Source organism: Fimbriimonadaceae bacterium (assembly GCA_023957775.1).
Taxonomy (GTDB): Bacteria; Armatimonadota; Fimbriimonadia; order Fimbriimonadales; family Fimbriimonadaceae; genus JAMLGR01.
On record JAMLGR010000003.1, the window covers coordinates 54,282 to 258,163 of the forward strand.

The following is a 203,882-nucleotide window of genomic DNA, read 5'->3' on the forward strand; positions in this document are numbered from 1 at the left end:
TGCGGGCGGTGCGACGCCTGCGTGATTCGGGCGCGGGCGTTCGAAGCGATGGGCCTGCCCGATCCCTCGTTGGCTTCCCATGGCTAGCCTGCGCATCGCCGAGATCTTCGCCTCCATCCAGGGCGAGGGCCGTTGGGCAGGCACCCCCTCCACGTTCGTGCGCGTGAGTGGATGCAACCTGCGGTGCGCGTGGTGCGACACGCCGTACGCCTCCTGGTCGCCCGAAGGGCCATCGATGGACGTTGGGGCCATCGCCGCGCGCGTGGCCGAACTCGGCGTTCGGCACGTCGTGCTGACCGGGGGGGAGCCGATGCTGTTCGAGGGGGTGGTGCCCTTGGCGGAGCGGCTCGCCGAGGGCGAGCACGTGGTGACGGTCGAGACGGCGGGAACGGTGTTTCGCGAGCTGCCGTGCGCCCTGATGTCGATCAGCCCGAAGCTCGCCAATTCGACGCCGGTCGAGTCGGGGACGGCGGGTACGAACGGCCCGGCTCCCAGGGGCTGGCGCGAGCGGCACGAGGCCATCCGCTCGAATCTCGAGCCTCTTCGCCGGCTCGTTGCGGCTTACGACGTCCAACTGAAATTCGTGGTGGATCCCGAAGGCTCGGGCGACGACCTGACGGAGATCGAGGAGGTGCTTCGGCGTCTTGGCGGAATCCCCTCCGACCGCGTGATGTTGATGGCCGAGGGAACCGACTCGGAGACGCTCGCCCGCAGGGAGCGCCTCCTCGTCCCGGTGTGCCTCGAGCGGGGGTTCCGACTCAGTCCGCGGCTCCACGTGCACTGGTTCGGCAACACGCGGGGGACGTAAGGGACGGGAATCGGGAATCGGGAATCGGGAATCGGGAATCGGGGGGGGGCTTGTCCTCCAAAATCACTACAGGCAAGGGGTCGTCATCTGGTTCAAACGGCGGGGCGGGGAGATGGGGCATAACTTGGGTGTGGCGAAGCCGCTGGCACCCTCGAGCCGTACTGCCCGGGCGGTCTATCTTGGACTCGGATTTCTCTGCGTGGCCATCGGCATGGTGAACCTCGCGATTCCCGGGTTGCCCTCCACGGTGTTCTTCATCGTGGCCTTGGCGGCGTTCGAGCGCAGCAGCCCTCGCATGGAGAGGTGGCTGCTCGAGCATCGGCTCTTTGGATCGACGTTGCGGAACTGGCGGCAGTCGGGATCGATCGCCCCACGGACCAAGGTCGTCGCCATCACGGCGATCTGGGTCTGCATCGGCATTTCGGCCTGGGTCGTGGGCCCGATGTGGCTCAAGGGGCTGTTGCTCGCGATCGCGCTCGCGCTGACCGCCTATCTCGCGACGCGGCCGAGCGCCTGCGGCTAGCGACCGGGCAACGGCCGCGACACCCAGCGGAGCGCGTCGGCGTCGACGTAGCGCCACTCGAAGAGGTCTCCCTTGCCCGGCGCCATGCCGATCCGCCGCCCGGTGAGCACGTGGGTGGAGCGGGTGCCCGCTTCGAGTCGGAGGGGGCTCGCGGGATCGAGGAGATCGAGGCGGTTGTCCGCGCCGGTGACGCCGAAAGCCGCGGCGAGTTTGCCCGGGCCGGAGAGGAGGTCCTCGTCGCGCCGGGCTTTGGGGCGGAGGGGGCGCATGGCGGCGAGCCCTTCCAGGGGCCGCGCCGCTCGAATCAACACGGCGGCCCCTTCGCCTTTGGGGTGCGCGACGACGTTGAGCATCCAGTGGTTGCCGTAGGTGAAGTACGCGTAGGCGAGGCCCGGGCGTTCGAACATCGGCGCGTTGCGGGGAGTGAGCCTTCGGTGGGCGTGGCTGCCGGGGTCGTCCGCGTTGCGGTACGCCTCGGTTTCGACGATGCGGGCCAGGCGGTCGCCGCGGACGAGGACCGCGCCGAGAAGGGCGCGCGCGCCTTCGCGCGCATCGTGGAGAAGGGCGTTCCGCAGATCGTCGCTCCAGTCGGCCATGGGCGAGTGTAGCTTTCGACGGCCGCTGGGGGCAGGCAGTTTTTCACACTCCCATTTTCGGGGCGGGCATCCTATAATAGTAGACAGAGTTCTACTATGATTGCCTTCCTGGACCTCGACAGCTTTTACATCTCGACGCTCGCGCTCGCAGGGCCGACGCTCGTGCATGCGGAGAAGCGCGTGTTGGATGCGTCGGACGAGGTGCGCGCGCTCGGGGTGGGGGTTGGGATGGTGCTTGCGGAGGCGAGGGCGGTCGCGCGCGGGGTTCGCTGCGTCGCCTGGGAGGAGGAGCCGTACCGCGCGGCGCAGGCTGCGTGGCTCGACGTCTGCGCGGAGTTTTCGGATGCGATCGAGCCCGATCGGCAACATGCGGCCTGGGTCGACCTGCACGGGCACCCGGACGCCTCCTCGGTGGCGGTGGCGATGGCGGAGGCGCTCGGGTCGCGGCTGGGGCATCGGGTGCGGCTGGGTCTCGCGCGGACGAAATGGATCGCGGTGGTGGCCGCCCGCACGGCGCACCCTTCGGTGCGCGGCCTCGAGGAGCCGTGTCTGGACGCGGCGGGTTTCCTCGCGCCCCTGGACGTGGAGCAGTTGCTCCCCGTATTGCCCGAGCATCGCGAGCGGTTGAGATTCTTAGGGTACCGAACGATTGGCGAGGTTGCGGGACTGCCCTATCCCACGCTTGTCGAGCAGTTTGGGGCAGAGGGGCGTCGGATGCTCGACGCGGCGCACGGGAGGTGTTTCGAGCCCGTTCGCCCGGTCTATCCGCCCGACGCGCTGTTGGAGCGGTTCGTGTTCGAGGGCGCGACGGAGGATCTCGCCGTGTTGGACGCCGGGCTGCACGCGCTCGCGGCGCGTTTGGCCGCGCGGCTTGAGGCGAAGGACCGCTGCGGGTCCCAGATGCACGTGTGGATCGAGCGCGAGTCCGGGGCGGTGGAGGAGCGTTCGCGGCGGTTCGTGCATCCGTTGCGCACGCGCATGGCGCTGTTGGCCGCCTTACGCGCGTTGTGCGGCGGGCCTGCAAAGGACTGGGAAGGACCCATCGCCGCCGTGCGGGTTCGCCTGCCCGGACTGGTGCGCGCCAAGCGGCTTCAGCCCCAGTTGCACACCGCCCAATCCGCGGCGCCCGCAGCGAGTGCGGAGCATGCGCTCGACAAGGTGCGCGCGGTTTTTGGCGACGGTTCGGTGATGCGGGGTGCCGAGGTGTCGGTGCCGCGCCGCGTCGCGGTGCTGAAGGCGTGGAGAGATGTCACAGGCTGGGCGTGAGATCCTCGCGCGCTGGCGCGAGTCAGGCGAGTGGTGGAGCGGCGAAACCCCGAAGGAGTTCGTGCGCTTCATCGACGCCAAAGGGGTGCGAAGGGAAGTGGCAATCGAGGTGGACGACGCTCCTGTTCGCCCGACAAACGACAAACGACCAACGACAAGCGACGAAGATCTCCGCGAAGAGATCGTCCTCCGCCTGGCCAAGACGCGCGACGAGAAGGTCGCCAAGGCGTGCGGCTTCGCACGCGAAGCCACCTCCCTTTACCGACTCCCGTCTCCCGATTCCCGATTCCCGGCATCTTACGTTCCCCTGCACGCGGTGAGCGGCTACGCGTTCGGAAGGGGAACGATGCTGGCGGACGAGGTGGCGCGGCTCGCCGCGGTGCACGAGCTGCCTGCGGCGGTGCTGGCGGACCCCCATTCGCTCGTGGGGGCGGTCGAGTTCTCCCGCGCGGCGCGCGGCGCGGGGGTGAAGCCGCTGATCGGCGCGACGGTCGAGCTTCCCGAAGGGGGCGAACTCGTCCTGATCGCGCGGACACCGCGCGGATACCGCAACCTTTCTCGTCTGGTGACCGAGTGCCATCTCGGGGAGCCTCGATTGTTCCCGCTCGGCTCGTGGGAGCGGCTGGAGGGTTGCGCCGAGGATCTTCTCTGTCTCACGGGCGGCGATCTCGGCCCGATCAACCGCTTGCTCGCCCAACGGCGGGACGCCGAGGCGTCCCGTCTGCTCGATCGCCTCGTCGCGACCTACGGCCGCGAGAACGTGGTGGTGGAGATCGAGCGCTCGTTCGTGCCTTGGGAGCTGTCGGTCAACACGCGCCTGCTCCAGATGGCGGAGGCCAAGCGGTTGCTCGCTGCCGCGGGCGGGATCGCGACCCACTCCCGCCCCGAGGATTTCCCCGTGCAGGACATCATCGTGTGCGCGGAGTCGCTGTGCGTCGTGGACGAGGTGGTGGGTCGGAAGCCGCGCCGCGCCCCCGGCCAGCGGGAGTGTCCCCGAGCACCCGACCGCGCGCTCAACGCCGAGCGGTTTCTGAAAAGCGCGCACGAGATGGCGGAGCTGTTCGCCGATCGCCCCGACCTCCTGGCCAACACCTTGCGCGTCGCCGAGCGGTGCGAGGACGACGTGCTTCCGCCCCGTACGCGACTCCCCCAACTGTACGACGACGACGCCCACGCGCTCCGGGAGATCACGCTCGCCGGCGCGCACCGCCGCCATCCCCGCATCGATCCGAAGCTGAAGAAGCGCATCCACCACGAGCTCGAGCGGATCGTGCGCCTCGGGTTCGCGGGGCACTTCCTCACGATTTGGGACGCGTGCAACTGGGCGCGCCAGCAGGGCATCCTGTTCAGCGCGCGCGGGTCGGTCGTCGACGCGGCCGTCGCGTACTGCCTCGGGCTTTCGCGCATCGACGCGCACGCGCACAAGCTGCACTTCGACCGGTTCCTTCCCGCCGACGGCAGCAAACGCCCGGACATCGATATCGATTTCGAAGCCAAGCACCGCGACGCGGTGCGCGACTACCTCACGCGCAAGTACGGCGAGGACCGCGTGGCGACGGTGTGCGCGGTCGGCGCGTACTGCACGCGCGGCATCGTGCGCGAGGTGGGCAAAGCGTTGGGTCTTTCGAGCGAGACGATCGGGTTCCTCGCCAAGAGGCTGCACGGAGGCATCTCCCCCGCCAAGCTCGAAGCGGCCCTCGACGCGCGTCCAGAACTGCGGGGAAGCGCCGTGCCGCGCGAGCGTTTCCGCTGGGTGTTCGAACTCGCCGAACGGCTGACCGACATCCCGCGCAACATGCGTGCCCACTCCTCCGGCGTGGTGATCTCGGATCGACCGATGCACGAGACGGTGCCCGTGATGGCGTCGGGGGCGTTCGAGCCTGGGGAGGGGTCGCAGCCGATCCGGATCATCCAGTGGGACAAGCGCAGCGCGAAGCACTTTTTCGACAAGTTCGACCTGTTGTGTCTGCGAGGCCAGGACGTGCTGGCAGGAGCGCAGGAGCGGATTCGCGTCTCCGACGCGGACTTCCACGTCGAACAGATCCCGCTCGACGATCCCGAGACGTATCGCGCGATGCGTTCGGGCGAGCTGATCGGGATCCCGCAGTCGGCGTCCCCGGCGATGCGGCAGGCGCACATACGGCTGCGCACCGAGAACCTCCACGACGCCAGCCTGGTGCAGGCGGGCATCCGCCCCGGAGTCGGCGGTGCGGTGAAGATCAACGAGCTGATCATGCGCCGAAGGGGGCTGCAGGCGTACTCGTTCGCGCACCCCGAACTCGAGCGCATCATGGGGCTGACCTACGGCATCGTGGTGTTCCAGGAACAGGTGGACCAACTGCTCCAGACGTTCTGCGGTTATACGTCGGGCGAGGCGGAGGACATCCGCGACGGCATCCACAAGCGTCGGCGCGAGGCGTATGCCAAGGCCAAGCGCGACGAGATCGTCGCCCGCATCATGGACCAGGGGCATGGCATGCAGCTCGCCAGCGAGGTGTACGACCTGATCGCGGGCTTCGAAGGCTACGGTTTCGCGCAAGGGCACGCGTTGGCGTTTGCCGAGATCTCCATTCGGTCGATCCACTGCCAGCAGAACTTTCCCGCCGAGTACTTCGCCTCGATCCTCAGCGCCCAGCCCGCGGGCTATTACGGCCCCTGTACGCTCGCAAACGAGGCGCGGTGCCGCGGTGTGGCGGTGCTGCTCCCCGACGTGAACCGCAGCAAGGTCGAATTCACCGTCGAAGCCGTCCGCTCGGCGATGGATCCGCAGATCGTGCTGCCCAGCGGGGGGGTGCGCACGGGGCTCATGCAGGTGATGGGGCTCTCGAAAGAGACGCGCGCGCGCATCCTCGACGCGCGGTTCGACGGCCCCTACCGCAGCGTGTTCGACTTCGCCGCCCGAGTGCGCCCCGAACGCGACGAACTGGAGCGCCTGATCCTGTGCGGCGCGCTCGACGCGCTGCACGCCAACCGGCGCGCCATGCTGTGGGCCGTGCCCTCCGCGTTGCGCCACGCGCACGCCGTGCACCAGGGGCGAGGGGCGGACGTCCTGCCGTTCGAGATTCCCGAACCGCCCTTCGAGGACTCTCTGGACGACTTCTCGAAAGCCGAAAAGGCCGTGTACGAGCGGATGTTCCTCGATCTCGACGCATCGGCCCACCTCATGGCGTTCGAACGCGAACGGGTGTCGGCCAAGGGGGGCATCACCGCCGCCGAAGCGCGCGCGTTGCCCCATCGGCGCAAGGCGGTCGTGGTCGGCCATGCGATTCGGCTGCGCTTTCCGCCCACGAAGAGCGGGAAGCGGGTCGTCTTTTTCGACCTCGAAGACGAGACCGGGCTGCTCAACGTCACCTGTTTCGACGACGTGTACCAACGCGACGGACACGCGATCGTCTGCTCGGGCTACGTGACGCTCATTGGGGAGGCGCAGGACCGGGACGGCCACACCGCGTTCCTCGCGCATCGAGTGTTCCCCTACCGCCCCACGCTCGCTGGACGCGTCTCCCAGGCGCTGCCGGTCGTCACCGCGGACTTTCTGGTGGGTTGAAGGAAGCCGGTCAAAGTACGGAATCCTCTAATCTAGTAAATTTGCTAGGCATCAGATCGCGCCAAAGTCCTACACTGCGGACATAGGCCAAGAATAGGCCCCGCAAAAAGACCAGAAAAGGAGTTGGACCATGAAACGAGTCTTCGTCGCGTTCACGCTGCTGGGTGCAGCCCTTCAAGCGAACGCTTTCCTCATCACCGGGTTCGAATCGCCGACCTACACCGGCTCGGCTGCCGGAACGATGCTTAACGGTCAGGACGGTTGGTACAACCCCGTCGCCGGCAGCATCGAGCCAAACGTCTTCACCTACGCGGGGAACGCCCCCGGGTTTGCCGCGAATCCGAATGGCGGCGACCAGTTCGCCAGCGGAACGGCGGCCACCGTCAATGGAGTTGGCACCAACTCGCGCGGCCAGCACGACGTCGATTTCAGCGTCTCGGACCAGTGGACCCTCGCCTACGACTTTGCGGGCATCTACACGGGTCAACCGCCGTCCGCCCAGAACCTCGGGAGTTTCTCGACCCAAAACCCGGCGACGGCCGCTGTGCAGTACATCGCGCTCAACACCTGGGTGGACATCAATGACCCATCGGCCGGTTGGAACGCCCAGTACAACGTGTTCGATGCGGCCGGCACCGCGCTGAACAACCAAAGCGCGGGCGCAGCGTGGAACGGTTTGGCCGTCAACCACTGGTACCGCCAATCGACCAAGCTGAACTTCGTGACCAACCTGATCACCGAGGTTTCGATCACGGACCTGACCACCAACACGACGACGACCGTCAACCCGAACGGTTGGTACCTCACGGGTGGAGCCAGTCCCACGCTTCCCCGGCCGACCGCGGTCCGAATCTTCTCGGGATTCGGCGCCGATGGCAACACGATGGGTTGGGACAACCTGAACGTCGTCCCCGAGCCTGCGACCATGCTGGTCCTTGGAGTCGGCGCGGCATTCCTCGCTCGCCGACGACGCAAGGCGTAGCTTCGGGACGAGGAAAGGAAAGGGGGACCGGGCTTTGGCCGGGTCCTCCTCTTTCGTGTTCGCTACATCTCGACGATCCAGATGTTGCGGTAGTGCACGGGAGCGCCGTGGTTCTGCAACAGAATCGGCCCCTTGGCTACGGGCGGGCCCTCGATGCCGGACGTGGTGGCGTTCCCCTGAAGCTCCACATCGCGATGGATCCGGATCCCGTTGTGCCACACCGAGATGCGGGGCTTCTCGGTAACCGCACCCGCCGCGTCGAACCGGGGTGCGCGGTAGAGGATATCGTAGGTGTTCCACCACCCCGGCGGGACGATCGCATCGGTGTCGGGATCCTTCTGACCATAGATCGCGCCGCACCCTCCGAACTTGTAGGTGGGGTTGTTGTAGGAGTCCAGCACCTGGATCTCGTAGCGCCCCTGATTGTAGACGCCGCTGTTGGCGCGGCCCTGGTCCTTGGCGTCCGGCATGAGCGGCAACTGGAATTCGATGTGAAGGCGGTAATCGCCAAAGGTGCGCACCGTTTGGATGTCGGGGGTGCCGGCCTTGACGACCAAGGCGCCATCCACCACGTCCCACTTGACGGGTTCGCCCGAGCCGCGGTGAACCCAGGCGGAGGTGTCCTTCCCGTCAAACAGCACGATGGCCCCCGGCGGCGGAGCACCTGGAGCGGAAGACAATTGCGCCAAAGCGCAGACGAAAGCGACGAGCATTAGATCAACCCCCTGTTGCGGAAGAAAGCGACCGACGTCCTCACCGATGCGATGGCGTCGCCCGGCGGATGGTCCATTTCGACGATACCGAACTCCACGCCCGATTCGTTGCAAGCGTCCAGCACGGAATCCCAATCGACGGTGCCTTCGCCCGGCGGCACGTCGATCGGGTCGGTTCCGGCCGCAAAATCCTTGAGGTGGACGAGCGGGACGCGCCCCGCGAGCGACCGGACCCAGTCGGCTGGATCTTGGCCCGCGTGCTGGATCCATCCCAAGTCGAGTTCGGCTTTCACGACGGCGGGATCGGCGGTCGCAAAGAGCCGTTCGAGCCCCGTTTCTCCGTTCGCCGGCGCCAGTTCAAAAGCATGGTTGTGGTACGCGAAAGCCAAACCCTGGGCGTGGAGACGATGGCCGATGGCGGTCAGGGATCGCCCCAGGGCATCCCACCCGTTCTGATACGCCTCCTCGCCGATCCAAGGCAGAACGAGCGTGGACACGCCGAGGACCTGGGCCTCCTGGACGACGGAGTCCAAGCGGTCCACCAAGTCTGGCAGCGACACGTGGGAGCCGCAGGTGGTCAGACCGTGCGCGTCGAGGCGCCCCCGAAACTCGGAAGCAGGGAAGCCATAGGTGCCGGCGAGTTCGACGTGGGCGACTCCCATGCCGGCGATCGACGCAAGGGTCCCGTCGAGGTCGTTCGCCAGGGCTTCCCGCAAGGTGTAGAGTTGAAGCCCGAGCCGCATCATTCGGGTGCCCCGGCCGCCCCGTTCAACGGGGCGCTCCACTCGTTCGTCATCAGGCGATCGATCCAGAGATCGGGGTTGTTGGCGGACTCTTCCCGAAAGCCCGGGCTCGCGATGGCGATGGCCCGTTCGCGTGTCGCGTCCCCCACGTAGACGAGCCTTCCGTCCGCAATCACGCGCACCGTGGCGGTGGAGACGGTCGCTCGGCTCAGCGCCGAAAGACCGATGTGCGCGGCCAGGGTACGGAACGGTTCGTCCGTGGTCGCGGCGACCGTGAGGGTCAGCACCTGGGTCCGCGGGTCCTGCCACGCGTCGAGCAGTTGGGAGCCCCGCTCGAGTTGTCCGCGGAGCGACTCGAGCAGCGTGGAATCGACCCATGGCCCAGGGGTGCTTGGAATGGGATGGACATCGGCGGGAGCCTTCTCCGGGACGATGGCGGGGGCGGGTTCGGGCTCCTGCGTCGACACGTCGATGCGGGTATCCATCACCGGCGGCGCGGGCCGAGTCCTTGCACCGAAGAAGTAGGAAGCCGCGCCGACGGTCAGGATGAGCAAGATGGTCGCGAGCGCGTACACGCCGGTGCGCGGCGACGACATCGGCAGTCCGATCTGTTGGGCAGTGTGCGCAGCCTCGCGCTCGGCCAGCCGCGTCCGAACCGATTCCAACTTGCTGCGGACGGATTCGGAGTCCTTCACGATGTCGAGGGCGAGTTCGTACCACTCCGCGGCTTGCTCGAGGTCTCCGCGCTCGGCACAGATGTCCCCCAAGAGGCCGTTGGCGGTTGCGTTGTTCGGAAAGCGGCGGAGGATCCCAAGGCACACGTCTTCGGCGGCCTTGTAGTCGCCGCGCATCCGCAAGAGATTCGCCCGCGCAAGATCGGGATAGATGGCGACGTCGCTGCCGTCGGAGCGGGATTCCGAATCCAGAGCCGCTCCGCACTCGGGACAGTACGGGGCGTCGACGGCGATCGTCGCGAAGCATTTGTCGCACAGTCGCGTCGGGCTATCGTCCGGTGCTGCCAAAGCCGCCCTCCCCCCGTTCGGTCTCGTCCAGGAACTCCACGGCTGCGACCTCGGCCCGAATCACCGGGCACACGACCATCTGCGCGATCCGTTCTCCCGCCTCGAACACCACCCTTTCGGAACCCAGATTCACAAGCAGCACGCCGATCTCTCCCCGATAATCGCTATCGATCGTTCCGGGGGTGTTCACCATGCTGATGCCGTGCCGCAGGGCAAGGCCCGACCGCGGCCGTATCTGGGCTTCGTAACCTTCGGGGAGGCGCATGCGCAGGCCCGTGGGCACGAGCGCTCTTTGAAGGGGTTCCAACGTGACCGATGTGCGGGCCCGCAAATCCATGCCCGCGGCGCCGGGCGTGGCGTAGGAGGGAAGGGATGCGCCGGGTTCCACGGTGAACTCGATGCGGACCACGTCTCGGGTCAACGTTTCTTCCACCATAACACTCCTACGTCGGCCCACTCCTTCGACTTCGCTTCCAAGGCCTCGCGCTCGGCTTTCGGCATCGGTTTGAACGCCCGGGCAAGAGCGAGGTTGGGCTCGACTTCGCTCTCGCGGCGAAGCCCGATCGTGAGGGTCGAAACAGGCAGGGTCCACGCGTAGCGAAGGTAGGCCTCCGCTTCGAACTTCCCTCCCGAGGCGCGTTCGATCCCCTTGAGCGCTTTCATGCCCGTCACTCCGATCCCGAGAGCGTTCGCCCTCGGCAACACCTCCGTCGCGAAGTCCGAGACGTGGTGATCCAGGGGGCTGACCGGGACCAGGATCGACTCGAACTCGCCCGTCTCGATGGCACGCAAGATGACCTCGGGACGGGTATGGCCCGTGATGCCCACGTGGGCGACCAGACCGTCGCGCTGGGCGCGGCGGAGGCCTTCCAAGGCCCCGCCTTTCGCGAGCACCTGGTCGAGTGTCGCGTCGTCGTTCACCGCGTGGATCTGGATGAGGTCGATCCGGTCGATGCCCAGGCGTCCCTTCGACGCGGCGACTTCGCGGAGCGCACCGTCGGCGGAGCGTTCCAGGGTTTTGGTCGCGACGAAGACGGATGGGCGCCGCGTCTTGAGCACTTCGCCCAGCGCGGACTCCGACCTCGTTCCCTGGTAGCTGGGCGCGGTGTCGAGATAGTTGACGCCTCCGTCGATCAGGCGGTGGATCGCGCGAACGGCCTCTGGAGTCGCCGGGATCTCCGCCGAACCCAGGGCGTAGATCGACGCGTTCCAGCCCGTCTTGCCGAACGGACGCTTGGGCATGGGCGCCTGAGCCTTGGGTTCGGCGTAGGCGAGCGCGGATCCACCCACGGCGGCGGCGCTCGCGGCACGCAGGAACTGCCTGCGGGAGAGGCTCATGCCCTATGCTATCACAGCAGCCGTCGTTCGCCGAGGTGGGATACTGGGATATGCGGATTTTGCCCTTGGGTGAGCGAGCGTGCCTGCTCTCGGACCTGGGCGCAAGGGCGCACGAGGTGGCGCGGGCGATCGAAGCGCTTGCGCCCGAGGGCATGGAAGAGGTGGTGGCCAGCTTCGACTCGGTCGGGGTCTATTTCGACCCGGACGTGTTTCGGCTCGAGTCGCTGGACCAGCCGCTCTCCCTCTCAAGGGAAGCGAGTCGCGATGCCACGGAGCACGTGATTCCCGTCTGCTACGCTCTGGGCGAGGATCTCGAGGAGGTCGCGGAGCGGCTGCGGACGTCGCCCGCGGAGGTGGCCCGCCTTCACGCGGAGGGCCGCTACGAGTGCCTTGCGATCGGTTTCTGTCCCGGCTTTCCCTACTTGGGCCCTCTTCCCGCGCCCCTTGCCGGGCTGCCGCGCCGGCCCGAGCCCAGGCCCCGCGTCGACGCCGGAGCGGTAGGGATGACCGGGAACGTGACGGGCATCTACACGTTGGACCGACCGGGCGGCTGGTGGCTGATCGGCCGCACCCCCCTGCAACTCGTCGATGTGGCCTCCGACTACTTCCCGATCGCCGTCGGCGATTTCGTCCGATTCCAGGCGATCGACGAAGGGGCGTTCGAGCGGCTCCGAGGCAGCCGGCTGTGAAGCGGGTCGATCTCAACGTGGACATTGCCGAGGGCTTTCCTTTCGACGCCCCGTTGCTGGAGTTCGCGACCTCCGCAAACATCTGTTGCGGCGTCCACGCGGGGTCGCCCGAATTGACGGCGGAGACCGTTGCGCGGTGTCGGGAACGGGGAATTCGGATCGGCGCGCACCCAGGGTATCCGGACCGGGAGTCGATGGGGCGCCGAGAGCCTGCGACCGACGAGCGCGAGGCGTTCCTCGACTCCGCTTGGGACCAAATCAGGAACTTTGCAGGGTTCCAGCCTGCGTATGTGAAACCGCATGGCGCGCTCTACAACTGGCTCTCGCGATTGGACGCCTCCGAGGCGGCTGGAGCGAAGCGGCGCCTCCGGTTGCAGGGAACCGCGGTGATGGCGCTCGCCGAAACGAAGTGGGCCGAGTGCCTGGGTTCCTTTGCGATCCGTGAGGGGTTTGTCGACCGGCTGGTTTTGGAGAACGGACGGCTCGCCCCCCGATCCGAGCCCGGCGCGGTCTTGCACGATCCGGCCGAGGTGGCCGCCCAAGCCCTTCGCCTCGCGCCGCGCGTGGACACCCTGTGCCTGCACGGCGATACGGAGGGATGCCTCGAGTTGGCGGAAACCGTGGTCCGCGCCCTTCGAGATTCGGGTTGGGAGTTGGGCTGGTGAGGCTGCGCGCCCTGGAGGTGTACGGGCTGGTCACGCTGCAGGGCCCCCCTCAATCGGGACGACGGAAGTTCGGCATCGCGCCGGGCGGGGCGTTCGATCGGGAGTCCGCAGCCTTGGCCAACGTGCTGATGGGCAACGGCGAGGACGCGGTGGTGATCGAACTCGGCTTGGGAACGCTGGTGATGGACGCGCCGGACGGGGGTGCCCTGGCCGTCGTCGGCGCCGAGTGCCGTGTGGAAGTGGATGGAAAGGAGCGCGCCGCCCAGAGCGCGATGCACCTTCGGGCGGGCGCGTATGTGGAGGTCGGGATTCGGGCGATCGGCGCGCGCGTCTACGTGGCTGTGCCGGGAGGGTTCCTGTCGGCTGGCTTGGGGGCCGGCGAGCGCATCTCCACACGGAGCATCCTGGCGTCCGCCGAGGAGCGGACCCCCGTCGAGTGTCGACTCGCCGAAGGGCCGGGTTCGCTCGACACGAGGGTGATCCGCGTGCTGCCCGGTCCGCGCCTCGACCGGGTTCCCAACCTTCGCCTGGAAGGCGAGTGGCGCGTCCGGCCGCAGAGCGATCGCGTGGGCGTGCGTCTCGACGGCGAGTCGCAGCCGCACGGCACCGAACTCCCGAGCGAGCCCATGTGCGTGGGGGCCGTGCAGGCGACCCCCAAGGGCGGTCTGCTGGTGCTCGGGCCGGACGGTCCGACGATCGGCGGCTATCCCCACGTGGCCACCGTCATCGATGCGGACCTCGACAAGGTTGCCCAACTCCGGCCCCGCGACCAGGTGCGACTGAAGCGAGTGACTTTGGAAGAGGCGCAACAGGCGCGCCGCGCGGCGCGATCGAAACGGGACCAGATCCTCGCCCAGCTCGCGCTCAGGGCGGGGGAATAGGTCGCACCCAGCAAATTCACGGGTCTTTGATGGAAGAAACTTGCTTCTCGAAGGACTCGCTGTTATAGTGGGTACCGGAGGTTCCCAGTGCCTATGCGGGGCACACTTGGGGAAGCTGTTTATGAGAAAGACGAGCTTACTTGCACTATTTGTCGTTGCGGTCCCGTTCGCGGGGGCGCAATCGATCACGACACTCTATGCTGCGAACAACCAAGGCAATCTTGGTGGCGCAGCCTATTTCGATGTCACCGTTGGATCAACGGCCCTGACCGTCACCGGCTTTGACACGAATACGATCCAAACGGTGGCGTTCGACTTCAGCGTCTACACGCGCAACGGCGCGGGCATCGGGAACGAGACCGCGGGCGACTGGACATTGGTTGCCACCGGAAGCGGCGTTGGCTTGGGGACCAACAACCCGTCGGCCGTCACACTGAACAACACGTTCACGCTCAGCGCGAACACGCTGACGGGGATGGCGCTGGTGATGGGCCCCCAAGCTCAGCACACCTATACGAATGGAACGGGTGCCAACCAGGACTATTCGAACGCGGACCTCGCCCTCCACTTGGGGAGCACGTCCAACGTCCCCTTCACGGCGCCGACGTTCAATCCGCGTGTGTGGAACGGCACCATCTACTACACTCCGGTTCCGGAGCCGGCCACCATGGCCATTCTCGGACTCGGCGTGCTGCCCCTGCTTCGACGAAAGCGCAAATAAGTCGCCGACTTGTTGCAACTCGAACGCCTCGGTCCGTCGGGCCGGGGCGTTCTTGGTTTGGTTACGACAAAAACCAGGCATTTCAATGCCAATTCTGCAGGAGCCTCTTGCCCGGACCCTCCGACAATTCGAGTGTGGGAGTTGAGCAGGGAAGACACGGACGCGAAGTGTTCATGGCGCGCCAGCCGATCTACGACGGCAACACGGAAGTTGAGGCTTACGAGCTGCTGTTTCGGCGAGGCGACCAGGGATTCGCCGGCGACGTGAACCTCGCCGACTCCGCCTCCGCACTCACGACGGCGGTCGTCGAACTGGGGTTGGAGCAACTGGTCGGCGCGCGGCGCGCTTTTGTGAACATCCCGTACGAGCTTCTTGTCAGCGACTGCCTCCAGGTGCTCCCTCCGGACCGGGTGGTGATCGAGCTGCTCGAGACGATCGAGCCCACATTGGACGTCATCGAAGCGGTCAAGAAGCTGAAAGGCCAAGGCTACACCATCGCCCTCGACGACTACGTGTTCGAAGGCGATCTCGACGCGCTGATCGACCTGGCCGACATCATCAAGGTCGACGTCATGGGTGTGGATCCACAAGCGGTCAAATCCAAGATCTTCAAGTTCCGAAAGCGGGGCATCCGACTCCTGGCCGAGAAGGTGGAGACCCACGAGATGTTCCGGCTTTGCCGCTCGATCGGATTCGAACTGTTCCAAGGCTACTTCTTCGCCAAGCCCGAGCTGATGCGCGGCAAGGGCGCCCCCGGCGGAATCGCGGTCGTCCAGTTGCTCACCAAGCTCCAAGACCCCATGGTCCGACTCTCCGAGCTCGAGGGGCTGATCAACAACGACGTCTCTCTGAACTACCGGTTGCTCAAACTCGTGCGGAGCGCATACGTCGGCGTGGGCGGCGCGGTGGACAGCGTCGGCCAGGCCCTCGCGTTTCTCGGCACGCGCCGAACCTTGGCACTGGTCAGCCTGCTCGCGATGTCGGGAATGAACGACAAGCCCGACGAGCTGCTGATCACCGCGATGATCCGGGCCCGTCTCTGCGAACTTGCCGCCGCCGCGGCTGGACTTGGCCCGCCGGAGAAGTTCTTCACCGTTGGGTTGATGTCGGTCATCGATGCTCTGCTGGACATGACCATGGAGACGCTCCTGCCCGACCTGCCGCTCTCCGACGAGATCAACGCCGCGCTGCTCGGGACCGACACCGAGTCGCCCTTGTCGGAACTGCTTCGGTGCGTCTACGCCCTCGAGCGTGGCGACTGGGACAAGGTCTCGTTTCTTCAGGTTGCGCCGGGGGCCCTGGCTGACGCCTACGTGTCCGCCGTACGGTGGGCCGCCGAAACCAATCAAGCCCTGGCCGCCTAGCAAGGGCGCCCTCAACCAACCAGCTTGTATCCGACGCCCCGCACCGTCAGGAGCAAGCGCGGCGTCTTCGGGTCCGGCTCAATGTGTGTCCGCAGCCATCGAACGTGGACATCGACGGTGCGTTCGGTCACGAAAGCGTCCCGGCCCCAAACGCGGTCCAGCAAGGCTTCGCGCGAAAACACCTGGCCGGGATGCTGCGCCAGGAAGTGCAGCAACGCGAACTCCTTCGGGCTGAGGGCGATGGCCGAGCCGCCGCGGGTCACTTCGTGCTTCCTGGGATCGATGACGAGGTCGGCGACCTCGACCGGGTCGTCCGCGGCTTCGGCACGGCCCGTCCTGCGGAGCACGGCCTTGACTCGCGCCGCCAACTCTCCAAGGTTGATCGGCTTGACCACGTAGTCGTCGGCGCCCAGTTCGAGCCCCCGCACCCGGTCCTCCTCGGCGCCCCGCGCCGACGCGACGATGATCGGCGTCGTGCTGAATCGTCGGACCGCCCTGCAGAAGTCGAATCCCGATCGATTGGGGAGCATGACGTCGAGGATGACGAGGTCGGGATTGACGCGTTTGAACAGCCGCATCGCCTCTTCGGCGGACTCGGCCGAGAAGGTCGAGTAGCCCTCCCGCCTCATTCGGCGCTCGATCGTTTCGAGCAAGGTGGTCTCGTCGTCCACGATCAAGATCGTCATGGCGTTCCCACCCCCGATTATGGCTGGAGCGATCCTCCTTCGCCGCGCCGCGCCGGGGAAGGTCCGTCAAACTTAACCGAGCCTTAACCGCCTAAGTCGCGATGATCTCGACGTTGGCGCGGGGCACGACCACCTCGTCGCCACCATCGAGTCGGGCCTTGAGCACCCGCACTTCGGTGCCCGAATCCACCACCATCAGGGCGGGTGGGAGTTCGGTGACCTTGCCCAGTTGCCCGAAGTAAGGTTCGCGGATCACGCGGATCGGGGTGCCGATCGCCAACTCGAGGGCCTCGTCGTGGGGAGGCGCCGCGCCTGTTTTATCGGCCAGGGGGACGATCAGTTCCGGACGGATGACTCCTGCTCGAATCTGAGTCGCACCGTTGATCGACGCGACCTGGCCGTTCAACGACTTGAGCAGGTCGAACGTGCGCTGCGCCATGTTGAGGAAGCCAAACCCCTCGGTCACGACCAGAGTCAATCCGATGGCCTCTTGGCCGGTGATCGCGACGCCGATGTCGTACCCGAGGAACTGGATCAGATCGCTGTCGCGCAGACCGCCGGCGACGATCCCGATGACGCCCACCTCCGCCGCCTTCGAGATGGCGTCGAACGTCATGCCGGCGCCTCCGATCAGGATCTTGCCCTGGTCGTCATGGCTGATGTCGTCTGCATGGAGGATCTGGTCGGGGCCGGCCACGGCATGCCGGATCTCGCCGGTCCGCTCGCCCCCCACGCCGAAGATCCCTTGGACCATCGAGCAGCGGGTCTCGATGATCGCGCCCTCTTCGGGCATGACCTCGGCGACCACGCCATCGATGTAGGCCTGGACTTCGACGGGAATCGACGGCTCGCGAACCAGCACGTTGCCCGTCACCTCGGAGATGGCCTCGACGGTCCCCTCGTAATCCGAGGCGATCGGCTTGGGTTTGAAGAAGAGGAACCCCTTGGTCTCGGCAACCACCTGTCCTTTGGCGACGGGGTCGCCGGGCTTCAGTTGGAAGTAGGGGATCGCATCCTTGGGTTCGACGCCGAGCTTTTCGGCCAGCTTGATGGTCTGCAGGGGACCGGGGAGCATGGCCCGGGCAACGGGATCGCTGGGTTTCACCTCGTCGCCCGCCTTCACCAGCACCTCTCCCTTGATCGGGAGACGGCGGACGCGACGAACGACGATGTCCGGGCTGACGGTGAGACCTGGCGTGTATGCGTTTGCCAAAGCGGGGGAAACCTCCTGAAGAGGTGGTAGTTTACTCGCTCGTTTGAGGCGAGCCGTGGGGAAGGGCCGCGAGGTCCATCTCCGAGCTGTGCCCTGGGAAGAGCTTCGCCTCGGGGTCGAGATACGTTTTGGCGTAACAGACCGCCGTGGCCGCCTCGCCGACACCCGTGGCGATCAGTTTGAGCTTTCCTTCGAACGCACAGACGTCGCCCACGGCGAACACCCCTGGCAGAGACGTCTCAAAGCGCCGGTCGACAACAATCTGCTGCTTCACGATTTCGAAGCCCCAGTCCTTGATGGGCCCCAGACTCGATTTGAATCCTACATTGACCACGAGCGCGGTCGTGGGAAGGTGTTCGGTCTCCTTCGTCTGCGTGTTCCGTATCGTGACGCCTTCGAGGTGGTCGTCTCCGTGCAGCTCCTCGACGACGTAGAAAAGCCGCTTCGCGACGCGGCTGGCCAGGACGCGCTGCACGGAGTCCTCGTGCGCCCGGAACTGGTCCCGGCGGTGGACGAGCGTGACGGCCCCGGCGATCGGCTCCAGGTTGAGGCACCAATCGAACGCGCTGTCGCCGCCGCCCACGATCACCACGTGCCTGCCCGCCAGGGCGGCCTTGTTTCGCACCCCGTACATGACGCCTTTGCCGACGAGCTCCTCTTCGCGGGGAACTCCGATCTTGGTGGGGGTGAACGCCCCGGCGCCCGCCGCGACGATCAAGGTCCTCGAGGGAAGACGCAACCCGTCTCGCGTCACGACGGTGTAACCCTCGCTATCCTTGACGAGCGTCTCCGCCGTCTGCTCCAGCACGAGTTCGGGTTGGAACTGCGTGCCCTGGGACGCGAGTTCGCGGGCGAGGTCCTTGGCGAGGACCTCCCGGTAGCCGGGCATGTCGTAGACCAGCTTCTCCGGGTAGAGGGCGGTCAGTTGCCCTCCCAACTCGGGAGGCTGTCGACGATGCGGGCCGACATTCCGCGCATCCCGGCGTAGAACGCGGCGAAGAGCCCGACAGGTCCCCCGCCGATGATTGTGATATCCACTCGTTCCATCGAGCCCCATTATGAGGGCTGATCAGCCCTCGCGCTTCCAGATCGGCACATCAGCCTTGATGCGGTCGATCAGAAACTGACAGCAGGCGAAGGCTTCGGCACGATGCGCGCAGGCCGCGACGGTGACGACCGCGATCTCGCCTGGGAGGAGCGTGCCTGTACGGTGCGCCAGCGCCACGCGCCCGTTCCACCGCCGCATCGCCTCCTCGCCGAGAATCCGCATCTGGGCGAGCGCCATCTCCTTGTAGGCCTCGTATTCGAGCTGAACGGTCGGGGCGCCTTCGGTGACCGAACGCACCTCGCCGCAAAAGACGACCACCCCGCCCAGCGAGGGGTCCTCGACGCTTCGCCGCAGCGCCTCGGGATCGAGCGGGCTCTCCGTCAACAAGATGTGGGGTTCCACCAGGCGGTTGTACCCGCCGCACACGGCGCTGCCATGGGTGCCAAACTCTTGGCGTGGTGGAGCTTGAGACAGCCGAGGCGTTGGTGGCGTCGCTTTCGCGATCGCCGCTGCGGGGCAGGGCATTGCGGCAGGAGGCGATGGGGAGACTCGACGCCTTGGAAGGGTACGACTGGAGCGGGATCTACCGTCTCGAAGGCGACGCATTGGTGCTGGATGCCTACGTGGGCGCGCCGACGGACCACGGCCGAATTCCCGTGGGACGGGGTGTCTGCGGCACAGCGGTGTCCGAGGATCGTAACCAGGTGGTCACCGATGTGCGCGAGCTCGCGAACTACCTCGCGTGCAGCGTCTCGACCCGTTCCGAAATCGTCGTGCTGATTCGGGACGGGGCCAAGATCCTCGGCCAGATCGACATCGACGGAGCACCGGGTCGGGTGGTTCGATGGGCTTGACGAGAGGATGCTGTGGGCGTTGGCGGCTTCTCGCGGACCGCTGGGACACTAACAGGGTGCTGAAGAAGCGCCGGTTTTCGGCTGTCTGGATCGGCGCGGGGTCTTTGGCCGCCCGGTATCGCCCGCCATGGGGCGCAGGCGGCGGGTTTTTCGTCGTTTTGGGAGTGTCTTTGGCCTTTCAGGGGCCTCCAAACGGCCTCCTCAGGTCGTTTGGAGCGTGATGTTCGCCATCCGGACGAGATTGTACGCTGCCGCTCCGAGCAGGAAGATCCATGCCACCTTGCGCGTGCCCCGGTACCTGAGCTTGTAGAAACCTCCGACAGTTTTCTCCCAGCCGAAGATCTCCTCCACGCGCTTGCGGATCTTCTGGCTCGTCTTGTAGCCCTCGTGCCTCGTCGTTCGGCCGTCGATGCGGCTGTGCTTGTCCTTGCGCGCCACGTGGGGCTTGATGTCCCGCGAGCGGCAGCCCTCGACGAACTTCGTCTGGTCGTAGAGCTTGTCCGCGCCTACCGTCGAGCCGCAGCCCACGTTGTCCTCGAGCATCCTGAGCGCCGCATCGACTTCATAGTTGCCCTCGACCGTCGTAACCGCAGTGTCCACCACCAGTCCGTTGCGGTTCTCCATCAGAACGTGGCCCGCGTGGCTGAGCTTGGCTTCCTTGCCCCAGCCTTTGCGGGCCATCCGCGCATCGGGGTCGGTCGTGCTCTGGTGCGTCTGGTTCGTGCGGCTCTCCCCCTTGAAGTCCACTTCGGGATTCGAGCCCGTGCCGCCTTCGGGCGGATCGGGGGGATCCTTCTTGGGCTTGAAGCTCTTGTGGGAGGCCCACGCCTCCAACAGGGTGCCGTCCACCGTGAAGTGGTCCTCGCTCATCAGCCGGCGCATCCGCGCGTGGGACTTCACCCCCTCGAAGAACAGCCGCGCAACTTCGCCTTCGAGCAACCGTTCCCGGTTCTTGGAGAACGTCGAGGCGTCCCAGACCGCTTCGTCAGCGTCCAGACCCACGAACCAGCGGAAGAGCATGTTGTAGCGGATGTGCTCCATCAGGCGCCGCTCGCTGGGAATGGAGTACAGCACCATCAGCACCAGGGCGCGGAGCTGCTTCTCCGGTGCGATCGAAGGGCGTCCGATCGAGGAGTACATCGCCCGGAACTCGGATTCGCAGTCGGCCAGAACCGCGTCCGTGACACGCTTGACCTCGCGAAGCTTGTGGTCCGCAGCCACGAACATCTCCAGGTTGATCGTCGCGACAAGCGACGGTTGAAGCTGGTCTTCGCCCTTCATACTTGTAAAGACGAACCAGCCCTGTCAGACGAATTTAATGGATAGCAAAGAATGGTGCCTTTTTCAGCACCCTGCTAGGGGGCGACAGCTTGCCGAACGGCCTGCCATGCGGTGCGTTCCGGTGCCTTGGCCTCCTCCAAAAGCCGTTCGTCGAACGGCCAGGGCCCCTCGACGGGAGGACCCGATTCGGCGACCATGCCCACGCCCCGCCCGACCAGGCCTGGGGCGAACACCGCGACCTGGGTGTCCCCGGCGCGCAACTTGGCCAGGATCGGCTCGAGAAGCTCGGCATCGAGTCGCGCGAGGAGCCACTCCGCCTCCTCCCACCGCTCCTCCCGCCGCAGGGCTTCGAACGCATCGATCACGATCACGATCGGCGAGCGTTCCAGCGCGCTTTCCGCGAGCAGAAGCATCGGAATGGCGATGCCTTTCCCGGAGATCGTGCGGTCGCCATGCGTGCACCGGGCCAGCCGCGCCAATCCTTCCAGCCGCAGCGACCGGCTCTCCAAATGAAGGCGCTCGCCACGCTCCAGCCAGAGGTTGGGTACGGGCTCTCGAAAGCCCTGGCCCCACGGCCAGAGCACGTTGAGGGGGAGCAACCCTTCGTCCACGCGCCGCAGGTTGAACTCTTCCTCGGCGAGCAGGTTGACCGAGTCGTCGACAAAGCGCCTCAAGAGGGGCTCTCCATCGCCGACCGGCAGGGAGTCATGCCACTCCTTCCCCGCGCAAGATTCCGGCGAACGCGTTTCCATCTCGATCGAGCCGTTCTCCCAAACGAGGCCGTGGCGAAGCCCATCGCCTTGGACCCAGCGCAGCTTGGAGGTCTCCAAACGCGCGGCCAGTTGGTGAATGCGATCGAGGGCCGCGCTTCCCGGTCCGGCGTCCGGAACGGCGAGCACCCCGTCCTTCAACGCCATTACATCGACTTGGAACTGAACCGACCGTTCGGGCGGGTCCACCCCGAAGGCCGCGACGGCCAGGGGGCCGGGCCGCAGCGCCACCGTGGAGGGGTCCATGCCAAACCACGCGGCCTCCGGCGTCTCGCTTGGAATGGGCTCGGCCAAAGCGAAGACCTCGCTGCGGGCGCCCAACTCCCCGAGGGCGGGCCCGGGATTTCGCAGCAAACTCTCCCCGCCCGGACTTCCACAGAGCCCAGGAACCACCAGCACGATGCGCCGCATCACTCGAGATCCGCGTCGGGATCGAGGAGCAGCGGCTGCCCGCTCGCCACCGCCGCAAACTGGCCGACGTCGGGAGGCGTGTCGAAAGCGTCTTTGCGAAGATCCGCAGGCACGGGGATCGGGTACTCGCCGTTGAAGCACGCGAGGCAGAACTGATCCTTCCCGCGTCCGACCGCCTCGACGGCGCCGTCGATGGAGAGGTAGCCCAAGGAGCTGGCTCCGACATGCGCCCGGATCTCGTCGATGGTCATCCGGGCGGCGGCAAGTTCACCGCGCGAGCACATGTCGATGCCATAGAAGCACGGCCACTTGATCGGAGGGGCCGTGATGCGCACGTGCACCTCTTTGGCGCCCGATTCGAACAGCAGGCGAACGATCTGGCGCGTCGTCGTCGCGCGCACGATCGAGTCGTCCACGAGGACGAGGCGCATGCCTCGGATGTGCTCGACGAGCGGCGTGAGCTTGAGGCGGACTCCCAATTCGCGCAACCGCTGGTCGGGGTGGATGAACGTGCGGTGGATGTACCGGCTCTTCATCATCCCTTCGCGGTAGGGAATGCCCGTTTCGCGGCTGTAGCCCAGCGCCGCGGGAATGCCGGAGTCCGGCACGGGAATCACGACGTCGGCCTCCACGGGGTGCTCTCGCGCGAGGTGCTCGCCCATCCGCTCACGCGCGCTGTAGAGCAGCGTGTCGTACATGATCGAGTCGGGTCGGGCGAAGTAGATGAACTCGAAGAGGCACATCGCGTGGCGGCGCGGCGGATGGCCTTGCGCGAAGCGCATGCCCTCCGCGTCGATCACGACCATCTCCCCGGGGTCCAACTCCCGTTCGACCGCTCCATCGACGGGTCCGAACGCGCAGCTTTCACTTGCGATCATGTAGCCGGGGCCGACGCTGCCGGCCACCAGGGGCCGGATGCCGGAGGGGTCGCGGAATCCGATGATCCAGTGCGGGGTCAGGACGGCCACGCTGTACGCGCCCTCGATGCGCTTCATCGCTTCGCGCACCGCCACCTCGGGACCCTCCTCGAGGTGGCGTACGAGGAGCCGCGCGATGATCTCGCTGTCGCTCGTCGAGTCGAAGTGCTCGCCCTCGGCCTCCATCTCCTGGCGAAGTCGGCCCGTGTTGATCAGGTTGCCGTTGTGCGCCACCGCGATGTCGCCCACCAGGCTTTGGCAGTAGATGGGTTGGGCGTTGCGGAGAACCGACGCGCCGGTGGTCGAGTACCGGTTGTGGCCCACCGCCATGTGGCCGGGCATCGAGTCGAGGATCTCCTCTTTGAAGACCTGGCTCACCAGGCCCATGTCCTTGTGCATCCGAACCCTCTCGCCGTCGCTGACGGCGATGCCGGCGGACTCTTGGCCGCGATGTTGAAGCGCGAAGAGGCCGAAGAACGTGACGACGCCCGCCTGCCTGTCCGGCGTGTAGACGCCGAGGACTCCACACTCTTCTTTCGGGTGATCGTCGTGTCCGGGATGGTCGGTCACGGCTCGGAGTATACGGCATGGACCTTCGGGGCGGTTTGCGCCATGATGGGATTGATGCGGAGTTAGCGATGGGTCGACTGCCGACGGGGACCGTTACCCTTCTCATGACGGACGTGGAGCGCAGCACCCTCTTGTGGGAGGAGGCGCCCGAGGCGATGAACGACGCGATCGCCCGCCACGACGAAATCGTCCGCCAGGCGGTCGAACGCTACCAAGGCCACCTGTTGAAAGCCCGCGGCGAGGGGGACAGCCTTTTCGCGGTCTTTGCCTCGGCAGCCGAAGCCGTTGCGGCCGCCGCCGACCTGCAAGACGCGCTCGAGGTCGAATCCTGGCCCGAGGGCGCCCCGATCCGTGTCCGCGCGGCCCTGCACACGGGTGAGGCGTTTGCACGCGAAGGCGACTACTACGGCTCCACGGTCAACCGTTGCGCGCGCCTGCGAGCGTGCGCCCACGGGGGCCAAACCCTGCTCACGAACAGCACCCGAGTGCTGGTGGGCGAGCGACTCCCCACCGGAGCCACCCTTCTCGATCTCGACGTCCACCGGCTGAAAGACCTCCTTCGTCCCGAGCATGTCTTCGAGCTGCAGAGGGCGGGTCAGACGGATGCGTTTCCGCCGATCCGTTCTCTCGCGCCCTCACGGCACAACCTCCCGGTCCAACTCACGAGTTTCGTGGGCCGCGAGCGCGAGGTCGCCGAGGTCTGCGCACTTCTGGGACGAGCCCGTCTGGTGACGTTGCTCGGCCCTGGGGGAGCCGGCAAGACGCGTCTCAGCCTCCAAGTCGCGGCCGAGTCGATCGACCAGTTCGCCGACGGAGTGTGGCAGGTGGACCTCTCATCGGTCGCCGACGGGTCGCTGGTCGCCGACGCGTTCGCGTCCGCTTTCGGCGTCTCCAATCGCGTCGGCGCGGGCGCCCTCGAACGGGTGACGGAGCACCTCGAGCCGCTTCAGCTCCTGATCGTGCTGGACAACTGCGAACATCTGACCGCCTCCGTCGCGCCGATCGTCTCCGATATCCTCACCCGATGCGGCGGCGCGACGGTCCTCGCCACGAGCCGTCAGCGGTTGGGAGTGGCCGGCGAGTTCACCATCCGAGTCGGTCCCCTTCGCCTCCCCAAGCGCGACGAGGCGGAAGAGCCCGAATCCGCGCTCGCCTTCGAGAGCATCCGGCTGTTCTGCGACCGCGCCGAGGCGCACGATGCCGCCTTTCGGCTCGGCCTCGGCAACGTGGGGGCCGTCGCGGAGCTGTGCCGGCGGCTGGACGGGATTCCTTTGGCGATCGAGTTGATCGCCTCCAATGTCGGCGAGGTCAGCCCGAAGCAGATCCTCGACCGGTGGACCGACACGTTTCCCACCCTTGCCTCGGACGATTCGCAGGCGGCCGAGCGACACCAGACGCTGCGCAAATCGATCGACTGGAGCACAAATCGTCTGCCCGCCAACGAGCAGGAGCTTTTTGCCCGGCTGTCCGTCTTCTCGGGCGGATGGACGCTGGACGCCTCGGAAGCGGTGTGCGCGGACGACGGCCTGCCGCGCGACAGCATTCTGCCCCTTCTGCAGCGCCTGGTTCGGGTCTCCCTGGTCCACGTCGAGGAGACGTTGGACGGGGAGCATCGCTATCGGTTCTTGGAGACCGTCCGGCAGTACGCGGCCGAGCGGGGCGCCAGCGACAGCGAACCGCTGCAGGCGCGTCACTTCGCGTGGTGCCTCGGCCTGGCGCGCGAGGCGGATCCCAAGCTCGGGGGTCCGGAACAGGCGGTTTGGCTCGACCGTCTCGAGCCCGAGCGGGACAATTTCCGTCGCGCACTCGATTGGGCCGTCCGCGGGCGGCACTCCGAGGCGATCAGCCTCGCGCATGCGCTTCGGCGGCTCTGGCTGCGCAGGGGGCCGTTGCGCGAAGGCCTGCGATGGATGGAGGCCGCCCTCGAGGCATGCCCCGAGGCGCAGCGACCTCTGCGAGCGCACACTCTGAACGCCATGGGGGCGTTCTACGACCTGGACGGCAACCCCTCCGTCGGGCGCAAATGGTACGAGCAGAGCCTGGTCCTTTGGCGTGAGGAGGGAGACCTCGCCCAGATCGCCGCCCTGCTCACGAATCTGGCGATCGTCGCCAGCCGCGAGGCGAGATCCGAAGACGCCCACACGCTGTTCGCCGAAGGGATCGAGGCGTACCGCAGCTTGGGAGACGAGGGAGGGAGGGCGAGCGCCGAGATGAACCTCGGGATGTGCCTGGTGAACGAGGGACGCTTTGAGGAGGCCGTCGAGCAGTTCGACCGCTCCATCCCGGTCTTGCGCGCCCAGGGGATCCAGGCGAGGTTGGGGATCGCCTTGGGAGACCGGGCCGTTGCGAGGAAGCGGTTGGGACGCGAAGAGGAGTCCGTGGAGGATCTCGTCGAGGCTTTCGGCGTGTGGCGCGCCGTGGGCGATCGCCTCGCCTCCGCGCGAGGGCTGCTTCTCCTCGCCGAGATCGCACTCGCACGGGACCTCGATCGCCTTGCCGCGGAGATCCTTGGTGCGGAGACGACCATGATCGAACTTGCCGGAGTCGACGACAGCGCCACCGAAGGTTTGAAGCGGTTGGAGCTGACCGAGATGCTTCGGGAGCGACTCGGAGCGCAGTTCGACCAACACGTTCGCGCGGGGGCGTCACGCGACGGCCACGAGGCGTTCGCCTTCGGGCAGGCGGCGGTGGACCAGGTGCGCAAAGGTCGCGACCAGGCGATTCCCTCCGACGGTTGACATCTCGCCGAGAATGGGCTTTACTCTCGACGATGCCGAAACCCGTCTCCCCTCTTTTCCGTGCCGCCGTTCTCACGACTTGCGCCTGGCTGGCCTTGTTCGGTGCCCCGCTGACCGCCAGCGGTCGGATTCCACCTCAAGGCTTTGACCCGATCATCGCGATGGATCGCTACTACTGGCCTTCGCAAAACGCCAATATCGTGATCGACCTCAGCCCGGACAAGTGCCCGAACCTCGTCGCCGGCCGGACCTACACGGTCAACCTCATCCTCCCCGCCGGGTGGTTGAACGCCCCGAAACCCTTCGAGTTGAAGGGTGGCGAGAAGGTGACCAAGACGGTGCGGACCGGCACCGAAACGGGTTCGTACCTGGTGCGCGCGCTCGTGCTGGAAGGCAAAACGCAGAAGTGCGAGGGCCGCTTCACGACCCAAGTGGCTCCGATCGTCGTCGGCGGTTGAAAGAGGTGGGATTGACAACGGGCCTTTCAGGCACTATGCTTTGCGTACTGTGAAGCGAACCCGGTTTCGATGCGTGGCGGCCGTCGCACTCCTGGGAGTGGCGATGGCGATCACCGTGGGGTTCTCCTCCCCACGGCAGTCCAGGGCGAATCCGCAGACGCGCCCCTTGCCTGCGACGGGCTTCGATCCGATTATCGTGATGGGATCCCGCCTCACGGTCGAGGACCGCTCCGGCACGCCGGGCATCCTGACCGGCTTTGATCCGATCATCGGCATGAACCCGAAGGCGAACAAGGAGACGAGCATCACGGTCTCGCTCGACCCTGGTCAATCCCCAGAGATCGTCAGTGGCGAAACCTATCGGGTCGAGGTCGTTCTCACGGGCGACTGGAGCCCTGCGGGCTGCACCTTCACCGCGAAAGCCGGTTACGGCGCGAAGTACGCATTCTACGCGACGCCGAACGAAGAGCAGAACGCCACGGTGACCGCAACGACGTTCCGAAAAGTGGATGGCGAGTGGAAGAAGGTCGACGTGAGAACGACAGCGTTCCAAGTCAACGAAGCCTACTAAGCCCCAGGGCCCAACCTACACGCCGTAGCCGGGTTTCTTCAGCCAGGCTTTCGGGATCGGCTTCAGTCCGGAAACCACCGCAGAGAACTCGGGGCTCTTGAGGACGGACGTGGAGACGACGAGCTTGACCTTGCCGCTCGGGGTCTGGATCCGGACGACCTGCAGGTTCGGGAGCTGCAATCGGTTCTTCTTCGGCGCCCGAAACTTCCACGCGCCGGAGTGCCGGTGCCGAATGTGCTTCGCGTTGTTCGCCTTCTTGCCGCTTACCTGACAGACTCTCGCCATTTCCAAAAACCTCGTGCGCCGCTGGGCGCGATCTGAGAGGATACTCGAACGGCGCGGCGCGGCGCAACCAAAGGCCGGTTCGTCGTACTATGGAGTCGATGGACGTGCTGACCCGCGCCTCGATAGGGATTCGGCTTCCTGAGACCGTGGTCGAGCGGCTGGCCGAACTCCAGGCCGACCTGAAGCGCCGCGCCGGAGCCGAGAACGCGCGGTGGTTCGCGCCCACGGAGTTCGTGTTGACCTTGGCCACCCTCGGCGAGCTCTCCGTCGCCCAGATGGTGCGCGTCCAGGCAACGCTGCCCCCCGCCGTGGCCGGATTCGGGACCTTCCGCCTCGCTCTGGAGGGGGTCGGAGGGTCTCCCAACGCCACTCAGCCCCGCGTCGTTTGGGTTGGAGTCGGGGAAGGTGCCCCGCGCCTCGGGGAGCTCCATCGCGTGGTGGAGGCGGCGTTGGGACCGTTGATGTTGCCTCGCGAATCCCGCCCGCTGATGGCCCACGTCCCGATCGGGCGGCTTCGCAGCGATTCGGAGCAAGCGCGGAGCGCGCTGGGGCGCACGTTGCGGCACGCGACCACCGAACCTCTGGCGAGCTTCGACGTGGGCTCGGTATCGCTGCTCAAGAGCGAGGTTGGGCCCACAGGCCCCACCCTGGTCGAGATCGGCCAATGGCCCTTGGGAAGGCCGTAACTTACGCCCGTCCAGCGGGCGTGGCACCTTCCCTCGTGCCGGGGTCCTGGTGGAAGGCCGTAACGCACGCCCGTCCAGCGGGCGTGGCACCTTCCCTCGTGCCGGGGCCCTTGTGGGAGGCCGTAGCGCACGCCCGTCCAGCGGGCGTGGCACTTTCCCTCGTGCCGGGGTCCTTCTGGGAGGCCGTAGCGCACGCCCGTCCAGCGGGCGTGGCACCTTCCCTCGTGCCGGGGCCCTTGTGAAGGCCGCGGTACGGACCTACCTCCCGAGAGCCGTCTCGGCGATCTGGACGGCGTTCAAGGCGGCCCCTTTGAGCAGTTGGTCACCGCTGAGGAACAGACAGATCGCCGACGGGTGGCTCGGATCGCGCCGGATCCGCCCCACCAGCACCTCGTCTCTCTCCGATGCCTCGAGCGGCATGGGAAAGTGGTTCCCCTCCCGATCGTCCACCACCCGCACCCCCGGGCTCTCGCCCAACACCCGCCGCACGTCGTCCACCGACGGCGCCTCGCCTTCGAACTCGACCGTCACGGACTCGCTGTGCGCGCGGAGCACGGGCACGCGGATGCAGGTGACGTTGATCGCCAGCGTGGGATCGTCGAGTATCTTGCGGCTCTCGGCGATGACCTTGGCCTCCTCCTCGTTCATGCCATCCGCGTCGATCGGGGTGTTGTGGCTGAACAGGTTGAAGGCGTACGGGTGGGGCAACACCTTGGGCTGGGGAGCTTCCCCGTCCAGCACCGCGCGCGTCTGGTCGACCAGCTCCCTCATGGCCGCCGCTCCCGCCCCCGACGCGCTTTGATACGTGCTGACCACGAGCCTGCGCAAGCGTCCCAGCCGACGCAGGGGCGCTACCCCCATCAGAAGGATGATCGCGCTGCAGTTCGGAACCGCCACCAGTCGCGTTTCCGGCGTCAGAAGCTCCCCGTTGATCTCGGGAACCACCAGCGGGACCGACGGGTCCATTCGGAAAGCGCTCGAGTTGTCCACCACGAGCGCCCCGGCCGCCGTGGCGATCGGGGCATAGATCTTGGACCGAGCGGCGCCCGCGCTGAAGAAGGCGACGTCGACACCCTCGAAGGCCCGGTCGTGGATGGCTCGGACCTCCACGTCCTCCCCTCGGAAAGGAACGACCGCGCCGGCGGAGCGTTCGCTTGCATAGAGCAGCAGTTCGGACGTGGCGAAACCACGCTTCTCGAAGAGCTTGGGAAACTCCCTTCCCACCGCCCCCGTCGCTCCCAATACCGCAACACGTCGTCCAGCCATCGCACGCATTGATACCCGAGATCCATTCGACCGACGATGCCTCCTCACGCGTCTTGTAAACTGATTCCAGGCCGTCGGAGTCGGTTGGAGCAAATTGGAGAAGATCGCGCTAAGCCTGACCAAGCTTCGAGAGCAAGGCGACTTCCGTTTCACCCGAAGAAGTGATTGCATCGCGGTCAACGCCTACGGACTGGCGGGGCGTTGCGAACTCTCCGCAAACGCCCAAATCGACATCCCACAGGGCGTCTTTCTCCTCGTCATCAACGTCGACGGGACCCTTCTTCTCCGGTGCCGATCCGAGGATCGCTGGACGATCGCGACGAAGGGCACCGTGGCGTTCCTCCCGGGGCCGCGCAACTTGATCGCCTCGTTCGGTCGCGGCGACCACGAGACCGACTTGATCTGGTGGAGCGAGTCCCTGACGCCTCAGATAGGGGCCTGGTTGAAGGCCGATCCCACGCTTCGAACTCCCAACCGGGTGGTCAACTGCCGGTCGATTTCACCGACGTTCGACGAGATCGTGGGGCGCATCGAACAAGCGTTGGAGGAGCGCTCCCACCGTCAGGAGATGCTGTTTCTCTCGGCGGTCTACGAGCTGGTTCCCTGCCTTGCGAACGGCACGCACGAGCTGCGCCTGGCGCCGTTGCCGAACCACCTCCCTGCCCAACTGCGGGACATCGCCAGGCAGGTTGCCGACAAGCCCCATTTTCCTTGGGCCATCCGCGACGCTGCGGCCCTCGCGGGCTACTCCCCCTTTCACTTCTCGAGGGTCTTCAAGCAGCTTGTGGGATACGGCTTCCACCAGTACGTGGATCGATGCCGCACCGAGCTTGCGGCCCGGAAGCTGTGCAGTTCCAAGGACACGATCGAGGAGGTCGCGCGCCAGTGCGGCTTCGGCACCTCGCATTCGCTTCGCGATTCCATTCGGGAGTACCTCGGCGTCACGCCCACCGAATTGCGCACGACCAACGACGCGGAGTAGTCGGACTTGCGTTCAGAGCGCAAAGCGGGCCGCCGCCGTCTCCATGTCCTTGTCCCCGCGGCCGCTCAGGTTGACGAGGATCCGCGTTCCGGGGGGGAACGCGTTGGGGCGCCGAAGGGGTGCCAGCGCGTGCGCGGACTCGAACGCGGGAATGATCCCCTCGCGGGAGGCCAACCATCGGAAGGCCTCGAGGGCCTCGTCGTCGGTGGCGGACTCGTACCCCACCCGCCCGGTGTCCTTCAGATAGGAGTGCTCCGCACCCACCCCGGGGTAATCCAACCCTGCCGACACCGAGTGCGTTCCGATCACCTGCCCGTCCTCGTCCTGCATGAGGTAGCTGTACGAGCCGTGGAGGACGCCCGGCGAGCCGGAGGACAACGGTGCGGCGTGCTCGCCGGTCTCCAGTCCTTGTCCGCCAGCCTCGACACCGATCAACTTCACCGAAGGATCGTCGAGAAAACCGTGGAAGAAACCGATCGCGTTCGAGCCCCCTCCCACGCAGGCGATGCCGACTTCGGGCAACGAGCCGAAGCGTTCGAGATACTGTCGGCGCGACTCCTTGCCGATCACCGATTGGAACTCGCGAACGAGGTAGGGATAGGGGTGGGGTCCCGCGGCGGTTCCAATGATGTAGTGCGTGTTCCCCACGTGGGTCACCCAGTCGCGCATCGCTTCGTTCAGCGCATCCTTCAGGGTGCGGGTTCCGCTGGATACGGGGATCACGCGCGCGCCCATCAGCTTCATGCGGAACACGTTGAGCTGTTGCCGCGCACAATCCTCCTCGCCCATGTACACCTCGCACTCCAGCCCGAAGAGCGCGCACATCGTGGCGGTGGCGACGCCGTGCTGCCCTGCACCCGTTTCCGCGATGATCCGCTTCTTCCCCATGCGCATGGCGAGCAGGCACTGGCCCAGGGCGTTGTTGATCTTGTGGGCTCCCGTGTGGCACAGGTCCTCCCGCTTGAGGCAGATGTCGTACCCCGTTTCCGACGACAGTCGCCGGCACTCGGTGATCGGCGTCGGACGCCCCACGTAATCGCGGGCAAGCCGGTCGAACTCGGCACGAAACTCCGGGTCGGCCCAAGCCCGTTCGAACTCCCCCTCCAGCTCTTCCAAGGCGGGGATCAGGGTCTCGGGGACGTACCGTCCTCCATAAGCTCCAAAGCGGCCGTGGGAGTCGGGGGCAGTGGACATCGGCTTCTATTGTGGCGCACGGGCGGTCTCAGCGAAGCGCCTCGGGATCGGTCGAGGCGACCATCAACGCTCCACCCGCCACCATGGCCGGCAAGAGCAACAGATTGACCAGCGGAACGAGACTCACGATCCCGCAAACCAGCGCAAATCCGGCCCATCCCCGGCAGCGGAACACACGGCCGAACTGGGCGCCAAACGCCAGCCCGCGCTTGAGGAATGCGCAGGAGGTGTAGTCGAGCAACCCCAACCAGCCAACCAGCAGCACGGCGACCGGAACGCACCACCAACCGAACAACAGCGCCAGCATGGCGATCGCGGCGGAGAAGCAGGCCCGCGAGACCGTGTCCCGCACGATCAGGCTGACCGGCAACTTCTTTCGAACGAGAGTCGAGCCCGCCCGCACCTCAATCTCGTCGCTCAGGCGGTCCCAGAGGAACGAACTCAGAACGCCCGCGAGCGCGACGTAAAGCGTTCCTCCCAGCCAGATCCAGACCGCTGCAAACACGCCAAAGCCCAGGAGGCCGGCGAGGACCGAGGCGAATCCAAGCCCTTCCAACCACGCCGCGATCCAAGGGACCAGCAGGAAGCCACCCATCACGAGAAGCGCAGCGAAGAGGGCCCCGGCTTGCAGGAGAGGCTTCCAAGCAAAAGCCCGCAGGCGCGCATCGCCAAACACGAGCGCCAACCCCCGCAAAAAATGCCCCATGCCCTAACCAACGGCGCAGAGCGCATCCAGGTTGCCCAAGGCCCACGGCCTAAGGCCCAAGGCCCAAGGCCCAATGCCCAAGGCCCAAGGCCCAAGGCCAAATGCCCAAGGCCCAAGGCCCAAGGCCAAATGCCCAAGGCCCAAGGCCTAAGGCCCAAGGCCCAAGGCCCAACCCTACCATTCCACGTGCGTCTTGGCGGGTGCGGGCTCCGGGATGCTCTTGACCACCCACTGCCGCAACCCCATCACCACGCCGAACCCCAGCGCGAGGAACAGCAGGCCCCAACCGAACGTCTTGGCCGGGCTTCCCGTGCTCTGTTTCAGATGGGTCGAGGCTTCCGCAAGCACCTTGGCGGCGTTGGGGTCGCTGTGGGTCGTTCCCTGCGCAGAGAGGGCGATGACACCCGCGGCGGCATCGTCCGTCTTGGCCCCCGGCGGCACATAGATCTCGGTGTCTCGAGGCACCATGCCCACCCGGCCGAAGGTCCCTTGGAGCGCTTGCTGCTTGGCCACCTGGTCTTGGGACTGCTCGGGGGTCGCCTTCTGGCCTTTGCGCGGGTCGACGATGCTTCCCCAGGCGGTTCCCACCACCAAGAGGGCGCACAGGGCTCCGAGAATCGCTTGTGTCAGTTTCATGTCCGTCTCCTAGTACTGGGTCAAGCCCCGATCGTGCCAGGTGCTCCGCAACAGGACCGGGCTTCGCGGAAGGGCAAGGTCGATGAGGGGTTGGGCCGTCAACGTTCGTTCCCGGATGCGCGAGTCGTAGTTCATCTCCATGGGAATGCTGAACACGACCATCGCCTCGTCCTTGCTGATCAGGGTGCCGTTGAATTTGACGCCACCGCCGCCCGTGCCGATGTTTCCACCACCGACGAAGTTCGTGTAGAGCACCGCGTCGATCTGGTTCACGCCTTCGGCGATGCTGTTCATGGTCGCGTCGGGGATCACGCTCTTGTAGCGCGGCTTGCCGGACGCGTCGATCTGCAGGGCGTTGAACGCCGGGATCACGTTGCCGTAGTCGTCAAGTCTCGGTTTCGTAAACGGCGGGGTCATGTAAGCCAGCGGGTAGGGGTTGCCGAACGAGTTGGGATTGCCCATCATTACGGAGCCGCGCGCCGCAAGCGCCAACATGTCCTTCTTCTCGTTTGCGTTGTCGATCGCCTGCATGTCGCTTCCGCGGAAATCGGGCGGCGTTTTGTACCGGACGGACCCCACCACGTGCACGTTGCGGCCCGCGTAGATCGTGCCCTGGCCCTGGACGTAGCCTTTGATGACGCAGTCCTGCGTGAACGTGACCGGCCCGTGGATCAACACGGGGTGCGCCGACGTTCCGACGAGCACCGCGGAACCGTCGAGGTTGCCGGCGGAGGTGACGGTGTCGTAGGTGCTTGTGCTCGTGTTCCAGACCTTGACCCAAGCCCCTTGGCCCGCAAACGGATTGGCGGACCCATCCCCGTAGGTGGCCTTCGAGTCCACATAGTTCGTGCTGATGTTCTGGTAGTACTCGAGGTCGCTCAGATCGGGCATGACGACCTCTTCGGTCGGGCTCACGTCGAGCATCGTGGTGGTCGCGGCACCCGTATTCGGGCGCTGCCAAGCCCTCTTGCCGGTCGCGTCCATGATCGCCGCGCCGCTGATCCGGTTGTTCACGATCGTGCCGTCGGACTCGAAGATGAAGTCGCGCCACTGCTCGTAGGTGGAGGACCCCTTGGCGCCGTGAACCGCCGGATTGTACGCCTGGCGCCACCACTGCTGGCTGGCCGCGTTGGCCTGATACGTCGAATCGCTCCACTTCACGGGCGGAGTGTTCACGACGCCCGCGGCGCCGGGGATCAACTTGTCGTTGTTTGCCGCGACCAACGAGCCGTTGATCGTCGGCGACCCGTTGAGGATCGAGAAGTTTCCGTTGGCCCGCATGTCGCCGTTCACCGTCAGCCACGTGGGTTGGAATCCATCCATCCAGCCGTAGTTGTTCACGAAGTAGACGTAGTCGAAGACTTGGGATCGGCTGAGCTGGAACTCCGTTCCCGCATCCACCGTCTTTCGAGGCTCCCCCGCGTCGAGTTGGCCGTTGTTGTTGAGGTCCAGCCACCCGACCGAGCGCACGACCACCTGCCGTCGGTAGGGATCGCCTGGATTGGTGAAGGAGACCACGCCCGCGGCGAAACGGCCGACTCCCGGAATATCGGATGCGACGGCCACCATCGGCGACCCCTCTGAGGCGCCGGTGCAGGCCGCCTCCATCTGCGTGAACGTTTGCGTCACCTTGAAGGGCCGCCAAAGGTCGCGCAACACCGACTGGATGCCCGCCTCGCACAGGTGCGTCGTTTGAGCCTCCGTGGTCATCTTCTTCGAGAGCCGCACCGACGTGGTCGCGCTTCCGATGTAGGAGGAGGTCGCGACCGCGAGCAGCGTCATGACCAAGAAGGTGGTGGCGAGCGCCGCTCCGCGCCGTTTGTTTCGAGGGTGCCGGTTCCTTGGCATGGGGTTTCTCCGTTTAGTTCGTCAATTGAGGGATGTTGCGCAGGTAGATCATTTCGCGGCCCCGCGAGGTCATCGTCTTATGGCGATCGCTGGACATCGTGCTTGTCGCCAGCTTCATCCAGAGCTGGCGCGTGATGGTTCCCGCACCCGGGGTGAACACCCGGTAGGACTGGTTGCCGTCCAGGGGATCCGTGAGGATCACGCCCGAGCAGAGATTGCGGGTGGCGCCGTCCACGACGAGGTTGAGGTCGCTGCCGTTGACCTCGATGCGTCTCGTCACGCCATCCCAAGTCGCCGGAAGAACGAAGTTGCCGTTCTCATCCTTGACCGGTAGGCGGTAGTTCAAGCCGTTGCCGTTCCCGTCCACAGTCACGACCATGGCCTCGCGCAACAGTTTGCTCACCTGCCGAATCGCCTGCTGCGACTGGGTCTCCGAATCGATTCTCGCTTGGCCGCGAGCCCACCCGGCCATTCCAAAGAGGAGAGCCGCCGCGGCACCCATGAGGACGAGAAAGCTGATCACCGAGGCGACCAGCACCTCGACCATGGTGGTGCCCCGTCGTTTGCGTCGCTTCATCGGTTGCCTCTGTTCTTGCTTCATGAACTTCTTGTCAAAGGTTGGCGACCAGGGTCCCCATACGGACGGTCTTGGCGACCCCGCGCATCTGGTAGGTGACGGTCACGGTCACGCGGCGAAGGTCGAGGTCCATCTGCTCGATGAGGACCGTGCCGGTTCCCGACGGCAACACCTGCGCGACGCTGTCCGTCACCCCGGCATCGACGTTGGTGAAGGCGTAGGTGTTCGTCTGGACCGGCGTCGTCGAGTCGATGAGCTGTGCCGACGCGAGTTGCGTCGGCGTCACATTGGCGTATCCCAAAGCCCGGATCGCCTCGAGCTCTTTCTGGGCGAGGTTGGTCGCTTTGTTGTTGAGATCGGCGATCTTCTGGGACCGCGTGGCCGTCGGCATGCTCGCGGCGAGGATCGTCGCGCACACGGCAACCAGGAACACGGCAAAGAGCACCTCAAGGAGCGAGGTCCCCTGTTGAAGCCGTCGTTTGCACGTCATATCCATACAGTCCAATTGCGTACCACATCGCTTCCAAAGAAGCGGAGGGAGTCGGGGCCCGGCGGAGTCCGCCGGGCCAACGGGTGTTCGTTAGGGCAGCGTGTGGCCCAGAGCGGCCGACTGGCTGCAGCTGGGGTTCGTGCCGATGACGGCCACGGTGTACGTGCCGCCGCTCGGGCAGCTCGGCTGCGACTTGATGTACGCAGGAGTGATGTCGGCCCAAGCGCAGGCATCGCCCGTCGTCTTGTTGTTCTCCATCGCCCACTGCTCTTTCGCAGAGTCCATCTGCTTCAAGTTGCCGATGCACGTCTGCTTGCGGCTCGTCTCGCGAGCCTTGATGAAGTTCGGGACTGCGATCGCCAGCAAGATGCCGATGATCAAGACCACGATCATGATTTCAACGAGCGTAAAGCCCTTGGTTTTTCGAATTCGCTTCATTGAGTAACGTCCTCCCAGAAGTTGCGGGTTGCGACCCCGTACAGGACTTTCCACCTCCGAGCGTCCGAGTTCCCAGCAAAATTGCTGGGATTCAGTTCCCTCCATTCGGCGCACCCCACACGCGATCCCGTATGCGATACTGAGACGCTTTGATCCTGCGCGACGCCATCCTTCCTGCCGGGGGACGCCTCGACCCCGAAACGGCCGCCCGTGCCGGCACCGAGGTCAAGGCGCTGGCCTCGTTCGGCGACCAGACGATCCTTGAGCGCACCATCGGTGCCCTTCGCGAGAGCGGCCACGTGCGAAGGATCATCGTCATCGGTCCGACCCTGTTGCAGGGCCACCCCTCCTGTGCCGGAGCCGACGCCGTGCTCGAAGAAGCAGCCACGGGTCCCGACAACATCTTTCTGGGCGTGGACCACCTCGCCGCGCAGGATGACGCCCTCGACGAGATGCTGATCGTCACCACCGACCTTCCCTTCCTATCCGGCGAGATCGTGCGCAGCTATCTGGGGCTTTGCCCCGACGACCGCGAGTTTTGCGTTCCCTTGATCTCTCGCGGAGAGTTCAACGCTCGCTATCCCGGCGCGACCGCGACCTTCGTGACCCTGCGCGACGGCGAGTTCACGGCGGGATGCATGTACGCCGCCAAGCTCGATGCGCTGCGCCGAGCCCGGCCGCACATCGAACGCGTCTTCGAACAGCGCAAGAACAAACTGGGCATGGCGCGGCTTCTGGGGCTTGGCTTCGTTTGGGGCTACCTGCGCCGGACCCTGACCGTGGCGGACATCGAACGAAAGGTCCAGTCCCTGCTCGATTGCCGCGGAGCCGCCATCGCGGGCAGCCCTCCCGAACTCGCCTACGACATCGACGACCTGGAGGATTTCGATTACGCGAGCCGACACGTCGGCGAAGCACGGTGACAACCGGTCGAAGGGAGAGATGGCGTCAACCAACCTCCAGCGCTGGCTAGAGCCACGCATCTGTGCGAAGCGGGGCGAGCCGGCGCGTCCCAAGTCCGTCGGCGAGTTGTTGAGCATCAGCGCGTACTGGCTCGCCACCAACGTGCACTGGACCGCCCTTCTGGTCATCGTGCTGCCGCGCGAAGTCGCCAAACTCTCGGGGTCGAACCAGGCCACGGCTTTGGGGGGCCTGATGAGCATCGGCGCCGCCGTTTCCCTCGTGGTTCCGCTCATCTTCGGGCCGATGAGCGACCGTTGCGCGTCCTGGCTGGGGCGACGCCGCCCGTTCGTGATCTCGGGGACCGTGGTGAACCTCCTGGGTCTCGCCCTGATGTACGAGGGGGCGCGCCTCGCGTCGTTCGTCGGGTTCCTGCTCGGCTATCTCGTCGTCCAGATCGGCAACAACGTGGCGATGGGCGCCTACAACGGCGTGATCCCCGACCTGGTCGAGCCGGGCCAGCGCGGTTTGGCGAGCGGCTTTATGGGCTTGATGACGCAGCTCGGTTCCGCTGCGGGAGTCGTTGGGGCCGGGGTGCTCATGCGCCAGGGCTATGTGCAAGCGACCTATGTGCTGCTCGGCGGAGTCCTCGCCGTGATGTTGGGGGTGACGATTGCTCGCGTTCGCGAGGCTCCCATCGAGCCCGTCGCGCAGCCCTTGCGGTGGAAGCCGTACCTCGCCTCCCTCGTCTCGCCGCTCCGACATCCCGACTTTCGGTGGGTGTGGATCACGCGAGCGTTGGTCATGCTCGGCTTCTACACGGTCCAGCCCTATTTGCAGTACTACCTGCGGGACGTGATCGGCACGCCGGACCCCGTAGGCAGCGCGGCCAAGGTGTTCGTCATCGTCCTGATCGGCGCGACGATCAGCGGCCTCATCGGGGGTTGGCTCTCGGATCGTATCGGCCGCAAGCCCGTCGTTTACGCGGCCAACGTGCTCATGGCAACCATGGCGATTGCCCTCGTCGCGTGCCGGAACTTGGAACAGGCACTTGCCGTCGGCGTCATCTTCGGGCTGGGGTACGGCGCGTACATCAGCGTGGATTGGGCGCTCGGGACGGACGTGCTACCCAGCCAGGAGGACGCCGGAAAGGACATGGCGGTCTGGCACATCGCCATGGTGTTCCCCCAGTCCATCGCCTCGCCCATCGCAGGGGTCGTGCTCGCCGCGTTCGGCCACACCGGCTCGGGCGATTCCACCCGCTATCACGTATCCGGCTACATGGCGATCTTTGGGATCGCCGCCGCGTTCCTCATTCTGGGGGCCGTGCTGCTGCGCCACGTTCGTGGCGCGCGTTGAACCGGGCCAACTGATCTTGTAGGTATCTCGCCTCGGCTTTCGGCAGGAGCATCGTCGGCGGAGGAAACGCGTGGCGGGCCAACACGGGGTCGTTTCGATACACCAGCAGTCCTTCGCGAGCGACCTCGACCGACTCCGAGACCTCCCCCTTTTGACGAAGGACGAGCGAGAGCCACCTCCACGCCCGCAGGACCTGGTCTTGGTCGTCCTCGTCGGTGGGCGGATGCCGCCGGGCGGAGTCCACCACGTCGCGAAGAAGGACCAGAGCCCGGTCGAGATCGCCGGTGCGCGTGATCTCCATCTGTGCCAGATCGGTCTTGAGAAGTTCGCTCCCAGGGTTGGCCTCGATGCCGCGCCGAAGGAAGTCGATGGCCGCCTCGGTCCGCTCCTTGGAATGTTCCCGTCCCAACACGGAGGCACCGACCGCCCAGCCCATCACGAAGTTTGGGTCGGCCCAGGTCATCAGGCGAAAGAGCGGGAGAGACGCTTCGGGATCGCGGTGTTGGTGCCCGCGCATGTCCCGGTACGCCTGGGTCGCCCGATCCAGGTCGCCCAGGATTCCTCGAAAGTCGAACTCCGGGGCGGGAACCACGGTCGTCATTGCCGATTCGTCCATCAGGTGGTCGTGGGCGTCGGCCTCGGCTCCCTCCCGACCGTGCCGATGCTCGCTCTCGGTCATCGGGCGCAACTCAACCCCGTTGTGAAGGTAGAGATCGGCGCGGACCCAGAGCCAGGCAGCGAGGTTCGTGCGAAACTGACCCATGAGCGAGGCCGCGGCGTGGGTCTCCCCTTCCTCCAGCCCCAAACGGGTGTGAGGCTCGTCCCATCGAGCCGCCGCTTGCGGCATCCACCACCCCGCGCCGACGGCGAGCGCCGCACCCATCCAAACGAACTTCACAGGGCCTGCCTCGCGAACCGCGCCCACGCCAAACCGAGTGCCGCGGCCGAGTAGATCAGCGCGTACCCGACCAGCGCGGCGACCACCCAGAGGGGAACCAGTCCCCATCCGTCGTTCGCGACACGGGCGCCCAAATCGAACAAGGCGTACTGCGGCAGGATCGCGTTCACCAGCTTGAAGATCGGCTGGACCGCAGGCCCCGCTCCCTCGTACGCCATCACCAATCCACGGCTGACCAAGCCCGTTCCGAACGCCAGCACCAGGCTCAGCGTCGCCGCGCCCTGGGGGGTCATCCACGTGCTGAGCGCAAGGCTCACGGCACAGAGCACGGCGAGCCCCACCATCTTCAGCAACGCGTACTGGACGAAGGTCGCACCAAAGGTCACGCCGAAGAGGGCGAGTACCCCGGTGGTGAGGGCGATCAGGAGGAAGAACCCGATCCAGGTCACCAGCACGGCGCCCGCGAGTTTTCCAACCAGCAGCTCCAGTCGCGTGACCGGTCGCGCAAGCAGCGGATAGAGGGTGCGCTGCCGAATCTCCTCGGGGAGCATGCGGCTTGAGACGAGCACCGCCGCCACCGAAGAGAACAGCCCCAGCACCGTGACGGCAAGGTCCTTGGCGAACGCTTCCAATCCGTTCAGGCCGAAAAAGCCGAGCGCTCCGGCCGCCGCGACGATCAACATGCCGAGGATGGCCACGACCCACAAGTCCTTGCGACGGATCGACTCCAGCACCACGCCCTTCGCCAAAGCCCAGACGACGCGTCCCTTCATGCCGCCCTCCGAATCGTCTCCACGAAATAGTCTTCGAGCGAACCGTCCTTGGCCACCAGGTCGAGCAGCCTGTGCCCGGATCGGAGGACGCGCTCGGCGGCCTCCAGCAGGTCGGCTTTGGTGCGGCACGCGACCCGCAGGGCCCCAGCCTCGTCGACGCCGGTTGCATCAAGTCCGTCGAGGTCGATCGGTCCGTCGGTGAGAAGCGAGAACGTGCGGAGCTCTTCGCGAAGGGCTCCGAGGGGCCTCTCTTCGACGAGCGCCCCGCGATCGATCACCAAGATGCGATCGCAGAGCATCTCGACTTCGCTCAATTCGTGGCTGGAGAAGAACAGCGTGGCGCCCTGCGCCTGCTTCTGCCGAAGGATCGCCCTCAGCTCGCGTCGACCCACGGGGTCCAGTCCGCTGGTCACCTCGTCGAGCACGAGCAGCTCCGGCGAGCCGAGCAGGGCTTGGGCGATGCCGACGCGCTGGAGCATGCCCTTGCTGAGGTGTCGATTCTGCTTCCGGCCCACCGCGCCCAGCCCGAGGGTGTCCAGCAACTGGGCGGCCTCGTCGCGCAGGGCGCGGCCTCGCAATCCCTGGAGCTCGCCGTAAAGGACCAGCGTTTCCAGCGGGGTCAGGTAGGGATAGTAGAGCGCGACCTCGGGCAAGTAGCCGGTCCGCGCTTTCGCTTCGCGCGAACCCGCCGGGAGACCGAAGACCTGGCACGTGCCCGCGCTGGGGGGCACAAACCCCATCAGGGCCTTGAGCGTCGAGCTCTTGCCCGCCCCGTTGGGCCCGAGGAAACCCACGACTTCGCCTGGTTCGACGCGGAAGCTCAAGCCGCGCACGGCCTCCAGGCGCGCACCCCGCTTGGTGCGGTAACACACGCGGAGGTTCTCCGCATAAATGGCAGGGGTCTCAGGCACACCGCAATTGTCGGCGAACGGCGCCATTCCTTCAGATCGCCCCCGATCGGATCGCGCGCCAGCGATGGGTAACCTCGCGGCATGTCCCGCGCGCATCATCAAGATATCCGCGTCGGCACGCTGGCCCCGATGGACCGCGGCGCCGACTACCTCCGGCAAGTCCTCCCCCACGGCTTCGAATCGTTCGAACTGACCCTCTGGCAGTACGTGGGAAACGTGAATCTCGAGGAGACGGCCAAGGCCGTGATCGACGTGTGCGGAGACGACGCCGTCATCAGCAGCGTGGGCATCTATGGAAATCCGCTGCAGGACGAGAAGTGCGCCACGGACTGGGAACGCGTCATCCGGGCGGCGCCGCTCTTCGGGGCCGGCGTGGTGTGCGGGTTCGCGGGAGCGCTGGAGGACCGGCCGGTGGACGAGAGCATGCCCAAGTTCAAGGAGGTGTTCGGACGTCTGGCGAAACTCGCCGAGGACGCCGGCGTGAAGATCGCGTTCGAGAACTGCGACATGGGCGGGACTTGGGAGCGTCCCCACTTCAACATCGCCCATTCCCCGCGCGCTTGGGAGATGATGTTCGACGCGGTTCCCGGCGATACCCTGGGCCTGGAGTGGGAGCCGTGCCACCAGATGGTCTCGCTGATCGATCCGATCGCGCAGTTGCGCCAGTGGGTGGGGCGGGTGCACCACGTGCACGGCAAGGACGCGACCGTCGCGTGGGACGTGATCGAGCGTTCGGGCCTGCGCGGCGGCGAGACCTACGTGTGGCACCGGACGCCTGGATTCGGCGACACGAACTGGACCGACGTGATCACGATCCTCAGACAGGGTGGTTTCGAAGGTGCGATCGACATCGAGGGATGGCACGACCCGATCTACCGCGACGAACTTGAGATGACGGGCCAGGTCTACGCGTTGCAGTACCTGCAGGCATGCCGCGGCGGCGATTACATCGAAAACCCGAAGTAAGGGACGCAAAGACCGCCCAGGGCAACGCTGGAGGGGACTTGCAAACCTTCCGATACTGCCTGCAGGGCGTCATGGACAACAAGTTGATCTGGCTCGGGATGTTCGTCGGCAGCACGGTCGGCGGCTATGCGCCGATGCTTTTCGGAGCCGACATGCTCTCGATGTGGTCGATCGTAGGCTCGTTTGTGGGCGGGATCGCCGGCATCGTGGCCGCGAACAAGCTCGGGGATTGGTAATGGAAACCCCGCTAACCTGAAAGCGCCTTGGCCAGCAGGGAGTGGAAGTGGTGGGTCCCCACCTCCTGGGTCGGCGAGTACCGGCCCCTGTGATAGAGCCTCGACCGGAGCCCGCGCTGCGTCGCCTCCACGACAGACTCGTCCTCCCGCTCCACGCGGTCCAGGTCTCCGCCGGCGCCCTGATCGAGCAGGGACGGATCCCACACGTAGGGCAGGAACGAAACGCGCGTTCGATCCGGACCGAGCGGCCGCACGACGTTCATCGATATCCCCCACGGGTACACGTTGACCATCGTGTTGGGGAACAGCCAGAAGTAGTACGCGGCGATGCGTTGTCCCTCGTCGGGATGCCCCGCGGGCAGTTCGAACGCCGGCTCGCCGTCCGCCGCGACTCCCACTTGGAGGTTGCACGTGTCGAAGCACTCGGTGCGGTACTGGGACACGTCGAGCGACTGGCTCAAGCCCGGGTGGATGAAGGGGATGTGGAACGCCTCGAGGTAGTTGTCCACGTACAGCGCCCAGTGCGCGCGCATCGCGTACTCCTTGGCGCGGCTCGGTTCGAAGGTCGCCCGGTCGATCGGGAGGAACCCGACCCGGGCCTCGACGGGCGCGAGCAGGGCCTCGAGGGTCTGCGCCGGATCGAGCGATGCGAAGAGGAGCCTCCGCCAGGTGCCAAAAGGCACTTTGGGAAGGTGGTCGGCCTCGCTCGGAAACCCCTCGACGCCCTCGAAGGAGGGCATGCTCTGGAAGCAGCCGTCCAACCCGAACCGGCGACCGTGATAGCGGCACCGCAGGAACTTCTCGTGTCCCGGGCACTCGGCGACGAGGTTGCCGCGATGGGTGCACACGTTCGAGAGGCAGTGGAGCGCGTCGTCGCGATCCCGGGTCAGCAGCAGGGGCTCGTCAAGGCAACCTTCGAGCAAGGTGAACGGGTGGATCTGCCCGGGAACGCGCACCAGATCCGTGTCCCCGAGAAACTGCCAACTGCGGGCGAACACCAACTCCCGGCACGCGGCAAACGCCTCGGGGTCCTTGTAGAACGCCGCAGGCGGAGTGCTGGCCTTGGCGATGTCCGCGTCGATCGCAAAGGTCCAACTCATCGCGCCTCGAACACCGTGTGCGTGTCGATGAGGATGGCGAGCAGATGCATGCGCGTATGGTAGCGCAAACGCCCGGTAAACTCCCCCTTCGCATGAAGCTTCACGAATACCAGTCCAAAGACCTCCTCGCTCGCTACGGCGTGCCCGTCCCCGGCGGAGACGTGGCGGAGAACGCCGCCGACGCCCGCGCGATCGCCGAGAAGTTCGGAGGCAAGGTCGTGGTGAAGGCCCAGGTCCTCATGGGCGGCCGAGGCAAGGCCGGCGGCGTCAAGTTGTTCGACGACGCGGGTGCTGCGGGCGATTTTGCGGGCGAGCTGATCGGCAAGCGTCTCGTGAGCATCCAAAACCCCACCGGCATGGTCGTGGAGAAGGTGCTCGTCGCCGAACAGATCGACATCGCCGAGGAGTACTACGTGGCGGTGCTGCTCGACCGCGCGATCCAGCAGAACATCGTCATGCTCTCGGCTCGCGGCGGCATGGAGATCGAACAGGTCGCCGAAGAGGATCCCGACGCCATCGTGCGCATCCCGGTCGATCCCGCGTGGGGCCTGGACGACTTCCAGCTCCGCAAGGCCGTCGCGGACGCCCGACTGCCCAAGGCCGCGCGCGGCCAGATGATCGCGATGATCAAGAAGCTGGTGAAGGCCTACATCGAGAGCGACGCGGAGATGGTGGAAATCAACCCCTGCGCCCTCACCCCGGACGGACGTCTGCTCGCCGCCGACGCGAAGGTTTCCATCGACGACAACGCCCTGTTCCGCCACCAAGGCTACGCGGACACGGCGGACGAGAGCGCGGAAGATCCCATCGAGGCCGAGGCCTCGCGCCGCGGCATCGCCTATGTGCGGCTGGGCGGCGACATCGGCATCATCGGAAACGGAGCAGGGTTGGTCATGTGCTCGCTCGACGAGGTGAACGGCGCCGGCGGAAGGCCCGCGAACTTCCTCGACGTCGGCGGCGGAGCGCAGGCCGAGCGGGTCAAGGCCTGTGTCCAGCTCATCTTGATGGACGAAGGGGTCAAGGGGCTGCTGATCAACATCTTCGGCGGCATCACGCGCTGCGACGAAGTCGCCCGGGGCATCCTCGCGGCGTTCGACGAGCTCAATGTGACGATCCCCGTGGTCGCCCGCATCGAGGGGACGGCGGCCGAGCAGGGTCGCGCCCTGTTGGAGGGCTCCCGCATCGTCCCAGCGGAGACGATGCAGGAAGCCGCCGGCAAGATCGTCCAGTTGGCCTACGCGTAGGAAGCGTCAGCCCAAGGCGACTTGGAGGTCTTTCTTCAGGAGCGCCCTGGCGCGGAAAAGCCAGCTCTTGATCGTGCCTTCCGGCTTGTTCAGCTCGAGTGCGATCTCGTTGACGTCCATGTGCCGGAAGTGGCGCATGAAGATGATGCGGCGGTACTTCTCGGGAAGCCGACTGATCGCCTCGTGCACCTCGTCTCTCTCGATGCTCTCGCTGGCCCGCTCGTCGAGCGACTCGCCACCGTCTTGCAGCATGTACTCGTGCTGCTCGAGCGGGTCGCCGCTTCGTTTGCGGTTGCGCACCGCGTCCACGCAGCAGTTAGCGCAGATGCGGCACAGCCACGGCCGGATCGGGCGCTCGGGATCGAAGTCCTTCAGCGCCCGGTACGCCTTGACCAGCGTCTCCTGAACGGCGTCGTGCGCATCGTCGGAGTTGCGCAACATGCGTAGGGCCAAGCTTTGGAGGGTCGGTCGATAGAGATCGACCAGCAACTCGAAAGCCACCGACTCGCCAAGGGCTGCACGATAGATCAGGTGTGCCTCCCAGCTCATCAACCGCGGCGAACAAGTTTTCATCTCTTCAACGCGCTCGTTGCGCGCCTCGATCCCATTGTATCGGGACTTGAAGGGCCTTGGTGAGGAAATCGTGCTGGTTAGGTCCATCGGCTCATTGCCCGTCCCAAGGAGCAGACGTACCGGACCCCGCCAAAGATCCCTCGCCTGAGCGTGGGAGCGTTGCGTGCCGATCATTTGAGACAAGATGGCCGCACGGAAGCTTGTATACCATCTCATGGTCTTGTCGCCGATGCTCACGCTGGGCTGCATCGCGCTCGAGACCCGGGTCTTTGCCGAACCTTGGGACGAAGATCCCGTCGTTCCAGCGATCGAGCGCGGCATCACCGCGTACGTCGACGTGCTGAGGCTGACCCAGCAGGATCTCTCGGTCGGAACGCCCACGCCCGAGCGCATCCGGGCCATCGCCGATCTTTGGATCGAGGGACGTGAGGCGGGACGGCTGAAGCCTCTGCCCCCGAGAACCTACGAAGACCTCCCGCGAGACGGCGCCCGGGGCCAGATCTTCGAAGGCCGGGGACTCGTTCTCTCCCAACTCCACGCGCTCATTCGCGCGGACATGGCGCGCCTGGACTTCGACGCGGCTGCGGACGACTGCCTCCGGGCGCTCGAGGTCGCCGAGACGCTCAAGTACTCGGAACTCACGACCGTTGGCGCGTCGACCATCGACCAGCGGGTGACCCTGACCCAGTTGGAAGAGATCCTGCCCCACCTGGCGCCGGACCGCGCCGCACAGGTTCGCGATCATCTGCGGGTCTTGCGCGACCGGCAGCAGCCTCTCGACAAGCTGGTGAGTCTCAGTCGCCAACAGTTCCTGGACGCCACGAGGCGCAGGAGCACCTCGCCGGTCTCTCAGTCGGACGTCCACCACTTGGGCAAGATCGACTCGATGATGGAGACCGACGCGAGTCCCCAGCGCGTGATCCAGGAGATCAAGGCTTCGCTTGTGGTGTCCAACGGGCGGGACATGCCGCTCTACCTCTCCAGCATCAAAATGGGGCTCCAATCGCAGGAGCTTCTCCGCGAGCGGTTCGACTCGCTGCTGGGCAAGACCTGACCAAGCAAAGAAGGCGCTCCCTCCATTGGGAACGCCTTCTGCGAAACTGGGTGCGGGGACAGGATTTGAACCTGTGACCTCCGGGTTATGAGCCCGACGAGCTACCAGACTGCTCCACCCCGCGGTCTAGCGTGGATTATGGCGCATCATCCGGCTCCGTGTCAACGTCCTCGCGGCGAGGTCGCGACCGGTACGCCTGGATCAGTTTGAAGGCGGCGAGCGCGATCCCAAGATAGGGCGACAGCTTCTCCAACCGCTTCGTGGAGGAGGAAGTGAGGCCGGCCACCGCTCGGACGATCGTGGACGTGCCGCCCTCGACCGTCGACATGGCTCCTTTGGCGCTGCTCGAGAACCCCTTGAGGTCCGTCGCGATGGCATCGACTTTCCCCGTCAGGGTTTCGACCCGCTCGGCGATGGCGGCCAACTTCGGTTGGAGGGCGCGCACGGTCTTCAGCAACATCAGCACGCCGTAGGCGAGCAGAACAAACGCCACCGCGTTGACGATGAAAGCGAACGCGGACAAGACCAGCCACCAGGTGGGCAACTCGTTCATTGGACAACCTCGAGCTCGAGTCGGACCGTCCCCAGTTTCGGCAACGTGATCGGAACGGTTACTTCTCCCTCGACGCTCCCATACGTTTTACCCAGGAACCCGATCCGCTCGCCCCAAAGTCCGCGCACGCGGACGTCGGCGCGCACGTCTCGATCGGACGGATTCTCCATCGTCACGTGCGCCCATCGCTTGCGAAGGTCGAGCGTCACCTCGCGAATGAGCCCGAACGACGCGCGAAACTCCGCGCCGATCTGCCGCATGACGACGCGCCGCATCACGCCGTCCCACGGCCGCACCGTGTACGAGTCGTCGCCCGCCTCGAAGTGGCAACCGAAGGTGTACACGCCGTAGTCGCGGTTTGGGAGCACGTACGAACCCGCGAAGCGAAGGTAGTCGAACAGGGCCGCCCCCACATCTCCGGTGAGCACGCTGAAACCGTGGTGCCGAGACGCCGCGTCTGGGCAGAAGCCCATCGACGCCGCGCCGTCCGCCCGGACGAGCGCCCAGACCCCCAGCATGCCGCCGAACGCGAGCCTCAATGCGCCATCGGACACAAATGCGTAGTCGCGGTCGAGCGCGTTGAAGAAGATCCCCGAATTGCCGGGCGTGTGCCCTCCGAGGCAAAGCTCGCCATGGTCGATGACGATCGGAAAATCCGCACCGTCGGGGTCCTCCCAGAGCCGCTTGTCGCTGCCGTACCACCACCAGCACGGCGCGAGGGAGCGGGCCGCAAGCGCGCAACGCACCGCGCGTTCCCGCTGCCCCTCGTCCCGCAGGAAGCGCGCGGTGGCGAAGGCCTCGCCGAAACCGGAACCGTCCGAGCCGAAGGGGAATCGGTGGCGCAGCAGGTCGCGGGCCCGACCCTCGATCCGCGTGCGCAGGGCGGCGGCCTCCTCCGACGTCCCTTCGCGCTCCAGCTCCTCGAGAAGCTCGAACACCGAGGCGTATCCGGGGATCCCCGTGTGGCTGTTGCGGCTCGAAACCGCGTACCGAAAGAGCGCCATCCACGTGCGCCACGCGAGACGCCGGTACCCGGCGGCATCGTGCGCCAACCCCCCGTAGTGCTGGGCGATGCGGGCCAACGATTGGTACAAGTTCGCCACGCGGGGATACATGTTCGCCCGGCCGAAGTTGAGCGCAACCGAACCGATTTCGCCCAGCGTGCTCCCCACGGCGCCGTCCGCGGGATTCTGGACGTCGTCCTGGAGGAACTCCGTGACGAAGGCGTCCAAGGTCGCGATTTGGGTGCGATCGGGGTAGATCGCGTTCTTCTCCGCGAGAAAGAGGGCGTCGCTCAGGCTTCCCTCCAGGGCGAACGCGCTGCCGTAAGCCTCGTACTGGTCGAACTTCTCGCCCGACTCCACATCGGTCATCACGAGCGCCCGGTAGAGCGTGGAGCGCGGGTCGTCGCACTGCTGGTTGGCGACGATCCAATCGGCGCGCGCTTTGACCAACGACTCGATGTTCTCCGTGAACAGCAGGTGGGACGTGCTGGTTCGACCCTTCGTGTCCTCGACCGTGAGCTTGATGGGACCCGACTGCTTGGGGCGGATGAAGCAGAAGCCGCCGTCCTCGTCGGAGTCCGTCTCGAGCTCGGCGTCCCGGCTCACATAGAACGACGTGGGCGTCGTGCCGGCGATCTCGACCGCCACGCCGACGTCGACGGGGGCGACGGCCCCCGGCAACAGCTTGATCACGGGCTGCCCGCAGAACTGGAGGGCTTGCAGCGCCCCGTCCGGTCCGCGTTCCGCAGGCACGAAGCGGGTCTGGACCGTTCGCGAATCCCCCGCCTCGAGAACCAGCGACGTGTGGTCGAAGAACCACGTGGACCACTTCTCGCGCTCCACGGCCGCCCGACTGTAGACGTACACCACCGGGATGCCTTCCCAGCGGAAGTGCGTGTTCAACGAGGCCGGCACGTGGTTGAAGAACTCCCACGTCGTATCGGTGCCCGGGAAGACGACCAAGCCGGGCAGATCCCCGGAGAGACGCTGGGCGAAGAGGTGGCTGGCCGATCCGCCCACGAACTTGTGCACGTGGACCTTGTCCATGAACATGGCCCGCGAATCGCCATCGCCCGGCGTAGGGCTCTCGTACAGGTTGTTCAGGGCCATGGGAAAGGCGAGTTCCCCGATCTCGATGCTGACCCGCCCGCGGTTGTGGAGCGTCACGTCCCAACAGATCTGGGGCAAGGCGCCGGGCACCTCGTAGAACGCTCCCGTGGCCTCGATTTCGGGCAGCAGGGGGAAGTGGTACTGGAACGCGACGCGCAAGGGGTCGCCTCCCTCCTCGTCTTCGTCGCCGATGGGCAGGGCCGAGACGTTGCGGCTGAGGATCCACGGCTCTTCGGTGCGCGTTCGCGCGCCAAGGAGGATCGTGCCCGGGAAGTAGTCCTCGGCGAACTCGCCGCCAAAGGTGATGGGGCTGAGGATGAACTCGAACTCGTCGCGCTCTTCAGGCAGGTCGGGATCCGCCGCCCAAAGCTGCTGGATGCGTCCACCGGCGCCAAACTCCATCGTGATGAGGGAGCCCGTCAGTTCGGGGCGATCAAGGCCGAATTCGTCCATCGGGGTGCGCGCAGTGTACCGCTCCCCCTTGTAGACTGGCGGCATGCGCCCCCTCCGCGTCACCGTCCTCGGTTCGGGAAACATCGCCACGTCGGTGACGCTGGTCGCCTCGCTGGCCACCTACTTCGGCGAACACCCCCTCGAACTCCTGTTTTGGGACGCGGACGAGGAGCGGGCGGACCTCTTCGACCGGTTCGCACGGTTGTGCTTCACCGTGGCCCGCTCCGCGCACGAGTTGGAGACCGTGACCGAGCCGGAGGAGGCGTTGGAAGCGGCCGACCGCGTGCTCGTCGCGGTCGACGAGAACTGCGCCCAGAAGTTCCTGAAAGGACGCGCCGAGGGCCGGGCGCCCGACCGGGTGGAGATCGCGGTGGAGCGGCTTCTTCAGAACGTGCCCGACACGGTTCCCGTGTTCGATTTGGTCGGCGCGGTTTCTCCGCTGCGCGCGCGCACCTCGCGGACCGACCGGTGGCCGTACATGCCCGAAGGTCTCGCGCTCCAGACGCGTCCGCACCAGATTCTCCGCTGGATCAGGGGCGAGGAGTACGTGAACGAGCTGCTGGCACGCAACGAGCAATCCCCGTTGAAGGCGTGGCTGGACCAGCTCGAGCAGTCCGAAATCTAGCCGGCACCGACGGGTTCGCCCTCGTGGGACAGGATGCTGGCGTGGCGCACCAGCTCTCCCGCGATGGACCGGAACGCCTGCGCCGGCTTGCCCTCCGGGTTCGCTAGCAGCGCCGGGCGACCGTCGTCGGATGCCGCGCTGATCCCCGGGTCCAGCGGAACCGAGCCGAGGAAGGGCACGCCGTGGCGGGCCGCCAACTCCTCGCCGGAGAGCCCCGAGAAGATCTGGCTCACCTCGCCGCAGCTCGGGCAGACGAAGCCGGCCATGTTCTCCACGACGCCGAGGATCGGCGCGTTCAGGCGGCGGAAGAGCTGGACGGACTTGCCCGCGATGTTCGCGGCCACGTGTTGGGGGGTCGCGACGATCACGACGCCGGTCAGCGGCACGAGCTGCGCCAGCGACATGGGCGCGTCGCCGGTTCCGGGCGGGAGGTCCACCAGCAGGTAATCGAGTTCGCCCCACTCCACGTCCGTGAGGAGCTGTTTGACCGTACCTGCGACCATCGGTCCCCGCCACATCACCGCGGAGTCGTCCTCCAAAAGGAACCCCAGGGACATCAGGCTCAATCCGTGGCGTTCGATCGGCATGATCTTCGCCCCATCGGTGGTCGGCCGTTCGGAGCAGCCCATCATCAAGGGGATGCTGGGTCCGTAGACGTCGGCGTCGAGCAGGCCCACGCGGGCTCCGCGCTGGGCGAGCGCGATGGCGAGGTTGAGGGTCACCGTGGACTTGCCGACGCCGCCTTTGCCGGAGGCCACCGCGATGCACTGCTTGACGAGAGGGATCAGGTCTCCCGTGTTTGCGGTTCGATCGCGCACGCGCGCCGTCATCTCCACCTCGACGTGGTCGACCCCTTCGACGGCGGCGAGGGCCTCCTCGCACTGCGATTGAAGGAGCTCGCGGACGGGGCAGGCGGGCGTCGTCAGTTCGATCGTCGCCTTGACGCGGCCCGCGTCGATCTCGAGATCCTTGACGAATCCCAAGGTCACGATGTCCCGGTGCAGATCGGGGTCTTGGACGGCTCGCAAGGCATCCAACAGGGCATCTTTCGAGGGGGACATGCCTTCGATGTTACCAGTCGCCCTCCCGAGACGGACCGAAACAACCCGAGGACCGGTATCGTCTAAGACCGTATGAGGTTCCGAAGCATCGTCCCCGCCATTCTCGTCCTCGCGTTGGGCACCGCACTCCCGGCGCAGGCGGACTGGCTCAAGCCGAGCAAAGCCGACCAGGTCAAGCTGGGGCAGCGCGCCGCCGAGGACATCCGCAAGAAGGAGAAGGTGCTTCCCGCGACCGATTGGCGCGTCGAGACGTTGCGCCGGATCGCGTCCAAACTCCTCCACGCCCTACCCGCGGGCGCCAAGAAGGAGCCTTGGCAGTACTCGTTCGACGTCATCGACAGCAAGGAGATCAACGCCTTCGCGCTCCCGGGCGGCCCGGTGTTCTTCTACACGGGCCTGTTCGATCTGTTGAAAACGGAAGACCAGGTCGCCGGCATCTTGGCGCACGAGCTCACGCACGTGCGCAAGGAGCACTGGGCCTCCGCCTACGCCGACTACCAGCGGCGCCAACTCGGCCTGACCGCGATCCTGATCTTCCTGCAGCCCAACGACACCCTCACCAACGTGCTCAGCATCGGCAACGACCTCATCCTCGGCCTCCCCTACTCCCGCCGCAACGAAACGGAGGCGGACGAGATGGGTGTGGATCTGATGGCCGAAGCCGGCTACAACCCCGAGGGGCTCGCGGACTCGTTCCGCACTTTGCAGGAGAAGTCGAAGGGCCAGAACGCGCCGGAATTCCTGAGCACGCACCCGGATGACAAGAACCGGATTCAGAAGATTCAGGACCGGGCGGCAAAGATGCACCGCACCTTCCCTCCCCAAACACCTCTGAAGGGCTAGGCGAGCTCCCCCTGGGAGTGCGCGAGCTTGCTCGTCGCCTTCCCCAAAGCCGCAAGCCGCGAGTCGGTCTCCCCCTGGGAGTGCGCGAGCTTGCTCGTCGCCTTCCCCAAGAGCCGCAAGCCGCGAGTCGGTGTCGGTCAGTCGCTTCCCCGCCACTCGAAGGCTCGCTCGGCGACCTCCCGCGAACGCTCGAACACGAGGCGCGTCAGCTCGTTCCACACGTGGTACACCTCGGGAAGCTCCTCCATGGTCACGAACTGACGGCCCCTCGACTCCTCCTGGAGTCCGATCTCGGTCAGGCCTTCGACGTTGGCGGCGTAGCAGTCCGCCCAGCGCACCTCGCGCCGGTCGCGCATCTCGTAGCACCCGAAATACTGGGCGTCGGCAAGGAGGGCGCCCGCCTCTTCCAACGTCTCCCGGCGGACCGCTTCGAAGGAGCTCTCATCGGGTTCCACCCGCCCGCTGGGCACACACCAGCCGCGTCCCGCGATGTCGCACACCAAGACCTTCGCATCCATCCACGCAAAGACCAGGACCGCGAACGAGCGAAGGGGAGGGCGGTAGGGGGCCGCGTGGAAACGGAGGACCTGTCGGCCGTACTTGCCGTCCGGAAAGTGCCTCATACGGCCGAAGTCCAGTCCTCTTTGCCGTGGGCTCCGGACTTCGGCCGGGCGAAGATCCCGCCGATGACGATCACGACGATCGGGGCGACCGCGAGGACGAAGGACCAGAACGAGAAGAAGACGATTTTGCCCCGGACCTCCTCGAGCGGCACCGAACCGAAGACGCGGCTGTCCTCGGATTCAGGGCGGTTGTCGCCGAGCACGTAGATCTGGCCCTGGGGCACGACGTACGGGCCTTGGGTCACGGCGTAGTTCGTGGGGATCCACGCGTAATCCACCACCTCGCCGGGCATCCGGTACACGCGCTTGATGATCGTGTCGTGGGCCGCCTCCTCGCGGATGACGACGATGTCTCCCCGCTTGATCGGTCCGACCAACCAATAGGCTTTGCACGACCAGAGATTCCGACCGTTCTTGAGCGTCGGCTCCATCGAAACGCCCGACACGACGACCTTTTGGAAGTTGAAGAACCAGAACATGAGGAACGCCAAGGCGTAGATGAGCACCAGCGTGAATCCGGTCAGCGCCCATTTGCTTGATCTCCTCATACACCCTTTCCCGGCATGCCAACGGGTTCCGGCATCGTCCGCTATACTGGAAGGCGCACCGAATGGGCCGCATCGACCATGCAGAGCGTCCTCAACAGCATATCCCAACACTCGGCCGTACTGCTTCTGGCGCTCATCGTCACGACAGTGGGCCTCGCGGCAGTCTGCGCGATCCTCGCCAACCGGGTGGCGCGCATGAGGTCGCGCCTGCGATCGCTGCTCGAAGGGGCGCGCGGCGAGAACCTCGAGCGGATGCTGATGGACCATCTTTCGGAGCGCCTGGAGCTTCAGGAGGGGGTGGAAGACCTGGAGAAGCGGATGGGCAAGGCCGAAGCCAAGCTCCTGACCACCAAGCGCCACATCGGCCTCGTGCGTTACAACGCGTTCGAGGACGTGGGCGGGCAACAGAGCTTTGCGCTCGCGGTCTTTGACGACAACGGCGACGGCGCACTCGTCACGAGCCTGGTCGGACGGGCGGAGTGCCGCGTCTACTGCAAACCCCTTTTGGGCGGAAGGTCGGAAAGGAACCTCTCGCAAGAAGAGCAAAGGGCGATCCGGGAGGCGCTCAGCAGCGAGCCAAAATCCATCCTCTCGTCATGAGCAGCTTCCCCGACGACAAGGTGCTGATCGCGCGTGCGCAGTCGGGCGACCGGGACGCTGTGGACACGCTGATCCGCAAACACGAGCGACGCGCCTACCAGTACGCGTTTCGGCTGACGCCCAACCCCGACGAGGCGTCCGACATCGTCGCCGACGCCTTCGTTCGCGTCTATGGGGCGCTTAAGAATTTCAAGGGCCAGAGCGCGTTCACCACGTGGCTGTACCGCATCTTGACGAACTGCTTCCTGGACAGCCGCAAGCGGGAGAAGAGCCGGGCGACGGTCAGCCTCGAGGCGACCCTGGTGACCTCGGAGGGCGAGCTGGATCGGCAGGTCGAGGACCCGGGGGAGGACCCTCACGACCTCTCCCTTCGCAACGAGCGGGAGCGGTTGATGCAGGTGGCGGTGGGCCAGTTGCCGGACTACCAACGAGCGATGATCGTGATGTACCACGTCGAGGCGCTCTCTTACGAAGATATCGCGGAGGCGTTGGACTTGCCCATCGGGACGGTCAAGAGCCGACTGAATCGGGCGCGGCTGTCGCTGCGGGAACTTCTTGTGAAAGACGAGGAACTTTTCCGAGCCTAGGCAGTCAAAGAGACCAGAGAAGACGAGGTCTATAGGGAAAATGAACGCCACCAAGGCAAAGGAGTTTTTCTCCGCATACTACGAAGGGTCGATCGACGCCGGACTGAAGCAGTCGTTCGAGCGCCGCCTCGCCGCCGATGCCGACCTTCAGGCCGAGTACCAGGCTTTCGCGCGGGCCATGGCCGAACTCGATGCCATCCGCGAGATCGAGATCGCGATCCCCGACGACCTCCACGAGCGCATTCAAGCCCGCCTCGACAAGCACGTCTTCGACCAGAAACGCTCCTCCCAACCCGCGCTGCTCTCGTGGTGGAGGCCCCTCGCCATCGCCGCCGTGGGCGCTTTGGCGATCTTTGGCGCCGTCCAATCGCTGACCAATAAGGGCGGAGGTCTCATGACGGGCGACGTCCTGTCGCCGAAGCCGGCCGAGGTCCCCCTCCGCGTGGAATCGATCGATGGCGTTCCCACGCTCTTCTACCGCCCCGCCGAGAAGCACACGTTGATCGTGCGCAATGTGTCGGACGGCACTGAGCGTGAGAGGCTCGAAGTCGATGGCCGGTTGCTGCGAAGCGAACTGCGCAACTCCGGAGCGTCGGCGAGCTTGGTCAGCATCGACGTCGGCGACGGCACCGTCCCGATGATGGTCGCCATTCCCGGTCGGCAACCGACGTCGCACGCGACGGGCCAGGGCACGATCCGGGAGTTCGTGCTGGCTCTGGCAGATCACTACCGCACCCCGGTGACCTTGCAGACGGGCAGTCCCGACCGCACGGTGGTGTGGGACTTCACCTCGACCGATCCTCTCGCCGACGCGGCGAAGGCGTTGAAGGACACCCGGTTCTCGGTGGAGCAGCGCTACTCCGGCGTGCTCACGATCCAAGAGCACGAGTAGATTTCCTCCCGCCTCACAGCGGGGCGCCCCCCTCGCGTCCCGCTCCCTTCCTCTACGGTAACCTGCTGTTATGCGCTGGTTGGATGGAGTGTTGATCGCTTTTGGCATCGTGAACCTGCTCGGGGGGCTCTACGGCTACTTCGGCGCGGGGAGCATGATGTCTCTGATCGGTGGGGTCGGGACCGGCATCGTCGTGATCGCCGGCGCCGCTCTTGCCAAGAGCCATCCGTCGGCGGGCTATGGCTTGGCCACCGTGGGAACGCTGCTCGTCGGCATCATGATGCTGAAGCGCTATCTGGAGACCCAGAAGGTGATGCCCGCGCTGATGCTGACCGTGCTGTCCGCCGTCGTGCTGGTGTGCCTCGTCGTCGGCCACTTCGCGGCGCGCAAACCCGCTTAAGTCAGAGGGGTTCCTTCGTCATCGAGCGGCACGCCCGTCGAGCGGGCGTGGCACCCCATCTGCACCCCATCTGCACCCCGCTCGGCACCTTAGTCGGTTCACGGTCCCGGAGGTGCCACACCCGCTAGACGGGCGTGCTCCCCGGCTGCGCGAACATCGGCATGGCCCGAAGCTCGGCCCTCACCGTGCCGGCAAATGTTTCGACCTCCACTTCCTCGCCGGCGAAGGCCGCTTCCCTTCGGATCATCGCGGCCGCCACGCGTCCCACGGTGCTCGTGACCTTGCCCGCGTCCGGACGCCGAGGGGATCGCACCGCGTCTCCGGCACGCACCGCTTCCTCGCAGACCAGCCCCATCCACGTGCGGTTGGTGTGCCCCCGGCTGTGCATGCGCATCAACACCTCTTGGCCGGTGTAGCACCCCTTCGTGTAGCTGATGTGGGCCTCCTGATAGGCCGGTCCCAGTTCCGGGGGCAACGTCTTCGAGTCCGTGTCGACGCCCAACAGGGGAATTCCCGCCTCGATGCGCAGGAGTCCGACCGCTGCCGGAGGAACGCTCGGGAATCGTTCGCCAAGAATCTGGAGGGCGGCGTCCGCCGATCCATCCAACAACAGGTCCCACCCGCCGACACCGCTGCGGTCCGAACGCAGACACCTGAGCGAGAGCCCCGCCATCTCTCCAACGCCGGAATCGAGCGACGGGAGCGACACCAGTTCCGACAGCCGCGCCGTGGCGCTCGCGCCTTGGACCGTCACCGCCGTGACGGGGCCGAGGGGTTGGGCGCGGACGTCTTCGAGAAACACCATCTCCTCGAACCGTCGCAGAACGGTCTCGGCCCCACCGGTCGGCAGGCCCAGAACGTAGGAATCGCCAAAGTCCCACAGCTTGCCGTCGGCAAGCAATTGCCCCGTGGGCGAGCAGAAACAGAGTTCGAGAGAGCCCCCGGGCTCGAGGGTTCGCAGATCGTTCGTCTGCTGGCCCTGCAACCACCCTTTCCGATCGTCGCCGACGATTTCGATCCAACTCCAGGATTCGAGGGGCCAGAAACCCGCGGAAACGCGCACGCGGAGCGCGTCCTCCTCGAGTTCGGCAAAGGTGGGGATGGGATCGGGAGTGGCCATGGCGATCGGGGCGACGTGCAACAATCGGGAGATGGGCGCCGCCTCTAGGTCATACGTCGAACCGCCGCGGGTCGTGGCGGCGGCATGAATCCCTGGATTCTGGCTGCGCTCTTCGGGCTCGGATACCACGCCGGCAAGGCGGAGGTCCAGCGCTTCGAACGCCTCGCAGCCGAAGAGATCGCGTCGAAACTGGACGGCGACGATCGCCACGTCCACGTGCAAACAAAGCTGAACGGCCTGATCGGGGGAGCGATGGGCGACCTCAAGCAGGTCACGATCCGCGCGTCGAACTTCTCGACGGCCGAGCTCCCGCTCTACACCGAACCCGATCGCCCGCGCAGCGGCCACATCCGAGAGCTGCGGCTCTTCTTGGACGATTTCCGGCTCGCGGGCTTGCGCGTCGAGCACCTCGAGGCGTCGATCCCCGATTGCCGCTACGACTTCGGGCTCGCCCAACGCCATCACACCGTGCGGCTCAGCCAAAGCGGAGTGGGGACCGGGTTGGTTCGCATTCGTGCGCCGGACTTGGAGGCCTACATCCTCCGCAAGTTCAAGGAGATCAAGCGGGTTTCGGTGCGGATCGAGAAGGACAAGGTGTTTGTCGAGGGGTACGGCGAGTTCATCGTCGTCCATACGAACTTCGAGGTCATCGCCACCCTGGAGTCGCCCGACGGGTCCCGACTGATGCTCGCCAACGCCGTGATCTTCTTCGACGGCCGGCGCGCGGACGCGTCCTCCGGAAAGGTCCTCCTCGACACGTTGAACCCCGTGGTGGACCTCGCCAAGGACCTCGGGCTGGCAGACGCCGTGCACGTCGAGAAGATCCGCCTCAAGGATGGGTTCCTCGAGGCGTCTGGGGCAACGAAGATCCCGTTGCGCCCGGGCGACCGGTATCCTTGAGCGAATGCCCGACGGCGCCAATCCCGATTTGACGGTGCTGATTCCGGCTCTCGACGAGCAGGACACGATTGGCGAAGTCCTCGACCGCATTCTTGCCCTTCCGCTCGACACGCAGATCCTGGTCATCGACGATGGAAGCACGGACCGCACTCCCGAGATCCTCGCTTCGTACGGCGATCGGATCGAGGTGCTCCGAAACGCCGAGCGCGGAGGCAAGGGCAACGCCATCCGCCAAGCGCTGCCCCACGCCCGAGGCGCGGCGGTGATCATCCAAGACGCGGACCTCGAGTACTTCCCCGAGGAGATTCCCAAGCTCGTGGCGCCGATCCTCGAGGGCAGGGCGAACGTCGTCTACGGCACCCGGTTCGCCGAGGGGCTTCCCAAGGGCATGGCGCTGCCCAACAAGATCGTCAACAAGCTCCTTGCATGGAGCGTCGGTTTGCTCTACTTCCGCAAGATCACCGACGAGGCGACGTGTTACAAGGCCTTCAAGCGCGAGGTGCTGCAGGCGATGCACCTCCAGTGCAGACGGTTCGAATTCTGTCCCGAAGTGACCGCCAAAGCCATACGGATGGGCGAAGAGATCGTGGAGGTCCCGATTTCGTACGTCCCGCGCACGAAGCACGCGGGCAAGAAGATTCGGTGGACCGATGCCCCCGAGGCCTTCTGGACGTTGCTCAAGCACCGCTTCGGACAGATCTAGTGTAGCGTCTCAATAATCTCAGGGCAGCGAGACCCGGGTTCAAAGGGGTGACCCGATATGAAACTCCCTTGGTTGCCGGAGCACGCCCGTCGAGCGGACGTGGCACCGCGCGATGCAGTCCCTTGGTTGCCGGAGCACGCCCGTCGAGCGGGCGTGGCACCTCGCTGCGCTATGCAGCTCCTTATGCCTGAACCACGGGCTCTGCCAGACGTCCAAGCGGGAAAGGCCCCGCGCTGCATGTGAACTCTCCCAAGTCGGCAGCCAAGGGGTCTTTTCAAACTGGACCGTTCCGGCCCTCCGCGACGTCTGAATCCACGGGATGCCGCAACACGTGCGCGAGTGGATCGAGCAACGGGAGTTGGAGACGCTCTCGCCCTTTGCCTTCAAGGCGTCGGAGAGCGTCGGGCGGCCGGTGCACGAGGACCAAGACCCCGTGCGCACGTGCTTTCAACGCGACCGCGACCGCGTCCTCCATTCCAAGGCGTTCCGCAGGCTCAAGCACAAGACGCAGGTGTTCATCGAACCGCGCGGCGACCACTACCGCACCCGGCTCACCCACTCCCTCGAGGTCGCCCAGATCGCCCGGACCATCGGTCGCGCGCTTCGGCTCAACGAGGACCTGATCGAGGCCATCGCTCTGGGCCACGACGTGGGACACACCCCGTTCGGCCACGCCGGGGAATCGGCCCTCGATGAGGCGATGCGCGAGGCGCGCGCCTCGGGGGCGATCGCGGAGAGCGACCCGTGCCCCGACGGATTTCGCCACTACGAGCAGTCGCTGCGCATCGTGGACGATCTCAGCCGCCTGAACCTGACCCACGAGACCCGGGCGGGGATCGGCGGGCACAGCAAGGGCCGGAAGGACCTGACGGCCTTCGACGGCGAACCCACCTCCACCCTCGAGGCGGCGGTGGTGCGAATCAGCGACCGCATCGCCTACATGAACCACGATCTCGACGACGCGCTCCGATCGGGCATGATCGAGGGCGTTCCGGAGGCGTTCGAGGCGATCGGACCCTCCCACTCGCGACGCATTGGAGCGATGGTCGAGGACGTGATCCTCAACAGCCGAGACCAACCCGCCATCAAGCTCTCGGCAGCGATGCTCGGGACCATGAACGAGATGAAGGAGTGGCTGTTCGAGAACGTCTACCTCGAATACCCGGTGCGCTACCCCGACCTCGCGAAGGCCAAGCGGCTGGTGCGGGAGTTGTTCTTCCACTTCCTTGAGCCGGGGACGCTTCCGCCCGGCTTTACCGGTGCTCAGGGCGCGATCGACTATGTGGCAGGCATGACCGATCGCTACGCGATGGACACCTACGCAGACCTGAGACTTCCGCGGGGATTCCGCGTCTCCGAGTAACCCCCTTGCACGCGTGGCGGTGGGGTATCACCGCACGCCCGTCCAGCGGGCGTGGCACCCGGTGCACCCGTGGCACCCGTGGCACCCGTGGCACCCGTGGCACCCGTGCACCCGTTGCACCCGTGGCACCCATTGCACCCGTGGCGGCGACGATTACCGCAGACTGACGCCCGGGTCGTCTTCGTCCTCTTGCGCGGCTTGGCGCTCTAACGTCGCGTTCCCGAGTTCCCGTCCCATCACAAACTCCTCGTCCACCACGACGGTGGCGCCCGAAGCCCGCAGATCGTCGACGAGTTGGTGGTATCGCGAGCGCGCGACGATGCGCAGGTGGGGTGCCCGGCGGCGGGCTTCGGAGATCACCAACTTCGCGACGGGTCCGTCGGGAAGAGCGACAACCAGCGTCTCAGCCGACCGGATCGATGCGCCTTCGAGGATGTCCGGGTGCGTGGCGTCGCCGATCCGCGCGGTCAGGCCCTGCGATTCGGCGCGCCGCACGAGCGCCGGATTCAGTTCGAGCACGAACACCGCCACACCCGCATCGGACAGAACCCGCGAGGCCGACTCCCCCGCCTCGCCGAAACCGACGAGGACCACGTGGCCGCTGCGCGCCGTCCTGGGACCGTGGCGTTCCTCGACCGCCAGGCGCCTTGGGGAGAAGAGCCGCACGGCCAGCCTCCGCGCCACGCCGGGCGCCGTGGCGACGAGCGTCGGAGAGGCGAGCAGGGTCGCGACGGAGGCCGAAGTGAGCACCTGCACCGTGTCGGGCTCGAGAACTCCCTTGCTGGCCGCCAACTGGAGCAGCACGAACGACAACTCCCCGACCTGGGCGAGCGCCAAGCCCGTGGCCATCGCATTGACGATCGTGAGCCCCGAGGCTCGCACCGCGAGAAAGCCGATGGTCGCCTTTCCCACAAGGACCAGGCCCGCGACGCCGAGCACCTGGAGCGGGTGGGCCACGATCCACGCCGGGTCCGCGAGCATGCCCACCGAAGCGAAGAAGAGCGTGACGAACAGCGTCCGCAACGGCAGCACGTCGACGCGGATCTGGTCGGCGAACGCCGACTCGCCGAGCAACATGCCGGCGACAAACGCCCCCAACGACGGGGACACGCCGACCGCATGCGCTCCGTAGGCCGCGGCGATGCACGTCGTGATCGCCAAGAGGATCGGCAGTTCCCGGTTCCGCGTCATGGCCCTGGAAAGCAGGGCGCGAGGCAACAGCAGAAGCAACACCAGACCGAAGGAGAGCACGACGATGCCGAGGTTGATCAGCACCGGAAGGCTGGCCCGGATCGTCAGGCCCGGCACTTCGGTGCCCAACGTGTTCACAAGAAGCACCAGCGGCACGAGCGCGACGTCTTGGACAAGCAGAATGCCGATCGCAGCCCGCCCATACGACGCGTCAAGGGCGTTCCTTTCGCGCAGCGCCCGCACGACGACCGCGGTGCTGCTCAGGGCAACGACGGCCCCGATGGCGATCGCACCCACCGGGTCCAGGCCGAACGCCACCGCCAACCCGAACGCCACGCTCCCGGTCAGCACGATCTGAATCGAACCGCCCACCAGGGCGATGCGCCCCATCTTCAGCATGCCCTTCCAGGAGAACTCAAGGCCGATCGAGAAGAGGAGCAACGCCACCCCGATCTCCGCCAGCGAGTGCACGGCTCCCGATTCGCGCACCACGCCCGCGACGCCGGGGCCCAAGACCACGCCGGCGGCGATGTACCCCAGCACGGCACTCTGTCGAAACCGCTCCATCAGCGCCCCCAAAAGGAACGCCGCGGCAAGCGTCGCGACAAGATCGAGCAGAAGTCCCCAGCCAGTCATCGGAGACTCGAAGGCTACCCGTGCAGCGCCTCAGCGCCCCTTGCGTGAGACTCTTCCTCCGCGCCTCAGCGCCTCAGCGTGAAACTCCCCCTTCCCCATAGCGCCCTTTGCGCCCCTTGCGTGAGACTCTTCCTCCGCGCCTCAGCGCCTCAGCGTGAAACTCCCCTTCCCCCATAGCGCCCTTTGCGCCCATTGCGTGAAACCTCCCCCCTCAGCGCCCCTGCGCCTCTGCGTGAAACTCCCCCTCCCCCTCCGCGGCCTCCGCGACCGCGTTGAAGAACTTCGGCCGCACCTGGGTGATCTTCAGGTTCTCGCTCGTCGGGTGCACGCGGTTGGAGAGCAGGATTCCAAACATCTTGCGCTCGGGGTCGGTCCACACGCACGTGCCCGTGTAGCCCGTGTGGCCGAACGACCGCATCGAGAACTTCGTGCCTGCCGAGGAGCCCTCCGCCGACTTCGTGTCCCAACCGAGCGCCCGCGTGCTTCCCTCCCCGACGCGGGCGGTGAATTTCTCGACGGTGGCGGGTTGGATGAGCTGCAGGTCGGCGTGACGACCGCCGTTCAGCAGCATCGTCAGGAACACCGCAAGATCGCCCGCCGTCGAGAACAGCCCCGCATGGCCGGCAACGCCCCCCAGCAACATCGCGTTCGGGTCGTGCACCTCGCCCTGGATGAAATCCTGCGCGTGCGGATGGGGGCAAGCGGTGGACCGGATCTCGAGACCCCGCATCGCGCGAACCTCCGCTCGCCAGGGTTCGACGTTCTCGGTGGGCGCGCAACGGCTTCGCACGGGTTCCGGCGGGTTGTACATCGTGTCGCGCATGCCAAGCGGTCCGAACACGCGATCCCGCAACAGGCTGTCCAGACTCGAGCCCGACACGCGCTCGATCACCTTCGCGAGCGTGATGATTCCCAGGTCGCTGTAAACGGTCTTCGTGCCGGTCGGGTACGTCAGCGGATCGGCGTAGATCGCGTCGAGCACCTCGGCGGCCTTGCGAAACTGACGCTGGTACGCGTGGAAGGCGGCAAGCCCCGAGTCGTGCAGCAGCAAGTTGCGGACCGTCACCTTCTCCTTGCCGTTCGCCCCGAATTCCGGGAGGGTCTGCGCGACGGGCGCGTCGAGATCGAGTTTGCCCGCATCAACCATCAGCATGGCCGCCGTCGTCGTGCCGACGACCTTGGACACCGACGCAAGGTCCCAAACCGTGTCCGTTTGGACGGGTTTGGATTCCGGGCACTGCATGAATCGCCCGAACGCCCGGGTCGAAACCGAGCCCAAGTGGCCCACCGCGTAGCACGCCCCGGGAAACGCCCCGTCGGTGATCGCCTCTTCGACGACTTTGTCTGCTGCCTGTAGGTCAATCAATGTCGATCTGCGCCTCCTTGATGTCCTGCCGGTCCATCGGGATGAAGAACAGCACCAGCATCCCGGGAACGGTGAAGAACATCACCGCGATGAAGAACCAGAGGAACCCATCGCCGGGGTGCGCGATCGCCATCGCCTCCTGCAGGTACCCGCTGATCGAGCCCGCCAGCAAGGCTCCCAACGCCATGAGCCCTGTGGCCACCGCATAGTTGGACGTGGGGTACCGCGACCCCTGCGAGACGAACATGAGGTACACGAGATAGGCCGACAAACCAAAGCCGTACCCGAACTGGTCCACGGCGATCACCAGTCCGATGGGATCGGTGAACGCCGACGAGAAGACGGTTCCGACATACGAGAACCAGGCGCCCGAGAACAGCGCGAGATTGTCCGGCGCGCTGGCCAAGGTCGCATCGATGTGGCTGGGCGGCCGGACGGACGCCAACCAGATGTAGGCGAGGTTCGGCAGGTTCAGCGAGAGCACCATCGGCCAGACGCTCTTCTTGATGCCCCACTTCGAGATGACCCATCCGCCGAGCAGACCGCCGATGGTGAGGGCGATGACGCCCACCGCCCCACCGATGGCTCCCTGCGCCTTGGTCGAGATGCCCATCCCACCCTCGACGACCGGCTTGAGCAGAAACGGCGCGGCCATCGTCGAGATCATGGACTCGCCGAAGCGGAAGAACAGGATGAACCCGAGAATCGCAACGATGCGCTCCTGCCGGAAGAAGGAGACAAACGCTTCGACGATCGGCACACGGTCTTCGCTCGCGCGTTCGCTGCCCGGCAGGTCGGCCGGCGGATGGGGCATGACCAAGGCGTTGACGATCGCGAAGACGCCGTACACGCCGGCGCCGACGAGCAGCGCCACGAACCAGGCGTGGGGGATGTTGCCGCTCCGCTCCTCCAGATCGCCGGCGATGTAGACGAGGCCGAAGGTGGCGAAGAGCGTTCCCAACCGAAACGCCGCCGAGCGGATGCCGACGAAGAACGCCTGGCGCTTCTTGTCGAGGGCGAGCAGATAGAAGCCGTCGGCCGCGATGTCGTGCGTGGACGAGAGGAACGCGGTGACGAAGAACACGCCGATGCTTCCGGCAAAGAACCACGATTGGGTGATGGTGAAGGCCACCGCCACCAGGCTGAGGGCGATGAGGAGCTGCATGCCGACGATCCATCGGCGTTTCGTGGAAGTCACCTCGACGAACGGAGCCCAGAGCGGCTTGAGCATCCACGGAAGTTTCAGCAGGCTCGTCCACAGTCCGAGCGGGCCCGTCCCGACCCCCAGTTTCGTGTACATCGCACCCGCCATCCCCTGGATGATCATCACGGGAACGCCCTGGAGAAAGTAGAGGACGGGAACGTACGACCAGGGGTTTTGCTTCGCGTGGCCTTCGGCGTCCGACGCCTCGACGGGCCGGGTTTCGGACTCGACACTCATCGACGCGAAGTATAAACCCAGTGGCCCCGAACTTGAAACCCACCGCCCGTGCGCGGGACAATAGAACGTGCAGTACCGCAGCCCCCGGTGGATCCTCCTGTCGACGATCGCCGTGCTGGGCGCCTGCGGGAAACCTGCGCCGCCGCCCGCAGTCACCCACACCGTCGACCCGTGGGTGCTGGATGTGATCGACGCGACCGCCCCGACGCCTGCCCTCCTCACCAACGGCCTCCTCGGGCTGCGGCTTGGGCGGGATGGTAGCGGCTATGGGCCGAACGGCAAGAGGCTGCCCACCTTCACGATCGACGGCTATCAAGCCGCGGGCGAGGAGAAGCTCGAAGCCCAGGCGCATCCGTTCCTCGTCCGCTGGACCCTCGACGGTGAGACGCTCCTTCCCGATCGGTCGCGCCCGTACTCGCAGTCGCTCGACATGCGCACGGGGGTCCTCACCACCCGATGGGAATCCCACGACGTCCGCTTCGAGTGCCGCTCGATCATCGACCCCTTCCGAAAGATCGCGAGCCAGTCGTGGTGGGTGGTGTCCCCGAGCCGCGGCCTGCTGGAGTGGCACACCGTGGCCGACGGGTTCCCCAACCGGCTTCGGGTGCGCAACCTGATCGATGGCACCCACTCCGAGGAGATTGCCGCGGGGCGCTACCGGGCGCCCAGGCCGGGCAAGCCGTTCCTCTTCGAGCGGATCGCCACCTACGAGCCGGGGGTCATCCCCAGCGTGGCCCAGATGGAGGCCGAGAGCCAGCGCGTCTGGAAGGAGCGGTGGGAAACCGACATCGAGATCGACGGGCCGGTGGAGGACCAGCGCGCGATCCGATCGTTCCTCTACTACCTGCAGTCGTGCGTGAATCCAAAGGCTCCGCGGGCCGTGAGCCCGATGGACCTCTCGAGCGAACGCTACTTCGGCCACGTGTTCTGGGACGCCGACGTGTACGTGTTTCCTGCGCTCGCCCTTGTCGCGCCGAACGCCTCGGCCACCATCCCGCGGTACCGGCTGAGGATGGAGGCTGCGGCGCGAGACAACTTCCAGCACTGGCTGGCGTCCGGCCGCCCGGTGGCGGGCGTAAAACTGGGCGGTAAGACGCCGGAGTCGCCCGCCTGGCCCGGAGTGATGTACCCCTGGGAATCAAGTGTGACCGGCAAGGAGACGGTGCCCGGCGACTCGCGCTTCGAGCACCACATCACGGGCTCCGTCGCCTGGGGGCTCCGCCTGGCGGCTGCCCTGGGGTTGGCGGACGCAAAGGCGGTGCAGCGCGTGCGCAGGGAGGCCGCCGCGTTCTATCTCAACCGCATCGTGCGCCGCCCCGACGGCCTGTTCAGCCTGCCCAAAACCATGAGTCCCGACGAAAACCACATCGGAGACGACGACCTTTACACCAACGTGCTGGCGCAGCAGCTCATCGACGAGAACACGCCCAGTTCCCGCCGGCGGCCCACCTTGATCCGACCGAAGGACGAGACCTCCCTGCTCACCTACGCGGACGACCCTGTTCGCGGGTACAAGCAGGCGGCCGCCGTGCTGGCGATCTACCCGTTGCAAGACCCGGGAGCCGAGAAACAGTCTCGAGCCATGATCGAGCGGTTTGCTCCCAAGACGACCGTGAACGGACCCGCCATGAGCGATTCGATCCACGCAGTGATCTGGGCGCGGCTCGACGAGGGCGCGCGAGCCTACGAGACGTGGAGGAAAAGCTGGGTGCCGTTCACCGACCACCCCTTGATGCTCTTCAGCGAAAAGCGCAGGCTCGAGACGACCTACTTCACGACGGGCGCGGCGGGCGCCCTGCAGTCCGTCCTGTACGGATTCCTCGGAATTCGCATCGATTTTGGGCAGGAACCGGTGGCGGATTGGTCAAAATCACTAGAAGGAAGGGCTTGGATATCGGTAACACCCCACCTGCCCCCATCTTGGAAAAGCGCGAAGCTGAAGAACTTCTGGGTTCTCGGCCATCGCTACACGCTCACCGTCGACCATCGGGGCGTACGTGTGACTGAAGGAGACCCATAACAAATGCCAAATGTTGTTCTAACCATCGACTGCGAAGGAGCCCACCACGATCGCTGCTACACCGGCGAGTACATCAAGGTGCTGGAGTCGGAGTTCGTCCCCGCCTCCTGGATGATCCACGTGTCGATGAAGGACCCCAGCGCGAATACGAACCTTTACTATCACGAGTACACGCACAAGATTCCGAATTGGCACGAGATCGGAATGAAAGTGAACTTCGAGAACGAGCGCGGCTACGTCGAGGACCCCAAAGAGCGCGGCAACATCATGTGGATTGCCAAGGACACGCTCAAATCCCACCTGATCAAAGCCACGAGTTTCCGCGCGGGTTGCTTCGCCCTTCTGCCCAGCGACATCCCCTATCTCGAAGACATCGGCATCGTGGTCGACAGCTCGATCGTCCCGGATGCGAATTACAAGATGTTCGTCGATTGGCAAGGCGCCCCGCACGAGCCGTATCACAGCGACGGAGAGGACCTGAAGAAGGAAGGTTCGAACAACCTCCTCCACGTCCCCATCGCCACGCACGGCGGCGAGATGGGCTACCTGGACAACGGGTTCGACGCGCTGCAGCCCCTGTTCGAAGCCAACCTCGGCCGCGAAGTGATCTGCCTGGGCGTCCGCGACTATCACGACTCGGTGGACGATCTGCAGAAGACGATCCGGTACTTCCGCAAGCACGGGGCGCACTTCACGACGCTGACCCAGGCCGCCAGCGAGCACTACGAGCACCACGAGGCGTTCGCGGGGGTTTAGTGGCGACAGCGGCAACAGGTACACGCGGGTTCCGCGTGTACCTGGAGATGATCAAGATCGAACACTCGGTGTTCGCCCTTCCCTTCGCCCTGATCGGCATGCTGTGGGCCTCGGGGTGGCCGGGGGGGCGCGTGTTCGGCCTGATCGTGCTGGCGATGGTCGCTTGCCGAAGCGCGGCCATGGCCTTCAACCGGATCGCGGATCGCGACGTGGATGCGCGCAATCCGCGAACGGCGATGCGGGCGTTGCCGGCAGGTTTGCTCCAACTCCGCACCGCGAACCTCTACTTCTACGCGAGTTGCGCGCTCTTCTTCCTGGCCGCGGCCCTGCTCAACCCGCTCGCGCTCGCGCTCAGCCCCATCGCCTTGGGCGTCACCCTGTTCTACAGCGTCACCAAGCGGTTCACCCCGCTGTGCCACTTCGTGCTCGGGCTGAGCCTCGGCATCGCTCCCGCGGCGGCGTGGGTCGCCTCGACCGGGTCCCTTTCGTGGCAGATCGTCCCCTTGGTCGCCGCCGTCATGCTCTGGACCGCCGGGTTCGACATCCTCTACGCGCTGCAGGATGTGGAGTTCGACCGGGCGAACGGTCTCCGCTCGCTGCCCGAGACCCTGGGCCGGGCGCGAGCCCTGGCCGTCAGCCGGGCGTGCCACGTGCTGGCGGTGGGGTTTCTCGCAGGCGCGGGGTGGGCCATCGGCGCGGGCCCCTTCTACTACGTGGGAGCGGCCGTGGCCGGATCGCTTCTCGCCTACGAACAGAGTCTGGTCTCGCCCGACGATTTGAGCAAGATCAACCTGGCGTTCTTCACGTTGAACGGGTTCGTCTCCATCGGGCTCTTCGTCTTCGTGCTCCTCGATGCCTGGGCCTAGCCGCCGGACGCGCGAGGGGTACGATGGGCGGGTGGAGCGGGCACCCTTCGGTCGAACCAACCTTGAGTTGCCGCGCCTCTGGCTCCGTCTCGCAACCCCCGACGCCCCGTCCCTTCTCGACGGGTTGATCGAAGCCGCGACGGGCACAGGCGCCCCGCTCGACGTCAGCGCTCCCGCCGCCCTTTGGGGAAGCCGCTTGCGAGGCGCCTCCAACCCCCTTCTCGTGCGCGCGGCGCTGGCCCTGGAGCGCACGGCAGGTGGTTCGCACAGCGCGGGTCAAGTCGAAGCCCACCTGTTTGAAACGCTCTGCAGCCTGCAGCGCGAACGGGTGGACTTCTACTTCCTCCGCATCGACTCGCGACTCGACGAGAACCAGTTGGCCGGAGCGTTGGAAGCGTTGGAGAACGCTCGTGCCGAGGGTCACCTGCGATTCCTGGGGCTGGAGTTCGGAGGAGACGGGACCGCGGCGCGTTCGGCGTGGCACCTCCACGATGCGTTCGAATCGGTGATGCTTTCGGACACGAACCTGGACGCATCGTTGGCCGCGCATGTGGAAGCCCTCGCCGCCGAACGTCGCGTGGGGCTCGTGCGATCCATCGCCAGGGTCCCCGGGGACGAGATTTCGATTGTCGAGGCCCTCCGCCCGCTGCACCCGATTCTTGTCCCGGTCTCCACGGCCGACGAGATCAGGGAGTTCGCCGCGGAGTTGGCGGGAGCGGCCTCGTGAGGGTGGGAGTCGTCGGACTCGGCGCGTCGGGGCTGCGCGCCGCGATGCTCCTTCGCGCGGGCGGGGCCGAGGTGGCGTTGTTCGAGGCTCGCGATCGCGTCGGTGGCCGATTGATGAGCCCGACCCGCGACGGACGCGTGCTGTACGATGCGGGCGGCGAGTGGGTCGATGCGGACCATCGACGGGTGCTGGATTTGTGCGGCGAGCTGGATGTCGCGCTGGATGCCACCGGCTTCTGGCCCGGCCGGGTGGTCTACCGCGACGACGAGAGCACCGAGGATCTGCTCTGGGCCGACGCCCTCGAGGACGACCTTCGGGTCGAAGGCGCGGCCCGCGAGCTGTGCCGCAATCTCACCAACCCCCCTTGGCGCAACGAACGCCACGCCTCGCTCGATCGGCGCACGCTGGACGATTTCCTGCGCGAGCATTGCACCAGCGAGCGGGGGCTCTGGTGGCTCCAAGCCAAGAACCGGTCGGACGAAGGGCAGGATCCGGAGCGCGTGAGCCTCTTGGGATGGCTTTGCGGGTACCTGCACTATCTCGATCGGGACCCCGCGGCCATGAGCGCCTTCCGCCTTTCGAGCGGCATGGCCTCCTTCTGCGAAGCCATGTCGCATGCGACCGGCCTGGAGCCCCGGTTCGGATCGGTGCTGCGCCATGTGCGCCAAGACGCCGGCGGTGTGACGCTCGAGTTCGAGGAGGGCAGCGCCCGCGTCGACGCCGCGGTGCTCACGTTGCCGCCACCCGCGCTCGAGCGCGTCGTGTTCGATCCCCCGCTCGCCGTCGCCAAGCGGTGCGCCATCGAGGCTTGCCGTATGAGTCCCGCGATCAAGATTGCGTGGGAGTTCGACGAGCCGTGGTGGCGGGATTCGGGCTGGAACGGAAGGATGCTTTGCGACCGTCCGGTCCAGCAGACGTGGGACGGGTCCCGAAGCGACGTCCCCATCCTGTGCGCCTACATCGGGGGTTCGCAGGCCGCCCGGTGGCTGGAGTCGAGCCATCCCGTCGAGGATGCGCTCGCCGTGCTGGACGAGGTGGCGCCCGGGGCCAGGCGCCGCTTCGTCCAGGGTTGGTTGCACGCCTGGCCCAGCGATCCCTACTCGGGCGGGGCCTTCTCGCACCTCGCTCCCGGCTACGCTCTGGAGTTCATGGAGCACATCGGCCCGGCCGAAGGGCGGGTGCACTTCGCCGGAGAGCACACCTCGCTCTGGACCGGGTTCATCGAAGGAGCGTTGGAGAGCGGCGAACGGGTCGCCCGGGAGATCTTGGATGCGTAGATGGCTGACCGGGTTTCGGTGGGGTTTCGATGGCGAACTCCAGTCGATGCTGATCGACGAAGGTCGCGTCCTGCATCGAGGTCCTGTGGGACCCGCTCCCGACGATGCCTCGGTGGAGGACCTTGGGGGCGCCTGGGTCCTTCCGGCGTTCAACGACGCGCACTGCCACATCCTCCCCACCGGCCTCGATCTGCAAAAGCTCTATCTGGGCGGATTGAGAACCCACGAAGAGGTGCTCGATGCTGTGCGCGACCGGTTGCCCGGCGTCGAGGAAGGGGACTGGCTGCTCGCCGTCCACTACGACCAAACGCGATACCCGGGGGTCGAGCATCTCCACCGCGACCAACTCGACGCCCTCTCGACCACCGTTCCCATTCTGCTGCGCCACTCGAACGGCCACGCAAGCGTCGCCAACAGCGCGGCGCTCGCCGCCGCGGGCGTGGACGAGACCACGTCCGACCCGCCGGGAGGTTCGTACGTTCGGGATGCCGCCGGACGGCTGACCGGTGTTCTTTTGGAGCGCGCCCACGAGCACGTGTCGCACGCCAAGCCGATGCCCAATCTCGAAGAGATGGTGGAGGCGATCCTGGAAGCCGCGCGCGCGATGCGCGCCTACGGCATCACGTGCGCCGCGGACATGATGACCGGCCAGTGGGACCTGGATCGCGAACTCGAGGCCTTCCGGCTGGCCAGCGAGCGAGACTGCCCCATCCGTCTGCGCCTTTACCTCCAGTGGTCCACGGTGTTCGGGCCCCGCGCGATGTCTCGGGAGCGTTTGCAGGAGCATGTCGATTCGATGCGGCCCGAGCGTTGCAAGGTCGCAGGGATCAAGATCTTCGCCGACGGAGCGATCGGCTCGGCCACCGCCGGCATCTACGGTCGGTTCTTGACCAGCACCCCGGAAGGCGAGATCGACGGCCAGATGATCTACAAACCCGAGCGGCTTCGCTCGATGGTGGCGAAGGCGCACGAGGCGGGCTACTCCGTGAGCGTGCACTCGATCGGGGACCGTTCCACCGACCAGGTGATGGACGCTTTCGAGGCGGTCGACGAGCCCTCGCGCCATCGTCTGGAGCATGCGATGCTCCTGTCCGATGCGCAGATCGAGCGGCTTGCGGAGATCGGGTGCCACGTGGCGATGCAGCCCGAGTTCCTCCATCAGCTCGGACACGCCTATCAGCGCCAGCTCGGTCCTGAGCGAGCATCCAAGATCAAGCGCATGCGGAGCGCACTCGACGCGGGCATTCGGTTGAGCATCAACTCCGACCGTCCCATCGTTGCCGGCGACCCCTGGATCGGTGTGCGTACCGCGGTTCACCGCCCGCCTGGGTTCGATCCCGCGGAGAACCTCTCCGCGGTGGAAGCCCTCAACGCCGCGACCGCGGGCGGGGCCGACGCGTGCGACGACGGCGAGGAGTTTGGCCAGCTCGAACCTGGCCAGTGGGCGGACTTCCAAGTTCTGGCCACGGACCCCACGGAGCTGACCCCGATGGGTGAGGGGGCGTCCCCCAGGCTCCTCACAAGCGAACGAGCCTAACAGTTTCCCCAAAGGTCCCGGGGGGCTGTTTTGCGGAACCGCCGCCCCTCCCCAATCGTTAGAAGAAGTGACACATATCCTCCTTCCCCCTCGAGGATGGATTCGATGAACTCGGAGCCTGACTCGAGCCGCCCTCGCCTCGCAAGCGGGGGCGGTCCCATTTTGGGGGTCGCTTAGGAGCCGGAGCGAGTTGCGGGCTGCGAAGGCAGAGGCTCCTCGAACCGCAATCGGACCTCGACCCCTTTCTGCTCCGTGCTCGACGGCGCGGTCACATCCAGCACGTAGGCGAACTGGGGCTGGATCAGCCAGGGCAGGTCCACGCGAAGCCGCTCGCCCTTGACGGGAGCATGGGCGCTGGCGACCTTGGCGCCAAGTTCGGAGAGATCCACGAGGACCGCCCGCTCTCCGTCGATGTCGGCGCGAAGGCCCGAGAGGTCTTTTCGGCGCGGGGTGTCGCGCCGCTCGCGAAGCTCGATTTTGCCGGGGCGACGGATGAGAAGGCGCCAGGGCTCGCTGGACCGCTCGAGCACTTCCGAGCGGAAGTGGCGAATGCCTTGCGCGGTGACGATCTCGCACCTCAGCTCCTCTCCCACCCGCACGGGCACGTGGTGATCGCGCTGGAGGGGTGCGCTCAGAAGCCATCCACCCTTCGTTTCGCCGAGGAACACGGACCGGTACACCGCGGCGCCCGAGCGGAATCGAACGACGGTGTTGATCTGGGGCGCCATGGCCGGCTTGCGGCGAACTGCGGTCCACGCATAGGCGGCACCGAATGAGGCGGAAAACGCCAGGGCCAAGGTTCCGAGGATCTGAAGGCTGTCGTTCACGGGTCTACTCTCCGCGCGCCGAACCCTCGCTTGCCGCGAGCTCTCGAGCCAGTGAGAGGTTCTTCAGCGTTTCGCCCAAATTGATGGTCGCTTCGCCGAGGAGTCCTTCATCCCCGTCCTTGAGAAAAGTTCGGATCTCGCTGAGAGTCTGAGCGAGCAATTTCAGTGCCAAATCTCGCCGTTCGAACGACCGTCGGTGCGATTCCGGAACCTCGAGCTGGGCTTGGAGGGCCACGATGCCCTGGAGCTGGGTCCATCGCTGTCCGACGACCTTTGCGACCTCCGCATCTTTGGGCCGAACACGCGCGATGGGAATCAGGTCGCGCAATTGGGAGCAGGCGTCCGCCCCGAACTGGTCGAGCAACGTCGCCACCAGTCCATAGCGCCTCCCGGCGTCGATCGGCTCGTCCAGGCTGAAGGCGCGCGAGCGTTTCAGATCCTCCGCCGCCTCGTCGATCTTGCCGTTGAGTGCGGAGGCGACGGCCCGCAGGAAGTACGCCTCGTTGGTGGGGGAGAGTTCGATCGCAGCGGAGAGGTGTTCGACCGCTCCGTCCGGGTCGAGCATCCGAAGCCGAACCTCTCCCAAAAGCAATCGCGCGTCGGGATTCTGGGGGGCCCGCGCAACCAGCTCGTTCACACAGTCCTGGGCGGTTTCGAGTTGGCCGGCCTCCAGCGCCGCCTGCGCGGCGAGGGCCCAAAGGTGCGGCCGATCGGGGATGAGTTGCGCGGCCGCTTGGGCTTCGGTGCAGGCCAACTCGGGTCGACCCATGTGCAGCAAGAGTTCGATGAGGCGGCGGCGGCGCTCGACGTCGAGCGGTTCGGCGTCGATCGCGTCGCGAACGGCCACCACGGCCGACTCGTAACGTCCTTCCTTTGTCAGCCCCTCGACCGTCGCCAGAAGCTCCTTGTTGTCCACCGTGCCCGGGGTGGGAGTATCCACACCGGCGGGCATCTGCCCTTGAGCGGGTTGGGGCGTGCCGACGAGCGGCTCGACGGGAAGGGTCCGCAGCGGCTCGGTCTGCAGCTTCATCGCCCACGTGCGCGCAAGGGACCGGATGCCGTTCTCGGGATCGGAAACGCTGACGATGAACTCGCTGGCCACTTTCGACGCGGGCGCGATGGCCGCAAGGGCGCTCTCGGCCCACGCGCGACCGGACTCGTTGCTCGAGCCGGGGGTCTTCGCGTCCGGATCGATCCACACGATGCTGCCGCGGCGAAAGAGCAGGCCCCGCGCCCGGACCTTCTCGCCCTCTCTCCAAGCCGACACCACGAACACGTAGTCCGCATGCATCTTCGCGGCACCCTGCAGGACGACTTCGAGCGGGGGGTTGCCACGCGGTTCGGGAACGAGCTTCTCCTCGACGGCCGTTCGGAAAATCGGATCCTCGAGGCTCCACACGATCGGCTCGACGCGTCCACCGTCGCGCAGCTCCTGGGCGAGGAAGTGGCCGATCGGCACGTTGGGGTTGGCCCCTTCTGGCCCGGCGACCTGCGCCTGCACGATGAGGAACGCCGGCACCGCGAGAGCGGATGAGGCAACGGAAACCGTCACGAGAGCGAGCAGGAGTTTCGCCGTGCGCACGGTTAGCCGCCCTGGAGGATCTTCAGCGCGGTCTTGCACGCGTCGAGACCCGTCTTCGCCGAATCGCCCTGACCGGCCTTGATCTGCGAATCGAAGGCGGCGACGGCGCGGGTGTAGGCGGCCACGGCCTCCGGCTTCTTGTTGAGCCGCTCGTAGCACTGCCCAAGGCGCTGGTTGGTCGAGGCGGGGTCTCCTCCCCGGCGAAGGAGCTGCTCGTAGGAGCGCGCGGCGTCCTCGTACTTGCCGAGCTGGTACTGCTGGCGTGCCGTTCGGCTCAGGGCCTCAACGCCGTTGCCGTCGATGGACGACCCGCCGACGCCGGCCGGCCGGCCGGTGCTGACTCGGATATCGATGATCCCCGGGTTCTCTCGGGGAGGCTCGGTCACAGGGTCACGCCGCAGGACCGGATCGACCGGATCATCGGCCCCGGTGGGGCGGGGCGGGCTTTGCTGTTGCTGGGCCGAGGTGTCGACCGGGCGCGTTTCCACGGGACCGATCGGGCCTTGGGGCTGCACGGGCCGGAAGCCGTCGGGACCGACACTCGGAAGCGTTGAAGGGACATTTCCCAAGTTGGGCGTGGCGATCCCGTTGCCGGTTCCGGCGGGCGCCTGCGTCGCGCCCTCCGGGGCGGGGTTGGCGACGCCCGGCTCCGTGGTCGCCGGGCTGTCCGCCTGGGACGGCAACGCTCCGGGCGGGAGCCCTTCGAAGCCTTTGAGGTTGGGTTGGGCCGCGACCGTCTGCGGATAGTCGTCGCTCGGGGTGCTCCCGGTCAGCACGGCCGCGATCGAGGCCCCCGCGGCTACCAGCACGACGGCGGCAACGGCCCCGAGGATCGCCCGCGGGCGGTTCGACTTGGGCACCGCGGCGGCCCGGCCTGCGAGGTGGTTTCGGAGCTGGGTGATCTTGATCTTGTCGAGTGCGGAGTCGGGATTGAGCGCGACGACCCCTTCGTAGCACTCCAGGGCTTCGGCAATCTGCCCTTCCCGTTCATGGCACATGCCCTTCAGGGAGAGCGCGGACGCGGACGCGGGATTGGACTTCGTCGCGGACTCGGCGATGAGCAGGGCCTCCTCGGTGCGGCCCTCGTTGAACGCATGGAACCCTTGGGCGATCAGGGCGTCGAGTTCGGCGGCCGCCGTCGCAACATCGGTCGCATCCAGCTCCTTGCCGCACTGGCGACAGAATTTGCTGTCCAGGCTGTTTGAATAGTTGCACTGATTGCACGCGACCACGTAGCGCCTCCCCTCGGTTGAGCCCGAGAGCTTTATGCACGAGCGGCCGGATCGGCCTCCCTGTGCATTGTACCAAAGGGTCCTCTAGAACCCACGGATGAAGGACGGTTCAGAACCCTGTCCGTGTTCGAGGATTGCATGCGTATACTGGCGCCATGTCGTCCGAAACCGTTCTCCGCACTCCGCTTTTCGACGCCCACGTCGCCGCGGGCGGGCGTATGGTTCCCTTCGCGGGCTACGAAATGCCGGTCCAGTACACGGGTGTCATCGCCGAAGCCAAGGCCGTCCGCGAATCCGCCGGCATGTTCGATGTCAGCCACATGGCGCGTCTTTGGTTCCGAGGCGAGCGCACCCTCGAGTTCCTCGAGTGGATCACGACCAACGACGTGGCGAAGCTGGAGGATGGACGCGGCCAGTACTCGCTGCTGCCGAACGAGCGTGGCGGCGTCGTGGACGACATCATCGTCTATCGCGTGGACGAGCACGTCTACCGTATGGTCGTCAACGCGGCGAACCACGCCAAGGACGTCGCGTGGATCTCGAGCCACAACGCGTTCGACGTGGCGATCGAAGACGAGACGGACCGCACGGCCATGATCGCGGTCCAAGGGCCCCGTGCCGTCGAGATTCTGGCGTCGATGTGCAACCGCCCCGATTCGTTGCGGGAAGCCCCGCTCTTCGGGTTGAACGACGTGACCATCGCCGGCATCGCGTGCTTCGCCCCCCGGTCGGGCTACACGGGCGAGGACGGCTTCGAGCTGATCTGCGCCGTGCACGACGCCCAGCGGCTGTGGGACGCGTTGCTCGAGGCCGGCGTCACGCCGTGCGGTCTGGGTTCGCGCGACACGCTGCGGGTCGAAGCGGGACTTCCCCTCTACGGGCATGAGCTGACCGACGACACCAACCCGATCTCCACGGGGCTGGGGTGGGTGGTCGGCAAGACCAAGTCGTTCCTCGGATGCGAGCCGATCCAGACCGCAAGGGCGGAGGGCACGGCGACGAAGTTGCACGGCGTCCGCCTGGAGAGCAAGCGGCTCCCGATGCCCGAGATGGGCGTGTTCGTCGACGGCGCGCAGGTGGGAGCGGTGACGAGCGGCGTGTACTCGCCGACCCTCGAGTGCGGCATCGGATTCGCCTATGTGGACGCAGGCGTGAAGCTGGGAACCCCCATCACGGTGGACATCCGAGGCAAGCACGAGCCCGGCACCCTCGTCAGCAAGCGATTTCTGAAGTAGTCCTCGGCCCTGGGAGTGCGCGCGCTTGCGCGCCGCCCTGTATCCGCGCGACTTGTCGCGAGTCCGGAAGGCCGGGCGAGCCCGGCCCGGAGCAGGGCGACGCGCAAGCGCGCGCACTCCCAGGCACGAAGGACGAAGGACGAAGGACGAAGGACGAAGGACTATCCCTGGCCGAACAGCCGTCCGCGGCGCGGGCCGCGATTGGGGAGCGTCAGCGCCACTTGGCCGTTGCGCGCGGCATTGCGGCCGCGCCCGGTGGTGAAGTGGTTCGTATACACCTTCTTTTGAGCCTCCATCCGCATGGGGGAGTGCTCGGAGAGGGTGAGTTCGGTCCGCAACAACCGCTCGATGTCCCGCACGTACTTCTGCTGATCGGGGGTCGCGAGGGTGATCGCGAGCCCGTCCGCGCCGGCCCGACCGGTGCGGCCGATGCGGTGCACGTAGTCTTCGGCTTTCTCGGACACGTCGTAGTTGATCACGACCGAGATCTCCTTGACGTCGATGCCTCGCGCCGCGATGTCCGTGGCGACGAGCACTCGGTATTTGCCGCTCTTAAAACCGTCCAGCGCCGCGCGCCGCTGGGCGAGCGTGCGGTCGGAGTGAAGCTCCGCCGAGGCGTGGCCCATGCGGAACACGCTGCGAGCGATCTTGCGGGCCCCGTGGCGGGTGCGCGCAAACACCAACACGCTGCCCTTGTGCTTGTTCAGCAGGTTGGTCAGCATGTCCGGCTTGTCCTCTTTGTTGATGATCACCAACTCCTGGACGACTTCCGCGGCAGCCGTGCCCGCGCGGGCGACCTCCACGGTGGCCGGCTTGACCAGGTACTGGGCGGCGAGATCGGCGATCTCGCGCGGCATCGTGGCGGAGAACAGCATCGTTTGGCGATGCTTCGGCACGCGGTCCAGGATGCGGCGAACCGCCGGAGCGAAGCCCATGTCCAGCATCCGGTCGCCCTCGTCGAGCACGACGATGGAGACGTTGCCAAGGTCCACCGTGCGCTGCTGCATGTGGTCGAGCAGGCGCCCCGGCGTGGCGATGATCACCTGGGGCCGAGAGCGGAGCTGGCTGACCTGCTTGCCCATCGACGCGCCGCCGATGATCAGCGCCGTGCGAAGGTTCAGTTGGGTGAGGACTTCTTGAATCTGGAGCGCGAGTTCGCGCGTGGGGGCCAAGACGAGAGCGACTTCGCCGGAGCGAAGGTTCGCTGCGATCGGCAGGCCGAAAGCGAGGGTTTTGCCGGTGCCTGTTTGGGCGATGCCGACGAGGTCCCGACCTTCCAGGGCAAGGGGAATCGCTTCTTGCTGGATGGGAGTGGGAGTGACGAAACCGAGGCGATCCAATTTTTGAAGGAGGCTCGGAGCGAGTGCCAGGGCTTTGAAGCCTTGGGCTTTCTGAGTTTCAAGCATAAAAAACGGCCGGTGCAGAGAGCATCTGCTCAGGCCTTCCCCTATTATGACGCTTTCTGAGGAAAACTGTTGCATTGGCCCTACGACCGGTGCCTTACGGCCCTCCGCCGATGCCCCCACATCGCAACCAACCGGCAACCGACCCTACGGACGGCGCCCTCGCTCGCCGATATGTCTGATAGGCCGAATCAGCGTATTCGGACGACGGTTCATGGATCGAGCCGTGAAACAGCGAACGGACGCGCGGAAGGAACGAACCGACCGTGCAGTTTTTGGACAATCTCATCGGGCCGACCATCACCAACCTCTCGAAGGCGATGGACCGAGCCACCGAACGCCACAGCGCGTTGACCGCGAACCTCGCGAACGTCAACACGCCCGGCTACAAGCGCCGCGACGTGGACTTCGGGATCGTCCTCGAGGGCGAGATGAAGCGCCCGTCGCACCTCGAGCAGTGGCGCCAGGCCAGCGCCCAGCGGACCTCCTCCGGCAGCATCCAGGCCAACGGCAACAGCGTGAACCTCGAACAAGAGGTGATGGCGCTCGCCGAAACGGAGCTTCGCTACCAAATGCTGACGGACATGACCGCCAGCTACTTCCGCAACCTCAAGAACGTGATCAAGGAGGGACGCTAGCCCATGAACTCGCTCAACCAGGCGATGCGGGTCAGCGCGAGCGGCATGTACGCCGAGCGCTTCCGCATGGACGTCATCTCGTCCAACATCGCCAACGCCAACACCGTCGGCAACCCGTCGCATCCGGGCTACCAGCGGCGCATCGTCGAACTTGCGGGCTCGCAAGACGGCGTCCGCGTCACCGCCGTGCGTACCGATCCCACGCCCGGGCGCATCGAAATGGACCCGAGCAGCCCCTACCGCGACGCTGAGGGCCAGGTGATGTTCAGCAACGTGGATCCCATCAAAGAGATGGTGAACATGCTCAGCGCGGGCCGCGCTTACGAGGCGAACATCGCCGCGTTCAACTCGGCCAAGAGCATGGTCCGCAGCGCGCTCCAGATCGGAAAGCTCTAGGCCCCAGGAAACCAGAACCATGAGAATCAACCCCGCTCTCGCAGACCTCAGCAAGCTGACCAACACGGTCAAGCCCGTCGGTGGCGAGGAGAAGGGGAACGGCGACTTTGCGCAGACGTTGATGGACGTCTTGAAGGAGGTCAACTCGGCCCAGGGCGATGCCCAGGCCAAGAGGGACGCCTTCCTGACGAATCGACAACCGGTGGAATATCACGACTTGATGATCACCATGGAACGCGCAAGCACCGCACTGCAGCTCACGTTGCAGGTCCGCAACAAACTGCTCGAGGCGTACCAGGAGATCAACAGGATGCCCGTCTAGGGCCGTGGCTTTCACCGTGTTCGTGATCGAACATGGGTGGCTTTTTTCTCAATCTCAGATCTTGGTGGGAGACGGCGGATCGCACGCAGCGCGCCGTCACCTTGTTTGGCAGCGCGTTTCTCGTGCTGTTGCTCGGCGGAACGTTCTACTTCGCTTCCCGACCGCACTACGAGATGCTCGTAGGGGGTCTGACCCCGGCGGAGCAGGCCGCGGCTGTTTCGGAACTCCAACAGATGGGCCTCAGCCCTCAAACGGAGGTCAACGGAGCGGTGCTCGTCCCAAGCAATCGAATCAGCGAGGCCCGGCAGCGACTGGCAGCCAGCGGCAAACTGCCCGCATCCGGCCACCTAGGAGTCGGCAGCCTCGACAACATGGGCGTCCTCTCCTCGCCGCGTGTCGAGAGGGAGCGCCTCAAGGCCGTCCTCGAAGGTCAAATCGCAACCGCGATCGAGAAGCTCGACGGGGTTGCCGGCGCCCAGGTGAACCTCACGCTCGGCGATGACACCGCGTTTGTCAGCGAGCGGCAGCCGGCAACGGGCAACGTAACGCTCATCGAGCGCGCCGGAGGAGGCGTCGGATTCGACCAAGCCAAGTCGATCGCGCGATTGGTCGCCAACTCGGTCCAGGGCCTCGACATCAAGAACGTCTCGATCATCAACCAGGGCGGACAGACGCTGTGGGACGGCGCCCAGATGTCCGGCGCCAACGGCGGCGCGGCCCACAAGATCGAAGCGGAGATCACCGAGTCGCGGCGGCGCGAGCGGGAGATCCAATCGATGCTCGACGCGGCGTTCGGACCCGGCAACACGGTCGCCAAGGTCAATCTCGAACTCGACTTCGACAAGAGCAGCATCGTCAAGAACGAGGTGCTCCCAACCGAGACCCCGATCGTCATCGAATCGAACAAGGAAACGATGAACGGCTCGGGCGGAACGGCCGGCGGGCCCGCCGGCGCAGACGGGGCCGTGGCACCTGTGGCCGCCTCGGCGTCGGGAGACCAGGGCTACAAGGGCGAGCAGCAGGCCAAGACGTTCGGCGCGGGCCAGATGGAAACAAGAACCGAGAAGTCGGCCGGAAACCTTCTCAGCATGGCGATCACCGTGCTCGCGGACCAGGAGAAAATCAAGGACGCCGCGCCGATCCAGAACGTGCTGGACGGATACCTCGGCTCCCACAAGGGTGCGGCGGGCTTCACCGCCACCGTACAGGCCGTCGAGAAGTTCGACCGCACGGCCCAGGCGGCGGCCCAGAAATCCGCCCAGGAGGCCGCCAGCGCCGGCAAGATGCAGCAGATCTTCTCGCTGCTCCCGATCCTCGCGCTCGTCGCCATGGGGTTTGTGGTGATCAAGGCGATCGCCAAAACCGCCAAGTCCGGAAACGTGATGGTCGCGGCGCTGCCCTCCGGTGGCACGGTCTCGTTGGGACGCGGCGGAGAGGGCGGAAGCCGGTCGATCGTTCCGAGCGACGGCGCGGCGCGCCACGCGGCCGCCCACGAAGAGGAGCTCGACATCGAAAACATTTCGACGAAGGTCAATCGCCCCCTCGAGTCGATCAAGCGAATGAGCGATGACAAGCCCGAGGTGGTCGCAATGCTCATCAAGGGCTGGCTGCTGGAGGAGCGACTGTGAGGAAGACTGGTGGCGAACTGAGTTTCAGGCAGAAGGCGGCGGTCGTCCTGATGCTCCTGGGCCCCGAACTCTCGGGGCGCGTGCTCCAGCACTTCGAGGACGAGCACATCGAAGCCCTCTCCCTGGAGGTGGCGCGCCTGGACAAAATCACGCCGCACCAGCGCGAAGCGGTCATCGACGAGTTTTACGAGGTCGCCGTCGCGCAGGACTACATCGCCGAAGGCGGCGTCGAACACGCGAAGCGCGTGTTGGAATCGGCTTTTGGAAGCGAGCGGGCATCCTCGATCGTGGGCAAGATCGTCGAGGCGATGCAGGTCGTCCCGTTCGATTTCCTGCGCAAAGCAGACCCGCAGCAGGTGCTCACGTTCATCCAAGACGAGCACCCCCAGACGATCGCGCTCATCCTCGCCTACATGCCGATGAACAACGCGGCGCTCATCCTCGGCAAACTCGCCACGGATCTGCGCGCCGATGTTGCGGCCCGGATCGCGATGATGGACCAGACTCCTCCCGAGGTCATCGCCAAGGTCGAAGAAGTGCTGGAACGCAAGGTGTCGAGCCTAATCGGCCAGGAGATGAGCAGCGCCGGGGGACCCAAGGCGCTGGTCGATCTGCTCAACCGGGTCGATCGCGCCACCGAGCGGCTGATCATGGACTCCCTCTCGGAGAAGAGTCCCGAGCTTGCCGAAACGGTGAAGAACATGATGTTCGTGTTCGAGGACATCGTCCAGCTCGACGATCGCGCCGTACAGCAGATTCTCCGCGAGGTGGACATGAAGGAGTTGGCCACCGCGCTCAAGGGCACGGCCACCGACGTGCAGAACAAAGTGTTCACCAACATGTCCGAGCGCGCCGTGGCGATGCTGAAAGAGGACATGGAATTCATGGGCCCCGTCCGCCTGAAGGTGGTCGAAGAGGCCCAGCAGAAGATCGTTTCGGTGATCCGACGCCTCGAGGAGGCGGGCGAGCTCACGATCGGACGGGGCGGCGAGGAGGACATCCTTGTCTAAGTCGTCCGTCCACTCCGGGGGCGGAGGCTCACTGCGAAGCCTGGGCGACATGCTCGAATCGGCGGAGTCCGTCGAGCTCAAGGTGCCCACGCCGAAGACGGGCCTCGCGGGGCGTGCGCACCAACAGGCGCGGCAAGCGGGCCACGAAGCGGGATTCGCAGAAGGGCTTCAGGAAGGCATCGCCCAAGGGATCGCCCAATCACTCGAAGAGGCGCGCGTCCTTCGGGCCGCCGAGCTTGCCGCGTTCGCGGCGGATCTGAACGCCCTTCGCGAGGATGCGGCGGACGCGATCGAGCGCTGGTACCGCGAGGCCGAGCACACGCTCGCACAACTCGCCACCGTGATCGCTGCCAAGGTCATCGCCAACGAGTTGGCGACCGACCCCGAGCTGGTGCTTGCGATCACGCGGGAAGCGATCCAAGAAGTGACTCACGCTTCCAGCGCGCGGATCCGGGCGAACGTCCTCGACGCACCCGCTCTGAGCCGCCACCGAGAGGAGCTTGCCGCCCTTGCTCCCTCCCTCCGACAGGTCGACATCGTCGAGGACCCGACGATACGGGCCGGGTGCGTGATCGAGACCGACGGCGGGGTGGTCGAGGCCACCGTGGAACAGAAGCTGCAACGAGCGCTTCAGGAGTTGAGGAAGCCATGAGCGCTCCGACCTTTGCCCGCGCCCGCGCGCAGATCGAGGGGGTGAACTGGCTCGAAGTTTCCGGCCGCGTGACCCAGGTTGTCGGCCTCGTCATCGAGTCGTTCGGCCCCAACGCCCGGGTGGGCGACCTGTGCGAAGTGGAATCGGGCGAGGGCGAAGCGATCTGGTGCGAGGTCGTCGGCTTCCGCGGAGACCGCGCCCTGCTCATGCCGCTCGGCGAGCTCGAAGGGGTGCGAGCCGGATGTCTGGTGCGCAGCACCGGTTCCTGCCTGCGCGTGCCGGTCGGCGATGCCCTGTTGGGCCGCGCGCTGGACGGATTGGGGCGCCCCATGGACGGTTTGGGGCCGCTCGGAACCCGCGCCACCTACCCGATTCTCGCCACCCCTCCCAACGCGATGCGCCGCAAACTGATCTCGCGCCCGCTCACCACGGGCGTGCGAGCGATCGACGGCATGCTCACGATCGGCGAGGGGCAACGCATGGGCATCTTCTCGGGTTCGGGAGTGGGTAAGAGCACCCTTCTCGGGATGATCGCACGGAACTGCGAGGCGGATGTGAACGTGATCGCCCTCGTTGGCGAGCGCGGCCGCGAAGTGAGGGAGTTCATCGAGAACGACTTGGGAACGCAGGGCCTTCGCCGAAGCGTGATCGTGTGCGCCACGTCGGAACAGCCCGCCCTCGTCCGGATCAAGGCCGCGATGACCGCCACGGCGATCGCCGAGTCCTTCCGCGACCAGGGCAAGAGCGTGCTGTTGATGATGGACTCGGTCACCCGCTTCGCGATGGCCCAGCGCGAGGTGGGTTTGGCGATCGGCGAGCCGCCGAGCACGAAAGGTTACACACCGAGCGTGTTCGCCATGCTGCCCCGCCTGATGGAGCGGGCCGGGACGAGCGACAAAGGCGCGATCACCGGACTCTACACGGTCCTGGTCGAGGGGGACGACACGAACGAACCCATCGCCGACGCCTCGCGGTCGATTCTCGACGGACACATCGTGCTGAGCCGAGCCCTGACGAGTCGGGGGCACTACCCTCCGATCGACGTGCTCGAGAGCCTCAGCAGGGTGATGCCGATGGTGTCCTCGCCCGAGCAGATCGAGCACGCGCGAACCCTGCGCGAGCTGATCGCGGCGCGAAACGATGTGGAGGACTTGGTGAGCATCGGGGCTTACAAGTCCGGGGCCAACAAGCTTGCAGACCGGGCGATCGAGTCCTGGGAGACGGTTTGCGGATTTCTTCGACAGGACAAGGCGGAGGGCTCGGATCGGGAGACCACCCTCACGCGACTCGCGGAGTTGACTGATGCGTAAGTTCACATTTCGGTTGGAAAAGGTGTTGGAGTACCGGCGCCTCGAGGAAGGGTGGGCCAAGGACGCCTACCGACAGGCCCAGGCGGCCCGGATGGAAGGCGATGCGGCCCTGGCCCGAATCGGGGAACGGCGCGTCACGCTGCTTGCGCAGCCCGTGCTCAGCCTCCCCGAGCGCCGCGAACTGGAGAGCATGCTGGAACGGCTCGATGGGGAGGAGGACGTGCAGCGCTCGGTCCTCGCCGAGCTGATGGACGAGGAGGCCAAGGCTTACACGGATTGGATCGAGCGCAAGCAGGACCTCCAGGCGATGGAGAAGTTGCGCGCGCGCGCCCACGAGGAGTGGCTCCAACAGGCCAACCGCAAGGAGCAGGAGGCGCTGGACGAGTGGTCCGTGCTCCGGAGGGCCGCATGATTCGCCCACTCGGCCCGGAGGGGGTGCAGCAGCGGATGCAAGAGCTGCAGTCCCGTCTCGATCAGGTGCTCGGTCGGCAGTTCGAGGAGACGATGAGCGAGGTCACCCCGATCGCGGGCACGTTGCGCCGCGGCGGGTTCGCCCCCTTCGACCCCCTGGCGGCGGGCGCCCTGTGGAAGGGGGTGGACGCCCCTGCGGAGTGGAAGGGCAAGATTCGCGACGCGGCCGCCCGGCAGGGGTTGGACCCCGATCTCTTCGATGCGCTCGTGCAGGCCGAGAGCGCCTACGATCCCAACGCCCGCTCTCGGGCGGGCGCCCTGGGGCTGACCCAGCTCATGCCCGGCACCGCGGCGGCCCTCGGCGTGGACCCGCTCGATCCCCAGCAGAACCTGGACGGTGGCGCGAAGTACCTCGCACAGATGTTGCGGCGCTTCGGCGACGCACGGACCGCGCTCGCGGCGTACAACGCCGGGCCCGGAGCGGTCGATAAGGCCGGAGGGATCCCGCCCTACAGCGAGACCCAAGCGTACGTGGACAAGGTGATGCAGCTCTACAACCAGAGGAAGGCCCGATGAACAAGATGCTGATGATCCTGGTGCCGGTGCTCGTCATCGGCGGCATCGTCGGTGCGGGAATGACGGGAATGGTGGACATCCCCGGACTCACCCCGAAGAAAGCCAAACCCAAGGCCTCGGCCGACAAGGCCGCGGATGAGGCGAAGGCGGCAGACGAAGCGGCCGCGCCCGATGCGGCGCCTGCCCCGGAGCCGGATCCGGAGCCTGCCAAGGTCGCCAGCACGCCACCCGCACCCACGGAAGATCCCATCCTTGGCCAGAAGAAGATCGCCACGCTGTGGAGCGAGATCGACACGCCGCAACTCATGAAGATCGTGGCGGATTGGAAGAATCCCGAACTCGCTGCCATCCTCCGCCGGATGGACCCTTCCAAGACAGCGGAACTGTTGGGCGCGATGGACGAAAAGCGAGCCAGCGCCCTGAGCCGCGAGATCCAGAAGCAGAGTTCGGCCCTCCCGCCCCCCACGTCCTAGCAGGACATGGGAGTGCGCGACCTTGGTCGCCTTGGGAGTGCACGACCTTGGTCGCCTTGGGAGTGCGCGACCTTGGTCGTCGCCTTGCCCCGCCGGGCTTGCCCGGCGTCCGGGCCTCGGCGGGTGCCACGCCCACTTGACGGGCGTGCCGCACAAGTCGGGCTCGACTACCTCCGTGCTCACGCGGGCTCGACGCAGCGCGGATCCTCGTTGCGCGGGTTCCCGACCAGCCGAGAGACCGCCACGGCCTCGAATCCTTCGTCGAGAGCCGGCACCAAGAGCGCCGAAAGGGCCTCCGTTTCAGCAAACTCGGGGTCCAGCCACATCTCGAAGTGCTTCGGGTCCAGGATCGCCGGCATGCGATCGTGGAGGGGCCGCACCAACTCGTTGGGCTGGGTCGTGATGATCGTGCACGATTCCAGCGGCCCCGCTTCCGAAGTCCAGGAGTCCCAGAGCCCCGCAAACGCGAACGGCGCCCCGTCGCGGCGCCGAATATGGTAGGGCTGTTTGACGACGGTCCGCTCGAGGCGAGGAGGTGCAGCTTCTTCGTCGAAGAGGGAGCCTTGCGGTTCCGCGGGGGCCTCGTGGACCGACTCCTCCTCGACCCACTCGAAGAACCCATCGGACGGAATCAGGCACCTCCGGTGGAGGAACGCGTCGCGAAACGCGCTCTTCTCCGCCAGGCTCTCGGCCCTCGCGTTGATCATCCGCAGGCCGATGCCCGGGTCGTCGGCCCATCGCGGGATGAGGCCCCACCGGTAGCTTCGCAAAACGCGGCGTCCATGGGCGTCGCAGACGACGCCAGGCACCTGCTGCGTGGGAGCGATGTTAAACCGAGGAGCCAACTCTGCGATCTCCTCTAAGTCGAAGAGCGCGGCGACGGCCGCCGACCCACATCGAAGCGTGTAGCGCGCACACACGAGGGGAGGATACTGGTTTGTGGTTGGCAGTGTAAAAGCCAACGAGCCCACCCGGTCGATGCCGGGTGGGCTCGCGTGGAGGCGATGGGCTCGACCTACTTGATCTCGACGGAGCCGCCGGCCTCTTCGATCGCGGCCTTGACCTTGTCGGCCTCGTCTTTGCTCACGCCCTGCTTGACGGGGTTCGGAGCGCCGTCGACGAGGTCCTTGGCTTCTTTCAGCCCAAGACCCGTGATCTCGCGCACGGCCTTGATGACCTGAAGCTTCGCATCGCCGGCTGCGGTCAGCACGACGTCGAACTCGGTCTTCTCTTCGGCAGCCGGAGCGGCGTCGCCGCCTCCGCCCATCATCATCGGCATGCCCATCATGGGGGCGGCCGCGGTGACGCCGAACTTCTCTTCCAGCGCGGTCTTCAGTTCCGAAAGCTCGAGCGCGGTCATGCCGCTGATCTGCTCGACAAGGGTTTCAACTACGTTTGCCATGGGTTACTCCTGATTCTCCTCCGCTGCGGGAGCGGCTTCTTCGGTTTGCTCGGCCGGTGTTGCCTCGGCCTCGGCGGTCGGGGCAGCTTCCGCTGCGGGGGTGTCGTCGGACGGCGCTTCTTCGGCGGTCGCTTCGGGGGCGCTGGCCTCAGGTGCCGCGGGGGCTTCTTCGGCGCTTGCTTCCGGAGCCGCCGCGGGGGCTTCGGCTTTCGCCTCGGCCGGCGGCGCACCTTCGGCAACCTTGTCCGCCACGGCGCCGATCGTTCGGATCGGATCCGCGTAGAGGGCTTCGATGACGCCCACCAGGTTGCTGAGGGGGGCCGCGATCGTGCCGATCACCTGGGCGATGAGCACGTCGCGCGGCGGAAGCTTGGACAGGGCCTCGACGCCTTTGGCATCGAAACTCTGGCCGTTGAAATAGCCGCCCTTGATTTTGAGATTCTTGTTTGTTTTCGCGTAATCGAACAGCGCCTTGGCGCACTCCGACTCGTTCTCGAACACGAACGCGACGGCCGTGGGGCCGCTGTGAAGCTCCTCGGGCAGTTTGGCGAGATCCTCGCCGACTGCCACGCGGAACAGCGTGTTCTTGAGCACGTGAAGTTCGCCGCCCTTGGCGGTCAGGTTGCGACGCAGTTCCTGCATCTCCCGGACCTTGAGGCCGCGATAGTCGGTGAACACGAGTCCGACGGACTTCGAGTACCACCCTTTCGCTGTTTCGATTGTTCGCGCTTTCTCTGCTGTTGGCATGATTGCGTTTCCATTTCCGCCGCCGGCAGCAGGCCCAAAAGCACTGAAGGCCCCTGCCAAGGGCAGGAGCCGTTTCGGTCCAGCGCGCTGCGCCCGACCGTCCCGAACCCGATTGTGCCCCCTCGGCAGGCGGGTCCCGAGGACCCCTTAGGGCTTTCGCCACCTTCGCTGTCTGCGGAGTTGCAGGGATTATGGCACATGGAGAGTCGTGGGTCGATGGTCGTTTGTCGTTTCCCTATTGCCGGGCATAATCGTCGCATGCGCGCCATGCTCCTCGCCTTTGCCCTGTGCCTTTCGGCGGCGGCGTCCGCCCAGAGCGAACTCGTGGGGGATGGGCAGTTTCCGCAGACCCGGACGCTTTCGGCGCTGCCGGGCGGGGTCATCGGAGTCCTTCCGGACGGGACGCCCTCGTTCCGAGGCGCGTCGGCGCTGAGCACACCCATCGCTTTCAGCCTATCGAACTGGCATTACGCCTTTGCCCTGGGTACGACGAGCGCAACGGCCCTCCCCCGGTTCTTCGAGCGCGACAAGACGGGCGAGTTCAACGATGCGAACTCGACCGCCTACGGCATGGTCGGTATCCCTTCCCGGTTCGGCTCCTTCACCGTTTCGCTGATGCTCATCAGCCGGTTGTTGAAGGAGACGACGATCAACGTTCAGTGGACGCCGTCTGGCCAGCGCGGACCCGTGACCGTGGGGTACGGGGTGCAGGACCTGTGGAACACAAGCGGCACGCACGTGCCGTTCGAAAGCAGAAGCGCGACCTCCCACTTCGTCGTCGCGACCGCCAAGCTCCCGCGCGGCGGCTACGCCTCGCTGGGTACGGGCACGCAGCGATTCAACGGGGTCTTCGGCAACGTGTCGCTTCCCGTGGCCGAGCGGTGGAAGGCGATCGCCGAGTACGACACCTACAACTGGAACGGCGGCGTCGCCTACGATATGGGACGCCTCTCGAACCCCCTCGCTCCCAGGCGCCCGATGGAAGCCACCGCGTTCTTCGGCTACGTGCGCGGCAAGTACGCGACGTGGACGGTGGGCGTCAGCTTCTGACGTGAGCCCCCCCGCGCCTCAGCGCCTCCGCGTGAAATCCCCCTTTGCGACCTTTGCGTCCTTTGCGTGAAACTCCCCCCGCGCCTCAGCGCCTCCGCGTGAAATCCCCCTTTGCGACCTTTGCGTCCTTTGCGTGCAACTCCCCGCGCCCCCTGCGTGCGCGTGAAACTCCCCCGCGCCCTTTAGGGCAGCGGGAGACCCATCGCCTGCAGCCACTCGCGCAGCTTCGCGATCCTTGTGGGAGAGTCCAGCGCCACGTTGAACGGACGGCCCCGCGTGTCGATGATGAGCCCCAGCGTGCCGCTGATGAGGTTCGTGGTCTGGTCGCGCTGGTCGCGCTGGCCGCGGCTGGTGTCGAACCTCTTCACCTGCACGCTCTTGCCTTTGCCCGCGCCCACGTCGAAGCCGCGCTCCGGCTCGACCGTGATCTGCTCGTGCTGTTCGATCTGGAATGGGACGACCTTGATGGTGCCGAACGGAACGCTGACGTCCAGGTTCTCTCCCTTCACGCTCACGCAGGGCTCTCCCTCTTTGCCCTCGCCCACGGGCGCGATGCACGTGCCCACCTTGACGATGCAGTCGTACTCGAACACCTGCTTGGCGGCCTCGTAGAAATGCTCGCTCAAGACACCGAGGTGCGGCATCATGAAGATCGAGTCCACGGTGAGCATCGTGACGCCCTCCGGCTGGTACGCGTCCATCATCATCAGCGCGGACTGCGCCCGATCGGGCGCGTGGCTCAAGACGCCGCCCGAGCCGATCACCATGTCGAGCTCCATCATCTTGACGAGCGTCTCGCCGGATGCGGCCTGGTTGAAGATCTGGCCGACGTCGCGCTGCTGCTGCATGCCGGTCAGGCCGCGCGCGAGCGTTTTGTGGTGGAGAAACGCGAGCCGCAACGCCTCGCGCGCGACGCCGTGCTCGATCAGCAGATCCTCGTACGTGTGGGGGATCGTGGTGGGTCGAATCATCTTGTTGCGCAGGCGGTTCCGCACCTCGGCCGGGTCGATCTCGAACGGCAGCCACCGCGCGATGTTCTCGATCCCCGTCTCCTTGAGCACGTTGCAGATCGAGTAGGACATGCCCAGGTTCGCAGAGACCGTGCGGTTGTAGATCCCGCCGAACACCGAGAAAACGTCCGTCGTGGCGCCCCCGATGTCGACGCCCAGGATGTTGATGCCCTCCTGATCGGCGTAGCTCTTCATCAGCTTGCCCACCGCGTTGGGGGTCGCCATGACCTCTTCGCTGGTCCACTCAAGCAGCTTCGAGTAACCGGGGGCTTGCTGCATGACGTGCTCGAGGAACATCTCGTGAATCTCGTCGCGCGCCGGACCCAGGTTCTCCTTGTCCAACGTAGGGCGGATGTTGTCCACCGCCTTGAGGGCGATGTCTTCGCCCAGCACCTCGCGCACCTCGTCCCGGGCCTGGGTGTTGCCCGCATAGATGATGGGGAGCTTCATGTCGCCGAAACGAGGCTTGGGGTCGGCGCGCCGAACGACCTCCGCCATCTCGATCAGGTGGCTCTTCGTGCCTCCGTCGGTGCCGCCCGACATGAGGATGATGTCCGGCCGCAGTTGGCGCAGGCGCTCCACCTTTTGGAAATCCTTCCGCCCGTCGTCGACCGCCAACGTGTCCATCAAGATGGCGCCTGCTCCGAGCGCAGCCCGCTCGGCGGACTCGGCCGACATCGACATCACGACGCCCGCGACCATCATCTGCAACCCGCCGCCCGCGGACGAGGTGGAGACGTAGATGTCGGAAGCGTCCAGCGGCGAGGTCCGCTCTTCGAGCGCCTTGCCGTTCTTTCGGAGGCGCCAGACCTTGTTGTCCTTGATCAGCTTCCGCCGTCCCTTCTGCACTCCTTCGGGGACCTTCTCTTCGGTGAGTTCCTCGAGCTCGGTCACCGAGTTGATCACCCCCAGGGTGACGTCCTCGAAAGGCTTTTCGACCGTGGTCGGGGCCTCGCCGCGCGCGACGAGCCGGTACTCCCCCTGCTCGTTGCGCTCAATCAGGATCGCTTTGGTCGTTGTGGAGCCACAGTCCGTGGCCACGATGCGCAGGATGTCTTCGGACATGGGTTCGATTATGGCAGGGGCTCGAAGGCCGGTCCCTTGAAATTCGTCTCCACGTTCGTTCCCGGGTGAACTTGGCCGCCTTTGAACCCGTCTATCATAGTGTAGGTGGCCTGATGACGGATGGCCCGAACGGGAGGTGGGCCTCTTCCTCATCAAAACCTAATGGCCACCCCGTATCGTGTGAATCGACATGAACTTTTCGCGCTTGTTTGCACTGGTGATTGCCTCGCTGTTTCTCTTCACTCTCTCAACCCCTGCCTCGGCCTACATCGACAGTGGGACGGGCAGCATGTTCCTCCAGGCCGCCATCTCGGGGATCCTCGGAGCCTTGTTCGTCTTTCGAGGCTTTTGGGCCAACCTCGCTTCGCACCTGGGCCTTAAGGCGAAGCCGGCCGCCGCACGAAACAGCAAGAAAAAGCACGCGTGATCGAAGCCGTTCCGGCTTCGTTTCGCGATCCGTCGGGCTACGTCTTCCGAGAAGACGGCGTCCTCTACCGGCATGTTGACGCGAGCTACTCGGCGCACTGGGCGGCTCTGCGATCCAGCGGTTTGCTGCGCGATCTCCAAGAGCTTGGCCTGCTGATCCCCCACGAGGAGGTGGACGCGGCCCGCTCGCCCACCCCGGGGGCCGTCGCCGTGCTTCGGCCAGAGCGCGTGCCGTTCTGGTCTCAACCCTACGAGTGGTGCTTCAGCCAGCTCAAGGACGCCGCCCTCGCCACACTGGACATCCAGGAGCACGCGCTGCGGGCCGGGATGACGTTGAAGGACGCCTCGGCGTACAACATCCAGTTTCTGCGGGGCCGGCCGATCCTGATCGACACACTCTCCTTCGAGCTGCGCGACCCGGGGAGCCCGTGGCGGGCCTACCGCCAGTTCTGCCGACACTTCTTGGCGCCGCTTGCCATGGCCGCGTACGTGTCGCCGGACGCGGGGCTGCTGTCTCGAACGTTCCTCGATGGCGTGCCGTTGGACCTGGCGTCGGCGTCTCTGCCCGGCAAGACCCGCCTCAAACCCGGCTTGACGCTGCATCTTCACGCCCACGCAAGCGCGGAGCGGAAGGCCGATGGAACCCCGCGCCCGCAGTCCGCCTCCGTCGGCGAGCACGCCGCGTTGGGGCTCGTGGACCACCTCCGTTCCACGATCGAGGGCCTTCACTGGGACCCCGGATCGACGGTCTGGGCCGACTACTACGGCAGCACGAACTACTCGGCCGATGCCTTCGGCGAAAAACGGCGGCTGGTCTCCGATTGGATCGCTGCGCTGTCTCCGGCGCCGGCGACGATCTGGGACCTGGGGGCGAACACCGGCGAGTTCAGCTCTTTGGCGGCGCAAAGCGGCGCGCGGGTGGTGGCGTGGGACATCGACCCGGGCGCCGTCGAACGCCACTACCTTGCGGTTCGCGAGCAGGAGGTCCCCAACGTGCTGCCGCTCGTGCAAGATCTCACCAACCCCAGCCCGGCGATCGGCTGGGGACTCGCCGAACGCGAGTCGTTGCTTGACCGGGCGGACGCCGATCTGGCGATGGCGCTCGCGCTCGTCCACCACCTTGCCATTGGAAACAACGTCCCCCTCCCCGCGCTCGCCGAGTTCTTCGCACGACTCGCGCCGCGCCTGATCATCGAGTTCGTCCCGAAGTCGGACTCCCAGGTGCAGCGGCTGCTGGCGACACGCCCGGACATCTACGAGGGGTACACCGAGGAGGGCTTCCGAGACGCGTTCGCCCGCTGCTTCGACACGGTGCGGCACCAGCGGATCGACGGTTCCGAGCGCACCCTGTTCCTGATGGAGCGGCATGGCTGACACCGCGGGGCCGCGCGCGGTGCACCCGCCGTTCTTCGCCCTGCACGCCCCCCTTGCGGTCTATGCGGCCAACGTCTCCCTGATCGCGTGGCCCGCGGTGGTGAAGCCGGCGGCGGCGATTCTGCTGGCCGTTGCGGTCGTGTGGGGAGCCGTTTCCTGGCTCACGCACAGCGCGCGCCGGGGCGCGGCCGCCGCATCGGCGGCGGTGTTCGCGACCTTCGCGTACGGTCCCCTCGTCACCGCGTGCGGCTGGTCCGACGACGGACCTTTGGGCATCGCGGTCTGGGCCCTGTTTGCGGGACTCGCGGCCTGGGGGGCCGCTCGGCTCGCACGCGCCTATGCCGCCACCACAAGCCTCCTCAACGTCGCCGGACTCGCCATGTGCTCGCTGGCCCTGGGAAGCATCGCCGTCACGCGGGTCTCGATCGGCAAGCACCTGCATGCGAACCCGACTCCCGGCACATCCGCGGCGAAGAAGCCCGCCGGCCCGCTTCCCGACGTCGTGCTGATCGTGCTCGACGGGTACGGGCGGACCGACACGTTCGAGCGGCTCTACGGGTTCTCGAACCAGGAGTTCGTCGACGCCCTGCGTCGGCGCGGCTTCTACGTGGCGCAGAACGCCCACTCGAACTACAGCCAAACCGAACTGTCGCTCGCCTCGACGCTCAATCTCCACTACATCCAAGATCTCGTCCCGCCGGGTCCCACGATGGAGGAGGCGCGCGGCATTCTCGACGGGCTGATCCAGCACAGCGAAGTCTCCCGCCGACTCAAGTCGATCGGATACAAAACGATCGCGATCACGACCGGGTTCCCCGCCCTGAGGTTCGAGGGAACCGACCTGGTGCTGGGGTTTGAAGGAGGGAACGCGCTCTTCCTGGACGCGTTGCTCGAGAAGACCCCCTTTCGGCGCAGCAACGCGAGCCGCATCTCCCAGTTCGATCAGCGCCGGGACCTCTTGCGGGCGGCCTTCGACCACCTGGCGGAGTTCGGCTCGCCGAGCGCCGCGCCGCGTTTCATCCTCGTACACATCCTCGCGCCGCACCCTCCGTTCGTCTTCGGCGCGCACGGCGAGGAGGTGCGCCCCAAAGGACCGTTCGGGCTCTGGGACGGCAACCACTACATGGCGGTCCTCGGTAACGTCGAGACCTATCGGGACGGCTATCGGGAGCAGGCGCAGTACATCGCGGAGAAGACGCTGAGAGCGATCGACCGCTTGGTCCAGGGTCGGGGCCAACGCCCGATCATCGTGCTCCAAGGCGACCACGGCCCAAAGTCGCTCCTCAACCAAGACGCCCTGGGAAACTCGGATCTCGACGAAGCGTTCGGCATCCTCAACGCGTACTACGTGCCCGAGGAGCTGCGATCCCGGCTCTACCCCTCCATCTCCCCGGTCAACACGTGGCGCCTGGTCCTCGGGTTCCTGCTCGGGACTCCGATTCCAAACGGGCCCGACCGATCCTACTACGCGCCATGGTCCGAACCGCTCAAGTTCGTGGATGTCTCCCAGCGTCTGACCCCCGCCCTTCCGGGAAGAACGGAGGCAGGGCTATAATGCGTCGGGTAGGAGGTCACGGTTGGCTGGCGTAGCTTTCAAGGGAGTCACGAAGATCTTTGGCAAGGATGTCCGCGCGGTCGATGGACTGTCGCTCGACATCCGAGACAAGGAGTTCATGGTGCTCGTGGGCCCTTCGGGATGCGGGAAGACCACGGCCCTGCGCATGATCGCCGGCTTGGAAGAAGCGACCGAAGGCGACCTCTTCATCGGCGAGACCCGCGTCAACGACGTGGCTCCGAAAGACCGCGACATCGCGATGGTCTTCCAGAACTACGCGCTCTATCCGCACATGAACGTGTACGACAACATCGCGTTCGGACTGCGCCTCCGCGAGCTGAAAGGGTTCTTCTGGCAGATGGGCCACATGGCCGAGGCGAAGCGGATCCGAGCCGACATCGACCGCCGCGTCCAGGAGGCCGCCGAAATGCTCGGCATCGAGATGCTGCTGCACCGCCGGCCGAAGGAGCTATCGGGCGGCCAACGCCAACGCGTGGCGCTGGGAAGGGCAATCGTTAGGAAACCTAAGGTTTTCTTGATGGACGAACCGCTCTCGAACCTCGATGCGAAGCTGCGCATCCAGACCCGCGCCGAACTGATCCGACTCCACCGATCGTTAGGCATTACAACGATTTATGTGACGCACGACCAGGTCGAAGCAATGACGATGGGTCAGCGTATAGCGATCATGAAGGACGGCGTCCTGCAGCAGTGCGACACGCCCGAAGTCGTGTACAACCAGCCCGCCAACCTCTTTGTTGCGGGATTCATCGGTTCGCCCCCGATGAACTTCATCCCCGCGCACGTGCGGCTCCAGGGTTCGGTCGCGCATCTAGACTGCGGCGGGTTCCAACTTCCGCTGCCCAGCGACCACCCCGCCGCCTCGATGCCCGACCGCAGCGTCGTGGTTGGCATCCGTCCCGAATCGATCCACGACCCGGCCCTTCCGCTGAGTTTCAAGGTCGATGCCGGCAACACCCTGCACGCCAAGGTGGAGCTGCTCGAAGCCCTCGGCCACGAGTACGTCGCCTACCTCCGCGTCGGCGAGCTGTCGATCCTCGCCAGCCTCGACGCAGACACGAAAGTGAAGATGGATGCGGACGCGGATTTCGCCTTGGACCTGTCGAAGATCCACGTGTTCGACACGGAGACCGAAGCCGCCATCCGCTAGCTTGCTCGCAAGCCCGCCGAGCGGGCGCGGCACCCGAAAGGCCCCTCAGCTCAACTTCTCGAGCTTCACCTTCGGCTCGGTCATCTCGTCCATCGCGTACCGCACGCCCTCGCGGCCGAACCCGCTGCGCTTCACGCCCCCGTAGGGCATGTTGTCGAACCGGAGCGTCGGGAAGTCGTTCACGATCACGCCGCCCACCTCGAGGGTTTGGAACGCGCGTTCGACCCGGCCCGGATCGCGCGTGAAGACCCCGCACTGGATGCCGTAATCCGAGGCGTTCACCTGCTCCAAGGCCTCGCCGAACTCCTCAAATCGTTGTAGGGTGAGCACCGGGCCGAACACCTCCTCGCATCCCAGCCGCGTGTCCGGCGGCACCCCTTCGATCAGAGTCGGCGCGACCACGTTGCCGTCGCGCGTGCCGCCCGCCAGCACGCGCGCGCCCTTGTCCACCGCCTCCCCGATCCACTCCATCACGCGGTCTGCCGCTTCGGTCGAGATGAGCGGTCCGCACACCACCGACTCGTCGCGCGGATCGCCGGTCGGACAATCGCGGGTCCACTGGGCGAGTCGATCCCGAACCGACTCGTAGCAACGACTCTCGGCCCGAACGTGCTGGACCGAGATGCACACCTGCCCGGCGTACCCGTAACCGCCCGCGGCCAATCGAGGCAGCGCGAACTCCAGATCCGCATCGGCGCACACGATCGCCGACGCGTCGCCCCCGAGTTCGAGACTCACGCGCTTCTCGGGTACCAGTTCCTTCAACATCCAGCCCACCGCGGGCGAACCCGTGAAGCTCACCACCGCCACGCGCGGGTCCACGACCATGCGCTGGGCGATGGAGGAGGACACGTTGACGCAGTTCAACACGCCAGGAGGGCAGCCCGCCTCGTGGATGAGCTTCGCAAGGGCCAGGGTCGAGAGCGAGGACTGTTGCGACGGTTTCAGCACGACGGTGTTCCCCGTGGCGATCGCAGGTGCGATCTTGTGCGCCGCGAGGTTGAACGGCCAGTTCCACGGGACGATGCCCAGCACGACGCCCATGGGAAACCGCTCGACGGAACAGCGGTAATCGACACCTCTCGGATCGAAATCCAAAGGGAGGCTCTCCTGCCCGTAAAGGGGCGCCAGTCGGGCGGCGAGGTCGAACGTCAGGGCGAGGCGGTCCACTTCCCCGCGCGACCACGTGATCGGCTTGCCCACCTCGTCGGTGAGCAGTTCCACCAGTTCGGCGCTCCGCTCCCGGATCAGGCGTGCAACAGCGTCGAGCAAAGTCGCCCGCTCGCGTCGGGTGCTCCTTCGGAAGGTGTGGAACGCATCCACGGCCGCATCGAGCGCCGTGTTCGCCTCGTTCCAACCCCCCTCGGCTGCGGTACCGATCCTGCGCCCGTCGAAAGGCGCCGTCACGACCTGCTTTCCGACGGCCTGATCGCATACGCCACCCACCAGGTGACCGTCGATCAGCATCTCGCAATGGGTCATGTCACCCATTGAACCGCACTTTGACCGGCCCGAGTGGCGAATAATGGAGGCAGATGCGATCGGAGGAGAACACGCGATGATGGTTCGAAAAGTGATCTGCGCCCTGGACACCGGGGATCTCAGCGAAGCCGTGGCGACCGTGCGGCGACTCTCGGACCACGTGGGGGCGTTCAAAGTCGGGCACGCCCTGACGTTGCCCCACGGTTTGGACGTCGTCAAAGCCATCCAGGACGCGGGTGGAAGCCGCGTGTTCCTTGATCTGAAGTTCCACGACATCCCGAACTCGGTCGCCCTGGCCGTGTGCCAAGCGGCCAACTACAACATCTGGATGATGACTCTCCACACCGTGGGCGGCCCCGCGATGATGAGCGCCGCCGTGTTGGAGGCGCGCAACTGTCCGCAGGAGCAGGCTCCCCTCCTCGTGGGGGTGTCCGTGCTGACATCGCTGGACCAGCACGTCCTTTCCGACCACCTGGGTGTTCAGCGAACGCTCGAAGAGCAGATGGTCTATCTCTCGCAGTTGGGCATCGACTGCGGACTCGACGGGGTCGTCTGTTCGCCGCACGAAGTGGCGGCGGTGCGCTCGCGGATCGGCCGCTCCGGCATCATCGTCACGCCGGGGATTCGCCCGCCCAACTTCGATTCGCACGACCAGCGACGCGTCGGATCGGCCGGGCAGGCGTTGGAGGACGGGGCCGACTACCTCGTCATCGGACGCGCCCTCACCGGCAGCCACGACGTCGAGGAGACTCTGGCCAATCTCGGGTTGCTGGAAACCGAAAGCGCGCCTTGATTCGCGAGCAAGACCGGAAAGCCCTCCTCGCCTGGTACGACGCCAACGGTCGAGACCTCCCCTGGCGCCGGACGCGCGAGCCGTACCCGGTGTGGGTGAGCGAGGTGATGCTGCAGCAGACGCAGATCGCAACGGCGCTTCCCTATTACGAGCGATGGATGCGCCGGTTCCCCACCGTGGAAGCGTTGGCCGCCGCGGACGAGCAGGACGTGTTGGCGCTGTGGCAGGGTCTCGGATACTACCGCCGTTGCCGCTATCTCTTGAACGGGGCTCGCTATATCGTCGCGCTGGGACTCCCGACCAGCGCGCAGGGTTGGCTCACGGTGCCCGGGGTTGGGCGCTACACGGCCGGGGCGATCGCCTCGATCTGCTTTGGAGAGTGCGCGGCCGTCGTCGATGGGAACGTCGAACGCGTGTTCGCGCGAACGACGGCGTGCGGCGAGACGGGGCCGACCCTCTATCGGCACGCGTGGGAGTGGGCGGAACGCAATCTCGACCCCCATCGGCCCGGAGATTGGAACCAGGCGCTCATGGAGCTGGGCGCGACGGTGTGCACACCCTCCAAACCCCGGTGCGAGGGTTGTCCGCTCGAACCCTCCTGTGCGGCGCGCCAATCATGGCGCGTCGAGCAGTTCCCCGTGGCCCGAACAACCCCCAGCGTGCGGCTTCGTACCCACGTTTGCTGGGTGCCATTCGAGTCCGGAGCCTTCGGCGTCTGCCAGGTGCCTGCGGGCGAGTGGTGGGAGGGCATGTGGGAGTTCCCGCGCGAGGACGCGACCGACGATCGCGCCGCGGCCGAGGCGCAGTTGCGCGAACGGGTCGGCGCAGGGTGGACGGAGAGCCTGGGCGAGTTCCGCCATACGGTGACGCGCCACCGCGTCGTGCTCGAGGCATCGCTCGTGCGCTGCGACGCCCGTGCGCAAGCGCTGCGCTGGGTGACGCGGAGCGAGTTGGAGGCGCTGGCGATGCCCGCGCCGCAGCGCAAGACCCTTCGGCGTGCACTGGCGCTGCTCGGCCTCGACTGACCCCTGCTCGCGCGGCAAGGGCCTCCCGCCATACTCGGAGCTGGATGCCGCCGACGACAATCCTCTGGTTTCGGAACGACCTGCGCCTTGCGGATCACCCCGCGCTCGAAGCGGCGCTGCAACCGCGTGGGCCGATCGTTCCGGTGTTCGTCGCCCCGTTCGCGTCGGCAGACAGGTGGGCGCCCGGCGCCGCTTCGAACTGGTGGCTCCACCACTCGTTGAAGCGTCTGGACCAAGCGCTGCGCGGACGCGGTTCCCGTCTGGTGCTTCGCTCCGGCGACCCTTCGCGCGAACTGGTCGCCCTGGCTCGGGAGACGGGGGCAAGCCACGTCCTCTGTTCGCGCCGATCCGAACCCGGGGAACGAGCGGCGGAAGATGCCGTCCGCGAGGCGCTTGCCCTGAACGGCGTGGCGCTGGAGTCGTTCCAATCGGGCTTGCTCTTCGAACCGGGAACGATCGCCACCGCCGAGGGCCAGCCCTACCGCGTATTCACTCCGTTTTGGAGAGCGTGCCTGGCGAAGGGCTTGCCCGCCGCGGGAGCCGACGAGCCCGAGACGATTCCCTGCCCGAAATCCTGGCCAGGGAGTTTGGCCCTTGACGATCTCGAATTGATGCCGCGCACGCGTTGGGATGCGGGACTGCACGAGGCCTGGGAACCCGGGCGTCAGGGCGCGATGCAGGCGCTGGAAGCCTTCCTCGGCGGTCCCCTCGACACGTATGCCGAGGAGCGGAACCGACCCGACCTCCCCGGCACATCCCGCCTTTCGCCGCACCTGCACTTCGGGGAGATCGGCGTGCGGGAGGTCGTGGCCGCGTGCTCGGAACGGGACGCCCAGGTCTTCCTTTCCGAGATCGGTTGGCGCGAGTTCGCCCACCACCTTCTCTGGCACTTCCCGAACACGCCCGAAGTGCCCCTCCGACACGAGTTCGCGCGCTTTCCCTGGCGCGACGACGACGCGGCCTTTCAGGCGTGGCGGAAGGGACAGACCGGCTTTCCCTTCGTCGACGCGGCGATGCGCGAACTGTGGTCTACCGGGTGGATGCACAACCGGGCCCGAATGGTCGTGGCGTCGTTCCTGGTCAAGGACCTCCTCATCCCCTGGCAGCGGGGCGCGGAGTGGTTCTGGGACACGTTGGTTGACGCCGACCTGGCGAACAACACGTTGGGATGGCAGTGGACCGCGGGATGCGGCGCGGACGCGGCGCCCTACTTCCGCGTGTTCAACCCGACGACCCAGGGGGAGAAGTTCGACCCGAGCGGCGCGTATGTGCGGCGCTGGGTGCCTGAACTGGCGCCCATGCCCGACACCTGGATCCACCGCCCCCATGAGGCGCCGGAGGAGGTTCTCCGAGGAGCGGCCGTCCAACTCGGCCAAACCTACCCGCTCCCGATTGTGGACCACCCCCAAGCCCGCCGCGACGCCCTGGACGCCTACGAGGACATCCGAAGAAGCACGGGAGCCGGATAACCCCGGCAGCCAAGTCCAACGAGGTGCCACGCCCGCTCGTCGGGCGTGCGTGGGGCAGCGCCGAACCTACGGCTCGATTTCGAGCGAGCGGAAGCGTTTCTCCGTCGCGTCCACGTCCTCGCCAAGCACCTGGTACGCCCAACGGGCAAGCCGCTGCAGCTCCGCGGCCTCCCGACGTTCGGCGGAGCCCGCCGGGAAGTTCTCGGGATCGCATCGCTTGTCGAGCCTCTCGAATTGCTTGCGGATCTCGCCGAACGAGGCCTTCGGTCCCACCCCGAGCAACTTGCGGGCGCGCGCGTTCCGCTCGACCGGGGTGCGCGGTTCGGCCGGCGCGGAGCGTTCGGGCGCAGGCGCCCGCACGGACTCCTCGAGCTCGCGCTCGGCGTCCGACTCCGCAACTCCCTGGATGCGCTCCCACTCGCGGTGCACGTAGCCCCGCAACAGGTCGTAGGCTCGCTTGCCCGTACTCATTCCACTTGGTCCTTGAGAAACATCTCCGCCTCTTCGAATCCTTTGCTGAGCGCTTTGAGCCGCCCCAGCGTCTCCCGCAGATCGTCCGACGACGAGTCGCTCAGCGCATCGTCGGTCACCGCCACGGACAGTCGCGCCTTGATTTCCGAAAGGGCGGCCTCGGCCTGCGTGATGCCCCCTTCCGCCGTCTGCAGCGCTTCCTTCATTTTGGCGAAGTGCGTGGCCTCGAGGCGGCGCGCGTCCAGCGCGGACTGCAGCGCGGCCCTCTCCCCGTCGCTCGTCGCGGCCTCCACCTTCGCCTCCAACGCGCGGACTTCGGCTTCCGCATTCTGCTCCTTCAGGGCATCGCGGATCTGGCGTTGCAGTTGCAGAAGCGAGACGCACTGGGCGAAGATGCGGCGCGATTCCTCCACGGCCTCTGGCCCGATCACCGCCAGCGAAGGGCTGCCGCGGTTGCCGGCCACCAGGGCCTCGAGCTGCTCGCGCAAGCGCCGGATCGGCACCAGCGTCGATCGGTCCTGTGGCGACAAGGAATCCAAACCCAACTCCTCCCGCCGAGCCCTCACGTCATGCATGACCGTCACCATCAGCGCGAAGACGGTCGCCACCAAGCCGCCGGCCACGACCAGCGGCTGTCCAAACACGGCCCCGGCCGCCGTGACCACCAGCCACGGGATCACGATGGGGCGAAGAAGCGCCTTCATGTCAGAACTTCACCCGGACGGTCACCGCCACGTCGGTCACGCGCGACCCGCGCACCTTGACGATCGGCTGCAGCCACGCCCCGTGCTGGATGGGGATCGAGCCCTCGGCCCGGAAAAAGCTCGGCGTTTGGAGCGAGTCGCGACTCCAGGCGACCTTGTACCAGCGATCTTTCGCAAGCTCGTAGGTGACCACGACGTCGGCCACGTTGCGGTCCTCGTCGAGTTCGGAGCTGGGATTCAGCATCGCGATCCATTCGGCGGAGAAGATGAACGAGCCGATGCGTCGCCAGGCGTCCAAACCAAGCAACTGCCCGTATCCTCGGCCCCTACCCGGCCCCTCTTCGGGGCGGCGCACCGCGGTGAACGACCCGGACGAGACGCCGAAATTCTGCCCGACGGCCAGACTGACGCCGATGCGCGTTCCCAACCGCCCGATCACGCCTCGGGGACGGCCCGCGCCGCCATCGCACGCCGCCAACGCGATGGGAAGCCCCTCGAGCACTAGGTTCGTGTCCGCCCGGGCGGCCAACACGCTTTCGCGCAGCAGCCCGTTTCGGGCGAACGGCAGGTACTGCTTGCCCAACCGCCACACGCCCTCGTCCTCGAGGTAGTACTCTTCGATCTGATCCTCGTCGGCATCGTCCTCAATGGGCTGAAGGCGCTCGGTCACCGTGAGGCGAAACCCGGGTTCGAGGATCAGCGAGAGGCCCGCCGTGCTCGGCCGACCCATCGCATCGTAGAAGCGGAAGGACGACCCGTGCCGGCTTTCGGACCGGTAGGTGGGCAACAAATCCATCCGGATCACGACGTCCGGGCTCTGCGCGACCGCGCAGGCCGCCGTCGCGAGCAGCGAAAGGGAAAGCGCCGTTCTCAACCGATCGTCTCCCGAAGCGTCCGCGCCACCTCGTCGAACGGAACTTGCCGCTGCTCGCCCGAGGCGAGGTCGCGCAACGTCGCTGTCCCGCTGGCCAACTCGTCGTCACCCAGGATCATCGCGAACCGGGCCCCGCTCTTCCCCGCCTGCCGAAGCTGCGCGTTGAAGCTGCGTGCCTCCAGGTCCACCAGCACCCGGATCCCGTCGGCACGAAGCGCGCGCACCTGGTCGCGCAGCGCGCCCTCGCACCCCGGCATCGCGATCGCGAAGGCGTCGGCTCCGGGTTCGCTCCAGCAAACCCCCGCGGCCTCCATCGCCAGAAGCGCGCGTTCGATCCCCATCGCCACGCCTACCGCGGGCGTGGCGGGCCCTCCGAGCTCCTTGACGAGGCCGTCGTAGCGTCCGCCGCCGCAAAGCGCGCTCTGCGCCCCGATCGCCTCGGATTGCACTTCGAAGACGGTCTCGGTGTAGTAGTCCAACCCCCGGACGAGGGCGGGCTCGAACGCGTGGCGCACGCCCGCTTCGTCGAGCAACGCCACCACCCGCTCGTGGCGTTCGCGCGCCTCGGGCTCCCAACACGTCTCGATCGTCGGGGCCTCGGCCATCGCGGCGATCATCTTCGGGTCCTTGCTGTCCATCAGCCGCAACGGATTGGCTTCGGCACGCGCCCGAACCTCTTCGGGAAGGTCCTGCAAGAGAGGCTTGGCGAAGGCAAGCAGCGCTTCTCGGTACGCTGCGCGGCACGTTTCGCGGCCCAGCGAATTGAGGAGCACCGTGGCTTCGAGCCCCAGTCGCTCGTAGAAGCGAACCGTGAGTTCGATCACCTCTGCGTCGGCCTCCGGCGCCTCGCTGCCGACCAGTTCGAGGCCCACCTGGTGCGCCTGCCGCAACCGGCCCTTCTGCGGCCGTTCGTACCGAAAGATCTGCGTCACGTAGGAGAGGCGGGCCACCGACCCGGGGGGACACAGGTTGTGCTCGATCACGGCCCGCATCGCCGGCGCCGTGCCTTCGGGCTTGAGGGTGAGGCTGCGGTCCCCCTTGTCGAGGAACGTGTACATCTGCTTGGTGACGATGTCGCTCGTCTCGCCAGAACTGCGCACGAACAGCTCGGTGTCCTCGAAGACGGGCGTTCGAATCTCGCGATAGCCGTACCGTTCCGCCAACGCCAGGAACTCGTTTTCCAGACGCCGGCGTCGGTAAGAGTCGCCCGGGAGCACGTCCTCGGTGCCGCGGGGGGCCTGAAATCGCATAGAGCTATTGTGGCGCATGGCACGCCCGTCAAGCGGGCGTGGCACCCAGCCCCGGAACAGGGCCCTTTGCTACGGTTGCTGGCTCACTTCGACTCGGATTCCGATCGTGGCGATCACTTCGGCCACGGTGCGGCACTCGTCCTCGTCCGCCTGATGCACCACCGATGCGCCGAGGTGGTCGATCTCCCAGGCCTCCATGTACGCCTCGTCCGCTGAGCAGTGCGTGGCGACCATGAGGATGACCATGACCTCCTCGTACGTGTTCACGTCGTTGTTGTAGACGGTCACGAGCCAGCCCTCGCCTTTCGTGTCGCCGTCCGTCGGCTGGACCTCGGGCTTCTCGATCACGCCCGCGCCCGCCATCGCGAAGAGATTCAGTCGGTCCATTCCGGCACAACCTCCGTCACGATTCCGACCCGCGCGATGACCACCGCGGCGGTCGAGCACTCCTGCTGCTCGGCGAAATGAACGGGGGCTTTGCCGTAGTGGTGCGCTTCCCACGCCTCGATCGACGCTTCCTCGACTCCGCAGCCCGTCGCCCGAATCAGGGCGTCGATCACTTCGTCGAACGAGTTGTGGTCGTTGTTGTGGATGACCACCATCCAGCGGTCGCCACGACCGCCGCCCGTGGTCTCATGTGCAGGTTGAAGCGCCGATTTCTCCATAGATGCCAGACGCGGCTCGACAGCGCGCGAGCCACCCCCCTTCAGCCTATTGTACAACGGGTATCGGCTGGGTGATCTCCCCTCGGCGGCCCAACGCCGTCAACAGCAAGAGCACCAGGAGGGCGCCCCCGGCGAGAGCGGTTCCCTCGCGGAGGCCCGGGGGCGTGTAGCGCATCACGACCCGGTGGTTCCCTTCGCTCAGCAACTCCACCTCGCGCCACCGGCCCCCCTTGAGATCGCTCGGCACGCCATCCACCACGACGCTCCAACCCGGCATGTTCCGATCCCGAACCACCAAGGGTCCGGCACCCGATGCCTCGACCACCAAGAAGTCGTAACCCTCGTCCAGAATCTTCGCAGGGCCTTGGGGCGTGAACGCCCGCCCCTGCGTCTGCAGCATCCGGATGCGGACGGCGGGCGCGGCCTCGTCGGGCCGCAGCGGCTCCCAAACCTGCGAAACACCGGCGTCGGCGAGCTTCTCCTCGTCGAATCCAGGCTTGATCAGCATCATGTTGCCGTTTGTAGGCGGCGCCGGATCTTGGCCATCGATCTCCCGAAGCATCGCCACCGTGTCCCGATGGAGGAGGGAGTCGTACCCGCTCACCTCGTGCAGCCGGGAGAGAACGCCCGTGTTGGGCGGCAGCAGCGCGGGGGCGGGCGTCAGGAGCTCCCACTGGGCGTTCACCACGGCGATCCTCTCCGTCGTTTTGGGCACGGCCTCGCGGAGATTGGGATCCGCCGAGGTGCGAAGCAGGGTGCCTGCGCCAAGCACGATCGGGACGAGGATCGCCGCCGGGAGCAGCGTGGCGGACACCGCCTTGCCGCGAGTCCACAACACGACCGCGGCCAAGGTCCCGAGACACGCCAAGAGGGAGGCTGCGAGCCAAGGGGGTGTGCCCTCGGCCGCGATCTGGCCGACGAGACCGTTGCCGCCGGGCACCCACGCGCCCAAGGTGGGAACGAGAAGCCGCAACCCGGCGATCGACACCAGGGTCGCCAACGCCAAGGCCCCGATGGGACCCCGAAGACCCTTCCCCTCCCGAACCTTTCCGGCACTTGCCGCCAGACCCGCGAGCGCGCACGCCGCGATCACGAACAGGACGCCCGCGCGGCCGGGCGAACCGGTGGCCGACCATCCCGGCGCGAAAAAGTAGAGCACGCGGTCCAACGGGCTGCCGAATGCGAGCAGCAGCCCAAGGACGCCGAGAGCCGCCATCCCGCCGGTCCGCGCCTGGGGATTGCGAAAGAGCCCCGGAACGAACAGCAGCGCAAGCACCAGGGGACCGATACCGAGCGCGGATTCCGCGAAGTTCGCCCCGCGCTGCGCGAACGCGGGCCAGAAGAGCGGCAACTGCGTTCCGGGAGAACCCTCCATGGCGATGCCTTCCGTCGGCATCCCCAGGAGCGGCGGGTAGACGAGGCCGATGGCGTGCATCGGCTGCAACGCGCCTGCCGCGTACGCGTCGTACCCTTCCGCCGTCGGCGCGTTTTGGCGATGCGAGAACTCGCCAAAGCGGATCGTGGGAAGCAACTGCGGGGCTGCGAGGCATCCGGCGAACGCCAGAGCCGCCAGCGTCGCGGCGGCCGTTCGCCATTCGCCGAGCGGCCGCCACAGCGCGAACACGGTCGCGGCCATCAGCCCATAGGCCGCGAACTGGAGATGCCCGCCCAGCAGCATCATCGCGCCGGGGACCGAGACCCACGGGATTCTGCGCCAGCCGTCGCGCTGCACGAACGCGACTCCGGCCAACACCCAAGGGATCCACGCGCACGTTGAAACCACGCTCGGCAACGCCGTCCATGCGATCAGGAACGTCGACGTGGCGAACAGCACGCCTCCCAAGACGGCGCCCCACTCCTCCCCACCCAGTCGAAGACAGAGACGACGCATCCCGAGGCCGGCGACGAACAGGTGGAACCAGGCGAGAAGCGTCAAGGCCGGCACCAGCGGCACGTGCAGCAGGCCGAGGAGGATGTGGGGCGGATAGAACCCGCCGGACTGGGAGTTGGCGAGAAGCGGCGTGCCGCACAGCGAATACGGGTTCCACGCGGGGATCTGCCCCGAGCCCCACGCTTCGAAGACCATCGAGCGCCACCCCGCGAACTGCAGGACCGCATCGGCTTGCAGGACGTCCCACGGTTGCGCCGGCGCAGGGCCCTTCCACGGCGCCATGTGGCGAATCTGGTCCCAGGGGCCGATGGCCTCGCCAAGGAACACGGCGCGCCACAGGGGAATCAGCGGCACGAGGGCGAGCACCAGGACGGGCCACCACGCGCGCACTCGACTCATGCGAAGATCATACACGCGCCGAACAGGGGCTCTAGGGGCAGTACTCGATCTGGCGGCGCGCCTCTTCGTGGTCGGGGTCGACCGAGAGGATGAACCGGAAGTGGCCGCACGCCTCATCGGATTCGCCGAGCATCATGGCGGTCATCGCCAAATCGTAACGGGCCTTGAGGTGATCGGGATAAGCCTTGACCAGCTCCCGCAAGGTGGTCAGCGAACCGTCGAAATCACCCTCGAACCCCTGGATCAAGCCCATCTGCCACGTCGAGTCGGCGTGGGAGGGTTCTGCGGCCAAGACTTTCCGAAACTCCGTCTTGGCCTCTTCGTAACGACCCTCGCAGCGGAGCTCGTAGCCTCGTTGGTAGGTCGTCGCGGTGTCCATGGTCTGAGCCATTGAGGGTGGGCGCAGTATATCACACGCCCCCACCCTATGCAAAATACGGAGTTAGGCCGGACCGGGTTCAAGCCGCGTGGGCGAACCCTTCGGCTTTCGATCCGCTTCCGCCACGATCTCCGGGTCCTTGTCGGTGTCCACAGGCTTCGCGACGGGCGGAAGTTCCGGGAGCGTCTCCCCGGCGAGCACGGCGAGAAACTCCTCGCGGTTCAAGGACTCTCTTTCGAGCAACGCCTGCACGACCGCGTCGAGCTTCGGCCGGTTGGCCGTGAGGATCTCCGTGGCGCGTCGGTGACAGCCGTCCACGATCGACCGGACCTCCTCGTCGATCATCTTCGCCACGTCTTCCGAGTAGTTGCGCTCGTCGTGGTAGTCGCGGCCAAGGAACGGGTTGCTGCTCCGCTTGCCGAGAGCGAGCGTGCCGAGCTTCTCGCTCATGCCGTACTGGCACACCATCGCTCGTGCGATGCGGGTGACGCGCTCCAAGTCGTTGCTCGAGCCGGTCCAAACCTCGCCGTACACGACCTCTTCGGCGACCCGGCCACCCAGGAGTTCCGTGATGTCGTCCGTCAGCTCGTGTTCGCTCACCAGGTACTTGTCCGTCAGAGGCACCGACCACGTGGAGCCGAGCGACATGCCGCGCGGGAGGATCGTCACCTTGTGCACGGGGTCGCAGTTCTCTAACAGCTCGCCGATGATCGCGTGGCCCGCCTCGTGGTAGGCGATCACTTCGCGCTCCTTCTTGTCCAGCACGCGGCTCTTGCGTTGCGGACCCGCCACGACCCGGTCGAGCGCTTCCTCCAGGTCTTCCTGGTGGATCTTCGACTGATTGCGGCGCGCAGCAAGCAGCGCGCCCTCGTTGAGCATGTTCGCCAAATCGGCGCCGGTGAACCCGGGCGTGCGCTTGGCCAACACGTCGATATCGATGCCCGAATCGAGCGGCTTGCCCTTCGAGTGGATCGAGAGGATCTCGGCCCGCCCCTTGGCGTCGGGCACATCCACCACGATCTGCCGATCGAAGCGGCCCGGCCGAAGCAGCGCGGGATCGAGCACGTCGGGCCGGTTGGTGGCCGCGATGAGGATCACCCCGCTGTTGGGATCGAAGCCGTCCATCTCGACGAGAAGTTGGTTGAGGGTTTGTTCGCGCTCGTCGTGGCCTCCGCCGAGCCCGGCGCCGCGCTGGCGCCCGACCGCGTCGATCTCATCGACAAAGATCAGGCTGGGGCGGTGGGCCTTGGCGGTATCGAACAGGTCGCGCACGCGCGCGGCGCCCACGCCGACAAACATCTCGACGAAGTCCGAGCCCGAAATGTGGAAGAAAGGCACGCCCGCCTCGCCAGCGATGGCGCGCGCCAGATACGTCTTGCCGACGCCTGGAGGACCCGTGAGGAGGATGCCCTTGGGGATCTTCGCTCCCAACGCCGCGTACTTCTTGGTGTTCTTCAGGAAGTCGACGATCTCGAACAGCTCCTGCTTGGCCTCGTCGATGCCCGCCACGTCCTCGAACGTCACCTTGGGGCTGTTTTCGCCGGCTCGCTTGGCCTTGCTCCGACCAAAGCTCATCGCCTGGCTTCCACCCATCTGCGCCGGCTTGATCACGAAGAAGTACAGCAGCGCAAAGATGAGGATTGGGACCGCAAGCATCGACAGAATGCCGATGAGCCCCTGGCTGATCGGCGGCCTCTCGTACTTGATGGGTGCTCCCGTTTTCAGGATTTGCTCCTGGATGGCCGTCGAGCCTGCAGACTCGAGACTCGGGACGCTGACGACGAACTTCGTTCCGTCCGTGAGCGTGCCGGAGATCTCATCCTGTTGCCACACCCCCTCCTCGACGTTCCCGTTCGTCATCTCCTTGATGAGGTCGGGAAGCTGGAGCGCTTTGGGCTTCTCGCCAATCAACGTCGACGCCCCGCCGCTGAACAGGTTCATGGCGAAGATGATGGCGATGACGAAGATGACGGATGCGAAGAGCGTTTTTGCTGCTTTGTTCAAAGGGCCTCCGGAGGGCGACGAGTCGCGTCTCCTTGTTTAGCGTACGCTTCGCGCGCCCGCCACGTTTCTCTCTAATTATGGCTGGAGGGTCCCAAAAGCGGACCAAACCGAATCCGCAAGGCATCCTGGGCGCGGGCATCCGCCCGGACTCGGGTGGAGACGCGCAGGCCGGGAATCCAAACCGGACCGACGAAATCGCAGACGATGGGCAGCAGGCGGCGGGCCGATTTGGACAGCTTTGCCGCTGAAAACAGGTCCTTCACCTTCTTCTTCCCCTCGCCGCACTCGATCGCGTCGCCGGGTCGGGCGGGCCGCACGTGAAGCTCTCCCCGCACCTTTCCAGGGTCGAAACAAGCCGTCAGGGGATCGACCTCGACGGGACCGCGGTCGATCGCGAACCGCCACCCGAACGTCTCGCTCGCCGTCTCCCCAGGGGTCGCAAGCGTGGCCCTGGCCGCCATCGGCTCGCGCGTGCTCGCCACCCGGAGGGTCGCCTCGTCCCACTCCGCCACGGCCGCGCCGTCCTCGGCGGTCACGCTTCCCAGGGTCTCGTGCCCGAGCCCCTCGAGGACCTGCGCGACGTGCTCGTACGCGAACGTGCCGCCCACCACGGCCCCGGCGAGCCGAACCGCTCGGCGCAGCAGCGGCCTCGGAACGTGCGCCAACCGCATCCGGTCCAGCACCACCTCCGCGTCCTGGGCCACAAAGCGCAAGGGACCGTTCGGCTCGAGTTCGCACCGTTCCAGGGCCGCCGCCGCCATCGAATCGAGCAGCGCATCCTCCTCTGCGGCGAGGCGCGCCATCCGTTCGATCGCCTCGTCGCATCCGGGGTGGCAAAGGCGCAGCTCGGGAAGCACGCGGTGGCGGACGCGGGCGCGCGCGAACGCGAGATCCTCGTTGGACGGATCGTCGTGGGTCCACAAGCCCTTGGCTTCGCAGTACGCGCGCGTCTCCGCGCGCGTGAACTTCAGGAGTGGGCGCACGATGCCGTCGCGCGCTTCGGGAATGCCCGCCAGCCCGCGCAGGCCCGTTCCCCTCGACAGGTTCAGCAAGACCGTCTCGAGGAGATCGTCGCGGGTGTGCGCGGTGGCTACGAGGGTGGTGTGGGCAAGCCCCTGCACCTGTCGGAAGAACTCGTAGCGCGCGTTCCGCCCCGCCTCTTCGAGCCCAATCCCCTGCCTTTTCGCAATCGCGGGGACATCCGCGCGTCCGGGATAGAACGGGACGCCCAACTCGGCGCAGAACGCCTGGCAGCGCTCCATCTCCCGCTTCGCCTCTTCCCGCTGTCCGTGGTGGAGGTGGGCCGCCACCACGGGCACGCCGAGCGCGACCAGCAGATCGAGGAGGCACGTCGAATCGGGTCCGCCGCTGTAGCCGACCAATACGAGATCCTCCGGGGCGATGAGCTGGGACGACTCCAGGTGCGCGCGAAAGCGCTCGAGCATGGGCCGATTCTACCGATCGCGCACAAAATGCCCATGCGGGGCACCCAATGCCGTGGTCGATGGGGTATTCCCAAGGGACCAGCCAGCAACCGGACTTGCGCGGGGCCTTCCTGCGTGCGTCCCCACCCAAACGCGACACAGGAGGCCGAGGCATGCGAACAGACGACCAGACGTTCCTCGACCAGCTCCGCGCCCTTGCCAAGCTCGACAACCCCGAGGTGGTGCGCGAGGAGCTGGAGCCTGTCCGGCTGGAAGACCTCGCCGAGGCGTTCACGCGTCTCGAGCACGAGGAGGCCCTGGCGATCCTCAACCAGCTCGACGAAGGGACGGCCGCCGATATCCTGGTCGAAGTCCCCACGGAGACGGCGCGCAAGCTGATCAGCGAGCTTCCCGACGACATGCTCGCGCACTACCTCGACATCTTGCCGATGGACGACGCGCTCGAGCTGCAGGAAGAGCTCCCGCCCGAGCGTTTCGAGGCGCTGCTGGAGGTCATCCCCGCCGAGGATCGCCTCGAGATCCGGCGCCTGATGACCTATCCCGAGGACTCCGCGGGCCGGATCATGACGGAGGACTTCCTGGCCGTGCGGCCGGAGGACACCGTCGAGGAGGCGATCCGCCTGATCCGCGAGGCGCCCGAGGAGGAGTACGAGTCGGTCAACGACATCTACGTGCTCACGGAGGACGGCCACCTCGTGGGCGTGTTCAGCCTGCGCGAGGCGATTCGCGCCGAGCCAGACCAGCTTGCGCGGGACATCATGGAGGGCGACCTGGTGACGTGCTCGCCGCTCACGCCCGCGGAGGACGTCGCTCGCCAGATCGCGCGGTACGGATTCTACGCGATGCCCGTGGTGGACGGGCGTGGGCGGATGCTGGGGTTCGTCACGGTGGACGACGCCCAGGAGATCCTCAGCGAGGCGGACACCGAGGACGTGCTGGCCCTGGGCGGCGTCTCGGGTGACGCCGAGGCGTACCTATCGCTCAGCATCCCGCAGCTCGTCCGAAGGCGGCTGCCCTGGCTCTTCATCCTCTTCGTCGCGGAGACGTTCACGGGAGCGGTGCTTAGGCACTACATCGGCGGCGCGAAGGACTCGACGATGGGGCATCTGGCGATCATGGCCCAGCTCAGCCTCTTTATCCCGCTCCTGATCGGCGCAGGCGGCAACTCGGGCTCGCAGGTGACGACAACGATCACCCGCGCCCTCGCGGTGGGCGAGGTGAAGACCTCGGACTTCCTGATCGTGTTTCGGCGCGAGTTCGTGACGGCGCTGTTCGTAGGGTGCGCGTTGGGGACCGTCGGGTTCGCCCGCGCCTATTTCGGCTGGGCCTCGGGATGGCACGTGTCGCTGATCGTCGGCATCGCGCTGCCCGCGATCGTGATCTGGGCGGCGACGGTCGGGAGCGTGCTTCCCTTGGCCGCCAAGCGGGTCGGCATCGACCCCGCGGTGATGAGTGCGCCCTTCATCACCACGTTCGTGGACGCCACGGGGCTCATCATCTACTTCGAAATCGCCCGCAGGGTGCTCGGCCTCGAGTTTTAGGGTTCGAGAACACGCCCGTCCAGCGGGCGTGTCCCCCTAACTCTTTTCGAGGGCGAGGCGGAGTACCTGGTCGGCGCGCTTCACGAAGTGGACGGTGAGGGCCTTGCGGATCTCCTCCGGCACCTCTTCGTCAAAGTCCTTGCGGTTGTCCTCGGGCAGGATCAGGGTGTCCACCCCGGCCCGATGCGCGGCGAGCACCTTCTCCTTGATGCCGCCCACGGGAAGGACCTGGCCGGTGAGGCTCATCTCCCCGGTCATCGCGAGGCGCGGCTTGATCAGGCGGCCTGTGAGCAGGGACACCAACGCGGTGAGCATCGTGACGCCCGCGGACGGGCCGTCCTTGGGAACGGCGCCTGCGGGGACGTGCACGTGCAGTTCCGACTTCTCGAAGACCGTAGGGTCGATCTTGAGCTGCTTCGCATGGCTGCGCACGTAGCTGAGCGCCGCGGTGACGCTCTCCTTCATCACGTCGCCGAGCTGCCCCGTGAGAATCATCCCTTTGGAACCCGGCATGACCGCGGTTTCGACGAACAGGACGTCCCCCCCGACCGGCGTCCACGCCAGCCCGACGGCCGTGCCTGGAATGCGGTCGCGCTCCAAAACCTCCTCGTGGAGGTAGCGCGGCGCCCCAAGCGCGTTCTGCACGAAGCGCGGCGTGACCACGACCTTCGCCTTGCGCCCTTCGGCGAACAGGAGGGTGGCCTTGCGGACGACGTTGGCGATCTCCCGTTCGAGGTTCCGCACGCCCGCTTCACGGGTGTAGAAGCGGATCATGTTGCGAAGGGCGGTCTCTTTGAACTCGATCTGCGCCGGCCGCAGCCCGTGCTCCTCGACCTGTTTGGGAATGAGGTGCCGCTTCGCGATCTCGAACTTCTCCTCTTCGGTGTAACCCCCGAGTTCGATGACCTCCATCCGGTCCCGCAACGGAGGCGGAATCGTGTCCAGGCGGTTGGCCGTGGTGACGAAGAACACGCGAGAGAGGTCGAATGGGGCGTCGATGTAGTGGTCGCGGAACGTCGAGTTCTGCTCGGGGTCCAACACTTCGAGCAGCGCCGAGGAAGGGTCGCCTCGGAAGTCGTTGCCAAGCTTGTCGATCTCGTCGAGCATGAACACCGGGTTGTTGGTGCGCGCGCGCCGCAACCCCTGGATGATCTGCCCGGGAAGCGCGCCGATGTACGTGCGCCGATGGCCCCGAATCTCCGCCTCGTCGCGCATGCCGCCCAGGGAGATGCGAACGAACTCCCGCCCCATCGCATGGCCGATCGAGCGGCCGAGGGACGTTTTGCCGACGCCGGGAGGTCCCGCGAAGCAGAGGATCGGTTGCCGGATCTTGCCGTCCTTCTTCACCTTCCGCACGGCCAGAAACTCGATGATCCGCTCCTTGATCTTGTCGAGGCCGTAATGGTCGTCGTCGAGGATTTTCTTGACGTTGTCGAGCTCGATGGCGTCGTCGGTGGATTTCGACCAGGGCAACGCGACCATCCAATCGATGTAGGTGCGCGCGACGGAGTATTCCGGGGAACCGGGCGACATGCGGCGCAGCCGATCGAACTCGCGGTTCACCTCGTGCAGGGCGTCGTCGGTCATCCCCGCGGCATCGATCTTCTCGCGCAGCTCGTCGAGCTCTTCGGCGCGTTCGTCGCTCTCGCCCAGTTCGCGCTGGATGGCCTTGAGCTGCTCGCGCAGGTAGTACTCGCGCTGGCTCTTGCTCAGCTCCGTGTTGACTTCGCTCTGCACCTTCGAGCTGAGTTCGAGAACCCGGACCTCCTTGCCCAGCATCTCCAGGAGCGACCGCAGACGCTCCCAAAGGTCCTGCGATTCGAGAATCCGCTGCTTCTCCTCCACGGAGAGCGTCATATGGGCGGCCACGAGGTCGGCCATCACCGGCGTCTCCTGGACGGCCTGCGTGAGCGTTCGCAGCTCTTCCGGAAGTTGGGGCGAGAGCCGCACCGCTTGTTCGAAGAGCGCGGCGACCGAACGCCGCAGCGCCTCGACCTCTTCGGTCTTGTCCGGCGCGAGCGGCGGCTCGTCGATCACCTCGATGCGCGCGGTGAGGTAGGGGTGTTCCTGGATCTGCTCGACAATGCGGAAGCGCGAGACACCCTGGACGATGAGCCTCACGGCGTCGGGCATTTTGACGAGCGTCCGGATGATCACGGCGCACCCGTACTCGTAGACGTCGTCGAAGGTCGGGTTCTCCGTCTGCGGCTTCTTCTGCGCGACGACGCCGATGACGCGGTTGTTGCCCACGATGCTCTCGTCGATGAGCTGCACGCTCGCCTCGCGCGCCACGCTGAGGGGAGCGATGAGCATCGGATAGATCACCGAGTCGCGAAGCGGAAGGATGTTGAGGATCGGCGGAATGTCGGGCTTCGGCTCGTCCTCGCCGAGGTTCTCGATGCGCGGCTCGCTGCTCTCGAGATCGAGGGTTTCGTCGTCGACCGGTGTCTTGGTTTCAGGCATTTTCACTCTCCGCCTCGACCTTGGGAATGCGCACGAGCATGATCCCGTTGCTGTAACGAGCCTCGATGCGCTCCATGTCCAGCGGGATCTCCGGCAGCTTCACTTCGCGAAGAAACTCTCCGTAACAGATTTCAAGCTGGTAGAAGCCGGTCTTCGCGCAAGCGGGCGCTGTTTCTTCGTTCCGGACGCCGCGAATCAGCAGCGTGTTGCGGACGGCGTTGCCGATCACCTGGATGTCGCGGCCGCGCACGCCTGCGATTTCGGCCTTGACGACGATCGCGCCCCGCTCTTCGAGCACGTCCACCCGCGGCTCCCAACCGCTCGAACTGGCCAGGGTCGGCCCCGAGCGGAACATCTCCTCGCTCAGCCGCTGCAACTCGGCGCCGAGCTGCCAGAACCAATCGTCCGTTTCACGCCGGGCCATCTCTTCGATTGTACCAACGGAATCCCCCGACACCCCAATCGGCGGCCGGCATCCAATCTTTATCGTTCCCTTGCGCCCAATCGTGGTATGACACTAGAAGAAGGGGCCGCTCGCAGGATCCCGAGGAGCTTCCCATGCGCTGGAATCATCTGATCATTGCCGGAGCCGCGTGCCTTGCCATGGCGTCGGGCTGCGGAGGGGGCGGAGGCGCGGCCAACGTCTCCGGACGCGTCACCACGTTCATCACCGACTCGATGGACGGAAACGACCATGTCTGGGTCACGATCTATTCGGCGGAACTCGTCGCATCGTCCGGCGCCCGCGCAACGCTCTTCGAGGATGTCGAGGGCTACACGGTGGACCTCAAGACCCTGCGGGACGGCACGGGTGCGCTGTTCTCCCTGCTGGGCGCGGAATCCGTGCCCTCGGGGGACTACACCACCGTTCGGTTCACCCTCGATCGGCAGGTCAAGGTCTTCCCGGCCGGACAGTCCACCGGGATCAACCTGACGTTCGCGCCGGCATTCTCGATTCCCGGGCAATCCGGTCGATCCCGGCTGGAACTGGCGTTCGGAGGCACCAAAACCATCGCGGTCGGCAACAACGACCTGGTGATCGACTTCGACCTCGCCAACTGGGACGACGATGGAACCGACATCACGCCCGCTCTGCGCGAAGGCACGTCCAACGGCTTGAACGACGAAGGCCGCCACATCGGGCGCCGGTTCTTCGGCACGGTGTCCAACCTCGCGGGAACCGCGCCGGACCAGAGCTTCACCTTGACGGTGCGGGACACGTTCAGCTTCACCGTCGTGACGGATTCCCAAACGACCGTCTTCAACTCCAACGGCGAGGCGAATCCCTCCCTTGCCAACGGCCAAACCGTCGAGGTGCGGGGGATCTACTCCCTCACCTCGGACGCGTTGGCCGCGTGGCTCGTGCGCATTCGTCCGCCTGGGGACCAACCCGGCGAGGCGTCCGTCGAGGGCGCACCTTCCAACATCGGCGAGTCCACGTTCGACGTGGCGATCCGCGAGGCGCACGGGTTCCAACCGCGCCAGGACCACGTCACGGTCGAGGTGGGCGCCAACACCCGGTTCTTCTCGCACAGCGGACTGCCGATGACGCAGGCGGACTTCCTGGCGGCCTTGGCCACCGCGCAACGCGTGGAGGCGGAGGGCACGTACCTCAACGGCACGAACCGCTTGGTGGCGCGCAAGGTCAAACTGGATGGCGAGAACCACGAGCACGAGGCCGAAGCCAAGGGCGCGCCCGGCTCGATCAACGCCGCCGAGCACACGTTCTCGATCACGCTTTCGGAGTGGAACGGCTTCTCGGGCTCCGTTGGAGCGATCCTGCCCGTCGAGATGGACCAGGATGCCACGTACCGGGATCAGGGCGGGAACACGGTCGACGCGGAGACGTTCTTCGCCGCACTGGCATCCGCCCCGTCCGTCGAAGCCGAGGGGCACTACGTCGACGGCAAGCTGATCGCCCGCAAGGCGAAACTGGACGATTAGCCGGGAGCCAACGATGCACGCCCGTCCAGCGGGCGTGGCACCCCTCCCGCTTAGTCCGGCGTGTCGTCCAGCACGTACTCCACCGCCTCGAGGAGCGTCTCGAAGGTGCCCTCGGGCTGAGGGGACAACTCGGCGGCCGCCTCGGGCGAGGTCACGCCCGACAGAACCAGCAGGGGACGACACCCGACGGCCCTCCCGCACTCCATGTCCGTGTCCTTGTCCCCGACGAAGAACGCCCCCTCGAGGGTCAGGCCGAACTCCTCGCGCGCCTTGAGAAGCATCCCAGGGCCGGGTTTGCGGCAGGGGTCGTTGGCCTCGTCGTGCGAGTAGCAGTAGTAGAACTTCCGAATCTGGAACCCATGGGGTGCGAGCGCGGCCTGGATCGCCGCGTCGATTTTCGCGACCTCCTCGATCGGGGTCAGACCCAACGCGACGCCCTGCTGGTTCGAGACGACGTAGAGGTCGTAGCCCGCGCCATGGAGCCTGCGCAAAGCCTCCACCGTGTACGGGAACAGCTCGAGCTTCTCCAGGTGCGTGACGTACGGCGTGATGTCCACGTTGAGCACGCCGTCGCGGTCGAGGAAGATGGGTCTTCGCATCATTGCACCCCCGCCAATCCGCGTCGGAACGCCCAACCCCAAAGCCCGCCGGCCAAGACGCACGCGCCGCCCACGTGGAGGGCGAGTTGCAGAGACGTCCCGTGCGCGAGCCACCCGAAGAACAGGACGCCGAAGGGCCCCAGTCCCGAGAGCGCCCAGATGTGCATCGCGAGCACGCGCCCCCGCAACCGGTCCGGCGAAAGCAACTGGAACAGGGTGTTGGTTGTGTTGAACTGCATGATGGCGGCGGCTCCTATCAAAGCCAAGATCGGATAGGCGGCTGGGCCCGTGCGGGCGAAGGCGAGGAGGGACAGACCGACGCCGATCAGGATCATCGACGCGCGCACGACGAAGGCCTTCACCGGACGATGCGACGTCATCACCATGAGGACCAGACCGAGAAACGCCCCAATCCCGATAAAGGTCATGGCCAAGCCCAATCCCTTCTCGTCGAGACCCAACATGTCCTTGGCGATCGCCGGCATCAGCGAGATATAGAAGAGGCCGAACATCGAGACGATGGACTCCATCACGAACAGCGTGCGCAGCCTCAGATCGCGAAACGTGTAGAGCATGCCCTCGAACAAGAGGTCCTTGATCGGTTGCGGCTCGCGCGTTCCCGCGCCCAGGTCGGCCCGGATCGCGAGCGCTGCAAAGATGAGGGCGAGGTAGCTCACGGCGTTCACCCCGTAGCAGGAGCGGGGACCGTAGGCGGCGAGCAAGATACCCCCGATCGCCGGCCCGACAACCCTGGCGAAGTTGAAGGTCATGGCATTGAACGGCACAGCCATCGGCAGCTCTTCCGAGGGGACCACCCGCGAGATGACCGACTGGCGCGTCGGCATCTCGAGACACGCCATGCATCCGACGATCAGCGACACGACGAGCACGTGCCAGTACTGGACGAAGCCCAGCGGGTGTCCCGGCGTGGGCCAGCTCGCCACCATCAGAAAGAGGGCGCAGAGGCCGAACACACTCTGCGTGAACACGAGCACCTTCCGCTTGTTGAACGTGTCGGAGAGCGCTCCTGCGAACGGTCCGAAGAGCGAAACGGGCGCCATGGCGCAGAACGTCACGAACGCGAGCTTGGCCTCGTCGTGGGTGATCTCGTACACGAGCCAGCCTTGGGCGATGTTCTGGACCCAACTGCCGGTGAAGGAGAAGAACGAGCCGGACCAGAGAAGGCGGAAGTCGCGGTGGCGAAAGACTCGGAGTTGCGAAGCCGACAACTTGAGTCGTAATGCCGCGAGCATGATCTTGATTCAGTATGGCTGACGGCGTCTTGGGCCCGAGGCGCGTCTGGTACATTGTGCTGTTGCCCGAGTCGCCCGAGATCATGGTGCCAGAACTGAAAAAACTCCGAATCCTCCAGGTTGTTTCCAGTTCGGCAACCTCGGGAGCGGAGCGCCACGTCTTCGCCCTTTCCAAGCACTTGCGGGACCGCGGCCACCAAGTCGAGGTGATCTGTCCCGAGGGCGGTTGGCTTTCCGAGGACCTTCGCCTCGCTGGGATTCCCGCGCACGTGACCGAGATGAAGGGCCGCGGCTGGTTTCAATCGGTCGGGCTCGTCATGCGGCTGGCCAAAGAGCAGAAGATCGACGTGATCCACTCGCATCTGACGCGCGCGACCTACTTCGGGAGTTTGGGGGGCCTGTTCCGGGGCGTTCCCGCCGTGGCGACGGTGCACATCGCCAACCACGACCAGATCTACAAGCGGATGGCGCGAGGCAAGAACCGTCTGGTAGCGGTGAGCAACTTCGTCCGCGGCATGTTGCACGGGCGCGGCATCCCCGACCGCTTCATCGACACGGTGTACAACGGCACCGATTTCGTCGGATTCGCGAAGTCCCCGCGCGAGGACGTGATGGCGGAGTTCGAGATTCCGGACGATCGCAGGGTCGTCGGCCTCGTCGGCCGCGTGTGCCGTGAGAAGGGCCACCTCGACATGATCGAGGCGATGCGACAAGTCCGCTCGTCCCATCCCGACGCCCACCTCGTGTTCGTCGGCCGCGTCGTAGAGGATTTCAAAGGGCAGGTGGACGACGCGATCCGCGCGGCCGATCTAGCGGACCGCGTCACGCTCACGGGAGTCCGCCACGACGTCCCCCGCCTGCTGGACTCGTTCGCCCTCTCGACCATGCCCTCGCACATCGAGACGTTCGGCATCGCCGCGATCGAGGCGATGGCGCGCGGACGGGCCGTCGTCGCGACGCGCGTCGGCGGGCTGCCCGAGGTGGTGCGCCACCAACAGACCGGGCTCCTCGTGGACCTGTGCCCCGGCGAGCTGGCCAACGCGGTGAGCTACCTGCTCGAGCACGAGTCCGAGCGTGTGGAGATGGGCTCGATGGGCCGGCGCATCGTCGAAGAGAAGTTCACGATTTCCCAGATGGTGGCTCGCCTCGAGAACGTCTACGGCAAGGCGGTCACGGAGTAGGCGTCCGCCAACCTCCACGGGTATATTGATCGTCCCGACGGCGCCGTACCCAAGTGGCTAAGGGAAGGGTCTGCAAAACCCTCATTCAGCGGTTCGATTCCGCTCGGCGCCTCCACTCCCAAAAAGCAAGAAACCCCCGCCCAGTGCTCGGCGAGGGTTCCTCAGGTGTGCGGCGCGCGAACGCTATCGGCGCCGTCTTCGGGCCAACAGCCCGAATCCGCCCAAGGCGAGCGCCAGCATCGACGCGGGCTCGGGAACGGCCGTGCCGACTCCGGTCTCGCCGGAGTAGGCCGCCCGGATCTGGAACTCGCTCGGGTCTCGCAGGGGGTCGTAGAGCGAGGGGATCCAACCGGCGGGCCGGTCGATGAAGTCGAGGTTGCCGCGCATCACGCCGGTTTGCCCGATCAACTGGTTCTGCTCGGCGATAGCCCCACCGACGATCGTGCCGACCCCTTCCAGGACGTAGGAGTCGTTGTTGTGGTAGCCGTACAGCGAGACGGCGTCGAGATCGATCGCCCAGAGCATCACCGGGGCCGCATAACCCGCACCCGGGATGGCGCCGAAGATCATCAGATCCGGGCCCGCGGGAGCGGCGCCGGTGCCGGTCAGGCTGACATCGATGATGCCGCCAGGCCCGACGTAAGGCGCATCCTGGCCGGTGAACATCACCTGGAGGACGAGATCGCCTCCAAAGATTCCGCCGGCGTCAAACACGGGAAACACGGGCGGCGCAGGCCAACCGGGCCAGTAGGCGGTGACCTCGTTGCCTCCCGGGCCGAAGGTCAAGGTGTCGGCAGCCACGCCGTTGGTCGCCCACTCGGGGGGCCCACCTGGCGGGTTGAAGGCGCCAAAGTTCAAATCGTGACCAGTGATGGTCGGCGTCAAAGGCGCGGCGCCCGAGAAGGCCGCACACGCCAACACCATCAAGCCAAAGCCTATCCTCTTCGTCATCGTTCCCTCCTTCGGGAGATCCCAGCACTTACGCAAATCTTGCCTCCGCCCAACGGCAGAGGGCTCTATTGTAACACAACATGTACGTCTCGGCCAACTTTAGACATGAATCGTTCCAGTACCTTCGCAGGAATCTTCCCCGGGCCGAGGGTAGACTCCCCAACCTTCGGTCGGAACTTCCGCATCCCTCGCGGGAAACCGCTCGTCCTTTCTGCTAAGCCATGGCACCACGGACCGACACGGCCCCTCCCCTTCCCAAGGGGAAAACGGACCGCATCTCGCCTCTGGGCGTGATCGCGCCACCCCCCATCCACGTCGAATCGCCGCGGTTTTCGGGTTCGCTGGCCATGCTGTTCGCCTGCGTGCGCGACCGGAAGGTGGACCTCCTCGACGTGCCGCTCGCACCGATCTGCGAGGCTTACTTCGAGTACTTGATGCGCAGCGGAGACCCCGATTTGGACGAGGCCGCCGCCGCGCTGGCCGCCCTCGCGTACCTTCTCGAGCGGAAGGCGTGGGCGCTGCTTCCCGTGGAAGAGCCCGAACCGGAGGCCGACGACTCGTTGGCGCTGTTGCCGCCGACCGTCCACGAGTACGAGCTCGCCATCGAGGCGCTGAGGCACTGGCAAGAGGTGCGCGAGCGCCTGTTCTTCCGCCCCCACGACGTCGGCCCCAACCCTTACGAGCTTCCCTTCCAACTCGGCAACGTCACGCCGAGCGACCTTGCCCGGGCGTTCGAGCGCGCGCTGAGCCGCGCGGTCCCCACGCCGTTCGACTCCCCCGTCAAGCCGCGACGCTCCCTGTCCGATCAGATGGGCGTGGTCCTCCGTGCTCTCACGGAGGCGTGGCAGCCGCTTGAGTCGCTGATGCCCTCGCCCTTTACCCGCACCGACGCCGTGTACTCGTTCCTCGCGGTGCTCGAGCTCATCCGCCTCGGGCAGGCGGCGCTGCGGCTGGTGGACGGCGAGGTGGTCTTCGCCCGACCCGGAGCCCGCAAGCGATGAGTTCGGCCAACGTCGTCGAAGCCTTGCTGTTCGTCGCGGACGCCCCCGCCACGCGCAGCGCCCTTGCGGACGCGGCGAATGTCTCGGAGGCCGAGATCGACCGGGCCATCGCCGAGCTTCGCCAACGGTTGGAAGGCACCGCACTCGACATCGTGGAGATCGCCGGGGGGTACCAGCTCTGCACGCGCGAGGCCTTCGCCGAGGCCATCGGCAACTTCCTGCAACCCCAGCGTCAGAAGCTCAGCAGGTCCCTGATGGAGGTGCTCGCCATCGTCGCGTACCGCCAGCCCGTCACCCAGGCGGAGATCGATGGGGTGCGGGGCGTCCAGAGCGACTACGGCGTGAGGGGACTCCTCGAGAGGCGCCTCATCCAGGAGGTCGGACGCAAGGACACCCCGGGCCGGCCCGTGCTCTACGGCACGACCCAACAGTTCCTGCACCAGTTCAACCTCAACGCCCTCGACCAGCTTCCGGAGCTGCGCGAGGGAGCGTCCGACGACGACATGCAGCCCGCTCTGCCCCAAGGGGAACCCGCCTCGACGACCTTTGAGTAGACTTGGATAGCCCCATGCGATCCCCGATCCCGCGCGCCATCGTCTGTTCCGTCCTGGCGGGATCCGTCTGCCTGGCCGGCGCCTTCGATATCACGGCCAAACGCGGGGTCATCCTCGACGACGCCACGGGCAAGGTTCTCTGGGAGAAGGACGCGGACACCCCCGCCTTCCCCGCGAGCACGACGAAGATCATGACGGCGATGCTGCTCATCGAGCGCGCGAAGCCGGACGAGATCATCGTGGCGCCACCCGATACCGAGGAGGTCACCGGCTCGAGCATGCACCTTCGCCCCGGCGAGCGCGTGCGGGCGCGAGACCTGCTCTCCGCGATCCTCCTGCGCAGCGCCAACGACGGCGCCCACGCGGTGGCCGTGCACCTCGCGGGTTCCGATCTCGAATTCGCCAAGCTCATGAACGAGCGCGCGAAGGCGATCGGGTGTACGCACACGCACTTCCACAACCCGCACGGTCTGAACGACGACGAACACACGGTCTCCGCGCGGGACCTCGGATTGATCGCGCGCGAGGCCATGAAGTACCCGGCCTTCCGGGAGGTGGTCAGCCATCGCGCCGTCACGATCGAGCGAAGCATGAATCTGGAGGACCGGGTCATGGTGAGCCGCAACAAGGCCCTCCGGCAAGACCCCACGATCGACGGCATCAAGACGGGCTACACCGTTCCCGCCGGGCACTGCTTCGTCGGCAGCGCGACGCGGGGCGGCCGGCGTGTGATTACGGTCATCCTCGACAGCGCGGATTGGCAGGAGGACAACCGGCAGATGCTGGACTGGGCGTTCGCGCAAACGGAGCTTCGAGAGGTGGCCGGCCCCGGGACCACCGTGGGGCGCGTGGCCGTCGTCGGCGGCAACACGGCGACCGTCGCGGCCGCACCCCAACATCCCGTGGTGCACGCGGAGGCCAAAGGTTCGCTGCAGCCGGCCAGCATCCGCCTCCTTCCGCGAAACGAGTTGAGGGCCCCGATCCGAAAGGGCGACCTGCTGGGCCAGGCCGAGTTCCGAGACGCCGACGGCTTCATCCAGCACGTCCCGATCGTGGCGGCGGAGGATTTGAAGCGGCGCCCCTGGCTGCAGGCCCTGGCGGCGAACGTGGGTCCGTTTGCCCCCTGGATGGCCTTTGCCGGCGTCGCCGGGTATGCGGTGCGCAGGCGCCGCACCGTGCGGCGGAGCAAAAGCCGACGGAGCCAACATGCGCGGTAAGTCCGCCGCTCCAAAAACGTCCGAACGCGGCACCGAACGGCTCCACAAGCGCATCGCCGGAGCGGGCCTCTGCTCGCGGCGCGCCGCCGAAGAGTGGATCGCGCAAGGGCGCGTCGAGGTCAACGGCCGGATCGTGACGGAGATGGGCGTCCAAGTCGGTCCCGACGACGTCGTGCGCGTGGACGGACAGACGCTGGGCGGCACGCGCCACTTCTACCTGGCCATGAACAAACCGACCGGCGTGGTGACCACGCTGAGCGATCCCCAAAGGCGACGGACGGTCGCCCAACTTCTTCCCGAAGTTGGAGGCGCGGTCCTCAAACCCATCGGACGCCTTGACATGGACACCGAAGGACTGCTGCTCTTCACCAACGACGGCACGTTCGCCCACCGGATGGCACACCCGCGCTACGAGATCGAGAAGGAGTACCACGCGCTTGTCGAGGGCGTGCCGAACGAGGAGGCTCTCCAGAAGCTGCGCGACGGCGTCGTGGTCGAGGGCCGCCGCACCGCGCCCGCCAACGTGCGCATCAAGCACGTCGTGCAGAAGAGCGGCGACGCCTTGTTGATCCTGATTCTCCACGAGGGTCGGAAGCGCCAGGTGCGGCTCATGTGCGAGGGAGTGGGACACCCCGTCAATGCGCTCAAGCGGGTCCGAATCGGCCCGATCTATCTGGACAAACTGCCGCGCGGCGCGTGCCGCATGCTCGGCAAGCAGGAAGTCGACACGCTCAAGAAGCTGATCGGCATCTAACGGGCCTGTCCGAGCCGCATTTTCTGCCGCAGCTCCTTCCCCACGGCGTCGATGGGGTGCGCGGCCTCCTCGTCCCGATAGCGCTGGAGTTCCATCCTGCCGGCGGCGTCCTCGGCGATCCACTCCCGGGCAAAGCCGCCCGAGCGGATTTCGCGCAGCAAGTCCCGCATCCCCGCGCGGGTTTCACGCCCGACGATGCGCTCCTCCGCGGCGAACCCACCCCACTCCGCCGTGTCGCTGATGGCGGCGCGCATGCCGGCCAACCCGCGTTCGTACAGCAGATCCGTGATCAACTTGGCCTCGTGCAGGCATTCGAAGTACGCGACCTCGGGCTGGAACCCTTCGGCGACCAACGTCTCGTAGGCCGCCTTGATCAGCCCGGGAATGCCTCCGCACAACACGGCCTGCTCGCCGAAGAGATCGCTCTCCGTCTCCTCGGCGAACGTCGTCTCGAGCATCAGCACGCGGGCAGAACCGATGCCCCACGCGTAGCCGAGAGCCGTGTTCCAGGCCGTTCCCGTCGCGTCGGTGTGGACGGCCACCAGCGCGGCGAGCCCCTTTCCTGACTCGAACTCGCGCCTCAGCCACGCCCCCGGCCCCTTGGGCGACACCAGGGCGACATCGATGCCTTCCGCCGCCTCGATCAGCCCGTAGCGGATGTTGAAGCCGTGGGCGAAGAGAAGCGTGTCGCCGGGTCGCAGATACGGGGCCACCTGATCGCGGTAGAGGTGGCGCATCGGCACGTCCGGGGTGCACAGCATCACGACGTCGGCGCACTCCGCGGCGGCCTCGATTCCCAGAGGGTGGAATCCGGCGGCGGCGGCCGCGTCGAAGCCCCTTCCCGGCCGCGCCCCCACGCACACGTCGATCCCCGAGTCGCGCAAGTTCAATGCGTGCGCATGGCCCTGGTTGCCGTAGCCGATCACCGCCACCCGCTTCCCACGAATGGCCTCGAGGGCGTCTGCGTTTGCTTCCAGCATGCGCGCCATGGCCCATTGTGCCGCAACGGGAGATTTCCACTTGCGCGCACCCCCGCACGGGCATACAATCAGAGCAACGAAGGAGCGTCCCGCGCGTTCGATCTGCGGGATGGATTTCAGGGAGAGAGACTGATGGGCACGATGCTTCCATGGGCTGCGCTTGCAACGGCGGTTGCAGCCTTTCTGACGCGCGACGGTTCCAATGCGACCGTGGCACCACCTGGGGAACCCTCCCCGTTTTGGAAGGCGATCGGCGCCGACAGGCCGAGTTGGATCTCCCTCGCCCTCTTCGCGGCGATCGCCGTGCTGGCCGGATGGAAGTTCGACACGGACGCCCCGGGAGCCCTCTCGGCGGGCCTCGGCGCGGCGCTCGGGTGCGTTCTGGCCGCTGCGGCCCGAACGGCCAGCGCGGCGCGGCCCGCGCCGACGGCGCTGCCCATCGTGCCCCTTGCGTTCGCGACGGCGGCGGTCGCCTTGGCGCCGCTCGTCCACGGCGGCACCTTGTCGCAGACGCATTTCGGGCTGTGTGTCGGTGCGGTGGCCGGCGCTTATCTCCTGGCGGCCGACTCTTGGGCCGTGCGCGCGTCCATCCTGGTGGTCCTGCTCGTGGCCGCGAACGAACTCGGCATGGCGAGCCGCGGCCAGAGCGTGGGGCAGACGGGCTCGGTGCTGGGTTTGGCCGCATCGGTCGGCGGCGTCCTTGCAAGCGCGGCCGCCGAACTCGTGCGGCGGCAAAGGGGCTCGGCCGGCGTCTCCACGCTCGGGGCGGGCTGGGGGATGGCGGCGCTGTTCGCCGGGGGATCGCTGCTGCTCGCGCAACGCTACCTCTACGTGCAGTCCGTCGGAAACCTCGCCGCCGCGTCGATCGGGGCGGCGCTCGTGGTGCACTGGCTCCTGGCGTCGCAAGAGAACGACGAATCCGGCTTTCGGTTCACCCTCGCCTCCGTCGTCTGGGTCGCCCTGGCCACGCTCGCGTTCGGCATCGATCGGGGCTTCGGCATGGCCGTCTCCCTTCTCGCCGCAGGCGCCATGCTGGTCGCTCTCGGCAACATCCGCGGACTGTTGAGCCTGGGCGCCGTCGCGGGTCTGGTCCTGTACCGCGTCTTCCGTGAGACCCACGCCGACACGTCGCGCGCCTTCGACATCGGGCAACACTACGCCATCATCGGGCTCCTTCTCGGAGTGCTGTTGCCGCTGGCCTTCGTCGCCTGGCTTCCCAAGGGCTCGGCTTCGAAGGGGAGGCTCGCCGCCGCGACGCTGCTTGCCGTCGTGCTGTTCCACGGCCTCGCGGTGGCCTCGGCCGTCTTCCTGGGAGCCAAAGGCGTGGTCGGACTGCTGGTCGGCCTCGGCCTGGCCGCCTTCGCCGAGGGGTTCCGAGGAGGAACGCGCCCGGCCGTGCTCGCCATGGGCGGGTCCGCTTGCGCCGCCCTCCTCGTCGGGTACGGCTGGCTCGGACCCTGGCTCGACCTCGCACGCGATGAGAAACTGCCCCTGCTCGGTTGGATCGCGGGCGTCGCCGTGGTCGCCGCCATCGTGATCTTGCTTCTGGGCCGGCCCGAGAAAGAGGAGGCGGCTTCGTGAAGGCGACCCGAATCTGGAGTCTGCTTGCCGGTTCCCTGCTGTGCCTCTTCCTCCTCGCCCAAGGAGTGACCGAGGAGGTCCCGCTCGGAGGCGTCCAAGGGTTGGTCACTATGTCCGAGAACGGCCGCCCCCTCCCCGGCGCCACGGTCATGCTTCGCCCCGTGGTCGAGGCCGAGTACACCCGCATCCGATCCGCGGAGACCGATGCGGCCGGCGCCTTCCACCTGCGCAACCTGCCGGCCGGCGAGTACACGATCGAGGCGTACGCGAAAGCCCACAGCCTCGGCGAGTCGCGCATCACGATCGCCGAGGGGGCGCCGACGGCCCTCCAGCTCGACCTCAAGCCCCAGGCGCCCCATCTCGACCTCTATGCGAGCCAGCGCGTCTTCACGCCCGCCGAAGAACCCCAGTTCGAGGCGCACGGCTTCGCCGAACTCGACGCGATCCAGGTCGAGGTGTTCTCGCTCGACATCCAGGCCGTCGCCAAGGAGGGGGGGATCGACGACGTCGTGTACGCCCTGGCCTACCCGGGCAACCGCGAGCCGAACCCTCTGGCCCGATTGGGAACGAAAGTCGCGACGTTCGACCATACGATCACGCGCCGCGACGGCGAGGGCGTGTTCATCGAGTACGTCAAGGTGCCCAAACTCGCGCCGGGGCTTTACTGGGTCCGCTGCACCGCCGGTCCGGCGCGCAAGGCGACCTTCCTGAACGTCACGTCGCTCTCCCTGGTGGCCAAAAGCGCCCGCGGCGAAGCCCTCTGCTTTGCCAGCGACATCGTCACCGGCCAGCCGCTTGCGGGCACGCAAGTGAGCTACCTGGGTGAAAACGGGCTCGTCGAAGGAGGCATCACCGGAGCCGACGGCATCGTCAAGTTCCCCTTGGCGGGCGCACCCAAGCAGGGCCGCACCGCGATGATCGCCTCGAGCGGCGCCTCGCGAGCCGTGGTCGGGTTCTACTCCGACGCCAATCCGGAGACCGCCACGCGCATCTTCATCTACACGGACCGGCCCGTATACCGCCCGGGCGACACGGTGAAGTTCAAGGGCATCGTGAGACGCCTCGAGGGGTTGAAGTACGCGATGGTGCCCCCCCAAACGGCCACCGCTTCCCTGATCGACTCCGAGGGCGCGGCGTTCAAAACGCTCGACCTGGCGGTGGATGCGCGCGGAACGTTCCACGGCGAGTTCTCCATCAGCGCCGAAGCGCGTCCGGCACCCATTTCGATGGAGGTCGCCGTCGGCGAGGCGACCACCACCCAGTGGATTTCGGTCTCCGCGTACCGGAAACCCGAGTTCACCGTCGTGGTTGAACCCGAAAGGCCGTACTACGTGCGCGGAGACCGGGCGAAGATGACCGTGAAGTGCGAGTACTACCATGGCGGCCCCGTCGTGGGCGCGAAGGTCAGCGCGAGCATCTCGAAGAGCCCCTACTGGTCGTACGCCCCCATGGATTCGGAGTCCGACGACGGGTCCGAGGACGCCTCCTACAGCGACTACGGCGAGTACGTGGACTCGGTGGACGCCACCACGGATGCCCGCGGGATCGCGGTGATCTCGTTCCCGACGCGGCAGGACAACGAGCCGGAGACGCTTGAAAACGACCAGGTCTACAGCGTCCAGGCTTGGGTGGAAGCGCCTGGCGGCAAGTACTTCGACGGCAAGGGCGCGGTGCGCGTGACGCGCGGCGAGTTCGGCCTCGCAGTCCTGCTCGACGAGTACATCGCGACCTCCGGCCAGCCCGTGGTCGCGACGGTCCACGCCACTGCGCACCCCGACGACCGGCCTGTGGCCGGCCAATCCCTCTCCGTCCGCGTGGGCCGCGAGGATTGGAACGGCCGCGACGTGCGCTTCATCGAGGAGCAGCGGATGGCCGTCACGACGGGAGCGGACGGCACCGCCCGGATCGAGTTCCGGCCCAAGCGCCCCGGCTCCACCGTCATCAAGGTGTCGGGCGACGACCGACGCGGCAACGAGGTGATCGCGAGCGAGTACGTGTGGGTCGAAGGCCCGGGTGCGGCGCCGTCCCGGCCGCTGCCGAAGGCGAACATCACCGTGCGCCTGGACAAGCCCAGCTACCACGTGGGCGACCGGGCGAAGGTGCTCCTGCGAACGAGTGAAAGCGGCGGCACGGCCCTGGTGACCGTCGAGGGCGATCGCATCTACGCCTCCACGACCGTCGCGATCGAGAACGGGGCGGCCGTGGTCGACCTTCCAGTCGAAGCGGCCTTCGCGCCCAACGCGTTCGTCAGCGTCGCCTACGTGCACGGCAAACAATTCATGGAGGCGACGCGGCGGTTGGCGGTGAACCTGGATGCCCGCGTGCTTCAGGTCGACGTCCGGCCGGAGAAGTCCGTGGTCCAGCCGGGCGACACCGTCGCGTACACCATCACTACCAAGGACGATCGCGGCCAACCAGTGTCGGCCGACGTGTCCCTCGGAGTCGTGGACGAGGCCATCTACGCCATCGCGCCGGATACGACCAACATCGTCGAGGCGTTCTATCCCAAGCGGTACAACGCGGTCTCGACGGGATACTCCTTCCCCGAGGTGTATCTCGACGGCGGAGACAAAGCGCCCAAGGACCTCAAGGTCCGCACCAAGTTCTTGGACACGGCGTACTGGAACCCCTCGGTCACCACGGACGCGGCGGGCAGCGCCGTCGTACGCGTGACCCTGCCCGACAACATCACCCAGTGGCGCGCCACCGCGGTCGCCGCGACCCAAGGCACCGCCGTCGGCATGGGATCGAGCAAGCTTCGGGCGCGCAAGCCGCTCATGGTTCGGCTCTCAGCGCCGGCGTTCCTCGTGCAGCGCGATCGACGGACGGTCACGGCCGTGGTGTCGAACGACACCGGGGCGGACGCCAAGGTGGAGATTGAGATCGCGTCGTCCGGCGTGGCCCTGGAAGGATCGCTTCGACGAACGCTCTCCATCAAGAACGGGGGGCAAGCCCAAGTGGCGCTCACCGCAGCGGCCCGTCAGACAGGGACCGCACGCATCACGGCGAAGGCCTGGATCGCCGGCGGGGCGATGGACGGCGTCGAAGCCACCCTTCCGGTCAAGGCGTTTGGGCGCGCGTTCGCCGAAAACCGCGCGGGTGAGATCGACGGCGTCGAGACGATTCCGTTCATCGTCAGGCCCGGCGCGGACCCCGGCACGGGACGGGTCGTCATCACGCTCTCGCCCACCCTCGCCGCCTCGATGCTCTCGAGCCTCGACTCGTTGATCGACTACCCCTACGGCTGCGTCGAGCAGACGATGAGCCGCTTCATGCCCGCACTGGTCGTCGACCAGACCGTCCGCGCCTTGGGTTTGCCCGCGCCTCCGCGACTCGCGGAGCTTCCTCGCATCACGGCCGATTCCCTGACGCGGCTGGCCACGATGCAGCACGGCGACGGCGGTTGGGGCTGGTGGGAGAACGACGAATCGGACCCGGAGATGACGGCCTACGTGTTGGAGGGTCTCCACCGTGCCCGGGCGGCCGGTTTCGACACCCGCGGCCTGGAGATGCGCGCCCTCGATTGGGCCGTCCGCTCCTTCAAGCAGAACAACGCCCGCAGCTGGTCGCGCGCCCTTCGCCTGGCGCTCCTGGTGCAATTGGAGCAGTGGGGCCACAAGGAGTTCGCCCTCGCCCAGTTCGAGAGCGAGAATCTCCAGCAGGCCGATGCCCAGGAGCTGGCCTACGCGATCCAGTTCGCCCAAGCCGCGAGCCCGGACTTGGTGGACTCTTTAGTCAAGCGCTTGGTGGACAAGGCCTCGGGTTCGGGCTCGTTCGCGTGGTGGGAAGAGTCGCGCTACGGCCACGAGACCACGGCCATGGCGCTAGAAACGCTCGCAGCCGTGCGTCCGGCCCATCCGCTGCTGCCCCGCGTCGTTCGGTGGCTGCTCGCCGAGCGGCGCGGCGACGGCTGGGTGAGCACCCGGGACACCGCGCACATTCTGCTGGCGCTGGCCCGCTACCTTCCGACCACCGGCGAGCTCACCGCGAAGGGTGCGATGCACGTGATCGTCAACGGCGCCCAGCGCACGACCGTTGCCCTGGATGCCAGCCTTGTGGTGGCGCCGCGCATCGAGATTCCCATTCGGGACCTTCGCGTCGGCGAGAACACGATCCGCCTGCAACGCGAAGGAGCGGGGCGCGCCTACTACACGTTCGAAGGCACGCAGACCGTGGCCACGGAGCGCCTCGGGATGTTGGTGAACGGTTCGGGCATCGAGGTCTCCAGGAGATACCTGCGATTGGAGCCGCGCCGGATGGAGGATGGCACGCTGAGGTTGGTGGACAGCGAACGCGCCGTCGATCGGGTTCAAGCGGGCGATGTCTTGACCGTCGAGGTCACCCTTCGGTCGCGCGAGGACCGCGAGTACATGCTCATCGAGGACCCGATCCCGAGCGGATTCCGGATCGTGGACCGTGGGGCGATCGACCCCTACGAGGAGTGGGTGTGGTGGTACTCGCAGATGGACGCCTACGATGACCGCATGGCCGTGTTCGCCCGCCACCTTCCCCGCGGCACCCAGACGTTCCGGTACACGATCCGTGCCGAGAACGTCGGCATTGCCCACGCGCTGCCGTGCCGGGCCTTCGACATGTACCGCCCCGAGGTGTTCGGCTCGTCGTCGGAGACCGTCGTGGAGGTCCAGCGGTGAGGCGCGGCGTCAAGGTGCGCGCACAGCAACCCGGCGGTGAAGGGCGGCGCGCAAGCGCGCGCACTCCCACGTTGGTGGCGTTCGTGGTGGTGGCCGCCATCACGGTGGCGGCGCTGGTCCAACTCCTTGCCACCCCGCCGCCGCGGCGTCTGATCGCGGCCTACTTCACCAGTCTCGACGGACGGACGGGCTCGCAGCGCCACAACGCACACCTGGCCCTCGAACAACTCAACGGAACGGTGCTCGCGCCGGGCGCCGAGTTCTCGTTCAACCAGGTGGTGGGTTCGCTGTCGCGCGATCAGGGGTTTCGGCGCGCCCCGGTGAGCTACAACGGAACCTTGATCGACGATTGGGGCGGCGGCGTGTGCCAGACGTCGACGACGCTCTACAATGCGGCGATGTTGGCGGGGTTGGAGCTGGTCGAACGCCACCCGCACCGCTTTGCGCCGAGCTACGTGCCCGCGGGCCGCGACGCCGCCGTGGCCTTCAGCAGCGTGGACCTGCGGTTCCGCAACCCGTTCCCGTTCGCGGTCCGCCTGTCCGGCCGGATCGATGGAGACCGGCTCCTCATCGAGGTGTGGGGCAAGAAGATGCCCAAAGGGCGGCCCCAGATCGTCCAGGAGGTGCACGGCGTGCAGACCCCTGGGACGCTGGTCTTGGAGGGCCCTTCCCCACGCGTGCGCAACACGGGAAAGGCCGGGAGCGAAGTAGCGACCTACCGAGTGACCGGAGACCGGCGCGAACTGCTGTCTTTGGACAGCTACCCGGTGATGGACCGCGTAGTCGAGCGCCGGGACCGCCTCTAGGAGATCATCGCTAGAACGCGTTCTTCCAGGGGTCTTCCGTTTGGGCGCGCAGGTCTTCCATCACGGCAGCCGTGTTGCGCAGGCGCATGCTCAGCACGCGCGCCAGATTCGCCAGCATGACGAAGCCCACGTCCTTGTTCGTGGCCATGAACTTGCGCAGGTCCTTGGCCGGCAGACGGGCGTACTTCACCTGCCCGACGCAGACCGCGGTGGCGGATCGGGGCCCGTCGTCCACGAGAGCGACTTCCCCGAGCACGCTGCCGGGCCCGGAATCGGCGATCTTGTCGCCTTTGTCCGTGTAGACATTCACCGTGCCCTCGAGGATCACGAAGAGATCGCCGCTCTTGTCTCCCTTCTCGATCAGCGACTCGCCTGCGATCTTCCCGTCGAAGACGGCGATGTCGGCGATCTGATCGATCGCTTCCTTGCTGAGGCCGTTGACGAGGTAGTTCTTCGCAAAAATCTCTTGGTGCTTCATCGGTCCGTTCACCGCTGCCATGTTACTCGCAAGGTCCTTGCAGAGTTGCGGGGTTTCGCAAGCATTCGTACCTAGCCAGGGGCGAACCTGACAATCCTGCGGAGTTGCGCGGGTTGCAAATCGGCGATCTTCAACTTGGAGGGTGGGATCGCAGCGGTCGCATCAAGGGGAAGCAGTTGGCCAATTTGTGGGAAGAGCGCTATTCGAGGATTGTGGTCGTCGATTCCGACGCAGAACACGTGGCGCGCGTTCGGACCATTCTCGAGTCGTCCGGATGTGGCGAAGTGATCGATCTGCCGCCCGGGCGTTCGCCTTCGAGACTCGCCAAGCGCGTCGAAGACTTGTGCCCCGATCTGGTGATGATCGATCCGGGCGAGGGCCGGTTCCAGATGCTCGAAGGCGTCCAAAACCGACTGGCCTCCAACGAGTTGATTCCACTCCTCGTGTTCAGCGCGACCGAATCGCCTGAAATGCGGCGCCACGCGCTGCGGCTGGGGGCCGCCGACTTCATGGCCAAGCCGGGCGACCACGACGAGATTCTCCTGCGCTGCCGCAACTTCCTCAACATGCGCGCGATGCACGTTGAGCTGCGCGAGCGGGCCCGATCGCTGGAGGACCAGGTCTTTCGCCGAACGTGCGCCCTGGAGGAGTCCAAAGCCGAGATTCTTGCGAGGCTCGCGATGGCTTCTGAGTGGCGCGACGACGACACCGGCGAGCACACCAAGCGCGTCGGCGAGCTGTCCGCTCTCATCGCGAAGGAGTTGGGTTGGAACGACGAGGACGTGCGCACCATCGCGCTCGCCGCCCCTTTGCACGACCTCGGCAAGATCGGCATTCCCGACTCGATCCTCCTGAGCGCCAACGGCCTCTCGAAAGAGGAGTTCGAGACGATGAAGACCCACACGAAGATCGGCGCGGAGATTCTCGCCGGCAGCCGCTCTCCGCTGCTGGAAATGGCTGAGACCATCGCGATCTCCCACCACGAGCGGTGGGACGGGCGCGGCTATCCGAACGGCCTCGCGGGACGGGATATTCCGCAGTGCGGCCGGATCGTGGCCGTGGCAGACGTCTACGACGCGCTGACCCACGATCGCCCTTACAAACGCGCATGGCCCTTGGAAGAGGCGATCGCCGAGATTCGGAAGAACTCGGGCGCCCACTTCGACCCGGCCGTGGTCGAAGCGTTCCTCCAGGTCGTCGGCCAGCCTTCGCGCCGGGCGGCCTGAGACCCTACGGTTCCACGGCGAGAACGACCATACTAGGGCGTGGGCCCGTTGGCGAAAACCCTCATGGTCGGATGTGGCGGCTTCCTGGGCGCGAATCTGCGGTATTGGCTCGGTGGTCTGATTCAGAACCGTGCCGGCAGCGTGTTTCCGATCGGAACGCTCGCCGTCAATGTGTCGGGGTCGTTTGTGCTGGGCGCGCTGCTCGCGCTCGCGTTGCGCGAGAACTGGTCGCCCGGATGGAGGCTCTTTCTCGGCGTGGGTCTCTTGGGCGGCTACACCACGTTCTCCACCTTCTCACACGAAGCGGTGGGGTTGCTGGGCGACGGAAGCCACCGCCTTGCGTTGCTGTACGTGCTGGGCAACGTGGTCCTTGGCATCGTGGGAGCCTGGTTGGGGATCGTCGCCGCGCGCTCCATGGCGGGAGGCTAACCAAGAGGTTTGATATGAAGATCGAAGGACCCGGAAAGTGCCTGCGCATCTACTGCGGCGAAACCGACCAGTGGCACGGCCGCCCTCTCTACGCCGCGATCGTGGAGCGGGCGCGCGAACAGGGGATGGCGGGCGCGACGGTGACCCGCGGCGTCATGGGATTCGGCGCCCGGAGCCGCATCCACACGGCATCGGTGCTCCGCCTATCGGAAGATCTGCCGATCGTGATCGAAATCGTGGACACGGCCGATCGCGTCGACACCTTCCTCCCGCTGCTCGACGAGATGGTGGACGAGGGGCTCGTCGCCACGTGGGACCTCTCGATCGAGCGCTACGTCCACGGCGCCGACCCCGAGCCGGAGAGGTAACCATCCGGCCCGGGGGCAAGCACTCTACGCGTCGGCCGGCACGGCTGCAGGCGACGCGTCGTCCTTGATCAGGAAGTGGCCGTACACAAGCCCGGCGAGCAGTCCGCCAAGCAGGGTGCCGACCAGGTAGATCGGCATGTCCGCCATGGCTTGCGGCTGACCCTCTGGCGGCTGGTAGAAGAACGCCGATCCCAGGTACCGGGCCGGGTTCAGGGCGGCGCCTGTGGATTGCCCCGCAAACAACATTCCAAGGGTGATCGTCAGACCGATGAAGAGGCCGGCCGAGGCCTTTTGACCCCTCTTGTCCACGGCCGTCCCGAAGATCACCAAAACAAGGAAGAACGTGGCGATGCCTTCGATCAGCACGGCGCTGGTTTGGGACGTCGTGTCGCCGAGCGCGGGAATCCCCATGTGGACGTACTTCAAGGCGTTGATGTCCATGGTCTGCGTCAGCATCCATACGCCCGCTGCCGCGCCCAACACCTGGACGATCCAGTAGGTGATCATCGTCGGCAGAGAGATCTGCTTGCCGACGAACAGCCCGAGAGACACCGCGGGATTGAAGTGCGCCCCGCTGATGTGGCCGAAAGCCCCGACCATCACCGCGATGGCCAAACCGAAGACCAAGGCGACACCCAGCGGTCCGATGCCGGCACCCAACTGGTTGGCCGCAATCGAGCCCACACCCGCGTACAACAGCGCAAAGGTTCCGAGAAACTCAGCGATCAGCGCTTTGACATTCATATCCTTCCCCTCCCGATCTGAACATAGAGACGCAAGACATGGCCTGAGTGGAGCGCGAGGTTACCAAGGCCGCGCGTTCGGGCCAAACTTCGCGCTGTAGTAATCCACCACGTGCGACCCCGGGGCGACGACCTTGTCCACCGCGGCAAGCACCTTGGCCGAGAGGGGGACCTGGCACGCGGCGACCGACTCTTCGAGCTGCTTGGTCGAGCGGGCCCCGATGATCGGGCTCGTGATTCCCGGCTGCGAGGCGACCCAGGCAAGGCTGAAGGTCGCCAGGGATAGACCCTCTTTGTCCGCGATCTTCTTGAGCTTTGCCACCACGGCCGTTGTCTCTCGATTCACGCGGTTCGCCGGGTCGCTCTTGACGTATCGGCCCTTCTTCGGCTTCGCGCCGAGATACTTGCCGCTGAGCTGTCCACCAGCCAGGGGCGACCAGGGGACGACCCCGAGCCCGTAGGTTCGGCAGAACGGGAGCAGCTCCCGCTCGATCCGGCGATCGAGGAGGTTGTAGGGTGGCTGCTCGGTCACGAAACCCGCGGCGCCGAGCTGTTTGGCCACGTAGTGCGCTTCGCACACCTGCCACGCCGCGAAGGTCGAGCACCCCGCGTACCGCACCTTCCCGGAGCGAACCAGGTCGTCGAGGGCGCGCAACGTCTCGTCGATCGGCACCTCGGGCTGCGGGCGATGGATCTGGTAGAGGTCGATCCAATCCGTCTGCAGCCGGCGAAGCGAGGCCTCGCACGCCTCGATCACGTGCCGGCGGGTGTTGCCCCACGCGTTGGGGTCGTCGTCGGCCATCCGGCCGTGGCATTTGGTCGCCAGCACGATCCGGTCGCGCTTGCCCTTGAGCGCCTTCCCGACGATCGTCTCGCTAACCCCTCGGGCGTACACGTCCGCGGTGTCGAAGAAGTTCACCCCCAGATCGATCGCCTTTGCCGCGATCTCCAAGCTCTCCTTCTCTTGCGAGCCCCAGTCGTCCGGCTCCCAGCCGAACGTCATGGTCCCAAGACACGCCGCCGAAACCTGCACGCCCGTTCTGCCTAGCGATCGATACTCCATACATTCTCCTCAACGACGGGAAGGATGCCCCCTACGGGGCGATCGCCTCGATGATGACGGCGGTGCCGTAAGCGATCACTTCGGTCGCGCCGTTGGCGATCTCCGTGGCATCGTAGCGCATCGCGACGATCGCGTTGGCGCCGACCGTCGACGCCTGTCGGATCATCAGCTCGTACGCCTCGCTGCGCGTCGCCTCGGCCAACTCGGTCCAGAGGGTGATATTCCCGCCCATCAGCGTTTGCAGGCCGGCGCCGAATGAACCGAACACCGAGCGGCTCCTCACCGTCACGCCCCGCACGACGCCCATCCCTCGCACAATGCGGTACCCGTCGAAGCCGTTGGCCGTGGTGACCCACGGGTGCATGTCTGCCATGCGTCAACGTTCGGGGTCTGGCGTGGGCTCTCCTTCCCGGCACAGCCCTTGATCGACCGGCCTCGGAAAGGCCATACTCCAAGCCACCGCCACCAAGGAGCCCCCATGCCGGTCTTTCGCGAGGGACTGAGTTTCGACGACGTCCTTTTGATTCCGCAAGAAACCACTGTTCTGCCAAGCGAGGTCGACACCTCCACATCCTTCCTCCCGGGAATCCGCCTCCACGCGCCCATTGTGTCCGCCCCCATGGACACGGTCACCGACGCCCGACTCGCGATCGCGATCGCACGCGAAGGCGGGGTCGGCGTGCTGCATCGGAACATGACGATCGAGCAGCAAGCCGAGCAGGTCGATCGGGTGAAGCGTTCCGAACACGGCGTCATCACCAACCCCATCAAACTTCAGCCCGACAAGTCGATCCAGGACGCGCTCGACCTGATGGAGCGTTTCCATATCAGCGGCGTGCCGATCGTGGACGAGGGGGGTCGGCTCGTAGGCATTCTGACCAACCGGGACATCCGCTTCGAGACGAACTTCTCGCGACCGATCCACGAGCGCATGACCAGCAAGGGCCTGATCACCGCTTCGATCGGAACTACCCTCGAACAGGCCGAGGCCACCCTCGCCGAACACCGCATCGAAAAACTCCCGATCGTCGATGCCGAGGGCCGCTTGCAGGGCCTCATCACGATCAAGGACATCCTCAAGGTCAAGCGCCACCCCTACGCGACCAAGGACGGCAAGGGACGCCTGGTGGTCGGCGCCGCGATCGGAGCGCTTCGCGAGCCGTACGAGCGCTCCAAGGCGCTCTTCGAGGCCGGGGTGGATTTCGTGGTCATCGACGCGGCCCATGGGCACAGCGCCGGCGTCATGAACTGCCTGAAGCTGCTCAAAGAGAAGCTCCCCGACTTGCGCGTCATCGCCGGCAACGTCGCGACGAAAGAGGGTGTCCGCGCCCTCCACGCACTGGGCGCGGACGGGCTCCGATTGGGAATCGGGGCGGGCTCGATCTGCACAACCCGCGTCGTGGCCGGCGTCGGCGTCCCGCAGTTCACCGCGATCAAGGACTGTTGCGAGGAGGCCCACGAGTTGGGCATTCCCACGATCGCCGACGGCGGGGTTCGCAGCTCGGGCGATGTCGTGAAATCCCTCGCCGCCGGGGCGAGCACCGTCATGATGGGCAACATGTTCGCCGGCTGCGAAGAGAGTCCGGGCGAAATCGAGATCTACCGCAACCGAGCCTACAAGGTCTACCGCGGGATGGGCTCCATCGGCGCGATGAAGCAGGGATCCTCGGACCGGTACATGCAGATCAAGGAGACCGGGGCGGCGATCGTGCCCGAAGGCGTCGAGGGACGGGTCCCCTTCAAAGGGCCTCTGAACGAGACGATGACCCAGATCATGGGCGGGCTGCGTTCCGGCATGGGCTACGTCGGCGCGTCCTCGCTAGCCGAACTTCAGGCCAAAGCCACGTTCCTCAAGATCACGGGAGCCGGGCTTCGCGAAAGCCATCCCCACGACGTCTGGATCACCAAAGAGCCCCCGAACTACTCCTCGCCGTTCAGCGGCGACGTCGAGTAGACGGGTCCCGAGTCGGGTGCCAAGTCGGGTGCCAAGACGGGTGCCACGCCCGCTAGACGGGCGTGTCCCCCTACCCCGGGGCGTGGCCGGCAACGGCGTCCAATGCCTGTCTCTTCCCGAAGCACAGAAGCACGTCGCCGGGCAGCACCTCCCGGGTTCCTTTGGGATTGGGGATCACCAGTCCCTGCCGCTCGATGCTGAGCACGAGGATGTCGAGGTCCTTCAGGGGAAGATCGCGCAGCGTCTTGTTGGCGAGATCGGAGTCTGGGCCCACGTGGAGTTCCACGATCCGATACCCCTTGGTCAGCGTGAGGCGCTGCTTGAGATCGACCTCCGGATACTGGAGGCGCTCGTGGAGGTGGTCGATCACCATCCCCGCAATGTCCAACCCCGTGGCCGTTTCGATGCCCTCCAGCCCGGGCGAGGAGTTCACCTCCATCACCTTCGGCCCGTCGGAACCCTCCAACATATCGACCCCGGCCACATGGAGGCCCATGATTTGCGCGGCTTTCACGGCCGTGGTCGTGTACTTCTCGTCGAGTTCGAGCACCTCGGTCTGCCCGCCGCGATGGACGTTGCTCCGGAACTCGCTCCCCTGCGCGCGACGCCGCATCGCCGCGACCACCCGGTCGCCGATGACGAACGCGCGCACGTCGGTGCCCTTGCTCTCGGCGACAAACTTCTGGATGAGCACGTTCTGTTTGGTGCTGTGAAGCGTTTCGATGATCGCCTCCGCGATCTTCGGCGAATCCGCCAAAATCACCCCGATCCCCTGCGTCCCCTCCAGAAGCTTGATGATCACCGGCGCGCCTCCGACCCGGCGGATCGCGGGAAGCACGTCGGACTTGTCCTTCACAAACGCGGTCTTGGGGATCCCGATGTCGTGCCGGGAGAGGATTTGCATGGACCGCAGCTTGTCGCGCGACGTCGAGATGCCCAAGGCCGAATTCAACGTGCACACCCCCATCTGCTCGAACTGGCGCACGACCGCCGTCCCGAAGAACGTGATCGAGGTTCCGATGCGCGGGATCACCGCGTCGACGACAGGCATTCGACGGCCCTGGTAGTACAGACCGGGCTTCTCCTCCTCCACCTCGATGCCGAACCTCAGCGTGTTGAGGACGCGGACATCGTGGCCGCGCGAGTGGGCCGCTTCGCGCAACCGCCGGGTGCTGTAGCTTCGCGGCTGCCGCGAGAGGATGGCGATGTTCATGGGTCTACAGTCTCCTTCTTGCGCCGCTTCCTTTTGGGCTTGCCCCCCATCACGAACGTCCGACCGGAATCGACCAGGAACTGGTCCTCGAGCGTGGTTCTGCCGATGAGCATGCGGCACCGCATCCGCTTCCGACAAACCAGCCCGAGCTCGGCCTCCGTCTCGACGTCTCCGATCTTGATGCGCGCAATCACCACCAGCCGGTCGTGGGAGCGTCCAAAGCTCGATTTGATGCGCGTGCGCCGCACGATGTCCGCTTCGACCCACGTGTGCTCCGCAGGCTCGCGATCGACGACGACCTCGAACCGAACGCGCGACCCCGGAAGCTCTTCGATCGTCCGGACGTCGATCGCGCTGGTTCGGGCACCCGTGTCGGCTTTGGCCAGAACGTTCTCGATTCCCCAATCCGGGAAGGAGACGCTCTCCAGGTAACCGATCGTGATCATCTCGTCATTCTGTCGCTTGTCGGTGATCGTTTGTCGTTGGTCGCGCTCTATCCTGCGTCGATTCGGACGATCCTGGTCCCCAGATACGTCTGCCCGAACATGTCCGTGGTCCGCACGTGGATCGGATAGACGCCGGCGCTCTCCACCTTCGGAAGGGCCGACTTCCAGAGGTGGGGCGAGGGGATGGGAGCGGGAAGCGCTCGGTAGGGAGGCAGCAGCGACGCGTCGCGTTTGAACATCGCCACGTAGTCGGGGTCCTCCACCAGCACCTTCCGCATGGGAATCCACGGGCCATCGGCAAACTTCATCTCCACCACGGAGAACTCCGAACCGCCGAACACATTCGCGTAAACCGTGGTGCCGCGCGTTTCAGACGCCAGGAGCGCGTCCGGGGCGATGATGTGCATCTGGTAGTCGGCGGGCCGCCCGGCCGCACGGAACTCGATCGCATACTCGTTCCCATCGAACCGGAAGATCGCATACCCGTTGGGCGCACCTCCCCGCATCGTGGTGTGCGGGACGCCAAACGGGTCCGGCGCACCCGACCACCAACTCCCGCACGCCGTGACGTTGACCACGTGGTGGTGCGGCTTCGCGCCGCGCCAACCCTCTTTGGCGGTGAAGAAGCGGTGCTCCTGGAAGTGCGTGTGCGCCGACACCGACAGCGCGTAGGGGCGGGTCTCCAAGATCCGGAACACCGCGTCCTTTTCCTCCAGCTCGTTCAGAGGGATGTGCATCATAACCACGACGAGCTGGTCGGGAGAGACCTGCTCGAGGTCGCGCCGAAACCACTCCAACTGAACGGGTCCAAGAGCCGCCTTGTAAGAGCCGCGCACGTTCGCCACGGGGTTGGGCCCGGACCAGAACACGTCGTCGAGTACCACGAAGTGCGTAGGGCCGTAGTCGAAGGCGTAGTACGACGGCCCGAACACGCTCTCGAAGAACTCGTCCGAGTGCGCGTCGTCGGCCGCGTCGAGGTTGAGATCGTGGTTGCCGATCACGTAGTACCAGGGAATCCCGATACGTCCGATCGCCTCGACCAACGGCTGCGTGACCGAGAGATCGTCGAACACGATGTCGCCGAGCGTCACGCCGAACGCGTGCTCGCGCTCACCGATCAGCGGGTCCACGATCGAGCGGAAGATGTAGTCCACTTCGCGAAGGTCCCTAGGCTGCGTATCGCCAAAGAAGAGCGCGGAGAACTTGGAGGATTCCCGATGCCGGCGCAGCGGAAAGTCGATCGACGCCGGCAGGGCCCCCGTGGGCGCGACGCCTGCGAACTTGAACGCGGGACTGCCGGCCGGCTTGTGGATCCTGTAGAACTTCGGCAGCCCATTCTTGTCGATCGGGGTGATCCAGCCCCTGGGCTTGATCACGCTGAAGATCGTATCGTCGTCCACGGGGAGCTGCCACCTGCCTTCCCTGTCCGTGCGTGTGAAACCGACCCGGTTGGTGACGCGGACCCCGACCAGCCCGGGCTCTCCCCGGTCTCGCACTCCGTTGGCGTTGCGGTCCTCGAAGACCACCCCGGTCGCCATGGACTGGAGGCCGAGAGCGTGGCCGGCAGGGGCCAGAAGCGCCGCGGCGAGCAAGGTCAAGGATCGGAACACCATGGGGCGGAAGATACCTTCATGCCGGGAATCGGGAGTCGGGAATCGGGAGTCGGAATTGGGAGACGGGAGTCGGGAGACGGGAATCGGGAATTGGGAGACGGGAGTCGGGAGACGGGAATCGGGAGACGGGAATCGGGAGACGGGCGGCAGTCGGGGTTACAGGCGGCCGTGCAGGTGGTGTTTGAGCGCTTCGAACGCCTCGGCGGGCAGGGGTTTTGCGCCGCCTAGCGCCTCGGCCCGCATCAAGACCACCGCGATGCGCTCGAGGGTCTCCATCCGTTGGACGGCGTCTTCGAGGTCTCTGCCCAAAGTCACGGCGCCGTGGTGGCCCAGGAGGAAGGTCTTGTGCTTGGGAAAGGCGTCCTCCATCGCGTCGGGAAGCGCGTCGGTTCCGGCCATGGCGAAGGGGATGAGCGCGACGGGGCCCAGCACGATCATCGCCTCCGGCAAGACGTCGTCGGGAATCGTGCGTCCGGCCACGGCGAACGCGGTCGCGGTCGGCGGGTGCGCATGCACGACCGCCCCGCAGTCGGGTCGGCGCGCCAGCGCGCGCAGGTGCAGGCGGATTTCGCTGCTGGGACGCCCTCCGTCGACGGGTCGCCCGCCGGGGTCGAGCACGACCAGCGACTCGGGCTCGAGGTGCCCCTTGGACCCTCCGCTCGGCGTACACAGGATCGACCCGTCCTCAAGCCGCGCGCTCAGGTTCCCTTCCGACGCGCCCACCAGGCCCCGCTCCCACAGCAGCCGCCCGGCGCGGCACATCGCCTCCCGCAGCGCCTGCTCGGTCACGAGGCCACCACCGCCTCGGCTTCGATCTCCACGAGGATCGCGGGGTCGATCAAAGCCGCGACCTGCACGAGCGTCGCGCACGGCCCGGTCTCTCCAAACGCCTCTTTGTGGGCGCGCCCCACGGCCTCCCAGTCGTTCACATCGGTCACGTACATCCGCGTGCGCACCACGTCTTGCATGCCGGCACCGAGCTCTTCAAGTGCCTTCGCGATCTTCGCGAACGCGTGTTGCGCCTGGCCGAAGGGATCCCCCACACACGCCACTTTCCCCTCGGTGTCGGTCGCGGTTGTGCCGCTCACCCAAACCAGGGGCCCCAGGCGCACGGCGCGCGAGTATCCTACGCGAGCCTCCCACGGTGACCCCGACGTCACCTTTCGACGTTGCCAAACCATACGAAGGATGCTACCGTGAGCCGACAATAGCTAGAGTCCAGCGCGGACTCTCCCACTTTGGGAGAACTTGTGCCCGACGAACAACGTTAATACAAGAGAAGTCATGAAGAACATCGCCCAACACCTCACCCGTGCTTTTGCGGGCCTCGCCCTGGCTGCCTTGGTCGCCGCCCCGGCCTTGGTCCAAGCCCAAACCCCCATCACCAAGGAAGAGAAGGACGAGGTCTTGACCCGCATGACCGAGTTGATCACCCGAAACGCCTTTGTTCCGGGGGTGGACTTCAGCAAATGGGCCGGCTACGTGGACAAGGAGCGCACCGAGATCGACGATGCGAAGGATGCCGAATCGTTCAACACCGCCGTCAACAAGGCGCTGCAGCAGTTCGGGTTCAGTCACATTGTGCTGATGAGTCCCCAAGCCGCTCGGGCGCGCGTCGATCGATCCGTGATCGGCATCGGTGTGACCATCGTGCAGGAGGAGGGTGGCTTCAGGGTCGTGATGACGATTCCCGACGCCCCGGCCACCAAGGCGGGCATCGTGCCGGGCGACCTTCTTCTCGAAGCGGACGGCAAGAAGTTGGAGACCACGACCCAGATCACGGGTCAAGAGGGAACCGATGTTTCAATCAAGCTCCGCAAGGAGGACGGCACGGAAAAGACCGTCACGCTCACGCGCACCAAATTCTCCACGGTTCGCCCCGAGACGCTGACCTGGGCGAACGACGACACGGCCGTCATCAAGATCTACACCTTTGACCTGAGCTACGACCGCAAGAATGTCGAGGAGCTGATGGAGCAGGCCGCCAAGGCCAAGAACCTGATCGTCGACCTGCGGTCCAACGGCGGTGGCGCCGTCGTCAACATGACGCACTTCCTCAGCCTGCTCATGCCCCCCGGCACGCCGATCGGCAGCTTCATTACGAAGCGCACGGTCGAGCGCTTCGTCGAGGACACGCAAGGCGACCCCAACGACGTCGTCGCGATCGCCAAGTGGTCCCCTTCGAAGCTGCGCACCATGAAGGGCCGAATCGAGCCGTTCACCGGCAAGGTGGCGATCCTGCTGAACGAGGGCTCGGGCAGCGCGTCGGAGATCGCCGCCGCAGCGCTCAAGGACAATCTGGAAGCGCCGATCGTCGGCCACCCGTCGGCAGGCGCGGTCTTGGCGTCGATCATGGTCCCCCTGCCTCAGGGATTCATGCTGCAGTACCCGATCACGGACTACGTGACGCTCAAGGGCCTCCGCCTCGAAGGGAACGGCCTCAAGCCCGACGTCGAGGCTCCGACGCCCCGCTACAACGAGAAGGATGTGGCCGTCGAAAAGGCCGTGTCCCTGCTCAAGCACGGCTAACCTCGCCTCATCGGGTGCTCATCTGGTGCTCACCGGGTGCCACGCCCGCTGGACGGGCGTGCGCCAAAGCGCTCACCGGGTGCCACGCCCGCTGGACGGGCGTGCGCTCAAGCTTTGAGCGGAGAGCCTCAGCACGCCCGCCAAGCGGGCGTGGCACCCAGGGGTGTTGCGACAAGCTCTTCGCCCACACTTAGTTCCTAGACAACAACTCGCCCAGTGGTTTGGCCCCCTGGGCGGCCACGCTGAACGTCTCGCCCGTGGGCAGCGGCGTGTACGCGAACACCTTCTCGCTCTCGGAGACCAGCTTTCCCTTGGCATCCCGGTTCTCCGTCGACAGCACGGCGATCAACCCGTTGTCCTTCCGAATCCAAGCGGAGATGCGAACGCCGGGGCTGGCGATCTCCAAGATGTCGCACGGGACGCCCTCGCGCACGATGGACCCGACGACCCGCGCCTTCATGCCCGGTCCCAGAAGCTCCCGCATCGGGTTGCGACGGGCCAGGAGGAGGCGCAGGAACGGATCGATGGGACGGTTGGCCGCAGAGAGCGCGGAGAGCAGCTCCATCAGCGAACACTTGCCCGAGTACGCGCCTCCCGGCAACTCCAACGTCGCGGCCCTCCCGTCGAAAACCCACTGGTAATCGGCGCCCCGCTGCAGCCCTTCGCGCCCGTCCACAGCCGCCGACACGGAACCGTCCGACCCGCCGACGGTGAACGCCCCGCGTCGGTAGTTCTCGTAGGCGCGAATGCTCTTGTTCGCCAGCGCCTTGGCTTGCGCATCGGCGTAGGTCGCAGCGGCGCCCACGTAGAACGCGGGCACCTCGATCCAACTGCCCGCGGGCGCGAAGTCGATGCGCGGGGGCGCCGCGGAGTACCGGAACGTCCAATCCAACGTGCCGTTGGGGATCTCCAAATGCACCGCGCGCAGCGTGAACTGCGACGCGTCGAGGTCGAACCTCGCCGAAGAGGCGCCGGTGGCGTGCTGCAGCCGCAGCAGACCCGGCTTACGGACCATCTGCCAGTTCGTCACCTGCTCGTACCGCGCAAGGAACGCCGCCAGCACGCTCGGCTCCAACACGGCCTGGACGGCATCGTCCAACCCGCCGAGCAGCAGCACGAAGCGCTCGGCCAGCGTTCCCTTCGGCGGCGCATCGCGCTTGAGGAACTCGTTGGCCACCATGTCGAAACCTGTCAGGCGGCCCGGCGTCAACAGGTAGCGGCGATCCGTCGCGGGTCGGCCCTCGCGTTTCGGCTCTTGGACCCTCAACAGAGCGCGATCGGGTCGCGAGAAAGCGAGGTCAAAGCGGCCGCCGCCCGGGCTTAGGCCCGCGTAGTCCAACTTCGATTCGACCGCGATGGACGCCGATCGCATCGCCTTGTGCGCGGCCAGGCAGTGCTTGAACGCCTCCTCCGGCGTCTGCGGCTGTCCCGCAAGCAGCGCGAGCATCAAGATCATCGTCATAGCTTGCCCAGTCCGGCCGGGGCCCGCGATTTGCCGAGCGCGCCCGCCAGGGCGATCACGGTGACGACGTACGGGAGAACCTGCCACACTTCGGACGGGATCCGGGCCCCCGCGAGTTCCGTGCCCTGCATCTGAAGCTGAAGCGCCGTGGCGAATCCAAAGCCCACGCACGCGAGTGCGCCGGGAATCGGCCGCCAACCCCCGAGGATCAGCGCCGCCAAGGCGATGAATCCGCGTCCGGAGGTCATGCCGTCGGTGAAACGCCCTGCGTTGGTCACCAACATCGCCCCAGCCAAGCCGCACAACACCCCGGTGGCCAGCAGACCGAAGAACCGCACCCTCAGAGGAGCAACCCCCATCTGCCTGGCCTTGTCGGGATCGCTTCCCACCGCCAGGAGGTGCAACCCCGGCCGCGTGCGACGCGCCGCAAACCACAAGGCAAGGGGCACGAGCACGGCGAGCACGTAGTACGCCTCGAGCGGGAACTTGGGAATCTCGCCCGCGTGCGCGGGATCCGTGAACGCCTTGTCCAGGAAGTTCGTGCCCCCAAGTGCGATCGCGTTGATCGCCATCCCGCTCACCACGTGATCGACCCGGAACGACTGCGTGATCAGCCAGTGGAGGAGACTCATCACGATCGCCGCACCGATGCCGGCCAACAGCCCGAACGGCGCACTGTGCGTCCCGAGGCCCACCAGGGCCGTCGCCGCGGCGGCCATCAGCATCTTCCCTTCCAACGCGATGTTGATCACACCCCCGCGTTCGCTGGTGAAACCGCCCATGGCCGCGAGAATCAGCGGGGCGCTCAACGTCACCGTGCTCAGCAGCAGAATCGTCAGGCCGGACACTGCACCCTCCGGTACCGCACCGCCGCGAAGATGAGAATCAACAGGCCGAGCACCACGCCTGTGATGCCCTTGGGCACCCCCAGAATCTGCACGGCTGTGCCCCCTTTGGCCAGCACGCCGAACAGAAGGGCCGCTGGGAGCACGCCCCACGCGCTCGCCCCGGCAAGCAGTGCGACACCTAGGGCGTCGAACCCGTAGCCGGGCGAGAAGCCCGAGTAAAAGCGCCCCTCGTAAGCCAGCACCTGAAGCGCGCCCGCAAGCCCTCCCAACGCGCCCGAGGCCATCATCGCCAGCGTCGTCACGCGGCGACTCGAGACGCCCGCGGTCTCGGCGGCGGTCGGGTTCGCGCCCACCGCCTGAAGCTCGTACCCACCCACGCTGGACCGGAGCCACCACGCCATGGCACCGGTCAACACGACGCCGATCACCAACGCGAGGCTCAGCGACCAATCCTCGCCCGAGGCCACCGCAGGCAGAAGCAAGGCGTCCGGAATCGAGGCCGTCGTCGTGCTCTCCTGGCCCGGCGCCTTGAGGGGCCCGGCCACCAGGGCAGTCGTCAACAAGGCCGCGACGCTGTTGAGCATGATCGTGGTGATCACCTCGTGCCCGCCGCGATACGCCTTGATCCAGCCGGCGGGAAACGCCCAGGCCGCGCCGGCGACCATCCCCGCCGCCACGCCCAAAATCACGCCGATCACCCCAGGAAGCCTCAGGACAACGACCGTGCAGGTCATCGCCCCGACCAGAAGCTGTCCTTCGACACCGATGTTGAACAACCCCGCGCGAAGGGCCAAGAAGACCGCCAGCCCCGCGATGAGGAGCGGGGTCGTCTCCTTCAGGGTCCCCCCGATTGCACGCGGCGAACCCAGGCTCCCACGCAGCAACGTTTGGAGGGCCTCCAACGGGGCGACGTCCGTGGCCAGGATCGCGGCCGCCAGAAGGGCGACGGCGCCGATCACCAGAGCGAGCAGCTTCCAGTTCACGCCGCTCCCACCATCAGGCGACCGATCGTCGCGCGGTCTTTGGCAAAGCCCGACGGGGGCTCCACCAGTCGCCCCGCGTTCATCACCAGAATCCGGTCGCAGTGTTCGAGCAGTTCGTCAAGGTCGAAGCTCACCACCAGCGCGGCCGCCCCCGCACGGCACTGACCCCGAAGGGCTTCGTACACCTGGCGCGTGCCATCGATGTCCAGTCCGCGCGCGGGTTGGAACGCGAGGATCAGCCGGGGATCCAGCGCGAGGGCCCGGGCGGCCACAAAGCGCTGCTGGTTACCGCCCGACAAGCTGGAAATCGGCTGCTGAAACCCTCCATGCCGGGTTCCAAACCGCTCTGCCACCCGTACGGCCAGCGCGTGGCGCTCAGCCCGGTCGATGCGCATCCCACGGGTCAAAGGCGGCAGCCGCTGCAACCCGAGGGCCGCGTTCTCTTCGAGCGACCACTCCTCGATCACCCCCTCCTCGTGCCGATCTTCGGGAATCAACCTAACTCCGCGGGCGATGCGGTCTGCGGTGCTCAGCGTCCCCAGGGGCTGCCCTTGCAATTCCATGGTGCCAGCCACGGACGGCACCACCCCGGCCAGAGCGTGAACCAGCTCGCGCTGGCCCGACCCGTCGACACCCGCGATGCCGACCAGCTCCCCTTCGCGAAGCTCGAAACCCACTTCCTTCAGCGCTTCGTCGCCACGCGCGCCACGGACGACGAGGCCCTCGACGCGCAAGGTCACTTCGCCTCGGGCCGGCGCCGGATGCTCGCCAACAGGCTCGAGGGAGTGGCCCACGATCCATTCGGCCAACTCGGCGGAACTCGTGTCCGCAACCCGGCTCTCCCCCACCTTCCGTCCGCCTCGCAGCACCGTGACGTCGGCGCAATGGTCCATCACTTCGGGCAGACGATGGGTGACCAGTATCAGGGTCGCCCCTTCGGCGGCAAGTCGCCCAAGGCTCTCGAAGAGGGCCTCCCCGTCGGCGGGTGAAAGCATCGCGGTGGGTTCGTCGAGGATCATGATGCGGGAGCGCCTCCAAAGGAGCTTCAAGATCTCGAGCTTTTGCGCGGCTCCCGGGCTCAGGCCCCGCGCGGGCGCCTCCCAATCGAACGCGAACCCCATCCGCGTGGCCAGTTCCTGGGCGCGCCTGCCCGCTTCGCGAAGGTCGATGAATTGGGAAGGCTCGGCGCCCAGCATCAGGTTTTGAAGGCAAGTGAGTTCCGGAATGATGCTGTAGTGCTGGCTGACCATACCGATCCCCGCGGCGATGGCATCGGAGGAGCGGCGGAACTCCACCTCCTTCCCGTCAAGGAGGATCGTCCCGGCATCCGGCTTCAAGGAGCCGTAGAGGGCCCGCATCAGGGTGGTCTTGCCCGCTCCGTTCTCGCCCACGATCGCGTGGATGCCTCCGGAGGCCACCGAGATCGAGACCTCGGACAAGGCTTGCACCGATCCGAAGCGCTTCGAGATGCCGCGCATCTCGACTGCGGGTCGAATCACTCGTCGAACCCCATCCGTCGCATCGCGTCAAACAAGCCCGCCGTCGTCCAATCGCCATGCCCCTCGTCGGCAAGGCGCTTGAGGAGCCGATCCACCGTGGCCGTTCCGGGCGTGGCGGCGTCGATCGCCTGGGCGGCTTCCCGCACGTATCCGAAGTCTTTGAGTTGGTTCGCGACCGAGAACCCGGGGCGCCAATCCTCGGCGAGGATCATCGGTCCGTAGTTCTCGAACGCCCAACTGCCCGCCGCGCCCGAACCGATGAGCTCGTGGGCCTGCTTGAGATCGAGACCCGCCTTGGCCGCAAAGCTGAGCGACTCGCAAAGTCCGAGCAACGCTCCTCCTACGGCGATCTGGTTGGCCATCTTCATCATCTGGCCCGCGCCGGGCCCTCCCACGCGCTCGGCCCGCCTGGCGTAGGTGTTCAGCACGGGCATGGCTGCGCGGACGTTGGCTTCACTGCCCCCGCAGAAGATCGTGAGGGAGCCGCGCTGAGCCCCTGCGCTGCCTCCGGTGATCGGCGCGTCGACAAACGCGAAGCCCTCGGCACCGAGTTCGCCGTGGATTTCAATCGCGGCAGTGGGCGAAATCGTCGAGTGGTCCACAAACAACGTGCCGGGCCGGGCACGGCGCGTGAGGGCCGCGAGGCACTCGCGGACGTCTTCGGTCCGAGTCACACACAGGAAGACCCGGTCGCACGAAGCCCCGAGCGACTCGAGGTCCGGCGCGACTTCGACGCGCCGCCGGGCGAGCGCCTCGGTCTTTTCGGGCGTTCGGTTCCACACGGCCAGTTCGAAACCACCCGACAACACATGGGATGCCATCGGCCCTCCCATCACTCCCAAACCCACAAATCCGACTCGACTCACCCTCGCCTCCAACCGGCTCCATGCTACCCCTCGCGGTCTGGACGGACACCTCTCGGCAAGTTGCCAGGTACCGACTGCGAGCACAATTGTTGTGTTCTCGTAAAAATCGTCGTAGGATGAGAGCGCAATTCATCCTTTGGAGGTCTCCATGTTTCGTAAGAAGGGCTTCACCCTTATTGAGCTTCTCGTCGTGATCGCCATCATCGCGATCCTGGCAGCCATTCTCTTCCCGGTCTTCGCGCAGGCGAAGGTCGCGGCCAAGAAGACGGCGTGCCTCTCCAACACCAAGCAGTACGTGCTCGCGGTCATGATGTACATGCCCGACTACGACGACGTCTTCCCGATCATTCAGTACAACAACACGTACGAAGCCAATCCGAACCAGCCCACGGGCGCGGATCAGGCGATCGGCAACCTCGTTCAGCCGTACATGAAGAACTACCAGATCCTCGCGTCTCCCGGCAGTGCCGCGGGCGAGTTGGAGCGGATGAGGGATCTCACCGATCCGAACACCGTGCCCTACAAGCAGGCGCAGAAGGAGCTGAACCTCGCGATCAAGGCGGACTACGGCCTGAACACCCAGTACTTCAGCAAGATGGGTGCATTCTGCGGGACGGCGGCACCGTCGGGCTTCAAAGCGTTTGGCACCGCGCAGGGGCAGGTCGGCAAACCGGCCAGCACGATTTACCTCGTGAACTCGGTTTGGGACCGCGGTTCGAGCGGTGCGCCTCAAGGCGGCGGCAACTGGGGCATCGATCCTCCGTGCCGACGCACGACCAACAACACCGATACGTTCCCGCCGATTCCTCCACCCTGCACCTCGTTCTTCTGGTGGGGAGGCTGGAACCCCGGTTCGCCCCTCGCATGGAACGTGTTTGGTGGCGCTTGGCCCTATCACAACGGCACGATCGCTAACGTCGGCTGGGCCGATGGTCACGCCACTCCCAAGCGCATTCCCGCGCTGACGGTGGGTTGCGACGTCCAAAACGGTTGGACCGGCGCGATCTTCGACATCGACCAGTATCTCTGGGACCTCAACTAAGAGGGCGACCTACGCCGCGCGGACGTCCGGTCCGCGCGGCCCTTTGTTTCAAGGGAAGGATCATATGAAGCTACTGCGACTCTGTCTCGCATTTGTCGTGTGTGCGTTCGCTTTTGGAATCGTGGGTTGTTCCTCTGGAAGCCAGAGTGAAGAGGCGTCCAGCGCCGTTCAGGAGATTCAGAAGAGCAATCCCCAAGGCGGTCCCAAGATCAGCCAAGAAGACGCCTCAGGGGATGCCTCGATGATGGCGGGACCCAAGAAGGGCGGCGGTTAGGTCGATTCCATGGCGAACGAAGTTCGCAAGGAGTTTGTGATCGCGGTGGTGGCGCTCGCCGTCGTCGCCGCGATCGCCATCGGCATCAAGTTCCTCAACAGCGGTCCGCAGGCGGGCGAGGCCGATGTTCCCACCGTGCTCAACGACATGGAGCGTCAAACGCCGGCGGGCGTACCGCGCATCAGCGAAGAGGACGCTTCCGGCGACACCATCATGATGGGCGGAAAAAAGTAGCTTCTTCTGCTGAAACTCGTCGTACGATGAAGGGTCATGGTGCGCAAGCGTGCTTTCACCCTTATTGAGCTTCTCGTCGTCATCGCGATCATCGCTATCCTGGCCGCCATTCTCTTCCCGGTGTTTGCCCAAGCGAAGGCCGCCGCCAAGAAGACTGCGTGCCTATCCAACACGAAGCAGTACCTCTTGGCCGTGATGATGTACATGCCGGACTACGACGATGCGTTCCCGATCATCCAACAGAACTGGACTTTCGAGGCTGATCCGAACCAACCCAACGGCCCGGATCAGGTGATCGGCAACCTCGTCCAGCCCTATATGAAGAACCTTCAGATCCTTGCGTCGCCCGGGAGCGGCATCGGCGAGAAGGAGAGAATGAACGATCTCACGGACCCCAATTCCGTGCCGTACGGCAAGGCCCAGCGTGAGTTGAATCTCGCCGTCAAAGCCGACTACGGGCTCAATATGCAGTACTTCGGCCGGATGGGGGCCTACTGCGGGACGAACAACCCCTACGGCTATCGCGGGCAAAGCCCGACGCAGAGCCAAGTGGCCAAACCCGCCAGCTCGATCTACTTCGTCAATTCGGTTTGGTATCGCGAAAACGGCGTACCGGTCGGAGGAGGAAACTGGGGCATCGATCCGCCGTGTCGGTTCGACACCAGCAATCGCGACACCTTCCCCCGCATCAACCCGCCGTGCACGTCGTTCTTCTGGTTCGGCGCGTGGAACCCGTCCTGGCCCGATGATTGGAACGTCTTTGGGGGCGCCTGGCCCTACCACTCCGGGAAGATCGCCAACGTGGGTTGGGCCGACGGCCACGCCACGCCCAAACGGATACCCGCGCTCACGTTGGGATGCGACGTTCGGGACGGTTGGACCGGACTCGTCTACGATCTCGACCAGTACCTGTGGGATCTCCTGTAGCGCCTAGGGAACCAAGCGCGACCGCATCCGCTCCGGCCCCAGCACGCTCATGAGTTCGAATAGGCCGGGGCCGACGGTCCTTCCCGTCAGCGCGACGCGCGTCGGGTGAACGATGGGGCCCAACTTCTCGAAGCCGTTGCTTTCCGCCCAACCCCGCAGGAACTGCTCGCACGCCTCGACCGAGACCGCAGGCGTTCCTTCCAAGAACCCGACCAAGTCGGCGAACAGTTGGGGCACGTGGGGTTGCCCCAGCCACTTCTCAGCGGCCTTGGGGTCCATCTCGGGCTGCTCGACGAAGAAGAACGCCGTGCCCTCCACAAAATCGGCAAGCGTGACCACGCGCTCTTGCAGCAACGGCAGGGCCTTGCCCGCATACTCCGGCTCTTCCGCCAATGCTCTCGCCAGACGCGCCAGAGCGTCCTCAGGAACCGCCGCCCGCCTCTCCGGGACTTCCCAGTAGGCAGCGGTCTCGGGATGCTCCACGAAAGCCCTCACGCGGGCCACGAGGTCGTCGGGATCCAACTGCCGGATGAACTGCCCGTTCATCCAGTTCAGCTTCTCGATGTCGAAGACTCCGGGCGAGGGTTGCAGACCGGAGAGGTCGAAGGCCGCCACCAACTCGTCGGGTCCCATCAGCTCCTTGTCGCCCCCGGGCGACCAACCGATCAGCGCAATGAAGTTCGCCAGCGCCTCCGGCAGGTAGCCCGCGCTGCGGAAGTCCAAGCACCGGGTGTCGCCGTGGCGCTTACTGAGCTTCGCGCCGTCCGGCCCCTTGATCACCGGCACGTGCACGAAGATCGGCGGGGTCCACCCGAACGCCTCGAACAACCACACGTGCTTGGGAGCCGAGCTGATCCACTCCTCCCCGCGGATGATGTGCGTGGTGCCCATCAGGTGGTCGTCCACCATCGCCGCGAAATGATAGGTCGGCATCCCGTCCGCCTTGATCAAAACGGGGTCGTCCGTAAGCCCGGGCTCCCACTCGATGCGTCCCCGAATCGCGTCCTCGCACGTCAGCCGACGATCGCGCGGCATCTTCAATCGGATCACGTAGGGCTTGCCTTCGACCTCGGCCCGCGCCACTTGGTCGGCGGTGGCCTCGCGCCACTGCCCGCCGAAGTAACCCACCGGCTCCTTGTTCGCCTGCTGCGCCTCACGCAGGGCGGCCAGCTCCTCCGGCGTCTCGAACGCCTTGTAGGCGTGTCCCGACTCCAGCAGCGTCGCGATGTGGGGGGCGTACAGGCCTGCCGCTTGGCGCTCGGACTGGCGATAGGGCGCGTGGGGGCCCCCCTTTTCGGGCCCCTCCTGCCATTCGATGCCGATCCACTCGAGGCTCTCAAAAATCTCGGCCTCGCATCCCTCGACCAGCCGCGCGCGGTCCGTGTCTTCGATTCGGACGGTCATGGTGCCCCCCTGGTGCTTCGCCAGCAGGTGGCAGTAGAGCGCCGTCCGGATGTTCCCGACGTGGGGGCTGCCGGTGGGACTGGGCGCGTAGCGAACTCGAACGGACATGGGCCGAAGGGTACCCGTGGGCCGATTGGCCCGACTATCGGGGCGGATGCGGTACAACGGCTTTAGGGCCTGTACAATGGCAGGCAGGTGAGCGGTCGTGGCTGAGTGGTACTACATTGGACACTATGGGCAATTGGGACCCCTCACTCGCGAACAGATCGACGAGTTGATCGATGGCGGGGTGATCGTGCGCGACACCTACGTCTGGCGCAATGGCATGCCGCAGTGGCAGTTGGCGGATTCGATCCAGGAGCTAGCCCCCAACTTCAAGGCCGCTGAGCCCTTTTCCGCTCCGCCACCCCCTCCGATGGCGCCTGGATTTGGGATGTCGAGCGCGCCGAACCTCGGCGTCACCAGCGCGCCGATGGCGTCGCGGTACCCCTCCGCCCCTCCCCAAGTCGCCCACAGCGGCCAGTACGCCCCCGCGTTCCATCCGCTCACGAGCGATCGCAGCCGGGTGTTGGCCGGTGTACTCCAGCTCTTGATCCCGGGCGTCGGCCGCCTCTATCTCGGGTATGCGGCCTACGGGGTGATGCAGTTGCTGCTGTTCCCTTGCGGGCTGGGCATCGGTTGGCTCTGGTCGGTGATCGACGGGATCGTGATCCTGGCGGGCGGCGTCAAGCTCGACGGCTACGGCCGACAACTTTCCGAATAGCCGATGTTCCCCGGCGTCGCCGCGCGTCTAAACTACGTGAAGACCATGAGGGGATTCCTTGCCTTGATCGCCATCCTCGCCGTCGCGGCGGCGGCTCTGGCGCAGACCTACACGCCCAAGCCGGGCGAGACGGTCATGCGCGTGGCCATCGAGGGGCGAGGGAACCTGTTCATCCGCCTCTTCACCGACGAGGCGCCGAAGACGACCACGCACATTGTCAAGCTCGCCAAGCAGGGCTTTTACGACGGACAACGGTTCTTCCGCGTCGTCCGCCAGCCACGCCCATTCCTCGTGCAGATCGGCGACCCCCAATCGCGCAGCAAGGATTTGGACGACCCGGCTATGGGGACGGGCGGCAGCGGGGCGAAGATCGCGTTTGAAGACAGCGGCAAGCTGAACGACAAGGCGGGCGTCGTCGGCCTGTCCCACCGAGAAGGGGACCGGGACGCGGGCGACAGCCAGTTCTACATCCTGCTCGCCCCCTCGAAATTCCTCGACGGCAACTACACGGTCTTCGGCCAGGTCGTCGCCGGCATGGACGTGCTCCAAAAGGTGGAGAAGGGCGATCGCGTGACCGCCGTGACGATTCTGGGGGGATAGGGGGGGTTCGTCCTTCGTCCTTGGGCCTTGGGCCTTGGTCCTTGGGCCCTGGGCATTGGGGCTTGGGCATCTCCCACGTCATCCCGAGCGAAGTCGAGGGATCCGGCCCCGCAGGACCCGAAGGATCGCTGCCGCCGTAACGGTCACGCTCGGCGAGGACGTCCGGATCCCTCGACTTCGCTCGGGATGACCTTTGCGTCCTTTGCGTGAGATCACGCCAGCAGAGCGGTACTGGTTATGCCACGGGCACCGCGGGCGTATAATCTAACCCTCGTGCGGCTCCTCAAGGCGATCTCTCTGCGGCTGTTGTTCGGGCTGCTGAGTCTCATCTTCATCTCCCTCGTGGTGTTTGTCGCCGACGAGGTGGCGCCTGGCGACCAAGCCACGGTGCTGGCCGGTGAGAAGGCGCGCATCGAAGACATCCAGCGCTTGCGCGAACAGTTGGGGCTGAACCGACCCTGGCCCATCCGTTACGTCGAATGGCTGGGCGATGCGGCGCGGCTGGACTTCGGCACCAGCTACTACGGCACGAAAGAGCCCGTGATCGATATCGTGAAGCGCGACCTGCCCATGACCGCCAAGCTGGCGGGGCTCGCCATTCTCCTTGCCGCCGGCATCGGCATTCTTCTCGGCACGCTGGCGGCCATCCGCGAGAACCGGGGGGCGGACCGATTCGTTCTGACCGTCAGCACCCTGGGCGTCACGCTGCCCAACTTCGTGCTCGCCCCGATCCTCGTGTACATCTTTGCGCTCAAACTCAACCGCCTTCCCCAAACGTGGGCCGTGGATCGCGTCGCGCCGGACATCTACTACTTGATCCTGCCCGTGATCGTGCTCGCGGCGCGCCCGATGGCGATGCTCACCCGCCTGACCCGCGCCAGCATGGTGGACACGCTGAAACAGGAGTTCATCCGCACGGCGATCGCCAAGGGAGTGCCGCCCGCCCGGCTCATCTTCCGACACGCCCTGCGCAACGCGATCCTGCCGGTGATCACCGCGATCGGAACCAGCTTCGGCTTCCTGCTGACCGGATCGTTTGTCGTCGAGCGTTTCTTTGTGCTTCCGGGATTGGGTCGCGAAGCCATCGAAGCCATCCAGCAAGGCAACGTCCCCGTCGTCCAGGCGTGCATCCTGATCACAGGCGCCATGTTCATTGCGATCAACCTCCTGGTCGATCTGCTTCAACCCATGCTCGATCCGCGCATCCGGGAGGCCCAGATTTGAGGCGCGATCCGCTGTTCTGGTTTGGAGCCAGCTTTCTCGTGCTGCTGGTGCTCGTGGCGATCTTCGGACCGACGATGCGCCACTCCGCGTTCGAGATGGGCGCCCCTCCCCACACGCCGCCCGGCGCCGACTACTGGTTGGGGACCGACGAGGTCGGTCGCGACGTGTTCGCAAGAATCGCCTACGGCGCGCGCATCTCGCTGCTGGTCGGCCTGATCGTCCAGGCGATCTCCATCTCCGTGGGTGTGTTCGTGGGCGTGGTCGGAGTGTACGCGCCGCGTTGGATCAGCATGCCGCTGCTGCGTTTGACCGACGGCATGTTCGCGTTTCCGGACATCCTGCTGGCGATCCTGATCATCGGGGTGTTCGGCATGGGCATGACCCCCGTGATCGCCGCGCTGAGCGTCACGGCTTGGCCGGGGATGGCGCGCCTGGTGCGCACCCAGGTGGCGACGCTGAAAGACCGGGAGTTCGTCATCGCCTCCAAGGCCATCGGCTCCTCGCCTTGGCACGTCGTCACCAGGCACGTGCTTCCCCAGCTTTGGGGCATCGTGTTGGCCGTGGGCATGGTCGATCTGGCGGGGACGATCCTCGCCGAGAGCACGCTCAGCTTCCTCGGAATCGGCGTGCAGGCCCCCACCCCGAGTTGGGGCAGCATGATCAACAACGCGCGCTCGGACATGAATTCGCACCCGATGCTGCTGCTGTGGCCGTGCATCGTGCTCAGCCTCACGATCTTCTCGCTGAATTTCGTGGGCGACAGCCTGCGCGCCGCCCTCGACCCGAAGTCGGGCGCGCAGGTGAGGCCGATGGCCTGGTTCACCCGCTTGCGGGAACGATTCGTCCGCCCCAAGGCCGAGGCCTGACGCCCACCTACTCCTTCGACTGGATGATCTCGATGGCCTTCTTCAGTTGCGGGTCCTTGTCGGGGTCGCCGAACACGACCTGCGTCGTGAGATCCAGCTCCACCTTGTAATCGGGCTGCAGTCCGCCGGACACGTACTGACCGTCCTCGTCGACGCGGCGGCTGATGTCCTGGCCGCTCGGAAGGAAGTAGCGGGCGATCGTGATCTTGGCGTTCGAGCCGTCCACGAGGGCGTAGACGTTCTGCACCGAAGCCTTGCCGTACGTGTGCTCGCCCACCAGGGTCGCGAGCTTGTAGTCGCGCAGGGCGCCCGCGAAGATCTCGGCCGCGCTGGCCGACTCCTCGTTCACGAGCACGATCACCGGATAGCCCAGCGGTTTGCGCTGCCCGTAGTAGGTCTTGGCCACCTCCTCGCGCCCGTCCCGCATGCGCATCTTCACCACAACCTTGTCGTCCGCATATCGCGAAAGCATCTCGACGGCGGTCTCCAAGAGCCCGCCCGGGTTGTTCCGCACGTCGATGATCAAGCCCTTGAGGCCGGGCCCGAGCTTCCCCAACTCCTTGGAGAACTGGGCGTTGGTGGGCTCCGAGAAACTCGCGACGGCCACGTAGCCGATCGATCCCGGAAGCAGCTTCCCTTCCACCGTCGGCGTGATGACCTGCGACCGCCGGATGGAAAGCTCCAAAGGCTTGGGCGCGCCGGGGCGGACGATCTGGAGGCGCACCGGCGTGCCCTCCTTGCCTCGAATCTTCGAAACGATAAACTCCACGGTCTTCCCGACCACGGACTCGCCGTCGACGCCGGAAATCGAGTCCCCCACGCGCAAACCCGCTCGGTTCGCAGGGCCATCCTCAAAGACGGAGGCCACACGCGCGCCCATGGGATCGGGGGAGAGCCGGGCACCGATGCCGACGAAGTTCGCCTGCGTCTCGACCTGGAACTCCTTGGCCTGGGCCGGCTCCATGAAGACGGTGTGCGGGTCGCCGAGCGCGCCCATGAGCCCCTCGATGCCGGCGTACTTCAGCTTCTTGCCGTCCACGCCCTTGTAGTAGTCCGTCGAAATCCGCTGGTAGGCGGCGCGGAACGTCTGGGTGGCCGAGACCTCTTCCTTGCTTACCCTGGACGCGCCCAAGAGTACGCGCAGCGCATCGGTCGAGGGAGGCGCCCCCTTCTGCAAGTCGCGCCAGGTGAAACCGAAGGCGAAACAGGCGAGGAACGCGAGCGGAATTCCTACGATCTTGGCGAACTTCACGACTTCACCTCGTCCGTCCGGGCCGCTTCGCGCCTGTACTCGCCGGTCACCAGCGAGTAACCGCCACCTCCCGCCATGTCGAGCGTCTCGATCGCATGGGGCAGACCGGCCGTCTTCTCGCCCACGAGCTTGGCGTTGCCGAAGGCCGCGAGCGCGAGGGCGAAGATCTCGGCCTCATCGCGAGTCGTGTGGTCCACAAGGAGCCTCAGGGACGGAGGTTGGGCGTTGCCGTTCTGGACCGTCAGCGGTTGGACCAACGAGCCGTCGGCCTGCACGAGCACCCCGTAGCCGCCCTTCTTGGCCAACACCGCAAGGCATCGGCGCATCGTCTCGAAGTCGCCCGAGACCTGACCGCGGAGATCGAGCGTGACCTCCCTCTTTCCGGCAATGGCTTCCTGCAGCGCCTTGTCGGCGTCCGGCAGGAAGCGGAGCGAAAGGGTGCCGTTCTTCTCCGAAACCGGGTCCACATGCGATCGGGCACGCGTCAAGGTCGTCTTCCGCACCTCGTTTCCGCGCTTCCACTCGATCTCAAGCGACCCTGCGACGCCCTGCGTGAGCCTCTCGAGGGCCTTCATGGGCATCAGGTTCTTCTCCGACTTGGTCTGAATCTCCTTGCGCAGGGCGTCGAAGGCCTCTTTGGGCATCTTGCCGTCCGCGAACCGCTTCTGCGCCTCGCGATACTCGCCGATCTCCTGCGTGTTCACCAGCCAATGGCCGTCGAGGATGGACACCCAGTCGCCCGGCTTGACGCCGGCCTTGTCGGCGGGCCCGCCGGGGACCACCGCCGCGGCCACGAGGCGCGGAACCCGGAAGTGTCCCAGACCCGTGTCCTCCCCATCCGTCGCGTCCAAGGCGGGATCTCCGAGGAGCATGAAATCGACGCCGATGCCCTGGTAGTCGCCTCGCAGCTCGGCGCGGCGGACGAGGAACGCGTCCGTATCGTAGAAGAGGCACTCGGGGTCCTCGAGGCTCTGCACCATGCCGCGCACGGCCCCTTCGGCCAATTTGGACTCGTCGGAGATGGGGTCCACGTACTCGCGCTTGAGCAGCTCCACCATCTCTCGGAAGAAGGCGCCTTCGGGAACGTCCGGCCCTTGGTCCTTCGAGGCAACCAGTCCTTCCAGGGGCAGACCGGATGCCGTGCGAAGACGTGAGTTGCCCACGTCGACGTGGTCGCGCGCCGCATTTCCGCCCGCGAGCAACAACGCCCCGGTCGCGACGGCGACGGCCGTCCACACACTCTTCTTTACATCACCCAATACCGCTCCGCTCCTGAGCCGCCTCGGGCAGCTCCCCATCCAGTTTTTCCACACGGCGCGCGTGGCGCTCCTCGCGATCCTCTCCGGTTCTCAGGAATTCGTCGAAGATGAGATTTCCATCCTCTAGAGATGTCAGACGCCCGCCCAGACACAGCACGTTCGCGTGGTTGTGCCTTCGGGCCATCTCGGCCATCTGCGGGGTGCAACAGTTCGCCGCCCGAATGCCGGGGTGCCGATTGGCCCGGATCGAGATGCCGATCCCGGTTCCACACACGAGCACACCCAGATCGGCTCGCCCGTCGAGAATCGCCTCGGCCACGAGGTCCGCGGCATCCGGGTAGTCGTACGGCGTCTCGTCGGCGGCCCCCACCCACCACGTCTCGTGCCCGAGCGCCGCCGCATGGGCGCGCACGCCCTCTCGAAGAGCGAAGCCCGCATGGTCGGATCCAAAGACGATCTTCATGGCTGTCTCTCCCGCGCCCACCGCGCGACCGAAGGGTCCGTACTCGAGGCAAGCGCTTCCAAGGTCTTGGGCGGCAACGCGAGCTTCTTGGCCACCGCCAGTTCGACGAGCGCCGCCTGGATTCGGGCGTCCTTCTCTTCCAATACGCCGCCCAGCTCGTCGAGCGCGACATCGCCCGGTGCAGTGGCGAAGGCGCTAAGCGCGGCTGCCCTGACGCGAGGGTCCGTGTCGACCACCGCGAGGCGAAGGGCGCCGCGCGCTTCCTTCGCCGACAGCAACCGGAAGGCCTCGAGGAGGGCGATTCGCACGGCCGGGCTGTCGTCGCGAACTCCGCGGTAGCCCTCGTCCGCCATCCCAGGCAGCGTGCTGCGGATCAAGGCGAGATAGCTTTCATATCGGACCTGGTCGCTTGGGTCGTTCACCGACTCGAATTGGATCCGACGCGCGACCGGATCCACGTCCATTTTCGCGTGGCGGACGACGGCGAGGCGAACGGCGGGGTGCACATCTTGAAGGAACACCAAAGCGAGTTGCGCAGGTTCCGACCCAGGCAGCGAGGCTAGGGCTTCCGCCCCGGTGGCCCGCGCCCGCCAGGAGAGTGCGATGATCATCGACGTCAGCGGCGCGGCGGCCACGATGCGCCCTTCCCGGCCAAGCACTCGGGCGGCAGACTCCCGCGCCTCGTCGCTTGGACCCGCATCGAGCGCGCCGGTGACGAGCGCCCATGCCGCGGGCGTGTCCTGAAAGGCGAGCGCTTCGATCGCCTCATGGACCACGTTCTTCTCGAGGCTGCGGACGAGGGCCCCCAACTCGGGAACGAGATCCGGAAACTTGGCTCGTCGCGCAGCCGACGCCGCGTTGAGCGCCACCAAGTCTCGGGCATCCCCGAGCAGGGCCGCGTTGGGGGTGCGCGCGGCGGCCGCGGCGCGTTGCCACAAGGTCCCCGCCGGGTCGGCGACCAGGGGCGTGCCCTTCCCGATCGGGACCACCGCACCTTCGGGAGCACTGAGCACCCTCACCCGCTTGAGCACGAACGAGGACGCGCCGAGCGGGCGCTCGTAGAGCCCGGCCGCCTCGGGAGTCTCGATGCGAACCTCCTCGACGGCTCCGGAAACCCCCGCTGCGCGCAGATCGAGGGTTGCCGCTCCGGGTCCGATCGTCGGGACACTCCACGTGGGCGGTTCAGCGCCAAGGGCGCCGGGGACATCGAAGAGCCGCACGCGCGTGACGCGCCCCCCGACCTCCCGAACCACGAGGTCCAGGGGCTCGGCCTTGGACCCGTCGAGCGTCAGCTCCAGAAAGGGGTGCGTCGCCACGTTCAAGACGGGCCGCGATCCCTGGCGTCGCAGCAAGAGCACCCGCCCCGCGCGCGACCCGGGAGCCTCGGTGACCAGCACTCCCTCGCCTTCCGCGGTGGGAGCGACCGAGAAGCCACCCGAAACCGCTGGGACCGTGCCGGGGCCCCACACAAGCTCGAGGCCCAACGGCGTCGCGAGGCGTTCGACACGGATCGTGGCCACGCGGGTCCAGCCGCTGGACGCCTGCGAGAAGGTGCAACGAACCTCCTGATCCAACGCGCCCCGCGGCACCGTGAAGGCCCAGGCGTTTTGGCCCTCCTTCAGCACGCCGTCCGCCGGCGCCTGCCACCCTGGGGGCACCTCCCAACGCACCTGCACCGGACTGGAACTCGCGCTTGCCTGGGCGACGACGGATACCGACTCGCCCGCAAGCAAAAGCGAGGAGGGCAGATCCACCCGGACAGGATCGATCCAGGGATGGGCCGCCCACCGTTGCTTGCCGTCGGCGGCGACGATCCGAACCAGGTCCCCGGGTCCCGAGGCCGTTCGACCGCCCGGCGGCAGTTCCAACTGGGGCGGCGTCCCCCGAGGAACGGGGGTCGCTTGCACCGAGAGCCCTTCGAGCCTCAGGAGGTTGATCTCCGGCTCAGACGGGCCAGGGGCCAGCGAAAACACGACGAACAGGCGATCCCCCTTCTCCAGCCAGCCCTCCACCTGCGGTTTCAACCGCGGGTCGAGGTGCGACCCAAACAGATCGGCCTGCGCCCAATCGACGAACAGCAGCCGCTTGTCGGCAAGGGAGAGGAGTGCGGTGGCTCCCGAGGACGGGTCGAAGGTGGCGGCCGCCTGTCCCGTCGCCGCGAAGGCGATGCGGTCGCCGTCGGCTGCGATCGCCATCGGGGCCCCCGCCAATGCCGCCAATGTCTCGTCGTCGAGCCGCGGCAGACGGTAGGGGTTCTCGCGGGCGACGCTCCACGGCGTGTGCGCGGGCAGGTCGCGCGTTGCGTGGGCCTGATAAGCCGGGGTCGGAGCGAATCGCTCGCAGGCGACCCGCCACAGGTCGGGCGCCATGAACGCATCGGGGCGCCTCACCGCCGTGGGTTCGCCCGAGGTGTCGAAGGCCGATGGAGCGGGTTGATCGATGGTGAGCGGAAACCCGAGGTCCCTCACGCGCCGGGCGAGGTGCGTGGCCCAGGCGTCGGCCATCGCAAGGGCGAGTTGCCCGGGCTGGGAGTACGCCTGCACCGGAATCGAGGACGCGGACGTCCCCAAAATCACATCGTTCACCCCTGTTCGGACGAGGGCCGGGTGAAGAAGGAACGCGGAGTCGTAGGGCCCTCGATATTTGGGATCGCTGGGATCGAACACCGCCCCGTTGAGGAGCGGCGCAAGCGTGGAATCCAGGAACGCCCGTCCGTACGGATCGTCCGTGCTCTCGACCGAGGCGGGGGCGTCATCGACCTCGACGTCGAAGGCGAGCTGCATCGCGCCACCCGCCCGCGCCTCGGCGACGACCGCGAACCGGGCGATCTCGGCTTGCACACGCTCCAGGTCGTCCACCCGCAGCACGCCGCGACGCAGCCGGGCCACGCCGTCGGCGCCGCGTTCGACGATGTCCGCGCGCGAGAGGATGACGACCTTCACGCGCCACGTCGGCGCGGTCTTGAGCCGCTCTTCGGCCGCACGGTGAAGCGAGGCGACCTCGTCCCAAGCGCCTCCGCCGAAGGATTTGCCTAGAAGGGCCCCTTGTGGGCTCAGCGGGTACGACCACCCGTCGACCTCCACCTGGGGAGCGGGGGTTTGGACCCACGCAGATGCCAAGACCCAAGCGGCGAGGGCGGCGAAGCCGATCAGGGCACCTCGTAGAGCCGGATGTCGTCCTTCGACGCCGCGTGGCCATCGCCTCGGCTGTGGACGAGGGCCTCGCGGGCCCCCAATGCGGCGAGATCGGTCGGCATCTTGCCCACCATGTCCAGGACCACCTTCTTGATCCGCTCGGCGTTCTTTTCGAACACTTCGAGAACGCTGTGGGCGGTCACGGCTTCGGCATTGGCGACCACGCCGCTATCGTAGTCGGTGATGAGCGAGATGTTCACCACCGCCATGCCCAACTCGCGGCAGAGGTAGGCCTCGGGGTACTGCGTCATGTTGATGACCTGCCACCCGGCTTCCGTGAACCACTTGCTCTCGGCCTTGGTGGAGAACCGCGGACCTTGGATCACCACGACTGTGCCGCCGTCGTGGCAAGGAATGCCGTGCGCGCGAATCGTCTCGACCGCAAGACGCCTAAGGACGGGATCGTACGTGTCGGCAGGCGAAACGTGCGTGACGATCGGGCCATCGTAGAACGTGTCGATCCGGGCGCGCGTACGATCCACGAACTGGTCGCAGACCACGAAGTCGCCGGGATTCACGTCCGCTTGAAGGGAGCCGGCGGCGCACGGGCTGATGACGGCCTGCACGCCAAGGCTGCGCATCGCCCACACGTTGGCGCGGTAGTTGATTTTGTGGGGAGGCAGGGTGTGGTTCCGTCCGTGCCGGGGCAGGAACGCGACGTCGCGCCCTGAAACCTTCGCAAGCATCACCGAATCGCTCGGCGGGCCGTAGGGCGTGTCGACCTTGACCTCGCGAACATCCTCGAGCAGGCTGTAGAAGCCCGAACCTCCAAATACGCCGATCTCTGCTAGTGCCATCGGCGCCTAGGTTACTTGGTTCGCAGCAGTCCCGACACGGCGAGGATGAACTGGTCGACGCGTCCGCCCCGTCTGAGCGCGGCGTCGGGATTGATGGGATAGACCCGCCCGGATTTCACTGCGGCGAGCGATTGGAGGCGGGGGTCCTTGAGAAGGACTTCGGCGTCGCCCGCAACGATGAGAACCTGCGGGTCCCAGCCCAGGAGCGCTTCGGCGTCGAGCGGCACGAAGCGATCGGCGTCCGGGCCGACCACGTCGCCGCCGGAGGCCTTCAGCTCGTCGGCTTGGAACGAGTTCTTCCCCGCGATCATGTGCTCGGAGCCCGAGCTCGGCAGGATCAGCGCGACGGTGGGGGCCGGATCGGGCATCTGGGCTTTCGCGAGCTGCTCCGCGTTGTAGATCTTGTCGGCATACTGGCTCGTTTTGGTTTCGGAACCCGTCGCGGCGCCGAGTTTGTACAGGTCCTCGATCATTTGGGCGACGGTTTTCGGGTCCCACTCGTACGTGGGGATACCCAGCTCCTTGATCTTCTGGATTTCGGCTTCGCTGAACAGGTGGGGATCGTAGACGACCAGGTCGAACTTCTTGGCGACCAGCGACTCGTAGTCGGGCGAGGTGCTGGAAAGGACGACGGGCACGTTGTTGATGAACGACGGCCAGTTGCAGCTCGACGTGCGCCCCTTGAGGAAGGAGAAGGGTCCCCACCGCGCCAGGATTTCGGTGGTCCCCGGGCTCAGGCTGGCGATGTTCTTGGGAGCGATAAACCGCTTGCCATAGACCTTCCCCTGATCCTCGGCAGGACAACCGAAGAGCAGACAGGCCAGGAGCACGAGCGCAACGGAGCGAAGAAACCGCATGGAACCATTCTGGCGCACGCGGAAGCGGGAGTGCCACGGCCCCTCCTCAAGTAGGATTCGGGGAGGACTGGCAGGGGCAACAGGATTCGAACCCGCGACCTGCGGTTTTGGAGACCGCCGCTCTACCAACTGAGCTATACCCCTATCGCGGGAGACATTTTACCTCCGCTAGTGGACCCGGATGCCCTGGGCGATTCCCAGGAGGTCCTGCGGCGATCGGTCGGCCAACACGATGAAGGCGAACCCGGACTCGGTCCACGCCACACACGGCATCTTGCCGACGCGGCCGTAACAGTAGCCTTCGGGAGCCCCATTGGCCTGCAGATCGGCGATCTCGTTCACCTCGGGAATGATCACGAGGTTGGCGTAGCCCTGGGCGTCCTTCAAGGTCAGCCGGGCGACGTGCCGGTTGTCGATCACGCCTTCGGCGGCGGCCACGACGCTCACACGATCGAGCTGAATCGTGCCGGGGGCGAACCCGCGGAGCCAGTTGCGCATCTGCTCGGGCGCGGCGGGGGTGTTGGAAGAGGACGGTCCGAGATTGGACATCATGCGCGCGACGTCCGAAGAGTGCAGCGGATTGCCGGGAGCGCGGTTCAACAGCCCCGCGCCGAGGATCAAGACAAGGAACACCGAACAGAAACCCCACGCCCATCGGCCCACGAAGGACTCGACGCGCCGCGTGCGATCGATCTCGCCGAGGCGGCCCTGGCACTTGCGCCACGTCTCTTCGCACGTCACCGAGTCCGCCAGCCGACGGGTCGCCCCCTTCAACGCCAGCACGGCTTTGTACTCGGCCAGGCTCTCGGCACACTGGTTCACCTGGGCCTCGACGCGCGCGGCGTCGCCCGGAGAAAGCTCTCCGTCGGCCAAGGCGTGGATCTCTGTCTTGTCAATCATGGATTCGTTCCGTGGCGAAGGAATCCTTCGCGCTCCGCGTACTCTTCGAGCGATCTCCGCAACATCGCTCGGCCCCGGGCCAACCGCGAACGCACGGTCCCGATCGGGACGTCCAGCACGTCGGCGATTTCCTGGTAGCTCATTCCTTCGATGTCGCTTAAAATCACTGCCATTCTAAAATCTTCGGGCACCTTGCCCAGGGCTTCCTCGACTTCGCCGCCCACGAGCTCGTCGAACATCACGCGATCCGGCGTGGCGTCCTCGGGCGCGGTCGGTTCCGCCGCTCCTTCGTCGTCCAGCGATCCGAACTGCGGCCCTCGTTGCCTTCGCCTGTACTTGTTGATGTACAAGTTGGTGACAATCCGCAAGATCCACGCTTTGAAGTTGTTCCCGTCGAAACGCTCGAACGCCTCGTAAGCGCGAACGATCGCTTCTTGGGAGAGATCCTCGGCCTCTTCACGCGAGCGGGTAAGACGCAGCGCGGTTCCAAAAACCGAGGGAAACACCCGCTCCGCCTGCCTTTCAAAAGCGTCGCGCTGACTGCGTCTGCCGAGGGGCATGATCGGCGCGAGTGTACCTCTCGGACTGTTCGAACAACCCCGGCAGGCCGAAGGTTCCCAACCCGCGGCCGGGACGCAAAACCCGGCAACGAATCAGACGTCGCGCCTTTTGATCAGACGCCCGAAACGGCCGTCGTGCCGCCCTGCATGCCGACGGACTGGCCCCGCGCGACCTTGAACTTGGACACCGTTCCCTTGGGCGCCAACAGGATGTAACGGGCGCCGCTGCCGGCGCCGACCGTCCCTCCCGGAGCGGACAAGGAGCCGATTCCCTGCACGCTTCGCTGACCGCTGATCAGCACCACGTCGACATCGAACTGCAGATGCCTCACGGCGAGCTCCGGATTCCCGGCGGGCATCATGAACAGCATCCCACGGTCTTTGAAATCTTTGGCCTCGACGTACGCCAAGCCGTCGTTGCGCTTCTCCTCCGCATCGGCCACGACCACGGGAAACTCTCCGTTTCCGAGTTGGATCGTGGTGGGGGTGTACTCCCGAATCTGCTTCGTGCGGCGCGCGTCGTCTCCCGGCTGGGGTTTGGGCTTCTGCGGCTTCCAGGCATCAGGCCGAGACGCGCTGAGACCGGCGCCTTCGAGCTGCTCCGCACCATCGCCGCCCGAGCACCCGACGGCTCCCGCCACCAACACCCCGAGGGCAATCCCCTTCAACCAAATCTCAAGCCATCGATCCATCGTGAATTCTCCTGCAGTCTAGGCGCCGGCCATCGGCAACGGCGTCTTGGAAGGTTTCGGCACTGGTTCGTCGCGGACGATCTCGCGGTACAGCGAGTCGCGCTCGACGGGCACCCGACCCGCCTCTTCGATCATACGCACCATGTTCGCGTGCGTCAAGGATTGCGCCTTGTTGCCCCACTCGCCGTCCTTGTACGTGATCTCGTACTCGTGCACCAGTCCGTCGGCGTCGTCCGCGCCGTACCAAAGCGCGGCCTGCGTCACCGGAACGGTGTTCATGATCCAGAACGACTTGATGTGCTCGAAGTTGTCGAGCATCAACCGGCAAAGCGCGATGGCGCGAAGGTCGTCGTCGGCCGTGGGGTGCTCGATATGCTCAAGCTCCGTGCCTTCTGGATGGAACGAAAGCGGCGTCATCGTGAGGAAGTGCCGGGTCTCGTCCTGCAGTTCGCGCAATTGGACGAGGTGGTCCACCCGCTCCTCCGCGGTCTCGATGTGACCGTACAGCATCGTCGCGTACTGCTTCAGCCCGAGCTTCGAGGCCGCGCGCGCGACCTCTTTCCACTCTTCCCCGTTCAACTTCTTTCCGAAAAGCTCCGCGTGCACGCGATCTGCCAGGATCTCGATCCCACCTCCGGGTAGCGAGTCCAGGCCCGCCTCAATGAGGTCGGCCAGCGCCTGCTCGATCGAGCACTTGCCCACCCGGGCGATCTCCACGATCTCCACGGCGGTGAACGCCTTCACGTGGACCTCGGGGCGGGAGTTCTTCACGATCCGCACGAGGTCCATGTAGTACTGGTAGGGGAGTCGGGGGTTGATGCCGCCGACCATGTGGATCTCGGTGATCGGAATGTCCTTGTGCCAGTCGAGGCGCCGCTGGACCTCCTCGAGGCTCATTTCGTAAGGCTCGGGGCCGCCCTTCTTCGCGTAGAACGAGCAGAACTTGCAGAACTTGTTGCAGATGTTCGTGTAGTTGATGTGCTGGTTCCGCACGTAGTAGGTCTTCGGGCCGTGGAGTCGTTCGCGCACGAGATTGGCGAGGTAGCCCACCGCCGTGAGGTTCGGGGTCGTCGCCAGGCGCATGCCGTCCTCGAACGTCAGTCGTTCGCCGTTCTCGACCTTCTCGTAAAGGTCGATCAGTTCCGATCCCACAACGCGTTCGGGAGCGATGGCCATCGCGATGATTCTACCTGTGGCCCCTACGACGGGGAGTCGCCGGCGGCGGACGGCGGTGCGGGCGGCCCCTCGGAAGGCGCTTCCAGCGAGCGCGACGCCTGACGCGGAAGCCAAACGAGGGCGCGCACGCCGCTGGCCTCCACGCTCTCGGAGCCCACGGCTGCAGGACCTCCCGGAATCATCTTCGCGGCGGGCTCGCTCACGGCGACGCCGCCGATCGGGCATACCTTCTGCAGATGCGCGGCGATGTCGATGACGTGCGCGAAGTTCACCGACTTGATGTCGTCGCGCGAAGGTGCGTTGACCTCGCCGGCGTGCACCCCCACGCGGAGCTGGATCGGAATCCCGATTTTGTTGCGGAACGTGTTGAGCTCCACCAGTCCGGCCTGGATCGTCCGCCCGGCGCCAAACGCCTGCTGCGGGTGGTCGAACGCGCACGTGATACCGTCCCCGGCCGTGGAGTGCACGCGGCCGCCGTAGCGGCGCGCGATCATCTCGACGAACTGGTGGTACTCGTTGAACGTGAACTCCACGCTGAGCGGGTCTGCATGCTCCTTCATCTTCGTCGACCCCACGATGTCGGCACTCAGAAAAGCGAGCATCTGCTCTCCCGAACGAAGTTTTGTCTGCAGCTCGACGAGCTGGCGCAGCAGCTCCTGGCGCTCTTGAACGGGATCCTTGATGCCCAATTTGGAGTGGAATCGCGAAACAAAGTTATGCAAAACGACAGATGCGATCGCGCCGCCGAGGGTCCACGGCAGCAGGAGCATCGCCTCCTTGCCGCCAAAGACCTTCAGCCCGAACGCGATGCCGATGAAGGCAAACAGGGACTTGCCGGCGAAGTAGACGCCGCCGCTGGTGGCGCCGGCGATGGCCGCCGTGCGCGCGTCGCGGCTCACGCTCACGTTCCACAGCGCGAAGGAGAGTCCGATGAGCTGCAGGATTCCCAAGAAACCGGTCGGGTCGCCCGTCCCCGTCTTGAGCACTTCGAGGAGCCCGACGTTGGCCGAAATCGTGGCGGCCGCCACATAGCGGCGCACGTCGGGTTCGAGCGTGAGGAACAGCGTTCGGATGCGGTGCAGAAGCGATTGCTTGCGCCGTTCGGGGAACGCGCGGATGGCCAGGCGCACGTAGTCGATCGGCGTCCCCGTCGCCTCGGCCACCGCTTGGATCGCCGAATCGTCGAGTTCGCCCCCGTGCGACTCGCGCAAGCGCTCGGCAAGCTCGAGCATCTGCTGCACGGAATCGTCGTTAAGCTCTCCTGACGGTTGCTTCAGGCCGATCTCCAATCTCTCACCAATCCGAACCCATTGTACTCGCGCAGCCGCAAGGGCACCCGCAAAGGGTCCCATACGACCGCGCGCGCTTACGCGTCGCCGAGCACGTGTGGGAGTGCGCGCGCTTGCGCGTCGCCCTGAATTCGCCGAACTTGTTCGGCTCCCCGTCCTCGCGGCGAGCCACTCGGGGGCAAGGCGACGAGCAAGCTCGCGCACTCCCAGGGACTCTGCCGGCACCAAGCGCCGGCCTGGAAGGCGGCGAGCAAGCTCGCGCACTCCCACACGTGATCGGCGACGAGCAAGCGCGCGCACTCCCAGGGGGCCTTGCCTAGGTGCAGCCGTTGGGTGGGGGTGGAGGCGGGCCGGTGGTCGCTGGAACGAAGATGTTGCCGCTGGGAAGCGGCGTTACCGCTCCGTCGGTCAGCGCAGGCAGCGGCGCGGTGCACGTGCCGATCAGCGCCGAGTAGCGCAGCCCCCCGTAGGTGTACTGCCTGTAGTAAGCCGCCGAACTCAGGGACGACGGGTTGAGGTGGAACCGCACGGAATTGCTCGGAACGCGCGCCACGAAGTAACCGCAGGTGTCCGTGGTGATCGTTGCCACCTGCGTCCCGACCGCGTTGAAGAACAGGACCTGCACCGATCCGATACCCAGACCCGTGGATTCAACGACGACTCGACCCGTCACCGTCGCCAAGCCCGGGATTCCGGATGCCGGAGGCGGAGAACACGAACCGGTCGACCCGCCGCCACCGCCGCCGCCGCCACCCCCACCGCACCCGATGAGGAGGCCCAAAAACACGAAAGACGCGAGAGACGCACCGAATTTCAATTGATCACCTGAACTCTTGGACCGCTCCAACCTAGCCGTTTGTTCGCACCGCGCTCGAGGCGAACCCGTGCGGCATGAGCTCCTTGAGAGAATACTGCCTCGACGCCCCACTCCCATCGACGGTCACCACAAGAAGTGCCTCCGGGTCCGTCGCAAACTCGGCGATGGACTGCAGGCACATGCCGCACGGCGTGCCCCCGTCGACGGTCGCCACGGCCAGGGCGCGGATCTCCCGGCCGCCCTCGGCCACCATGCGGGCGATGGCCGCCCGCTCGGCGCACACGCTCAACCCGAAGGAGACGTTTTCAACGTTGCACGCGGACCAGATCCGGCCCTGCGCGTCCTCCAGAGCGGCCCCAACCAGGTAGCCGCTGTAGGGAGCGTAGGCGTGGAGCCGGGCCGTCTGGGCCGCTTCGATCAGTGCGTCGGTCTTCATCCTTCCAAAACCGCGATCGTGACGCCGTGCCCCCCCTCGGTCGGCTCGCCGTCGCGGTAACGCGCCACGTGAGGATACTTCCTCAGAATCTCGCGGCACAGCGTGCGTAGGACCCCTTCCCCCTTCCCGTGCACGATGCGCACCTGGTGAACCCCTGCCAACACCGCGTCGTCGAGGAACTTCTGGAGTTCGCGCTCCGCATCCTCCGCCCGCATCGCCCTCAGGTGAATCTCCGTCGGGGCGAACTGCGCCCGCTCGGCCCGCACCGTCCCCCGTGAGCGGGGTGGCGCCTTCGCCGGTTCGGCGGCGCGCAAGCGATCGACGTGGACGTTCAGCTTGAGGGAGCCGATCTGCACCTTGGCCTGTCCCTCCCTGGGGTCCTCGAGCAACGACCCGATCTGGGGATACCCCTCGACCCGAACCGAGTCCCCTCTCTTCAAGGCCGGGACCGTCCCGCGGTCCGCCGGCGCGCGCTCGGGCTGAAGGCCGCGCACGACCTCTTGGCCGACCTCCTGCAGCGCCTCCAGATCCTTCCGCGCCTTGCTGATCGCGGCGGGGGCGGCACCGGAGCGCTTCAGTTCGTCGAACAGCTCCGCGGCTTCGAGCCGAATCTGGCGAAGGGTCTCCTCGATCTCGGCCGTCGCGCGCTCGTGCGCCTTGCGCCGCACCTCTTGAGCCTCGCCCAACTTGCGATCGGCCTCCGCCTCGCGCTTCTTGATCTCCGAGACGCGCCGGTCCGCCTCGCTCTGCGCGACCCGCGCCTGCTTTTGCGCGGACTCGAGCTGCTCCATCATCCGCGACACTTCCATCGCGGCGTCTCCCAGCATCGAACGGGCGTCTTCGACGACTTCTGCGGGCATGCCGCATCGCTCGGCGATCTTCAGGGCGTGGCTCGCGCCGGGCGCACCCATGAGGAGCCGGTACGTGGGTCGGAGCGACTTGGCGTCGAACTCCATCGCCGCGTTGGCGAAACCCTCCGTGTTGTACGCGAACGCCTTGAGTTCGCCGTAATGCGTGCTGGCGAGGATGCGCGCGCCACGGGCCTGGAGCGCGCCCAGGACGGCCTTGGCGAGCGCGGCCCCTTCGGCGGGGTCCGTGCCGGCCCCGATCTCATCGAACAGCACGAGCGCGCCCTCTTCGATCCCCCGAAGCGCCTCGGCGATGTTCTTCACGTGCCCGCTGAACGTGGAGAGGGACTGCTGCAGACTCTGCTCGTCCCCGATGTCGGCCCACACCTGGGTGAACGGAGCGAGCACCACGCGCCGCGCGGGAGGCATCAAGCCCGCCTGCGCCATCAGCACGAAGAGCCCCACCGTCTTGATGGCCACGGTCTTGCCGCCCGTGTTGGGTCCGGTGATCAACACGGCGTCGTGGTCGAAGCCGACCGCCACCGAGAGCGGCACGGCCTGGTCGCGGGGCAGAAGGGGGTGACGGCCGTCGTGCACCTCGATGCCGTGGCCCTGCCGACGCTCCGGCACCACGCCCCCAGACTTCGACCCGAGCCGCGCCTTGGCAAACACGAGGTCCAGCTCCCCTGCGGCCGTGAGGCCGTCCGCGATCGCGATCGCCTCCCCGCCCACGGCTTCCGAAAGCTCGGTCAGGACGCGCAGAACCTCTTCGCGCTCCGCGGCCTCGGCTTCGCGCACCGCATTGCCGAGCTGGAGCACGTCGTCGGGTTCGACGAAGAGGGTTTGGCCGCTCCCGCTCGTGTCGTGGACCAGCCCCTTGATCTTGCCGCGGTTCTCGGCCTTCAGCGGCACGACGTAGCGCCCGTCGCGCATCGTGACGATCGGGTCGGAAAGGAGTTCGCGGCTCTTCCCGCTCACATACTTCTGGATGCGCTCCTGCACTCGAGCCGCAGCCGCGTGCTTGCGGCGGCGCGCCGCGGCGAGCGCCGTGCTCGCGCTGTCCAACACCTCCCCGCTTCCATCCACGCTCTCGAGCAGCCGATGCTCGAGCGCACGGTTCTCGTGAAGGGCCTCGCCGATCGCCCAGAGTCCGGCGGCGGCTTCCCGGCGGGCATGCAGGAACTCGCGGAATGCGCGCATCGCGGCCAAGGACGCCGCGGTCTCGTACAACTCGGCGCCGCCCAGAACGGCGCCCTTGGCGGCCTTGCGCACGGGCTGCCGTACGTCCCGCGCGCCCCCCAACGACGGAGGCGAACCGCTTTCCAGCAACAGCCACGCCGAGTGCGTGAGGGCCAGGGCGGGCCACACCGACTCGGCATCGAAGGCCGGCTCGAGTTCGGCCGCTGCGCCCGCGCCCATGGGTGTGTCGCACTCCTCGACGAGTTGGGCGCGCACGGCGTCGAACTCAAGGACGTCCAGCGCATGGCTCATACCTCTAGTGTAGACGCGCGTCAGTCGAAGCGCACGACCTTCAACACCTGGTTGGCCATCTCGAGATTGACGCTCTCGCGCGAGGGCGGAAAGCTGAAGGTGATCGTGTAGAGCTTGCCGTTGTGCAGAAACTGCTGCGCGTGGATCCGGTAGGTGAATGGCCCCGCAGGTCCCTGGGCGGTCATATCCCCTGAAATCTCGACGCGAGCCGGATCGGAAAGCACTTGACTCTTGAGGTTCTTGGTGACGGACGCCATCGCCTGAACGCCCTCGTCCCGAACCTTCTCCAAAGTAGCGCCGACCGCCGGGATCACGTTGAGGTTCACGTTCTCTCGAAACCCGTCCACCTCTTCACCAAAGGCGACGAACTTGATCAGACCCTGCTTCGCCATCTCCTTGGTCTGCCGAACCATGGCGGCGCCGGCCTCCCCGGGAATCGAGAACTCCTTGAACGCCTCGTCCAGATCGGCCCGTGTGAGATCGACCACCGCAAATCCTTGGGGGAGCCCGAGGCGAACGCCCGCCACGCTGACCTCCTGCCACGCCTCCGGAAGGTCGGGGGCGTCGTGCTTGACGACGGGAGGCCCGGAGGCCTCCGTGGAGTCCGTGGATCCACAACCGACACCGGCCAAAGCGAGCAGAAGCAGAAGCGCCGTTCTCATAGTGAGCATCCTACGCCTTCGAAGACGCCATCGCAAGAGGCCAAGCGCCTTCAAAGCGCATTGGTTGCCATTCCCGCTGGTCGAGCATGGGTTCAAGGAGCTGAGAGCCTCCGCACGCCCGTCAAGCGGGCGTGGCACCCAGCACCCAGCACCCAGCACCCAGCACCCAGGGCTTACGCGCCTCGCAACAGGCGGAGGCCGTTGAGGATCACGAGCACCGTCGACCCCTCGTGACCCACCACGGCGAGAGGCAGGGGCAGGCGGAAGAACATCGACGAGACGGCCAGCGTCCCGATCACGAGCGTCGCAAACACGAGGTTCGCGCGGATCACGCGGTTGGTCTTCCGCCCGAGGCGCACCAGCTCGGGGATGCGCTCGAGGCGGTCCTGCATCAACACCACGTCCGCGGCGTTGAGGGCGATGTCGCTGCCCAATCCCCCCATCGCGAGTCCCACGTTCGCGCGGGCCAACGCGGGCGCGTCGTTCACGCCGTCCCCGACCATCAACACGGTTTCGCCCGCGCTCACCCACTGATCGACCAGCCGCGTCTTGTCGTCGGGAAGCAAACCCGCGTAGACCTCGTCCACTCCCACGTCCTTGGCGATGGCCGCCGCGGTGTTCGGCGTGTCGCCCGTCAGCATCGCCACCCGGCCGAATCCCAGATCGCGCAACGACTGCACGAAGGCCGCCGCGTTCGGCCGCGGGGCGTCCTGCAACCCAAGGGCGGCGTACCGGTCCCCGTACTGCACCACCGCGACGGTCATGCCCTTGGCCTCGATCTCCTCGACGTGCGGCGCGAAATCCGAGGGAAGGCGGACCGACTCCTCCTCGAAGAACCGCCTCTGCCCCACGCGCACCTCCAAGCCGTCCACCCGGGCGGTCACACCCATGCCGGGGTGCGTTCGCTGCTCTTGGGCCTCGGGCACGTCGAGGTCTTGGCTTCGCGCCGCTTCGACGATCGCCTCGGCAAAGGGGTGCGCGGCGTACTGCTCTGCGGCGGCCGCGACCCTTAGAATGAACCGCGCCTCCTCGGAAAGGGGGCGGCCGGGCATCCAGCACGCGTCGTTGTCCAAACACGCGCCGCCTCCCGACCCCACACGCTCCGCCGTCGTGCACACGCAGATTTCGGCCAGCGTGGGTTTGCCGGCCGTCAGTGTTCCCGTTTTGTCGAGCGCCGCGGTGCGCACTTCGCCCATCGATTCGATAAAGCGTCCCCCGCGAACCAGCATTCCATGGCGCGCGGCCCACGCCAACGCGCTCAGCGTGGTCGCCGGCGTGGAGATCACGACGGCGCAAGGGCTGAGCGCCACGAGGAGAATCAGCGCGCGGTACAGCGCCTCAGGGGTCTCCACTCCCTGGCCCATGCGGATCGCGAACGCCACCACGAACGCCCCGACCACGAAGAACGTGTACCGCTGCCCGAACCAGGCGCTGATCCGCTCCCCGCTCGCCTTGTTCTCCTGCGCGTCCTCGACCAGGGCCACGATCTTGTCCAGCGTCGTGTCACCGACCTCCGCCGTCACTTCGAGCACCAGGGCGCGATCGAGGTTTTGCGTGCCCGCCAGCAGAGCATCTCCAACGCCCTTCTCGACCGGTACGGACTCGCCCGTCATCGCGCTCTGGTCCACCGCGCCGTTTCCCTCGACCACTTCTCCGTCCACGGGAATCTGATCAAAGGCGGCGACGCGCACGCGTTCGCCGATCCGGAGAGCCTCGACCGGAACCCGCTCGTCGCCTTCAGGCCCCACACGGATCGCCTCGGCGGGTCGAAGTTGGATCAGCCCCTCGATCGCCGATTTCGTCTTCGCCATGGCGAAGTGCTCGAGGGTGCTGGAAAGACTGAACAGGAACAGGAGTCCCGCGGCGTCTTCAGGATGGCCCACAACAACCGCGCCGATCGCCGCCAGCACCATCAGCACGTTCACGTCGAGCTCGCGATTCCGAACGGACTCCAACGACGCTCGCACGGCGAAGGGCGAACCGAAGGCCACCCCGAGATACGCGATGGCGGGATGCAGGTGGAAGAAACTGAGCCCCGTGAACAGTCCGCAAAGAACCGTCAGCAGCACTTCGGGGTCGCGAAGCCAGCGCATCTTTCCTATTGTCCCCGATTCCAGACCCGCTCCAGCGTCGAAGGAAACACCGGCACGAGGCCTACGCCGGGGCTCCTTCGGGTTCGGGTTCGGCCTCGTTGCGGTGTCGACCCTTCGACAATTTGAGGGCGAGGTCATCGAAGATCGTGTACGAGCATGGGATCACCAGGAGCGTCAGCACTGTAGACAGCAGGATGCCTCCGATGATCGTGATGCCGATCGTTTCGCGGAACTCGGAACCGCGGCCGATCGCCAGGGCGACGGGCAACATGCCGAGGATCAGCGCCAACGTGGTCATCAGGATCGGGCGCAACCGGGTCGGGCCCGCCTCGACGAGCGCGTCGTGCCGGTCCTTCCCACGCCCACGCAACGTGTTCGTGTAGTCCACCAGCAGAATGGCGTTCTTGCCCACCAGTCCCACCAGGGTGATGATGCCCACGAAGCCGACGATGTTGAGGGCCTTGTCGGTCAGCACCAGCGCGAGGATGGCGCCCACCATGGCCTGCGGTTGGGCGAGCTGGATGATGAACGGGTAGAGCAGATTGTCGTACAGCGAGGCCAGCAGCATGTACACCAGCACCAGTCCGATCGCAAGGGCGCCGAACAGGAAGATGCTCTCTCGGGCCTGCACTTCGGCCTGGCCGAGGGGCTTGATGCGCACGTTCGGCGGAACGAGATTCTCGTTCTTGAGCCAGTTGTCGATCTGCGTCTGAACGGAGCCCGCGGCGTAGCCGGGCAGCAGTTCCGCCGTCAGGCGAACCTCCTCTTCCCGGTTGCGCCGCTCGATCTTGTCCACGCCGGTTCCCCGCTCGAGGTCGGCGACCTGGCTTAGGAAGATGGGATTGCCCTGGACGAACGACACGGGCACCTCGCCGACCTGCGAGAGGTCGTTGCGGTCGCCGATGTCCATCATCACACGGATGTCGTACTCCTTGCCGTCCGAGCGGAACTTCGCGTCATCGTTCCCCTCGTAAAGCATGCGCATGCTGTTCGCCACGTCCGCGGTCGAGAGGCCCGCATCGGCCAGCCGGTCCGTGTTGGGCACCGCGCGCACCTCGGGCTTGCCGGGCTTCGAGGAGATGTCGGGACTGATCACACCCTCGATCGCCCCCTGGTCCAGCTTCAGACGGATTGCAGAAACGGTGCGCAGCAACTGCTCCCGATCCTCCGAGCCGAACGACATCTGGATCGGTGCTCCGAAGCCCACCCCGCCGGACGCGCTGATCGTCAGCTCGGCGCCCGGAATGCGCCCGATCTCCTGCTGAAGGTCCGCGACGATCGATGTGTCGGAGCGCGTCCTCAGACTCCCCTCGTGCTCCTTCCAGAACATCAGCCGATCGAGCAGGGCCGCCCGGTCGTTCAGCGTCACGTCCACCTGGCCGTAGTTCGAGCCCAGGCTTCCCGGCCCGGACCAGCCGCCGCCGCCGCGCGAACCCACGGTGGAGCGTACGTACTTGACGTCGGGATGTTTCGACGCGACGCCTTCGATGCGCTCGACGACCCGAAGGGTTTCGTCGAGGCTGGCGCCCGGAGCCAACTGCGCCGAGATCGCCACGCGGCCGCCGTCGGAGGCCGGGAAGAACTGGAACTTGAACGCCGCCTCGTTCTTCCACTGCCCGTACGCGAATCCAGCCAGCGCAGCGACGGGAAACACCAACCCGAACCCGAGTCCCTGCAAGATCCGGCGCGATTGAGCCTTGGGAGCGGCCAGGTTGGCCACGAGCGCGAACACACCCGAGACGGGCCAGTACGCGACGAGGGCCAGCAACACCTTGACCGGGGGCGCCATCGCCGCCATCTGCGGAAGGGCGAAGAAGAGAACCGCCAATCCCACGGTTCCCGCCAGCCACACCCATCGGCGGGTCGGTGCCGTCAACGCGTTCCCCCAGTACTGCAACCCAAACACCGCGATCCCGAGCAACACCGCAGCCATCAGCGGGCCTATGCCCGTTTGCATCGCGCCCTGGGCGCTGGGGGCGAAGCTGCCGGCGATCGCGATGAAGACGGAGATCAGCACGACGAAGCCCGAGATGAACACGAACCACCGGTGGCGAAGAGCCCACTCCAGCGAACGGCGATAGAAGTGCTCCAACGCGCTGAACCGACGTTCGAACCAGCGGGCGAACGCCCCGGTGGGGTGCTCCATGTCCTCGCCCTTGCGGTACCAACGCGACGCCAACATGGGAGTCACGGTGAACGAGACGAACAGCGAAAACAGGGTCGCCACCGCGAACGCGATGCCCAAGGGCCGGAAGAACTGGCCCACGACGCCGCCCATGAACGCGATCGGGATGAAGATGACGACGTCCGCCATCGTGATGGCGATCGCCGCCAACCCGATCTCGCTTCGGCCGTTGATCGCCGCATCGCGCGGATCTTCCCCCATCCGCAGGTGGCGGTAGATGTTCTCAAGCACCACGATCGCGTCGTCCACCAACACGCCGATCGCAAGCGACAAGGCGAGCATCGACATGTTGTTGATCGTGAACCCGAGCAGGTCGAGCACGATGAACGTCGCAAAGATCGAAACGGGAATGGCGATGCCGACGATGATCGTGCCGCGCAGGTTGTGGAGGAAGACGAAGACGATCAGCGTGACCAGGGCAATGCCGAAGAAGAGCGCGAAGTTGAGGTCGCTCAGGGACTCTTGGATCTGAGTGGCCTGGTTGAACGTCGTGATGATCTCCAACCCGTACTCGGTTTCCAGCCCCTTCCGGACATCCTCCGCCGCCCTGGCGATCTGGATGGCGCTGCCCTCTTTGGCCTTCTGGACGGTCATCACAACCGCATCGGACCCGTTGAGCCGGCTGTACGACCGCCGCTCCTGGGTGGCATCGGTGACCTCGGCGATTTCGGAAAGGCGCACGAGGCGCGCTTTGCCGAACTGCGTCTTGGGGTCCCGAATCTGGAGCACGCTGTCGCGCACATCGTCGACGGTCTTGAACTCGCCGAGGACGCGGACGCTGAACTCCTGGTTCCCCGTCACCACGCGTCCGCTGGGTACGTTGAGGCTCGCGCCCAGGAGCGCCCGCTGCACGTCCACGATGCCGAGTCCGTAGGTCAGGAGCTTGTCCCGCTTGACCTGCACCTGAATCTCGCGAACGTCGCCACCGGAGACGGAGACAGCGGACACGCCGGCGATCCGGGCAAACCGGTCCTTGAGTTTGTCGTCCGCCAGATCCCGCAACTGCTGGTTGTTCAGCTTCTCGCTTCGCAGGACCATCGTGAGCACGGGATCGCTCGACGAGTCCAACTTCGTGATGGTGGGCTTGGTGGCCGCGTCGGGCAGGTCCCCAACCACCCTGTCCACCTTCGAGCGCGCTTCGTTGAGCGCTTCGTCCATGTCCGTGCCCACTTCAAACTGGGCGACGACGGTGGAGATGCCCTCCTGCGAGGTGCTGGTCACTTCGCGGAGCCCGCTGATGCCGGAGACGGCCTCTTCGACGTGCTTCGAAACCAGCGTGTTGATCTCGTCCGGCCCGGCGCCGGGGTAGGCGGTCGTCACCGTGATGACTCCGTACTGGACGTCCGGATTCAGCTCGACGCGCATGCTGCGGTACGACAGCGTGCCCATGAGGATCGCGCCGACCATCAGCATGAAGATGAAGATGGGCCGGGTGATGGCCAGACGTGTAAGCCCCATCTAAGCCTTGTTCTCCACAAGCACCTTGGTGCCGTCCCCAAGCAGGTTCTGTCCGCGCACGACCACCACGTCGCCTTCGTCGATGCCGTTGACTTGGATGAGGTCGCCGTCCCGTATGCCCGGCACCACGGCCGTTTTCTTGGCCACCCCGTCGCGCACGACGAAAACGTACGATTGCGTGCCTTCGCGAACGAGGGCGACCGCGGGGACCACCGCCGCCTGCTTTGCCGAGCGCACATCGAGCGTCCCTCGGGCGAACATGCCGGGCCTGATCTCCGCGGTATCCCCTTCGAGCGCGACGCGGACCTTGAACAGCCGTCCCACCACGTCCCCTTGCGGGTTGATCGCCGCGACGCGCCCCGTCAGCGTGCGATCGAGCGCATCGATGCGGACCCGAACGGTTTGTCCCGTTGCGACCTGGGCCACGTCCCCCTCTGGCACATCGCCCTCGAAATACACGCCCGAGACTCCCACGAGTCGCAACACCGGCGTCCCGGGGGCGAGGTAGGTGCCCGGTTGGACGGGCTTGCCGGATACGCGTCCTGCGAACGGGCTTCGAATCTGCAGGTCCTCCAGCGCCTGGCGTTGAAGCTGGAGCGCCGCCATCGCCGCGTCCAAGTTCGCACGCGCGCCCTGAACTTGCTGGTCCAGAACGGGGTCGAGCTGCTGTTGGGCGCGAGCGGAACGGACGGCCTGCTCGGCTTGCCGAACCTGTTCACGGGCGGCCGCGATGTCCTCCGTGCGCGCCATCTGCTTGATGAGTTGGAGTCCCTGTTCCGCAGACTCGTACTGGGATTGCGCGGTCTGATACTGGTTCTCGGCGGCATCGAGGCTTTGTCGGCTGACGGCTCCCGCTTCGAACAACTGTCGCATCCGATCGAGCGATTTCTTGGCCGTGTCCACGTTCGAACGGGCGGCGTCCACGCTTGCCTGAGCCTGGGCGATCTCCTCCGGGCGTGCGCCGTTGCGCAGCTTGTCGAGCTGGGCCTGTGCCTGCCGAAGCTGGGCTTGTGCGCTCTGCACCCCCGCCGAGGAGCGCGTGGGACCGACCCGCGCGTTGGTGGCGGCCTGGTCGAGCGACGATCTGGCCGCGTCGACCTGCGCCTGCGCCTGTCGGACGCGCGCCGCAAGATCGCTCGTGTCCTGAGAGGCGAGCAACTGGCCCACGCGCACCGAGTCGCCGTCGCGCACGTAGACCGCGGTGAGTCGGCCGGGCTGCTGCGCCCCGATGGTCACATCCTCGCTGGTCGCGATCGTGCCCGTGATCTCGATCGACTGCGCCACGTCGCGACGGGCAACTTCGACCGTGTCGACGGGTCGCGTCGTGTCCTCCAACAACTCCTTCGTCTGCTTGGCTTGCGCCTGTGCTTCGCGGTTCACGCAACCCGAAGCGGCGAGCGCGAACACCGCGCACGCCACAACCCCCAATCTAAGATCCAATGGATTCCCCCTGTTCCTTCGCCCCCCCTTGGGGGGCATCGCTGGCTACGGCCCGCTGCAGCGCGGCGTAAGCGTTCAACGTGTCGTACCGTGCGTTCACGACGCCCGCTCGGGCGCGCGTGAGTTCGGTCAAGGCGTCCGTCACTTCCAGTTGGATGCCCTCCCCTGCGTCGTACCGCACCTGCGCGAGGCGGTAAGACTCCTCCGCGAGAGTGGCCTGCTTGGCGGCGACCACCTGTCGGGCTTCCGCATCGCGCAGATTGCTGAGGGCTTGGCGAACCTCCAGCGAGATGCCGAGCTTGAGCTGCTCGAGCTGGAGCGACGCCGACTCCTCGTCGCGCTGCGCAGCGTGCACGCGGCTCCGTGTGATGCCCGAGTCGAAGATCGGCCACGAGATGACCGCCGTCCCCGTCGTGCTGGACGAGCGCGAGCTGAACCCTTGCGCGTCGATGTTGCGGTTGTGCACGGCTGAGAGGTTGAGCGAGGGGCTGAGTCCACGCTGCTCCGCCTCGCGGACAAACCGCAGGGCATCGAGCGTGTTCCTCTGGGCGACGATTTCCGGGCGCGAGGCAAGGGCCTCGGCGACGTAGCTGTCCGCGGCGGCGTCCGCTTTGGGAAGCACGGTCACCGGCTCGGGGTCGAAGGGCGTTTCGATCGGGCGGCCCAGGACATTGTTGAGCGCCTGTTTGGCCAACCGCACCTGATTCTCCGCGGCGAGCACGTCCGATTCGGACTGCGCGAGCTGCGTGTCGAAGCGCAGGACATCCACACGCGCCACGGTTCCCGCCTCGAACTGGACTTGCGCGTTGGCAAGCCGGGCCTTGTTCGCGTCGCGCGTTTGGCGCACGACGTCCAGGAGCTCGATCGATTGGAGCACCCCGTAGTACGCCTGGCGGACGCGCTCCTTGACGTCGTTGACCTGGGCGTCGCGCTGCGCCTCCGACGCGTCGGTGAGGTTCTTTGCGGCCTTGATCGCGCGTCCCGTGTTCCCCGCGATGTCGACCTGCCAGTTCAGGCTCAGGCTCGCCTGCTTCGAATCGATGGGCGAGACGACCACGGACTGCGAGCCGAACTGGGCGACCGTCGCCTTGTCAAACCGCGTGTACGTTCCGTTCACGGCGACGCTGGGGCCGAGCGAACCCTTGGCCGCCGAAAGCTGGTTCCGCGTCTTCTCGACGGCGGTTTCGGCCAACCGGACCGAGAACGCGTTCTGCACGCCGAGGTCGATCGCCTCGGACAAGGTCAGCGTGGGCGCACCCTGAAAGAGGGTCGCGATAACCAAACTCCATGACGCAAACATCAAACATCCTCCGAGCTGGGTTCTGGGTCGGCGCTGTTGAGGCGCTCGAGTCCCGCCGAAAACTCCTCGATGAACTCCCGAGCCGCCTCGAACTTGAAGAGCATCAATCCGTGGTGGGCCGGGTGGCGCATCACCAACAGCTTGTCGCCCGGCTGAAATCCCAACTCCGCCCGAGCTTCGGACGGAATCACGATCTGGCCGCGCTCGCCGACGGTGACGGACCCGAAAAAGGCGCTGTCACATCGCATGCCGCAAATTCCCCAAAATCACACTTTTCATATTTCTGTGCGAAATATACCCTCCACCGCATCCAGCACGAATCGCCCCCTCCTGGCCGTGCCGCCCCGCGCGCGGCGGGGTACTGTCTGCGGGTGTTTCCGGGAATCCTGACGATCATTGCTTGTGCGGGGGCGGTGGCACAAGGCCCCCAGGACTTCGGGCCCCTCGCCACGCGCAACCACCGGGCGCCGGCTCTTCCGTTTCTTCGCTTCGAGCCTCGGTTCGGGGTCCTCCGCACCGGCCGCGAGGACACGGTCGCCCTAACGGTGGCCAACGATTTTCGCGACGTTTCGAGAGGGCCCTTGCGGGTCTCGGAGGACCAAGAGACCACCCGGCTGGCATGGACGCAAAGGCAAGCCCTCGGACACGGTGCGGAGTGGGGGTTTGAGCTCCCCTTTCTTTCGCGGGGGGGCGGGTTCCTCGATCCGATGATCGACTGGTGGCACGCGAACGTGCTGCACTGGAGCAACCCGGACCGAGACGCGGCCCCCTTTGGGCACTCGGCGGTCGAGCTGCCGGGTTCGCGCACCTTCGGCTCGGCCTCGGGCATCGGCGATGTGAGCGTGTTTGCGGCCAAGGCGATGGGTCGCGACCTGGTCGCCCGCGCCGCCCTGAAGTTGCCCACCGGCGATCCCAGGCGCTTGATGGGCTCCGGCGGAATCGACGCCGGCGTGATGCTGGATTGGCGACGCCCGCTCGGCGGCACGTGGACCGCGTTCGCCGGAGCGGGGCTCGTTTTGCAGTCGCCGGCGACCGAACTGGACGGAACCCGAGGGTGGGCCGATCAGGAGTACCTGGCCCTGATGCACCGGGCCAACTCGCGAGACGAGTGGATCGTGCAGTGGCAGAGCGAACGTGCGCCCTTGTCAACGGGCGTTCCGGCATCGGACGCGACCCACCGCCTGGTCACGTTCGCCTACCGTCGACGCTTGGACGAAGGGAGCGCTCTCGAACTCTTCTTCTCCGAGGACCGCGATCTCTTTTCCGGAGCGTGGCCCGAAGGGGCGAACACGGGACCGGATATCACCGTGGGAGTGCGGTTCGTGACGCGACGGTAGCTGCTAGTGTAGCGTCTCAATAATCTCAGGGCAGCGAGGCCCCGGTTGGGCCCTCCGGGCCCCTCGCCCCTCTGGGGGAGAGGGGTTGGGGTGAGGGGCCCGTTTTGGCGCGGTTTCAGCTTCAATTCCAGCGATCCGGACCCCTCACCCCCAGCCCCTCACCCCCGGAGGGGCGAGGGGTGCCTCTTGCGCCTTTCGCCACGGCCCGCTGGGAAACTAGTGAGACACTACACTAGATCTTGGCGTTGCTGGTGACTTTCTGGACCTTGCCGACCACCTTCCCTTCGGCGAGAAGAGCGCTGCGACCCTGGCCCGCGGAGTCCTCGCAGCCGAAGAACTTGTACCCTTGGCCCGCGACGAAGACCTTGAACTTGGCGGGAGCGCCGGGGGCGTTGCAGCATCCGGGATCGCCCTTGGCCATCGGCTTCTCGGCGGTGCTTTGGCAGCACTCCTCGGTGCCCTTGGCTTTCATTTCCGCTGCGGCCATCATGCGATGGGCCTCGGCCATGAAGGCGGCCTCGCGATCGTCCGCCTTGGGGGATGCGCAGCACTCTTTGTCTTGCTTGACCTGGGCAACGATCTTGCCTTGGTCCTTCGTGCAGCACGCCTTGGGAGCAGTCTGGGCGACCACCTTTTTCTCGCAGCAGTCCTGAGCGCTTGCAGCCATCGTCATTGCGGCCAGACCGGCCACCATCAGCCATCGAATCATCTTCTTCACCTCGTTCAAGCCCTTGGCACCCGGCCACGAGGAAGAGTTCCCTTGTGGCGCATGGCGACAGGCAGTCCCGTCATTCTACATCAGAGTTGCGCTACTGGTCGGGGCTGGAATCGACCCACCCACCGGCCGTCGCCACCCCGACCACGTGCGTCCGAACGGTCAGGCGCAATCTTGGATCGACAAAGCGCACCAGGTCGCTCTGGATCGGCGCGACGGCCTCGGGGCGCACGGGCTCGGGCGCTTCTACGGTCACCTCGACGTCGACGGTTTGGGGCCCTCCATTGACCTTGATCTCGACGATCGCCGCCCCTGGCAGGACTCCCAATCGGCGCTGGATCACGGACGTCACCCGTTGGCGCAGGGCCACCTCCGCCGGGGTCAGTTCCGGCGCCTTCTCGGGTTCCGGATCGTAGATGAACCGCTGGCTGTCCGCGTCCCGCGTGAGCACGGAGCGCACCAGCAAGCGCACCTCGCGTCCCACCGCGCCGGCAACGTCCTGCTGGAGCGTCGCCACCTGATCGGGAGCGATCGCCGTCGGCGTCCGCACGACCGCGGTGAGGGTGGGGGTCCCCTCGCCGTCGCTTCTCGAGAGGCTTTCCAGGTTCGCGCCCGCCACGTCGGCAAGGCCCTTGCGCACGGCCTGCGTGGCTTGTTGGAGGAGCTTCTGTTCCTCGCTGACTCGGAACGAGGCCTCCCGTTCGGCTTCCGTGTGGTACACCTGCCCGGCACGGTCCGCGTCCTTTGAAATGAGCGATCGCATGACGAGGTCGACCGGCTTTCCGAGGGCCTTCTCCAAAGAGGCCTCGATGCTTTTGACTTGGGCTGGATCGAACGGCTGCGGGGTCAGGGCCACGGCGACGATCCGGTACCCGTCGCCCTGTGGCAGCAGATCCAAGACCCGTTCGAGGTTGCCGCCGGTTCGAAGCCCGATCTCCTCGCTCAGCACCGACGACACGGTGGCCTGGACCTGTCGAGACGTGGCGATTTGGGTCAGGGTCTTCGTGAGGAAGACCCCCATGATCCCGAGGGCGATCAAGCTTGGCAGGAACTTCAGGACGAATCTGCCCAGACCCAACTTTCGCAATTCGCGCTGGCTCCCCAGATCGTGGATGAAGAACATCCCGCTCGCCGCGAGGTGGATCGCAAACAAGTTGGCCGCGAACAGCAGGAACGCGCCAAAACCGTGGGCCGTGTCGCCTCGGGCGAGGAAGAGTCCGCACGTCGCCAAGGGCGGCACCAGGGCGACCGAGATCGCGACGCCGGGCAGGGCGCTGCTGATCTTCACGTTCACCGTCGCGTAGGCACCCGCCAGACCGGACGCCAGGGCAATGAGAAGGTCGTAGAGCGTCGGCGCGGTCCTTCCCAGCATCTCCTGGCTTACCCCAAGATTGAGCGGCAGCACGCCCACCGCCCAACCGATGCCGATCGCCAAGGCGACGCCGAGCACCTCCGCAACCAACGCCTTGCGCAACAGCAGGTTGTGGCCCATCACGAGACCGAGCGAGATGCCGAAGATGGGCCCCATGAGCGGCGCGACGAGCATGGCGCCGATGATCACCGCGGCGCTGTTCGACAACAGTCCGTAGGCTGCGATCGTCGTGGACAGGGCCACCATCACCCAGTAGCGAAGGAACGGAGAACTCCCCTCCTCGATCTCCTCGATAATCGCGACGCGCGTTTCCCGCGGCATCTGAATCAGCATGCCGACGCGCTTTCGCGAGGTCGAAGGGGATTGCATACTGGGCATTATTGCCCGGAATGGACGGTCGAGACCCTCACTCTTGACAGGCCCTCGGCCACCCCGAATGCGGAATCAACATCCCGGTGGCCAACACGTCGTCCAGCACTCGAATCAGCGCGACCCTGCCGTTTGCGATCGTCCTGTATGCGGCGCTGAGCGTGGCCGACTACGGCTTCACCTTGGCGGCGCTCAGCCATGGGGCGCGCGAAGGCAATCCCGCCCTCGCCTGGTTCATCGAATACGGGCTTTTCGACTTCGTCAAACTCAGCCTGACGCTGCTCGTGTGCTGCGTGGCGACGCAACTGTGGGAGCGGCCGATCGCCCGGCACGTGCTGCGGTTCGGCAATGTGCTGATGGTGGGGGTGGCGCTCTACCACTTGGCGTACCTGTTCCAGCGCATGGGAGCCGGCTAGCAGGACCAGTACGGGCGCGAGAAAGGGTGCCACGCCCGCTTGACGGGCGTGACCCCCAAGCTTCGGTTCAGCGCGCCGGCGGAGTTTCGCCGATGAAGGCGAGGAGCCGCTTCAGGCCCTGATCGCCGGCCAGCGGCATCTTGGAGAGCGCGCTGAGGTGGTCGCGACCGACGAGCACGCACGTCTCGACCAGGCCCCCCTTGCCCTTCGCGGCCTTCTCAAACGCCGCGGCCTGGGCGCGGATGGCCGCGTAATCGCCGTCGGCCACCATCACGAGCATCTTGGGCTTCCCCTTCCCTACGTACACCGATGGGTCCAGACCGTTGAGCGCAGAGGCGATCGGCCCCAGCGAATTGGCCAGGGATTGCGCCCAATCCGGCGCGTCCTTCAGCGCTTCGGAAAGCTGCGACTTGTCGAGGCTGAGCACCAGCGGCGCGCCGATCGTCACGCACCCCGCGACGTCGGCGGGAGACAGCCCCTGATCCTTCAGGAAGGCGGGGTCTCCCGCCACCATCGCCGCAAGGTGTCCGCCCGCGCTGTGCCCGGCCAGAAAAACCCGATGCCCATCGCCGCCCCTCTTTGCGACCTCCGATCGGACCCAGGCAAACGCGGCCGCCACGTCGCGAACCTGGTCGGCGGGCATTGCCTCGGGCACCAATCGATAGCTCACCAGGGCGCACGCCACCCCTTGGGCCTGCAACGCGCGCGCCAACGCGCCGTTCGCGGCGTCCTTGCGGTCTCCCATGACCCATGCCCCGCCGTGCACGAAGACCACCGTCGGGTAGTGCTCCCGGGCCGGCAGATAAAGATCCAGTTGCTGCTTGGCGCCGCCGCCGGCCACGTACGGCTGATCCAACAGCACCTCGGCCTTGAGCGGGGGCTGGCAACCGGCAACGCCCAAGGTCAGGCCCAACACGACGACAAACGGGACGACACGGCTCACGCCCTTCCTAACGCGGGGACGCCCGAGCGGGTTTCGTCGAAGGGCTTCGGGAGGTGTACTATGAGTCTCCTCGGGAGGGAACGATGCTTCGAACAGGACTCGCTGGACTTCTCGCGTCGGTTTTGATCGCGACCGGCGCCGCCCAGTCGCATCCGGTCTACGGGCGGCAAGGGATGGCGGTCGCCGTGGACCCGACCGCCGCGAGCGTGGGCGCGAACATCCTACGCCAAGGCGGCAACGCGTACGACGCGGCCGCCGCGATGGGGTTCGCCCTCGCGGTGACGTACCCGCAAGCCGGCAACCTCGGGGGCGGCGGATTTGCCGTCTGCCTCTCGGCCGATGGCGCCACGTCCACCTTGGATTTCCGCGAAAAGGCTCCCGGCAAGGCGTCCAAAGACATGTTCCTGGACGCCGAAGGCAACGTGGTCCCGCGAAGGAGTCTCGATACGCACCTCGCCGCCGGCGTCCCAGGTTCGGTAGACGGGCTCCTCACCCTGCACGCCCGCTTCGGCCGCCTGCCTCGAGCGCAGGTGCTGGCCCCCGCCATCGCCCTCGCCTCCGACGGCTTCCCCGTCTCGAAGGAGCTCGCAGATTCCCTTCGCAGCGCCCAGAAGCGCTTGGCGAGCCACCCGGGCTCGCTTCGCGCGTTCTATCCGAACGGAGCCCCTCCGGCTTTCGGTTCGATCCTTCGGCAGCCCGATCTGGCCAAGACGCTCCGCCTCGTTTCCGACAAGGGCCGGGCGGGGTTTTACGAGGGGGAGACCGCCGACCTGATCGTTGCCGAGATGGGGCGCGGCCAGGGCTTGATCGACCACGACGACCTGCGGGCCTACCGGTCGAAGTGGCGCGAACCGTTCGTGACCGACGCGGGGGGCTACCGCCTGGTCTCGATGCCGCTTCCGAGTTCCGGCGGCGTGACGATCGCCCAGATTCTCGGCATGCTCGACTTGGAGGAGATCCGTGCGTTCGGCCCGGGTTCCTCGCGCTCCATTCAACAGCTCACCGAGGCCGAGCGGCTCGCCTACGCGGACCGCAACCACTTCCTCGGAGATTCCGACTTCGTGGAGGTGCCTCTCAAGCGCCTGGTCTCCCCCGAGTACCTGGCAGAACGACGCAAGCAGATGCCGAAAGAGAGGGCGGGCAACAGCGCCGGGGTCGCGCACGGCGACGCCGAGTCCACCGAAACGACCCACTACACCGTGGCGGACGCCGATGGCAACGTCGTCGCGATCACCACGACCCTCAACGGCAGCTACGGGATGGGGGCCGCGGTCGAAGGCGCGGGTTTTCTCCTGAACAACGAGATGGACGACTTCACGTCCAAACCCGGCGTGCCTAACCTTTACGGCCTGGTGCAATCGAGCGCCAACGAGATCGTGCCCGGCAAGCGGATGCTGTCGTCGATGACCCCGACGATCGTGCTCAAGGACGGCAAGTTCTTCATGACCGTGGGCAGCCCCGGCGGCTCGACGATCATCACCACGGTGCTCCAGGTGTTCCTCAACATGGCCGTGCACGGAATGAACATCCGCGATGCCATCGATGCGGGCCGGGCCCACCACCAGTGGCTTCCCGACGAAATCTCCTACGAGCGCAACTTCCTCGCCCCGGACGTGGTGGAGGCGCTGAAGGCGATGGGCTACAAGATGGCCCCGACGGGCTCGATCGGCATTGCCGCAGGCATCGAGCGTTTGGCGGACGGGACGCTCGCCGGGTGGTGCGACCGCCGCTCGGGTGGAGCGGCGGTCGGATACTGAGTCTTAGGCTTCGGCGACAGCCTTGACGTTGAAGAGGACGGCGTCCTCGTTGGCCACAAGCTCGACTCCCTCGGGGAGGTCGATCTCCTTGGCGGTGATGCTGGCGCCGACCTTCATGTCCTCGATGGGCACTTCGATGCACATCGGCACCGAGGAGACCGAACAGCGAACGCGAACTCTGCTGACCGGCCGCTCCAAGACCCCTTCCTTCGCTTCGACGGCCTTGGGCTTGCCCACCGCCTCGATCGGCACGGAGATGCGGATGACATCGTCGGGGGCGACCTCTTGAAGGGTCATGTGCGTGATGCGCTTCTTTCCGGGCTCCAGGTCGACCTTCTTCACCAACACGGTGCGTTCGGAATCGTCCTCCGGCATGCGGACTTGGAACAAGGCGACGCCATGCGTCTCCTTCAGGGCCTTCTTCACCTCAAGCACGCTGGCCTGGATCAGGGCGGTCTCGTTGTCTTTGTCGACCAGGGCCATGGGCAAGAAACCCTCTTTGCGCGGATTCTGAGGGTTGGTGGATGCACCGTCGGATCGGGGCTCGATTGGCACTACTGCCATAAGTACTGTATACCTCCTCTAAGGATGGTCAGGGCGTCGGGGACGCATAGGGACATTCGACATTATACCCGTTCAGGCCCCCGAGGCCAAACCGGAGACGTGCGGACGGGCGTGCTCCCCCACCACAAACCCGGGTTACGAGGGACGGACGATGCGGATCGTGTTGCTTCCCTGTTCACCGCTGTCGGGGGCGACCGCGTAGAGCTTGTACGTCGAGCTGCTCCCTGGCGCAGCCAGGCCGTACGCCACCTCCATGCTCGTGCGATCGGTCGGGATCGACTCGACGGACTCTTCCTCTTCCATCTTGTACCGGGGCCCCGGGTGGTACCTCAGGCTGAATCGCTTGAGCGACGAAGGGTCGGGATGGGTCCAGCGCAACTCCACCTTCTCGGTGGCCGGGTTCCACTCCCCCTCGAGTTCGGGGGCCGCGGGCAACTTGTCGGGATTTGGCTCGGCATCCGGAATCGTCCTGACGAGTTCGTGGTCCTCGCCGAGAAGGCGGATGGCCGCTGCCGAATAGAGCTTGAGCAGCTTGGCGACCTGCCCCATCACCTGACCCCGCATGTCGCGGGAGTAGAGCGCGTTGCGGTCGGCCGATTCCGCCGCGCGGCACGACTGCCGGTAGCTTGCAAGCTCGTACCCAAAGTGCTCGAGCGTGCACCCGCCTTCCAGAACCAACGGCGGGCGGAACTTCGGCACGGCCGGGTTGTTCCGATTGACGACCGCCCAGATCTGGATGACGCTCTCCGCGGCCTCGATCATCGCCTCGTCCCCCGCGGTTCGGGCGGGGAGCTTGGGCAGGGCCTCCTTGTACGGCTTAGAGAGGGGCTTTCGGGACACCACCTCCTTGAACTGCTTGAAGCGCTCCCGCATCTCCGCTGCCTTGATGTCCCGATCGCCCGACGCGACCAAGCGCACATTCTCTTTCGAGACCACGTCGTTCAGCGCCATGATCAGCGACTGTCGAAGCGCGGCCAAGTGGTTCAAGGTCGCCCCTCGAATCACCAGATCCTTCGAGGACGCCTTGTTGACTTGTTCCCAATGCTTGGCGAATGCATCCAGCGTGGGAATGTAGGAAGCAACTCCAGAAAGCGGCATAGACCCCTATTTTAGAACGCCGGGGCCTTCCGATGCCCGGTTGCCTTTACCCCTTCTCCTTGAGCAGGACCTCGACGGCCCGATCCAGCTCGGCGTTCGCAAGGTCCGCGAAGCGCAGCTTTCCGGAGCGGTCGATCAGGTAGTAGTCGGGGAACGAGTCCGCGTGCATCGCCCGCATCGTCTTCTTCTCCCCGTCCTGCGCGATCAGATAATCCAAGCCGTTCTCCTTCACCGCGGCCTTCATCTTCGCGGCGTCGGGGTCGGAGTGGATGCCGATAAGGACCAGACCCTGGTCCTTGTAGCGTCGATTCAACTCTTTCAAGTGGGGCATCGACGCCTTGCACGGGCCTCACCAGTGGGCCCAGAAATCGAGAATCACCACCTTGCCCTTGAGGCTTTCCCAGGTCGGGGCCTTGCCCTGCAGGTTCAGCCACTCCGTCGCCGTGAAGGCGGGAGGAGCTTTGCCCTCCAGCGCATCTTTGAGCGCCGCGGTCGAACCCGATCGTTCGCGCTGGAACCCGTCGCCCTGGCCGCCGAACCCTGCGGCAAGGACACCGGCGAGGACGGCAAGGGTCGTCGCTACCGTTTTGTTTGCCATGGTGGACCCATTATAAGGGCACCGCTTGCCCTCCATCCCCTACAATGAGATCTTGCCTGTCGGGCTTGGCAGGGGAGGCCTTGATGTCGCACACGGAAGAGATCCAGCACCACTACGAAAACCCCCGCCTCCTCGAATCGATCCTGGAAGGGCTCCGCGCCTCGGGAAAGGACCCGGACCATCTCGCGCCCGAGGATCTCTCCGCGGTCGACGAGTTCCACATCCGGGGGCGGGAGTCCACGACCGAAACGGCGAAACTCGCCTCGTTTCCCAAGGGGAGCCACGTCCTCGACATCGGCTCGGGCATCGGCGGCCCCTCCCGCCACCTCGCGTCGCAATTCGGACTTCGGATGACCGGCATCGACCTCAGCCCGCTTTACTGCGACATCGCCACCGAATTGGCCCGCCGCACGGGCCTGTCCGACCAGGTCCGCTACCAACAGGCCGACGCCACCAGCCTCCCGTTCGCCGACGAGACGTTCGACGGCACGTGGACGCAGCACGCCTCGATGAACATCGAGAACAAGGAGGCGCTCTACCGGGAGATGGCGCGCGTCGTCAAGCGGGGCGGGAAGGTCGTTCTTTACGACATCTACGGGAAGGAGGGCGAGCCGCACTTCCCCGTGCCTTGGGCCCGAACACCCGACATCAGCTTCCTGTGTTCGTCGGACGGGATCCGGGCACACCTCGAGAAGCAGGGATTGGTCCCGATCGTTTGGAACGACGACTCGGAGCAGGCCTTGGAGTGGTTTGAAAGGCGCATCGCCTCCTCCGCGGCCAGGGGGCCCGACCCCGTTGGGTTGCACCAGCTTTTCGGACCCATCTGGTCGGAAATGGCAAAGAACATCGTTAGAAACTTGAAGGAAAAGCGGATCGGCGTCGTCCAGGGCGTTTGGACCAAACCCTAGGCGCTACCCACCCAATGCCGCGTGCCGGGGGCAGCCCACCAGGTGGTCGTTCACCATCCCGGTCGCCTGCATGTGCGCATACACAATCGTCGACCCGACAAAGTTGAATCCCCGGGCCTTCAGATCTTTGCTGAGCGCGTCCGAGATGGGAGAGGTCGCCGGCAACTCCTGCATGCAGCTCCATCGGTTCTGGATGGGCGCGCCGTCGACGAACCGCCACACGTAGGCGTCGAACGAGCCGAACGCGGACTGGATCTCGAGAAACGCCTGCGCGTTGCGGATGGCGGATCGGATCTTCGCCCGATTGCGTACGATGCCCGGGTCGTCCAGCAGACGCGCCACCTCCGCCTCCCCGTAAGAGGCCACGCGCTCCGGGTCGAAGCCCTCGAACGCGCGCCGGTAACCCTCGCGCTTGTTGAGCACAGTGCTCCAAGAAAGACCTGCTTGGGCGCCCTCGAGCACGAGGAACTCGAACAGCCGCCGGTCGTCGTGCAACGGCACGCCCCACTCCTCGTCGTGGTAACGCGCCATCGCCTCGCCCTGCGCCCAGGCGCATCGCTCCACGGCTTGGCTAGCCTCCATCGTCGCCGCGCGCGACCGGCACGATCGGCTCCAACCCCTTTGCCTTGAGCCGTTCGTTGAACGCCGCAAGATCGACCTTCAACACCTGGTTGAGAGCTTCCAACTGCACCTGCAACAAGCCCGAAAGCTCCTTGAACACCTCGAAGGACTGGTCGGTCGGGCGGTAATCGCCCCCTTGGACGACGCCCAGCAGGGCGGCGATGCGGTTGTTCAGCTTGATGGGATAGTTCAGTGGATCCTGACCCGACTGGTTCTTGACCTGGTAGATCTCCTCTTCGATCCGCGAGAGCTTCTCACTGAGGCTGTGGGCTTCGGCCCCAAGGTCGGTCGCCTGCTCGGCGGCCTTCTCCGCCTTGGCCTTGATGTCCCGAATCTCCACGACGGCATCATTCGCATCGTTGACGCGCGCGACGATCCGGCGCGACAGCTCGAATTGGGCCACGAGGTCCTCGTCGGTCGCCTCGGCCTGCGGGTGACGCAGCACGCGCATCGACTCCGTCAGCACCTGTCCTCCCGCGGTGAGCCGAAGGGTGTACGTCCCCGGCGGCGCTTGGATCGGCCGGGGCCCCGCGGCCCACAGGATCATGCCCGGAAAACCCCGGTAGGACGGGTACTGCAGAGACGAGATGGACACGGAGTGCCAGCCCGCCTTCGAGGGATTCGCGCGCGACCGCCCCACGACGAATCCGTCGCGATCCAGCACCTCGAGATCCACCGAGTCGAACTCCTTGGTGAGCATGTAGCGGATTTGGAACCCGCTGGGCGGGTTCGCCCCGGCGTCCTTCCCGCTACCGCCCCATCGCAGCAAGGGCTGCGCCTTGGGTTTGAACAACAGCACCCCGTTCGATGCGGAGGCGGGAAGTTGCTGGAGCGGCGTGACGTCGTCCATCACCCAGAAGCCACGGCCGTGCGTGGCGAGGATGAGGTCGTCGTCCTTGAGCACGATGTCGTGCACCGGCACCACCGGGAGGTTCTGTTGGAGGGACTGCCAACGATCCCCGTCGTTGAAGCTCACCCAAACGCCGGTCTCGGTGCCCGCGTAAAGCAGCCCCTTGCGATGCGGATCCTCCCGGACGACGCGCACATAGGTATCGGATGGGATCCCCACCACGATCTCGCTCCAGGTGCGTCCGCCGTCGCGCGTTCGGTAGATGTGCGGCGAGAGGTCGTCGTTCTCGTGGTTGTCGACCGCGAGGTACGCCGTTCCCGAGGCGTGCCAGGACGGCTCGATCATCGAACACAAACCCCACTTGGGCATCTGGGAAGGCGTCACGTCTTGCCACGATCCGCCTCCGTTGTGCGTCACGTGGACCAGCCCGTCGTCCGAACCCGCCCAGATCAAGCCCCGCTCGATCGGCGACTCCGCGACGGTGAACACCGTGCCGTAAACCTCCACACCCGTGTTGTCCTTGGTGATCGGACCACCCGAAGAACCGAGGGTCGACGGGTCGTTGCGCGTGAGGTCCGGGCTGATCTGCTTCCAACTCTGCCCGCCGTTCGTGCTCCGCATCACGTACTGCGACGTGGTGTACATCATGTTGGGGTCGTGGGGCGAGAACACGATGGGGAACGTCCACTGGAGGCGATGTTTGAGATCGATGGCGCCATGGCCCATCGGGTTGTCGGGCCAGATGTTGACGTCCCGGTTCTGCCGCGTCCGATGGTTGAGCCGCTCAAGCGCTCCGCCGTAATTGCCGCCAAAGACGACGTCCGGATCGTCCGGTTTGGCGACCACGTAGCCGCTCTCCCCGCCCGCCGTGGAGGTCCAATCGTCCCGAGTGATGCCCTGCCCGTTGGTGCGGCTGGGGATCCGGACGGTGCTGTTGTCCTGCTGGGCGCCGAGGATGTTGTAGGGGAACGCGTTGTCGGTGGACACGTGGTAGAACTGGCCCGTCGGCATATCCTGTTCGGTCCACGTCTGACCTCCGTCCGTGGTCACGCTCGCGCCTCCGTCATTGGCCTCGATCATCCGGCGCGGGTCGTTGGGATCGATCCACAGGTCGTGGTTGTCCGAGTGGGGCGTCCTCACCCCCCGGAACGTCTTGCCCCCGTCGGTCGATCGCGCAAATCCCACGTTGAGGACGTAAACCGTGTCCTTGTCCTTGGTGTCGGCGAAGATGCGCGTGTAGTACCACGCGCGCTGGCGGTAGCTGCGGCTGTCGTTCACCAACTCCCACGTGTCGCCCGCGTTGTCGGAACGGAAGATGCCGCCCGACAGGTTCTCGACGATCGCGTAGACGCGGTTCGGGTCGACCGGCGACACGCTGACTCCGATCTTCCCCATCATGCCGGGCGGCAGCCCGGCGTTCCGGGTCAGGTCCTTCCAGCTCTTGCCGCCGTCGACGCTCTTGTAGAGTCGGCTGCCCGCGCCCCCGCTGTTGAGCGCGTACGGCGTGCGCCACGCCTCCCACGTGCTCGCGTAGAGCACCTCGGGGTTGGAGGGGTCCATCGAGAGGTCGATCGCGCCCGCGCGGTCGTTCACATAGAGGATCTTCGACCACGTGCGGCCGCCATCCGTGGTCTTGAAGATGCCCCGCTCGGGCGAGGGTCCGTAGACGTGGCCCAACGCGGCCACGTAGACGGTGTCGGGGTCCTTGGGATGCACGCGCACGCGGGCGATCGACTGGGTGTCCTGGAGCCCGACGTGGGTCCACGTCTTCCCAGCGTCGCTGGACTTGTACACCCCGTCCCCGTGCGAGATGTTGCCTCGGATTTCGGTCTCGCCCATCCCGACGTAGACGATGTCGGGGTTGGACGGGCTGACCCCGATCGCGCCGACGGACCCGGTCTTGAAGAACCCGTCCGATACGTTGCGCCAATCCTCGCCCGCGTTGGTGCTCTTCCAGAGACCACCGCCCGTCGCGCCCATGTAGAACTCGTCGGGCCGCCCAGGAACCCCTGAGACGGCGACCGAGCGCCCCCCGCGGTAAGGCCCGATCGATCTCCAGTTCAGACCCGAGTAGAGCGAGGGATCGATCGTCTGGGCAAGGGCCGAAGGCGTCGACCAGGCGATGAGGGACGCGATGACGAAAACGAAAACGCTGCGAACGGTTTGCATGGACCCACCCTCGAACCCGACGGGGTTCGATGCCGAGAATCTACCCGGCGGGGGAGGCTGTCGGTTGCCTCGATGCGGATCTCGAGACCCCCTCGCGCTCCCTCTCGAACTTCTCCAGTGCCCTTGGGAACCACTTGTAGAGCCCCTCGGCCTGATACCCGACGACCCGCTCCAAGACCGTTCCCTGTGGGTCCATGAACAGCACGTCCGGAATGCCGTTGACCGCATACCGGTCCGCCAACTTCTCGTCCCGGTCCACGTCGATCTTCACCAGCACGAAGGGCTTGGCGGCCTCGATGAACTCGGCCTCCGGGAACATGCTCTTGGTGTAAGCCCGGCAATTCAAACACCAGTCGGTCCCGAAGAAGACCAGCAACGGTTTGCCTTCGTGCCGGGCGCGGGCCAGACCCTCTTCGAGCGTCGAAGACCAGACGGCCGGCACGGGCTTGGGTTTGAGCGGGTAGAAATCGGCCGGCACCGCTAGCTTGGTGGCCTTTCCAACGACCGGCCCTCCCCCGCACCCGCACAGGAGCGCGAGGAGAACCACTCCTCCGGCCAACGTCATCCCCCCACGCACAGCCATCTCCTCCATGTTACAACGACCGGGCCAAGAAGTCCCAAGGATCTACGGCAACTTGGTTCGGCGCAGGCAACTTTCGTGGTCGATCGTGCAACGGCCCGCCCCTTCCGCTTCCGCCCAGGCGACGAACTGCAGATCGGAAGCCGCCATGTCCAGACCGTGCACGGATTCGATCCCGAGTTCGGCAAGCTTGCGCGCCCAACTCCCATGCTCGCCGCGGAACGCTTGCTGGGCGTGGTACACGCGGTGCAACAGAGCGATCACGGCCCACGCCGGATCCTCGACAAAGGCGGGGGCGTCCTCCACGCGCGTGGAGAACTGCACGTAGCCCCAATGCTCGGGTCGGTGCATGTCGACAGCCCATTGCGGGGACCAGACCCAGTTGTCCTCCTTGAGGCCCAACACCTTCCCGTAGCGGCCATCGACCACGGTGTGGCGCCACTCGACGCGCGAGAAGTTGATGCGCCAGCGATCGCCGTCTTTGGGAGGACTGGGCCGCCCGGCGCATTCACCGAGCACCTTCCAAGGCAGGGCCAGCTCCACGGACCAGCCTCGGTCCTCGTCGCTGGGATCGTTCAACGTCCCATCGACGTCGACCGCGCTTTGCAGACCGGGGATCTCCCACGCGTTGATGGCGGGGCCACCGTTGCGGTACGGCCGTGCCAGCAAGAGGTCCCACACCGTGCCCAGCGCGTTGATCTCGATCTCGTAGTAGCGATGGTTGTCCCCGTCGGGGTCGAGGAAGACCTCGAAATCGTTGTCCTGAAAGATCACCGAGTCGTGCTCCGTGAGGGTTCCCCACACGTGCGGCTCCTCCAACTCGGCCCCGATGTAGAAGAAGCGCTCGTCCCACAGCATCTTCGCGCGGGTGCGATGCCGGGGCGCGGGCTGCGCGTCGCCTTCGATGTCGACGAACGCGTCGGTCCACGCGGCATGGGCCCAGAACGGTTTGTCGAGGCGCCCGTCGATCGTGGGAGGGCCGGGCGCGCGAAGGCACACGTAGCCCTTCGGATGCGCCCAGCGGCTCGAGGGCTCCGTCAAACAGGCCACTCCGCGACGCGGGCGGTCTCGATGATCGCGGGATTCTCCTCGTGCGGATTGTCGCGCGCGTCGCGCGGAAGGTGCACGATCTTCTCGACGACATCCATGCCCTCGACCACCTGACCGAACACGGAGTACTGCCCGTCGAGATGGGGAGAGGTCTTGTGCATGAGGAAGAATTGGCTGCCTGCCGAGTTGGGGTCCGATGTGCGGGCCGCGCTGAGGATGCCCGGGGTGTGCGGGATCGAGTTGAACTCCGCGGGAAGCGTGTAACCGGGGCCGCCGGTGCCGTGCCGGCTGCGGTCCGGACTCTTCGAGTGGGGGTCGCCCCCCTGGATCATGAATCCGGGGATCACTCGGTGGAACCGCACCCCGTCGTAAAACCCTTCGCGGCACAGCTTCTTGAAGGCCTCCGCGTGTTTCGGTGCCTTCTCGGTGAAGAACTTCACGACGATGCGGCCCTGATTGGTGTTGAGAACCGCGACCTCATCGCCCTCTGCGGGCGCGGTGGCGCCCGGGGCGGCGGTGGGGCCGAGTTCGGTGGGTGAATCGCTCATGCCGGGGGTTTACCCGGTTGACCCCGTGCGCCGCAGCGCCGCCTTAACCGAGCCGTGGTGGCACTTCGAGGCGCGCCGCAATGTCGTTCACCTCGGAAGAGCGGCCGTTCTTGCCCACCGCGTGATCCACCCGGGACGCCAACTGGTACACGGCGTCGGTCAGCGCGTCGAGTCGCTGGGACAGCTCGTCGCTCTTGGCATTCTTCTGGTGCAGGATCTCCGCCATCTTCCGCTGGTGGTGCAGCAGAAACGGCACGAGCAGCACAGCCGTGCCGAGCGTGACAGACGCAAGCGCCAAAAAGAAGATTTCGTCAGGCATCGCACTCCAAGGATACAACCGGTTCCGTCAAGGAGCGGGACCTTTGGGAAGGAGGCGCGACTACTCCTTCGCGATCTCGGCGTCGTTGTCGTGGACGCGCTGGTTGGCGGCGGTCTGCACCCCTTGCGCCACATCGATGTCGTGGCGAATCACACCGGGATCGGCGTGCGGATCACCGACGGTCACCTGCTGCGAGGGTCCGCAGCCGGCCGCCGCAAGGGCCAATCCGAGCAGGGCTTTGATTCGTAGGTCCATGGGGCCTCCGAATCGTTTGTTCCATGCTCAGCCCGGTTTCTTGGGCGTGAACGTCAACCGGGCGCGCATCTCGTCGCCCTCGTCGTCGAAGAGCGTCGAGAAGCTCTTGCGGTCCTTGGCGACCGTGAAGACCTTCTTGTCCTCCTCCTTGGGCGCGACCCCGTTTTGGGTCACCGTGAGCATCTCGAGCTTGTCCGCCTTGAGGGTCCACTTGCCCTCCACACGATCGGGCTTCTCCTTTCCCGGTTGCGTGGCGGTCAGCGAGAACGTGCCGTCCGCGCGCATCGTGAGCACGACCTTGACTTGTGCGACCATCGCCTGGAGCGAATCCCGCATCTTCGCCGTCTCGGCATCTTTCGCCTTCGCCGGATCGGGAATCTCGATCGTCAGAGCGCCCGTCCACTCACCCGCGAGCGGGGACTGGCCGAGAGCCGCCCCGAAAGAGCCCAACACCAACATGCCAACGGCAAACGATTTCAAGCAACGCATCGGATCTGCATCCTCCTTCTCCGGCCCGAAACGGCACGTCAAGCGCCAGGCCGTTTCCAAAGCTTCGCGACGGGATATTCGGTTCCTTCCGAGAGCATGTCGGCAAAGAAGCCCCAGGCGGCCGCGCCGTCGAGGCTCTCCGGTTCGAGCAAGTGGAAGGTAAGAACCGCCAGCGGCGTGTTCGTAGGCACCAGGAAGCTGCCCGCGGGGAACTCCACCGTCTTGCGCTCGAACGTTCCCTCCAATCGAATCAGCCGGTGGCCCTGGAAAGGGCTCGCGTCTTGGTTCCGCTGGGCGATGTGGAACCGATCCGCCTCGCCCTTCCACGGCTTCGAGAGCTCGCGAACATCGATTCCGTGGCGCCGCAGCAGGGCGGCCACCTCTTTTTCAGAAGCTGGCAGCAGGTAGGCGGCCGGCAGCGGCGCCGCTTTCGACGTCTTGAACCGGTCGAAGATGGGCATGCTCGCCTCGACGAACTCCGTGGGCTTGCCCGTGCGCCGCGGGGCACCCTGCTCGGCCGGTTTCTCGAGCAGCACGGCCTCGGTTCCGCGCTGGTCCATCTCGAACCGAACCCCGAGCTGAGGGGCGGTCTCGGGATGGCTCCCCCACGCCACGGCGCGGGCATCGGCGGCCTTGGCCATCGCGATGACCTTCGCGGCATCGCGGGCGAGTCGACCCAGCACGGCGGCGACGAATCGGTCGGTGGCGATCACCCTCTCCTCGAACGGAAGGTAGGAGAACGCTTCCGAGAGCACCCCGATTCGGCCGCGCACCCCCGCATAGTTCGTCACGTAGCGCGGCTCCTCGCCAAAGGTCAGCCACGCCTGCCCGCTGTCCCGCCGCGCGGTATTGCCGTAGTCGAACGTCTCCAACTTGTACTGATCGCGCAGCTCTTTGCGCACGTCGGGCAGAAGCTGATCGCGGCTGTAGGCCAGGATCTCGGGGTCGGTGTTCGGGTTGAGCGGCGGCGAGTAGGTGAGCCCGTACCCGTGGCGCGTGCCGTTCGTGGTGTGCAGGTCCATCATCGCGTCGGGGTTCCACTTCGCGTACACGTGCTCGAGCACGCCGCGCATCTCGGGCGACTCGGCCTTCATGCAGTCGCGGTTGAGGTCGAAGCCCTGTCCGTTGGTGCGCACGCCCACCTCGTCCGGTCCGTTTTGGCCCGGACGGTTGCGCGATCCGGGCGCGAACTTCTCGTTCCCGTCCGCGTTGTAGATCGGGTCCACGACGAGCACGAGGTGGTCGAGCAGTCCGTGCGGGTCTTGGGACACGCGCCGGAGCAGCATCTGGGCGGCTTCCTTGCCCTCGACCTCGCCCGCGTGGATGTTCGCCTGGACGTAGACCACGGCCTTGCCGGCCCGGTGCGCCTCCTCGGGCGAGGAGACCATCGGCCGGGCGGCGACCACGAGCGGCATCTTCCGCCCCTCGGTGCTCACGCCCATGTACGTGATGCGGATGGGCGCGCCCTTCTTGTCGAGCGCCTCGAGGAAAGCGATCACATCGTCGTAGTGCGACGTCTCGCGATACGCGGTCCGCTCGGCACGCGTCTGCGGCCAGGCGTCTTGGGGCGGCATCAGGGCGGTGGCGAAGAGTGCGGCTAGCATGGTCGGATTATGGTTTGTGGTTTGTGGTTTGTGGTTGGTGGTTGGTGGTTGGTGGTTGGTGGTTAGCTTGCGATGGGTCGGAGTTCCTGCAGCTTCTGCTCCACCAGACCGACGGCTTCTCCGAGCGTCTCATCGTCGAAGGCGAACTTGGCTCCGGCGGCTTCGAAGAGCTCGGGAAGGGGGCGGGTGCCTCCGAGGGCGAGCATCCTCCGGTATGCCTGGACGGCGCCCGCGGGATCGGTGAGCGAGTTGCGCCAGACTTGGAGCGCACCCAGCGAGGCCATGCCGTACTCCACGTAGTACATCGGCACCACGAAGATGTGGAGTTTCCGCTGCCACCCCATGGCTCGCTCGAGCTCGAGTCCGGTCCAGTCCACGCCGGGCATGAACCGGTTCCAGAGCTCGGTCCACTTCGCCTCGATCGCCTCCGGGTCGCAAGCTTGGGCAGGGGTCTCGTACGCCCAGTGCTGGAACGCGTCCACCACGGCCATGTACGGCCAGAACTGGATCACACCTTCGAGGTGCTTGATGCGCGCCCGCGCGGCTTCGGCCTCGGAGTAGAAGCCCGTCTCGGGGTCCGAGAGGTACCGGCCCGAGAGCAGCTCCATGGACATCGACGCGACCTCGGCGATCTCCGAGGTGTAGGCGAGTTGGTGGACGTAGGGCAGATGCGCCGTCGCGAACACGTGGAACGCGTGCCCCGCCTCGTGCAGGAGCGTCTGGACGTCGTCGTGCACGCCGGAAGCGTTCATGAAGATGAACGGTTTGCGCACGACGTCGAAGTTCGTGCAGTACCCGCCGGGCGCCTTGTTCTTTCGGCTGTCGAGATCGAGGAGCCCCTCGTCCGCCATTTGCCGGAACTGGCCGCCCAACTCGGGATCGACCTTGGCCAGCACGCCCTGGCTCCGCTCGACCAGGCGTTCGACGTTTTCGAACGGGTGGAGCGGCGCCTTGCCGGAGGGATCGACGTCGAGGTCCCAGGGCCGGAGCGCTTCCACGCCGAGGGCCTCCCGCTGACGGGCGTAGATGCGGGAGGCCGCGGGCACGACCTGTCGCTCGATGGCCGCATGGAACTGCTTGCACTCCTCCGGCGAGTAGTCGAACCGGAACAGCTCCCTCCACTTGTAGGTGCGGAAGCTGTCGCAACCGGCATTGCGGGCGATCTTTCCGCGCAGTTCGTAGAACGAGTTCCACAACTCGTTCAGCCGCTCGCGGTCCTCCAGTTTTCGACCCACCATCATGCGCCACGCCTTCTCGCGCCGGGTGCGGTCGGTCTCCTCGAGCACGGGATTGAGGCGGGCGACCGGGATCTCCTCGCCTTCCCAGACCACGGTTTGCGCGCCGACGATCTGGTCGTACTCTTGGGAAAGCTTCATCTCCTGGGCGAGAAGGGGCACGTTCACTTCGCGGTAAAGCTCGGCCTCCGCCCGCATGTTGCGCAACGGCACGTCGAACCCTTCCGGCTCGAGCCCGGACGCCAAGAGCTTCTCCTTCAGCCGCTGGTCGGCCTTCTGCGCCTCCTGGTAGACGCCGTCCAGGTACGCGTTGAGGCGCGCTTCGGCCTCCTTGTCGGCCGTGTTCACCGACGTTGCGACGAACAGGCGCTGCTCGGTCTCCCGCACCATCTCGGCGAGCCGAGACCAGCGCGAGAGCCACTGCCCGACGTTGGCTTGGTTCAATTCGGCGCTCTCCAGCTCCCGGTAATGGGGGGCGATCGCATCCCACTCCAAGCTCATGAACTCCTGGGCCGTCGAAGGAAGGGTCGTTTCCATGCCCCATTATCGCCCTTTCCGCCCTCGCGCCACTGGAAAGCCGACACCCTTGGACCCGTTCGAACGTAGAACCCTTAGCCATGCCCTTCCTCGCCGCATTCGCCGCTGCCGTCGCCCTCCAATCCGGGTCGGCCCAGGTTCCGTTGGACGTCGTGCTCTCCAACGTCCGCCACGCGCTGGAGATCGAGAAGTTCGAGGCTCTGCCGCGAGGATTCCAAAGCACGGGAAAGGCCACCTATTTCGGCGAGGAGTCGTCGTACAGTGGCATCTTCACGCCCTCGGGCGACTTTGTCGAAACGGTCGCGGGCAATTTGGGCAACGCGCACGGCTTCGACGGCAAGGTCGCGTGGGAAGCGGACTGGACCGGCGCGACCCGGTCGCTGGCCCTGCGCGACCGCGAGCTGCTCTTCTCCAGTGTCGCGATCCAAACCGGGCGCTGGCTGGGAAAGGAGTCGCCGTTCGACATCTCGCTCCCCAAGGAGCCCGACGGCGACGCGACCGTCGAGCTGGAGCTCAGGTTCCGCGGCGGGATCCACAAGACCCGGATCACCGTCGACCGCGCGACGTGGCTCCCCGTGTCCGAATCCTATGAAAGCAATGCCGGCGAGAGCGTCACCACGTTCTCCGACTGGCGTCCGACGATCGCGGGCAAGGTGCCGTTCCGCATCGAGAACTCGGAAGGGGGCCTCACGAACGTGATCCGGATCGAACGCGTCGAGCCCACGCCCACGTTCGTTCGGAACCCATTTGCGAGCCTCGGGTGGAAGGCGTTGGACACCACGTTCGACACGGCCGTTCCCGCCGCCGTCGAGGTCAAGCGCGCGTTCACGGGCCACATTCTGGTCCATCCGCTGCTGGACGGCAAGGACGTGGGCTGGTTCATCCTCGACAGCGGCGCGGGCTCGATGGTCGTCGATCCGAAGGTCGCGGACGAGGTCGGCATGCCGAAGGTGGGGAAGGTCCCGGTGGTGGGCATCGGCGGGGTGCTGATGGGCAGCTTCCGGCAGAGCAAGACGTTCGCCCTCGGCCCCGCCACCATTCGCGACCTGAAGTTCATCGAGATCGATCTGGCGCAGCTCTCGGGGATCTTCCGCACGAAGATCGCCGGAATCGCCGGCTACGACGTCTTCCGCCGCGCGATCGTGGAGCTGGGGCTGAAGGACAACCGGCTGGAGCTCCACGACCCCGTTTCGTTTCGCTTGGCGAAGGGCGCCTGGCAACCCCTGATTCTCGATGGCAAGCACCCAATCGTGCAGGCGACGTACGAGGGGGACCGCAAGGGCTTCTTCCGCCTCGACACGGGGGCCTCGGGAACCCTGACGTTCGGGGGAGACCTCGCTTCGAAACTCGCCGAGGGCCGCCCGACCAAGCCGATCATGCTCGGTGGCGTTGGCGGGATGATGAACGCGAAGGTGGGGACGATCGAGTACTTCGACCTGGCGGGACACCGCTTCGAGAAGCCGGAGGTCACGTTCATGACCGACAAGCGCAACGCGCTGGCCAACGAGTTCCTGGACGGCAACATCGGCCAGGACCTGCTGCTGCCCTTCACGATGGTGTTCGACTACGGCGACCAGCGCATCGCCTTCGTGCAGGAAAGTGACGCCCCCCTCCCGGCCAGGTCCGGCCGCTGGCCCGTCCCCCTGCCGTGACGGGGTGCCACCGGGTGCCACATGTTGCCACTGGGCCTCCAACAAAGGTGCCACGCCCGCTTGACGGGCTTGCCGAGATGTACCGCTCCAACAAAGGTGCCACGCCCGCTTGACGGGCGTGCCGAGATGTACCGCTCCAACAAAGGTGCCA

General features: G+C 66.2%; 197 protein-coding genes, 3 tRNA genes and 1 pseudogene (1 of these 201 only partly in view). 86 read left to right on the forward strand and 115 right to left on the reverse strand.

From position 1 onward, the window contains the following. From queC to M9921_03290, 3 genes are all read left to right on the forward strand, one after another. Nucleotides 1-87 carry the final stretch of a 7-cyano-7-deazaguanine synthase QueC gene (gene queC / locus M9921_03280; protein ID MCO5295857.1) on the forward strand. It extends 591 nt beyond the left edge of the window, so 87 of the gene's 678 nt are visible here — the last part of the coding sequence; its start codon lies off the left edge, out of view; it ends in the stop codon at nucleotides 85-87. Continuing rightward, nucleotides 80-808, forward strand: a complete 729-nt coding sequence (locus M9921_03285) for a 7-carboxy-7-deazaguanine synthase QueE (protein ID MCO5295858.1) — start codon at nucleotides 80-82, stop codon at nucleotides 806-808. The genes queC and M9921_03285 overlap by 8 nt, the downstream gene beginning before the upstream one ends. 130 nt (nucleotides 809-938) lie before the next feature. Further along, nucleotides 939-1,331 (forward strand): YbaN family protein, encoded by a 393-nt coding sequence (locus tag M9921_03290; GenBank protein ID MCO5295859.1) that lies wholly within the window; start codon nucleotides 939-941, stop codon nucleotides 1,329-1,331. Here the strand turns inward: M9921_03290 and M9921_03295 are convergent. Beyond that, entirely contained in the window at nucleotides 1,328-1,927 is a 600-nt protein-coding gene (locus tag M9921_03295; GenBank protein ID MCO5295860.1) for a DNA-3-methyladenine glycosylase, read from the reverse strand. The two genes, M9921_03290 and M9921_03295, sit on opposite strands and share 4 nt — an antisense overlap. A 96-nt stretch (nucleotides 1,928-2,023) precedes the next feature. On the opposite strand from M9921_03295, the gene M9921_03300 reads away from it, so the two are divergent. The 3 genes from M9921_03300 (at nucleotide 2,024) to M9921_03310 (ending at nucleotide 7,722) form a co-directional block, all read left to right on the forward strand. After that, the gene (locus M9921_03300) at nucleotides 2,024-3,193 is read left to right on the forward strand and encodes a hypothetical protein (GenBank protein MCO5295861.1); all 1,170 of its coding nucleotides are present in this window, start codon (nucleotides 2,024-2,026) and stop codon (nucleotides 3,191-3,193) included. After that, nucleotides 3,174-6,740: a DNA polymerase III subunit alpha gene (gene dnaE / locus M9921_03305; GenBank protein MCO5295862.1), complete on the forward strand. Its 3,567-nt coding sequence runs from the start codon at nucleotides 3,174-3,176 to the stop codon at nucleotides 6,738-6,740. Before M9921_03300 ends, dnaE begins: the two co-directional genes overlap by 20 nt. A 130-nt stretch (nucleotides 6,741-6,870) precedes the next feature. Then, nucleotides 6,871-7,722: a PEP-CTERM sorting domain-containing protein gene (locus tag M9921_03310; protein MCO5295863.1), complete on the forward strand. Its 852-nt coding sequence runs from the start codon at nucleotides 6,871-6,873 to the stop codon at nucleotides 7,720-7,722. A 62-nt stretch (nucleotides 7,723-7,784) separates the two neighbouring features. Here M9921_03310 and M9921_03315 read toward each other — a convergent pair whose 3' ends face one another. The 5 genes from M9921_03315 to M9921_03335 are packed head-to-tail and all read right to left on the reverse strand — an operon-like array spanning nucleotide 7,785 to nucleotide 11,538. After that, nucleotides 7,785-8,435: a DUF1080 domain-containing protein gene (locus tag M9921_03315; protein MCO5295864.1), complete on the reverse strand. Its 651-nt coding sequence runs from the start codon at nucleotides 8,433-8,435 to the stop codon at nucleotides 7,785-7,787. Then, entirely contained in the window at nucleotides 8,435-9,181 is a 747-nt protein-coding gene (locus tag M9921_03320; GenBank protein MCO5295865.1) for a sugar phosphate isomerase/epimerase, read from the reverse strand. Before M9921_03320 ends, M9921_03315 begins: the two co-directional genes overlap by 1 nt. Next, entirely contained in the window at nucleotides 9,178-10,200 is a 1,023-nt protein-coding gene (locus M9921_03325) for a tetratricopeptide repeat protein (GenBank protein ID MCO5295866.1), read from the reverse strand. Before M9921_03325 ends, M9921_03320 begins: the two co-directional genes overlap by 4 nt. After that, nucleotides 10,181-10,636, reverse strand: coding sequence for a dUTP diphosphatase (gene dut, locus M9921_03330; GenBank protein ID MCO5295867.1), 456 nt, complete (start codon nucleotides 10,634-10,636; stop codon nucleotides 10,181-10,183). The genes M9921_03325 and dut overlap by 20 nt, the downstream gene beginning before the upstream one ends. Continuing rightward, nucleotides 10,618-11,538, reverse strand: coding sequence for an aldo/keto reductase (locus tag M9921_03335; GenBank protein ID MCO5295868.1), 921 nt, complete (start codon nucleotides 11,536-11,538; stop codon nucleotides 10,618-10,620). The genes dut and M9921_03335 overlap by 19 nt, the downstream gene beginning before the upstream one ends. 50 nt (nucleotides 11,539-11,588) lie before the next feature. On the opposite strand from M9921_03335, the gene M9921_03340 reads away from it, so the two are divergent. From M9921_03340 to M9921_03360, 5 genes are all read left to right on the forward strand, one after another. Then, a complete protein-coding gene (locus M9921_03340; GenBank protein ID MCO5295869.1) occupies nucleotides 11,589-12,227 on the forward strand; it encodes an allophanate hydrolase subunit 1 in 639 nt (212 codons plus the stop codon). Beyond that, nucleotides 12,224-12,892, forward strand: a complete 669-nt coding sequence (locus M9921_03345; GenBank protein MCO5295870.1) for a LamB/YcsF family protein — start codon at nucleotides 12,224-12,226, stop codon at nucleotides 12,890-12,892. The genes M9921_03340 and M9921_03345 overlap by 4 nt, the downstream gene beginning before the upstream one ends. Next, nucleotides 12,889-13,773: a biotin-dependent carboxyltransferase family protein gene (locus M9921_03350; protein ID MCO5295871.1), complete on the forward strand. Its 885-nt coding sequence runs from the start codon at nucleotides 12,889-12,891 to the stop codon at nucleotides 13,771-13,773. Before M9921_03345 ends, M9921_03350 begins: the two co-directional genes overlap by 4 nt. Before the next feature lie 121 nt (nucleotides 13,774-13,894). After that, nucleotides 13,895-14,494 (forward strand): PEP-CTERM sorting domain-containing protein, encoded by a 600-nt coding sequence (locus M9921_03355; GenBank protein ID MCO5295872.1) that lies wholly within the window; start codon nucleotides 13,895-13,897, stop codon nucleotides 14,492-14,494. 134 nt (nucleotides 14,495-14,628) lie between these two features. Continuing rightward, nucleotides 14,629-15,858, forward strand: coding sequence for an HDOD domain-containing protein (locus M9921_03360; protein ID MCO5295873.1), 1,230 nt, complete (start codon nucleotides 14,629-14,631; stop codon nucleotides 15,856-15,858). An 11-nt stretch (nucleotides 15,859-15,869) separates the two neighbouring features. On the opposite strand, the gene M9921_03365 is transcribed toward M9921_03360, so the two are convergent. The 4 genes from M9921_03365 to M9921_03380 form a co-directional block, all read right to left on the reverse strand. After that, nucleotides 15,870-16,544 carry a response regulator transcription factor gene (locus tag M9921_03365; protein MCO5295874.1) on the reverse strand — a complete coding sequence of 225 codons (675 nt, stop codon included), beginning with the start codon at nucleotides 16,542-16,544 and terminating at the stop codon, nucleotides 15,870-15,872. Between the two features lie 91 nt (nucleotides 16,545-16,635). Continuing rightward, nucleotides 16,636-17,757, reverse strand: a complete 1,122-nt coding sequence (locus tag M9921_03370; protein MCO5295875.1) for a hypothetical protein — start codon at nucleotides 17,755-17,757, stop codon at nucleotides 16,636-16,638. Nucleotides 17,758-17,788: 31 nt separating this feature from the next. Continuing rightward, entirely contained in the window at nucleotides 17,789-18,694 is a 906-nt protein-coding gene (locus M9921_03375) for an NAD(P)/FAD-dependent oxidoreductase (protein MCO5295876.1), read from the reverse strand. A gap of 132 nt (nucleotides 18,695-18,826) precedes the next feature. After that, the gene (locus M9921_03380; GenBank protein MCO5295877.1) at nucleotides 18,827-19,207 is read right to left on the reverse strand and encodes a molybdenum cofactor biosynthesis protein MoaE; all 381 of its coding nucleotides are present in this window, start codon (nucleotides 19,205-19,207) and stop codon (nucleotides 18,827-18,829) included. A 56-nt stretch (nucleotides 19,208-19,263) separates the two neighbouring features. Between M9921_03380 and M9921_03385 the strand changes: the two genes are divergently transcribed. After that, nucleotides 19,264-19,659 (forward strand): hypothetical protein, encoded by a 396-nt coding sequence (locus M9921_03385; GenBank protein MCO5295878.1) that lies wholly within the window; start codon nucleotides 19,264-19,266, stop codon nucleotides 19,657-19,659. Between the two features lie 201 nt (nucleotides 19,660-19,860). Here the strand turns inward: M9921_03385 and M9921_03390 are convergent, their stop codons facing one another. From M9921_03390 to purF, 3 genes are all read right to left on the reverse strand, one after another. Next, nucleotides 19,861-20,940 (reverse strand): IS5 family transposase, encoded by a 1,080-nt coding sequence (locus tag M9921_03390; protein MCO5295879.1) that lies wholly within the window; start codon nucleotides 20,938-20,940, stop codon nucleotides 19,861-19,863. Nucleotides 20,941-21,014: 74 nt separating this feature from the next. Continuing rightward, complete coding sequence (locus tag M9921_03395) at nucleotides 21,015-22,064, reverse strand: hypothetical protein (GenBank protein MCO5295880.1); 1,050 nt, start codon at nucleotides 22,062-22,064, stop codon at nucleotides 21,015-21,017. A 56-nt stretch (nucleotides 22,065-22,120) separates the two neighbouring features. Next, the gene (gene purF / locus M9921_03400) at nucleotides 22,121-23,608 is read right to left on the reverse strand and encodes an amidophosphoribosyltransferase (protein ID MCO5295881.1); all 1,488 of its coding nucleotides are present in this window, start codon (nucleotides 23,606-23,608) and stop codon (nucleotides 22,121-22,123) included. Nucleotides 23,609-23,676: 68 nt separating this feature from the next. On the opposite strand from purF, the gene M9921_03405 reads away from it, so the two are divergent. The 3 genes from M9921_03405 to M9921_03415 are packed head-to-tail and all read left to right on the forward strand — an operon-like array spanning nucleotide 23,677 to nucleotide 27,375. Beyond that, nucleotides 23,677-26,346, forward strand: coding sequence for a tetratricopeptide repeat protein (locus M9921_03405; protein MCO5295882.1), 2,670 nt, complete (start codon nucleotides 23,677-23,679; stop codon nucleotides 26,344-26,346). A gap of 32 nt (nucleotides 26,347-26,378) precedes the next feature. Continuing rightward, complete coding sequence (locus tag M9921_03410) at nucleotides 26,379-26,804, forward strand: hypothetical protein (protein ID MCO5295883.1); 426 nt, start codon at nucleotides 26,379-26,381, stop codon at nucleotides 26,802-26,804. A 49-nt stretch (nucleotides 26,805-26,853) separates the two neighbouring features. Next, nucleotides 26,854-27,375, forward strand: a complete 522-nt coding sequence (locus tag M9921_03415) for a hypothetical protein (protein MCO5295884.1) — start codon at nucleotides 26,854-26,856, stop codon at nucleotides 27,373-27,375. 15 nt (nucleotides 27,376-27,390) lie between these two features. On the opposite strand, the gene M9921_03420 is transcribed toward M9921_03415, so the two are convergent. Beyond that, complete coding sequence (locus M9921_03420) at nucleotides 27,391-27,660, reverse strand: hypothetical protein (protein MCO5295885.1); 270 nt, start codon at nucleotides 27,658-27,660, stop codon at nucleotides 27,391-27,393. Between the two features lie 98 nt (nucleotides 27,661-27,758). Here M9921_03420 and thpR point away from each other — a divergent pair, with 98 nt between their 5' ends. Continuing rightward, a complete protein-coding gene (thpR, locus tag M9921_03425; protein MCO5295886.1) occupies nucleotides 27,759-28,346 on the forward strand; it encodes an RNA 2',3'-cyclic phosphodiesterase in 588 nt (195 codons plus the stop codon). A gap of 258 nt (nucleotides 28,347-28,604) precedes the next feature. On the opposite strand, the gene M9921_03430 is transcribed toward thpR, so the two are convergent. Continuing rightward, nucleotides 28,605-29,612 (reverse strand): aspartate-semialdehyde dehydrogenase, encoded by a 1,008-nt coding sequence (locus tag M9921_03430; GenBank protein ID MCO5295887.1) that lies wholly within the window; start codon nucleotides 29,610-29,612, stop codon nucleotides 28,605-28,607. A 94-nt stretch (nucleotides 29,613-29,706) separates the two neighbouring features. Here M9921_03430 and M9921_03435 point away from each other — a divergent pair, with 94 nt between their 5' ends. Next, complete coding sequence (locus M9921_03435) at nucleotides 29,707-30,594, forward strand: helix-turn-helix transcriptional regulator (protein ID MCO5295888.1); 888 nt, start codon at nucleotides 29,707-29,709, stop codon at nucleotides 30,592-30,594. A 12-nt stretch (nucleotides 30,595-30,606) separates the two neighbouring features. Here M9921_03435 and trpB read toward each other — a convergent pair whose 3' ends face one another. From trpB to M9921_03470, 7 genes are all read right to left on the reverse strand, one after another. Next, nucleotides 30,607-31,788 carry a tryptophan synthase subunit beta gene (gene trpB, locus M9921_03440; GenBank protein MCO5295889.1) on the reverse strand — a complete coding sequence of 394 codons (1,182 nt, stop codon included), beginning with the start codon at nucleotides 31,786-31,788 and terminating at the stop codon, nucleotides 30,607-30,609. 28 nt (nucleotides 31,789-31,816) lie between these two features. Next, nucleotides 31,817-32,494: an EI24 domain-containing protein gene (locus M9921_03445; protein MCO5295890.1), complete on the reverse strand. Its 678-nt coding sequence runs from the start codon at nucleotides 32,492-32,494 to the stop codon at nucleotides 31,817-31,819. Nucleotides 32,495-32,668: 174 nt separating this feature from the next. Then, nucleotides 32,669-33,130: a hypothetical protein gene (locus M9921_03450; GenBank protein ID MCO5295891.1), complete on the reverse strand. Its 462-nt coding sequence runs from the start codon at nucleotides 33,128-33,130 to the stop codon at nucleotides 32,669-32,671. Nucleotides 33,131-33,139: 9 nt separating this feature from the next. Then, nucleotides 33,140-34,978, reverse strand: coding sequence for a hypothetical protein (locus tag M9921_03455; GenBank protein ID MCO5295892.1), 1,839 nt, complete (start codon nucleotides 34,976-34,978; stop codon nucleotides 33,140-33,142). A 13-nt stretch (nucleotides 34,979-34,991) separates the two neighbouring features. Then, complete coding sequence (locus M9921_03460) at nucleotides 34,992-35,555, reverse strand: type II secretion system GspH family protein (protein MCO5295893.1); 564 nt, start codon at nucleotides 35,553-35,555, stop codon at nucleotides 34,992-34,994. Between the two features lie 34 nt (nucleotides 35,556-35,589). Further along, on the reverse strand, nucleotides 35,590-36,045 hold the full coding sequence (locus tag M9921_03465; protein ID MCO5295894.1) for a hypothetical protein: 456 nt from the start codon (nucleotides 36,043-36,045) through the stop codon (nucleotides 35,590-35,592). Between the two features lie 90 nt (nucleotides 36,046-36,135). Further along, the gene (locus M9921_03470) at nucleotides 36,136-36,483 is read right to left on the reverse strand and encodes a prepilin-type N-terminal cleavage/methylation domain-containing protein (GenBank protein ID MCO5295895.1); all 348 of its coding nucleotides are present in this window, start codon (nucleotides 36,481-36,483) and stop codon (nucleotides 36,136-36,138) included. Nucleotides 36,484-36,632: 149 nt separating this feature from the next. Here M9921_03470 and M9921_03475 point away from each other — a divergent pair, with 149 nt between their 5' ends. Next, nucleotides 36,633-37,406 (forward strand): NTP transferase domain-containing protein, encoded by a 774-nt coding sequence (locus M9921_03475; protein ID MCO5295896.1) that lies wholly within the window; start codon nucleotides 36,633-36,635, stop codon nucleotides 37,404-37,406. A 19-nt stretch (nucleotides 37,407-37,425) separates the two neighbouring features. Beyond that, on the forward strand, nucleotides 37,426-38,742 hold the full coding sequence (locus tag M9921_03480; GenBank protein MCO5295897.1) for an MFS transporter: 1,317 nt from the start codon (nucleotides 37,426-37,428) through the stop codon (nucleotides 38,740-38,742). Here M9921_03480 and M9921_03485 read toward each other — a convergent pair. From M9921_03485 to M9921_03495, 3 genes are read right to left on the reverse strand one after another with little or no spacing between them, the layout of a single operon-like run. Then, on the reverse strand, nucleotides 38,696-39,640 hold the full coding sequence (locus M9921_03485; GenBank protein ID MCO5295898.1) for a hypothetical protein: 945 nt from the start codon (nucleotides 39,638-39,640) through the stop codon (nucleotides 38,696-38,698). The two genes, M9921_03480 and M9921_03485, sit on opposite strands and share 47 nt — an antisense overlap. After that, nucleotides 39,637-40,413 carry an ABC transporter permease gene (locus M9921_03490; protein ID MCO5295899.1) on the reverse strand — a complete coding sequence of 259 codons (777 nt, stop codon included), beginning with the start codon at nucleotides 40,411-40,413 and terminating at the stop codon, nucleotides 39,637-39,639. The genes M9921_03485 and M9921_03490 overlap by 4 nt, the downstream gene beginning before the upstream one ends. Continuing rightward, nucleotides 40,410-41,324 carry an ABC transporter ATP-binding protein gene (locus M9921_03495; GenBank protein ID MCO5295900.1) on the reverse strand — a complete coding sequence of 305 codons (915 nt, stop codon included), beginning with the start codon at nucleotides 41,322-41,324 and terminating at the stop codon, nucleotides 40,410-40,412. The genes M9921_03490 and M9921_03495 overlap by 4 nt, the downstream gene beginning before the upstream one ends. A gap of 81 nt (nucleotides 41,325-41,405) precedes the next feature. Here M9921_03495 and M9921_03500 point away from each other — a divergent pair, with 81 nt between their 5' ends. Next, a complete protein-coding gene (locus M9921_03500) occupies nucleotides 41,406-42,290 on the forward strand; it encodes a sugar phosphate isomerase/epimerase (GenBank protein MCO5295901.1) in 885 nt (294 codons plus the stop codon). A gap of 38 nt (nucleotides 42,291-42,328) precedes the next feature. Next, on the forward strand, nucleotides 42,329-42,526 hold the full coding sequence (locus M9921_03505; protein ID MCO5295902.1) for a hypothetical protein: 198 nt from the start codon (nucleotides 42,329-42,331) through the stop codon (nucleotides 42,524-42,526). A gap of 11 nt (nucleotides 42,527-42,537) precedes the next feature. On the opposite strand, the gene M9921_03510 is transcribed toward M9921_03505, so the two are convergent. Then, nucleotides 42,538-43,626, reverse strand: coding sequence for an aromatic ring-hydroxylating dioxygenase subunit alpha (locus M9921_03510; protein MCO5295903.1), 1,089 nt, complete (start codon nucleotides 43,624-43,626; stop codon nucleotides 42,538-42,540). 92 nt (nucleotides 43,627-43,718) lie between these two features. Between M9921_03510 and sucC the strand changes: the two genes are divergently transcribed. Continuing rightward, entirely contained in the window at nucleotides 43,719-44,870 is a 1,152-nt protein-coding gene (gene sucC, locus M9921_03515) for an ADP-forming succinate--CoA ligase subunit beta (GenBank protein MCO5295904.1), read from the forward strand. A gap of 6 nt (nucleotides 44,871-44,876) precedes the next feature. Here sucC and M9921_03520 read toward each other — a convergent pair whose 3' ends face one another. Further along, entirely contained in the window at nucleotides 44,877-45,443 is a 567-nt protein-coding gene (locus tag M9921_03520; GenBank protein ID MCO5295905.1) for a sigma-70 family RNA polymerase sigma factor, read from the reverse strand. A 184-nt stretch (nucleotides 45,444-45,627) separates the two neighbouring features. Between M9921_03520 and M9921_03525 the strand changes: the two genes are divergently transcribed. Next, a complete protein-coding gene (locus M9921_03525; GenBank protein ID MCO5295906.1) occupies nucleotides 45,628-46,497 on the forward strand; it encodes a hypothetical protein in 870 nt (289 codons plus the stop codon). A gap of 47 nt (nucleotides 46,498-46,544) precedes the next feature. Here M9921_03525 and M9921_03530 read toward each other — a convergent pair. The 3 genes from M9921_03530 to M9921_03540 form a co-directional block, all read right to left on the reverse strand. Then, a tRNA-Met gene (locus M9921_03530) sits at nucleotides 46,545-46,621 on the reverse strand. A 12-nt stretch (nucleotides 46,622-46,633) separates the two neighbouring features. Next, on the reverse strand, nucleotides 46,634-47,050 hold the full coding sequence (locus tag M9921_03535; GenBank protein MCO5295907.1) for a DUF948 domain-containing protein: 417 nt from the start codon (nucleotides 47,048-47,050) through the stop codon (nucleotides 46,634-46,636). Then, nucleotides 47,047-49,617: a DUF5695 domain-containing protein gene (locus M9921_03540; GenBank protein ID MCO5295908.1), complete on the reverse strand. Its 2,571-nt coding sequence runs from the start codon at nucleotides 49,615-49,617 to the stop codon at nucleotides 47,047-47,049. Before M9921_03540 ends, M9921_03535 begins: the two co-directional genes overlap by 4 nt. A gap of 43 nt (nucleotides 49,618-49,660) precedes the next feature. On the opposite strand from M9921_03540, the gene M9921_03545 reads away from it, so the two are divergent. Then, nucleotides 49,661-50,242 (forward strand): hypothetical protein, encoded by a 582-nt coding sequence (locus tag M9921_03545; GenBank protein MCO5295909.1) that lies wholly within the window; start codon nucleotides 49,661-49,663, stop codon nucleotides 50,240-50,242. Here M9921_03545 and M9921_03550 read toward each other — a convergent pair. Then, nucleotides 50,239-51,303: an Mrp/NBP35 family ATP-binding protein gene (locus M9921_03550; protein MCO5295910.1), complete on the reverse strand. Its 1,065-nt coding sequence runs from the start codon at nucleotides 51,301-51,303 to the stop codon at nucleotides 50,239-50,241. The two genes, M9921_03545 and M9921_03550, sit on opposite strands and share 4 nt — an antisense overlap. A 72-nt stretch (nucleotides 51,304-51,375) precedes the next feature. On the opposite strand from M9921_03550, the gene M9921_03555 reads away from it, so the two are divergent. Continuing rightward, the gene (locus tag M9921_03555; GenBank protein MCO5295911.1) at nucleotides 51,376-52,146 is read left to right on the forward strand and encodes a M48 family metalloprotease; all 771 of its coding nucleotides are present in this window, start codon (nucleotides 51,376-51,378) and stop codon (nucleotides 52,144-52,146) included. A 137-nt stretch (nucleotides 52,147-52,283) separates the two neighbouring features. On the opposite strand, the gene M9921_03560 is transcribed toward M9921_03555, so the two are convergent. Then, nucleotides 52,284-52,769: an NUDIX domain-containing protein gene (locus M9921_03560; protein MCO5295912.1), complete on the reverse strand. Its 486-nt coding sequence runs from the start codon at nucleotides 52,767-52,769 to the stop codon at nucleotides 52,284-52,286. After that, nucleotides 52,766-53,317 carry a signal peptidase I gene (gene lepB, locus M9921_03565; GenBank protein ID MCO5295913.1) on the reverse strand — a complete coding sequence of 184 codons (552 nt, stop codon included), beginning with the start codon at nucleotides 53,315-53,317 and terminating at the stop codon, nucleotides 52,766-52,768. The genes M9921_03560 and lepB overlap by 4 nt, the downstream gene beginning before the upstream one ends. 15 nt (nucleotides 53,318-53,332) lie before the next feature. Here lepB and M9921_03570 point away from each other — a divergent pair, with 15 nt between their 5' ends. The 4 genes from M9921_03570 to M9921_03585 all read left to right on the forward strand — a co-directional run bounded on the left by M9921_03570 (nucleotide 53,333) and on the right by M9921_03585 (nucleotide 55,796). Then, on the forward strand, nucleotides 53,333-53,917 hold the full coding sequence (locus tag M9921_03570) for a DUF4446 family protein (GenBank protein ID MCO5295914.1): 585 nt from the start codon (nucleotides 53,333-53,335) through the stop codon (nucleotides 53,915-53,917). Continuing rightward, nucleotides 53,914-54,504 carry a sigma-70 family RNA polymerase sigma factor gene (locus M9921_03575; GenBank protein ID MCO5295915.1) on the forward strand — a complete coding sequence of 197 codons (591 nt, stop codon included), beginning with the start codon at nucleotides 53,914-53,916 and terminating at the stop codon, nucleotides 54,502-54,504. The genes M9921_03570 and M9921_03575 overlap by 4 nt, the downstream gene beginning before the upstream one ends. A gap of 40 nt (nucleotides 54,505-54,544) precedes the next feature. Next, entirely contained in the window at nucleotides 54,545-55,396 is an 852-nt protein-coding gene (locus tag M9921_03580) for a hypothetical protein (GenBank protein MCO5295916.1), read from the forward strand. A gap of 70 nt (nucleotides 55,397-55,466) precedes the next feature. Further along, nucleotides 55,467-55,796, forward strand: a complete 330-nt coding sequence (locus tag M9921_03585; GenBank protein ID MCO5295917.1) for a TMEM14 family protein — start codon at nucleotides 55,467-55,469, stop codon at nucleotides 55,794-55,796. A gap of 124 nt (nucleotides 55,797-55,920) precedes the next feature. Here M9921_03585 and M9921_03590 read toward each other — a convergent pair whose 3' ends face one another. Continuing rightward, nucleotides 55,921-56,940 carry a hypothetical protein gene (locus M9921_03590; protein ID MCO5295918.1) on the reverse strand — a complete coding sequence of 340 codons (1,020 nt, stop codon included), beginning with the start codon at nucleotides 56,938-56,940 and terminating at the stop codon, nucleotides 55,921-55,923. Between the two features lie 60 nt (nucleotides 56,941-57,000). Here M9921_03590 and M9921_03595 point away from each other — a divergent pair, with 60 nt between their 5' ends. The 3 genes from M9921_03595 to M9921_03605 all read left to right on the forward strand — a co-directional run bounded on the left by M9921_03595 (nucleotide 57,001) and on the right by M9921_03605 (nucleotide 59,882). Continuing rightward, nucleotides 57,001-57,816 carry a hypothetical protein gene (locus M9921_03595; protein MCO5295919.1) on the forward strand — a complete coding sequence of 272 codons (816 nt, stop codon included), beginning with the start codon at nucleotides 57,001-57,003 and terminating at the stop codon, nucleotides 57,814-57,816. Between the two features lie 4 nt (nucleotides 57,817-57,820). After that, nucleotides 57,821-58,519, forward strand: a complete 699-nt coding sequence (locus M9921_03600; protein ID MCO5295920.1) for a glycosyltransferase family 2 protein — start codon at nucleotides 57,821-57,823, stop codon at nucleotides 58,517-58,519. A 319-nt stretch (nucleotides 58,520-58,838) separates the two neighbouring features. Continuing rightward, the gene (locus M9921_03605) at nucleotides 58,839-59,882 is read left to right on the forward strand and encodes a deoxyguanosinetriphosphate triphosphohydrolase (GenBank protein ID MCO5295921.1); all 1,044 of its coding nucleotides are present in this window, start codon (nucleotides 58,839-58,841) and stop codon (nucleotides 59,880-59,882) included. 153 nt (nucleotides 59,883-60,035) lie between these two features. On the opposite strand, the gene M9921_03610 is transcribed toward M9921_03605, so the two are convergent. From M9921_03610 to M9921_03620, 3 genes are all read right to left on the reverse strand, one after another. After that, nucleotides 60,036-61,709 carry a cation:proton antiporter gene (locus tag M9921_03610; GenBank protein ID MCO5295922.1) on the reverse strand — a complete coding sequence of 558 codons (1,674 nt, stop codon included), beginning with the start codon at nucleotides 61,707-61,709 and terminating at the stop codon, nucleotides 60,036-60,038. 211 nt (nucleotides 61,710-61,920) lie between these two features. Beyond that, nucleotides 61,921-63,075 carry a beta-lactamase family protein gene (locus tag M9921_03615; protein ID MCO5295923.1) on the reverse strand — a complete coding sequence of 385 codons (1,155 nt, stop codon included), beginning with the start codon at nucleotides 63,073-63,075 and terminating at the stop codon, nucleotides 61,921-61,923. Continuing rightward, nucleotides 63,068-64,516 (reverse strand): MFS transporter, encoded by a 1,449-nt coding sequence (locus tag M9921_03620; GenBank protein ID MCO5295924.1) that lies wholly within the window; start codon nucleotides 64,514-64,516, stop codon nucleotides 63,068-63,070. Before M9921_03620 ends, M9921_03615 begins: the two co-directional genes overlap by 8 nt. Nucleotides 64,517-64,583: 67 nt before the next feature. On the opposite strand from M9921_03620, the gene M9921_03625 reads away from it, so the two are divergent. The 6 genes and pseudogenes from M9921_03625 to M9921_03650 all read left to right on the forward strand — a co-directional run bounded on the left by M9921_03625 (nucleotide 64,584) and on the right by M9921_03650 (nucleotide 71,699). Next, nucleotides 64,584-66,536, forward strand: a complete 1,953-nt coding sequence (locus M9921_03625) for a hypothetical protein (protein MCO5295925.1) — start codon at nucleotides 64,584-64,586, stop codon at nucleotides 66,534-66,536. A gap of 3 nt (nucleotides 66,537-66,539) precedes the next feature. Further along, a complete protein-coding gene (locus M9921_03630; GenBank protein MCO5295926.1) occupies nucleotides 66,540-67,292 on the forward strand; it encodes a hypothetical protein in 753 nt (250 codons plus the stop codon). A 47-nt stretch (nucleotides 67,293-67,339) separates the two neighbouring features. Then, nucleotides 67,340-68,158: a putative 4-hydroxybenzoate polyprenyltransferase gene (gene ubiA, locus M9921_03635; protein MCO5295927.1), complete on the forward strand. Its 819-nt coding sequence runs from the start codon at nucleotides 67,340-67,342 to the stop codon at nucleotides 68,156-68,158. 31 nt (nucleotides 68,159-68,189) lie between these two features. After that, nucleotides 68,190-68,885, forward strand: coding sequence for a hypothetical protein (locus M9921_03640; protein MCO5295928.1), 696 nt, complete (start codon nucleotides 68,190-68,192; stop codon nucleotides 68,883-68,885). Then, nucleotides 68,885-70,162, forward strand: a pseudogene (locus M9921_03645) (FAD-dependent oxidoreductase). Before M9921_03640 ends, M9921_03645 begins: the two are co-directional and overlap by 1 nt. Beyond that, nucleotides 70,155-71,699 carry an amidohydrolase gene (locus M9921_03650; protein ID MCO5295929.1) on the forward strand — a complete coding sequence of 515 codons (1,545 nt, stop codon included), beginning with the start codon at nucleotides 70,155-70,157 and terminating at the stop codon, nucleotides 71,697-71,699. The pseudogene M9921_03645 and the gene M9921_03650 overlap by 8 nt, the downstream one beginning before the upstream one ends. A gap of 173 nt (nucleotides 71,700-71,872) precedes the next feature. Here the strand turns inward: M9921_03650 and M9921_03655 are convergent, their stop codons facing one another. The 3 genes from M9921_03655 to M9921_03665 are packed head-to-tail and all read right to left on the reverse strand — an operon-like array spanning nucleotide 71,873 to nucleotide 75,340. Continuing rightward, complete coding sequence (locus tag M9921_03655; GenBank protein MCO5295930.1) at nucleotides 71,873-72,526, reverse strand: flagellar brake protein; 654 nt, start codon at nucleotides 72,524-72,526, stop codon at nucleotides 71,873-71,875. A 4-nt stretch (nucleotides 72,527-72,530) separates the two neighbouring features. Further along, nucleotides 72,531-74,108: a tetratricopeptide repeat protein gene (locus tag M9921_03660; GenBank protein MCO5295931.1), complete on the reverse strand. Its 1,578-nt coding sequence runs from the start codon at nucleotides 74,106-74,108 to the stop codon at nucleotides 72,531-72,533. Nucleotides 74,109-74,110: 2 nt separating this feature from the next. Beyond that, nucleotides 74,111-75,340, reverse strand: a complete 1,230-nt coding sequence (locus M9921_03665) for a tetratricopeptide repeat protein (protein MCO5295932.1) — start codon at nucleotides 75,338-75,340, stop codon at nucleotides 74,111-74,113. Nucleotides 75,341-75,495: 155 nt separating this feature from the next. Between M9921_03665 and gcvT the strand changes: the two genes are divergently transcribed. Then, nucleotides 75,496-76,575, forward strand: coding sequence for a glycine cleavage system aminomethyltransferase GcvT (gene gcvT / locus M9921_03670; GenBank protein MCO5295933.1), 1,080 nt, complete (start codon nucleotides 75,496-75,498; stop codon nucleotides 76,573-76,575). Between the two features lie 161 nt (nucleotides 76,576-76,736). On the opposite strand, the gene M9921_03675 is transcribed toward gcvT, so the two are convergent. Beyond that, nucleotides 76,737-77,915 carry a DEAD/DEAH box helicase gene (locus M9921_03675; GenBank protein MCO5295934.1) on the reverse strand — a complete coding sequence of 393 codons (1,179 nt, stop codon included), beginning with the start codon at nucleotides 77,913-77,915 and terminating at the stop codon, nucleotides 76,737-76,739. Between the two features lie 329 nt (nucleotides 77,916-78,244). Between M9921_03675 and flgB the strand changes: the two genes are divergently transcribed. From flgB to M9921_03725, 10 genes are read left to right on the forward strand one after another with little or no spacing between them, the layout of a single operon-like run. Further along, nucleotides 78,245-78,616 carry a flagellar basal body rod protein FlgB gene (flgB, locus tag M9921_03680; GenBank protein MCO5295935.1) on the forward strand — a complete coding sequence of 124 codons (372 nt, stop codon included), beginning with the start codon at nucleotides 78,245-78,247 and terminating at the stop codon, nucleotides 78,614-78,616. A 3-nt stretch (nucleotides 78,617-78,619) separates the two neighbouring features. Then, nucleotides 78,620-79,012, forward strand: a complete 393-nt coding sequence (gene flgC, locus M9921_03685; protein ID MCO5295936.1) for a flagellar basal body rod protein FlgC — start codon at nucleotides 78,620-78,622, stop codon at nucleotides 79,010-79,012. Between the two features lie 19 nt (nucleotides 79,013-79,031). Then, on the forward strand, nucleotides 79,032-79,334 hold the full coding sequence (fliE, locus tag M9921_03690; protein MCO5295937.1) for a flagellar hook-basal body complex protein FliE: 303 nt from the start codon (nucleotides 79,032-79,034) through the stop codon (nucleotides 79,332-79,334). A 32-nt stretch (nucleotides 79,335-79,366) separates the two neighbouring features. Then, complete coding sequence (locus tag M9921_03695) at nucleotides 79,367-80,962, forward strand: hypothetical protein (GenBank protein MCO5295938.1); 1,596 nt, start codon at nucleotides 79,367-79,369, stop codon at nucleotides 80,960-80,962. After that, nucleotides 80,959-81,972 carry a flagellar motor switch protein FliG gene (gene fliG / locus M9921_03700; GenBank protein MCO5295939.1) on the forward strand — a complete coding sequence of 338 codons (1,014 nt, stop codon included), beginning with the start codon at nucleotides 80,959-80,961 and terminating at the stop codon, nucleotides 81,970-81,972. The genes M9921_03695 and fliG overlap by 4 nt, the downstream gene beginning before the upstream one ends. Continuing rightward, nucleotides 81,965-82,624, forward strand: coding sequence for a FliH/SctL family protein (locus M9921_03705; GenBank protein MCO5295940.1), 660 nt, complete (start codon nucleotides 81,965-81,967; stop codon nucleotides 82,622-82,624). Before fliG ends, M9921_03705 begins: the two co-directional genes overlap by 8 nt. Next, complete coding sequence (locus M9921_03710) at nucleotides 82,621-83,934, forward strand: FliI/YscN family ATPase (protein MCO5295941.1); 1,314 nt, start codon at nucleotides 82,621-82,623, stop codon at nucleotides 83,932-83,934. The genes M9921_03705 and M9921_03710 overlap by 4 nt, the downstream gene beginning before the upstream one ends. Continuing rightward, nucleotides 83,927-84,346: a flagellar FliJ family protein gene (locus tag M9921_03715; protein ID MCO5295942.1), complete on the forward strand. Its 420-nt coding sequence runs from the start codon at nucleotides 83,927-83,929 to the stop codon at nucleotides 84,344-84,346. Before M9921_03710 ends, M9921_03715 begins: the two co-directional genes overlap by 8 nt. Continuing rightward, nucleotides 84,343-84,921 carry a lytic transglycosylase domain-containing protein gene (locus M9921_03720; protein MCO5295943.1) on the forward strand — a complete coding sequence of 193 codons (579 nt, stop codon included), beginning with the start codon at nucleotides 84,343-84,345 and terminating at the stop codon, nucleotides 84,919-84,921. Before M9921_03715 ends, M9921_03720 begins: the two co-directional genes overlap by 4 nt. Then, nucleotides 84,918-85,394: a hypothetical protein gene (locus tag M9921_03725; GenBank protein MCO5295944.1), complete on the forward strand. Its 477-nt coding sequence runs from the start codon at nucleotides 84,918-84,920 to the stop codon at nucleotides 85,392-85,394. Before M9921_03720 ends, M9921_03725 begins: the two co-directional genes overlap by 4 nt. 179 nt (nucleotides 85,395-85,573) lie before the next feature. Here the strand turns inward: M9921_03725 and M9921_03730 are convergent, their stop codons facing one another. The 3 genes from M9921_03730 to rplJ all read right to left on the reverse strand — a co-directional run bounded on the left by M9921_03730 (nucleotide 85,574) and on the right by rplJ (nucleotide 87,543). Then, the gene (locus M9921_03730; GenBank protein MCO5295945.1) at nucleotides 85,574-86,314 is read right to left on the reverse strand and encodes an SOS response-associated peptidase; all 741 of its coding nucleotides are present in this window, start codon (nucleotides 86,312-86,314) and stop codon (nucleotides 85,574-85,576) included. Nucleotides 86,315-86,409: 95 nt separating this feature from the next. Further along, nucleotides 86,410-86,796, reverse strand: a complete 387-nt coding sequence (rplL, locus tag M9921_03735) for a 50S ribosomal protein L7/L12 (GenBank protein MCO5295946.1) — start codon at nucleotides 86,794-86,796, stop codon at nucleotides 86,410-86,412. A gap of 3 nt (nucleotides 86,797-86,799) precedes the next feature. Further along, entirely contained in the window at nucleotides 86,800-87,543 is a 744-nt protein-coding gene (gene rplJ / locus M9921_03740; GenBank protein MCO5295947.1) for a 50S ribosomal protein L10, read from the reverse strand. Nucleotides 87,544-87,801: 258 nt separating this feature from the next. On the opposite strand from rplJ, the gene M9921_03745 reads away from it, so the two are divergent. Beyond that, complete coding sequence (locus M9921_03745; protein ID MCO5295948.1) at nucleotides 87,802-88,593, forward strand: hypothetical protein; 792 nt, start codon at nucleotides 87,802-87,804, stop codon at nucleotides 88,591-88,593. 182 nt (nucleotides 88,594-88,775) lie between these two features. On the opposite strand, the gene M9921_03750 is transcribed toward M9921_03745, so the two are convergent. Beyond that, the gene (locus M9921_03750) at nucleotides 88,776-90,668 is read right to left on the reverse strand and encodes a glutamate mutase L (protein ID MCO5295949.1); all 1,893 of its coding nucleotides are present in this window, start codon (nucleotides 90,666-90,668) and stop codon (nucleotides 88,776-88,778) included. 190 nt (nucleotides 90,669-90,858) lie between these two features. On the opposite strand from M9921_03750, the gene M9921_03755 reads away from it, so the two are divergent. The 4 genes from M9921_03755 to ugpC are packed head-to-tail and all read left to right on the forward strand — an operon-like array spanning nucleotide 90,859 to nucleotide 95,194. Then, nucleotides 90,859-91,095: a hypothetical protein gene (locus M9921_03755; GenBank protein MCO5295950.1), complete on the forward strand. Its 237-nt coding sequence runs from the start codon at nucleotides 90,859-90,861 to the stop codon at nucleotides 91,093-91,095. Then, nucleotides 91,092-92,468, forward strand: coding sequence for a class I SAM-dependent methyltransferase (locus M9921_03760; GenBank protein ID MCO5295951.1), 1,377 nt, complete (start codon nucleotides 91,092-91,094; stop codon nucleotides 92,466-92,468). The genes M9921_03755 and M9921_03760 overlap by 4 nt, the downstream gene beginning before the upstream one ends. Further along, nucleotides 92,461-94,023, forward strand: coding sequence for an LTA synthase family protein (locus M9921_03765; protein ID MCO5295952.1), 1,563 nt, complete (start codon nucleotides 92,461-92,463; stop codon nucleotides 94,021-94,023). Before M9921_03760 ends, M9921_03765 begins: the two co-directional genes overlap by 8 nt. 22 nt (nucleotides 94,024-94,045) lie before the next feature. Further along, entirely contained in the window at nucleotides 94,046-95,194 is a 1,149-nt protein-coding gene (gene ugpC, locus M9921_03770; GenBank protein MCO5295953.1) for a sn-glycerol-3-phosphate ABC transporter ATP-binding protein UgpC, read from the forward strand. 45 nt (nucleotides 95,195-95,239) lie between these two features. Here the strand turns inward: ugpC and M9921_03775 are convergent, their stop codons facing one another. Further along, nucleotides 95,240-96,676, reverse strand: coding sequence for an aldehyde dehydrogenase family protein (locus M9921_03775; GenBank protein ID MCO5295954.1), 1,437 nt, complete (start codon nucleotides 96,674-96,676; stop codon nucleotides 95,240-95,242). A 76-nt stretch (nucleotides 96,677-96,752) separates the two neighbouring features. On the opposite strand from M9921_03775, the gene pyrF reads away from it, so the two are divergent. The 3 genes from pyrF to M9921_03790 are packed head-to-tail and all read left to right on the forward strand — an operon-like array spanning nucleotide 96,753 to nucleotide 99,963. Then, a complete protein-coding gene (pyrF, locus tag M9921_03780; GenBank protein ID MCO5295955.1) occupies nucleotides 96,753-97,469 on the forward strand; it encodes an orotidine-5'-phosphate decarboxylase in 717 nt (238 codons plus the stop codon). Beyond that, the gene (locus tag M9921_03785; protein ID MCO5295956.1) at nucleotides 97,466-98,494 is read left to right on the forward strand and encodes an A/G-specific adenine glycosylase; all 1,029 of its coding nucleotides are present in this window, start codon (nucleotides 97,466-97,468) and stop codon (nucleotides 98,492-98,494) included. The genes pyrF and M9921_03785 overlap by 4 nt, the downstream gene beginning before the upstream one ends. A gap of 44 nt (nucleotides 98,495-98,538) precedes the next feature. Then, nucleotides 98,539-99,963 carry a DNA photolyase family protein gene (locus M9921_03790; protein ID MCO5295957.1) on the forward strand — a complete coding sequence of 475 codons (1,425 nt, stop codon included), beginning with the start codon at nucleotides 98,539-98,541 and terminating at the stop codon, nucleotides 99,961-99,963. Between the two features lie 66 nt (nucleotides 99,964-100,029). Here M9921_03790 and M9921_03795 read toward each other — a convergent pair whose 3' ends face one another. From M9921_03795 to tilS, 10 genes are all read right to left on the reverse strand, one after another. Continuing rightward, nucleotides 100,030-100,434, reverse strand: coding sequence for a J domain-containing protein (locus M9921_03795; protein ID MCO5295958.1), 405 nt, complete (start codon nucleotides 100,432-100,434; stop codon nucleotides 100,030-100,032). Beyond that, complete coding sequence (locus M9921_03800) at nucleotides 100,431-101,138, reverse strand: hypothetical protein (protein ID MCO5295959.1); 708 nt, start codon at nucleotides 101,136-101,138, stop codon at nucleotides 100,431-100,433. Before M9921_03800 ends, M9921_03795 begins: the two co-directional genes overlap by 4 nt. Nucleotide 101,139: 1 nt before the next feature. Then, nucleotides 101,140-102,012 carry a hypothetical protein gene (locus tag M9921_03805; protein MCO5295960.1) on the reverse strand — a complete coding sequence of 291 codons (873 nt, stop codon included), beginning with the start codon at nucleotides 102,010-102,012 and terminating at the stop codon, nucleotides 101,140-101,142. Beyond that, nucleotides 102,009-103,262 (reverse strand): histidine--tRNA ligase, encoded by a 1,254-nt coding sequence (hisS, locus tag M9921_03810; protein ID MCO5295961.1) that lies wholly within the window; start codon nucleotides 103,260-103,262, stop codon nucleotides 102,009-102,011. Before hisS ends, M9921_03805 begins: the two co-directional genes overlap by 4 nt. A 69-nt stretch (nucleotides 103,263-103,331) precedes the next feature. Next, nucleotides 103,332-103,649, reverse strand: a complete 318-nt coding sequence (locus tag M9921_03815) for an ATP-dependent Clp protease adaptor ClpS (GenBank protein MCO5295962.1) — start codon at nucleotides 103,647-103,649, stop codon at nucleotides 103,332-103,334. Further along, nucleotides 103,637-103,864, reverse strand: coding sequence for an ATP-dependent Clp protease adaptor ClpS (locus M9921_03820; protein MCO5295963.1), 228 nt, complete (start codon nucleotides 103,862-103,864; stop codon nucleotides 103,637-103,639). Before M9921_03820 ends, M9921_03815 begins: the two co-directional genes overlap by 13 nt. Before the next feature lie 109 nt (nucleotides 103,865-103,973). Then, nucleotides 103,974-106,217, reverse strand: a complete 2,244-nt coding sequence (locus tag M9921_03825; GenBank protein MCO5295964.1) for a YfhO family protein — start codon at nucleotides 106,215-106,217, stop codon at nucleotides 103,974-103,976. A 31-nt stretch (nucleotides 106,218-106,248) separates the two neighbouring features. Further along, nucleotides 106,249-106,608: a tetratricopeptide repeat protein gene (locus M9921_03830; GenBank protein MCO5295965.1), complete on the reverse strand. Its 360-nt coding sequence runs from the start codon at nucleotides 106,606-106,608 to the stop codon at nucleotides 106,249-106,251. A gap of 51 nt (nucleotides 106,609-106,659) precedes the next feature. Continuing rightward, the gene (ftsH, locus tag M9921_03835) at nucleotides 106,660-108,600 is read right to left on the reverse strand and encodes an ATP-dependent zinc metalloprotease FtsH (protein MCO5295966.1); all 1,941 of its coding nucleotides are present in this window, start codon (nucleotides 108,598-108,600) and stop codon (nucleotides 106,660-106,662) included. Nucleotides 108,601-108,671: 71 nt separating this feature from the next. Beyond that, nucleotides 108,672-110,045: a tRNA lysidine(34) synthetase TilS gene (tilS, locus tag M9921_03840; protein MCO5295967.1), complete on the reverse strand. Its 1,374-nt coding sequence runs from the start codon at nucleotides 110,043-110,045 to the stop codon at nucleotides 108,672-108,674. Nucleotides 110,046-110,197: 152 nt separating this feature from the next. On the opposite strand from tilS, the gene mgtE reads away from it, so the two are divergent. Beyond that, entirely contained in the window at nucleotides 110,198-111,586 is a 1,389-nt protein-coding gene (gene mgtE / locus M9921_03845) for a magnesium transporter (GenBank protein MCO5295968.1), read from the forward strand. Between the two features lie 36 nt (nucleotides 111,587-111,622). Here the strand turns inward: mgtE and lon are convergent, their stop codons facing one another. Both lon and M9921_03855 read right to left on the reverse strand, forming a co-directional pair. Then, nucleotides 111,623-114,049: an endopeptidase La gene (lon, locus tag M9921_03850; GenBank protein MCO5295969.1), complete on the reverse strand. Its 2,427-nt coding sequence runs from the start codon at nucleotides 114,047-114,049 to the stop codon at nucleotides 111,623-111,625. Then, complete coding sequence (locus M9921_03855; GenBank protein MCO5295970.1) at nucleotides 114,042-114,473, reverse strand: Hsp20/alpha crystallin family protein; 432 nt, start codon at nucleotides 114,471-114,473, stop codon at nucleotides 114,042-114,044. Before M9921_03855 ends, lon begins: the two co-directional genes overlap by 8 nt. A gap of 134 nt (nucleotides 114,474-114,607) precedes the next feature. Between M9921_03855 and M9921_03860 the strand changes: the two genes are divergently transcribed. Then, entirely contained in the window at nucleotides 114,608-115,993 is a 1,386-nt protein-coding gene (locus M9921_03860) for a DUF4382 domain-containing protein (protein MCO5295971.1), read from the forward strand. Between the two features lie 50 nt (nucleotides 115,994-116,043). Here the strand turns inward: M9921_03860 and M9921_03865 are convergent, their stop codons facing one another. After that, nucleotides 116,044-116,595, reverse strand: a complete 552-nt coding sequence (locus M9921_03865; protein ID MCO5295972.1) for an HAD family hydrolase — start codon at nucleotides 116,593-116,595, stop codon at nucleotides 116,044-116,046. Continuing rightward, complete coding sequence (locus M9921_03870; protein MCO5295973.1) at nucleotides 116,592-117,845, reverse strand: MFS transporter; 1,254 nt, start codon at nucleotides 117,843-117,845, stop codon at nucleotides 116,592-116,594. The genes M9921_03865 and M9921_03870 overlap by 4 nt, the downstream gene beginning before the upstream one ends. A 14-nt stretch (nucleotides 117,846-117,859) precedes the next feature. On the opposite strand from M9921_03870, the gene M9921_03875 reads away from it, so the two are divergent. After that, nucleotides 117,860-119,026, forward strand: a complete 1,167-nt coding sequence (locus M9921_03875) for a glycosyltransferase family 4 protein (GenBank protein MCO5295974.1) — start codon at nucleotides 117,860-117,862, stop codon at nucleotides 119,024-119,026. Between the two features lie 39 nt (nucleotides 119,027-119,065). Further along, nucleotides 119,066-119,141, forward strand: a tRNA-Cys gene (locus tag M9921_03880). 68 nt (nucleotides 119,142-119,209) lie between these two features. On the opposite strand, the gene M9921_03885 is transcribed toward M9921_03880, so the two are convergent. After that, a complete protein-coding gene (locus tag M9921_03885) occupies nucleotides 119,210-119,977 on the reverse strand; it encodes a PEP-CTERM sorting domain-containing protein (GenBank protein MCO5295975.1) in 768 nt (255 codons plus the stop codon). Between the two features lie 221 nt (nucleotides 119,978-120,198). Between M9921_03885 and M9921_03890 the strand changes: the two genes are divergently transcribed. The 4 genes from M9921_03890 to M9921_03905 are packed head-to-tail and all read left to right on the forward strand — an operon-like array spanning nucleotide 120,199 to nucleotide 123,503. Then, nucleotides 120,199-120,978 carry a segregation/condensation protein A gene (locus M9921_03890; GenBank protein MCO5295976.1) on the forward strand — a complete coding sequence of 260 codons (780 nt, stop codon included), beginning with the start codon at nucleotides 120,199-120,201 and terminating at the stop codon, nucleotides 120,976-120,978. Beyond that, nucleotides 120,975-121,532, forward strand: coding sequence for an SMC-Scp complex subunit ScpB (scpB, locus tag M9921_03895; GenBank protein ID MCO5295977.1), 558 nt, complete (start codon nucleotides 120,975-120,977; stop codon nucleotides 121,530-121,532). Before M9921_03890 ends, scpB begins: the two co-directional genes overlap by 4 nt. Before the next feature lie 14 nt (nucleotides 121,533-121,546). Further along, nucleotides 121,547-122,749, forward strand: a complete 1,203-nt coding sequence (locus tag M9921_03900; GenBank protein ID MCO5295978.1) for a D-alanyl-D-alanine carboxypeptidase — start codon at nucleotides 121,547-121,549, stop codon at nucleotides 122,747-122,749. Next, nucleotides 122,739-123,503: an rRNA pseudouridine synthase gene (locus tag M9921_03905; protein MCO5295979.1), complete on the forward strand. Its 765-nt coding sequence runs from the start codon at nucleotides 122,739-122,741 to the stop codon at nucleotides 123,501-123,503. The genes M9921_03900 and M9921_03905 overlap by 11 nt, the downstream gene beginning before the upstream one ends. On the opposite strand, the gene ilvC is transcribed toward M9921_03905, so the two are convergent. After that, the gene (gene ilvC, locus M9921_03910) at nucleotides 123,500-124,492 is read right to left on the reverse strand and encodes a ketol-acid reductoisomerase (protein MCO5295980.1); all 993 of its coding nucleotides are present in this window, start codon (nucleotides 124,490-124,492) and stop codon (nucleotides 123,500-123,502) included. The two genes, M9921_03905 and ilvC, sit on opposite strands and share 4 nt — an antisense overlap. A gap of 201 nt (nucleotides 124,493-124,693) precedes the next feature. Here ilvC and M9921_03915 point away from each other — a divergent pair, with 201 nt between their 5' ends. From M9921_03915 to M9921_03925, 3 genes are read left to right on the forward strand one after another with little or no spacing between them, the layout of a single operon-like run. Then, a complete protein-coding gene (locus M9921_03915; GenBank protein MCO5295981.1) occupies nucleotides 124,694-126,064 on the forward strand; it encodes a hypothetical protein in 1,371 nt (456 codons plus the stop codon). Beyond that, a complete protein-coding gene (locus tag M9921_03920; protein ID MCO5295982.1) occupies nucleotides 126,061-130,716 on the forward strand; it encodes an MG2 domain-containing protein in 4,656 nt (1,551 codons plus the stop codon). Before M9921_03915 ends, M9921_03920 begins: the two co-directional genes overlap by 4 nt. Further along, on the forward strand, nucleotides 130,713-131,522 hold the full coding sequence (locus M9921_03925) for a VanW family protein (protein ID MCO5295983.1): 810 nt from the start codon (nucleotides 130,713-130,715) through the stop codon (nucleotides 131,520-131,522). Before M9921_03920 ends, M9921_03925 begins: the two co-directional genes overlap by 4 nt. A gap of 10 nt (nucleotides 131,523-131,532) precedes the next feature. Here the strand turns inward: M9921_03925 and M9921_03930 are convergent, their stop codons facing one another. After that, nucleotides 131,533-132,021, reverse strand: coding sequence for a cyclic nucleotide-binding domain-containing protein (locus tag M9921_03930; GenBank protein ID MCO5295984.1), 489 nt, complete (start codon nucleotides 132,019-132,021; stop codon nucleotides 131,533-131,535). A gap of 83 nt (nucleotides 132,022-132,104) precedes the next feature. Between M9921_03930 and M9921_03935 the strand changes: the two genes are divergently transcribed. Genes M9921_03935 through M9921_03945 form a run of 3 tightly spaced genes read left to right on the forward strand, consistent with a single transcriptional unit; the run spans nucleotide 132,105 to nucleotide 134,023 of the window. Beyond that, a complete protein-coding gene (locus M9921_03935; protein ID MCO5295985.1) occupies nucleotides 132,105-133,226 on the forward strand; it encodes an HD domain-containing protein in 1,122 nt (373 codons plus the stop codon). 48 nt (nucleotides 133,227-133,274) lie between these two features. Continuing rightward, nucleotides 133,275-133,655, forward strand: a complete 381-nt coding sequence (gene crcB / locus M9921_03940) for a fluoride efflux transporter CrcB (protein MCO5295986.1) — start codon at nucleotides 133,275-133,277, stop codon at nucleotides 133,653-133,655. Between the two features lie 14 nt (nucleotides 133,656-133,669). Further along, nucleotides 133,670-134,023 carry a DUF190 domain-containing protein gene (locus M9921_03945; protein MCO5295987.1) on the forward strand — a complete coding sequence of 118 codons (354 nt, stop codon included), beginning with the start codon at nucleotides 133,670-133,672 and terminating at the stop codon, nucleotides 134,021-134,023. A gap of 24 nt (nucleotides 134,024-134,047) precedes the next feature. Here the strand turns inward: M9921_03945 and M9921_03950 are convergent, their stop codons facing one another. From M9921_03950 to M9921_03960, 3 genes are read right to left on the reverse strand one after another with little or no spacing between them, the layout of a single operon-like run. Then, the gene (locus M9921_03950; GenBank protein MCO5295988.1) at nucleotides 134,048-134,767 is read right to left on the reverse strand and encodes an aquaporin; all 720 of its coding nucleotides are present in this window, start codon (nucleotides 134,765-134,767) and stop codon (nucleotides 134,048-134,050) included. 60 nt (nucleotides 134,768-134,827) lie between these two features. After that, nucleotides 134,828-135,829, reverse strand: a complete 1,002-nt coding sequence (locus M9921_03955) for an aldo/keto reductase (protein ID MCO5295989.1) — start codon at nucleotides 135,827-135,829, stop codon at nucleotides 134,828-134,830. A 31-nt stretch (nucleotides 135,830-135,860) separates the two neighbouring features. Then, nucleotides 135,861-136,202: a YbjQ family protein gene (locus M9921_03960; GenBank protein MCO5295990.1), complete on the reverse strand. Its 342-nt coding sequence runs from the start codon at nucleotides 136,200-136,202 to the stop codon at nucleotides 135,861-135,863. Between the two features lie 105 nt (nucleotides 136,203-136,307). Between M9921_03960 and guaB the strand changes: the two genes are divergently transcribed. Continuing rightward, entirely contained in the window at nucleotides 136,308-137,783 is a 1,476-nt protein-coding gene (guaB, locus tag M9921_03965) for an IMP dehydrogenase (protein MCO5295991.1), read from the forward strand. 70 nt (nucleotides 137,784-137,853) lie between these two features. Here guaB and rimK read toward each other — a convergent pair whose 3' ends face one another. The 5 genes from rimK to M9921_03990 form a co-directional block, all read right to left on the reverse strand. Further along, a complete protein-coding gene (rimK, locus tag M9921_03970; GenBank protein MCO5295992.1) occupies nucleotides 137,854-138,996 on the reverse strand; it encodes a 30S ribosomal protein S6--L-glutamate ligase in 1,143 nt (380 codons plus the stop codon). Then, on the reverse strand, nucleotides 138,993-139,442 hold the full coding sequence (locus M9921_03975) for a RimK/LysX family protein (protein MCO5295993.1): 450 nt from the start codon (nucleotides 139,440-139,442) through the stop codon (nucleotides 138,993-138,995). The genes rimK and M9921_03975 overlap by 4 nt, the downstream gene beginning before the upstream one ends. 47 nt (nucleotides 139,443-139,489) lie before the next feature. After that, nucleotides 139,490-141,055, reverse strand: coding sequence for a calcineurin-like phosphoesterase family protein (locus M9921_03980; protein ID MCO5295994.1), 1,566 nt, complete (start codon nucleotides 141,053-141,055; stop codon nucleotides 139,490-139,492). A gap of 156 nt (nucleotides 141,056-141,211) precedes the next feature. Beyond that, on the reverse strand, nucleotides 141,212-141,844 hold the full coding sequence (locus M9921_03985; protein ID MCO5295995.1) for a class II aldolase/adducin family protein: 633 nt from the start codon (nucleotides 141,842-141,844) through the stop codon (nucleotides 141,212-141,214). Continuing rightward, complete coding sequence (locus tag M9921_03990; protein ID MCO5295996.1) at nucleotides 141,841-142,143, reverse strand: Rid family hydrolase; 303 nt, start codon at nucleotides 142,141-142,143, stop codon at nucleotides 141,841-141,843. Before M9921_03990 ends, M9921_03985 begins: the two co-directional genes overlap by 4 nt. Before the next feature lie 196 nt (nucleotides 142,144-142,339). Here M9921_03990 and M9921_03995 point away from each other — a divergent pair, with 196 nt between their 5' ends. Continuing rightward, nucleotides 142,340-143,584, forward strand: a complete 1,245-nt coding sequence (locus tag M9921_03995; GenBank protein ID MCO5295997.1) for a S41 family peptidase — start codon at nucleotides 142,340-142,342, stop codon at nucleotides 143,582-143,584. Between the two features lie 190 nt (nucleotides 143,585-143,774). On the opposite strand, the gene M9921_04000 is transcribed toward M9921_03995, so the two are convergent. The 5 genes from M9921_04000 to M9921_04020 are packed head-to-tail and all read right to left on the reverse strand — an operon-like array spanning nucleotide 143,775 to nucleotide 149,242. Further along, nucleotides 143,775-145,040 (reverse strand): hypothetical protein, encoded by a 1,266-nt coding sequence (locus tag M9921_04000; protein MCO5295998.1) that lies wholly within the window; start codon nucleotides 145,038-145,040, stop codon nucleotides 143,775-143,777. Between the two features lie 2 nt (nucleotides 145,041-145,042). Beyond that, nucleotides 145,043-145,894: an ABC transporter permease gene (locus M9921_04005; protein MCO5295999.1), complete on the reverse strand. Its 852-nt coding sequence runs from the start codon at nucleotides 145,892-145,894 to the stop codon at nucleotides 145,043-145,045. Then, entirely contained in the window at nucleotides 145,882-146,877 is a 996-nt protein-coding gene (locus M9921_04010; GenBank protein ID MCO5296000.1) for an ABC transporter permease, read from the reverse strand. Before M9921_04010 ends, M9921_04005 begins: the two co-directional genes overlap by 13 nt. Next, nucleotides 146,874-148,376 (reverse strand): ABC transporter ATP-binding protein, encoded by a 1,503-nt coding sequence (locus M9921_04015; protein MCO5296001.1) that lies wholly within the window; start codon nucleotides 148,374-148,376, stop codon nucleotides 146,874-146,876. Before M9921_04015 ends, M9921_04010 begins: the two co-directional genes overlap by 4 nt. Then, a complete protein-coding gene (locus M9921_04020) occupies nucleotides 148,373-149,242 on the reverse strand; it encodes an NAD(P)-dependent oxidoreductase (protein ID MCO5296002.1) in 870 nt (289 codons plus the stop codon). Before M9921_04020 ends, M9921_04015 begins: the two co-directional genes overlap by 4 nt. A gap of 148 nt (nucleotides 149,243-149,390) precedes the next feature. Between M9921_04020 and M9921_04025 the strand changes: the two genes are divergently transcribed. From M9921_04025 to M9921_04040, 4 genes are all read left to right on the forward strand, one after another. After that, a complete protein-coding gene (locus M9921_04025; protein ID MCO5296003.1) occupies nucleotides 149,391-150,284 on the forward strand; it encodes a prepilin-type N-terminal cleavage/methylation domain-containing protein in 894 nt (297 codons plus the stop codon). A gap of 64 nt (nucleotides 150,285-150,348) precedes the next feature. Beyond that, nucleotides 150,349-150,558, forward strand: a complete 210-nt coding sequence (locus M9921_04030; protein MCO5296004.1) for a hypothetical protein — start codon at nucleotides 150,349-150,351, stop codon at nucleotides 150,556-150,558. Nucleotides 150,559-150,567: 9 nt separating this feature from the next. Further along, nucleotides 150,568-150,792, forward strand: coding sequence for a hypothetical protein (locus M9921_04035; GenBank protein MCO5296005.1), 225 nt, complete (start codon nucleotides 150,568-150,570; stop codon nucleotides 150,790-150,792). Nucleotides 150,793-150,828: 36 nt separating this feature from the next. Further along, nucleotides 150,829-151,719, forward strand: a complete 891-nt coding sequence (locus M9921_04040) for a prepilin-type N-terminal cleavage/methylation domain-containing protein (protein ID MCO5296006.1) — start codon at nucleotides 150,829-150,831, stop codon at nucleotides 151,717-151,719. 3 nt (nucleotides 151,720-151,722) lie between these two features. On the opposite strand, the gene gltX is transcribed toward M9921_04040, so the two are convergent. Next, on the reverse strand, nucleotides 151,723-153,231 hold the full coding sequence (gene gltX / locus M9921_04045; GenBank protein MCO5296007.1) for a glutamate--tRNA ligase: 1,509 nt from the start codon (nucleotides 153,229-153,231) through the stop codon (nucleotides 151,723-151,725). A gap of 133 nt (nucleotides 153,232-153,364) precedes the next feature. Here gltX and M9921_04050 point away from each other — a divergent pair, with 133 nt between their 5' ends. The 4 genes from M9921_04050 (at nucleotide 153,365) to M9921_04065 (ending at nucleotide 156,576) form a co-directional block, all read left to right on the forward strand. Then, nucleotides 153,365-153,886: a GYF domain-containing protein gene (locus M9921_04050; protein ID MCO5296008.1), complete on the forward strand. Its 522-nt coding sequence runs from the start codon at nucleotides 153,365-153,367 to the stop codon at nucleotides 153,884-153,886. Between the two features lie 45 nt (nucleotides 153,887-153,931). Further along, nucleotides 153,932-154,486 (forward strand): peptidylprolyl isomerase, encoded by a 555-nt coding sequence (locus tag M9921_04055; protein ID MCO5296009.1) that lies wholly within the window; start codon nucleotides 153,932-153,934, stop codon nucleotides 154,484-154,486. Nucleotides 154,487-154,759: 273 nt separating this feature from the next. Then, the gene (locus tag M9921_04060) at nucleotides 154,760-155,710 is read left to right on the forward strand and encodes an ABC transporter permease (GenBank protein MCO5296010.1); all 951 of its coding nucleotides are present in this window, start codon (nucleotides 154,760-154,762) and stop codon (nucleotides 155,708-155,710) included. Continuing rightward, nucleotides 155,707-156,576 (forward strand): ABC transporter permease, encoded by an 870-nt coding sequence (locus M9921_04065; protein MCO5296011.1) that lies wholly within the window; start codon nucleotides 155,707-155,709, stop codon nucleotides 156,574-156,576. The genes M9921_04060 and M9921_04065 overlap by 4 nt, the downstream gene beginning before the upstream one ends. Before the next feature lie 7 nt (nucleotides 156,577-156,583). Here the strand turns inward: M9921_04065 and M9921_04070 are convergent, their stop codons facing one another. From M9921_04070 to M9921_04170, 21 genes are all read right to left on the reverse strand, one after another. Continuing rightward, nucleotides 156,584-157,828, reverse strand: coding sequence for a S41 family peptidase (locus M9921_04070; GenBank protein MCO5296012.1), 1,245 nt, complete (start codon nucleotides 157,826-157,828; stop codon nucleotides 156,584-156,586). Then, nucleotides 157,825-159,066, reverse strand: coding sequence for a S41 family peptidase (locus M9921_04075; GenBank protein MCO5296013.1), 1,242 nt, complete (start codon nucleotides 159,064-159,066; stop codon nucleotides 157,825-157,827). Before M9921_04075 ends, M9921_04070 begins: the two co-directional genes overlap by 4 nt. A gap of 13 nt (nucleotides 159,067-159,079) precedes the next feature. Continuing rightward, a complete protein-coding gene (gene rpiB, locus M9921_04080) occupies nucleotides 159,080-159,550 on the reverse strand; it encodes a ribose 5-phosphate isomerase B (protein ID MCO5296014.1) in 471 nt (156 codons plus the stop codon). Next, nucleotides 159,547-162,669: a HEAT repeat domain-containing protein gene (locus M9921_04085; GenBank protein ID MCO5296015.1), complete on the reverse strand. Its 3,123-nt coding sequence runs from the start codon at nucleotides 162,667-162,669 to the stop codon at nucleotides 159,547-159,549. The genes rpiB and M9921_04085 overlap by 4 nt, the downstream gene beginning before the upstream one ends. Nucleotides 162,670-162,698: 29 nt before the next feature. Next, a complete protein-coding gene (locus tag M9921_04090; protein ID MCO5296016.1) occupies nucleotides 162,699-163,541 on the reverse strand; it encodes an S-methyl-5'-thioadenosine phosphorylase in 843 nt (280 codons plus the stop codon). 11 nt (nucleotides 163,542-163,552) lie between these two features. Further along, entirely contained in the window at nucleotides 163,553-164,398 is an 846-nt protein-coding gene (locus tag M9921_04095; protein MCO5296017.1) for an ABC transporter substrate-binding protein, read from the reverse strand. Nucleotides 164,399-164,466: 68 nt separating this feature from the next. Continuing rightward, a tRNA-Trp gene (locus M9921_04100) sits at nucleotides 164,467-164,542 on the reverse strand. 24 nt (nucleotides 164,543-164,566) lie between these two features. Then, complete coding sequence (locus tag M9921_04105) at nucleotides 164,567-165,298, reverse strand: zf-HC2 domain-containing protein (protein ID MCO5296018.1); 732 nt, start codon at nucleotides 165,296-165,298, stop codon at nucleotides 164,567-164,569. Next, nucleotides 165,295-165,858, reverse strand: a complete 564-nt coding sequence (locus M9921_04110) for a sigma-70 family RNA polymerase sigma factor (protein MCO5296019.1) — start codon at nucleotides 165,856-165,858, stop codon at nucleotides 165,295-165,297. Before M9921_04110 ends, M9921_04105 begins: the two co-directional genes overlap by 4 nt. A 113-nt stretch (nucleotides 165,859-165,971) precedes the next feature. After that, nucleotides 165,972-166,550, reverse strand: a complete 579-nt coding sequence (locus M9921_04115) for a DUF192 domain-containing protein (GenBank protein ID MCO5296020.1) — start codon at nucleotides 166,548-166,550, stop codon at nucleotides 165,972-165,974. Between the two features lie 18 nt (nucleotides 166,551-166,568). After that, nucleotides 166,569-167,726, reverse strand: coding sequence for a CofH family radical SAM protein (locus M9921_04120; protein ID MCO5296021.1), 1,158 nt, complete (start codon nucleotides 167,724-167,726; stop codon nucleotides 166,569-166,571). Between the two features lie 23 nt (nucleotides 167,727-167,749). Beyond that, entirely contained in the window at nucleotides 167,750-169,015 is a 1,266-nt protein-coding gene (locus M9921_04125; GenBank protein ID MCO5296022.1) for an adenylate/guanylate cyclase domain-containing protein, read from the reverse strand. A 316-nt stretch (nucleotides 169,016-169,331) separates the two neighbouring features. Next, the gene (locus M9921_04130) at nucleotides 169,332-169,832 is read right to left on the reverse strand and encodes a hypothetical protein (GenBank protein MCO5296023.1); all 501 of its coding nucleotides are present in this window, start codon (nucleotides 169,830-169,832) and stop codon (nucleotides 169,332-169,334) included. A gap of 31 nt (nucleotides 169,833-169,863) precedes the next feature. Then, nucleotides 169,864-170,268: a cytidine deaminase gene (gene cdd, locus M9921_04135; GenBank protein ID MCO5296024.1), complete on the reverse strand. Its 405-nt coding sequence runs from the start codon at nucleotides 170,266-170,268 to the stop codon at nucleotides 169,864-169,866. Continuing rightward, nucleotides 170,265-172,607, reverse strand: coding sequence for an endonuclease MutS2 (locus tag M9921_04140; GenBank protein MCO5296025.1), 2,343 nt, complete (start codon nucleotides 172,605-172,607; stop codon nucleotides 170,265-170,267). The genes cdd and M9921_04140 overlap by 4 nt, the downstream gene beginning before the upstream one ends. Before the next feature lie 20 nt (nucleotides 172,608-172,627). Beyond that, nucleotides 172,628-173,269 (reverse strand): hypothetical protein, encoded by a 642-nt coding sequence (locus M9921_04145; GenBank protein ID MCO5296026.1) that lies wholly within the window; start codon nucleotides 173,267-173,269, stop codon nucleotides 172,628-172,630. A gap of 173 nt (nucleotides 173,270-173,442) precedes the next feature. Further along, complete coding sequence (locus tag M9921_04150) at nucleotides 173,443-175,362, reverse strand: heavy metal translocating P-type ATPase (GenBank protein MCO5296027.1); 1,920 nt, start codon at nucleotides 175,360-175,362, stop codon at nucleotides 173,443-173,445. 61 nt (nucleotides 175,363-175,423) lie between these two features. After that, nucleotides 175,424-179,005 (reverse strand): efflux RND transporter permease subunit, encoded by a 3,582-nt coding sequence (locus M9921_04155; GenBank protein ID MCO5296028.1) that lies wholly within the window; start codon nucleotides 179,003-179,005, stop codon nucleotides 175,424-175,426. Continuing rightward, a complete protein-coding gene (locus tag M9921_04160) occupies nucleotides 179,006-180,445 on the reverse strand; it encodes an efflux RND transporter periplasmic adaptor subunit (GenBank protein MCO5296029.1) in 1,440 nt (479 codons plus the stop codon). Beyond that, nucleotides 180,435-181,727, reverse strand: coding sequence for a TolC family protein (locus M9921_04165; protein ID MCO5296030.1), 1,293 nt, complete (start codon nucleotides 181,725-181,727; stop codon nucleotides 180,435-180,437). The genes M9921_04160 and M9921_04165 overlap by 11 nt, the downstream gene beginning before the upstream one ends. 17 nt (nucleotides 181,728-181,744) lie before the next feature. Further along, nucleotides 181,745-181,993, reverse strand: a complete 249-nt coding sequence (locus tag M9921_04170) for an AbrB/MazE/SpoVT family DNA-binding domain-containing protein (GenBank protein ID MCO5296031.1) — start codon at nucleotides 181,991-181,993, stop codon at nucleotides 181,745-181,747. A gap of 123 nt (nucleotides 181,994-182,116) precedes the next feature. Between M9921_04170 and M9921_04175 the strand changes: the two genes are divergently transcribed. Then, entirely contained in the window at nucleotides 182,117-183,082 is a 966-nt protein-coding gene (locus tag M9921_04175; GenBank protein MCO5296032.1) for a DUF3187 family protein, read from the forward strand. Between the two features lie 232 nt (nucleotides 183,083-183,314). Here the strand turns inward: M9921_04175 and M9921_04180 are convergent, their stop codons facing one another. Both M9921_04180 and M9921_04185 read right to left on the reverse strand, forming a co-directional pair. Then, nucleotides 183,315-183,791 (reverse strand): hypothetical protein, encoded by a 477-nt coding sequence (locus M9921_04180; GenBank protein MCO5296033.1) that lies wholly within the window; start codon nucleotides 183,789-183,791, stop codon nucleotides 183,315-183,317. A gap of 100 nt (nucleotides 183,792-183,891) precedes the next feature. Then, a complete protein-coding gene (locus tag M9921_04185) occupies nucleotides 183,892-185,538 on the reverse strand; it encodes a DUF389 domain-containing protein (GenBank protein ID MCO5296034.1) in 1,647 nt (548 codons plus the stop codon). Nucleotides 185,539-185,624: 86 nt separating this feature from the next. On the opposite strand from M9921_04185, the gene M9921_04190 reads away from it, so the two are divergent. Beyond that, a complete protein-coding gene (locus tag M9921_04190; protein ID MCO5296035.1) occupies nucleotides 185,625-185,954 on the forward strand; it encodes a DUF5658 family protein in 330 nt (109 codons plus the stop codon). Between the two features lie 67 nt (nucleotides 185,955-186,021). On the opposite strand, the gene M9921_04195 is transcribed toward M9921_04190, so the two are convergent. Next, the gene (locus M9921_04195; GenBank protein MCO5296036.1) at nucleotides 186,022-186,897 is read right to left on the reverse strand and encodes an alpha/beta hydrolase; all 876 of its coding nucleotides are present in this window, start codon (nucleotides 186,895-186,897) and stop codon (nucleotides 186,022-186,024) included. 83 nt (nucleotides 186,898-186,980) lie between these two features. Between M9921_04195 and ggt the strand changes: the two genes are divergently transcribed. Beyond that, on the forward strand, nucleotides 186,981-188,654 hold the full coding sequence (ggt, locus tag M9921_04200; protein ID MCO5296037.1) for a gamma-glutamyltransferase: 1,674 nt from the start codon (nucleotides 186,981-186,983) through the stop codon (nucleotides 188,652-188,654). Nucleotides 188,655-188,657: 3 nt separating this feature from the next. Here ggt and M9921_04205 read toward each other — a convergent pair whose 3' ends face one another. The 4 genes from M9921_04205 to M9921_04220 form a co-directional block, all read right to left on the reverse strand. Beyond that, nucleotides 188,658-189,218, reverse strand: coding sequence for a 50S ribosomal protein L25 (locus M9921_04205; GenBank protein ID MCO5296038.1), 561 nt, complete (start codon nucleotides 189,216-189,218; stop codon nucleotides 188,658-188,660). Nucleotides 189,219-189,353: 135 nt separating this feature from the next. Further along, the gene (locus M9921_04210; GenBank protein MCO5296039.1) at nucleotides 189,354-190,316 is read right to left on the reverse strand and encodes a hypothetical protein; all 963 of its coding nucleotides are present in this window, start codon (nucleotides 190,314-190,316) and stop codon (nucleotides 189,354-189,356) included. 46 nt (nucleotides 190,317-190,362) lie between these two features. Next, on the reverse strand, nucleotides 190,363-190,647 hold the full coding sequence (locus M9921_04215; GenBank protein ID MCO5296040.1) for a redoxin family protein: 285 nt from the start codon (nucleotides 190,645-190,647) through the stop codon (nucleotides 190,363-190,365). Between the two features lie 18 nt (nucleotides 190,648-190,665). Continuing rightward, complete coding sequence (locus tag M9921_04220; protein ID MCO5296041.1) at nucleotides 190,666-190,914, reverse strand: hypothetical protein; 249 nt, start codon at nucleotides 190,912-190,914, stop codon at nucleotides 190,666-190,668. Nucleotides 190,915-190,997: 83 nt separating this feature from the next. On the opposite strand from M9921_04220, the gene M9921_04225 reads away from it, so the two are divergent. Continuing rightward, on the forward strand, nucleotides 190,998-191,822 hold the full coding sequence (locus M9921_04225) for a methyltransferase domain-containing protein (GenBank protein MCO5296042.1): 825 nt from the start codon (nucleotides 190,998-191,000) through the stop codon (nucleotides 191,820-191,822). A 3-nt stretch (nucleotides 191,823-191,825) separates the two neighbouring features. On the opposite strand, the gene M9921_04230 is transcribed toward M9921_04225, so the two are convergent. The 10 genes from M9921_04230 to M9921_04275 all read right to left on the reverse strand — a co-directional run bounded on the left by M9921_04230 (nucleotide 191,826) and on the right by M9921_04275 (nucleotide 202,079). Further along, nucleotides 191,826-192,386: a DNA-3-methyladenine glycosylase I gene (locus tag M9921_04230; GenBank protein MCO5296043.1), complete on the reverse strand. Its 561-nt coding sequence runs from the start codon at nucleotides 192,384-192,386 to the stop codon at nucleotides 191,826-191,828. A 7-nt stretch (nucleotides 192,387-192,393) separates the two neighbouring features. After that, nucleotides 192,394-195,462 (reverse strand): hypothetical protein, encoded by a 3,069-nt coding sequence (locus tag M9921_04235; protein ID MCO5296044.1) that lies wholly within the window; start codon nucleotides 195,460-195,462, stop codon nucleotides 192,394-192,396. A 40-nt stretch (nucleotides 195,463-195,502) separates the two neighbouring features. After that, nucleotides 195,503-196,045, reverse strand: coding sequence for a thioredoxin family protein (locus tag M9921_04240; GenBank protein MCO5296045.1), 543 nt, complete (start codon nucleotides 196,043-196,045; stop codon nucleotides 195,503-195,505). Nucleotides 196,046-196,087: 42 nt separating this feature from the next. Next, complete coding sequence (locus M9921_04245; protein MCO5296046.1) at nucleotides 196,088-197,083, reverse strand: carbohydrate-binding family 9-like protein; 996 nt, start codon at nucleotides 197,081-197,083, stop codon at nucleotides 196,088-196,090. Then, nucleotides 197,080-197,640: a peptidylprolyl isomerase gene (locus M9921_04250; GenBank protein ID MCO5296047.1), complete on the reverse strand. Its 561-nt coding sequence runs from the start codon at nucleotides 197,638-197,640 to the stop codon at nucleotides 197,080-197,082. The genes M9921_04245 and M9921_04250 overlap by 4 nt, the downstream gene beginning before the upstream one ends. Before the next feature lie 43 nt (nucleotides 197,641-197,683). Next, on the reverse strand, nucleotides 197,684-197,959 hold the full coding sequence (locus tag M9921_04255; GenBank protein ID MCO5296048.1) for a hypothetical protein: 276 nt from the start codon (nucleotides 197,957-197,959) through the stop codon (nucleotides 197,684-197,686). Nucleotides 197,960-198,019: 60 nt separating this feature from the next. After that, nucleotides 198,020-198,214 (reverse strand): hypothetical protein, encoded by a 195-nt coding sequence (locus tag M9921_04260; GenBank protein MCO5296049.1) that lies wholly within the window; start codon nucleotides 198,212-198,214, stop codon nucleotides 198,020-198,022. Nucleotides 198,215-198,241: 27 nt separating this feature from the next. After that, nucleotides 198,242-198,703: a copper resistance protein NlpE N-terminal domain-containing protein gene (locus M9921_04265; GenBank protein MCO5296050.1), complete on the reverse strand. Its 462-nt coding sequence runs from the start codon at nucleotides 198,701-198,703 to the stop codon at nucleotides 198,242-198,244. Between the two features lie 38 nt (nucleotides 198,704-198,741). After that, nucleotides 198,742-200,307 (reverse strand): M14 family metallopeptidase, encoded by a 1,566-nt coding sequence (locus M9921_04270; protein ID MCO5296051.1) that lies wholly within the window; start codon nucleotides 200,305-200,307, stop codon nucleotides 198,742-198,744. Between the two features lie 62 nt (nucleotides 200,308-200,369). Continuing rightward, the gene (locus tag M9921_04275; GenBank protein MCO5296052.1) at nucleotides 200,370-202,079 is read right to left on the reverse strand and encodes a M3 family oligoendopeptidase; all 1,710 of its coding nucleotides are present in this window, start codon (nucleotides 202,077-202,079) and stop codon (nucleotides 200,370-200,372) included. A gap of 80 nt (nucleotides 202,080-202,159) precedes the next feature. Between M9921_04275 and M9921_04280 the strand changes: the two genes are divergently transcribed. Next, entirely contained in the window at nucleotides 202,160-203,731 is a 1,572-nt protein-coding gene (locus tag M9921_04280) for a retropepsin-like domain-containing protein (protein MCO5296053.1), read from the forward strand. Nucleotides 203,732-203,882 lie beyond the last annotated feature (151 nt).

Bases quoted from the DNA above. Each gene is read 5' to 3' on its own strand.
- M9921_03285 (MCO5295858.1), top strand. From the start codon at position 80: ATGGCTAGCCTGCGCATCGCCGAGATCTTCGCCTCCATCCAGGGCGAG.
- M9921_03295 (MCO5295860.1), bottom strand. From the start codon at position 1,927: ATGGCCGACTGGAGCGACGATCTGCGGAACGCCCTTCTCCACGATGCG.
- M9921_03300 (MCO5295861.1), top strand. From the start codon at position 2,024: ATGATTGCCTTCCTGGACCTCGACAGCTTTTACATCTCGACGCTCGCG.
- dnaE (MCO5295862.1), top strand. From the start codon at position 3,174: ATGTCACAGGCTGGGCGTGAGATCCTCGCGCGCTGGCGCGAGTCAGGC.
- M9921_03310 (MCO5295863.1), top strand. From the start codon at position 6,871: ATGAAACGAGTCTTCGTCGCGTTCACGCTGCTGGGTGCAGCCCTTCAA.
- M9921_03315 (MCO5295864.1), bottom strand. From the start codon at position 8,435: ATGCTCGTCGCTTTCGTCTGCGCTTTGGCGCAATTGTCTTCCGCTCCA.
- M9921_03320 (MCO5295865.1), bottom strand. From the start codon at position 9,181: ATGATGCGGCTCGGGCTTCAACTCTACACCTTGCGGGAAGCCCTGGCG.
- dut (MCO5295867.1), bottom strand. From the start codon at position 10,636: ATGGTGGAAGAAACGTTGACCCGAGACGTGGTCCGCATCGAGTTCACC.
- M9921_03335 (MCO5295868.1), bottom strand. From the start codon at position 11,538: ATGAGCCTCTCCCGCAGGCAGTTCCTGCGTGCCGCGAGCGCCGCCGCC.
- M9921_03340 (MCO5295869.1), top strand. From the start codon at position 11,589: ATGCGGATTTTGCCCTTGGGTGAGCGAGCGTGCCTGCTCTCGGACCTG.
- M9921_03355 (MCO5295872.1), top strand. From the start codon at position 13,895: ATGAGAAAGACGAGCTTACTTGCACTATTTGTCGTTGCGGTCCCGTTC.
- M9921_03365 (MCO5295874.1), bottom strand. From the start codon at position 16,544: ATGACGATCTTGATCGTGGACGACGAGACCACCTTGCTCGAAACGATC.
- M9921_03390 (MCO5295879.1), bottom strand. From the start codon at position 20,940: ATGAAGGGCGAAGACCAGCTTCAACCGTCGCTTGTCGCGACGATCAAC.
- M9921_03405 (MCO5295882.1), top strand. From the start codon at position 23,677: ATGGGTCGACTGCCGACGGGGACCGTTACCCTTCTCATGACGGACGTG.
- M9921_03410 (MCO5295883.1), top strand. From the start codon at position 26,379: ATGCCGAAACCCGTCTCCCCTCTTTTCCGTGCCGCCGTTCTCACGACT.
- M9921_03420 (MCO5295885.1), bottom strand. From the start codon at position 27,660: ATGGCGAGAGTCTGTCAGGTAAGCGGCAAGAAGGCGAACAACGCGAAG.
- thpR (MCO5295886.1), top strand. From the start codon at position 27,759: ATGGACGTGCTGACCCGCGCCTCGATAGGGATTCGGCTTCCTGAGACC.
- M9921_03430 (MCO5295887.1), bottom strand. From the start codon at position 29,612: ATGGCTGGACGACGTGTTGCGGTATTGGGAGCGACGGGGGCGGTGGGA.
- trpB (MCO5295889.1), bottom strand. From the start codon at position 31,788: ATGTCCACTGCCCCCGACTCCCACGGCCGCTTTGGAGCTTATGGAGGA.
- M9921_03445 (MCO5295890.1), bottom strand. From the start codon at position 32,494: ATGGGGCATTTTTTGCGGGGGTTGGCGCTCGTGTTTGGCGATGCGCGC.
- M9921_03450 (MCO5295891.1), bottom strand. From the start codon at position 33,130: ATGAAACTGACACAAGCGATTCTCGGAGCCCTGTGCGCCCTCTTGGTG.
- M9921_03455 (MCO5295892.1), bottom strand. From the start codon at position 34,978: ATGCCAAGGAACCGGCACCCTCGAAACAAACGGCGCGGAGCGGCGCTC.
- M9921_03460 (MCO5295893.1), bottom strand. From the start codon at position 35,555: ATGAAGCGACGCAAACGACGGGGCACCACCATGGTCGAGGTGCTGGTC.
- M9921_03465 (MCO5295894.1), bottom strand. From the start codon at position 36,045: ATGACGTGCAAACGACGGCTTCAACAGGGGACCTCGCTCCTTGAGGTG.
- M9921_03470 (MCO5295895.1), bottom strand. From the start codon at position 36,483: ATGAAGCGAATTCGAAAAACCAAGGGCTTTACGCTCGTTGAAATCATG.
- M9921_03480 (MCO5295897.1), top strand. From the start codon at position 37,426: ATGGCGTCAACCAACCTCCAGCGCTGGCTAGAGCCACGCATCTGTGCG.
- M9921_03490 (MCO5295899.1), bottom strand. From the start codon at position 40,413: ATGAAGGGACGCGTCGTCTGGGCTTTGGCGAAGGGCGTGGTGCTGGAG.
- M9921_03500 (MCO5295901.1), top strand. From the start codon at position 41,406: ATGTCCCGCGCGCATCATCAAGATATCCGCGTCGGCACGCTGGCCCCG.
- M9921_03510 (MCO5295903.1), bottom strand. From the start codon at position 43,626: ATGAGTTGGACCTTTGCGATCGACGCGGACATCGCCAAGGCCAGCACT.
- sucC (MCO5295904.1), top strand. From the start codon at position 43,719: ATGAAGCTTCACGAATACCAGTCCAAAGACCTCCTCGCTCGCTACGGC.
- M9921_03520 (MCO5295905.1), bottom strand. From the start codon at position 45,443: ATGAAAACTTGTTCGCCGCGGTTGATGAGCTGGGAGGCACACCTGATC.
- M9921_03525 (MCO5295906.1), top strand. From the start codon at position 45,628: ATGGCCGCACGGAAGCTTGTATACCATCTCATGGTCTTGTCGCCGATG.
- M9921_03535 (MCO5295907.1), bottom strand. From the start codon at position 47,050: ATGAACGAGTTGCCCACCTGGTGGCTGGTCTTGTCCGCGTTCGCTTTC.
- M9921_03540 (MCO5295908.1), bottom strand. From the start codon at position 49,617: ATGGACGAATTCGGCCTTGATCGCCCCGAACTGACGGGCTCCCTCATC.
- M9921_03545 (MCO5295909.1), top strand. From the start codon at position 49,661: ATGCGCCCCCTCCGCGTCACCGTCCTCGGTTCGGGAAACATCGCCACG.
- M9921_03550 (MCO5295910.1), bottom strand. From the start codon at position 51,303: ATGTCCCCCTCGAAAGATGCCCTGTTGGATGCCTTGCGAGCCGTCCAA.
- M9921_03555 (MCO5295911.1), top strand. From the start codon at position 51,376: ATGAGGTTCCGAAGCATCGTCCCCGCCATTCTCGTCCTCGCGTTGGGC.
- M9921_03560 (MCO5295912.1), bottom strand. From the start codon at position 52,769: ATGAGGCACTTTCCGGACGGCAAGTACGGCCGACAGGTCCTCCGTTTC.
- lepB (MCO5295913.1), bottom strand. From the start codon at position 53,317: ATGAGGAGATCAAGCAAATGGGCGCTGACCGGATTCACGCTGGTGCTC.
- M9921_03570 (MCO5295914.1), top strand. From the start codon at position 53,333: ATGCCAACGGGTTCCGGCATCGTCCGCTATACTGGAAGGCGCACCGAA.
- M9921_03575 (MCO5295915.1), top strand. From the start codon at position 53,914: ATGAGCAGCTTCCCCGACGACAAGGTGCTGATCGCGCGTGCGCAGTCG.
- M9921_03580 (MCO5295916.1), top strand. From the start codon at position 54,545: ATGAACGCCACCAAGGCAAAGGAGTTTTTCTCCGCATACTACGAAGGG.
- M9921_03585 (MCO5295917.1), top strand. From the start codon at position 55,467: ATGCGCTGGTTGGATGGAGTGTTGATCGCTTTTGGCATCGTGAACCTG.
- M9921_03595 (MCO5295919.1), top strand. From the start codon at position 57,001: ATGAATCCCTGGATTCTGGCTGCGCTCTTCGGGCTCGGATACCACGCC.
- M9921_03600 (MCO5295920.1), top strand. From the start codon at position 57,821: ATGCCCGACGGCGCCAATCCCGATTTGACGGTGCTGATTCCGGCTCTC.
- M9921_03605 (MCO5295921.1), top strand. From the start codon at position 58,839: ATGCCGCAACACGTGCGCGAGTGGATCGAGCAACGGGAGTTGGAGACG.
- M9921_03610 (MCO5295922.1), bottom strand. From the start codon at position 61,709: ATGACTGGCTGGGGACTTCTGCTCGATCTTGTCGCGACGCTTGCCGCG.
- M9921_03620 (MCO5295924.1), bottom strand. From the start codon at position 64,516: ATGAGTGTCGAGTCCGAAACCCGGCCCGTCGAGGCGTCGGACGCCGAA.
- M9921_03630 (MCO5295926.1), top strand. From the start codon at position 66,540: ATGCCAAATGTTGTTCTAACCATCGACTGCGAAGGAGCCCACCACGAT.
- ubiA (MCO5295927.1), top strand. From the start codon at position 67,340: ATGATCAAGATCGAACACTCGGTGTTCGCCCTTCCCTTCGCCCTGATC.
- M9921_03650 (MCO5295929.1), top strand. From the start codon at position 70,155: ATGCGTAGATGGCTGACCGGGTTTCGGTGGGGTTTCGATGGCGAACTC.
- gcvT (MCO5295933.1), top strand. From the start codon at position 75,496: ATGTCGTCCGAAACCGTTCTCCGCACTCCGCTTTTCGACGCCCACGTC.
- flgC (MCO5295936.1), top strand. From the start codon at position 78,620: ATGAACTCGCTCAACCAGGCGATGCGGGTCAGCGCGAGCGGCATGTAC.
- fliE (MCO5295937.1), top strand. From the start codon at position 79,032: ATGAGAATCAACCCCGCTCTCGCAGACCTCAGCAAGCTGACCAACACG.
- M9921_03695 (MCO5295938.1), top strand. From the start codon at position 79,367: ATGGGTGGCTTTTTTCTCAATCTCAGATCTTGGTGGGAGACGGCGGAT.
- M9921_03710 (MCO5295941.1), top strand. From the start codon at position 82,621: ATGAGCGCTCCGACCTTTGCCCGCGCCCGCGCGCAGATCGAGGGGGTG.
- M9921_03715 (MCO5295942.1), top strand. From the start codon at position 83,927: ATGCGTAAGTTCACATTTCGGTTGGAAAAGGTGTTGGAGTACCGGCGC.
- M9921_03720 (MCO5295943.1), top strand. From the start codon at position 84,343: ATGATTCGCCCACTCGGCCCGGAGGGGGTGCAGCAGCGGATGCAAGAG.
- M9921_03725 (MCO5295944.1), top strand. From the start codon at position 84,918: ATGAACAAGATGCTGATGATCCTGGTGCCGGTGCTCGTCATCGGCGGC.
- rplL (MCO5295946.1), bottom strand. From the start codon at position 86,796: ATGGCAAACGTAGTTGAAACCCTTGTCGAGCAGATCAGCGGCATGACC.
- rplJ (MCO5295947.1), bottom strand. From the start codon at position 87,543: ATGCCAACAGCAGAGAAAGCGCGAACAATCGAAACAGCGAAAGGGTGG.
- M9921_03745 (MCO5295948.1), top strand. From the start codon at position 87,802: ATGCGCGCCATGCTCCTCGCCTTTGCCCTGTGCCTTTCGGCGGCGGCG.
- M9921_03750 (MCO5295949.1), bottom strand. From the start codon at position 90,668: ATGTCCGAAGACATCCTGCGCATCGTGGCCACGGACTGTGGCTCCACA.
- M9921_03755 (MCO5295950.1), top strand. From the start codon at position 90,859: ATGAACTTTTCGCGCTTGTTTGCACTGGTGATTGCCTCGCTGTTTCTC.
- M9921_03765 (MCO5295952.1), top strand. From the start codon at position 92,461: ATGGCTGACACCGCGGGGCCGCGCGCGGTGCACCCGCCGTTCTTCGCC.
- M9921_03775 (MCO5295954.1), bottom strand. From the start codon at position 96,676: ATGACCCATTGCGAGATGCTGATCGACGGTCACCTGGTGGGTGGCGTA.
- pyrF (MCO5295955.1), top strand. From the start codon at position 96,753: ATGATGGTTCGAAAAGTGATCTGCGCCCTGGACACCGGGGATCTCAGC.
- M9921_03790 (MCO5295957.1), top strand. From the start codon at position 98,539: ATGCCGCCGACGACAATCCTCTGGTTTCGGAACGACCTGCGCCTTGCG.
- M9921_03795 (MCO5295958.1), bottom strand. From the start codon at position 100,434: ATGAGTACGGGCAAGCGAGCCTACGACCTGTTGCGGGGCTACGTGCAC.
- M9921_03800 (MCO5295959.1), bottom strand. From the start codon at position 101,138: ATGAAGGCGCTTCTTCGCCCCATCGTGATCCCGTGGCTGGTGGTCACG.
- hisS (MCO5295961.1), bottom strand. From the start codon at position 103,262: ATGCGATTTCAGGCCCCCCGCGGCACCGAGGACGTGCTCCCGGGCGAC.
- M9921_03815 (MCO5295962.1), bottom strand. From the start codon at position 103,649: ATGGACCGACTGAATCTCTTCGCGATGGCGGGCGCGGGCGTGATCGAG.
- M9921_03820 (MCO5295963.1), bottom strand. From the start codon at position 103,864: ATGGTGGTCATCCACAACAACGACCACAACTCGTTCGACGAAGTGATC.
- M9921_03825 (MCO5295964.1), bottom strand. From the start codon at position 106,217: ATGAGTCGAGTGCGCGCGTGGTGGCCCGTCCTGGTGCTCGCCCTCGTG.
- M9921_03830 (MCO5295965.1), bottom strand. From the start codon at position 106,608: ATGGCTCAGACCATGGACACCGCGACGACCTACCAACGAGGCTACGAG.
- tilS (MCO5295967.1), bottom strand. From the start codon at position 110,045: ATGCTCGAGCGCTTTCGCGCGCACCTGGAGTCGTCCCAGCTCATCGCC.
- mgtE (MCO5295968.1), top strand. From the start codon at position 110,198: ATGCGAACAGACGACCAGACGTTCCTCGACCAGCTCCGCGCCCTTGCC.
- lon (MCO5295969.1), bottom strand. From the start codon at position 114,049: ATGCCTGAAACCAAGACACCGGTCGACGACGAAACCCTCGATCTCGAG.
- M9921_03855 (MCO5295970.1), bottom strand. From the start codon at position 114,473: ATGGCCCGGCGTGAAACGGACGATTGGTTCTGGCAGCTCGGCGCCGAG.
- M9921_03860 (MCO5295971.1), top strand. From the start codon at position 114,608: ATGCGCTGGAATCATCTGATCATTGCCGGAGCCGCGTGCCTTGCCATG.
- M9921_03865 (MCO5295972.1), bottom strand. From the start codon at position 116,595: ATGATGCGAAGACCCATCTTCCTCGACCGCGACGGCGTGCTCAACGTG.
- M9921_03870 (MCO5295973.1), bottom strand. From the start codon at position 117,845: ATGCTCGCGGCATTACGACTCAAGTTGTCGGCTTCGCAACTCCGAGTC.
- M9921_03875 (MCO5295974.1), top strand. From the start codon at position 117,860: ATGGCTGACGGCGTCTTGGGCCCGAGGCGCGTCTGGTACATTGTGCTG.
- M9921_03885 (MCO5295975.1), bottom strand. From the start codon at position 119,977: ATGACGAAGAGGATAGGCTTTGGCTTGATGGTGTTGGCGTGTGCGGCC.
- M9921_03890 (MCO5295976.1), top strand. From the start codon at position 120,199: ATGGCACCACGGACCGACACGGCCCCTCCCCTTCCCAAGGGGAAAACG.
- scpB (MCO5295977.1), top strand. From the start codon at position 120,975: ATGAGTTCGGCCAACGTCGTCGAAGCCTTGCTGTTCGTCGCGGACGCC.
- M9921_03900 (MCO5295978.1), top strand. From the start codon at position 121,547: ATGCGATCCCCGATCCCGCGCGCCATCGTCTGTTCCGTCCTGGCGGGA.
- M9921_03905 (MCO5295979.1), top strand. From the start codon at position 122,739: ATGCGCGGTAAGTCCGCCGCTCCAAAAACGTCCGAACGCGGCACCGAA.
- ilvC (MCO5295980.1), bottom strand. From the start codon at position 124,492: ATGGCGCGCATGCTGGAAGCAAACGCAGACGCCCTCGAGGCCATTCGT.
- M9921_03930 (MCO5295984.1), bottom strand. From the start codon at position 132,021: ATGGCAGCGGTGAACGGACCGATGAAGCACCAAGAGATTTTTGCGAAG.
- M9921_03945 (MCO5295987.1), top strand. From the start codon at position 133,670: ATGAAGATCGAAGGACCCGGAAAGTGCCTGCGCATCTACTGCGGCGAA.
- M9921_03950 (MCO5295988.1), bottom strand. From the start codon at position 134,767: ATGAATGTCAAAGCGCTGATCGCTGAGTTTCTCGGAACCTTTGCGCTG.
- M9921_03955 (MCO5295989.1), bottom strand. From the start codon at position 135,829: ATGGAGTATCGATCGCTAGGCAGAACGGGCGTGCAGGTTTCGGCGGCG.
- M9921_03960 (MCO5295990.1), bottom strand. From the start codon at position 136,202: ATGGCAGACATGCACCCGTGGGTCACCACGGCCAACGGCTTCGACGGG.
- guaB (MCO5295991.1), top strand. From the start codon at position 136,308: ATGCCGGTCTTTCGCGAGGGACTGAGTTTCGACGACGTCCTTTTGATT.
- rimK (MCO5295992.1), bottom strand. From the start codon at position 138,996: ATGAACATCGCCATCCTCTCGCGGCAGCCGCGAAGCTACAGCACCCGG.
- M9921_03975 (MCO5295993.1), bottom strand. From the start codon at position 139,442: ATGATCACGATCGGTTACCTGGAGAGCGTCTCCTTCCCGGATTGGGGA.
- M9921_03980 (MCO5295994.1), bottom strand. From the start codon at position 141,055: ATGGTGTTCCGATCCTTGACCTTGCTCGCCGCGGCGCTTCTGGCCCCT.
- M9921_03995 (MCO5295997.1), top strand. From the start codon at position 142,340: ATGAAGAACATCGCCCAACACCTCACCCGTGCTTTTGCGGGCCTCGCC.
- M9921_04000 (MCO5295998.1), bottom strand. From the start codon at position 145,040: ATGATCTTGATGCTCGCGCTGCTTGCGGGACAGCCGCAGACGCCGGAG.
- M9921_04025 (MCO5296003.1), top strand. From the start codon at position 149,391: ATGTTTCGTAAGAAGGGCTTCACCCTTATTGAGCTTCTCGTCGTGATC.
- M9921_04030 (MCO5296004.1), top strand. From the start codon at position 150,349: ATGAAGCTACTGCGACTCTGTCTCGCATTTGTCGTGTGTGCGTTCGCT.
- M9921_04035 (MCO5296005.1), top strand. From the start codon at position 150,568: ATGGCGAACGAAGTTCGCAAGGAGTTTGTGATCGCGGTGGTGGCGCTC.
- M9921_04040 (MCO5296006.1), top strand. From the start codon at position 150,829: ATGGTGCGCAAGCGTGCTTTCACCCTTATTGAGCTTCTCGTCGTCATC.
- gltX (MCO5296007.1), bottom strand. From the start codon at position 153,231: ATGTCCGTTCGAGTTCGCTACGCGCCCAGTCCCACCGGCAGCCCCCAC.
- M9921_04055 (MCO5296009.1), top strand. From the start codon at position 153,932: ATGAGGGGATTCCTTGCCTTGATCGCCATCCTCGCCGTCGCGGCGGCG.
- rpiB (MCO5296014.1), bottom strand. From the start codon at position 159,550: ATGAAGATCGTCTTTGGATCCGACCATGCGGGCTTCGCTCTTCGAGAG.
- M9921_04090 (MCO5296016.1), bottom strand. From the start codon at position 163,541: ATGGCACTAGCAGAGATCGGCGTATTTGGAGGTTCGGGCTTCTACAGC.
- M9921_04095 (MCO5296017.1), bottom strand. From the start codon at position 164,398: ATGCGGTTTCTTCGCTCCGTTGCGCTCGTGCTCCTGGCCTGTCTGCTC.
- M9921_04105 (MCO5296018.1), bottom strand. From the start codon at position 165,298: ATGATTGACAAGACAGAGATCCACGCCTTGGCCGACGGAGAGCTTTCT.
- M9921_04110 (MCO5296019.1), bottom strand. From the start codon at position 165,858: ATGCCCCTCGGCAGACGCAGTCAGCGCGACGCTTTTGAAAGGCAGGCG.
- M9921_04115 (MCO5296020.1), bottom strand. From the start codon at position 166,550: ATGGATCGATGGCTTGAGATTTGGTTGAAGGGGATTGCCCTCGGGGTG.
- M9921_04120 (MCO5296021.1), bottom strand. From the start codon at position 167,726: ATGGCCATCGCTCCCGAACGCGTTGTGGGATCGGAACTGATCGACCTT.
- cdd (MCO5296024.1), bottom strand. From the start codon at position 170,268: ATGAAGACCGACGCACTGATCGAAGCGGCCCAGACGGCCCGGCTCCAC.
- M9921_04140 (MCO5296025.1), bottom strand. From the start codon at position 172,607: ATGAGCCATGCGCTGGACGTCCTTGAGTTCGACGCCGTGCGCGCCCAA.
- M9921_04145 (MCO5296026.1), bottom strand. From the start codon at position 173,269: ATGAGAACGGCGCTTCTGCTTCTGCTCGCTTTGGCCGGTGTCGGTTGT.
- M9921_04150 (MCO5296027.1), bottom strand. From the start codon at position 175,362: ATGCGCTGGCTTCGCGACCCCGAAGTGCTGCTGACGGTTCTTTGCGGA.
- M9921_04155 (MCO5296028.1), bottom strand. From the start codon at position 179,005: ATGGGGCTTACACGTCTGGCCATCACCCGGCCCATCTTCATCTTCATG.
- M9921_04170 (MCO5296031.1), bottom strand. From the start codon at position 181,993: ATGCGATGTGACAGCGCCTTTTTCGGGTCCGTCACCGTCGGCGAGCGC.
- M9921_04180 (MCO5296033.1), bottom strand. From the start codon at position 183,791: ATGATTCGATGGCTGATGGTGGCCGGTCTGGCCGCAATGACGATGGCT.
- M9921_04185 (MCO5296034.1), bottom strand. From the start codon at position 185,538: ATGCAATCCCCTTCGACCTCGCGAAAGCGCGTCGGCATGCTGATTCAG.
- ggt (MCO5296037.1), top strand. From the start codon at position 186,981: ATGCTTCGAACAGGACTCGCTGGACTTCTCGCGTCGGTTTTGATCGCG.
- M9921_04205 (MCO5296038.1), bottom strand. From the start codon at position 189,218: ATGGCAGTAGTGCCAATCGAGCCCCGATCCGACGGTGCATCCACCAAC.
- M9921_04210 (MCO5296039.1), bottom strand. From the start codon at position 190,316: ATGCCGCTTTCTGGAGTTGCTTCCTACATTCCCACGCTGGATGCATTC.
- M9921_04215 (MCO5296040.1), bottom strand. From the start codon at position 190,647: ATGCCCCACTTGAAAGAGTTGAATCGACGCTACAAGGACCAGGGTCTG.
- M9921_04220 (MCO5296041.1), bottom strand. From the start codon at position 190,914: ATGGCAAACAAAACGGTAGCGACGACCCTTGCCGTCCTCGCCGGTGTC.
- M9921_04225 (MCO5296042.1), top strand. From the start codon at position 190,998: ATGTCGCACACGGAAGAGATCCAGCACCACTACGAAAACCCCCGCCTC.
- M9921_04235 (MCO5296044.1), bottom strand. From the start codon at position 195,462: ATGCAAACCGTTCGCAGCGTTTTCGTTTTCGTCATCGCGTCCCTCATC.
- M9921_04240 (MCO5296045.1), bottom strand. From the start codon at position 196,045: ATGGCTGTGCGTGGGGGGATGACGTTGGCCGGAGGAGTGGTTCTCCTC.
- M9921_04250 (MCO5296047.1), bottom strand. From the start codon at position 197,640: ATGAGCGATTCACCCACCGAACTCGGCCCCACCGCCGCCCCGGGCGCC.
- M9921_04255 (MCO5296048.1), bottom strand. From the start codon at position 197,959: ATGCCTGACGAAATCTTCTTTTTGGCGCTTGCGTCTGTCACGCTCGGC.
- M9921_04260 (MCO5296049.1), bottom strand. From the start codon at position 198,214: ATGGACCTACGAATCAAAGCCCTGCTCGGATTGGCCCTTGCGGCGGCC.
- M9921_04265 (MCO5296050.1), bottom strand. From the start codon at position 198,703: ATGCGTTGCTTGAAATCGTTTGCCGTTGGCATGTTGGTGTTGGGCTCT.
- M9921_04270 (MCO5296051.1), bottom strand. From the start codon at position 200,307: ATGCTAGCCGCACTCTTCGCCACCGCCCTGATGCCGCCCCAAGACGCC.
- M9921_04275 (MCO5296052.1), bottom strand. From the start codon at position 202,079: ATGGAAACGACCCTTCCTTCGACGGCCCAGGAGTTCATGAGCTTGGAG.
- M9921_04280 (MCO5296053.1), top strand. From the start codon at position 202,160: ATGCCCTTCCTCGCCGCATTCGCCGCTGCCGTCGCCCTCCAATCCGGG.